Raw genomic sequence first — 227,482 nt, 5'->3', positions numbered from 1 at the left:
CAGTACGGGGCCCCGATCTATGTCCGCCACGAGATCGTCCACAACAAGTACGTCGTGCGAACCCTGGAGAAGAAGGGGGCGATCTTCGTCGAGCGGACGGCGGAGGTCCCCGAGGGGGCCATCGTCATGTTCTCGGCGCACGGCGTCGCCCCGGCCGTCCACGACGAGGCCGCGGCCGGCAGGCTCGCCACCATCGACGCCACCTGCCCGCTGGTCACCAAGGTCCACAAGGAAGCGGTCCGCTTCGCGAACGAGGACTTCGACATCCTGCTGATCGGGCACGAGGGCCACGAGGAGGTCATCGGCACCTCCGGCGAGGCGCCCGACCACATCACGCTCGTGGACGGCCCCGGAGGCGTCGCCAAGGTCGAGGTCCGCGACCCGTCCAGGGTCGTCTGGCTCTCCCAGACCACGCTGTCGGTCGACGAGACGATGGAGACGGTCGACGCCCTGAAGGAGAAGTTCCCGCAGCTCATCTCCCCGCCCAGCGACGACATCTGCTACGCCACGCAGAACCGTCAGCTCGCCGTGAAGCAGATGGGCGAGGAGGCGGACCTCGTCATCGTGGTCGGCTCGAAGAACTCCTCCAACTCCGTACGCCTCGTCGAGGTGGCCAAACTCGCGGGCGCACGCGACGCGTACCTCGTGGACTTCGCCGACGAGATCGACGAGGGCTGGCTGGCCGGCGTGACGACCGTCGGCGTCACCTCCGGCGCCTCCGTCCCCGAGGTCCTGGTCGAGCAGGTCCTGGAGTGGCTCTCCGCCCGTGGCTTCGAGGACGTGGAGATCGTCAAGGCGGCCGAGGAGTCCATCACCTTCTCGCTGCCCAAGGAGCTGCGCCGCGACCTGCGCGCGGAGGCGGCGGCCCTGGTGGAGCAGCGGACGAACGTGGTGTCCGGTTCCTCCGCGGCGTCCGGTATTCCCGGTACTTCCGAGAAGTGACTGTCAGTCGTACGACGTAACGTAGGGCCATGCAGATCTTCGGTGTGGACATCGGCGGATCCGGGATCAAGGGCGCCCCTGTGGACCTGGACCGCGGCGAATTGACGGAGGAGCGCCACAAAGTGCTCACTCCTCATCCGGCGACCCCTGACGCGGTGGCGGACGGCGTGAAGGAGGTCGTCGGACACTTCGGCTGGACAGGGCCCGTCGGGATCACCTTCCCCGGAGTGGTCGCCGACGGCGCGACCATTCGTACCGCCGCGAATGTCGACAAGGCCTGGATCGACACCGACGCGCGCGCCCTGCTGGGCGACCGGCTCGGCGGCCTCCCGGTGACGGTGCTGAACGACGCGGACGCGGCGGGCGTCGCCGAGATGCAGTTCGGTGCCGGCCGCGACCGCCGGGGCACGGTCCTTCTGCTCACCTTCGGAACGGGCATCGGCAGCGCGCTCTTCGTCGACGGCGAGCTGGTCCCGAACACGGAGCTGGGCCACCTGGAGCTCGGCGGCCACGACGCGGAGAAGCGTGCCTCCACGAAGGCCAAGGAGGACGGCGAGCTGACCTGGGAGCACTGGGCACGCCGGGTCACGAAGTACCTCGCCCACGTGGAGATGCTCTTCTCCCCCGAGCTGTTCATCATCGGCGGAGGTGTCAGCCGCAAGGCGGACAGGTTCCTGCCGCTGATCGAGGGCATCAAGGCGGAGATCGTCCCGGCCCAGTTGCAGAACAGCGCGGGGATCGTGGGCGCGGCGATGAGAGCGGCGAAGACGGCGTCGTAGGCCCGGCTTCCGGGACGTGGGGGCGCGGGTCGTCGGACCGGCCCGCCCTCCCCGCGTCACGCCGCGTGATCCACGCGAAAGGCCCTAGCCGAGCTGACCGGCCGACCTCGACGCGGGGGTGGTGGCGGGTGCGGCGCCCCCGCGGGACCCGGCGGTCCGACTCCGCCTCCGGGCGGCCCGGCGGGTCATCTGCCGTGCCTTCCGTACGGTCGAGATGACCCCGGCGACCAGCGTCCCCCCGTACAGCCAGCCCGCCTGTGTGGCCAGCGCGGTGACGAGCCCCATCAGCCGGCCGCTGAGGCCGCCGCCCCCGCCGGCCAGGGGCAGCAGCCCGAACGCGAACGCGATCGGCACGACCACGGGCGCGCTGACGAGGTCTCCGCGCCGCACCCAGAGCGCGGTCAGCGCGCACACGGGCAGGAACAGCACGCCGTACAGCGCCGGCGAGGCCCCGAACAGCAACTCGTCGAGACAGGCGAGGACGAACATCGCCGCTCCGCAGAACAGTCCGCTGCCGAGCCCGGTCAGCCGGGGGTTCGGCAGCCGCCGTCCGCTCGGTGCGGGCAGCGGCGCGGGCCGTCGTGCGGGTGGCGCGCCCTTCTGCGGGCCGACGGACGCGCTCCGCCCGGCCTGGGCGGGAAGAGGCGCGTCGCGTCGCTGCCGGTACTGAGGGGGGCGCGTCCTGTGTTGCTCCACTGGACCAACTTAGGTCGGTTTATGTGCGGAACAGCTCCTCAGACACGCCGATGAGCGGACCTTGGCCATGCGTTCGACAGGTCGCCGGTACGGGAGCGCGCACGCCGTAGACTGGTGGATCGGCCCGAGCAGTCCAAGGGCCCTTCGCCCATCCTCACGTACGGGAAGTCGCAACGTGTCGCTCACGATCGGAATCGTCGGTCTGCCCAATGTCGGCAAGTCGACCATGTTCAACGCCCTGACCAAGAACGACGTGCTCGCGGCCAACTACCCGTTCGCCACGATCGAGCCCAATGTCGGCGTGGTCGGCGTCCCCGACGCCCGGCTGAGCAAACTGGCCGAGATCTTCGCCTCGCAGCGCGTCCTCCCGGCCACGGTGGACTTCGTCGACATCGCGGGCATCGTGAAGGGCGCCTCCGAGGGTGAGGGCCTGGGCAACAAGTTCCTCGCGAACATCCGCGAGTCGGACGCCATCTGCCAGGTCATCCGTGCCTTCAAGGACGAGAACGTCGTGCACGTCGACGGCAAGGTCTCGCCCAAGGACGACATCGAGACGATCAACACCGAGCTGATCCTCGCGGACCTCCAGACGATCGAGAAGGTACTGCCGCGCCTCCAGCGGGAGTCGCGCATCAAGAAGGACGTCGGCCCCAAGGTCGCGGCGGTCGAGGCGGCCCAGGCCATCCTGGAGAAGGGCGAGACCCTCTTCTCCGCGGGCGTCGTCCAGGGCTCGGGCAAGGAGGAGCTGCTGCACGACCTGCACCTGCTCACCACCAAGCCGTTCCTGTACGTCTTCAACGTCGACGAGGACGAGCTGGTCGACGACGACTTCAAGGCCGAGCAGCGTGCCCTGGTCGCGCCCGCCGAGGCGATCTTCCTCAACGCCAAGCTGGAGGCGGACCTCGCCGAGCTCGACGAGGAGGAAGCGATGGAACTCCTGGAGTCGGTGGGCGTCGAGGAGCCCGGCATGGCGACCCTGGCCCGGGTCGGCTTCGACACCCTCGGCCTGCAGACCTACCTGACGGCCGGCCCCAAGGAATCCCGCGCCTGGACCATCAAGAAGGGCGCCACCGCGCCCGAGGCCGCCGGAGTCATCCACACCGACTTCCAGAAGGGCTTCATCAAGGCCGAGGTGATCTCCTTCGCCGACCTCGTCGAGACCGGCTCGGTCGCCGAGGCCCGCGCCAAGGGCAAGGCCCGCATGGAGGGCAAGGACTATGTGATGCAGGACGGCGACGTGGTGGAGTTCCGCTTCAACGTGTAGTCGTTGCGTCCCTGCATGCTAGCCAGCTTCGTCAAACGTGCAGGTCAGAAGGGGTCGGACTCTGACGAGTCCGACCCCTTCCGCATTCCCGTGCTGACTTGGTGCTGACGTGGAATCGCGGTGTCAGGCTGACCGGCCCGGTGCCGGCTTGTCCAGATCGAGGCTGATCTCGAACGGCAGGGATTGCCCGGCCGCATGTGTCCTGGCGCAGGGTCAGGTGTCGTCAACGGTGGAGCGATGCCCGATGCGCACCGCCCACACCACCGGTTCGCCGTTGTCGATCGTGCGGACGAGGCGGCAGCCACCCGCTCGCGGACGGCGGCGTTCGGGCTGGGATACGAGGGCGATGGTGGTGAAGCCGCGTGGGTCGCTTTCCAGCGCGGTCGGCCTGGCCGGAGTGTGGGGCATCGCGGGGGATCGCGCGGAGCCCGGCGCGACCAAGGGCCGGTGCGGGCGGTGGGAGGATGCGCGGAGGGTGAGAGAGGGGCGGGAAGCGTGGGGCGTGGCGAGCGGGACACGGTCGCGAGGGGAGCGCGGCTCCACGAGGCGGCGCAGGCGCTGGCCGGTGACCACGGAAGGGCGGTGGAGGCGGTACGAGCGGCGCTCGAACCGATCCACGCTGCGGCGGTGAAGCGGGAACTCGGTGCCATCCCCGTCGCCCGACTGCAGGACGTCACCGAAGGACGGCTGCGGCTGGGGAGTGTCGAGAAGAGCGGACTGCGCACCGTCGGCAGTGTTCTCGAAGCGGGCCCCTACCGGTTGCGGCAGATCCCCGGTGTCGGGCAGCGCACCGTCGACCAGATGATTGCCGCCGCCCGCCGGCTCTCCGAGGCCGTGCACGAGACCGTGTCCGTCCACATCGACGTGGACCGGCCGGATCCGGGCTCCACCGCGCTCGTCATGGCCCTGCACGTCCTGGTGGAGGCCGGTCCGGACGCCCGGCGCGCGGTCGACAGGGCCGCCGTACTGTCGGAACGGCTCGGTCCGTTGCTCGCCGAGGCGAGGCCCGCCGCAGGACGCATCCGGATGCTCCTGGCCGGTCAGGAGAAGAAGGCCCGCGCGTTGGCGGCGGTCACCGAGATACGGTCGCTGGCGGACGAGGCGGAGCGGGCGGGCCTGCCGGAACTGCTCGCACAGGCATCGGTGGACCTGCTCCGGGGGCCTTCGTCCGACATCGCGGCCCGGGTGGACTTCGAGCTCCGCTCCGCCGAGTACTACAGCTTGCTCGCCGAGATCTCCGGGCGGCTGCCGGACGCGGCCGCGGCCGAGGGCTTCCTGCCGGACGAGATCGCCGAGCGGGTACGGGCCCAGCACCTCGACGACGCGCACCGGCGGGTCTCCCTGCGCGGCTACCAGGCGTTCGGCGCGCGGTTCGCGCTTGCGCAGCGCAAGGTGATACTCGGCGACGAGATGGGCCTGGGGAAGACCATCCAGGCGATCGCCGTGATGGCACACCTGGCCGCCGAGGGACAGGCCCGTTTCATGGTCGTCTGCCCGGCGAGCGTCCTCGTGAACTGGACACGGGAGATCGAGGCCCGCAGCGCCCTGCGTGTCACGGTGCTGCACGGCCCTGATCGGCACTACGCGTTCGCCGACTGGAGGGGGCGGGGCGGGGTCGTGGTGACCACGTTCGACGCGCTGCGCGGATTTCCCGCGCCGGAGGACGGAGAGGTCGGGCTGCTCGTGGTCGACGAGGCGCACTCCGTGAAGAACCCGGAGGCCAAGCGGTCCAAGGCGGTAGCCCTGTGGGCGGAGCGTTGCGGGCGCACCCTCTTCATGACCGGAACCCCGATGGAGAACAGGGTCGTGGAGTTCCGCAACCTGGTCCGGATGCTCGACGGCGACCTCGCGGAGTCCCTCGGCGAACGGGACGCCCTGGCCGGATCGGTCGCCTTCCGTCAGGCCGTGGCCCCGGTCTATCTGCGGCGCAACCAGGAGGACGTGCTGACGGAACTCCCGAGTCTCCAGCAGACCGACGAGTGGGAGGAGCTGAGCGCGTCGGACGAGGAGGCATACCGTGAAGCCGTGCGCGCGGGCAACTTCATGGCGATGCGCAGGGCCGCGTACACGCGTCCCGAGAAGTCGGCCAAGCTGGAGCGGCTCCGGGAGATCGTCCGGGAGGCCGGCGAGAACGGGCAGAAGACGGTGGTCTTCTCCAATTTCAAGGACGTTCTGCGCGTGGTGAAGGAAGCACTCGTGGCCGAAGCCACCGACGGCACCCCGGTGTTCGGCCCGCTCACCGGGAGCGTCCCGGCCGGGCGGCGGCAGCAGGTCGTCGACGACTTCGCCGGTGTCTCCGGTCCCGCCGTACTGGTGGCGCAGATCCAGGCGGCGGGCGTCGGCCTCAACATGCAGGCCGCCTCCGTCGTCGTCATCTGCGAACCCCAGATCAAGCCGACCGTCGAACATCAGGCGGTGGCCCGGGCCCACCGTATGGGCCAGGTCAGGCCGGTTCGTGTGTACCGCCTCCTCGCCACCGGAGGTGTGGACGAGCGCATGGTGAAGATGCTGGAGGCCAAGACCCGTCTGTTCGACGCCTACGCCCGCCGCAGCGCCGTCGCCGAAGCCACCCCTGACGCGATCGACGTGTCGGACACCGAGCTGGCACGTCGGATCGTCGAGGAGGAACAGGCGCGTCTCGGCATGACGGACGAGAGGCTCACGGCCGCCGAGTGAACGCCCGGGGCGACATCGATGTGTCGGAGTCGCCCGGGGCGACATCGATGTGTAGGAGCCAACCGTAGCGCCCGGGGAGGCCGGAGCCACGAGAACGCCGACGCGGGCGGCGGCCCTACTGCCCGGCCAGCCCCGTCTTCGCGCCCGCCCCGCACAGCGGTACCACCGCGGTTCGTGTCCCGAGGACGCCCTCCCGTACGGCCGCCCAGCACGCCACGCCCGTCGACTCGACGTAGAGGCCCTGCGACGCCAGATCCCGCTGGGCGTGCCGGATCTGGTCCTCCGTCACCGTCAGGAAGGCGCCGCCGGAGTCACGGACCGCACGCAGCACCTGACGGGCCCGCGGCGGCCGCGGTACGGCGATGCCCTCGGCGAAGGTGGGGGCGGTCGGGGTGGTGTCCAGGAGGTCGTCCGCGCCCTCCTCCCAGGCGTGCGCCAGCGGTGCCACGGCGGCGGCCTGGACCGCGTACAGCGCGGGCCGCCGGTCGATGAGACCCGCCCCGTGCAGCTCGGCGACGGCGAGGGCGGCGCCGAGGAGCAGCGTCCCGTTGCCGACCGGGACGACGAGGACGTCGGGGAGGCGTCCGCCGAGGTCCTCCCAGAGCTCGTGCACGTACGTCTTCGTACCGTGCAGGAAGTACGGGTTGAAGACGTGCGAGGCGTAGAAGGTGCCGGGCTCGTCCGCCGCCTCGCGCGCCGCCTGGGCCGTCGTCTCCCGGTCCCCGTCCACGAGACGCACCTGTGCGCCGTGCGCCCCGATCTGCTCCAGCTTCTTCGGCGACGTTCCTTCGGGGACGTACACCGTGCAGGGCAGCGCTGCCCGCGCGCAGTAGGCCGCGATCGCCGTCCCCGCGTTGCCGCTGCTGTCCGCGAGCACCCGCCGGGGCCCCAGCCGCAGTGCCAGTTCGGCGAGCAGGACGGCGCCGCGGTCCTTGAACGACAGCGTCGGCATCAGGAAGTCCAGTTTGGCCGAGACGACGCCGTCGCGCAGCGTCACCAGGGGGGTGCGCCCCTCGCCCAGACTGACCGTGGGCGCGGACAGCGGCAGGCACTCCGCGTACCGCCACAGTGAGTTCACGCGCCCGGTCAGGGACTTGAGCGACGCGGGGGTCGGCGCGAAGTCCAGATCGAGCGGGCCGCGGCAGACCGGGCAGCACCAGTCGAGCGAGCCGCCGGGGACGCGCGTACCGTCCGCCGGGCAGAAACAATCCGGCAAAGCTGTCATGAGCGCAGGTTATGCGCGCACGACGGCCGGTCGCGGCAGGGCTCTCGCACGGCTCCAGGGAACGGGCGGGACGGGAGGGAACGGCCGGGGACGAGAAGGGACGCCCGGGGACGCCCGGGGACGGCCGGAGACGCCCGGGGACGGGAACGTCAGAAGTCTCCCCGAGTCACCCCGGACCCCGGCGGCCGAGAACCCGTTCCGCCGGACACCGTCCCGGCCCAACGGGCCGTCAGCCCGTTGACCTCCCGGATCGCCGTGTTCGTGTTCGGGATCCGCGTTCCGCCATCGCCCCCGCCCCGCTTACGATGCGCCCAGCCGTACGTCGGTCATCCGTTCCTCGGACGCCAGTGCTGCGGCGGCTCGGTTTTTCACGGTCAGCGGTTTTTCACGCCGTTTCCCGCGTCGGCTCTGTACGACTGCCCCCGCGTCGGTACCGCACGACCTCGTCCGGACAAGGAGCAACGCAACTCGTGGCCATACCCCCGCCGCCCGGGCCCCATCGGCCCGAGGGCCCGTATCCACCGCCGGGCCAGGGGCCGTACCCGCCTCCTTACCCCCAGGGTCCGTACCAGACCTGGGGCCAGGGCTACTCCCCGTACAACCGCCCCGCGCCCTTCAACGGGCTCGCGATCTCCGCCCTCGTGCTCGGCATCCTCTGCTTCCTTCCGGCCGTCGGGCTCGTGCTCGGGGCCGTCGCCCTCGTGCAGATCAGGAAGCGGGGCGAGCGGGGCACGGCGATGGCGGTGACCGGCATGGTGATGTCCACGCTCGGTATCGCGGTGTTCGTGCTCGCCCTCGCCACCGGTGGCCCGCGCGACTTCTGGGACGGCTTCACGGAAGGCGCGGGCAACTCGACGGGCAGCGCCTTCTCGCTCAGGAAGGGCGACTGCTTCGACGCGCCGGGCGGCTCCCTGGAAGGGACGGCGTACGACGTCGACAAGGTGCCGTGCACCGGGCGGCACGACGCCGAGGTGTTCGCGGACTTCAGGATGAGCGGCGGGAACTACCCCGGCGACAGCAGGGTCGTCGACGCCGCCGACACCAGGTGCTACGCGCTCCGGGTGTCGTACGCGATGGACGCCTGGGCCGTCCCGGACGACGTCGACGTGTACTACTTCACCCCCACCCGGGAGAGCTGGAGCGGTGGCGACCGCGCGGTCACCTGCATGTTCGGGAACACGGACGGCAAGAGCGGTCTGACGGGATCGCTGCGCAGGGACGCCCTGACGCTGAACGCCGATCAGACGGCGTATCTGCGGGCCGCGGACGTACTCAACCGGGCGATGGACACGGCACCGGACAAGGCGTACGTCGAGGACGACCTGCCGGGTCACAAGGCCTGGGCCGCCAGGGTCTCCGGCGCGCTCGCCGAGCAGGCGGGTCTGCTGCGCGGCCATGGCTGGTCCCCCGCCGCCGGGAAGCCCGTCGCGGCCCTCGTCGGGGACATCGAGGCGTCGCGCAAGGAGTGGACGAAGGCGGCGGCCGCCTCCGACGCGGACAGCTTCTACGCCCACTACGAGAAGGGCCTGAAACTCATCGATCCGACCACGACGGTCACGGCACGCAAGGTTCTGGGTCTGGCCACCACTCCGCCCTCGGACGGTACGAACGGGGGCGGACGGGGCGACGAGCCGGGCGGTAGCGGCGCCGAGGTGTGACACGGGCTACAGCGGGGAGAAAGTGCCTGGGTAAAGCCCTCGGCAGTCATAAGTAATCACATCGAGTGATTCTCTGGCCTTCGCTTGCATGACACAACCCACGGTTGCCACGCTGTTGCTGTCTGTACAATCTGATGGGAGCGGCCAGTGACTTTCGGTGAGCAGCCGGCGTACCTGCGCGTTGCGGGTGATCTCCGCAAGAAGATCGTCGACGGTTCACTGCCACCACACACCCGCCTCCCGTCACAGGCCAGGATCCGTGAGGAGTACGGGGTCTCGGACACGGTCGCGCTGGAGGCGCGCAAGGTGCTGATGGCGGAGGGCCTGGTCGAGGGACGCTCGGGGTCGGGGACGTACGTGCGGGAGCGGCCGGTGCCGCGCCGGGTCTCCCGGTCCGGGTACCGGCCGGACAGCGGCGCCACCCCGTTCCGGCAGGAGCAGGCCGATCTGACCGCGCGCGGCACCTGGGAGTCGCGCAGCGAGCAGGCCGAGGCGAGCGGGGCGATCGCGGAGCGGCTCTCGGTCCGGCCCGGCGACCGTGTGATGTGCACGAAGTACGTGTTCCGGGACGCGGGCGAGGTCATGATGCTCTCCACGTCCTGGGAGCCCCTCGCCGTCACGGGCCGTACGCCGGTGATGCTTCCGGAGGAGGGCCCGCTCGGCGGCATGGGCGTCGTGGAGCGGATGGCCGCCATCGACGTGATCGTGGACAACGTCACGGAGGAAGTGGGCGCCCGCCCGGGTCTCGCGGAGGAGCTCCTCGCGCTGGGCGGAGTGCCCGGGCACGTGGTCGTCGTCATCCAGCGCACGTACTTCGCCTCGGGGCGTCCGGTCGAGACGGCCGACATCGTCGTGCCCGCGGACCGGTATCGCGTCGCGTACCACCTGCCTGTGAAGTAGCCGCAGCCTGCGCCGCCCCTGCCCCTGCCCCTGCCCCGCCCCCGCCCACTCCGTGGTCACGTCCGTCGCCAAGTGGCTCCCGTGTGCCGCCGGTTGGAATCTGGCCTTTCTCAAATGTCGTGCCGGGGGCGGCGTTCGCGCTGCCTGACAGGCGCACGGAGGGCGGTCGACGGCGCACACGCAGGCACACGCCCCCTCCGTACTGGCCGGTTGCGTACCTCTTTGTGAAAAGCCGTATTCGCTGCGTGAAGGTTAGGCGTAGGCTCGGGCATATGCGGAGTGCGGTTTCGTTGGAGTGCGGGTTACGGCGCCGGCCGGGGGCGGGAAGGGGAGGGGCTTGATGAACGACAGCACGATCACTCTTCCCTGGCTCGTCATACGGCAGGACGACAACGGCAACCGCTATCGCGTCGGCAGGTACGCGACCCGGGCCGAGGCCCAGAAGATCGCGGACAGTCTCGACGACCGCGGGCACAAGCAGCTCTACTGGGTCGAGCGGATCGGGCAGAACGGGAGCAGGTGACGGCCCGCCCCGGCGGTGATCCGCACTGCCCGGGGCCGGTGTGCCCTGTCGTAGGCTCCGGCGCATGGACGAAACGATCGTGGTCGTGGGGGGTGCCCTGCTGCGCGACGGACGCCTCCTCGCCGCTCGCCGCAGCGCGCCCCCCGAGCTGGCGGGACGCTGGGAACTGCCCGGCGGCAAAGTCGAAGCGGGCGAGGCTCCCGAGGCCGCGCTCGTACGCGAACTGCGCGAGGAACTCGGTGTCGTGACGGAGGCCGTGAGGCGCGTCCCGGGGGAGTGGCCCCTTCGTGCGCCCTACGTGCTTCGTGTGTGGACCGCGCGGCTGCTTCCCGGCTCGGACGACCCCGAGCCCCTGGAGGACCACGACGAACTGCGCTGGCTGACCCCGGACGAGATCTGGGACGTGGACTGGCTGGACCAGGACGTTCCCGCGGTGCGGGCCACGCTGCCTTACTGGGCCACCGCCACCGCCACCGCCACCGCCACCGCCACCGCCACCGCCACCGAAACCGCCACATCCCCCTCCGCCACCGGTCACCGCGCCGACCGTCGGCCGTAGGTCCTCGGCCCCCGGTACCCCGCGTCCGCCGCCGTATGGCGCGAGCGAGGGGGCGTGGGGAGGCAGGGTGCGCGAGCGGTCTTGATCGGTTGGGGTTCCGTACGCCGTTTGTGCCACAGTGCTCCTGCCCGCACGGTAAGCAGCCGTGGATATCGGGTATGTGCCCATTAACCCCACGAAACCGGACATGCGTGGGTTCCTGTCCTGGGAAGTGATTCGGCGTGATCGACACCGTAGGCGACTGCGCGGAGTGGACCTTTCCCGCGGAGCCGGGTGCCGTCCGCACGGCCCGCGCGGTCGTTCGCGGCCAGCTGCGGACGTGGGAGCTGGACGTCCTCGGTGACGTGACCGCGCTCCTGGTCAGCGAGCTGGTGACCAACTCCCTGCGCTATGCCACCGGCCCCATCGGCGTTCGCCTCGTCAGACCCGCGGGCGTGCCGGACGCCCTGCTGGTGGAGGTGTCCGACCCGCTGCCCGATCCGCCCCGGGAGCGGGCCGCGGGCGCCGACGACGAGAGCGGGCGGGGCCTGCAGCTGGTGGCCGGTTCCTCCCGTCGGTGGGGCACCCGTCCGGGGGACACCGGTAAGACGGTCTGGTTCGAGCTCGCGGTCCCCGGGTGAACGCGCCCTGCTGATCCGCGCCCTGCTGATCCGCGCCCGCCGAACGCGCCGAGCCGAGCGTGCCCTGCTGCACATGACGAACGTGCCGAACGTGCCGAGCCGGACGTGCCCGACCGAGGGGCCGCCGGAGAGCTTGGCGGGCATCCGTCCCAGAGCCTGTGCGCCGCCCGTCCGAGGGTCTGTCGGCCGTCCGTCTGAGGGTCCGTCGGACGGGGGACGGGGTGGTCGATCGTTTCGGGCCACGCGTGTTGTCCGGAGTCTTTGATTCGATGGGGCGCCACCTGGTTAGAAGACTGGTGTGTATGTCGCGGCCGGTCCAAAAACCATCGGGACCGTGCTGTGATCGTGAACACCGTGTTGTGCGGCGCCGTAGTGCTGGATACTGCGGGCAGCCGCCCCCGGTGACCGGTGCCGGGCGCGGTGAGCTGGAGGGGACGGTTCGCGTGAGCGAGATACCAGCGAAGGCCACGGAGTCCGAGGACCCGTCGGGCGGCGCGAGGGCTGGGGCCACGGGCGACTCAGCCATGGCCGCGGCGACGGCGGACGCGGGCGACGGCGGTCCGGGCGAGAGCGTGGCGGACGGCGCGACGAACGGTGCGACAGCCGGCACCACCGGCGCCATGGGCGACGCCCCGGCCGGGACACCGGTCCGCGCGGCGTCCGGGACGTCCGTCGTGGTGCCGGTCGTGGCACCCGTCGAACCCCCGGCCGAGGCGGCCGGCGACGTGGTGTGGCAGAGCAGTCCACCCGGTTCCATGTACGACTACATCAAGGTCGCCTCGTTCTCCATCGGCGCCGACGGACTCGTCGACCAGTGGAGTCTGCGGGCCGAGCAGCTCTTCGGCATATCCGCGGAACGCGCCGTGGGCATGGACCCCATCAAGGCGTTCGTCGCCGCCGACCGGCGCGAGTTCGGGCAGCGCAAGATGGCGGAGATCCTGGACGGCCGCGAGTGGACCGGCGTGGTCCCCTTCCGGATGCCGCCCTCCGAGAGCGGCGACGAGGGCGAGGAGGGCCTCGCCGAGGTCTATGTGATGCCCACCACGACGGAGGACGGCGAGCGGGCCGCCGTATGCATCGTCGTGGACGTCCGGACCCTGCGCCGGATCGAGACGGACCTCGCCGCCTCGCAGGCGATTTTCGGTCAATCTCCGTTCGGCTTCCTCCTGATCGACACGGATCTCCGGGTCCGCCGCGCCAACGAGCGGTTCGCCTCGGTGTTCGGCGGCGACGTCGACGCCCACCGGGGCCGCACGGTCCACGACTACCTGCCGCGCTCCGAGGCCGAGCGCGTCGCCGCGACCCTGCGGCGGGTCCTGGAGACCGGCGACTCCATCACGGACATGCATGTCGCCGGATTCGTGCCCGGTTCCGAGGAACGTCGTCACTGGTCGGTCAACCTCTACCGCGTCCACAGCGGCAGCGGCCGCCCCATCGGCATCGCCTGGCTCGGAACCGACATCACCAGCCGTCGTGCCGCGGCGCGTGAAGCGGCGGCCGCGCGCCGCAACCTCGCCCTTCTGAACGAGGCGGGCGCCCGCATCGGCAACTCCCTCGACCTGGAGACGACCGCCCGCGAGCTGCTGGACGTCGTGGTGCCCGGATTCTGCGACCTCGCGACCGTCGACCTCTACCAGGGCCTGCTGGCCGGCGACGAGACCCCGCCCGGGTTGGCCGACGGCAGCGCGGAGCTGCGCCGGGTCGCCTTCGCCAGCGCCGTCTCCGACGCGCCGTTCGTCGGCGGACCCGCCCCGGTCGCCGTCGGCGCCGTCCACCACTTCTCGTTCAACTCGCCCTGCGCTGACGCCCTGCGCACCGCCCGCCCCCGGCACGTCCCCGCCGAGGAGGGCGGCCTCATCCAGTCCACGCTCGCCGTGCCGATGGTCGCGCACGACACCGTCGTGGGACTCGCGCAGTTCTCCCGCACGAAGGGCAGTGAGCCGTTCGGCGACCGCGACCGCTCCCTCGCGGTGGAGCTCGCGGCGCGCGCCGCGGTCTGTATCGACAACGCCCGCCTGTACCGCCGCGAGCACGAACGCGCCCTGATCCTGCAGCGCTCCCTGCTGCCGCCGGGCGACCCGGAGGCCTCCGGACTCGACATCGCCTGCCGCTATCTGCCAGGCAACGCGGCCACCGAGGTCGGCGGCGACTGGTTCGACGTCATCGAACTCCCCGGTCACCGCACGGCGCTGGTGGTCGGCGACGTCATGGGCCGCGGGCTGCGCGCCGCCGTCGCGATGGGTGAACTCCGCACGGCCGTACGGACCTTGGCACTCCTTGATCTCGAACCCGCCGAAGTACTGTCGGCGTTGGACGAGATCGCCCGCGGTCTGGGCACCCCCGGCGGTGTCCAGCAGGCGACCCGCGCGGCCCGCCAGCCGCGCGACGCGGACCTCTCCGAGGTGTATCTCGCGACCTGCGTGTACGCGGTCTACGACTCCGTGACCCGCAGGATCACCTTCGCCAACGCGGGCCATCTGCCGCCCGTCCTGGTGGAGCCCGGCGAGAGCGCGCTGATGCTCGACGTGCCGCCGGGCATGCCGCTGGGCGTGGGCGGCGAGCCCTTCGAGGAGGTCGAGGTCGAACTGCCCGAAGGTGCCCTTCTCGCGCTCTACACGGATGGACTGGTCGAATCGCGCGACCACCCCCTCGACGAGGGCCTGCAGGCATTCGTCGGGGCGCTGACGGACCCCTCCCGCCCCCTGGAGGACGTCTGTGACCACGTCCTCAACACCCTCGACACCCACCACGGGGAGGACGACATCGCGCTGCTGATGGCGCGTGTCCAGGGACTGCCCGCCGATTCCGTCGGCGACTGGACCCTGCCACGTGAGCCGCGCAGCGTGGGCCGGGCCCGCGAGTACGCCCGTACCCAGCTCACCGCCTGGGACCTGGAGCCGCTCGTCGACACCACCGAGTTGCTGGTCAGCGAGCTGGTGACGAACGCCCTGCGGTACGGCGAGGGCGAGATCCGGCTGCGGCTGCTGCTCGACCGGACACTCGTGTGCGAGGTCTGGGACGCGGGCCTCGTACAGCCGCGCCGCCGCCGCGCCCGGGACACGGACGAGGGCGGCCGGGGTCTGCAGCTCGTCGGCCTGCTCTCGGCCGCGTGGGGCTCACGGCGCACACCACGGGGCAAGACGGTCTGGTTCGAACTGCCCCTCCCGGACGCCGGAACGACGCTCACGGACCCGGCGGAAGCGTTGCTGAGCCTGTTCTGACCGGTGCGGGGGCGGACACCGCCCGGCGGTAGCGCGTGCGCGGGCCACCGAAGCTCGCGACACCGAGGGACGCGGCGTCCCCGGTGGCGATGCCACCGGAAGCCACGTCCTGGGAAGCCACGTCCCCGGATTCGACGCCACCGGGGGTGCCGCCGCCCGGGTCCGAATCCCCGCCCGGGTCCGAATCCCCGCCTGGGACCGGCGTCCCGCCCGGCTCCGGCGTCCCGCCCGGCTCCGGCGTCCCGCCCAGGTCCGTGCTCCCGCGCAGGATCCCGCCGAGCACGGCGCCGCGGACTCCGCCGCCCTCCGGGCCGCCGTACGGATTGCCGTACGTCCGTACGTCCCGTTCCGCGAACCACCGGGCCTCCCCGGCGAGCGCGTCGGCCCGCTGGACGTCGGCGAAGGTGAGGGACGAGAGCGTGAGACGGCGTTCCGCCTCCGCCAGCCGGGTCCGGGCCTCGGAGCCCACCACCGCCCGGTGCGTCGTGACGAAGTCGTCCGCCGCCATGACGGCGCCGCGGGCCACCGGACACGCCTCGTCGAGCAGGGCCGGGCCGCGATCCTCGTCCCGGCCGAGGGCCGGGGTGCCGGCCAGCGTCGCGGCGGCCCGGACCACCCGGCGCAGGGCGTCGAAGGGGTCGTACGGGCCGCTCGCCGCTTCCCGGCGTACGTCCGCGACGACCGAGCCGGTGTGCGCGACGCGACCGGACAGCGCTCCGCCGACCGCTCCGGCCGGAACCGCGCGGGCCCGTTCGAGGTCGGTGTCGGCGCCGGCCAGCGCGGCGGGCAACCGGACGGCGGCGGCGTCGAGTTCGGCGGCCAGCCGGTCGACGCCGGTCAGCAGGACGTCCGCCTGCCCGATGGCGCCCTCGGCGGCCCGCAGATACGCCGCGGCCCGCGCGACCTCGCTCCGGTCGAGCGACTGCCGGGCCCGGTTGAGGTGGGTCGTGGCGAACAAGAGCCTGTCCTTGGCCTGTTCGACGTGTCCGGCGACGGGCAGGGACGCGGACGCCGCGTACCGCTCGTGGAGCCCCGCGAGCGTCGCCTGCGCGGCGGGCGCGCGGCGGGCGAGTTCCCGGAAGCGGGCCTCCGCCGACTCCAGCGCGGCGGGCGCGGACCGTTCCAGGGCGCGCAGCAGGTCGAACCCCGGCGCCTCCGCGTCCAGCCGCCGCCCCGCCTCCGCACAGCGCGCGCGGATCTCCTCCAGCGTCCGCCGCCGGTCCTCCTCGTCGTCCGGCGCGGTGTCGTCCAGCCGCTGCCGCAGCCGGAAGGCCACCATCAGCTCGGAGCGCGCGAACGCCACCGCCTCCGCGTAGGCTCCGACCGCCTCCCGGCCGAACAGGGCGGCCACGGAGTCGAGTTCCTCGGCGCTGGTGCGCACGCAGTCGTCGGTCCCGACGAGGGACTGCCGGGCGAGCCGGTCGAGTTCGGCGAGCGGCACGGTTCCCGGGACGGCCTTGCCGGGCGTCGTACGGGTCCGCGCGCGGCGTATTCGCCGGACGGAGGCGTACGCGGCCAGCGAGCCCGCGACGGCCACCGCGGCGACGGGAAGCACCAGATCGTCGGCGGACGTGCCCCCCTGTCCGGGCGCCGCCGACACCTCCTCGACCACCGGCCCCTTTCCCCGCCACTCCGCGGAGTCCGCGGGGCCCGGCCGGGCGACGGGCAGCAGCAGCCACCCCAGCGCCACCAGCCCCCCGAGCGCGGCATGCGCCACCCGCACGGCTATGGAGGACGTGGCTCGGCGCGACCGGGTCCGGCTCAGGGGCGACGTCACATTTGGGAGCGTATGACCGCGGGCCCGAGGGCGCGACCGGGGTGCGCCGAGCCGGGCGCACCTAAGGTACGGGGGATACAGGGGCGTACGGAGGGGGCACGGGGGATGGGTACGGAGCGGACGGAACCGGGGACAGGACGGGACGGGGAACCGGGCACCGAGGACGGACCGGCACCGGCACCGCCCGAGCCGGACCTACGAACGGGAGCGCCGGACGCGTCGAGCGAAGGACCGGACCCGCGAACGGGCCCCGCCCCCGCCCTCACCCCCAGCACCACCCCCAGCCGCCTCCGGCGTCTGGCCGGTGTCTGGCGGCGGCCCGCTCTGCGATGGCCCAGGCGCATCGCGTCGGCGCTCGTCCTCGTCCTGCTGCTCCCGCCGCTCGCCGCGGGCATCGCCCTGCGCGTCGACTACGCCGGGGACCCGGCCGCCGGTACGTACACGAGACACCGTGACGCCCTCTGGATGGGCCACGCCTGGGTCGACGGCCGTAAGAAGGACGCGGACGTCAGGGCGCTGGCGGCGCGGCTGCGCACGACCGGCGTCCGGGACCTCTACGTGCACGCGGGTCCCCTGGAGCACGACGGGACGCTGCCCGCGTCCGCGTACCCGAGGGCGCGCTGGCTCATCGGGGCGATCCACCGGGAGATGCCGGGCGTCCGCGTCCAGGCCTGGCTGGGCGACGAACTCGCGACCGAGGGCCCGGTCGGACTGCGCCTGGAACGCGCCGCGACCCGGACCGCCGTGGTCCGCTCCGCCGGGCAGGTCCTCGACGCCGGATTCGCCGGCGCCCACTTCGACCTGGAGCCGCTGCACTCCGGCGACGCGGACTATCTCTCCCTCCTCGGCGACCTGCGCCGCGTCACCCGCGCCCACGGCGCCCTGCTCTCCGTCGCCGCGCACCAGATCGACCCGTTGCCGTCGCTGCACTCCGTCTGGGGCACGGTCACGGGACACCCCAAGTGGTGGTCCCAGGCGTTCTTCGGTCAGGTCGCCCGCCGGGTCGACCAGATCGCCGTGATGTCGTACGACACGGCGCTCCCGCTGGAGAGCCTGTACGGCGGCTATGTCGCCCAGCAGACGTCGCTCGCCCTGGAAGTCACCCCGGAGACGACCGACTTGCTGATGGGGATGCCCTTCTACTACGAGGACAACATGGACCACCACGGGTCCGCCGAGACCGTCGAGGCGGCCGTCCGCGGCGTCCGCCTCGGTCTCTCCCGCACCGACCGCACCCGCGAGAACTTCGGCGTCGCCGCGTACGTGGACTTCGCCGCCCGGGAGAAGGACTGGGCGCAGTACGAGCGGGGATGGGTCCGCTGACCCCGCGGCGGAACCGGACAGGGCGTCCCGTCAGGAGTTCGTCAAGTGTCTGGAGGGCCGGGACCCCGCGTGCCATGATCGGAGGGCGTGCCGGGTGCGCGCGCCAGGGGATGGAACCGATGGACATGTCGTGGGTGACCGTGGGCATGGTGCTCGCCCTGGGCGGGCTGGTGGCAGCCGGAATCGCGGCGATCACGGCGGGCTGGTTGCCGCCGCTCGGCCGCTACCGGGTCGTGAGGCCGAGGCTGTGGGGCTGTGGGGCACTGGTGAGCGCCCTCGGCATGGGCGTGTTCGAGTTCCTCGGTCCGCTCCGCGGGCCCGACATCCGGATGGCGCCCTACGTGCTCTCCGGCACCGCCGTGTTCCTGGTGGGCTCGGCGCTCCAGATGCTGGCCCGCCGTCCGGGCCGCCCCGCTACGCCTCCCGCCTCCTGATCTTCGAGCCCAGCCACACCAGTGGGTCGTACTTGCGGTCGACCGCCCGTTCCTTCAGGGGGATCAGGGCGTTGTCCGTGATCTTGATGCCCTCGGGGCAGACCTCCGTGCAGCACTTGGTGATGTTGCAGTAGCCGAGGCCGTGTTCGTCCTGGGCGGTGCGCCCGCGGTCCAGGCCGGTGTCGGCCGCGGCGTCCAGGGGATGCATGTCGAGCTCCGCCACCCGCATCAGGAAACGCGGCCCCGCGAACGCCGGTTTGTTCTCCTCGTGGTCCCGTACGACATGGCAGGTGTCCTGGCACAGGAAGCACTCGATGCACTTGCGGAACTCCTGAGAACGGTCCACGTCCTCCTGCCGCATCCGGTACTCGCCGGGTCCGAGCCCGGCGGGGGGCACGAAGGCGGGCACCTCCCGCGCCTTGGCGTAGTTGAAGCCGACGTCCGTGACGAGATCCCGGACGACGGGGAACGCGCGCAGTGGTGTGACGGTGATGGTCTCCTCCCGGGTGAACACCGACATCCGGGTCATGCACATCAGCCGCGGACGTCCGTTGATCTCCGCCGAGCACGAACCGCACTTGCCCGCCTTGCAGTTCCAGCGGACGGCCAGGTCGGGGACCTGGGTCGCCTGGAGCCGGTGGATGATGTCGAGCACCACCTCACCGTCGTTGACGTCGACCGCGAAGTCCTCCAGGCCGCCGCCCTGCACGTCCCCGCGCCACACCTTGAAGCGGGCCTCGTAGCTGCTCACTCGTAGAGCTCCTCTTCGGCGAGGTACTTGACCAGCTCCTCCTTCTCGAAGAGGGCGAGCAGGTCGGGGCGGATGGGCTCGGTGTTCTCGCGGGTGAGGTCGATCTGGCCGCGCACCGGGTCGGTCGCCGCCAGTCCGCCGGTGGGGTCCGCGAGCCGGCACAGCAGGTTGACCCGGCGCCAGACCCGCTCCATCACCGGATGGTCCTCGCGGGTGTGACCGCCGCGGGACTCCGTGCGCTCCAGGGCGGCGCGGGCCACGCATTCGCTGACCAGCAGCATGTTGCGCAGGTCGAGGGCGAGGTGCCAGCCGGGGTTGAACTGCCGGTGACCCTCGACGCCCGCCCGGCGGGCCCGTACCCGCAGGTCCGCGAGCTTCTCCAGGGCCTGTTCCATCTCGGCCTCGCGCCGGATGATGCCGACCAGGTCGTTCATGGCCCGCTGGAGTTCCTGGTGCAGGGTGTACGGGTTCTCCGGTGGGCGGCCGTTTGCCTCGCCGGGTACCGGGCCCTCGGCGGAGAAGGGCCGCAGCGCCTCGGCGGCGGCCGTGTCGACCTGGGCGTCGTCCACGGCCGGGCGGTCCCCGGCCCGGCCTGCGGCGTACTCGGCGGCGTGCAGTCCCGCCCGCCGTCCGAACACCAGCAGGTCGGAGAGGGAGTTGCCACCGAGCCGGTTGGAGCCGTGCATACCGCCCGCGACCTCGCCGGCCGCGTACAGGCCGGGCACGCCACGGGCCGCCGCCGACTCCGAGTCGACCGCGATGCCGCCCATGACGTAGTGGCAGGTGGGGCCGACCTCCATCGCCTCGGCCGTGATGTCGACGTCCGCCAGCTCCTTGAACTGGTGGTACATGGACGGCAGTCGGCGCCGGATCACGTCGGCGGGCATGCGCGTCGACACGTCGAGGAAGACTCCGCCGTGCGGCGATCCGCGGCCGGCCTTCACCTCGGAGTTGATGGCGCGCGCGACCTCGTCGCGGGGCAGCAGCTCGGGGGGACGCCGGTTGTGGTCCGGGTCCTCGTACCAGCGGTCGCCCTCCTCCTCGGACTGCGCGTACTTCTCCTTGAAGACGTCCGGGATGTAGTCGAACATGAACCGCTTGCCGTCGGAGTTGCGCAGCACACCGCCGTCACCGCGGACGGACTCGGTGACCAGGATGCCCTTCACCGACGGCGGCCAGACCATGCCCGTCGGGTGGAACTGGACGAACTCCATGTTGAGCAGCGGGGCGCCCGCCAGCAGCGCCAGCGCGTGGCCGTCGCCCGTGTACTCCCACGAGTTGGACGTCACCTTGAAGGACTTGCCGATGCCGCCGGTGGCGATGACGACGGAGGGCGCCTCCAGGACGAAGAAGCGCCCGGACTCGCGCTCGTAGCCGAAGACCCCGGAGACGTGGTTGCCGTCCTTCAGGACCCGGGTGACGGTGCACTCCTGATAGACCTTCAGGCGGCTCTCGTAGTCGCCCGTCTCCTTCATGTCCTCCTGCTGGAGGGAGACGATCTTCTGCTGGAGCGTGCGGATGAGTTCGAGTCCCGTCCGGTCGCCGACATGGGCGAGCCGCGGGTACTCGTGTCCGCCGAAGTTGCGCTGGGAGATCCGCCCGTCCGCCGTGCGGTCGAAGAGGGCGCCCCAGGTCTCCAGCTCCCAGACCCGGTCGGGGGCCTCCGTGGCGTGCAGCTCGGCCATCCGCCACTGGTTGAGGAACTTCCCGCCCCTCATGGTGTCGCGGAAGTGGACCCGCCAGTTGTCGCCGGAGTTGACGTTGCCCATCGCGGCCGCGATGCCGCCCTCGGCCATCACCGTGTGCGCCTTGCCGAACAGCGACTTGCAGATCACGGCCGTACGGGCGCCGCGCTCGCGGGCCTCGATGGCGGCCCGCAGCCCCGCGCCGCCGGCGCCGACCACGACGACGTCCCACTCCTGCCGGTCGACCACGGACATCAGAAGAACCTCGGATCGTCGAAGGCGCCGGACGCGACCAGGAAGACATAGAAGTCGGCGAGCGCCACACTCACCAACGACGCCCAGGCGAGCAGCATGTGACGGGCGTTCAGCTTCCCCACCCACTGCCACATCCGGTACCGCACGGGATGCTTGGAGAAGTGCTTGAGCTTTCCGCCGACGATGTGCCGGCAGGAGTGGCAGGAGAGGGTGTACGCCCAGATCAGCGTGATGTTGAGCAGGAAGACCAGGGTGCCCAGGCCCATGTGTCCCCAGTGGTGGTGCTCGTCGCGGAAGGAGAGCACGGTGTCGTACGTGAGGGTGCCGGCGACGAGGATCGCGGCGTAGAAGAAGTACCGGTGGATGTTCTGGAGGATCAGCGGGAAGCGGGTCTCGCCGGTGTACTTCTTGTGCGGCTCCGCCACCGCGCAGGCCGGGGGAGACGCCCAGAAGCCCCGGTAGTAGGCCTTGCGGTAGTAGTAGCAGGTCAGCCGGAAGCCCAGCGGGAAGACCAGGATGATGATCGCGGGGGAGATGCCCCACCAACTGCCGAACAGGTCCGCGTTCGGCCCCGCGTCCATGGCCCGGCAGCGCTCCGCCAGGCACGGCGAGTAGAACGGCGAGACGTACGGCGCCGCGTAGTAGTCCGTGTCCGCGAAGGCCCGCCAGGTCGAGTACACGATGAAGGCCAGCAGCCCGGCCGCGGTCGCGGCCGGCGCCAGCCACCAGCGGTCGGTGCGCAGATGCGGGGCGGCGATCGCGGCGCGCGTACCGGTCCGTACGCCGCCGCTGTTCGGATGGGGTTCCGTACCAGTGGCCAACTTATGACTCTCCGGTCGGGTCAGGGGGCGTGCCGGTCCCGGGCGCCGAGACCTTCGTCGTCCGAGTCCGTCCACAGGGAGTTGTCGTACGGGGTGTCGGGGATGGAGACGAGGTCGGGGCGCAGGGGTTTCGTGAGCCCGGGTGCGGACTCGCGCAGCAGCGCCACGCTTTCCCGCAGGTGGTCGGCGTCGGCGCGGGCGCGACGCATGTCGAGCCCGCCGCCGAGCTGCTGCTCCAGGCGTCCCATCGACCTCAGCAGGTCGTCGAGACAACGCTGGACGGACGTGAGTTCCTCGTGCACGGACATGACTTGCCCTCACTTCCACGGGCTCTGTGGCCCAAGGCGGCAACGTTCATGCGCCTGCGAGTGTTGCGCGTCACATGAGCCCCTGTGAAGGCGTATGCACGGATTCCCGGATCGAACCTTCCGGAGCGCGCCCCCGCACGCTCTGCACGCGCCGGGTAGGCCGGGCCGCCTGTACGCCGCCGTGATCCAGCGTTTCGTCCCCGCCCCGGGCCCCGCCCCGAATCCCCGGACCCTGCGGTGCCGCGAGCCTCCGGTCCCCGCCCGGCCGGTATCCCGGGCCGTCCCCCGTCCCCATCCGTATGCCGGGCGCCCCCGCGAGGGCACAACCCCGTGAGGAGGGCGCCCACGGAACGGCACAGGGCACGCGGCGGACCCGCCCGAGGCACCCCGTTCATTGCGCCGCACGGGTGGACTTCCGCGCGCCCCCGCCGTGTCGGCGCCCCCGCGCACCCTTTCTTCCGTTCAGTGGGTGCATACATCTGATCAACCGCATATCCGACCAAAAATGATCAGATCCAGCCTGTCCCCCCACCGGAGGTTGCAGTGATGTCCCACGACGGCGTCGGACTGCGCGCGGTGATGCGCTCGGTCGCGTTCCTGACCGCGGGCGCGCTCGCGGTGCCCGTCCTGACCGCGTGCAGCGCGGACGACGAGGAGAAGGTCAGTCCCGTCGCCGCGCAGGACATCGCGCCCGCGGGCCGCAACCAGGTCACGGACGGCGGCACCCTGCGATGGGCCGTCGACGACGTCCCGGCGACCCTCAACACCTTCCAGGCCGACGCCGACGCCACGACGTCACGGGTCGCCGGTGCCGTGCTGCCCTCCCTGTACCGGCTCGACCGCGACGGCCGCCCGCAGCTGAACCCCGACTACCTGGAATCGGCCAAGGTCGTCGACGAGGAGCCCAAGCAGGTCGTCCTCTACAAGCTCAACCAGCAGGCGGTCTGGAGCGACGGCCGCGAGATCGGCGCCGACGACTTCGCGGCCCAGTGGCGCGCCCTGTCCGGCAAGGACAGCGCGTACTGGACGGCCCGCAACGCCGGGTACGACCGCATCGAGAAGATCGAGCGAGGCAAGAACAACCTGGAGGTCCGGGTCACCTTCAGCCGCCCGTACGCCGACTGGAAGTCGCTGTTCTCGCCGCTGTACCCGAAGGACGTCATGGGTGCCGCGGCCGCCTTCAACGACGGTGCCCGCAGCAAACTGAAGGTCACCGCCGGCCCCTTCGCCCTGCAGAGCGTCGACAGCAAGACCGGTGAGATCCACCTCACCCGCAATCCCCGCTGGTGGGGCCGCCCCGCCAAGCTCGCGGAGATCGCGCTGGTCGCCGTCCCGCGCGACCACCGCGCCACCGCACTCGCCGCGAACAAGATCGACATGGCCGACGTCGATGCCGAGGAGGCCGGCCGGATCACGCTCGCGGCCGGAGCCAGGGGCAGCGCCCCGATGCAGGGCCCGGGCACCCCAGGTACCACGGGCACCGCGAGTACCCCAGGCACCACGGGCACCCCAGGCACCACGCTCGACCCCGCCCAGGCGCCGCACCCCTCCGCCGCGCAGTACACCTCCGAGCAGAACGGCCTGAGCGGCTTCGTCGTCCGCAAGTCCCTCGAACCCGCGTACACCCAGCTCGCCCTGAACGGCTCCGAGGGTCCCCTCGCCGACGAGCGCGTCCGCCGCGCCGTCGCCCGCGCCCTCGACCGCGACGCACTCGCGCAGACCGTGCTCAAGCCGCTGGGCCTGCCCGCCGTACCGGTCGGCAGCCACCTCGCGCTCGCCGGCCAGCAGGCGTACGCCGACAACAGCGGCGCGGTCGGCGGCCACGACGCCAAGGAGGCGCAGGCGCTGCTCCTGGACGCGGGCTGGGTGCCCGGGGGTCCGGTGAAGGAGGAGAAGAAGGACAAGGACAAGGAGAAGGGCAAGGCGGCCGGGCCCGAGGGGAGGAAGGCGGCCCCCGGTGCCGAGCCGGGCTCCGACGACGGGACGTACATCGTCGGCGACGACGACAAGCCGGCCGGGACCGACCGGGCGAAGGCGGACCCGGCCGGCGAGTCCGAGGGCCGGCGGACTGGCCACTCGGACGAACAGACCCGCACGCGGTTCGACGGCAAGCGGTACGCCCACCACGACACGCGTCAGGGCGGGGCTCCCGGCGCCTACGCGCCCAAGGGCACGGCCGCCCCCGCGGGGGTGGCCTCCGGTGTGCTCGCCAAGGACGGCAAGCCGCTGACGCTCCGCTTCGTCCTGCCCTCCGGCCCCGGCGCGGCGTCGCTGAACACCGTCGCCGACCACATCTCGCGGATGCTGGAGCGCATCGGCATCCGTACGGAGACGACCAAGGTCGCCGGCGACAGCTACTTCAAGGACCACATCGCCTCCGGCCAGTACGACCTGGCGCTGTACTCCTGGCCCGCCTCCGCCTTCCCGGCCACCGACGCCCGCCCGATCTTCGCGAAGCCGGTCCCGGCCGCCGACGGCTCCCTCACCGTCGAGCAGAACTACACCCGGGTCGGCACCGACCAGGTGGATCAGTTGTTTGATCAGGCCATCGGCACGCTGGACGAGGACGAGGAGCGGGCTCTGGTCCGCAAGGCCGACGCACGGATCTGGGCCGCCGCAGGATCGATTCCCCTGTATCAGCGCCCCCAGCTCACCGCCGTCCGCCCGAACCTCGCCAACGCCGGCTCCTTCGGATTCCAGACCCCGCTCTACGAGGACATGGGCTTTCTGAAGAAGGGCGCGAAGCCGTCGGCGACCCCCAGCTCCCCCTGAGGAGCACGGGGCGCCGACGCCGAGCGGCCGCCCGCGCGCCCGCGTATCCGCGGGCCTGCGCAGGGCCCCGCCGAGCCGCGCCCGCAGGCCGCCCCCGCCGGGGCCCGAACCCCCGGCGGGGGCGGCCTCCGTCAAGGCCACGTACCATGGGGTAAGGCCGTGGCGTGTTCAGCCCGGCAGGCCCCGCGGCTGCGGAGGCCGTCCACTCACTCCGGGAGAAGCGCCTCAATATGGCCACGCGCCACGACATCCGCAACGTCGCCATCGTCGCCCACGTCGACCATGGCAAGACCACCCTGGTCGACGCCATGCTCAAGCAGGCCGGTGCCTTCGCCGCGCACGCCGCCGAGTCGCTTGACGACCGCATGATGGACTCGAACGACCTGGAGCGTGAGAAGGGCATCACGATCCTGGCCAAGAACACGGCCGTGAAGTACCACCCCAAGGATGGGGGCGAGGTCATCACGATCAACATCATCGACACCCCCGGCCACGCCGACTTCGGCGGCGAGGTCGAGCGCGGTCTGTCGATGGTGGACGCGGTCGTCCTCCTCGTCGACGCCTCCGAGGGACCGCTGCCGCAGACCCGCTTCGTGCTGCGCAAGGCGCTGCAGGCCCGCCTGCCCGTCATCCTGTGCATCAACAAGACGGACCGGCCCGACTCGCGCATCGACGAGGTCGTGAACGAGGCGTACGACCTCTTCCTCGACCTCGACGCCGACGAGGACCAGATCGAGTTCCCGATCGTCTACGCGTGCGCGCGTGACGGTGTGGCCTCGCTGACCAAGCCGGAGAACGGCACCGTCCCGGCCGACAGCGACAGCCTGGAGCCGTTCTTCAGCACGATCCTGCAGTCCGTCCCGGCCCCGTCCTACGACGAGGACGCCCCGCTCCAGGCGCACGTCACCAACCTGGACGCCGACAACTTCCTCGGCCGTATCGCGCTGCTGCGCGTCGAGCAGGGCGAGCTGCGCAAGGGCCAGACCGTCACGTGGATCAAGCGCGACGGCACGATGTCCAACGTCCGCATCACCGAGCTGCTGATGACCGAGGCGCTCACCCGCAAGCCCGCCGAGAAGGCGGGCCCCGGTGACATCTGCGCCGTCGCCGGTATCCCGGACATCATGATCGGCGAGACCCTCGCCGACACCGAGAACCCGATCGCGCTGCCGCTCATCACGGTCGACGAGCCGGCGATCTCGATGACCATCGGTACCAACACCTCGCCGATGGTCGGCCGCGGTGCCACCGGCAAGGGCGCGGACAGCAAGGCCGCGGTCAAGGACCGCAAGGTCACCGCCCGCCAGGTCAAGGACCGCCTGGACCGCGAGCTGGTCGGTAACGTCTCGCTGCGCGTGCTCGACACCGAGCGCCCGGACGCGTGGGAGGTCCAGGGCCGTGGTGAGCTCGCGCTCGCCATCCTGGTCGAGCAGATGCGCCGCGAGGGCTTCGAGCTGACCATCGGCAAGCCGCAGGTCGTCACCCAGGAGATCGACGGCAAGACCCACGAGCCGGTCGAGCGCATGACGATCGACGTGCCCGAGGAGCACATGGGCGCGGTCACGCAGCTCATGGGCGTCCGCAAGGGCCGCATGGACAACATGTCGAACCACGGCTCGGGCTGGGTCCGCCTGGAGTTCGTCGTCCCCTCCCGCGGTCTGATCGGCTTCCGTACCGAGTTCCTGACCGGCACGCGCGGCACGGGCATCGCCCACTCCATCCACGAGGGCCACGAGCCGTGGTTCGGGGTGCTGTCGACCCGTAACAACGGTTCGCTCGTCGCCGACCGCGCCGGCGCCGTCACCGCGTTCGCGATGACGAACCTGCAGGAGCGCGGCGTGCTGTTCACCGACCCCGGCACCGAGGTGTACGAGGGCATGATCGTCGGCGAGAACTCGCGCGCCGACGACATGGACGTGAACATCACCAAGGAGAAGAAGCTCACGAACATGCGGTCGGCCGCGGCCGACTCGTTCGAGGCGATCGTCCCGCCGCGCAAGCTCTCCCTGGAGCAGTCCCTGGAGTTCTGCCGCGACGACGAGTGCGTCGAGGTGACCCCGGAGGCCGTGCGGATCCGCAAGGTCAACCTGGACGGCCGCGAGCGCGCCCGCGCCGCGAGCCGCGCCAAGAACGGCTGATCCGACGGCCGGCCGAGGGCCCACCGGCCCTCGTCCGTCGGCCGACCTGAGCCAGGGTGCCCCCTCCGCGGGGCACTCTGGCTTTTTGCGTGGCCCTGCTCCGGGAGTGCTCCTGGTCCGGGAAAGGGCGAACGGTGCATAACGGAACCCGGCCGCCGCCTCTCACCGTGGGGCGCCCGGAAACGGTAGGGAAAACCCTCGAAGCGCAGGGGGAGAGCTCACAGGATGGCCGATTCGCACTACCCTGCTGACCGGACAGGTCGTTGCCCCGATGGGGCGGCGCGACGTCGCCCCCGCGGCGAAGCCGTGCGCGGTGGGTATGCGCGCTTGATCGTCGAACGGCCTCGGCGCGGGCACTTGTTGGTCGCGCGACGGGCAGACGCCCCGCAGGTTGTGCGGTGTGCGAGCACGCCAATGGCACCCCCGCATGGCGACCACGATAGTCGCAACCGGATTTCTTGCCCCTTGCGTCCGGAATACGGACAGCCGGAACCGATAGATGTGTAACAAGTCCGTTTCGCAGGGATCTTTCATGAAACCCTTTGTCCGGATTTTGGAAGAAGTGGGCGCCAGGTGTGATCGAACCGAGACCTTGTGAGTGTGGTTCGGGCACTGACCCATGGCAGATAGTTAGGCGCGTAGAGCTCGGATCAACGGGTCATGCGCTGCTGGTGGCGCCGACTCACGAGCGCGGGGGCACTTGACCGTTTCAGGCGCCGGTGACGGTGATGTGTCATGTGCCCTTCCAAGTGGTGAACCAATGGACTCATGAGGAGGAGCCCCATGCGTGGTGCCAAGAGCGCCAAGTGGGTTGCGATAGCTGCGGTTGTGGCGCTGGGTGCGACGGCCTGTGGCGGTGGCGGGGGCGACAGCAGCTCGGGCAAGAGCAAGGGCAGCGGCGTCGTTTCGGTGGAGATCGGCGAACCGCAGAACTCGCTGGTTCCCTCCAACACGTACGAGACCGAGGGCGGCCAGGTCATCAACGCCCTCTTCACGGGTCTGACCAAGCTCGACGCCAGCAACAAGGTCGTCAACGCCATGGCCGAGTCGATCGACACCAAGGACAACAAGGTCTGGACGATCAAGCTCAAGTCGGGCTACACGTTCCACAACGGCGAGAAGGTCACCGCCAAGTCCTTCGTCGACGCCTGGAACTACGGCGCGAACCAGACCAACGCGCAGCAGACCAACCCGCTGTTCAGTCACATCGCGGGTTACAGCGACCTGAACCCGGGCGAGGGCAAGAAGCCGTCGACCGACAAGATGTCGGGTCTGAAGGCCGTCGACGACAGCACCCTGGAGATCACCCTCAGCGGCGCGTTCTCGGCGTTCCCGTCGCAGCTGTCCTTCACGGCGTTCGTGCCGCTGCCCCAGGCGTTCTTCAAGGACCCGAAGGGCTTCGGCGAGGCGCCGATCGGCAACGGCCCCTTCGAGATGAAGGGCAAGTTCAAGCACAACGAGCTGATCGCCACCACGAAGTACGACAAGTACCCGGACGCCTCGAAGATCGAGGTCAAGGGTGTCAACTTCAAGATCTACTCGAACCAGGACACCGCCTACAAGGACCTCGTCGCCGGCAACCTCGACAGCCTGCTGACGGTCCCGACCTCGGGCCTGCCGACGTACAAGAAGGACCTGCCGAACCGCACGATCGACGAGGCCGACTCGGCCGTCGGTTACATCGGCTTCCCGATCAAGTACAACAAGGCGTTCCAGAACGCCGACCTGCGCAAGGCCATCTCCATGGCCATCGACCGGCAGACGATCGCGGACAAGGTCTTCCTCGGTGCGCGTACGCCCGCGGACGACTACATCAGCCCGATCATCGACGGCTACCGCAAGGGCGCCTGCGGTGACGCCTGCACCCTGAACGTGGCCAAGGCCAAGGAGCTCTACAAGCAGAGCGGCGGCCTGCCCGGCAACAAGCTGGAGCTCGGCTACAACGCCGACGGCGGCCACAAGGAGTGGATCGAGGCGGTCGCCAACCAGCTCCAGCAGAACCTGGGCCTGAAGGTCACGGCCAAGCCGTTCGAGCAGTTCCAGACCATCCTCAACGACCTGGACGCCAAGAAGTACCAGGGCGCGTTCCGTATGGCGTGGAGCATGGACTACCCGGACGCGGAGGACTACCTCCGTCCGGTCTTCTCGAAGGACGCCATCGCCAACGGCTCGAACTACTCGGGTTACGTCAACGAGGACTTCGAGAAGCTCCTCGTCAAGGGCGACCAGGCTCCGACGCACGAGGACGCGGTCAAGTTCTACCAGCAGGCCGACGACGTCCTGCTGAAGGACATGCCGTACATCCCGGTGTACTTCTACACCCTGAACGCGGGCTTCAGCGACAAGATCAAGTCGATGAAGATCGCCGGTCACCAGATCCTGTGGGACACGGTCAAGCTCAGCTGATCCGTATCTGAGCAGGTCCGATACAGCGGACAGGGGGTGAGCAGGGGAGGAGCTCAAAGCCTTCCCCTGCTTACCCTTTTTGCCGTCTTCCGTCCGACAGTGCCGCCGCCCCGGCCGCGGGCGGATCGAGCACCCCCCTCTGGAGTACCCATGGGCCGATACGTCGTGCGCCGTCTCCTGCAGGTGATCCCTGTGTTGATAGGCGTCACGTTCATCATCTTCTGCTTGGTCTTCGCGTTGCCCGGCGACCCGATCCAGGCACTGGCCGGCGACAAGCGCGCCGACCCCAACATCGCGGCGATCCTCCGCGCGCACTACCACCTGAACGAACCGCTGTACCAGCAGTACTGGCACTACATCACCGGCGTCTTCACCGGTGACCTCGGTGAGACGTACAACGGTCGTGCCATCTCCGACATCGTGTCCGAGCGGTTCCCGGTCACCCTCAAGCTGGGCCTGACCGCCTTCACCATCGAGGCCGTCATCGGCGTCGTCGCGGGCATCCTCTCCGCTCTGAAGCGGGGCAAGTTCCTCGACAACGTCGTGCTGGTCGCGACCCTCGTGCTGATCTCGATCCCGGTCTTCGTGTTCGGTAGCGTGCTCCAGCTCGAGTTCGGCATGAACCTCAAGCTCACCCCGGTCGCCGGTATCGAGAAGGGCTGGCCGCAGAGCTACATCCTTCCGGCCATCGTGCTGGCCGCGACCTCCATGGCGTACATCGCGCGGCTGGTCCGGTCGAGCATGACGGAGTCGATCCGCGCCGACTACGTCCGTACCGCGATCGCCAAGGGCCTGCCCCGGCGCCGCGTCATCGGCGTGCACGCGCTGCGCAACTCCATGATTCCGGTGGTCACCTTCCTGGGCTTCGACCTCGGCGCCCTCATGGGCGGCGCCATCATCACCGAGCGCGTGTTCAACATGCCCGGGCTCGGTGGCCAGCTGGCCCAGTCCCTGTATCTGCGCGAACGACCCGTCGTGGTCGGTCTGGTGACCCTGCTGGTGCTCATCTACCTGGTCGCCAACCTCGTCGTGGACCTGCTGTACGCCGTGCTCGACCCGAGGATCCGTTATGAGTGAGAAGACGATAGAAAGGCCCACGACCGACGAGGCCGCCCTCGTCAAGGAGATCGAGGCCGAGGAGAAGGCCGCGGCCCGGCAGGCGAGCCTGCTGAAGGACGGCTGGGCGGACCTGCGCAAGCGGCCCATGTTCATCGTGACCGCTCTCGTCATCGTGTGCCTGCTCGCGCTGGCGATCGCGCCCAGCCTGTTCACGGCGCGCTCCCCGTTCTCGGACGGCTTCTGCCAGCTGCAGAACTCCATGAGCGGGCCGGGGTCCGGGCACCTGTTCGGCTTCGACGTGCAGGGCTGCGACATCTACACGCGGGCCGTGTACGGCACGCGCAACTCCATCGTCGTCGGTGTGGTGACCACCATCGCCACCACCTTGATCGGCGGCCTGGTGGGTATGCTGGCCGGCCTGATCGGCGGCTGGGCGGACGCGGTGCTGTCCCGGATCACCGAGGTGTTCGCGGGCCTGCCGCTCCTCATCGGCGGTCTGCTGATCATGTCGGTCTGGGGTGGCGGTGACGTCTGGTCGGTGTCCCTCATCATGGCGATCCTCGGCTGGCCGCAGGTCTTCCGGATCATGCGCGGCGAGGTCATCGCGAACAAGTACAACGACTACGTGATGGCCGCTCGGGCGCTGGGCGCGGGTTCGTGGCGGATCGCGTTCCGGCACATCCTGCCGAACACGCTCGCTCCGGTCATCGTCATCACCACGATGAACCTCGGTGTCTACATCGGTGCCGAAGCCGCCCTGTCCTACCTGGGTATCGGCATCCAGTACCCGAACATCTCCTGGGGCGTGATGATCAGTGACGCCCAGGACCGGTTCCTGACCTCGCCGCACGCCCTGCTGTTCCCGGCCGGTGCTCTGAGTATTACCGTGCTGGCGTTCATCATGCTCGGCGACGTGGTCCGCGACGCCTTCGATCCCAAGATGCGCTGAGGGAGGCGTACGTGACCGACATCGACTCAAAGGACGCCATCCCGGCTCCGCGATCCGGCGACGGCGGCAACACCGCCCCGCTGCTCGAAGTACGTGACCTGCACGTCGAGTTCCAGACCCGCGAGGGTGTGGTCCGAGCCGTCAACGGCGTCAACTACTCGGTGAAATCCGGGGAGACGCTCGCCGTGCTCGGCGAGTCCGGCTCCGGCAAGTCCGTGACCGCACAGGCGATCATGGGCATCCTCGACATGCCGCCGGCCCGGATCCCCAAGGGGGAGATCCGCTTCTACGGCCAGGACATGCTCACCATGTCCGGCGAGGAGCGGCGCAAGTTGCGCGGCGCGCGGATCGCCATGATCTTCCAGGACGCGCTGTCCTCCCTCAACCCGGTGCTCAGCGTGGGCTACCAGCTCGGCGAGATGTTCCGGGTCCACCAGGGGATGTCGCGCAAGCAGGCCAAGGCCAAGGCCATCGAACTGATGGACCGGGTGAAGATCCCGGGCGCCGCGGCCCGGGTGAACGACTACGCTCACCAGTTCTCCGGCGGTATGCGTCAGCGCATCATGATCGCCATGGCGCTGGCCCTGGAACCGGACCTGATCATCGCCGACGAGCCGACCACGGCCCTCGACGTGACGGTCCAGGCCCAGGTGATGGACCTGCTCGCGGAGCTCCAGCGCGAGTACCAGATGGGTCTGATCCTCATCACCCACGACCTCGGTGTCGTCGCGGACGTCGCCGACAAGATCGCGGTGATGTACGCGGGCCGTATCGTCGAGACGGCGCCGGTGCACGAGCTGTACAAGCGCCCGGCCCACCCCTACACCGGCGGCCTGCTCGACTCGATCCCGCGCCTGGACCAGAAGGGCCAGGAGCTCTACGCGATCAAGGGCCTGCCGCCCAACCTGCTGAAGGTGCCGAGCGGCTGCGCCTTCAACCCGCGCTGTGAGAGTGCTCAGGACATCTGCCGCACCGAGCGTCCGGCGCTGGTCCAGGTGACCGAGCGGGACGGAACGGAACTGCCGGGCCGCGCCAGCGCGTGCCACTTCTGGAAGGAGACGATCCATGGCTGACCCGACCAAGTCCGCCGAGCCGACCGACGCGACGCCGAACGTCTCCGAGGTGGAGGTCGCCGACACGCACTCCGTGGAGGAGGAGCTCGCCGCCCTGGACACGCCGGTCGACCGCGGCGAACCGATCCTGCAGGTGCGCAACCTCGTCAAGCACTTCCCGCTGACGCAGGGCATCGTCATCAAGCGGCAGATCGGCGCGGTGAAGGCCGTCGACGGTGTCTCCTTCGACCTGTACCAGGGCGAGACCCTGGGCATCGTGGGTGAGTCCGGCTGCGGCAAGTCGACGGTGGCCAAGCTCCTGATGAGCCTGGAGCGTGCGACGGCCGGTGAGGTCTTCTACAAGGGCCAGGACATCACCAGGCTGTCCGGGCGCGCGCTGAAGGCGGTCCGCCGGAACATCCAGATGATCTTCCAGGATCCGTACACCTCGCTCAACCCCCGCATGACGGTGGGCGACATCGTCGGAGAGCCCTTCGACATCCACCCCGAGGTGGCTCCGAAGGGTGACCGGCGCGGCAAGGTGAAGGAGCTCCTGGACGTCGTCGGTCTCAACCCCGAGTACATCAACCGCTACCCGCACCAGTTCTCGGGCGGTCAGCGGCAGCGCATCGGCATCGCCCGGGGTCTCGCGCTCAACCCCGAGATCATCATCTGCGACGAGCCGGTGTCGGCCCTCGACGTGTCGGTGCAGGCACAGGTCATCAACCTGATGGAGCGACTGCAGGACGAGTTCAACCTCTCCTACATCTTCATCGCGCACGACCTGTCGATCGTCCGGCACATCTCCGACCGGGTCGGCGTGATGTACCTCGGGAAGATTGCGGAGATCGGCTCCGACGAGCAGATCTACGAGCACCCGACGCACCCCTACACCCAGGCGCTGCTGTCGGCCGTGCCGGTGCCGGACCCGGAGGCCCGTGAGCGCCGTGAGCGGATCATCCTGACCGGCGACGTGCCCTCCCCGGCCAACCCGCCGTCCGGCTGCAGCTTCCGCACCCGCTGCTGGAAGGCGCAGGACAAGTGCGCCGAGCAGGTGCCGCTGCTCGCGGTGCCCGAGGTCTTCAAGGGCCTGGACACCCCCGCGGCCCACGATTCGGCGTGCCATTTCGCCGAGCAGAAGGACATCGTGCACGCGGCCTGAGTCACGCGCAGTCCGATCCCGCCGGTTCCCGGCACCGTCCGTCAGGTGCCGGGAACCGGCTTTTCCGTGTCATGGCGGACTGTGGCGGCAGGGAGGGGCGGGGCCGCCGGAACCGGCGGCGTCCGTGTGGCACATCCCGGGCCTCCCGCACGGGGTGCGGAGCCCCGCTCATTGGGCCGGCCGCCGGACACGGCACCCTTCCTCCGAGTGTGTTGTCCCACGTACGGGTGGGCTGAATGTGCGTGATGCCTGTTACCGGTTGATATTGGCTGGTAATGGAACAGCGCCTCGGCGCTGGCGGCACAGCGCACTTAGAGGAGGCACTCCATGCGTGGAGCCACGCACGCCAAATGGGCCGCTGGCGCGGCAGCGATCGCCCTGGCAGCGACCGCCTGCGGAAGCGGCGGCGGTGGTGGCGGCAGCGGCTCCGGAGTCGTGAGTTCCTCCTGGGGCGACCCGCAGAACCCGCTGGAGCCGGCCAACACCAACGAGGTCCAGGGCGGCAAGGTCCTCGACATGATCTTCCGGGGTCTGAAGCGTTACGACGCCAAGACCGGCGCGGCCCAGGACATGCTGGCGCAGAAGATCGACACCTCGGACTCGCAGAACTTCACGATCACGGTCAAGAGCGGCTGGAAGTTCAGCAACGGCGAGGCCGTCACCGCCCAGTCCTTCGTGGACGCCTGGAACTACGGCGCGAGCCTGAAGAACAACCAGAAGAACGCGTACTTCTTCGGTTACATCGACGGGTACGACAAGGTCCACCCCGAGACCGGCACCCAGAGCGCGGACAAGCTGTCCGGGCTCAAGGTCACCGGCACCGACACCTTCACCGTGAAGCTCAACCAGAAGTTCTCGACGTTCCCCGACACCCTCGGTTACGTCGCCTACGCGCCGCTGCCCAAGGCGTTCTTCGACGACCACGCGGCCTGGCTGAAGAAGCCGGTCGGCAACGGGCCGTACTCCGTCGACTCCTACACCAAGGGATCGCTGATGGCCCTGCGGAAGTGGGACGGCTACCCCGGCACGGACAAGGCGCAGAACGACGGGGTGGACCTGAAGGTCTACACCGACAACAACACCGCCTACACCGACCTGATCGCCGGCAACCTCGACCTCGTCGACGACGTACCCGCCTCTCAGCTCAAGAACGTGAAGAACGACCTCGGGGGCCGGTACATCAACACACCGGCCGGCATCATCCAGACCCTCGCCTTCCCGTTCTACGACAAGAACTGGGACAAGAGCGGGTCGGAGAAGGTCCGCAAGGGCCTCTCCATGGCGATCGACCGCGCCCAGATCACGAACACGATCTTCCAGAAGACCCGCACCCCGGCCACCGACTGGACCTCACCGGTGCTCGGCAAGGACGGCGGCTTCCAGGACGGACTGTGCGGCGGTTCCTGCACGTACAACCCGACCGAGGCCAAGAAGCTGATCCAGGAGGGCGGCGGTCTGCCCGGCGGCCAGCTCAAGATCTCCTACAACGCGGACACCGGCTCCCACAAGGAGTGGGTGGACGCCGTCTGCCACTCCGTCAACAACGCCATGGGTGACGACAAGGCCTGCGTCGGCAACCCGATCGGCACCTTCGCCGACTTCCGCAACCAGATCACCCAGCACAAGATGTCGGGCCCCTTCCGGGCCGGCTGGCAGATGGACTACCCGCTGATCCAGAACTTCCTGCAGCCGCTGTACTACACGAACGCCTCCTCCAACGACGGCAAGTGGTCCAACAAGGACTTCGACAAGCTCGTCGACCGCGCGAACGCCGAGACCGACCGGGCCAAGGCCGTCTCGCTCTTCCAGCAGGCCGAGGGCGTCGTGCGGGACAACATGGCCGCCATCCCGCTCTGGTACCAGAACGGCAGCGCGGGCTACTCGGACCGCGTCTCCAACGTGGCGCTCAACCAGTTCAGCGTCCCCGTCTACAACGAGATCAAGGTCAGCTGAGCCGACGGGCGGGCACCCCGGGCAGTCCGGGGCGCCCGCCCGCCCCTATCCCCGGAGTCCTCATGGGACGGTACGTGATCCGGCGCCTGCTGCAGATGATCCCGGTCTTCATCGGCGCCACGCTGTTGATCTTCCTGATGGTGAACGTGATGGGCGACCCCGTCGCGGGTCTGTGCGGTGAGCGGCAGTGCGACCCCGCCACCGCCGCCCAGCTGCGCAAGGAGTTCGGTCTGGACCACTCGGTGTGGTACCAGTACCTGACGTACATGCGCAAGGTCTTCACCGGCGACTTCGGCACCGCCTTCAACGGACAGCCCGTCACGGAGCTGATGGGATCCGCGTTCCCGGTCACCATCCGGCTGACGATCGTCGCGATCCTCTTCGAGATCGTCATCGGCATCGCGCTCGGCGTCATCACGGGTCTGCGCCGCGGACGGCCCGTCGACTCGGGGGTCCTGCTGCTCACCCTCGTCGTCATCTCGGTGCCCACCTTCGTGACCGGCCTGCTGCTCCAGTTGCTGCTGGGCGTCGAGTGGGGCTGGATCAAACCCTCGGTCTCCCCGGACGCCGCCTTCGGCGAACTGATCGTGCCCGGCCTGGTCCTGGCCTCCGTGTCGCTCGCCTACGTGACCCGCCTGACCCGGACCTCCATCGCGGAGAACAAGCGGTCCGACTACGTCCGTACGGCTGTCGCCAAGGGGCTGCCCCGGCACCGGGTGATCACCAAGCACCTGCTGCGCAACTCGCTGATCCCCGTGGTCACCTTCATCGGCACCGACATCGGCGCGCTCATGGGCGGCGCGATCGTCACCGAACGGATCTTCAACATCCACGGCGTCGGCTATCAGCTCTACCAGGGCATCGTGCGCCAGAACACCCAGACCGTCGTCGGCTTCGTGACGGTCCTGGTCATCGTCTTCCTGGTCGCCAACCTGCTCGTAGACCTCCTCTACGCCGTACTCGACCCGAGGATCCGCTATGCCTGAGCAGCCGCCGTTCGACCAGCAGGGCGTCATCGCCGCGACCGGGATGGGCGGCGCCATGGACCTGGCCGCCAGCGAGGCCGAGACGCTGGAGAAGACGCCCGGCGGACCGCTGGGCACGGGCCCGCAGGAGAAGCCCAGGAGCCTGTGGTCCGACGCCTGGCGGGACCTGCGGCGCAACCCCGTCTTCATCATCGCCGGACTGGTCATCCTCTTCCTGGTCGTCATCTCCATCTGGCCCTCGCTGATCGCCAGTCAGAACCCCCTCAAGTGCGACCTCGCCAAGGCCCAGCAGGGCTCGCAGCCGGGCCACCCCTTCGGCTTCGACGGACAGGGCTGCGACGTCTACACGCGGACGGTGTACGGGACACGCGTCTCGATCGTCGTCGGCGTCTGCGCCACCCTCGGGGTCGCGATCCTCGGCTCCGTGCTCGGCGGGCTCGCCGGGTACTTCGGCGGGGCGTCGGACGGGATCCTGTCCCGGATCACCGACATCTTCTTCGCGATCCCCGTCGTGCTCGGCGGTCTGGTCCTCCTCTCCGTGGTGACCAGCAATACGGTCTGGCCCGTCGTCGGGTTCATGGTGCTGCTCGGCTGGCCGCAGATCTCCCGGATCGCGCGCGGTTCCGTCATCACCACCAAGCAGAACGACTACGTCCAGGCCGCCCGCGCCCTCGGCGCCTCCAACTCGCGGATCATGCTGCGGCACATCACCCCGAACGCGGTCGCCCCGGTCATCGTCGTGGCGACCATCGCGCTCGGCACGTACATCTCGCTGGAGGCGACGCTCTCCTACCTCGGGGTCGGCCTGAAGCCCCCGACGGTGTCCTGGGGGATCGACATCTCCTCGGCGTCCGCGTACATCCGCCAGGCCCCGCACATGCTGCTGTGGCCCGCCGGCGCCCTCGCGATCACCGTGCTCGCGTTCATCATGCTCGGCGACGCGGTGCGCGACGCCCTCGACCCGAAGCTGAGGTGACGGCCGTGCTGCTCGAAGTGCGCGATCTGCACGTGGAGTTCAGAACCAGGGACGGGGTCGCCAAGGCCGTCAACGGGGTCACCTACGGCGTGGACGAGGGCGAGACGCTTGCCGTGCTCGGCGAGTCCGGCTCGGGCAAGTCCGTGACCGCGCAGGCCGTGATGGGCATCCTCGACATGCCACCCGGCAGGATCACCGGCGGCGAGATCCTCTTCCAGGGCAAGGACCTGCTGAAGTTCAAGGAGGACGAGCGGCGCAAGGTGCGCGGCGCCGAGATGGCGATGATCTTCCAGGACGCGCTGTCCTCCCTGAACCCGGTGCTCAGCGTCGGCGACCAGCTCGGCGAGATGTTCACCGTGCACCGCGGGATGTCCCGCAAGGACGCCCGCGCCAAGGCGGTCGAACTGATGGACCGGGTACGGATCCCGGCCGCCGCCCAGCGGGTGCGCGACTATCCGCACCAGTTCTCCGGAGGCATGCGCCAGCGCATCATGATCGCCATGGCGCTGGCCCTCGAACCCGCGCTGATCATCGCCGACGAACCCACCACCGCCCTCGACGTCACGGTCCAGGCCCAGGTCATGGACCTCCTCGCCGAGCTCCAGCGCGAGCTCAACATGGGGCTCATCCTCATCACCCACGACCTCGGCGTGGTCGCCGACGTCGCGGACCGGATCGCCGTGATGTACGCGGGCCGGATCGTCGAGTCGGCGCCGGTCCACGACATCTACAAGGCCCCGGCCCACCCCTATACGAAGGGCCTGCTGGAGTCGATCCCCCGGCTCGACCAGAAGGGCCACGAGCTCTACGCCATCAAGGGCCTGCCGCCGAACCTGATGCACATCCCGCCCGGCTGCGCCTTCAACCCCCGCTGCCCGATGGCCCAGGACATCTGCCGGACCGAGGTGCCCCCGCTCGCCGAGGTGGACGAAGGGAGCGGGGAACGCGCCAGCGCCTGCTTCTTCTGGCGGGAGACGCTCGGCGCCAGATCCACCGGGGGAGGCCACCATGCCTGAGGCACTGCTGGAGATCAGCGGACTGGTCAAGCACTACCCGCTCACCCGGGGAATCCTGTTCAAGAAACAGATCGGCGCGGTCCGGGCCGTCGACGGGGTCGACTTCCACCTCGGCCGCGGTGAGACCCTCGGCATCGTCGGGGAGTCCGGCTGCGGCAAGTCCACGGTCGCGAAGATGCTGGTCAACCTGGAGCGGCCGACCGCCGGGGTGATCAAGTACAAGGGCGAGGACATCACCCGGATGTCCGGCCGCGCCCTCAAGGCCGTCCGCCGCAACATCCAGATGGTCTTCCAGGACCCCTACACCTCGCTCAACCCCCGCATGACCGTCGGCGACATCATCGGGGAGCCGTACGAGATCCACCCCGAGGTCGCGCCGAAGGGCGACCGCAGGAAGCGCGTCCAGGACCTGCTGGACGTGGTCGGGCTCAACCCCGAGTACATCAACCGCTATCCGCACCAGTTCTCCGGCGGCCAGCGGCAGCGCATCGGCATCGCGCGGGGACTGGCGCTGCGCCCCGAGATCATCGTCGCGGACGAGCCGGTCTCCGCGCTCGACGTCTCCGTGCAGGCCCAGGTGATCAACCTGATGGCGAGGCTCCAGGACGAGTTCGACCTCAGCTACGTGTTCATCGCGCACGACCTCTCCATCGTGCGGCACATCTCCGACCGGGTCGGCGTCATGTACCTCGGGCGGATCGTGGAGACGGGCAGGGACGCCGAGATCTACGACCATCCGACGCACCCCTACACCCAGGCCCTGCTCTCCGCCGTGCCCGTGCCCGACCCGGAGGCCCGCGAGCACCGTGAGCGGATCATCCTCAGCGGGGACGTGCCCTCACCGGCGAACATCCCGTCCGGCTGCCGCTTCCGTACCCGCTGCTGGAAGGCCCAGGAGCGGTGCGCGCTGGAGGTGCCGCTGCTCGCCGTGCCCGCGGAGTTCCGCCACGCCGAGGGGGCGGCCGCGCACGCCTCGGCCTGCCATTTCGCCGAGGAGAAGCAGGTCGTGCCGCCCGAGGGGTCACTGGACGACACACCGCCCGGGAGGCCGGACGACCCGCCGGCCGAGCCTGCATAGGCCGATAAATGCGCATCAACTTCGTTAACACGCAGGCAACTCGGCTGTCGCGACACCGATATACGGACGCGTCAGTCTGAGCGGCGTACGGCCGTGCGGGTGCCGTAGACCGGCCGGAGCGCGCCATGTCGCTCCGGCCGGTCGCACGAACAGGCCGGGCCGTACGCCGCTCAGCGCATCCCGAGCGACCGCTTCAGGAAGTCCACCTGGAGCAGCAGCAGGTTCTCCGCGACCTGCTCCTGCGGGGTCATGTGCGTCACGCCCGAGAGCGGCAGCACCTCGTGCGGGCGGCCCGCCGCCAGCAGCGCGGAGGACAGTCGCAGCGCGTGGGCCACCACCACGTTGTCGTCGGCCAGTCCGTGCACGATCATCAGCGGCCGGTGCGGCTCGGCGGGCTCGGACAGTCCTCCTTCGGTGATCAGTGAACTCTTCGCGTACGCCTGCGCCGCCGTCGCCGGGTCTCCGAGGTACCGCTCCGTGTAGTGGGTGTCGTACAGCCGCCAGTCCGTGACCGGGGCGCCCGCGATGCCCGCGTGGAAGACGTCCGGGCGGCGCAGTACGGCGAGCCCCGCGAGCCAGCCGCCGAACGACCAGCCGCGGATCGCCACCCGGGACAGGTCCAGCGGATACCTCTCGGCCAGTCCGTGCAGCGCGTCGATCTGGTCGTCGAGGGTGAGGGTGAAGTCGTCCCGGACCGCCTTCTCCCAGGCGGGGGAGCGGCCGGGGGTGCCGCGGCCGTCCGCGACGATCACCGCGAAGCCCTGGTCCGCGAACCACTGCGAGGTGAGGTGCGTGTTGTGCGCGGCCAGGACCCGGGGGCCGTGCGGACCGCCGTAGGGGTCCATCAGGACCGGCAGGGGGCTCTCGCCGTCGTAGTCCGTAGGCATAAGCAGGGCGCATGGGATTTTGCGTGCGCCCCCCTCGGTGAGCGTCACGCGCGGGGACAGACCGGGGTGTTCGGCGTACGAGGTGACGATCGCCGCCCGCTTGCCCTCCCGGAGCACCTGCACCTGGGTCCCCGGTTCGCCCGGCACCGCGGAGACGAGCACGGTCACCCGCCCGGAACGCACCGCCGAGTGCACCCCGGGCTCCTGGGAGAGGCGCTCGACCCCCAGCTCGTTGACCCGGTAGACGTGCACCTCCCCGGTCTCCGGGGAGGCCGCGGTCTCGCCCGCCGACGCCGAGACCAGCACATCGTCGTCCGAGACGTCGAGCACCGCGCGCACGTGCAGCTGCGGCCCGGTCAGGAGGCGTTCACCGAACGCCAGTACCCGCGCCCCGCCCTCGTCGGCGATCCGAACGAGCTGTCCGCCGGGACTCCAGCAGGGCACTCCATGGAAAAGATCAAGCCATTGTCGATCTTCATCGGCATGCACCATCCGGGTCGTCCCGGTGCCCGGGTCGACGGCCAGGAACAGCTGGCTGCGCTGGTCCCGGGCCTGTACCAGGATCAGCGGCGCACCCGCCGCTGACCAGTGCACATGCGCCAAGTACGGGTACTGCGCCCGGTTCCAGGTGATCTCCGTGCGCGTTCCGTCGAGGGCGATCACGAAGAGCCGTACGTCCGCGTTGTCCGTCCCCGCCGACGGGTAGGCGACCTGCTGCGGAGCGTGTTCCGGCTGGGCGGGATCGGAGATCCACCAGCGGCGCACGGGCGCGTCGTCGACCCGGGCGACGAGCAGCCGGTCCGACTCCGGCGACCACCAGAAGCCGCGGGACCGGTCCATCTCCTCGGCCGCGATGAACTCGGCCAATCCATAGGAAACCGACTCCGGGTCCGCCTCGGGGTCCCGCCCCGCGAGGGCCCGGTCGTCCTCGCCGTCGGCGCCGACGACCCGCAGCGCACCCTTGGAGACATACGCGATAAGCCGTCCGTCGGGCGAGGGGCGCGGGTCGATCACCGGTCCTGGGACGCGGAGTTCACGCGCCGTACCGGCCCGCAGCTCCGCCGTGAAAAGCCGCCCTGACAAGGCGAAAGAGGCCAACTCGACCGCGTTGTCGGTGGCGTAGCCGACCACCCCGGCGCCGCCCTCACGACTGCGTTCGCGGCGTGCCCGCTCCGCGGCGGAGAGGCGTTCGCCGGCGCCTTTGAGCAGGGCTCCGGGGTCGGCCGCGACGCGCTCCTGCCCGCCCGCCACATCGAGGACCCACAGCTGGTTCGCCCGGTCCGTGCCGGACGGGGACCTCAGGAACACGACCCGGGAACCGTCCGGGGAGACGGTGAACGCGCGGGGCGCGCCCAGGGTGAACCGCTGCGTCCGGGCGTACCGGCGCGGGAAGGAAAGAGGCTCGGTCGTCATGCCCCGACCATATTGGCCATGCGCCCCCTTGTGCGGCCGTGCGCCGATCAATGCGCGCGTACGGATAGTTATGATCACTAGCGGTGCGTGGGTAGGAACCTGCTGCCCGCTGTATGGAATGACCGACCCCCATGACCAACCCCCCATGTCCCCGGGATCTTTGGAGGTGATCCGCCGTGGCACTCTCGATTTCGGCGGTGGTGCTGCTGGCGATCATCGTCTTCATCCTGGTGAAGAAGTCAGGACTGAAGGCCGCGCACGCGATCGTGTGCGTCCTGTTCGGCTTCTATCTCGCGTCCTCGACGGTCGCTCCCACGATCAGCGACCTCACGACGAACGTCGCGGACATGATCGGCAGCTTCAAGTTCTGACCCGCGTGGGATCGGGGGCTCCGCGACGCGAGCGACCGGAGCCCGCTCCTGAGCGCCGGTCAGCCCTCGGACGCGTACGGCACGAAGCCGGCCCACGCCTCCGGCGTCAGCGCGAGCCGGGGACCGTCCGCGTGCTTGGAGTCGCGTACGTGGACGGTGCCGGGGGTGGTGGCGATCTCGACGCAGGACTCGCCGTCGGTGCCACCGCTGTAGCTGCTCTTGAACCACGCCGGTTCGGAGGGCTCGCGGATCATGTGTCTCCCAGCAGTTGCTCGATGAGGACCAGCGACTCCCGTGGTGGGAGAGCCTGCGCCCGGATGGTGCCATATCGCAGCTCAAGGATGCGCAGCTGTTTCGGGTCGGTGATCGGCCGCCCGTTGAAGGCACCGTCGGAACGTCCCGTCGCCGTCCCGTCCGGGAACTTCAGCAACTCGATCCTGCCGTCCAGGCCCGGGTGCGGGTCGGTGTTCGTCGGCATGACCTGAAGTGTGACGCTGTTCAATCGCCCCAGATCAAGCAGACGTTCGAGCTGCTGTCGCCAGACCATTGTGCCCCCAACCTGACGACGCAGTGGAGCCTCTTCCAGCACGAAGTGGATCGACGGGGACGGGTCTCGTTCGAAGACCGACCGCCGGGCCAGGCGGGCGGCGACCATGCGCTCCACGTTGTCCGGCGAGTACGGCGGCTGAGCCGCCTCGATCAAGGCGCGCGCATGCTCGGGTGTCTGCAACAGCCCAGGGACGATGTTGCATTCGTACACTCCGATCTCGACCGCCTGCCCTTCCATCTTCGCCAGATCCCGCACCTTCTTCGGGTACCGGACCTTTGCCACGTCCTCCTTCATCGCCGAGAGCAGCCCGCCCGCGCTCAGTACCTTGTCCGCCCTGTCCAGGAACTCGGGCTGGGGGATGCGTTTGCCGCCTTCGATCTTGTAGACCATGTCCTCGCCGTAACCGACCGCCCTCCCGAACTCGGCCGCCCGCATCCCCGCCGCCTCCCGCCGGAGCTTCAGCTGCCGCCCCACGGTCGTGACGACCGCGACACCCCAGTCGTCGTCCGGATCGACCTCCCAGCCCGGCTCGTCCGCCTCGCTCCTGAGCCGCCCCGCCCCGGTGTCCACCGACATCCCGCCCTCCTCCGTCGTACGACCGTGCCGCGACGCCCCTACCCGTACGCCCCGCCGGACCGCCCGGACACGAGCGGACAACGTCCGGACAGTCACCGTACGTATCGGTGGTGTCGCTGTGCACGGTACGTGTGCGCCGCCACGCTGAGTCACGTGAACCAGGAAACCGCCGCTGCCGCGATCCAACCCGGCCTCCCCGTCCGCAACTTCAGCGTCCTCCTGTCGCCGACACCGCGCGGCGCCCGGCTGGCCCGGCTGCTCACCACCGAGCAACTCCGCGCCTGGGGAATCCCCTTGGACCGGGCCCCGCACATCGTCGCCGAACTGGCCGCCAACGCGGCGACCCACGGCAGGGTTCCGGGACGGGACTTCCGGCTCACGGTCTACGTCGTCGGCGACACGCTCCGCATCGAAGTCAGCGACACGCGCGGTGACCGTCTCCCGAGGGTCGGACGCGCGGACCCGGACGCCGGGTCGGGACGGGGACTCGTCCTCGTCGAGGCGCTCGCCGACCGCTGGGGTACCGCAGGGGGGCCGCCGCCGCGCAAGACGGTGTGGGCGGAGGTCGGCCTCCCACCGGAACCCGGGAGTTCGTGCTCCGGTACCAGGAGCGGCCTTTCCCAAGGAACACGAAGGTGAAAGAACCCGACCGAGCCCCACCCCTCCCGCCCGCAGTGCGAACTCACTCCCGCGAGTGAACATCACCAACTGAGCTGGATTTGGGACCGGTTGCCTGCCCTACGCTCAGCGCAACACAACCGCAGACATGCGACGGCCCCCGCCGGGACGCCAATCCCAGTGCGAGGGCCTGACCACCGAGGAAGTAGGAGCTTCCCGATGGATACGCAGAACCCTAGCGTGCGCCCGCACGCCCAGCCCGGGCTTGCCGGCAACAAACACCCGAAACAGCGCTCCGCGCACCCCGGTGGTCTCACCCACGACAACACCCGCCACACCACCCGCTTCACGGTGATCGGCAACCACCTCGCCCAGCACTCCGAGCTCTCGCTGCTCGCGATCGGACTGGCGGTGCACCTCCAGTCGCTGCCGAAGGGGGCCCGGGTCGACATCAAGACCCTCACCGCGCGTTTCCCGGAGGGCGCGGCCCGCATCGCCGCCGCCCTGCGCGAACTCGAAGCCCACGGTTATCTGCGCCGCGCCCGCGAACGTGTCCCCGGCGGCCGCATCGTCACCCGCACGGTCTCCTGCAACCAGCCCGGACGCAGTACGGGCCGCGAGGCCGCCGTCGAACCCGCCGCACGGTCCGCACGCCCCCCGCACCCCACCCCGGGGCATCCCAGGACGCGTGCACCCCGCAAACCCCTGCCCGCGGTACCGCACCCCTCCTGCTCCGCTCCCGCCATCCAGCAGGCCGCCGCCGACCTTCTCGCGGACCTGCGCCGAGACGACCCCCGCCTGCTCCTCTCCGCCTGCGACAGCGCCCACCTCGCCCCGGGCGTCGCCGCCTGGCTGGAGCGCGACGTCAGCCCCACCGCCGTACGCCATGCCCTCACGAGCGACCTGCCTCCAGAAGGACTGCGCCGCCCGGCCGCCCTCCTGGCCCACCGTCTCACCGCGCGGTTGCCATTACCGCCCCCGTTCCGAGCTCCGGCCCCGCCATCGGCCGTCCGGTACCCGTTCCAGACCTGCGACGGCTGTGAACGCGCCTTCCGTGCCCCCGACCCCGGCTTCTGCCGGGACTGCCGCCCGGCCTCCGGACGGCGGCCCGACGCGACCCCACCGCCTCCAAGTCCCGCTCCGTCCCCAGCTCACCCCGATACGCTGGCCGGGGCACTTATGGGAGGGCGCGATGAGCACTCAGGCCGATCATGGACACGAGCTGGTTCCTCGTCCGCAGCACACCCCTGAAGCGCTGCGTGCGGCCCTCGCCGTGGTGGATCCGGGCCGCCTGGGGGAGATGCAGGCGATGAAGGACGAGGCCTTTGCCAAGGCAGTGGAGTGGCAGTCCCTCAGTCCGGTCCAGAGCTGGGTCCTGACGTGGGCCAGGGACATCGAAATCGCCCGTCGCCCCGACCTGTCCGCCCGCCACGCCCGCGCGAAGGGAAACCTTGAGGATGAGGACCCGGTGACTGCCCGGGAAGCCCTGCGGGAACTGAGCGCTGTCCTGGACGAAGCCATGAAGGCGGTTCGAGGGTGAGCTGGAAGTGGGAGTACGCCTTCGGAGCGGAGGAATCCGCCCGTACGGCTCCCGCCGGATTTCTCTCCGAGGTGGAAAGGAAGGCGGATGAGCTGGTCAGGGCCGCCGAGGCGTTCCACGTCCACGGTCGAGCCCATGGCGGCACCGACCCGAAGGGCGGCGACATCATCGTCCCCGGCGGCATGTTCACCTACCAGGTCGTCGTCCGCAGCGAGCGCGTGTACATCGTCCAGATCACTTATCTGCGCTTCTGAGCGTTTGGTCGCGCCTTTGCTTCGTCTACGAAGCGGCTGCATGGATCAAGGACTCGCTCTTCCAGGGCCGCACCACCCTGAACGAGAAGACGCCTCGCAGTCGCTATCTGGGGATCACTCAGCGGCGTAACAAGATCGCACACGACCCCGACCTGATCGACGGCGACCTCAGGCAGCGCCGACCGATCGACGAGGCTGAGGTCAACGATGCCATCGACGGGATCGAGCGGATCGCGCCGGCCATCGCCCATGTACTCGACCACGAGGCGTGACAGCCGCCCGGTGGGCGCCGGCCACCTCGTAGGCTGGCCGCATGACGGAACTGCCCGACCGGCGTCTGCTCCTGGTGCACGCGCACCCGGACGACGAGTCGATCAACAACGGCGCGACCATGGCCAGGTACACGGCCGAGGGCGCCCTCGTGACGCTGGTGACCTGCACCCTCGGCGAGGAGGGCGAGGTCATCCCGCCCGGACTCGCGCACCTCGCACCCGACCGCGAGGGCGGACTCGGCCCGCACCGGGCCGGTGAGCTGGCCGCCGCCATGAAGGAACTCGGGGTCACCGACCACCGCTTCCTCGGGGGCCCCGGCCGCTACCGCGACTCCGGGATGATGGGCGTCGAGCAGAACCACCGTAAGGGCGCCTTCTGGTCCGCCGACCTGGACGAGGCCGCCGCTCACCTTGTCGAGGTGATCCGTGAGGTACGCCCCCATGTGCTCGTCACCTATGACCCAGACGGGGGCTATGGGCACCCCGACCACATCCAGGCCCACCGCGTCGCCCTGCGCGCCACCGAACTGGCCGCGGACCCCGCCGTCCGCGCCGACCTCGGCGCACCCTGGGAGATCGCCAAGGTCTACTGGAACCGCGTACCCCGCTCGGTCGCCGAGGACGGCTTCGCCCGGCTGCGTGAGGCACTCCCCGGGCTGCCCTTCGACGCGTCCGCCGCCTTGGACGACGTACCGGGTGTCGTCGACGACACGGTGATCACCACCGAGATCGACGGAACCGGGTACGCCGCCGCGAAGGCCGCCGCCCTGCGGGCGCACGTCACCCAGATCGAGGTGGCCGAGCCGTGGTTCGCGCTGTCGAACGCGCTCGCCCAGCCACTTTTCACCACCGAGTACTACGAGTTGGCGCGCGGGGAGCGCGCGGGAGCGGACCGGGAGACGGATCTGTTCGCCGGGACCGCCGACCGCACCGAGACGGAGACGGAGAGAGTGACACGATGAGTACGAGTGGACAGCGCGGGAGCGCGCTCGCCCAGCCGCTGCGGACCCCTTCACTGGGGCGGGCGGCCGCCTACGCGGGGCTGTTCGTGCTCGGCGCCGTGGTCGGGACGGCCGGGACGCTGGTGCAGGCCGCCTGGTTCCCGGGTGGCCTGCTGCTCGCCCTGGTGGGCGCGGCCGGGCTCTTCCTGGGCAGCTCCAGGGCCACCGGCTCCCGGGCCGGCGCCGTCGCGCCCGCGGCGGGCTGGATGGTCGCGGTCGTGCTGCTCACCGCCAGCCGTCCGGAAGGGGACTTCCTCTTCGGCGCGGGCCTCGGCTCGTACCTCTTCCTGCTCGGCGGGATGGCTGTCGCTGTGATCTGCGCCACCCTTGGGCTGGGGCGGCAACCGGACGGCTCCGGCGTCCGACTTGGGAAGTGACGTACCACTTCGCCGTATCGGACGGGTGCGGGTCCTGTGGCAGTTTCCTTCGCGGGCGAGGTTTGCGGGCCCGACACGGCCAGTATGGTGGTGCGCGCCGCCGAGCTGCCCGAGATGAGGTCGAGTAAACGGGCGGCGGAGCCAACCGGGAGAACCTGCCTTGAGTCGTGAAACTGACAGTTCGTCCTCCGGGCCCAACGGGCGCGGTGGAGCCGCGTACCCGTCGGGGACGCCCCCTTACGGGACCCCCATGGCTTCCGAGATCGGTGCCGACGCGGGCCGTTCGGCCGGCGGCAAGCCGCCGGAGGAGCGCAAGACCGAGACCACACTGACGACACGGATCCGGATCAACATCCCCGGATCGCGACCCATCCCGCCGGTCGTCGTCCGCACACCGGTCGGGGACGCCGACGCGCCCGCCGGGCCCGCGGCCCCCGCGGAGACGCAGCGCGCCATAAGTCCGCCGGCGGCCGCGGCCCCCGCGACCGACGGTGCGGGCGAGGCCGGGGCCGGGGCCGGGGAGAAGTCCAGCGACTGGTTCGCACCCCGCAAGTCCGGCGCGCCCGTGGGCGGCCCGGGCGGCGGGTCCACCAATGGCGCGGGCCTGTCCGGCGGTTCGGGTCCCGCGTTGCCGCCGGGCACGGGTGCGCCGGGCGGCAACGGCGCCGCGGGTGTTTCCGCCGGCGCCACCGGCGCCGGTCCGCTGGGCATCACCGGCGGGGTCCGGCCCGGCGGGGCGAACATTCCCCGTCCAGGCGGGGGCGGCGGCACGAACGGTGCGGGACTGCCCGGTGCCACCGGCGCCGGACCCGTGGCCCCCGGCCACGGCGGCGGCACCGGTTCCTTCGACGTCTCCGCGGCGCTGGGCAACACGGCGTCCTTCCCGGCCATCGGCACTGACGGTCCGGGCGGTCCGGCCGGCAACGGCGGTCCGGGCGGCGAACCGCGCCGCGACGACCTCCCGTACTTCGCGGAGAACTTCTCCGACAACGGCATGGGCGGCCCGGTGGGTCCGACCGGCGGTCCGGTCACCGGAGACGGCCCGCTGGTGCCCCCGACCGGCCCCGGCGTGGCTCCGGGCAGCCTGGCCGCGGGTGGCCCGCGTGGCCCGCGTGGCCCGCGTGGTCATGGCGGACCGGGTGGACCCGGCGGCCTCGGTGGTCCGAACATGGGGACCGGCTACTCCGGGGGCGGTCTCAGCGACGACACCGCGATCCTCACCCCGCAGAAGCCCGCGCCCGACCCGGGCGGCCACGGTTACGGCGGCCCCGGGGGCAACGTCTCCGGTCACACCCTGACCAGTGGCATCCCGGTCGTGCCGGCCGCTCCGAACTCCCCGTTCGGACCGGGCACGCACACGGACGGCCCGCTGCCGCACACTCCGCCGAAGGCGTCCGAGCCGGCCCCGAAGCCGGCCGCGCCGTCCAAGCCGGCCAAGAAGAAGGGCCGCAACAAGCCGGCCCTGCTGGGCGTCCTCGTGGTGGTCCTCGCCGGTGGCGCCTACGGCGCCGGGCTTCTGATGAACCGCTCGGACGTGCCCAAGGGCACCACCGTGCTCGGCGTCGACATCGGCGGCGGCACCCGTGACGAGGCCGTCAAGAAGCTCGACGACGCCTTCAAGACCAATATGAACAAGCCGCTCAAGCTGGCGGTGAACGACACCACCGTCTCGCTCAAGCCCGACCAGGCCGGGCTCCAGCTGGACAGTCAGGCCACCGTCCGCGCCGCCGCGGGCAGCGACTACAACCCGGTCTCCGTGATCGGCTCGCTGTTCGGCCAGAAGCGCGTCGTCGAGCCGGCCATACCCGTCGACAAGGAGAAGCTGCAGGCCGCCCTGGAGCGCGTCGTCGGCGGCTCCGGCTCGGCGAACGACGGCACGATCAGGTTCGAGTCCGGCAAGGCCGTCGCCGTCTACGGCAAGACGGGCAAGGGCGTCGACGCGGCGGGCTCCACCCAGGCCGTCGAGGACGCGTACCGCACGCAGGTCGAGACCGGCACCGCCACCCCGGTGACGGTCGCCACCACGACCCGTCAGCCGACCGTCTCGGACGCCGAGGTCGACCGGATGATGGCGGAGTTCGCCCAGCCCGCGATGTCGAACTCCGTGACCGTGCGGACGGACGCGGCGCACTCGATCCCGCTGAGCCCGCAGAAGTCGCTGTGGAAGTTCCTCCGGGTGACGGCCACCGACGGCAAGCTGGTCGACAAGCCCGACCTGAACGCTCTGAAGGGGCTCTACGGCCAGACGTTCGACGGTGTGCTCATCACCCGGGGCAACGGGGAGAAGACGCCCGTCACGCCTCAGGACGTCTACGGCGCCCTGCGCCAGGCGCTGATGAGCAAGACCAACCGGGTCGCGGTCATCGCCACGAACCCGAGCTAGGCCCGTTCCGACCGCACGAGGGGGGCGTCCACCGGGCGCCCCCCTCGCGGTGTCCGCCACCTGGTCCGTCACGTGGTCCGTCGCCGGGCCGGTCACCCGGTCCGTATGACATCTGTCATCCGGCACTCGGGACCGCCGACACTGCCGGGCAACGGGCCCCCGCGGCCACCATGGTCGGCATGACAACGACAGCGGCACCGCCCACCACCCCGGTGGTCGGATTCGACCAGGTGACCAAGACGTACGGCGGTGTGCGCGCCGTGGACGGGCTCACGCTCGACCTGCACCCGGGGGAGACCGTCGCCCTGCTGGGGCCGAACGGCGCGGGCAAGTCGACCACCCTGGACCTGCTCCTCGGCCTCAAGCACGCCGACAGCGGCACCGTCCGGGTGTTCGGCACCAGCCCCCGTGAGGCGATCGTCGGCGGCCGGGTGGGCGCCATGCTGCAGAGCGGCGGCCTGATGGACGAGGTGACGGTCGTCGAACTGGTCAAGCTCGCCTGCCAGTTGCACCCGAAGCCGTACAGGGTCACCGAGGTGCTGGCCCGCGCGGGTATCTCGCAGATCGCCGACCGCAAGGTCAACAAGCTCTCCGGCGGCCAGGAACAGCGCGTCCGCTTCGCGCTCGCCACCGCCGGGGCCAACGATCTGATCGTCCTCGACGAACCCACCACGGGCATGGACGTCTCCGCCCGCCAGGCCTTCTGGGCCACCATGCGCGAACAGGCCGAACAGGGCCGGACCGTGCTGTTCGCCACGCACTACCTGGAAGAGGCCGACGCCATCGCCGACCGGGTGCTCGTGCTGCACCGGGGCCGGCTGCTCGCCGACGGCACCGCCGCCGAGATCAAGGCGAAGGCCGGCGCCCGCCGGATCGCCTTCGACCTGGCAGACCCCGTCGACGAGACCGCGCTGCGGGCCCTTCCCTTCCTGACGACGATCGACGTCTCCGGGCACACCGTCCGCATCCAGTCCTCCGACGCCGACGCGACCGTGCACGCGATCTACGGGCTCGGTCTCCACCCCCGCAACCTCGAAGTCGCCGGACTCGGCCTGGAGCAGGCCTTCGTCGCCATCACCGCCGCCGAGGAGGCGAAGTCGCAGTGAACAGCCTCATCCGTCTCGAAATCACCCGGGCCCTGCGCAACAAGAAGTTCCTGTTCTTCTCGGTGGTCTACCCCTCGGCCCTGTTCCTGCTGATCGCGGGCAGCGCCGACGACACCACCAAGGTCGACGGCACCGGGCTCACCCTGCCGACCTTCTTCATGGTCTCCATGGCCTCCTTCGGCGCCCTGACGGCCGTCCTGATGGGCAACAGCGAACGGATCGCCAAGGAGCGCGAGAGCGGCTGGGTACGGCAGCTCAGGCTCACCACGCTGCCCGGCCGTGGCTATGTACTGGCGAAGACCGCCAGCGCCGCCGTCATCAGCCTGCCGTCGATCGTGGTCGTCTTCGCGGTCGCCGCCGCCGTGAAGCACGTACGGCTGGACGCCTGGCAGTGGCTCGCCCTCACCGGCGCGATCTGGGCCGGCAGCCTCGTCTTCGCCGCGCTCGGCGTGGCGGTCGGCTATCTGGCGAGCGGTGACGCCGTCCGCCCGATCACGATGATCCTGTACTTCGGACTGTCGGTGCTCGGCGGTCTGTGGATGCCCACCACCACATTCCCCGACTGGCTGCAGAAGATCGCGTCCTGGCTGCCGACCCACGCGTACGCTGCCCTCGGGCGGTCGATCGAGCTGGGCGACGCCCCGCACGCGAAGGACCTCGCCATCCTCGCCGTGTCCTTCCTCCTCTTCGCGGGCGGCGCGGCCTGGCTGTACCGGAAGGACACGCTGAAAGCGTGAGCAGCGTCGGCATCGGGCAACCCCCGCGGAACCACAGGCAACGGTTGGTCAAGGCCGTGTGGACGGGCATCTGGCTCGTCTATCTGAGCGCGCCCGTCAGCGACCTGGTGCACGGCGGCCACAGCACCGGCGTCGTCGTGCTCGGCTGGATCGGCCTGGTCGTCTTCGTCGCCTGGTACGGGATGCTCGTCTTCCGTACCGGCCGCGGCGAGGCCACCCCCCTGGTGCTGGGCTCGCTGGTGGTACTGGCGGCCCAGTCCGGCCTCCTCGCCCTCAGCCTCGGGCGGGAGTGGCTCGTCCTGTTCGTGTACGTCTCGATCGCCTCCGGCGCCGTGCTCCCGCTGCGGATGTCCCGCTGGGCCATCCCGGCCGTGTCGGCCCTGCTGACGGCGATCGCGCTGGCCGTCCCGGGCGGCAAGGCGTATCTGGCGGGGCTGCTCATCCCGGCCTTCCTCGGCGGGTTCGCGATGACCGGCGTACGCGAACTGGTCCGCACGACGATCGCGTTGCGCGAGGCCCGCGCGACGGTCGCCCAACTGGCCGCGAACGAGGAGCGGCTGCGGCTCGCCAGGGACCTGCACGACCTGCTCGGCCACTCGCTGTCGCTCATCACGCTCAAGAGCGAGCTGGCCGGACGGATGCTTCCCGGCCGGCCCGAGGAGGCGGCCCAGCAGGTCGCCGACATCGAACAGGTTAGCCGGCAGGCCCTGGTCGACGTGCGTGAGGCGGTCACCGGCTACCGCAGGCCCCGGCTGTCCGGCGAACTCGCGGGCGCCCAGGTCGCGTTGACGGCAGCCGGCGTCACGGCGGACCTGCCGGCCGAACAGGACCTCGCCGGTGTCCTCGGCGCCGCGGGCGTCGCCGAGGAGAGCGAGTCCGCGCTGGCCTGGGCGCTGCGCGAGGCGATCACCAACGTCGTCCGGCACAGCGGGGCCCGACGCTGCGCGGTGGAACTCGTGCGCCGCCAGACGCTGGACGGCCCGGTGCTCGAACTGGTCGTGGAGGACGACGGGTCGGGCGGTTCCGGCGACGGCCCCGGAAACGGGCTCACGGGGCTGACCGAACGTCTGGAGAAGGCCGGCGGGACGCTGGAGGCGGGCGGGGTGCGCCGGGGCTTCCGGCTGGTCGCCCGGGTGCCGGCCGAGACCCCTGCCGACGCCGGGGGACACCCCGTAGGATCCGGTGCATGAGCCGCACGATCAAGGTCCTGCTCGCCGAGGACCAGTCGATGGTCCGCGAGGCGCTGGCGGCCCTGCTGGGTCTCGAACCGGACATCGAGGTGGTCGCCCAGGTGGCGCGCGGCGACGAGGTGCTGGCCGCGGCACGCGCGAACGACGTCGACGTGGCGCTCCTCGACATCGAGATGCCGGGAAAGACGGGCATCGAGGCCGCGGCCGAGGTCCACCGGGAACTCCCCGGCATCAAGCTGCTCATCCTCACCACCTTCGGACGTCCCGGCTATCTGCGCAGCGCCATGGAGTCCGGCGCCGACGCCTTCCTGGTCAAGGACGCCCCGGCGGCCCAACTCGCCGCGGCTGTACGCAAGGTGCTCGCCGGTGAGCGCGTCATCGACCCCGGCCTCGCGGCCGCGGCGCTCGCCGAGGGCGCCAACCCGCTGACCGACCGTGAGCGCGAGGTGCTGCGCGCGGCGGCCGACGGTTCCACGAACGCGGAGCTCGCCAAGGCCCTGCACCTCTCCCAGGGCACGGTCCGCAACTACCTCTCCACGGCGATCCAGAAACTCGCGGTCCGCAACCGCGCGGAGGCGGTGCGGATCGCGCGGGAGAAGGGCTGGCTCTAGGTCCGGTCGGCGCCTTCGCGGCTGCCTCAGTTGAGCATCGCCCGCGCCGCCCGGGCCTGCCCCCGAACCCGCTCCGCGGTCGGCGGATCCACCGCGGTCACGACCTCCGCGTACGCGTCCAGTTCCGCCGCGCCCGCGAGGAAGTCCCCCCGCTGCACCAGGAGTTGCGCCCGCTCGTAGCGCAGCCGCGCCGGGTGCGAGGGCATCAGCAGGCACAACTCGACGGCCCACAGGGCCACATCCGACCGCTCCGGCCGCACGGCCGCCCACGCCCGGACGTTGTTCAGGACCCGCACGACCACGTCGAGCGGATCGGCGGGCCCCAGCATCGACGGCTCCAGGGGCGCACCGGTGGCCCCCTGCACGAGCAGTTCGGCGTCCGGGCCGCTCAGCACCCGGCCACCGTCGAAGGGATCGGCGAGCACCTGCTCCCCGGGCGGTCCGAAGCCCACCACGAAGTGCCCGGGCAGGGCGACCCCGTACACCGGGGCACCGGCCCTCCTGGCCACCTCCACCCACACCACGGACAGCAGGATGGGCAGCCCCCGGCGGCGCCGCAGCACCTGGTGCAGCAGCGACGACTCGAGCCGCTGGTAGTCGCCGGGGGAGCCCCGGAACCCGCGGCGCTCGCCGAGCAGTTCGGCCAGCGCCGTGGCCCAGGAGCGTGGTCCGCCGGGCCGGAACGGCAGCTGTCCGGCCAACTCGTCCAGCTCGATCTGCGCCGCGTCGATGCCCGCCTCGTCCAGCTCGCCGTCCGCCGCGGCCCCCACCAGCAGACACAGCAGCGCCAGATCCGGCCGCTCGGACCGCGCCTCCTCGGCGAACAGGCGCCGCACCTCCGCGGCACGCTCCGGCTCCGGCGGTCGCGGAGAACCCATGGCGGCCTCGCCCCCCGTCACGCCGACGCGGAGCGGCCGCCGCCGTCCACGGGGGGTGCGCCGTGCGAGCGGTCCGTCCCGGGACCGCCCGGGGCGTCGTGCGCGCCGCCGGGTCCGGAGCCCCGTGCGGCGGTGGGCGTGTCGTCGGCACCGGTCCCGCTGAGGCGGCCGGGCGTGTCGTCGGGTCCGGTCCCGGTGGGCCGGCCGGGCTCGTCGGGTGTCCGTGGTGCGCGGTAGTGGTGGTACGCGTGATGCGGGGCGAAGCCCAGGCCGGTGTACAGCGCCCGTGCTCCCGTGTTGTCCGACTCCACCTGGAGCCAGGCCGCCGAGGCGCCCTCCTCCAGGGCCCGGCCGGCCAGCGCGGCCATGACGGTGGTGGCGAGGCCCCGCCGACGGTGCGCCGGATCGACCTCGACGGCCGCGAAACCGGCCCACCGCCCGTCCACGACGCATCTCCCGATCGCGGCCGGCGCCTCACCGGCCGCGCCCGGAACCGTCGCGAACCACACCGAGGGCCCGCCTCCCAGCACCTTCAGGGCGATGTCGCCGAGCCCCTTGCGCTGATACCGGCCCAGCCACGCGGCGTCCGCGGTGCGGGACAGGACGACGTCGGGGGCCGCGCGGTCGGCGAGGGGTGCCAGCGGGCCGATCCACAGCCCGGCCGTCACCTCACGCGTCCAGCCACGCGCCTCCAGCTCCGCGCACAGCGCTTCCTGCGTGCCCTCGGCACCGGTCGCGGTCTGCACACGCGCGGGCAGCCCACGGGCCGCGTACCAGTCGCGTACCAGGGTCAGCGCCTCGTCCAGCGGTACGCCGGGCTCGCCGAGCGGCAGCACGGAGTTCGCGCGCCGGGTGAAACCGGAGGCCGCCCGCAGCTCCCAGTCCCCGAGACGTTCGCTCTCCACCGGCCGCCAGGCCCGCGCGGCGACCCGCGCCAGCTCCTCGTACGAGGCCGCGGGCCCGCGGCGACGCGCCGGGGCGGCCGGGGCGACCTTGCCCGCCACCAGCGCCGACTCCGGAATCCGGGCACTCTCCCCGCCGCGTCGTGTGATCAGCAGTACGCCGTCGTCCCATGATGTGAGAACGCCTACCGTGTCGGTGAACTTCTCACCCGCACCGCCATCTTCGATCAACTGCCGAACAGAGACGCGTTTGCCCACGTCAGCAGTGGTGATATGGACCTTGAGCCGTCCGGCCGCAGAGATTTCCACAGGTCAGTTCACCCCTCCTGTTCGGATCATGCCCCGGAACGGAGATACTAGGTGCGGGCATCGACGACGCCGCGCTCCCGCGCGCCAGGCGGCGGAGCCTACGCAGGCCCGCCAGCGCCCTATCGAGGAGGAACGACAGCGTGACCTACGTCATCGCGCAGCCTTGTGTCGACGTCAAGGACAAGGCGTGCATCGAGGAGTGCCCGGTCGACTGCATCTACGAGGGCTCCCGGTCCTTGTACATCCACCCGGACGAATGCGTCGACTGCGGAGCCTGTGAGCCGGTGTGCCCGGTCGAGGCGATCTTCTACGAAGACGACACTCCGGAAGAGTGGAAGGACTACTACAAGGCGAACGTCGAGTTCTTCGACGAACTCGGCTCGCCCGGCGGCGCCAGCAAGCTCGGTCTGATCGAGCGCGACCACCCCTTCATCGCAGCGCTGCCGCCGCAGAACCAGTAAGCGGCCCGCACACGCGCCGCCTCGGTCCCGTACGGCCTCACCGCCGTACGGGACCGAGGCGTTTGCCGTGGCAGTCCGTGACCGTCACACGTACGGGTGGTCGTCCGTACGAGAAAGTGAGCCCGATCCCGTGTCCGCAGTCTCCGACCGGCTTCCCGCGTTTCCCTGGGACAAGCTGGAGCCCTACAAGGCGACCGCCGCCGCTCACCCGGGCGGCATCGTCGACCTCTCCGTCGGCACCCCGGTCGACCCCGTGCCCGAGCTGATCCAGAAGGCCCTGGTCGCGGCCGCGGACTCGCCGGGCTATCCCACGGTGTGGGGCACCCCCGGACTGCGGGACGCGCTCACGGCCTGGGTGGAGCGACGGCTCGGGGCCCGCGGGGTCACCCACCACCACGTGCTGCCGGTCGTCGGTTCCAAGGAACTGGTCGCCTGGCTCCCGACCCAGCTGGGCCTCGGCCCCGGCGACAAGGTCGCCTACCCGCGCCTGGCGTACCCGACGTACGAGGTCGGCGCGCGCCTGGCCCGCGCGGACCACGTCGCCTACGAGGACCCCACCGAGCTGGATCCCACGGACCTCAAGCTCCTGTGGCTGAACTCGCCGTCGAACCCGACCGGCAGGGTGCTCTCCGCATCCGAACTCACCCGGATCGTCGCCTGGGCCCGCGAGCACGGCGTCCTCGTCCTCTCCGACGAGTGCTACCTCGAACTGGGCTGGGAGGCCGACCCGGTCTCGGTCCTGCACCCGGACGTGTGCGGCGGCTCGTACGAGGGGATCGTCGCGGTCCACTCGCTCTCGAAGCGCTCGAACCTGGCCGGCTACCGCGCCGCGTTCCTCGCCGGTGACCCCGCCGTCCTCGGCGAGCTTCTCGAGATCCGCAAGCACGGCGGCATGATGACGTCCGCGCCGACCCAGGCCGCCGTGGTCGCCGCCCTGTCGGACGACACCCATGTGCGCGAACAGCGTGAGCGCTACGCCAAGCGCCGTGTCGTCCTGCGCGAGGCCCTGCTGCGCCACGGCTTCCGCATCGAGCACAGCGAGGCGAGCCTCTACCTCTGGGCCACCCGCGACGAGTCCTGCTGGGACACCGTGGCCCGTCTGGCGCGGCTCGGCGTCCTCGTCGCCCCGGGCGACTTCTACGGCCCGGCGGGCGACAGGTTCGTACGCGTGGCCCTGACGGCGACGGACGAGCGGGTCGCCGCCGCGGTGGAACGCCTCCAGGGCCTGTAGCGGATACGGCGGAGGGACCCGGGAAACCTCCCGGGTCCCTCCGCCGTACCGCGGTCGTACGGACGGTGATGTCAGCCGAGCGGCAGGCCCTTCAGGGGCAGCTGTCCCGTCGGCAGGCCGCCCTTGGTCACGGCGTCGGTCGGCAGGCCGCCGCCCGTCGCCGTCTTCGCGGTGTCACCGAGCAGGCCCCCGGCCTGCCCCGCCATGGTTCCGGCCGCCTTGTGCGCGGCCGGCGTCGCCGTCTTGGCGACCTTGCCGCCGGTCCTGCCCGCGGCCGGCACGGCCTTCTTGACCGCGTGGCCGCCGGCCGTGCCCGCCAGCCCGGTGACGTTCTGGGTCGCACCGTCGACCGTGTTGGCGACGTGCGCCCCGTCCAGGGCGGTGAGCCCACCGAGGTCGGGAGTGGCCGGCAGTCCGGTCGCCGCGCCGGCGGAGCCGGCCGCACCGACCACGGGCGCCGCTCCCGCCGCGATGAGCAGCGCGGCACGGGCGATCCGGCGGGTCAGGGGGAGGGACATGATGCTCCTAAGGCGGGAGGGAACGGTGAAGTGTCCGATCGCGCCCGGGAGTTGACGGCCGGCCTCCGACCGGCCGGCTGCCGGTCGAGCCGTGATCGTTCCGGGCTCGGACGCAGTGACTACCGCTCGAAGCCCGCGAAGGTTGCGGTGACCCGACGCAAAGAATTGGTAATGCGTCGCATTATCGGCTGTGGATAAAAACGGGCAAAAAACACCTGGCCGGATAGTCTGCTGAATCCTTGCGGCCCTTTGTCCGCAAGGGATCCGACGGATTCGGGCACCCTCGCGCGAAAACCCGCTCATCCCGGTGCCCGGCGCTGCCACGCGTCCCTCCGGAGGGTGACGCTCCGTACTACTGCGCGGTGACGATACGGACCTCGGTGGCGGCCTCCTTCGCCGCCGGGGCACCCTGGGTGCCGGACCTGAGCCACTCGCCCTCTCTGCGCCCGGCCGTCCACTCCCGCCCCGCGTAGGACACCCGCTCGATGTGCAGCGCCGAGGAGTTGGCCACGGCCCAGTGCGCCAGCTCCCAGCCGCGCACACCGGTCCCGGGGGAGTCGTCCTTGCGCACGGGCACGGTGACGGTCCGCGCGGACACGGTCGAAGAAGGGGAACCCGACGCCGGTGCCGACGCCGGTCCGGACGCCGCCGCGGGCGGTGACGACGCCGTGCCGTCCGGCGCGGAGGAGTCGCCCTGGGCGGAGATGTCGGCACCCGCCTCCTGGAGCACCTCGTGCCCGAAGTCGCGCACGAGGGCGGCACGCACCGAGTCCGGCCCTCCGATCGGCGTCGTCCCGGGACGCCCCTCACAGGTCAGCGTGGCCGCCGCGCGACCGGTGAGGGCCGCGGCCAGCATCGTGGCGTCCGGCTCGTGCTTCGCGTACGCCTGCGGATAGCCGCTGCGCTGCACACGCTGCGCGGCGACGGTGAGAGGCAGCCGTGTGTAGTCCGGCACCTTGGCCAGGTGCTCGTAGAACACGCCGGCCGCGTACGTCGGGTCCATGATCTCTTTCGTCGTGCCCCAGCCCTGCGAGGGCCGCTGCTGGAACAGGCCGAGCGAATCCCGGTCGCCGTGCTGGATGTTGCGCAGATTCGATTCCTGGAGCGCGGTCGCCAGCGCGATGGCCACCGCGCGCTCGGGCAGGCGGCGGGAGGTGCCGACCGCCGAGATCGTCGCCGCGTTCACCGCCTGCTCGGGTGTGAACTCGTACGACGCGTCGTCGCCCTCGCCGGAGACGACCCGGCAGCGCGGCTCACCGGCTCCTCCCGTGAGGTACTGCACGGCGAGATAGCCCGCGAGCGCGAACAGGACCGCGACGGCCGCTCCGAAACGAAGGAGGCGACCGCGCCGGGTGGGAGTGGGGGACGACTCTGGCACGACGTACAAGGTACTGGAGGACTCTGTTGACGGCGCGTGAGGTTGTGGACAACCGTGACGCGAACCACGACTCCTGGTGTCCACGGGGCGGGGCGCTAGGGTCGGGGACATGGCCGACACCCCACTTGACCTCACGCTCGACGCCGCCGAGCTCACCGCGCGGCTCGTCGACTTCCCCTCCGAGAGCGGCAGCGAGAAGCCCCTCGCGGACGCCGTCGAGGACGCTCTGCGGGCGCTGCCGCACCTCACGGTCGACCGGTACGGCAACAACGTCGTGGCACGGACGAACCTGGGGCGGCCCGAGCGCGTGATCCTCGCCGGTCACATCGACACCGTGCCCATCGCGGGCAACGTGCCCTCCCGGCTCGACGAGGACGGCGTCCTGTGGGGCTGCGGCACCTGCGACATGAAGTCGGGTGTGGCGGTACAGCTGAGGATCGCGGCCACGGTCCCCGCCCCCAATCGCGACCTCACCTTCGTCTTCTACGACAACGAAGAGGTCGCCGCCCACTTGAACGGCCTGAAGCATGTGGCGGAGGCCCATCCCGACTGGCTGGAGGGCGACTTCGCGATCCTCCTGGAGCCGACGGACGGGGAGGTGGAGGGCGGCTGCCAGGGCACGCTCAGGATGTTCCTGCGGACCAAGGGGGAGCGGGCGCACTCCGCGCGCGCCTGGATGGGTTCCAACGCGATCCACGCGGCGGCCCCGATCCTGGCGAAGCTCGCCGCGTACGAGCCGCGCACGCCGGTCGTGGACGGCCTCCGCTTCCACGAGGGCCTCAACGCCGTCCGTATCGAGGGCGGCGTGGCCACCAACGTCATCCCCGACGCCTGCACCGTCGTCGTCAACTTCCGCTACGCGCCGGACCGCACCGAGGCGGAGGCGGAGGCCTTCGTGCGCGAGTACTTCGCGGACTGCGGCGTGGACGAGTTCGTCGTCGACGACCACACCGGCGGAGCCCGCCCCGGCCTGACCCACCCCGCGGCCGCGGCCTTCATGGCGGCCGTCGGCGGCGAGGCCCGCCCCAAGTTCGGCTGGACGGACGTCGCCCGCTTCAGCGCGCTCGGGGTGCCCGCGGTGAACTACGGACCCGGCGCCCCGCTGCTCGCGCACAAGGAGGACGAGCGGGTACGGGCCTCGGCCGTCCCCGAGGCCGAGGAGCGGCTGCGGGCCTGGCTGACCTCCTGACGCGGGGGCGCACCACCACGGTGCGCGGCGGACATGCGCATGTCCCCCCTCCGTAACCCCCTGAGATCTACCCTGGGGCTGAACAATTGCAAGCGGAGGGAGCGCACATGGCTACTGGCAACCCCGAGGGCAAGAAGCGGCCACCGGAGGAGCAGCGGCTGGGTCCGGTGCTGCGCAGGCGGGGCCAGGTCCAGGCGAGCACCACGGACCAGCGGCTGCTGGACGCCGGCGGGCCCTCGGACTGGGTGCACACCGACCCCTGGCGGGTCCTGCGCATCCAGTCGGAATTCATCGAAGGCTTCGGCACGCTCGCCGAACTCCCCGCCGCCATCAGCGTGTTCGGCTCCGCCCGGACGCCGGTGGACTCTCCCGAGTACGAGGCGGGTGTCGCGCTCGGACGGGGGCTGGTCGAAGCCGGGTTCGCCGTCATCACGGGGGGTGGGCCCGGCGCGATGGAGGCCGCCAACAAGGGTGCGTGCGAGGCCAAGGGCATCTCCGTCGGCCTCGGCATCGAGCTTCCCTTCGAGCAGGGGCTCAACCAGTACGTCGATATCGGGCTGAACTTCCGATATTTCTTCGTCCGAAAAATGATGTTTGTTAAATATGCCCAAGGGTTCGTGGTGCTGCCCGGCGGGCTCGGCACCCTCGACGAACTCTTCGAGGCCCTCACCCTCGTCCAGACCCAGAAGGTGACCCGCTTCCCGATCGTCCTCTTCGGGACGGAGTACTGGGGCGGGCTCGTCGACTGGCTCAAGAACACCCTCATCGCCCAGGGCAAGGCCTCCGAGAAGGACCTCCTTCTGTTCCACCTCACGGACGAGGTGGAGGAGGCGGTGGCCCTGGTGTCGAAGGAGGCGGGCCGCTGACCCCGGGGGGCGCCCGGCATCCGTACCTGGGGGCCCGAGCCCCCGGGTAGGGTCCGGGACGGAGCCCCGGGGAGGGGGCGAACGCCGCCTGCCGCGGCCCTAGGCCAGGCCGCGGCGGGCGACCGCCGGCGGCCGGTGGCCCGCGATCGACGCCACCATGTCGAGCACCTGCCGCGTCTCCGCGACCTCGTGGACGCGGTACACCTGCGCACCCAGCCACGCCGAGACGGCGGTCGTCGCCAGCGTCCCCACCACCCGCTCCTTGACAGGCCTGTCGAGCGTCTCACCGACGAAGTCCTTGTTGGAGAGCGAGACGAGCACCGGCCAGCCCGTCCCGACCATCTCGCCCAGCCTCCGCGTCGCTTCCAGACTGTGCCGAGTGTTCTTCCCGAAGTCGTGCCCGGGATCGATCAGCACCGACTCCCGCGCGACCCCCAGCGACACGGCCCGCTCGGCCAGCCCGACGGTCACGCCCAGAATGTCGGCCATGACGTCGTCGTACGCGATCCGGTGCGGACGCGTCCGCGGCTGCGCACCCCCGGCATGCGTGCACACCAGCCCCACCCCGTACCGCGCCGCGACCTCCGCGAGCCGCGGATCCACCCCGCCCCACGCGTCGTTGAGCAGATCCGCCCCCGCCTCGCAGACCGCCTCGCCGACCTCGTGCCGCCAGGTGTCGACGCTGATGATCACGTCGGGGAAGCGGCGTCGGACCTCGGCGACGAAGCCGACCGTACGACGGGCCTCCTCCTCGGCGGTGACCTCCTCGCCGGGACCGGCCTTGACCCCGCCGATGTCGATGATCGCGGCCCCCTCGGCGATCGCCTGTTCCACCCGGGCGAGCGCCGGCTCGTCGTGGAAGGTGGCTCCCTGGTCGTAGAAGGAGTCCGGGGTCCGGTTCACGATGGCCATGATCACCGGCTCGTGCGGGTCGAATTCGTGCTTCCCCAGCCTGAGCATCCCCTGTGACCTCTCCCTGTGAATCCCGCTGCTTAGCCGCCTGCGACCTTAACTGTCAGACTCGCATGGCACGATCGGAGTCCGACGGTTCCGCCGTCGCCAAGCTTCAGTACTTTCGCGCCGACGCGACCGCGTCGGCACCAGAGCGTGGGGACCTCAGCGATGTTCATGTTCTTGTTCCTGGTCGTCGCGCTCGCCGTCGTGGTCGCCGCGGTGACACTGGCCGTGGTGGGCGGCGGCGAGAGCGCGCCCCTGCCCGAGGCGACGCCCGACCGGCTGGACGCTCCACTGCCCGCCGCCCGGCCGGTGAACCGCGCGGACGTGGAGTCCCTGCGGTTCCCGCTCGCCGCCCGCGGCTACCGCATGGCGGACGTGGACGACGCCCTCGGCCGCCTCGGCGCCGAGCTCGCGGAGCGCGACGCCCGGATCGCCGACCTGGAGTCCGCGCTCGCGGGCGCCCGAGCGGACACCGCCCGGCCCACCTCGCTGCACAAGCACGTCGAGGGCGAGGAGCGTTGAGCGACGCCGTCGCCGGTCCGGACGGCGCCCTGCGCTGCCCCTGGGCGCTGTCCACCGAGGACTACGTGTCGTACCACGACGAGGAGTGGGGCCGACCGGTCCACGGCGACGACGCGCTGTACGAGCGGCTCTGCCTGGAGGCCTTCCAGTCGGGCCTGTCCTGGATCACCATCCTGCGCCGCAGGCAGGGCTTCCGGACCGCCTTCGCCGGCTTCGGGATCGCGTCCGTGGCCGCCTTCACGGACGCCGACAAGGAGCGTCTCCTCGGCGACGCGGGCATCATCCGCAACCGCGCGAAGATCGAGGCGACCGTCGCCAACGCGCGCGTGCTGACCGACTGGGCGCCCGGCGAGCTCGACGAGCTGATCTGGTCCTTCGCGCCCGACCCGGACACCCGCCCGGCCCCGGCCAGGCTGTCCGACGTCCCGGCCGTCACCGCCGAGTCGACCGCCCTCTCCAAGACCCTCAAGAAGCGCGGCATCCGTTTCGTGGGCCCGACGACGGCGTACGCCCTGATGCAGGCGTGCGGCCTGGTCGACGACCACCTGGTGGACTGCGTCGCGCGCAAGGACACCCCGTAGCAGCTTCGGGGGCGGGGGGGGGGGGGCGCCCCCCCCCCCCCCCCCCCCCCCGCCCCCGTTCGCGACCCGTCACCGCCCCAAGTACTTGGGCTTCTCCTTGTCGACGAACGCCTGCACCGCGATCAGATGGTCCTCGGACGCCCCCGCCCGCGTCTGCAGCTCGTCCTCCTTCTCCAGCGTCTCGTCCAGGGAGTGGGTCAGGCCGTACGCCACGGCCTCCTTCAGCGCGGCGTACGCGACCGTCGGCCCCGCGGCCAGCGCCCGCGCCACCTTCTCCGCCTCCGCGCGCAGTTCCCCGGCGGGCACGACCCGGTTCGCGATACCCAGCTCGTACGCTTCCTGCGCGGTGATGCTGCGCGGGAAGAGCAGCAGGTCGGCGGCGCGCCCCGGGCCCACGACCCGCGGCAGCGTCCAGGAGATCCCGGAGTCGGCGGTCAGCGCCACCCCGGCGAACGACGTGTTGAAGGCGGCCGTGTCGGCGACGATCCGGTAGTCCGCGGCGAGCGCGAAACCGAGACCCGCCCCGGCCGCGACACCGTTGACCGCGGCCACCACGGGCTTCGCGGCGCCGGTCAGGGCGCGCACGATCGGGTTGTAGTGCTCGCGCACGGTGCTCATCGTGTGCTTCGACCCCGTCTCCTTGTCGGCGGCCAGCAGCCCGATGTGCTCCTTGAGGTCCTGCCCGACACAGAACGCCCGGTCACCGGCCGCGGTGAGCAGGATTGCCCGCACCTCCGGGTCCGCCGCGGCCTTCCGCGCCGCGTCCCGCAGGGCGACCTTCGTACCGGTGTCCATCGCGTTCATCGCCCCGGGACGGTTCAGCGTGATCGTCGCGAGTCCGTCGCTCACCTCGTAGAGCACGGTGTCGGCCATGATGGGTCCCCTCGGTGTCGCGGCTCCGTCGTACCCGTCGGTACGCCCTGCGTCCGAGGACAGCATGCAGGACGACGGAGCGGAGATCACGGCCCGGGGAACGGACAGGACATGTGACCTGCGTCAAAGAATTCCGAGCCGTGAAAGTCCATGCGGCGGCGCAGTATCGCAGCCACATCGCCGAATTGAGTGGTTTTGCTCAAGCGCGTTGCGCAAGCGATGCCGACTGATGTTGGTCATCGGGTCCTGAGATGCGGGATAATGGCCTGGAAGCAATGTGTTCGATGCCGGTGACGTGTGTCCTATGAGAGGACGCGCGTGCCCTCCAGGGGGCCGTCGGCGACGATGAGCTGGTTTCAGGAAGGGGAACGAGCATGGCGGCCATGAAGCCGCGGACGGGCGATGGCCCGCTCGAGGTGACAAAGGAGGGGCGGGGCATCGTCATGCGCGTTCCGCTCGAAGGCGGCGGTCGGCTCGTCGTCGAGCTGACCCCTGACGAGGCCGACGCGCTCGGCGACGCCCTCAAGAAGGTCGTCGGCTGACGCGGAAGCGGCCATACCTTTTCACCTGCCCCGGCATCGTAAACGGTGTCGGGGCAGGTGTGTGTCAAGGGCGGCCCGCCGACGCTACCTTTTGGTGTCGGTGCAGGTCAGAGCGGTTTCGGAGGGTGGCAGGGCGGGTCGGACGGAGGCCCGGCGGTGACAGTCAGCGCTTGACGGCGCACAGCAGGCCGTCGCCCACCGGCAGCAGCGAGGGCACCAGGTCCTGGCTCTCCCGCACCGCGCGCAGCAGCTCGCGCAGCCGGCCGACCTCCGCCGGCTGCGGGCCCGAGTCCATGGTGCGGCCGTCCGCGAACACGCCCTCGAAGGCCACGAGCCCGCCCGGCCGCAGCAGGCGCAACGATTCAGCGAGGTAGTCCAGGCACTCCAGACGGTCGCCGTCGCAGAAGACGAGGTCGTAGCCGGCGTCCGCGAGCCGGGGGAGCACGTCCAGCGCGCGGCCGGGGATGAAGCGCGCGCGGTTGCTCGCGAAGCCCGCCGCGCGGAAGGCCTGGCGGGCGAACTGCTGGCGGTCCGGCTCCGGGTCCACGGTGGTCAGTACCCCGTCCGGCCGCATGCCGTGCAGCAGATGAATTCCGGAGACGCCGGTCCCGGTCCCGATCTCCGCCACCGATTTCGCGTCCACCGTGGCGGCGAGCAGGCGCAGCGCGGCGCCCGTGCCGGGAGACACCGAGCGCAGGCCTGCCTCGTGGGCCCGGTCGCGGGCCCAGCGCAGCGCCTGATCCTCGGCGACAAAGGCGTCGGCGAACGCCCAGCTCGTCTGCCGGTTGCCGGTAATGACCCTCTCCTGTCCCCGTGGTTGCCTGGGCGTGACTGTATCCGTTGGTGCCGGGAACCTGCTGATGGGACCGGGCGTTTAGAAGGATGGGGAAACAGACCGGGGGGAAGCGTATGGATCAGGTCACGGAGCGGGAGGCGGAGCGAGGTGCCGAGCACGTGCTGACGCAGCCATATGGGCGTGTATCAATTTCCCGTAAAACCCCTTATCCGGAGCTAACGGGCGAGGTGGCTATGGTAGGGGCTCCACTGGACACCACCAGAGCCGACAGGGGAGGTGCGGCTGCGCCTGTGGATCGGGGACGGGTGCTGAGGCGCCTGCTGCGATCGGCGGGTGAGCCGAAATCCGTGACCGACATCGCTGACACGTTCCATGCTGCTGCCCCCGCGCAGACCGCGACGTTCACCACCGACGCGGAGTCGCAGGCGTGGACTCCGCCCACCTGGGAGGAGATCGTCAGCACGCACAGCGGCCGGGTCTACCGGCTCGCCTACCGCCTGACGGGAAATCAGCACGACGCCGAGGACCTCACCCAGGAGGTCTTCGTCCGTGTCTTCCGCTCCCTGTCGACCTACACGCCCGGCACCTTCGAGGGCTGGCTGCACCGCATCACCACCAACCTCTTCCTGGACATGGTGCGCCGAAAGCAGCGCATCCGCTTCGACGCCCTCGGCGACGACGCGGCCGAGCGCCTGCCCAGCCGCGAGCCCTCCCCGCAGCAGGTCTTCAACGACGCGCACTTCGACGCGGACGTCCAACAGGCGCTGGACACCCTCGCGCCTGAGTTCCGTGCCGCCGTCGTCCTCTGCGACATCGAGGGACTGTCGTACGAGGAGATCGCCGCCACCCTGGGCGTCAAGCTCGGTACGGTCCGCAGCCGGATCCACCGTGGCCGCTCGCAGCTGCGCAAGGCCCTCTCGCACCGGTCTCCCGAGGCCCGTGCCGAGCGCCGCGGTTTCGCGATCACGGGCGTTCCCGCGCTGGGAGGAGGGGGTGCGACCGCGTGAGTGGATCACGGCCTGACTCTGCGGAGCGGCTTGTTGCCGACCAGCATCTTGGGGACCGACTGTCCGCCCTCGTGGACGGGGAGCTCGGTCATGAGTCGCGCGAGCGCGTCCTGGCCCACCTCGCCACCTGTGCGAAGTGCAAGGCCGAGGCGGACGCCCAGCGCCGACTGAAGAACGTCTTCGCGGAAGTCGCCCCTCCGCCCCCCTCCGAGAGCTTCCTGGCCCGTCTCCAGGGACTGCCGGGGGGAGGTGACTTCGACGGCGGTGACGGCTCACCGTTCGGCGGGGGAGCATTCGGCGGAAGACTCCCCTCCGGTCCGGGAGTGACCGGAGTCTTCGGCGTGCGCGGCGAACCCTTCGGGTACGTGCCCGCCGGGCCGCACGCGGATGTGCTGCCGCCGTCCGCCGGACGTGGCTTCCGTATCCATGACGTCAGCCGTCACGAGGCCGAGAGATCCTCCTCGCGTGGCCTGCGCTTCGCCTTCGCCGCGGCCGGCGCGGTGTCGCTCGCCGCGGTCGCGCTCGGCGGAGTGTCGACGGGATTGCCCGGTGACACCGCGGACGCGCGCGGCGGCTCCGGCGGGAGCAACGTGACACCGATGCGCACCCCCGGTTCGGGGACCGCGTCGGCTCCCGAGACACAGCGCCGCCGCTCCACCGGACCGCTGCTCGCCCAGGGCCAGCGCGCGTTCGGTGACGCACCCGTGCGGCCGACCGAGGTGTCCGCGCCGCTGCTGCCCGGAATCCCCGCTCCGGCGCCGCTGGGCCAGGACATGATGCACACGCTGACGGCCCCCGTGGTGGCCGGCGCCGCCGTGATGTCGCCGCTGATACGTCCGCTCTCCGATGTACAGCCGGCCGTGTCGGCCTCCTGGTCGATGGCGCCCGACCTCGCGACCCCGGGCCTGCTCGCCGCTCCCGTTCCGGCCTCGTCCCCCTCCTCCTCCCCGTCTCTCTCCTCCCGTACCGCCCGCTGACCTACTCTCTTCGCCGCGGCCCCGGAACCTGGTTGAATCCGGGGTGGGGCGCGTCCGCCGGAGGGATTCCCGGACGCGGATGTCGGCAATCTGCGGTGACCGTCGGTGAGCTGTGCCGCGGGCCGGGTGTGGGGAGAACATGGACGACGGGAAGCCGGCGAAGGCGAAGTGGTGGAGCCGGCCGCGGCCGGTACCCCCGGTGGCCGCGGAGACGGGCTCGGCGGAGGGCGTCGGCCGGCCTGGCGGCGACGTCGACCCCGAGGACGGCTTCGACCGTGACGGTGACTTCGAGCTGGAACGGCCCGCGTCCGCGTCCGCGCCCATGGCCGATGCGCCGGACGCCGGGACGATCGCCGGAGTGTCCGACACCCCGCCCGCGCCCCCGGGCACCACCGACCGCCCCCGGCCCCTGCACGACTCCGACCCCTACAGCACCCCGCCGTACGGCGAGCCCGGCCCCTGGGCATCCGCTCCGCCGGTCCAGCACCCCGCGATCACCCCGGTACACGGCACCCCCGCCCCCGTGGGCACCTCCGCGTACGAGACACAGGCCCCGGCGGGCGGCACCGCGTACGGCACCCCCGACCCCATGGACGGTGACTCGCGCGGCGCGTCCGCCCCGGTGGCCGTCTCCGGGCCCGGGGCGGGCGTCCCGGCGGGAACCCCGGTCCCGGGGGCCCCACTGCCCTCAGGGGCGCCTCCAGCCCCGTACGCGAGCGTTGCCGGTCCGGCTCCGAGCCCCTGGCGGAACTACGACCCCTGGGCCGCCCCCGGGCCCCTCCAGCAGAACGGCGCGGCGGTCGGGACGGGGACGCGGCGCCGCGGGCGGGTCAGGAAGGCGCTGGTCCTCGGGGCCGTGCTGATCGCCGTCGTCTCCGGGGGCGTCGGCGGTGCCGTGGGCGTCTATCTGGAGCGCGACGCCGGGACGGGGGACATCGAGCTGCCCCAGGCCGCGAAGGAGGCCCCCGGAAGGCCCGCGGACAGTGTCGCCGGGATAGCGGCCCGCGCCCTGCCCGGCGTCGTCACGCTGCATGTGCGCGGCACCGACGAATCGGGCACGGGCACCGGCTTCGTCCTCGACACCCGGGGTCACATCCTCACCAACAACCACGTGGTCGAACCGGCCGGCACGCGTGGCGGGATAACCGTGACGTTCAGCGGCGGCGAGAGCGCCAAGGCCACCGTCGTCGGGCGCGACAGCGGATACGACCTCGCCGTGGTCGAGGTGTCCGGGGTCGGCGGACTGCGGCCCCTGCCGCTGGGCAACTCCGACAGCGTCCAGGTGGGCGACCCCGTCGTCGCCATCGGCGCACCCTTCGACCTCGCCAACACCGTCACCTCCGGGATCATCAGCGCCAAGGAACGGCCCATCACGGCGGGCGGCGAGAAGGGCGACGGGAGCGACGTCTCGTACGTGGACGCCCTCCAGACCGACGCGCCCATCAACCCCGGCAATTCCGGCGGACCCCTGCTCGACTCCCGGGCGCGGGTGATCGGCATCAACAGCGCCATCCGCTCCGCCGACAGCGCCGCCGACCCGCAGGCCGGTCAGGCCGGCTCCATCGGGCTCGGTTTCGCCATCCCCGTCAACCAGGCCAGGCGCGTCGCCGAGGAGCTGATCAACACGGGCCGGGCGACCCACCCGGTGATCGGTGTCACGCTCGACATGGACTACACCGGCGACGGCGCCCGGGTCGGTACGAAGACGAGCGGTGGCCCGCCGGTCACCCCGGGCGGCCCCGGCGCCCGGGCGGGGATCAGGGCGGGCGACGTCATCACCGAGGTCGACGGGCTGCGTGTGCACTCGGGGGAGGAGCTGATCGTGCGGACCCGCGCCCACCGCCCCGGTGACCGGCTGCTGCTGACCCTGCGGCGGGACGGCGGCCCGGAGCGGATCACCCTGGTCCTCGGCTCGGCCGACGGCGACTGACGGTCCCGGACCGCGGCTCACCTCGACGGACGACAACTGACATGAGCGTCACCGCGGGGGCCCGCCTCCCGCCCCGGGGCGGCAAACTTCCGGGAAAACTCGACGTGTACAGGGACCCGGAGGCCCCGGGACAGTTCCGGACGGACAGGATCGCCGGGTACCGTGGACCGGGCCCGGACCACGGTGGAACCGCCGAGGGCCGAGGACCGAAGGACATCGCAAGGAGCTTCAGGTGTTCAATGACATAGGACCGCTCGAGCTGGTGGCGCTCGTTGTCCTCGCCGTGCTCGTCTTCGGTCCGGACAAGCTCCCGAAGATGATCCAGGACGTCACGCGCACCATCCGCAAGATCCGTGAGTTCTCGGAGAGCGCCAAGGCGGACATCCGTGAGGAACTCGGCCCGGAGTTCAAGGACTTCGAGTTCGAGGACCTCAACCCCAAGACGTTCCTGCGCAAGCAGCTGGACAACGACGAGCTGGGACTCAAGGAGATCCGTAACGGCTTCGACCTGAAGAAGGAGATGGCCGAGGTCACGGACGCGGTGCACAACCGTGAATCCGAGTCGTCGAGCTCCGTTTCGGGTTCAGGGTCGGGTTCGGGTTCCGGCTCGACCGTGGACATGACCAAGAAGCCCGAGAAGCCGGGCCAGGACGAGCGCCCGCCCTTCGACGCCGACGCCACCTGAGCCGTACCCCGGCCGAGGCGGGTCAGGGGTCCGGAGCCGTGTGACACGGCCGGAAATCGACGGCGGCCGCGACCCACGCGACGGGTGCTTTCCGTGCTGCTCGCAGCGGTGTGGCTATGCTGCCCAGTTGTTGTGCGGACTGCTGAGGACGCCCGAGGGGGGCGGGCCGCCCGGTCCGACGAGAGCAAGGAGGCGTCCGGGCAGATGGAGACGACAAGTCGGGTAGGCGCGCAGGCACCGGCCACGGAGGGCGGACAACCGGTCCCCTTCGCCCGGCGCACGGTCGACGGCTACCTGCTGGCGCCCTTCCCGTGGTACGGCCTCGACGAGGCCTTCACGGGACCGCGCTGGCTGATGCAGGTGGGCATGTCGGCGGACGGCGCCGTCGAGCACGGATCGATCGGGCACGGCGAGGAGCCCTCGGTGCGCAGCGAGTCGACCGAGGACAAGGAGCGCTTCGCGGTCGTGGTGACCGTCGCGGCGAACCCCTCGCGGCGCAGCGCGGACGGTACGGGGCTGCTGGAGGCCACCTCGGTGTCCTCGGCGGCCTGGCTGGCAGGCGTCGGCCTGCTGTCCTTCACCTGGCCCGGCCAGATGGACCACACCCTGCGGGACGACTGGCTGGACCAGCAGACCGAGACGGCGTGGGTCCTCGCGGACGATCTCGAGGGGTCGGACTGGTCCTCGCTGTCCCTCCCCGTGGACGGCGTGCCCACGCCGTTCCACTACCGCGAGTCCGAGTTCGGCTGGGTCCTCGCGGGGTCGACCCAGGAGGGCGCGCACGTGGGTGCGTACGGGCGGGGCATGAGCGCGTACGGGCTGGGCTTCGCCGTGGTCAAGGACATCGCGGCGTACGCGTGAGTGCTTCCGCGGGGTGATCCGGCGGGGTGGTTCCCCGGCCGTGGGCACGGCCGGGGCCGGTCGCGCGGTTCCCCGCGCCCCTGACGGGGCGCGTTCACCTCTCCGGGGCGGAGGGTTCGGGAAACCGGCGGTCTAGAACTTGTTCCTCGGGGTGATGCCCAGGGACATGCCCGACAGGCCGCGCTGACGGCCGCCCAGCTTGCCGGCGATGGCGCGCAGGGCCGAGCCGGCCGGGGACGCGGGATCCGTCAGGACGACCGGCCTGCCGTCGTCGCCGCCCTCGCGCAGGCGGACGTCGATGGGGATGGAGCCGAGCACCGGGACGTTCGCGCCGGTGGTGCGGGTCAGACCGTCCGCGACCGACTGACCGCCGCCGGTGCCGAACACGTCGACCATCTCGCCGCAGTGCGGGCACGGCAGGCCCGACATGTTCTCGACGACGCCCACGATCTTCTGGTGGGTCTGGACCGCGATGGAGCCGGCGCGCTCGGCGACCTCGGCCGCCGCCTGCTGCGGGGTGGTGACGACGAGGATCTCGGCGTTCGGCACCAGCTGGGCGACGGAGATCGCGATGTCGCCGGTGCCCGGCGGGAGGTCGAGGAGGAGGACGTCCAGGTCGCCCCAGTACACGTCCGCCAGGAACTGCTGCAGGGCGCGGTGGAGCATCGGGCCGCGCCACACGACCGGGGCGTTGCCCGGGGTGAACATGCCGATGGAGATGACCTTCACGCCGTGCGCCGACGGGGGCATGATCATGTTCTCTACCTGGGTCGGACGGCCCTCGACGCCCAGCATCCGCGGTACGGAGTGACCGTAGATGTCCGCGTCGACCACGCCGACCTTGAGACCGTCGGCGGCCATCGCCGCCGCCAGGTTCACCGTCACCGAGGACTTGCCGACGCCGCCCTTGCCGGAGGCGACCGCGTACACGCGGGTGAGTGAGCCCGGCTTGGCGAAGGGGACCTCGCGCTCGGCCTGGCCGCCGCGCAGCGCGCCCGCCAGCTCGCGGCGCTGCTCGTCGCTCATGACGTCCAGGGTCACGTCGACGCGGGTCACGCCCTCCACCGCCGAGACCGCCGTCGTCACGTTCTTGGTGATGGTCTCGCGCATCGGGCAGCCGGAGACGGTCAGATACACGGTGACCGCGACCGCGCCATCCGCGCCGATGTCCACCGATTTGACCATCCCCAGTTCGGTGATGGGTCGCTGGATCTCGGGGTCGTTCACCGTCGCCAGCGCTTCGCGCACCGCGTCTTCCGTAGCCATAGGGACGATGGTACGGCGCCCGGCCCCGGGGCCGGAAAGCCCCGTCAGCGGTCGCCTGTGTCACGTCCCGGCGACCGTTCCGCCGGGAATACGACGTGGCTGTCGGAATGGTCCTCCTCCAGCGCCCTGACCAGGTCTTCGAGTTCGGAGCGGATCCAGTCGCGGGTGGCCACCTCGCCGAGGCCGATGCGTAGGGCGGCGATCTCGCGGGTGAGGTACTCGGTGTCCGCGATCGACCGCTCGTTCTGTTTGCGGTCCTGTTCGAGGTTGACCCGGTCGCGGTCGGCCTGGCGGTTCTGCGCGAGCAGGATCAGGGGGGCGGCGTACGAGGCCTGCAGTGACAGCATCAGGGTCAGGAAGATGAACGGGTAGTTGTCGAACCGCAGGTCATGGGGCGCGCTGACGTTCCATACCACCCACAGGATGATGACGACCGTCATCCAGACGATGAAGCGCCCGGTGCCCAGGAAGCGGGCGATCCGTTCCGACAGCCGTCCGAAGGCCTCCGGGTCCCACTCGGGCAGCAGTCTGCGGCGCGGCGGCATCGGCTGGTCGAGACGGGTGCGCGGCCGGGTGGTCGCGGTGGCGCCCGTGACGGCCCGTTCACGGGTCTCGCGGTCAGGCGTCATGGCTCCCCCCTACGGCCTCGTCCTCGTGCAGATGGAACTCCGTCTCGCGCCAGTCCTCGGGCAGCATGTGGTCCAGTACGTCGTCCACGGTCACCGCGCCGAGCAGTGAGCCGCTCTCGTCGACCACGGGCGCGGCGACCATGTCGTACGTGGCGAAGAAGCCCGCGACGACGGGCAGTGCCGCGTCCGGCGCCAGGGGCTGCAGGTTGTCGTCGAGGATCGAGCTGACCAGGGTGTACGGCGGGTCGCGGAGCAGCCGCTGGAAGTGCGCGGTGCCCAGGTACTTGCCGGTCGGCGTCTCGTCCGGGGGACGGCACACGTACACCTGGGCGGCGAGCGCGGGGGACAGGTCGGAGCTGCGGACCCGGGCGAGCGCCTCGGCGACCGTGGCGTCGGGGCGCAGCACGATGGGCTCGGTCGTCATCAGACCGCCCGCGGTGCGCTCCTCGTACGCCATCAGCCGCCGTACGTCGGCCGCGTCGTCGGGCCGCATCAGCGTCAGCAGCCGCTCCACGTCCTCCTCCGGCAGTTCGGCGAGCAGGTCGGCCGCGTCGTCGGGGTCCATCGCCTCCAGGACGTCCGCCGCCCGCTCCTCCTTGAGCTTGCCGAGGATCTCGATCTGGTCGTCCTCGGGGAGTTCCTCCAGCACGTCGGCGAGACGGTCGTCGTCGAGTGCGGCGGCCACCTCGCCGCGCCGTTTCGGGGACAGGTGGTGCAGCACGTTGGCGAGGTCGGCGGCGCGCAACTGCTCGAAGGTGGCGAGCAGGCTCTCGGCGCCCTGTCCGTGTTCCTCCAGCGAGAACCCGGTGACGGCGGACCAGTCGACGGTCAGGGTCTCGCCCCGGGTGCGCCGGAAGGTCCCGCTGCGGGCCCGGCGCACGAAGACCCGGCCGATCTCCCACTCCCGGCGGGCCGGCAGCTGCTGGACCGACACGTCGAGGACGGTGACCTCCTCGTCCGTGTCGACGAGCCGTACCCGCCGGTCGAGCAGTTCCCCGAACACGAGCCGCTCGGTGGGCCGCTGCTCGAAGCGCCGCACGTTCAGGACGCCGGTGGTGATGACCTGGCCGGACTCAATACCGGTCACGCGGGTCATGGGCAGGAAGACGCGCCGCCGGGTGGACAGCTCGACGACCAGCCCCAGCAGCCGCGGCGGGCGCCGCCCCACGCGCAGCATGGCGACCAGGTCCCGCACCCGTCCGACCAGGTCGCCGTTCGGGTCGAAGACGGCGACACCGGCGAGGTGCGAGACGAAGATCCGGGGGGCGCTTGCGGCCATGCCCGCGCCTCCTTCTTTCCGTGCTGTCCCGGTGGGTGTTTCCCGTGCTGTCCCGGTACGTGCGCCGGGCGGTGGTGCCGTAAGCGTGCTTGGTCCCGTTCTGTCCGCTCGGGTGGGCTTCAGGCTAGCCCGTCCCGGTCGGATACGCCCTGGTGAGCGGTCCGGACGGACTGGCTCCGCCGGTCCGTCGCGGCACCGGTACGCTGCCGTACGCCGTGGTGGGCACCCCGTGTGGACCTCCGCAGGGCGCCCCGGCACGGACACCCGCATGGACCCCCGTACGAAAGGCAGCCCACCTGTGACTGCGATTCTCCAGGGCCGTACCCGCAGGGCCGCACTGGTGGGCGCGATGTGCGCCCTGGTCGTGACGGGGACGGGACTGACGGGGTGCGGTAGCGAGGATCCGGACGCGGGCACGAACGGGGTGGGCAAGCTGCCCGCCTCCACGATCCAGTCGAAGTCCCGCACCGCGGCCACGTCCGCGGAGGCGGTCAGGCTCGCCGGAACCGTGGTGTCGAACGGCCGCACGTACAAGCTCGACATGCGTCTGAAGGCGGACGGCGGCACCGGGTCGGTCACCTCGCAGGGCGCGAGTTTCGGGCTGCTGCGGGTGGGCGAACACCTCTTCCTCAAGGCCGGCGCCGAGTTCTGGAGCCATCAGGGCGACAAGAGCGGCGGCACCTCGGCGGACACGGCCGCCGCCGACAAGCTCGGCGGCAAGTACGTGAAGGTGCCGACCGGCGACCCGGCCTACAAGCGCTTCATCAGTTTCACGGACAAGGACGTCCTCCTGGAGGGCCTGCTCACCCTGCACGGCACCCTCGCCACGGACGGCCACCACGAGCAGTCCGGCGTCCGCACCATCCGCATCACCGGCGACAAGGGAGCGGGCGGCACCCTCGACGTCTCACTGAAGGGGACCCCGTACCCCGTCCTCCTGGTCCGCGCGGGCGGCGCCGGCACCCTCCGCCTCACCGACTGGGGCAAGGGTTTCGCCCTCGCCGAACCGGCCAGGGACGAGACCGTCGACTACGGCGGGCAGCTGCCGACCTCGTGACGGCGCCGCCGTGACCGTGACCCGGGAGCGCCCACGTCACCCAATTCGCCGGGACCTACGACCTCTTGCGCTTCTTGAACAGGAGACGGGGGACGGCCGCCGGGACCGGCTGCCGGGTCGTCGCCGGGGTCGGCAGGGGCGCGGCGGCCAGCGAGCCGTCCGGCAGCGGGAGCGTGCCGGCCAGGGGCTCCAGACGCAGCACCCGGCACTCGCGCGCCCAGCGGGCCGGCATCTCCTCACCGTCCGGCGCGTTCAGACGCTTGCCCTTGAGCTCGGCGACCGTCTCCTGCCACACGCCGGAGTCGGGGGCGAGCTCGACCACCCTCGCCGTCCAGGCCACCACCCGCCCGCCCTTGTCCTTGCTGCGTACGGTGACCACCGCCTCGCCCCCGTCGCGGAGTCCGGGCAGCGGCTGCTCGCCGGGCCCGTCGCCGACCAGACAGACCCCGCCGTCGTGCCACACGTGCCACAGGGCCTGGGCGGGCTCTCCGGGGCCCGGGGCGCCGGTCGACGGTGTGCCGTCGCCGCGCACCCAGATCAGCCCGGACTTCTTGGTGGCTTCCTCGATGAGGGCCTGATCGAGCACCTGTTCCGTCATGGACTCAGCCTAGCCAGCGGGACGCGCCCGCGTCAGAGCCATCCGTTGCGCTTCAGGATCCGGTGGATCGAGAGGCAGATGCCGACGGTGACGCCGAGCGTCAGCGGATAGCCGAACTTCCAGCGCAACTCCGGCATGTAGTCGAAGTTCATGCCGTACACACCGCACACCATCGTCGGTACGGCGATGATCGCGGCCCAGGAGGTGATCTTGCGCATGTCCTCGTTCTGCGTGACGGACGCCTGCGCGAGGTTGGCCTGGAGGATCGAGTTGAGCAGCTCGTCGAAGCCGAGAACCTGCTCCTGCACCCGCGCGAGGTGGTCGGCCACGTCGCGGAAGTACTTCTGGATGTCCGGGTCGACCAGCCGCATCGGCCGCTCGCTCAGCAGCTGCATCGGACGCAGCAGCGGCGACACCGCCCGCTTGAACTCCAGTACCTCACGCTTGAGTTGGTAGATGCGGCCCGCGTCCGTGCCGCGCGGAGTGCCTTTGCGCCCGAGCGAGAACACCTCCGTCTCGACCTCGTCGATGTCGTCCTGCACGGCGTCCGCGACCGCGATGTACCCGTCCACGACGTGGTCGGCGATCGCGTGCAGCACGGCCGAGGGGCCCTTGGCGAGCAGGTCCGGCTCGTCCTGCAGCCGGTGCCGCAGCGCCCGCAGCGAACCCTGGCCGCCGTGCCGGACGGTGATGAAGAAGTCCCGGCCGGTGAAGCACATGACCTCACCGGTCTCCACGACCTCGCTGGTTGCGGTGAGTTCGTCGTGCTCCACGTAGTGGATCGTCTTGAAGACCGTGAACAGGGAGTCGTCGTAGCGCTCCAGCTTGGGCCGCTGGTGCGCCTGGACGGCGTCCTCCACGGCCAGCGGGTGCAGCCCGAACTCGCTCGCGATGCCCGAGAACTCGGCCTCGGTGGGCTCGTGCAGGCCGATCCACACGAAGCCGCCGTCGCGGTGCACCAGGCGCATCGCCTGGTGCGGGGTGAGGGGCTCGCGGGTCTGGACGCGGGCGCCGTCGCGGTAGACCGCGCAGTCGACCACGGCGGAGCTGGTCCCGGGGGCGCGGGTGGTGTCGTACGAGCCGCTGTCCTTGCGCAGGGAGGGGCGGGGGCGGACCGCGGCACGGAGGTCACGGATCATCGACATGGCAGGCTCCTTCACAACTGGAGGCCGCCGGCGACGGTTGGAACTGCCCGGAATGGGGACGTCCTGACTGCGGATGTTTGGCACGTCCACAAAGCGGGGAGCACCGCACCGTCGCGGTGGCAGCTTCGCTACTGATTCAGATCAGACAGATCAGGCGGGAACGAAGCGCTCTTCCGTGGTGCAACGGACAACGCTGACACGTATGCACACGTTTGCAGGAGGCGGCAGCCGGCCTGGGTAAGGAAACCAGCTACAGAATTCAGCGACCGGAAGAGCGGGTGGTACTGCACGGTCGACTTCGGTCCATTGCAGCCCCACCTCCTCCGGCCGGTCCCCCGTGAGGGACGATCCATCCCCCGAGGGGGAGCTGTCTCCCGTCGGGGAGAGCAGTCAGTCTCAGTGCGTCGGAGCTCGAGAGCGACGCTTCTGCGTGCTGCCCCGACCAGCGGCCAAGAGTATCAGCGCACCGAAGCGTCAAGCCCCCGCTTTGCCCGTTGCTGACGAGTTCTATGCTCGGTTCATGGCTGATGTTCTTCCTCTGGTCGAGGCTCGGTTGCGCTCCGCGCTGGGCGAACCCGACGCGCGCGCCGCGGTCACCTTTCTCGGCACCGACCGCATCGAGGTGCTGCGCTTCACCGAGGGCGACGTCGTCCGCTACGCGACGCTCGGCATGTCCGCCCAGCCGATGGCGGACCCCACGGTGGTGCTCGCCGATCCGGTGAAGGGTCCGCGCGCCGAGCTGGTCCTCTCGGTGCGCGCGGGCGGCGCCGAGACCGACAAGGTGCTGCGCCCGCTCGCCGTGCTCGCCGCGTCCCCGCAGGTCGAGGGGCTGGTGGTGTCTCCCGGTGCCTCGCTCGACGTGGGCGGACCGCTCTGGCCCGGCGCGCCCTTCACCTCCGTCCTGGTCGCGGAGTCCGGTGGCCTCGTCGAGGACCTGGAGCTGGACGCGCCCGCCGATCCCGTACGGTTCCTGCCGCTGCTCCCGATGACGCCGAACGAGGCCGCGTGGAAGCGGGTGCACGGCGCCGGGGCCCTCCAGGAGCGGTGGCTGAACGGCGGCACGGACCTGCGCGATCCGCTGCGCACATCCGTTCCGCTGAACTGAGACCCGGTCAGTTCCTGGCCGGAATTCGCCAGTTGGCAAAAACCGTGACGCTGTCCTCGGAGGCGTGCCGCGGCGGCAACCCGGCCGCCTCGCGGGTGAGCGCGCCGCGTGGCGTCCGGGCCCTTGGCGACGGAGGGCAGGATCGGGTCGACGGGCCCGATGCCCGTGAAGGCGACGCCGGATGCCACAGCGGTCGCCCAGACGGCCTTCGGCCGGCGCGGGAGACCGCCCGCACCCGCGACGAACCTGTCTCCTCGGCGGGGACTCCCGTGCTGCCGGTCATGTTCGCTCCTCCGACTGCCCCGGCGAGGTCGCTGCCGTATGCACGTAATGAGTTGGATGAGCCAATTAGTGCAAACTACATCTAATTCCTCCCGGTGACGGCGCGCTCCGGACGGGTGATCGTCCTTGACGCGGCGAAAGACGGGGAGGACCGTGGGGCTCTATGAGGGGCGAACCCAGTTGCCCGAAGTGTGGTGGCCGGGTCAGGGCTCCCGGCCTCTTTGCCGACTCCTGGCAGTGCGACGCGCACGGGGCCGTGCATCCGCTGCAGCCCGTGATCCCGCCCAGCGTCGAGGCCCTCGGTGTCGTGGTGCACCGTGCCCGGGTGCCGGTGTGGATGCCGTGGCCGCTGCCGGTCGGATGGCTGTTCACCGGCGCCGGCTTCGCGGGCGACGACCGCAGCGGCGGGCGCGCGACCATGGTGGCCTGCTCGGGCCCCGGCCCCCTCGGCGGCATCGGGGAGCTGATCCTGGTCGCCGAGGAGCTCGGCGTCGGCCTCGGCGCGCGCTACGCCGGTATCGACGCCCCGGACCCCGGGCCCTACATGAGTGTCGAGAAACCGCCGCAGGCCAAGGTCCTCGCGGCCGGCCGGCCCACCCCGCTGTGGCATGTGGCCGGAGCCCCCGACGACCGTGCCGTCTTCGCGGGCGAGGCACTCGGCCTGTGGCTGTGGGCGGTCGTGTGGCCCGAGCAGTCGGGGCTGCTGATGTACGACGAACTGGTCCTGACCGACCTGAGGGACGCGGGGGCGGAAGTGGACCTGCTGCCCTGCGGGGCGCTGTCGCCACGCATCCTGGAGCCGTAGTCGCCGCGCATCCCGGAGCCGTAGCGCTCCGCCGGGTTCGGGAGGCGGGGCCGGCCCCGGGCGGCTCGGCGGGCGGGCTCCGGGAATCCGGCGCGGGCGCGCGTCTCCGGCGCGAGGCGGCATTCCTGGCGCGGGCGCGCACCCTCAGCCCGTCCGGCGTTCGAGGACGAGGCGTTCAGGCCGATGCGAGGCTCTGGCGGCGGCGGCCCCGGGGGCGCGCCCGGCGTCGGGCCGGTGGTGCGCGGTGGCGGACCGCGGATCCACCGGCGGAGCCGCGACGCCCTACGGGAACGGGACAGCGGCCTCGGGGCGCGGGAGTCGGCCGGGGCGCGGAGAACGACTCGTAGGGGGCGCTCCGGGGTTGCGGGTGTGACAGGGGTGCTCGGGAACCCCGTTATCCTTGGGTGTCCCCTTCCGTGTCGTCACCGCCTGGAGTCGCGTAGTGCGCATCGACCTGCACGCCCACTCCAACGCTTCCGACGGCACGGACTCCCCGGCCGAACTCGTCCGCAACGCGGCCGCCGCCGGTCTGGACGTCGTCGCGCTGACCGACCACGACACCACCCGCGGACACGCCGCGGCCGCCGCGGCCCTCCCCGAGGGGCTCACCCTCGTCGCCGGCGCCGAACTCTCCTGCCGCCTCGACGGCATCAGCATGCACCTGCTGGCCTACCTCTTCGACCCCGCCGAACCCGAGCTGCTCGCCGAGCGCGAGCTGATCCGCGACGACCGCGTGCCGCGGGCCCGGAGCATGGTCGCCAAGCTCCGGGGACTGGGCGTGCCGGTCACCTGGGAGCAGGTCGCGCGCATCGCGGGCGACGGCTCCGTGGGCCGGCCGCACATCGCCTCCGCGCTGGTCGAGCTGGGGGTCGTGGACACCGTCTCCGAGGCCTTCGGCGGCGACTGGCTCGCCGACGGCGGCCGGGTCTTCGTACCCCGGCACGAGACGGACCCTTTCGCCGCGATCCGGCTGGTCAAGGCGGCGGGCGGCGTGACCGTCTTCGCGCATCCGGCCGCCGTCAAGCGGGGACGCACCGTGCCGGAGGCGGTCATCGCGGAGCTGGCCACCGCGGGGCTCGACGGCATCGAGGTGGACCACATGGATCACGAGCCGGCGACCAGGGCGCGGCTGCGCGGTCTCGCGGCCGAGCTGGGACTGCTCGTCACGGGGTCCAGCGACTACCACGGCAGCCGCAAGACCTGCGTCCTCGGGGAGTACACGACCGACCCCGAGGTGTACGGGGAGATCACCCGGCGGGCCACCGGGGCGTTCCCGGTGCCGGGAACCGGCGGAGCCTGATCGCCCGCCCCTCGGACACCGGATCCTCTTCCCCCACGTACCCGGCGCTGCCCGCCGTGTGCCCTGTTCCGCCCGGCGGAACGCCCTTTCCCCAGCGGTGACTGCTCTCCTCGCCGTGCCGCTCTCCCCACCTTCGCAAGGCCTCACTGAACCATGTTCGACGTCGCCGTCTTCGGCTCCCTCTTCCTCACCCTCTTCGTGATCATGGATCCCCCCGGGATCACCCCGATCTTCCTCGCGCTCACCGCGGGACGCCCCGCCAAGGTGCAGAAGCGCATGGCGTTCCAGGCCGTCTGTGTGGCGGGCGGGGTGATCGCGGTCTTCGGCCTGCTCGGTCACCAGATCCTGAACTACCTGCACGTCTCCGTGCCCGCGCTGATGATCGCGGGCGGCCTGCTGCTCCTGCTGATCGCCCTCGACCTGCTGACCGGCAAGACCGACGAGCCGAAGCAGACCAAGGACGTCAACGTCGCCCTCGTACCGCTCGGCATGCCGCTGCTCGCGGGCCCCGGTGCGATCGTGTCGGTGATCCTCGCCGTGCAGAAGGCGGACAGCGTCGCCTCGCAGGTGTCCGTGTGGACCGCGATCCTCGCCATCCACGTCGTGCTGTGGGTGGTCATGCGCTACTCGCTGCTGATCATCCGCGTCATCAAGGACGGGGGCGTGGTGCTGGTGACCCGGCTCGCGGGCATGATGCTCTCGGCGATCGCCGTCCAGCAGATCATCAACGGCGTCACCCAGGTCGTCCGGGGCGGTTGAGCGGCCTTCAGGGCGGCTGAGCGGCCTCGGGAGCGGGTGAGCGGCCTCCGGGGCGGTCGGCGGCCTTCCGGCGCCGCGACGGTCCTCTCGTATACGCAAAGCCCCGTACGGCGTCGATGCCGTACGGGGCTTTGAAGTCTGAGACGTCCAGGACGTCCGAGAGGTGTCCGCGGGTTACGAGGCGGACGAGTCGGCCGGGCGGATCCACAGTCGCTGCCCTATGGCGGCGGCCTGCTGAACGATCCGGTTGACGGAGGCGGCGTCAACGACGGTGCTGTCCACGGCGGTGCCGTCGACATCGTCGAGTCGCATGATCTCGAAGCGCATGGGCTTCTCCCTTCGTCTGGTCATCCTCCTGAGGAGAACTACTCGGTGGTGGCGTGCGAGCTGAATCAGTCCCCGCTTCCGTTCGTATTCAACGGTGTGCGTGTTACAAACATTCCCTACGCTAAGGAAATTTTTCGAGACCCTAATTATCGCCTGGTAAGAAGTGTGGAGGAGACTGAACGGGACCAGTTGTGTTCGAAGCGTGACCGCCGGGAGAATGGGGGGTGATGAACGACGACCTCGCGGCGCTCGGCGCCCGCATCGACCGCACGAACGAGCTGCTTCAGCGCATGCTCGTCGAGGTGGCGAAGACGCCCTCGACCCACGCGATCTTCGTCGACGCCGGGTACCTGTACGCGGCCGGGGGACGGCTCGTCGCCGGGACCGAGGACCGCCGCTCCTTCGACCTCGACGCCGAGGGCCTCATCGAGGCACTCATCGACAAGGCCCGCACCATCTTCGCGGACAGCAGGCTGCTGCGCGTGTACTGGTACGACGGCGCGCGTCGCCGCATCCACACCGCGGAGCAGCAGTCGATCGCCGAACTCCCGGACGTCAAGGTGCGGTTGGGCAACCTGAACGCCAACAACCAGCAGAAGGGCGTCGACTCCCTCATCCGGTCCGACCTGGAGTCCCTGGCCCGGCACCGCGCCATCAGCGATGCCGCCCTGCTCGGGGGCGACGAGGACCTGGTGTCGGCGGTCGAGGCCGCCCAGGGGTACGGGGCGCGGGTCCACCTCTGGGGCATCGAGGCGCCCGAGGGCCGCAACCAGGCCGAGCCGCTGCTCTGGGAGGTCGACAGTCAGCGCACCTTCGACCTCGACTTCTTCAAGCCCTACGTGTCCCGTCGGACCGCCACCACGTACGACGCGAGCGCGGTGAGCCGGCCCACGCGTGAGGACGTGCGGTTCGTGGGCGCGCAGATCGCCGCGAAGTGGCTGGCCGCGCGGGGGCGCGAGGCGCTGGTGGACCTGCTGCCGGGACATCCGTATCTGCCCGGCTCGGTGGACCAGGACCTGCTGGTCGAGGCGGAGGGGCTGCTCCAGTACTCCCTGCGGGGGCAGGCGGATCTGCGCCGGTCCCTCCGGGACGGTTTCTGGGAGCATCTGCAGGCGCAGTACTGACCCGTCCCCGGTCTCCGCGCGCGGTTCGCCCACCAGGGTTCGCCCGCCACGGGTCATGGACACGGGTCACGGACACGGGTCACGCGGTGGCGGCGGCGTCCCAGAAATCGGCGAGGGCGCGGGCGGTCGTCAGGGGCTGGTCCGTGTTGGGGGAGTGCTCGGCGCCCGCTACGACCGTGCGCCGCGCGTCGAGACGTACGGCCATGTCGTCCAGCAGCTCCACCGGCCAGGTGTCGTCGTGCGAGCCGGACAGGACGTGCTTCGGCAGCCGCACGGCGGTCAGCTCGGCGACGCGGTCGGGCTCGGTGCACAGCTGACGGCCCGTCGCGATCAGCTGGGCGGGACTGGTGGCCAGCCAGCGGCGCCGCAGGTCGTCGCGGTCGTCCAGCCCCGCGTCGAGCTCGCCGGTCTCGGTCTCCTCCGGCGGCTCCATCGCCCGGATCGCGTCCCACACCTGGCCCATGTCCATCACGGCGAGCGCGTCCCGGAGCAGCTTGACGCGCTGCTGCTGGGAGACGGAGATCTGGGCGGGGCCCGACGCCATCAGGGTGAGCGAGGCGAAGGGGGCCGGGTCGAGAAGGACGGCGGCCCGGGAGACCTGTCCGCCGAGGGAGTGCCCGACGAGGTGCACGGGCACCGCGAGGGCCGCTGCCTGTGCGAGTAGGTCGCGCGCCAACTCGTCCTGCGCGTAAGGGGTTTCGTCGCGCTCGGGCCCGTCGCTCTCGAACTGACCACGTCCGTCGACGGCGACGGTCCGGTACCCGCGCGCGGCCAGCGGTTCGTGCAGCGCGATGAAGTCCTCCTTGCTCCCGGTGAAACCCGGCAGGAGCAAGGCGGTTCCCCGTACGGCGGTTCCGGCATCGATCACCGCGAACTCGCCGCGCGCGGTGTTCAACCGGTACGCGCGCGCTCCGGCCGGCGGGACGAAGGAGGGGGGACGGCTCATGGCTCCGAGGCTATCGGGCGGGGCCTCGCGGTCCACTGTCCGGGGCGTCTGTTCGGGTCGTCGGGGCGCCTGCCCACGGCGCCGGGCGGGTGACGTGCGGGAACGCCGATGGCCCGGTCCCCCGAAAGCGGGGGACCGGGCCATCGGGCTGCGGATCAGCTCTCCGCGGGCTCCGCGACAGCGGCGGCCTTACGGGTACGGCGGCGCGGCTTGGCCTCGTCCGTCTCCGGGGTCACAGCGGTCTCCGCCGTCTTGCGGGTGCGGCGTCGCGGCCCCGCCTCCGGCTCCTCGGCGGCGGCCGTCTGGGCCGGGATGGTGGCCTCGACGGCCGACGTGGCGGCCTTGCGGGTGCGGCGGCGGGGCGTGACGGGTGCCTCGGCGGTGTCCGCGGTCGCCTCGGTGGCCACCTCGGGCGTGACCTTGGTGGTCGCCTTGGCGCGCGTACGGCGCGGCTTCGGCTCCGTCGTGGCCTCGACGGCCTCGGCGACCTGGGCGGGCGCCTCGGTCGTGGCCACCGCGGCCTTACGGGTACGACGCGGCTTGGCGGCCGGCGCCTCCGCGACACCCTCCGCCGTGTCGACCGCGGCCTCGGCGGCCTTGCGGGTGCGGCGGCGCGGCCCCGCCTCCGGCTCCTCGACGGCGGCCGTCAGGGGCGCGCTGTCCGCCTCGACGGTCTCCGCGGCGGCCTTGCGGGTGCGGCGACGGGGCTTGGCCTCCGCGGCCTCCGCGGTGTCAACGGCGCTGTCCACGGCGGAAGTTGCCGTGGTCGTGGCTTTGGCGCGGGTACGGCGCGGCTTGGTCTCGGTGACCTCCGGCGTGCCCTCGACCGTGTCGAGGACGGCCTCCGCGGCCTCCGCGGTCTCCGCGGCCTTGCGGGTGCGGCGGCGCGGCTTGGCGGCCGGAGCCTCCGCGACGGTCTCGGCGGGCGACGCGGCGACGGTCTCGGCGACCGCGACGGTCTCCGCGACGACGGTGACGGTCTCGGCCGGGGCCTGTGCCGTCCTGCGGGTGCGGCGGCGCGGCTTGGTGGCCGTGGCGTCCGTGCCCTCGACCGTCGTGACCACGGTCTCCGCGGCCTCGGGCGCGGCCGACGGCTCGGCCGCCTCGGTGGCCGTGGCGACCGCCACCGGCTCCGACGTACCGGCGCGCGTACGGCGACGGCGGCGCGGCGTACGCGGCTCGGTGGCGTCCGTGGCGGCGGGTTCGGCCGGAGCCTGCGGCGCCGATGTCGTCGGCGCGCCGGACGTGCCGGCGGTCTCGTCCATCGGCGTGCCGTTGCGCGTCCGACGGCGACGGCGCGGGCTGCGGTCCTCCCGCTCCCGCTCCCGCTCCCGCTCGACGACGGGCGCCGAGGAGCGGCCGCCGCGGCCGCGCGGACCGCGGCCACCGGTCTCGCCGAGGTCCTCGACGGCCTCCGCCGAGAGCCCGGCGCGGGTGCGCTCGGAACGCGGCAGGACACCCTTGGTGCCGGCCGGGATGCTGAGTTCCTCGAAGAGGTGCGGGGACGTGGAGTACGTCTCCGGCGGGTTGTTGAAGCCGAGGTCCAGCGCCTTGTTGATGAGCTGCCAGCGCGGGATGTCGTCCCAGTCGACGAGGGTGATCGCGATGCCCTTGGCACCCGCGCGGCCGGTCCGGCCGATGCGGTGCAGGTACGTCTTCTCGTCCTCGGGGGACTGGTAGTTGATGACGTGGGTGACGCCCTCGACGTCGATACCGCGGGCGGCGACGTCGGTGCAGACGAGGACGTCGACCTTGCCGTTGCGGAAGGCGCGCAGCGCCTGCTCGCGGGCGCCCTGGCCGAGGTCGCCGTGGACCGCGCCGGAGGCGAAGCCGCGCTGCTGGAGCTGGTCGGCGAGGTCGGCCGCCGTCCGCTTGGTGCGGCAGAAGACCATCGCGAGCCCGCGGCCGTCGGCCTGCAGTATGCGTGCGACCAGCTCGGGCTTGTCCATGTTGTGCGCGCGGTAGATGAACTGCGCGGTGTTGCGGACCGTCGCGCCCGAGTCGTCCGGCTCGGAGGCGCGGATGTGCGTGGGCTGCGACATGTAGCGGCGCGCGAGACCGATGACGGCACCCGGCATGGTCGCCGAGAACAGCATGGTCTGGCGGCGGGCCGGCAGCATGTTCATGATCTTCTCGACGTCGGGCAGGAAGCCCAGGTCGAGCATCTCGTCGGCCTCGTCGAGGACGAGGGCCCTGATGTGCTTGAGGTCGAGCTTCTTCTGGCCCGCGAGGTCCAGCAGCCGGCCCGGGGTGCCGACGATGACGTCGACGCCCTTCTTGAGGGCCTCCACCTGGGGTTCGTACGCCCGGCCGCCGTAGATGGCGAGCACGCGGACGTTACGGACCTTGCCCGCGGTCAGCAGGTCGTTCGTCACCTGGGTGCACAGCTCGCGCGTCGGGACGACGACGAGAGCCTGCGGCGCGTCGGTGAGCTGCTCGGGCCGGGCGCGGCCCGCCTCGACGTCGGCGGGGACGGTGACACGCTCCAGGAGCGGGAGGCCGAAGCCCAGCGTCTTGCCGGTGCCGGTCTTGGCCTGGCCGATGACGTCGCTGCCCGAGAGGGCGACGGGGAGGGTCATCTCCTGGATGGGGAAGGGGTTGATGATGCCGACGGCCTCAAGGGCTTCGGCCGTCTCGGGAAGGATTCCGAGCTCTCGGAAAGTCGTAGTCAGGGTGCTGCCTCTTCTGTGTACGCGGTGCGAGGCGAGCGCGGGGGTCGTGACGGGGACCGTGCCGGGGACGCCGGCCGCCTGTCGGGCGGGCCGAGTGGCACGGGACCACTGCCGACGCTCGAGCGCTCGTACCGCTGAGGGTCCCTCCGGATGTCGTACGCATCGTGCCGTACGGACGAGAGGGCTGTCGGGTCGGAGCCGATCGGGCCACCGACCGGGCATCCTCATTCGTGCGGCCCGTCGAATACTCGCCGGGCGCATTACCACCATACCCCGGAATCGCGCATATGCGATGGCCGATTTGGTCACGTAGTCGTCGTCACACTGGATGAGCAGGGACTTCCCTGCTGCGGTGAGCGGGCTATTGTGCGCTTCATGACGACGCCTGACAACGCCGCTGACACGTCCGCCGAGGCACCCGGCACCACCACCCCCGCGGCCACCGGAGTCGCCGCGCGGAACTGGGACACGGCCTCCGTCGACCCCCACTACCGCGCCGCGGTCGTGGACCTGCTCGGAGCGCTCGCGTACGGCGAACTGGCGGCGTTCGAGCGGCTCGCCGAGGACGCCAAGCTGGCGCCGACGCTGAGCGACAAGGCGGAGCTGGCCAAGATGGCGTCGGCCGAGTTCCACCACTTCGAGCGGCTGCGGGACCGGCTCTCCGGGATCGGCGAGGAGCCGACCGGGGCGATGGAGCCGTTCGTCGCCGCGTACGACGGTTTCCACAAGCAGACCGCCCCCTCGGACTGGCTGGAGGGGCTCGTCAAGGCCTACGTCGGCGACTCGATCGCCAGTGACTTCTACCGGGAGGTCGCCGCGCGGCTGGACGAGGACACGCGCGATCTCGTCCTCGGCGTCCTGGACGACACCGGGCACGCGAGCTTCGCCGTGGAGAAGGTCCGCGGCGCGATCGACGCGGACCCGCGGCTGGGCGGCCGGCTCGCGCTGTGGGCGCGGCGGCTGATGGGCGAGGCGCTGTCCCAGTCGCAGCGGGTGGTCGCGGACCGCGACGCGCTGTCGACGATGCTCGTGGGCGGCGTGGCGGACGGCTTCGACCTCGCGGAGGTCGGCCGGATGTTCTCGCGGATCACCGAGGCCCACACGAAGCGGATGGCGGCGCTGGGCCTGGCGGCCTAGGGGGTCCGGGCGTCGCGGCGGGGCGAACGATGCCCGCCGCGGCGCCGGCTCTTGTCCGACTCGGCCCGGACCCGGTCCTTACGGGATGCGCCGTCGCCCGGTGCGGTCACGCCGTCGCCGAGCGGCGGCGAAATCTTTCCGCCGGGCGCAGCAGCAGCGAGAGCAGGGCGGCGGCGACGATCGCGGCACCGCAGAGGATCACCGGGTAGTACCCGGAGCCCAGGGCGGTGTGGGTGAGGAAGGCTCCGAACAGCCCTCCCGCGACGCCGGTCGACAGGACCAGGCTGCGCGCGGGCAGGCGGTGCGGCAGGCGGTGCGAGGCGGCCCATGCCAGGGCCAGACCGAACACCGCGGCGCCGAGCGCTTCCAAGAACATGGTGGGGGTCCCTCCCGGACGGCCCGTGCAAATCGGTCGTAGCCGGTCTACCCGTGACGTGCGGAACGCAACCCTCCCCTGTGCCGGGTCTGTGCTCCGTCCGTGGCTCCGGGAGGGGGCCGCTCGGGATGCGGGGACGGGGTTTCGGCCGTCGCGCCGGACGGGTTCCGGCAGGTGTGCGGAGGGGCCCGGTGACAGCGTCACCGGGCCCCTCCGCGTGGCTTACTACAGCGCGCTGAATCCCACCTTGCGCTGCGTGGGCTCGCCGAGCTCCACGTAGGCGAGGCGGTCGGCCGGAACCAGGACCTTGCGCCCGTGGTCGTCCACGAGGCTCAGCAGCTGCGACTTGCCGGCCAGCGCCTCGGACACCGCGCGCTCGACCTCTTCCGGGGTCTGACCGCTCTCCAGAACGATCTCGCGGGGCGCGTGCTGCACGCCGATCTTGACCTCCACGGCTTTGTCCCTCCGACGGTCAGTCATGTGCGCGTTCATCCGCGCCGTACGCAGCACACATTAGCCCGGTGAGGGGACGTACACGTTCCGCCCGGGAACGCCAGGAGCGAACAGCGGGCGGGAACAAAGTGGCGGTCGGTGACGGTCAGCTGTGGTCGGTGGTGTGCAGCGGGAAGCCCGCGATGCCCCGCCACGCCAGCGAGGTCAGCAACTGGACCGCCTGGTCGCGCGGCACACTGCGGTCGCTGTGCAGCCAGGAGCGGGCCACCACCTGGGCCAGACCGCCCAGACCGGAGGCGAGGAGCATCGATTCGGCTCGAGAGAGACCGGTGTCCTCCGCGATGACGTCGCAGATGGCCTCCGCGCACTCGTGCGTGACCTTGTCCACGCGCTCGCGGACCGCCGGCTCGTTCGTCAGATCGGACTCGAACACCAGTCGGAAGGCGCCGCCGTCGTCCTCGATGTAAGCGAAGTACGCGTCCATGGTGGCGCGGACGCGCAGCGAGTTGTCCGTGGTGGACGCGAGCGCCGTCCGTACCGCCTGCAGCAGGGACTCGCAGTGCTGGTCCAGCAGGGCGAGATACAGGTCCAGCTTGCCCGGGAAGTGCTGGTAGAGGACCGGCTTGCTGACGCCCGCGCGCTCGGCGATGTCGTCCATGGCGGCCGAGTGGTACCCCTGAGCAACGAACACTTCCTGGGCGGCGCCGAGGAGCTGGTTGCGTCGGGCACGGCGCGGCAGGCGAGTGCCCCGCGGGCGCGCCGCCTCTGTCTGCTCGATGGCTGTCACGCCGCCTCCCAAAATTGTCCACTTGCGGTGTGCGCCGCGCCGCCATCGTACTTTTCGGTAACCCCGGTGTGCGCGGTACGAGCGCAGAATTTCACGGACCGGACGCGGGCGATAGCGGCACAGACGATGTCCAACGGGGGCAGAGCGGTCGTCATTGTGCCCGGACCGCCCCGGTCGCCCGGTCGGCCACGGCCTTACGCGCGACGGGTCCGCCCTGTCCTGCGGCCGGTCCGTGCGGCCTAGCGGTACTCGTCCTCGTTGAGCTCCACGACTCTGGCCTGCTCGGCGAGGTCCGCCTCGTTGGCGTTGAGGGGGTCGCCCACGGCCTGCAGGCCGTCGTCCCGCGGTGTCAGTTCCGTGTGCTGTTCGGCGGCGTCGGCTTCCGGGGCCTCCGGGTCGAGGTCCGGGCTCTCGTCAACTGCGGTGAAGGTCTCGGGGTCCGTGGGGTCGACTGTCATGGTTCCTCTTCCCGAGTGGTGCGAGTGCGCTCCTGTGTGTCTGCGAGTGCCCTCGTCTGAAGCCTAGGAGACACCCGATCCGGACGCCATGCGATGCGCGCACCATCTGTGACGGCGAACACATGAACCACCGCGTGATCGTCTCGTAACATTGCCGCATGTCTTCGACCGAGCTGCCCTCCGTGCTGGCCGCCACCGTCACGCCGAGGGTCGGGACCGTCCGGGTCGCGGAGGGGGAACGGCTGAGATCGGTCGGTCTGCCCGGGATCACGCTGACCGTGCGTTCCCGGCCACCCGCCCGCGAGGGGCTGCCACCGGCGCTGTACGTGCACGGGCTCGGTGGTTCCTCGCAGAACTGGTCGGCGCTGATGCTGCTGCTCGACGGGCTCGTGGACAGCGAGGCCCTCGATCTGCCGGGCTTCGGGGACTCGCCACCACCGGACGACGGGGACTACAGCGTCACCGGCCACGCACGCGCGGTCATCCGCTACCTGGACGCCGCCGAGCGCGGCCCCGTGCACCTGTTCGGCAACTCACTGGGCGGCGCCGTCGCCACCCGGGTCGCGGCGGTCCGGCCCGACCTCGTCCGCACGCTCACGCTCGTCTCGCCCGCGCTCCCGGAGATCCGCGTGCAGCGCACCGCGTGGCCGACCGCGCTGCTCGCGGTGCCCGGGGTGGCACGGCTGTTCACCCGGCTCACCAGGGACTGGAACGCCGAACAGCGCGTCCGCGGGGTCACGGCGCTCTGTTACGGGGATCCCGGCAAGGTGTCGCCCGAGGGGTTCCGCGACGCGGTCGAGGAGATGGAGCGACGGCTCGCGCTGCCCTACTTCTGGGACGCCATGACGCGCTCGGCGCGCGGGATCGTGAACGCGTACACGCTGGGCGGCCAGCACGGACTGTGGCGGCAGGCCGAGCGGGTGCTCGCGCCTACGCTGCTCGTCTACGGCGGACGTGACCAGCTCGTCGGCTACCGTATGGCACGGCGCGCCGCGCGCGCCTTCCGTGACGGCCGGTTGCTGTCCCTGCCGGAGGCGGGGCATGTCGCGATGATGGAATACCCGGACACGGTGGCCACGGCCTTCCGTGAACTCCTCGCGGAAGCCGCCGAGTCGGCCGCGTCGGCGGTCACCGGTGCGGGGAGCTGAGGAGGGGCGTGGGACGTCACAGTCGCCGGGGGCGGGCGGAGAAGAGCGGCGGGGAGAAGCCGGCGGCGTCGGCACCCGGCGCGGTGCGGCGTACGGCCCAGGGGCCGGGAGGCGCGTCGCAGGAGACCCCGCGGGGTGCGCTGGGTCCCCAGCCGCCGCGCCCTCCGGCGGGCGGGACACCGGCCGCGGGAGTGACCCGCGGGACGGACGGGACTCCGGCGCGCGAAGTGCCGCGTTTCCAGGACCGCTTCCAGGACGGGACCCCGGCCCACGGCATTCCCCAGCAGTCCGCCGGGACGCCCGCGCGCGGTGTCCCGCGCATGGCCGAGGGCGCTCCGTCCCGAGGGCAGGTCCAGGCGCGGGGCGGGCACCCCGAGCAGCGTGAGACCGGGGGCGGCTGGGGCGAGTTCAGGGGCGGTCCGCCGAGCGGAGCCGCGTACGGCGGCCCCCGGACGACACCCGGGGCCGAGCCCGCCGGCCGCTCAGGGCCCACGGTGCCGGGCGGACCCCGCGTCCCCGGCCAACGCCAGGAGACCGGCACGGCATCAGCGACCGGGTTCGGGTTCGGGTCCGGGCAGGTACCCCGGCAGGGACCCCGGCAGGCCTACGTCGACGCCTTCGACGAGGACGGCACCGAGGACGCCGACCTCTTCGCACCCCGGCGGACCACCGCGCTCCGCAGCGCCCCTCACGGCCTCGCCACCGACTGGGACACCCCCGTCACCGACCGGGATCCGCAGGTCGTCGAGGAGCCGTCGCCGCAGCCCGAGGAGGAGGGCAGGTCCAAGGGCGGCAAGAGCCGGACGTTCACCGGCATCGCCGCGGCCGCCGTCACCACCGTGCTCGCCGTCGTGGTGGCCGGACAGGTGGCCACCGGACGCGACGGCGGCGGCACGCACACACAAGCCGCCGCCGGTGCGGGCCGGGGCACCCTCGGCCCCGCCTCACGCGGCGACGACCGGGCCACCGTGTCCGGCACACCGGGCGTGCGGCCCGTGAAGACACTGACGTACGACGAGAAGATGGGCGAGACGTACCCGCTCGGCCCCAAGTTCAAGGCGTCGGGCAGGTTCGACGCCGTCGCCGGTTTCGACAAGGCGCCCGGCGAGGGCCGGAAGTACACCTATCGAGTGGATGTGGAACAGGGTCTCGGACTTGACGGCGCGCTCTTCGCGCAGGCCGTGCAGAAGACCCTGAACGACCGGCGGAGCTGGGCCCACAACGGCGCCCGCCGCTTCGAGCGGATCTCTTCCGGCAAGCCCGACTTCGTGATCACGCTGGCCAGCCCGGGCACCACCGCCGACTGGTGCGCCAAGTCCGGCCTGGACACGACCGAGGACAACGTGTCCTGCGACTCCGCCTCCACCGAACGGGTCATGATCAACGCCTACCGCTGGGCCCAGGGCTCCAGGACGTACGGCGCCGCGATCCACCCCTACCGGCAGATGCTCATCAACCACGAGGTCGGCCACCGGCTCGGATACGGCCATGTCAGCTGTGAGAAGGACGGCGCGCTCGCTCCGGTCATGCAGCAGCAGACCAAGTTCCTCGACCATGACGGGATTCGCTGCCTGCCCAACCCTTGGCCGTACCCGGGCAGTTGACCCGAAGTCGACAGGAGCCACGTCCGTCAAGGGCTGGACCACGTTGACATGCTCCGAAAGATCGTTCATATTTCTGCGCATGTGGTCCAGTCCTGCCGTCCGTCGCGCCGCCATCGAGCTGGCGCTGATCGGTGTGGCCGCGCTCTGCGTGGCCGACATCCACTGTCGCTGACGCCCGCCCCCGGCGTGCTCGTCGCGATTCCGTTTCCTCCGTGACCGTAATGGTCCGTGACCTTTCGGCGACCTGACGCCGGGGCAGACGTCTGTTCACTTTCGTCTCACTCCTCGTCAACCAGTCTCACCATCCGAGAGGTCGTCTTCCGATGCGTCAACCGTCCGTGAACAGAGCCCGTGTGGCCACCGTTTCGCTCGCCCTGGTCGTGGCAGCGGGCGCCGCCGCGTGCGGGCCCAAGGACAACGATGCCAAGGCCGCCGGTGGCGACTCCACGCCGCGGAAGGGGGGCACGCTCACCGTCCTCAACGCCAACCCGCAGGAGGACTTCGACCCGGCACGCCTGTACACCTCCGGCGGTGGCAACGTCCCCTCCCTCGTCTTCCGTACGCTCACCACGCGCAACCGCGAGAACGGGGCCGCCGGCGCCGAGGTCGTCCCCGACCTCGCCACCGACACCGGCCGCCCGAGCAAGGACGCGACCGTGTGGACGTACACCCTGAAGAAGGGCCTCACGTACGAGGACGGCACGCCGATCACCTCCGCCGACATCAAGTACGGCATCGAGCGTTCCTTCGCGGCCGAACTCTCCGGTGGCGCGCCCTACCTGAGGGACTGGCTGATCGGCGGCGCCGACTACCAGGGCCCCTACAAGGACAAGAAGGGCCTCGACTCGATCGAGACCCCGGACGACCTCACCCTCGTCTTCCACCTCGACAAGCCCGAGGGCGAGTTCCCCTACCTCGCCACCCAGACGCAGTTCACGCCCGTCCCGAAGGCCAAGGACAACGGCACCGAGTACGAGGAGCACCCGGTCTCCTCGGGCCCGTACAAGGTCGTCAAGAACGAGAACGACGGTGAGCGGCTGATCCTGGAGCGCAACACGCACTGGTCCGCGTCGACCGACTCCGAGCGCAAGGCCTACCCCGACAGGATCGACGTACGGTCCGGCCTGGACTCGTCCGTGATCAACCAGCGGCTGTCCTCCTCCCAGGGCGCGGACTCCGCCGCCGTCACCACCGACACCAACCTCGGCCCGGCCGAACTCGCCAAGGTCACCGGCGACAAGGAACTCGCCTCACGCGTCGGCACCGGGCACTTCGGCTACACGAACTACATCGCCTTCAACCCGAAGGTGAAGCCGTTCGACGACCCGAAGGTGCGACAGGCGATCTCGTACGCCATCGACCGCACATCGGTGATCAACGCGGCCGGCGGGTCCTCCCTCGCCGAAGCGGCGACCACCTATCTGCCGAACCAGAAGTCCTTCGGCTACACGCCCTACGACCACTTCCCGGCGGGCGCGTCAGGCAACCCGGCCAAGGCCAGGGAGCTCCTCAAGGAGGCCGGCCACCCGAACGGCCTCACCGTCACGCTCACGCACTCCAACGACAAGGACTTCGAGACCAGCCCGGAGATCGCCACCTCCCTCCAGGACGCCCTGAAGAAGGCCGGAATCACCGTCAAGCTCCAGGGCCTCGAGTCCAACGACTACAAAGACAAGATCCACGGCGCCAGGACCGAGCCCGGCTTCTTCCTCGCCCACTGGGGTGCCGACTGGCCCTCCGGCGGCCCCTTCCTCGCCCCGATCTTCGACGGCCGACAGATCGTCAAGGACGGCGCCAACTTCAACACCGGCTTCCTCGACGACAAGGCCGTCAACACCGAGATCGACGCGATCAACAAGCTGACCGACCTCGACGAGGCCGCGCGACGCTGGGGCGCACTCGACAAGAAGATCGGCGAACAGGCCCTGACCGTGCCGCTGTTCCACCCGGTGTACAAGCGCCTCTACGGCAAGGACGTCAAGAACATCGTGATCAGCGACTGGACCGGCGTGCTGGACATCTCCCAGGTCGCGGTGAAGTAACGCCATGAGCGAGGCAATCGTCGCCTCCCAGGCCCCCGGGACGGACATATCCGTCCCGGGGGCCTCCGGGGCCCGTCAGTTCTGGCGGCGGCTGCGCACCCGGCGCGCCGCCCTCGTCGCGGCGGCCGTCGTCGCGCTGCTCGTCCTGGTCGCACTCGCCGCACCGCTGCTCACAGCGATCGAGGGCCAGGACCCGACCACCTACCACCCGTCGCTCGTCGACTCCGCGCGCGGCGGCGTGCCGCTCGGACCGCTCGGCGGTGTCAGCGCCGACCACTGGCTCGGCGTCGAACCGCAGACGGGCCGCGATCTCTTCGCCCGGCTCGTCTACGGCGCCCGGGTCTCCCTCGGTGTCGCCTTCACGGCCACCCTCGTACAGGTCCTCATCGGCCTCGTCGTCGGTGTCGCGGCCGGCCTGGGCAACCGATGGGTCGACCAGCTGCTGAGCCGCGCCACCGACGTCATCATCGCGATGCCCCTCATGATCATGTCCCTCGCGCTGCTCGCGATCGTGCCCAGCGACTTCCCGCGCCCCGTCCTGGTCGCCCTCATCATCGGCCTGGTGGCCTGGGGCTCGACCGCGAAGATCGTGCGCGCCCACACGCTGACCCTCAAGGAGCTCGACCACGTGGCGGCGGCCCGGCTCAGCGGCTGGGGCCCCTGGCGCGTCGCCCGCCGCGAACTCCTGCCCGCGCTGGCCGCGCCCGTCATCACGTACGCCGCCCTCCTCGTCCCCACCAACATCAGCGTCGAGGCGGCGCTCAGCTTCCTCGGCGTCGGCGTGAAACCGCCGACCCCCTCGTGGGGCCAGATGCTGACCGCGGCCGACGTCTGGTACCAGGCGGCGCCGCAGTACCTGCTGCTGCCGGCCGGCTCGCTGTTTCTCACCGTGCTCGCGCTGACCGTCCTCGGCGACGGCGTGCGCACGGCCCTCGACCCGCGCGCCGCCTCGCGGCTGCGCATCGGCACCGGACGCAAGCGGGAGGCCAGGGCATGAGCAACCTGCCCGGGGCCGGCGGATTCACCGGATTCGCCGTACGGCGTCTGGCCGGCGCCGTCGTCACCCTGCTCGCGATCTCCGTGATCATCTACCTCGTCTTCTACGTCGCTCCCGGCGACGTCGCCCAGATCACCTGCGGGCCGCGCTGCTCGCCCGCCCAAGTGCACCAGGTCTCCGAGCAGTTGAGGCTCGGCGATCCGCTGTACCTGCGCTACTGGCACTTCCTGCAAGGCATCGTCGCCGGACACGACTACTCGACGGGCACCTCCGTGCAGCACTGCGGCGCCCCCTGCCTCGGCCTCTCGTACCAGAGCGACCAGCAGGTCACCCACCTGATCTGGACGAAACTGCCGGTCACCCTCTCGCTCGTGCTCGGCGCGATGGTGCTGTGGCTCGTCCTCGGCGTCGGCACCGGCGTGCTCTCCGCGTGGCGCCGCGGCCGGATCACCGAGCGCGTGCTGACCGGCATCACGCTCGCCGGCACCGCCACACCCGTCTTCGTCATCGGCCTGGTGCTGATGATCGTCGTCTGCGGACAGCTCCGGTGGCTGCCCTTCCCGCAGTACGTGCCCTTCACCGAGGACCCCGAGCAGTGGGCGTGGAACCTGCTGCTCCCCTGGCTGGCGTTCGCGCTGATCGAGGCCGCCAAGTACGCCCGGCTGACCCGCGCCTCGATGCTGGAGACCCTCGCCGAGGACCATGTCCGCACCTTCCGCGCCTACGGCGTGGGCGAGCGCTCGATCATCGGCAGACATGCCCTGCGCGGTGCGATCGCGCCGGTCATCGCGCTGAACGCCAACGACGTCGGCTCGGCGATCGGCGGCGCCGTGCTCACCGAGACGATGTTCGGACTGCCCGGTCTCGGACGTGAACTCGTACACGCGGTGCAGGTCGTCGACCTGCCGGTGGTCGTCGGGATGGTCCTGGTCACCGGCTTCTTCGTGGTCCTGGCCAACGCCGTCGCGGACGTCCTGTACGCGGTGGCCGACCGACGGGTGGTGCTGTCGTGAGTCTCGTGAAGACCGACGAATTTCTGGCCGGCGGGCCGGACGACACCCACGACACCCTCGTGGACGTCCGCGACCTCGTCGTCGAGTTCGGGGACCTGCGTGCCGTCGACGGACTCTCCTTCACCCTCAAGAAGGGCGCCGCGCTCGGACTGGTCGGCGAGTCCGGCTCCGGCAAGTCCACCGTGGCCTCCGCGCTGCTTGCGCTGCACCGGGGCACCGGCGCGCGGGTCGGCGGCGCGCTGCGGGTGGCCGGGGTGGACGTACAGGCCGCCTCCGACGACGAACTGCGGCGGCTGCGGGGCGGGAGGGCCGCGATGGTCTTCCAGGACCCGCTGTCGTCCCTCGACCCGTACCACGCGGTCGGCGACCAGATCGCCGAGGTGTACCGGGTCCATGCGAAGGCGTCCCGGCGCGCCGCACGCGCGCGTGCCGTCGAGGTGCTCGACCGTGTCGGCATCGCGGACGCCGCCCGCCGCGCGCGCTCGCGCCCGCACGAGTTCAGCGGCGGCATGCGACAGCGCGCACTGATCGCGATGGCGCTGGCCTGCGCGCCAGGCCTGCTGATCGCCGACGAGCCGACCACGGCCCTCGACGTGACCGTCCAGGCCCAGATCCTCGACCTGCTGCACACCCTGCGGGAGGAGACCGGGATGGGGCTGCTGCTGGTCACGCACGACGTGGGCGTCGCCGCCGAGAGCGTCGACGACGTGCTCGTCATGCGGCACGGGAGGGCGGTCGAGCGCGGGCCGGTCGCGGCGGTCCTCGGGGCGCCGCGGGAGGCGTACACGCGCGAGCTGTTGGGCGCGGTTCCGCGGGTGGAGGTTTCGCGCGCGGGCGTTCCGGGCCTGCGCGTTCCGGGCGCGGACGCGCCACGCGTTCGGGCCGGGGCCGCCGTGCCGGCTCCTGTCGAGGGGGGCGGGGGCGGGGCGGACGGTCGTGATGCGTCGGGCGCCGGTGTTTCGGACGGCCGTGCGCGGGACTGCGGTGCGTCGGCGGGTGATTCGTCCGGTGGCGCGTCCGGTGACGGGGCGGTCGGTGAGGTCGTTCTCGAAGCGGTGGGTCTGCGGCGCGAATTCGGGCGTGGCAAGCGGCGGTTCACCGCCGTGGACGGGGTGTCCCTCACGGTCCGGCGCGGGGAGACGCTCGGCGTCGTCGGCGAGAGCGGCAGCGGCAAGACCACGCTGGGCCGGATGCTGGTCGGACTGCTGGAGCCGACCACCGGGTCGGTCCGGTACGAGGGCCGGGCACAGTCCGGTGTCCGGCCCACCGTCCAGATGGTCTTCCAGGACCCCGTCTCCTCCCTCAACCCTCGCCGCAGTGTGGGCGAGTCGATCGCCGACCCGCTGCGGGCCCGCGGCGAACGGGACGAGACGCGCATCAGGGGGCGCGTACGGGAGCTTCTGGAGCGCGTAGGGCTCGAAGCGGCGCACTACGACCGCTACCCGCACGAGTTCAGCGGCGGACAGCGCCAGCGCGTCGGCATCGCGCGGGCGCTCGCCGCCGACCCGCGCGTCATCGTCTGCGACGAACCGGTCTCCGCGCTCGACGTCACGACACAGGCCCAGGTGGTCGCCCTGCTCGCCGAACTGCAGCGCGAACTCGGTCTCGCGCTCGTCTTCGTGGCGCACGACCTGGCCGTCGTACGCCAGGTCAGCGACCGGGTCGCGGTGATGCGAGGCGGCCGGATCGTCGAACACGGCCTCGCCGACGAGGTGTACGAGTCCCCGCGGGACCCGTACACGAAGCAGCTGCTCGCCGCCGTACCGGCCCTCGATCCGCAGGTCGCGGCGGAGCGGCGCAGGGCCCGCGGACAACTGGCCACTGCATGATCGGACGTCACCACATCATTCCCTAGCGCGACAGAACGCGACCTGCGCGGGAAAGTTACGCCCGTTCACCCCTTTTGGTGGCGCGATGGACAACCGTCCGTCGCGCCACCGCCATGTCCGCATACGTTCTTCCCGCTGCGAGTCGCCGGGTCAACGGCGGCTCCCCATATGGGAGATCGGGGGTGCACTCGTGCGCATCGGACTGCTTACGGAGGGTGGCTATCCGTATGTGAGCGGTGACGCCAAGCTCTGGTGCGACCGGCTCGTACGCGGGCTCGGGCAGCACGAGTTCGACATCTACGCGCTCAGCCGCAGCCGACAGCAGGAGGACGAGGGCTGGGTCCCACTGCCGCCCCAGGTCAACCGCGTACGGACGGCCCCGCTGTGGACGGCCGAGGACGGCGGAGCGGTGTACGGGCGCAGAGCGCACGGCCGCCTGGTGCGACGGCGGTACGCCGAGTGCTTCGGGGAGCTGGCGGCGGCGGTGTGCGCGGGCCCGGGAAGCCCGGACGGCCCTGAGGATGCCGGCGCTTCCGGCGGCGCGGGTGGACCGGGCGTCGGGGGCGCTTCGGGGGTTGTCGTCGGCTCGGGGGTTTCCTTCGGCCTGGAGGCGGACCGTTTCGCCACCGCGCTGTACGGACTCGCGGAACTCGCCCGCGACGAGGGAGGCCTGGCCGGCGCGCTGCGCTCCGAGGGCGCCGTGCGCGCATGGGAACGCGCCTGCCGCACGCCGGGCGCACTGCGCGCCGCGCGCGCCGCCCGCGTGCCCGACCTGCTGTCCGTCGCCGCCCATGTCGAGCGGTCGCTGCGCCCCCTCTCGCTGGACTGGTACGCGGACGACGGGCTCGGCGCGGTCGACCTCTGCCACGCGGCCGCCGGTGGCTCGGCGGCCCTGCCCGGTCTGCTCGCCCGGCACTTCGCCTCGGTCCCGCTGCTCGTCACGGAGTACGGGGTGCCGTTGCGCGCGCACTATCTGGCCTCCGCCGCGACCGAGGAGGCGCCCGCCGTAAGGGCGTTGCTCGCCTCCTTCCACGGCCAGCTGGCCACCGAGGTCTACCGCCGGGCCGCGCTCATCACGCCCGGCAACACCCACGCCCGCCGCTGGCAGGAGCGCTGCGGCGCCGACCGCGCCAAACTGCGCACCGTCTACCCCGGCATGGAGGCGTCCCGCTTCGCGGAGGTGGGGGAGAGCGTCGACGGCGCCGGCTGCGCGGACCCGGACACGCTGGTCTGGGTCGGACGCGTCGAACCGTCGAAGGACCTCGTCTCCCTGCTGCACTCCTTCGCCGAGATCCGCAAGGAGGAGCCGAAGACCCGGCTGCGGATCATCGGAGCGCCCGCCGACGGGCCCGACGGCGCGCTCTATCTGGCTCACTGCAAGGCGCTGGCCGCCCACCTGTTCCCCGACGAGGCCGAGGGCGCGCACGCGGTCGGCGACAACCCGGTGTCCTTCGAGGAGATCGGCGGTCCGCAGGTCCCGGGGCTCGCGGAGGCGTACGCGTCCGGTGCCCTGGTCGTCCTGTCCAGCGTCGTCGAGGGCTTCCCGATCAGCCTCGTCGAGGCCATGTTCTGCGGCCGCGCCACGGTGTCCACCGACGTCGGCGCGGTCGTCGAGGTCATCGGCGGTACGGGGCTGGTGGTGCCGCCCCGCAATCCGCGGGCGCTCGCCGAGGCATGCGTGGCGCTCCTGCGCGACCCCGCGCGGCGCGCACGCCTCGGCGCGGCGGCCCGTGCGCGTGCCCTCGAACTGTTCACCGTCGAGCAGAACGTCGAGGCATTTCACGGCATTTACCTCGAGATCATCTCGCACTCCCCGATCCGGCGGGTCGTGGTGGACGCCACGGGCGAACCACTGCCCTTCGGCGTACCCGCCGAGGCCCACGTGCCAGGCCGCTGGACCGAGGCCCGCCTCGTCGCCGCGGGGCGGCAGCGCTGGGCGGCGGGGGCCCCGGTACGCGCGACGGTTCCGCCGGCCGCGGGGGAGAGCGCGTGATGAGCCGACCGGGCCGAACCGAAGGACGACTCGGCGACATGGACCGGCCCGCGGCACCGGAGAGTTCCGGGGCCTGGGACGAGCGGTCGGTGGAGTGGTCCGTGCGGGACGAGCAGTCCGTGGAGCGGCTTGTGAGGGACGAGGAGTCCGTGGCGGACGAGGAGGCGGACCCCCGCGCGCGGACCGCCGTACCGAACGGGGGGAGTCCGACGGGGAGCGCACCCGCGGCCGGTCCCGCCCCTCGCGGGGCTGAGGCAGGGGAAGGGCCAGGGGCAGCCGGCGTGGGTACGAGCACGGTGCCCGACACCCCGAACGCCGCGAGCGGCCTCCCCGGACACTCCCGCAGGCCCCCCGGCCGCCGGAACGCCGTGGACCCGGTGAAGGCACTGATGCACCGGCACCGCGAACTCTGCGAACGCGCCGTCGACCCGCTGGAGATCGCCGCGGGCCTGGAGGCGCACGGACTGACCGACCGGACCGCGACCCGCTTCCGCCACCGGGACGTGTTCTCCCTCGCCGAGGAGATGTACGCGCGCCGGACGCGCGAGGGGGAACCGGCCCCGCAGTCCACCCCCGCGGAACGCTCCGGCGCACGCGCCGGCTGGGCCGTGCTCGCCCTGGTGCCGGGCGCCCTGTGCGCGGCCACCGTGACCGGACTGCGGTTCACCGAAGGGCGGGCCCACCTCGCCGTCGCCGCGACCGGCACCCTCGCCGTGGCACTCGGCCTGCGCGCCGCCGTGCGCCACGGCCCCCTCGGCGCCGTGCAGCGCACGACGAACGGCACCCGGGCGTGGACCTGTTGGCTGATCGCGTACGCCCTGTTCGGCGACGGGCTGCTGAGCGCCGCCCTCTCCGGCGGACCCGACGACCCGTGGCCGCCCGCCACGGCGCCCGTACTCGCCCTCGCCCTGTCCTGCGCCCCCGCGGCCTGGTGCGCCCACCTGTTCATGGCGCGCGCCCGCCGCGGGCTGGCCGCCAGCCGGGGCCTGAAGGAGTTCGCGGTCTCCGTGAGGCCCCTGCTCCTGGGCGTGTTCGCCCTCTTCCTGTGTGCCCTCGGCGCCCTGCTCGCCGTGTGCGGGGCGGCCCTGGACGAGTCCCCCGCCTACGCCGGAGCGGGCGCCCTCGGCGCGCTGCTGCTCCTCGCACGCCTGCTCACGGCGCGCGGCTTCACCCGCGCCCCCGCTGTCGTGCTCGGCGCCGCCGGCGCGGCCGAGGTGACCGCGACGGCCACGGTCTTCGCCGCCCGCCTGCCCGGCTGTTCGTTCCTGGGCACGCCCGTCGAGACCGTCGCCTACGCCTGGGGGCCCGGCGCCGTCCCGGCCCTGGTGTGCGGCGCGGGCGCACTCGTCCTCCTGATCCACGCGACCCGCACCCTGACCCGGGCCTCGGCCCACGCGGCACCCGACGGGGCGCCATGAGCACCGCCCCCGCCCACGACCCGGTCCGCGCGCCCGGCGTCGCCGCCGGGCTCGGTCCGCGCGCCGCCCGGCACACCTGCCTGGACGCCGAGCCCGGCCCGGACGAACCGCGCGTCGCCCGCCCCGCGCCACGACCCGCCCACCCCGACCCGGCCCACGGCCCCCTCCACTCTCGCGTCACCCTCGCGAGCCGCCGTGAACGCCGCCCGAGGGCCCAGTCCCTACGCCGGGCCCACCTCTCCCGCGGGGCCGACACCGCGGGCCTCCCTTCCGACCCACGGCACCACCCCGAAGGAGAACGCCAGATGATCACCTCCCGAACCGGAGAATCCGCCCCGGGAGCCGGCCGATGAGAGTCCTGCTGATCGGAGCCAACGGATACCTCGGCCGTTTCGTCGCCGACAGGCTGCTCGCCGACCCGGCCGTGCAACTCACCGCGCTCGGCCGGGGCGACGACGCCGACGTGCGGTTCGACCTCGCCTCGGGCAGCCCCGGCGCACTCACCCGCTTCCTGGACGCGGTGCACCCCGGGGTCGTCATCAACTGCGCCGGTGCCACCCGCGGCGGTGCCCGCGAACTCACCCGGCACAACACCGTCGCCGTCGCCACCGTCTGCGAGGCCCTGCGGCGCAGCGGGTGCGGGGCGCGGCTCGTGCAGATCGGCTGCGGTGCCGAGTACGGGCCCAGCCAGCCCGGCTCGTCCACCGCCGAGGACGCCGTTCCGCGCCCCGGCGGCCCGTACGGCGTCAGCAAACTCGCGGCCACCGAACTGGTCCTCGGCTCCGGACTCGACGCCGTCGTCCTGCGCGTCTTCTCGCCCGCCGGGCCCGGCACGCCCGCCGGATCCCCGCTCGGCCGTCTCGCCGAGGCCATGCGGCGCGCCATGCAGTCCGGCGACGGCGAACTCAAACTCGGCGGACTCGGTGTCCAGCGCGACTTCATCGACGTCCGCGACGTCGCCCGTGCCGTCCACGCCGCCTCCCTCTCCGCCGCACAGGGCGTCATCAACATCGGCTCGGGCCGCGCCGTCCGCCTGCGCGACGCCGCCGCCGTCCTCGCCCGCGTGGCCGGCTACGGCGGCACACTGCACGAACTCGACGGCCCGCCCGGACCCATGAGGGCACCCATCGGGCACCCCCGCCCCGAACCCGACCACGCGGGCCCGGTCGCCTACCCCTACCCGGACGGCTGCGGCAGCTGGCAGCAGGCCGATGTGCGCACCGCACGCGACCGCCTCGGCTGGCGGCCCCGGATCAACCTCGAGGAGTCCCTCGCCGACATCTGGATGGAGGCGGCATGCCGCATCTGACCAGCGCCACGGCGGGCACCGCGAGCACGAACCTGAGGACCGGCTTCGGCATCCCCGGCTACGCGCACCCCCTCGTCGCGCCGGGGGAATGGGGCACACTCACCCGCCCCGGCACCCCCCTGCACTGGGTCGTCCTGAACGTGGCCGAAGGCCCGGGCAGCCGCCCCGACCCGCACTGCCTGGAGGCCGTCGGCCGGCTCCGCCAAGCCGGTGTGCGCGTGCTCGGACACCTGGACATCACGTACGGCGCACGTGCCGGCGGCGAGTTGATCTCCGACGCGCAGCGGTATCTCGACTGGTACCGGGTCGGCGGCTTCCTCCTGCATCGCTGTCCCACCGAGCGCGCCACGCTGCCCGAGGTCCGGCGGGCGGTCACGGGGCTCCGCGCGCTCCTCGACGACCCGCACATCGTGCTCGGCCATGGCACCCACCCCTACCCCGGCTATGCCGAGAACGCCGACCAACTGGTGACGTTCTCCGGCTCCTGGAGCGACTACCGCTGGTCGCAGGTCGCCGAGTGGACGGCCGACTACGCGCCCGAGCGGTTCTGCCACTTCGTGCACGGCGTGCCGCGCGGTCATCTGGACGAGGCGTTGCGTATCGCCCGCTGGCAGGGCGCCTCGACCATCTACTTCACCGACCGCACGGACCGGGGCGGCCGCACCGATCCCTGGGAGACGATGCCCGGCTACTGGGACGACATCGTCTCGCGGATCGGAACGGGTGTCTCGGAATGAAGAAGGGCGTGGCAGTGTTACGGGGAGAACAACTGTAGTGATTGACCGACCAACGGAGTCCCCGTGTCGCTGCCACCCCTGGTCGAGCCGGCTGCCGAGCTCACCGTAGACGAGGTCCGCAGGTACTCCCGCCACCTGATCATCCCCGATGTGGGGATGGACGGGCAGAAGCGGCTGAAGAACGCCAAGGTGCTGTGTGTGGGCGCCGGCGGCCTCGGGTCCCCGGCGCTGATGTACCTGGCCGCGGCGGGCGTGGGCACGCTCGGCATCGTGGAGTTCGACGAGGTCGACGAGTCGAACCTGCAGCGCCAGATCATCCACAGCCAGGCGGACATCGGCCGCTCCAAGGCCCAGTCCGCGCGCGACTCCGTACTGGGTATCAACCCGTACGTGAAGGTGGTCCTCCACGAAGAGCGGCTCGAGGCCGAGAACGTGATGGACATCTTCAGCCAGTACGACCTGATCGTCGACGGCACGGACAACTTCGCGACCCGCTACCTGGTCAACGACGCGTGCGTGCTCCTCGACAAGCCGTACGTGTGGGGCTCGATCTACCGCTTCGACGGCCAGGCGTCCGTCTTCTGGTCCGAGCACGGCCCCTGCTACCGCTGCCTCTACCCGGAGCCCCCGCCCCCCGGCATGGTCCCCTCCTGCGCCGAGGGCGGTGTCCTGGGCGTGCTGTGCGCGTCCATCGGCTCCATCCAGGTGAACGAGGCGATCAAGCTGCTCGCGGGCATCGGGGAGCCCCTGGTCGGCCGCCTGATGATCTACGACGCCCTGGAGATGCAGTACCGCCAGGTCAAGATCCGCAAGGACCCGAACTGCGCGGTCTGCGGCGAGAACCCCACCGTCACCGAGCTCATCGACTACGAGGCCTTCTGCGGCGTCGTGTCCGAGGAGGCCCAGGAGGCGGCGGCCGGCTCCACGATCACTCCCAAGCAGCTCAAGGAGTGGATCGACGACGGCGAGAACATCGAGATCATCGACGTCCGCGAGATCAACGAGTACGAGATCGTCTCGATCCCCGGCGCCAAGCTGATCCCGAAGAACGAGTTCCTCATGGGCACCGCCCTGGAAACCCTTCCGCAGGACAAGAAGATCGTCCTGCACTGCAAGACGGGTGTCCGCAGCGCCGAGGTCCTCGCCGTCCTGAAGTCCGCGGGCTTCTCGGACGCGGTGCACGTCGGCGGAGGCGTGATCGGCTGGGTCAACCAGATCGAGCCGGACAAGCCGATCTACTGAAGAACCCCCTTGGCGGGCTGCGGAGTTGCTCCGTGGCCCGCCATTTTGCTGGGCTTCAGCGGTCGTTGCCTGTCGTCGTTTGTCGCCGTTGGCCACCCTCGGACGACCCACGGACGGCCCACGGACGACCCACGGACGACCCACGGACGGCCCAGTCTCGGGCCCCCGAAGAGCCGTCCACCAGCAGCGGCGTCGATCACGACGGCGCTATGTGAGGGGGGCGACGCCCGGATGCTCTCTACACGGTCACGTGGGCGTAGACCAAGGGCGCGGCTGCGGCGGTCTTGTCGACGGTCACCAAGCCACTGCCGGCCCTGTCGCCCTGCTCGGGGATGTCCGCGTAGAGGCCGGCGAGGTGGCCCTTGGTCCCGATCTTCCAGGGAAGCTCGACGGAGTCGATGTCGTCCTGGTCCAGCACGGCGTCGCCGGCCGCCAGGTCCCCGGTGGTCTTGCCCAAGGAGGTCAGGAACTCCTTGAGGCCTGTGGGGGTGGTGCGGAAGCGCAGATAGATGTCCTGGGCGCTTTCCGCGCTGCCGTCGCCCGGGACCACCAGGTAGAAGGCGTCCCGGGCACTGGTCGGCACCGCGAGCCGGAAGGTCTTCTGAAGCGCAGCGCCGGGGATTCCGCGCTTCTCCGCTGAGACCCCGGAGGAGGACGTGTGCGACGCGGGGATACTCACGGTGACGCCCACCACCGGCCAGACCACCATCGCGACGGCGGCCGGCAGCAGCACACCGCACAGCACGAGCAGCAGCGGGACGGCGGATCCCCGCGAGGCACGCTCCTGGCGCGTGGTGTGCGGCATCACGGCTTCTTCCTCATCTTGGACGATCCCCGGACGTCGTAGTCCCTGGCGAGTCCGACGGTGTGCAGGTGGGCGATCTCCGGCTGGGCGATGTCGTGGTTGAGCACTCCGGGGATGTAGACCTTCAGGTTTGCCTTGTGCTCACTGGGGACGCCCCAGTTGTAGCGCTTCTTGACGAGGTAGAGAAATCTGTGACGCCGTTCTGCTTGAAGGGTCGTGCCCCGCCTTCCGCCTTGTCGCTTGTCTTGTCGCTTGTCGGCTCGCAGGTCAGAGACTGTTTTGGCGCTGCTGGCCCCTATTCCTGATGGTGAGGCGACAAGCGACAAGGGCACCGACGGCATGCTCCCGCACTGCCGCCTGGTTGAGGAGGAGCAAGAAGGACCGCCCTTCGGGCGGGCGTTCCTCGGCCGCCCTCCCAACATCGCGGTCCTACGCCGCGGGCGGCTACTGGGTACTGGGGCCCCAGTGGAAACGCCCCAGTAGCGGCCCTTCAACCGCTCTACGGGGGGGTGGGCTGTGCCCCACTACCCAGTAGCCCGGCGCTCGTTGTCCCCGACCGTCATGAGGGCGAGGGTCGTAGGCGCCTTTCAGAGTGGCTCATCCCCCTTGCGTGAGGCGGAGTCCCTGATGTCATGAACGGCCGCCTATGACCTCGTGGAGGTGCTGAGTAACGACAGTTTCCGCCGCCACACGCGCGCGTGCGCGCAGGGGCCCCTCCCTGGAGACCGCGGCAACTTGGAAACTCGCAGGTCAGTGGAGAGTTGCAGGGGTCAACCGGGGCTGTCGACGCAATCGACGGCATCAACCGTGGCAAATCGGGCGGGCTGGCGACCTGGCGTCGCCGCGTACAAGCAAGAGGAGCACTCCCGCCCCGCGCGTGGTGCTCCTCTTGCTTGTACGCGGCGGACGGCAATCCAGGGGGCGCAACCCCGCTCTCCCTTGGAAGGCTGTCCTGGGGCCTTCCAAGGGGCGGGCGGCGGGTTTGGTGAGCGTCGTCGGGCCCGATCCGTTCTGCGTGGATCTCCACGGCTCTTCAGGAGGGGGACGGCCGTGCGCACCGCGATCCCCCTCCTGAAGAGCCGTCCCTCACTCTCTTACTAGGCGATCGATTCCAAGGGGGTCGGCCTGATGAGTCGAGGCGGGTCCATGCGCCTCGGACATCGGCCGATTACCCGGTGATTGGCCAGCCGATGACCTGGTCGAGCTGAAGGTCACGGAGGACGGCGTTGTCCAGCTTGATGCCGGTGGCGTTGGTCAGCCCATGAGGTGGGGTGCCGGTGAGGACCTGACCGAATCGTGCGCCGGTTAGGTCCGCTGCCCGGAGGTCGGCACCGGTCAGATCGCAGCCCGCCAAGGAGACTCCGCGCAGGGAGGCGCCGCTCAGGTTGGCCCCGCGAAGATCGCACAGCTTGAAGCGGCAGCCGTCCAGGGTGGCGTGACGCAGATCAGCCCCGCGAAACGAGCACCGGGTGAACCACAACTGCTGCAAGCGCACCGATACGAGATCACCCTCGTCGAAGGACTCCCGATGGAGAGCCCCATACCGGCGGCGGGACGCGAGGTCTTCTTTAGCCGTCACCACTCTGCCCATGGCGGACATCGTGTCAGCCCTGGGAGACGGTTGTCGTCGGCAATTGTGGGCTCCGACGGCACGCGGAGCAAGCGGGGGAGTCCAACGTCGGTGTGTGAAGACCGAGTTGGACTCCCTCGTGGCCGCACTCTATGTGAAGGCCGACGACCTGTTGAAGGATTCGCCGCAGCTCGCCCCGTGGCGGCCGGCGGTAGGCATCGCGCCGCAGTTGAGCGACGCCGAGCTGGTGACCTTGGCGATGATGCAGGCGATGCTGGGCTTCACCTCCGAGGCCTGGCGACTGCGGCACGCCCGCGCCCACCTGCGGCACCTGTTCCCCTACCTGCCACTGCAGCCCGGCTACAACAAGCGGCTGCGCAAGGCCGCCAAGCTCATCCGGCGCGTCGCCCGCACGCTGGCGGTCGACACCACGCTGTGGACCGACGACATGTGGATCGTGGACTCCACGCCGGTCGAATGCGGCGGTTCCCGCGAGACCGTCAAACGCTCCGACCTGGCCGGATGGGCCGAGTACGGCTACTGCGCCAGCCACAGCCGTGCTGTGACCGGATTGGTTCACCGGGTTGGCGGTACTGTCCGCGCATGAGTCAGCTCCCCTGCACTTTGGAAGCCCTCGTTGTGCGCACCGACTTCTCGGCAGACGGTGAGTGGGACGCTCTGCGGGCGTCGCTGTCCTCGCCCAGCAAGGACGGTTTCTTGGCAAACGTCGCAGTCGTCGATAACCGGAGGTACGAGGGTCTGACATCCGACCAGGCCCTCTACCTGATCCCCGCGGAGTACCAGCATCCGCTTCTTGTCTTAGCGGATTCTGCAGCCCTTGCCTCGACTGAACGGCCGCTCCTCGTGCTGGACCTGCAGGGTGAGCGTGAGCGTGGTGTCCGCGTTGTGGCAGCCCAGCTGTGGAGCATTGAGAACAACCTCTCGGGCGCGAACATGGACTTCGAGGAGTTCGCCGGCGCCGTCGACGAGGACGGCGTCTTCCGAGGCTTTTGAGTCACTGGCCGTTGGGCGGTGTCAGGCTGCGGACACGCTGGGGCGTCCGCCCCAGCGGATACCCTTCTCGCTGCGGACGCGGGCGCGCTTGTGATTCCTGGCCCAGCGGCGGATGTCGGCGCCTTTGTGGGCGGACAGGTTGTCCAGGATCACGTAGATCGGGGCGCCGTCGGGTCGGGCGGCGCGGATCGACTTCAGTGCGGCCATCGTGTTGGCGGCGCCCTTCCTGCGGCGGTTGACGCCCCACAGGGTGTCGTCGGCGACCGAGTAGCAGCCGTGGAAGTACCGCACTCCGTGGGTGCGGTGGTAGGTGGCCGGCACCCGGTCGGGCCTGGTCTGCGCGGCCAAACAGTTGCCGCCGGCGGGTCGTATCCCAAGGGGGCCGAACTCGTCGAAAGCGAAGACCCGGTCCGGGAAGCGGTCAAGGACCTCCTCGATCCGGTCCAGCTTCGCCTCGCGCTCGGGGCCCGGGGATTCCTTCCATGTCTTGGTGCGCTGAAAGGTGACACCGCGGCGGGCGAGCAGGCCGCGTAATGCCTCGCGGCCGATGTAAATCACCCGGCCGCGGATATTCCGTAGGTAGCGGATATTCCGTAGGTAGGCGACGAGTTTGCGCAGTGACCAGCGAGTGAAGGGCTGGCCGCTCCGCTGAGCACCGGCTCGTCCCGGCTTTCCGACGGCGGGGGTCTCGCACACGACAGGTGTGGGGGACCCCCGCCGCTGTCATGAACAGACCTTGCCGTCCTTCGGTACCGTCCCGTTCAGCAGATAGCCGTTCACCGTCGAGTCGACACAGTCGCTGCCACTCCCGTACGCACCATGGCCCTCGCCCTTCCAGGTGAGCTCCACCCCGACGCCCCTGCCCAGTTCGTCGGCCATCCTGCGGGCGCCCTCGTACGGCGTCGCCGGGTCCCCGGTGTTGCCGACGACCAGGACGGGCGCGGCTCCCGGGGCGCTGACCTCCGGGGTGTCGTACTGACCGGCGACCGGCCAGTCGTGGCACCAGCCCGCCGTGTCCCAGCCCAGGAAATCCCCGAAGACGGGCGAGATCTTCTCGAACTCGGGCAGCAGCTTCCGCGTCTCCGCGGGAGTCGGCCGCTGCTTGTCGTCCAAGCACGATATGACTCGTTGCGAATGGGTCGTCGTGCCGTAGTGCCCCGCGGAGTCACGGTCGTTGTACCCGTCGGCCAGCTCCAGCAGTTCCGTCCCGTCGCCGTCCTCGGCCGCCTTGAGCGCGCTGGTCAGGCGAGGCCAGCCCGACTTGCTGTACAGCGGCAGCACGATGCCGGTGAGGGCCAGGGTCTGGGTGAGCTCGCGCCCGCCGGTGGTCGGCAGCGGCTTCGCGTCGATCCGGTCCAGAAGGTCCACGATCTCGCGGGAGCCCTGCCCCGGTTCCTGGCCGGTGGACTTGAGGTAGTCGTCCAGGGCGCGCTGGAACCCCAGGGTCTGGTTCTTGGCGTGGCCCACCGTGTCGGCGCTCGGGTCGACGACGGCGTCCAGCACCAGCCGTCCCACGTTCTTGGGGAACAAGTGGGCGTACACACCGCCGAGTTCCGTGCCGTAGGAGATGCCGAAGTAGTGCATCCGGCTGTCGCCGAGGACCTGGCGCATCAGGTCCATGTCGCGGGCGGTGTCGGTCGTCGAGACGTGCGACATCAGCTTTCCGGCGGCCTTCTCGCAGCCCTTGCCGAAGTCCGTGGCGTCCTTGAAGTAGGCGCTCTCCTCGGCGGCGTCGTCCGGCGTGGCGTCCACCGACTCGGCGGCCTGGATCGCCTTGTCCCCGCGGCAGCGCACGCCCTCGCTGGCGGCCACACCGCGCGGGTCCCAGCTCACCAGGTCGTAGCGCTCGTGGAGCGGGCCGACGAGGTTCTCGTAGTTGGGCAGCGTGGAGACACCCGAACCGCCGGGGCCCCCGAAGTTGAACAGGAGTGAGCCGAGGCGCTCGCCCTGGCCGCCGGTCGCTTTCGAACGGATCAGTGCGAGGCCGATCGTCTCGCCGCCCGGCTTCGCGTAGTCGAGGGGCACCTTGAGTGTCGCGCACTGCCAGTCGCCGCCCTGGGCGGCGGAGCCCGAAGTGCCCTTGCAGCGGCCCCAGTCGGGCTTCTGCGAGGTGAGCGAGGCCGGCAGTGCCGAGGCCGCGCCGGACGACGGCGTGGTCGCCGACGGGGGGTCGCTGTTCTTCCCCTCGTCCTTGCCCTTCCCGGACGAGCCGCCGCAGCCGGCCACCATCAAAGCGGCCGCCACCAAGGCCGTCCACCGCGCGAAACGCGTCATGAGCTTCCCCCTCACCCGTGGTCCGCCGGATGCCGCGGATCACCTGCACGCCATACTAGGCGTCCGCGGTGAGCAGCCTCGGACGCCTGTGGATAACTGATTGACCTGCACTTTTCTAGGTGCAGACGGTTCCGGCGGGCGGCACGGTTCCGTCCAGCAGATAGCCGTCCACCGCGTTGTGCACGCACTTGTTCCCGCTGTCGTACGCGCCGTGCCCCTGGCCCTTGTAGGTCAGCTCGACGCCGACGCCCTTGCCCAGCGCCTCCACCATCTTCTTCGCACCCTCGTACGGCGTGGCCGGGTCACCGGTGTTGCCGACCACGAGGATCGGCGCCGCGCCGGCCGCGCTGACGTCCGGGTGATCGGCGGCCCCCGGGACGGCCCAGTCGGTGCAACTGAGCATGCCCCAGGCCAGATAGTCACCGAACAGGGGCGACGCGGCCCGGAACTCCGGAAGTCGCGCCTCGACATCGGCGACGGTGTAACGCGGCTTCTCGTCCGCGCAGTTGATGGACACGTTCGCCGCGGTGAGATTGCTGTACTGGCCGTCCTCGCTGCGCCCGTTCATGGAGTCCGACAGCACCATCAACTCCTTGCCGTCACCGCTGTACGCCTGGTCCAGCCCCTCCGTCAGGTACTCCCAGAAGTCCTTGGAGTACAGGGCCTGCGCGATGCCGTTGGTCGCGGCGGTCTGGGTCAGCTCACGCGGGAAGACACCGGGGATCGGCTTGCTCTCGAGGCTGGTGAGGAGCTTGGCGATGCGGTCCTTGACGTCCTGCGGGGTGTCGCCGATCGGGCAGGGATCCGCCTTCGAGGTGCAGTCCTCGGCGAAGTTGTCGAGCGCGAGCTGGAAACCCTTGGCCTGCCCGAGCGCGCCCTGCTCCGGGTCCTGTGTCGGGTCGACCACCCCGTCGAACACGGCGCGTCCCACGTTCTTGGGGAACAAGTGGGCGTACACACCGCCGAGTTCGGTGCCGTAGGAGATGCCGAAGTAGTGCAGCTTGTCGTCCCCGAGGACCTGCCGCATGAGGTCCATGTCGCGGGCCGCGTCGGTGGTGCGCACGTGCGGGATGGTCCGGCCCGAGTTCTTCTCGCAGGCCGCGTTGAACGCCTTGGTGTTGTCCAGGAGCGACTTCCGCTGGGCGTCGTCGTCAGGGATGGCGTCCTGCTGGAAGTACGCGTCGAGCTGGCTGTCGTCCTCGCACTTCACCCCGTCGCTGCGGCCGACCCCACGCGGGTCGAAGCTCACCAGGTCGTAGCGGGTGCGCAGCTTCGCGTAGTCCCCGCCGAAGGCGGGCAGCGTGGTGACGCCCGAGCCGCCGGGGCCGCCGAAGTTGAAGACGAGGGAGCCGATGCGTTCGCCCGGGTCGCCGCTCGCCCGCGCCCGGATCAGCGCGATGCCGATCGTGTCGCCCTTGGGGGCGGACCAGTCGAGGGGAGCCTTCATGGTGGCGCACTGCCACTGCGCACCGCCCGGCAGAGGAGACGGGGCGCTGCCGCCACCCTCGGACTCGGAGGGGGCCGGGCAGTCCTTCCAGCTCAGTTCCTGGGCCGTCAGGTCGCCGTCGTCGGTCCCGTCGCCACAGCCCGTCAGCACACAGGACAGCAGGAAGGCGGTCACGGTGAGGGCAGCGGCGCGCGACTGGGACGGGTTCGGCATGTCTCCCATCCTGCGGTCGCGCCGGGCGGGGCGCTCGGGACGCGGGCCGTGCGGGTGAGAGCACGGCGGCCCGTGCCCGCGCGGCCGCGAGCGGCGCGCCGCACCGGTTTACCGGCAGGGTCGAGATCCTCGACGCGAGCCCCGCGATCCTGCCGCGCCGCGGCGCGCCGTACCGGCTCCCTACAGGGCGCCCTTGCGTGTGAGGTGGTTGAAGAACAGCCACCCCGGCAGCACCGGCAGCCACAGCGTCAGCAGCCGGTACAGCAGCACCGCGGGAGCGGCGACCTCCTTGGGGAGACCGACGGCGATCAGACCGACCGTGAGCGTCGCCTCGACCGCGCCGACACCGCCGGGGGTCGGCGCCGCCGAGCCGAGCGCGTTGCCGGCGAGGAAGACGACGGCCACGCTGGCGAGGCTGAGCGTGGTGGTCTCCTCATGGCCGAAGGCACGGATCGACGCGTCCAGGCACATCACGAAGCAGGCGGTCAGCAACAGCATCCCGCCGATGCCGGTGATCAGCTTCTGCGGACGCTGGAGCACGTCCAGCATCCGCGGCACGACCCCGGCGAACAGTGACCTGACGCGAGTGACGACGAACTTCCGCAGGAACGGCACCGACGTCACGACGAGGACCAGCACCGCGACCGTCAGCAGACCGGCGATGACCGTACGGGAGGGCGACAGGGACGGCGTCTTCTCCGTGCCGGTCAGATAGCCGAAGGACAGCAGCATCAGGATGTGACAGCCCAGCCCGAACAGCTGCGACGCGCCGACGCTCGCCACCGCGAGCCCCGGCCGCACCCCGGCACGCTGCAGGAAGCGCGTGTTGAGCGCGACACCGCCGACCGCCGCGGGCGCCACGATCTTCACGAACGAGCCGGCGACCTGCGCGGCCACGGTCCGCAGGAACGGCACCCGTTCCGGCACGAAGCCGAGCAGACTCATCGCCGCCGCGAAGTAGCTCAGCGCCGAGAACAGCACGGCCGCCGCGACCCAGCCCCACTCGGCGCTCTCGAAGAGGGTCGCGAACTCGATGTGGGTGAGCTGCGTCAGCAGGAAGTACCCGCCGATGGCACCGGCGATGAAACTCATCAGCGTGCGCGGTCTGATCCGCTCCAGGCGGGCCGGCTCGACCGGCGCCTGCGGTCTGATCCGCAGCACCTGGTGGCGGATCTGGGTGAGCAGGTCCTCCTCGCGTGCCTCGTCCAGCGCTTCGTCCAGCGCCCGTTTCTCGGCCCGCTGCTCCGCCCGTACGGCCTTCTTGCCGGGCTTCTCCGCCGCGGTCTCGGCGTGCTGGGCCTGCTCCGCGCGCGCGAGCTTGTCCTGCCGTGAGGCCTCCAGCACCGCGTCGCGCTCGCGCTGGGCACGCTCGCGGGCCAGTTTGCGCAGCGTCGCGCGCGTGGAGCGGGACAGTGCGATGGGCTGCAGCAGGGGCAGACAGTCGGCGACGGCGTCGGGACCCAGGACACCGACGGCCGACGCCACCGTGCGCTCGGCGCCGACGCGCAGCCCCAGGGTGGTCAGCAGCTGGGCGATGTCCATGCGCAGCAGCAGATCACCGGCCGCGATCTCGCCGCCGCGCAGATCGGTGAGGATCACCGTGCCGGAACGATCCACCAAAATCGCGTCACCCGCGAGCCTGCGGTGCGCGATGCGCCGTGACTGCAGCGACTGCACCTGATGCCAGGTGTCACGCAGAAGGCCGTCGGTGATGAGCTCCCCGGGGAGCGAGTCCAGGGTCCGCCCGCCGGTGTGCTCGTAGACGAGCATCACGGCGTCCGGGCCGAGCTCGGAGGTCGCGATCAGCTTCGGCGCGTTCGCGCCGGCCGCGATGGCCGCGTACGCGAGGAGCGCCTCCTGCTCCAGGGCCTGGCGCAGCGACTGGAGGCTGCGACGGGTGGCGAGCCCGCGCAGGGTCAGATTGCGCCAGACCCGGTAGAAGAAGCCCTGCGCCTGCTGCTCCCGGTCGACGACCGTGACGTCCAGCGGCGGTCCGTCCTCCAGGGTGACGAAGTAGCGCCGGCCTCGGTCACCGTTGTCGGACGTGTCCGGGGTCTCCTCGCGGGCCGCGCTGACGGGATGGAAACCGACGTGCCGCAGCCCCGCCATCAGCGTCCGGCCGGTCGGCCGGACGTTCGGCGACCCGACCGCGTACAGCGTCCCGTAGGCGATGGTCCAGCCGATCAGCACCGTCAGGATGATCGAGAACGGTGTCGTGTAGCCGGTGACCAGCATGGAGAAGGCGTCCAGGAGCAGCACCACCCACAGCACCGAGCGCCAGCGGGGTCTGCGGGACATGCCGACGGCCGTCATGTACGCGATGACCGGTGCCAGATAGCCGTGCACCGGGTCGGTGAGGGCGTGGATGTCGCCCGGCGAGGGCTGGGTGAGGGCCTCCTGAATGGAGCCCGGAGCGGCCTTCGCGACCCACAGGTCGGTGGCGAGGGTCACACCGTGTGCGAGGACCGCGGCGAGCACGCCGTCGGCGATGCGCAGCCCGTCCCGTTTGATCAGGCGCTCGATGGCGAAGGCGACCGGCACCAGCAGGATCGCGATGCTCGACGCGAGTCCCGCGATCTTGATCAGCAGATCGGGTGCCTGGCCGGTGCCTTTGTTGATGTCCTGTTCGAGCCCAGAGGTCGTCCCGTGCGCGAACGCCGCGATGGCGAGCAGCACGACGATCGCGAGGAAGCCGACCAGCAGCCGCATCAGGTCCGACGGACGGTGCACGCGCGCGGGCAGCAGCGGTTCGTCGCCCTCGACCTCGTCGTTGTGGACCTCGTCACCGCAGTCGTCGTCGCCCGTCGCCCGCCGGTTCCCGGTGCCGTACGCCTCAGGGGAGGGCTTTTGGTCCGCCTTCGAGGGGGAATCGGTCATCGAGCCGGGCTCGGCGTCCGTCGTGCCAGGGCTCTCGTCGGCGGCTCCAGCGGCTCCAGCGGCTTCTGGGCGCGACGAAGCGGCGGAGGTGCTCTCCGCGCCTTCGGGGTGCACGCCCTGCTGCCTCATGGTCTCTTCTTGATCTCGTATCACCAGTCACCGCCCGCACGATGGTGGCATGCCCCACCGACACACGGGGGCATCAGGGTGCAAATGCGGGGGCGCACAGTCTGCCCGAAGTGCGCCCTCGGAGCGAGGGATACCCACAGTCGCCGCCGCGTCACACTGTCGGTGGGGTGGGGCAGGATGGGGCGGATGAGCGAGGAGAACCTTCCGGCGGACGAACTGCCGGAGTACGCGGAGCGGGTCCTTGAGGTCGCCGACCTCATTCCCCCCGGGCGCGTCATGACGTACGGGGACGTCGCCGAGTGGCTGGAGGAGGGCGGGCCGCGCCAGGTGGGACGCGTGATGGCCCTCTACGGAGGAGCGGCCTCGTGGTGGCGGGTCATCCGCGCGGACGGAGTCCTTCTGCCCGGCCACGAACTCGAGGCGCTGGACCATTACCGCGCGGAGGGCACACCGCTGAAGGAGGCGAGCAGGGCTTCCGAGGGGCATCTGCCACGCGTCGACATGAGGCGAGCACGATGGGACGGCGACGAACGCGCGCAGGATCACACCTGACAGCTTCCGCCATCGGACGGGCGGACGGGACGTCTGTGGCCCGTACGGGGGAAACGAGGCACGTCCGTGACATGCCGTACGTTCGACGAGCGGGGAACGCACCGGGTGTGAGGGAAGAACGGGAAGCCGTCCGTCCGCGATGTCCACCGGCGTACCGTCGACGGCGCGCATCCCCCTCACCCCGCGGCCCCCACCCTCGGCCCGCGGCGCTCCGCACACCAGCACAACCTCCAGGACCGGCGAACCACGTGAGCTCCTCTTCCTCCACCAGGCGCCCGCCGCACCCCCAGGTGCGGCAGGGGACCCGCGGCGCGTACCGACTGGTGCGCACCGCGCCGGTCCGGGTGGGCCCCCCTCGTCTGGACGCAGGACAGCGCACAGTGGTTGACCACGGCTCGGGCCCTCTCCTCGTACTGGCGGGCCCCGGCACCGGAAAGACGACCACCCTCGTCGAGTCCGTGGCGGCCCGGATCGCACACGGAGGCGACCCGGAACGGATCCTGGTGCTCACGTTCAGCCGCAAGGCGGCCGTGGAACTGCGCGACCGCATGGCACTGCGCATCGGGGCCGCCCATGCCCCCCGGGCCACCACCTTCCACTCGTTCTGCTACGCCCTGGTCCGCGCCCACCAGGACAGCGACCTGTTCGTGGAACCGCTGCGGCTGCTGTCCGGACCCGAACAGGACGTCGCGGTGCGCGAGCTGCTCGCGGGCCAGCCCGACCTGGAGCGGCTCGGCCTCGCCCACGTCCGCTGGCCCGACGAACTGCGCGCCTGCCTGACCACACGCGGCTTCGCCGACGAGGTCCGAGCCGTCCTGGCGCGCAGCCGCGAACTCGGACTGGGCCCCGACGCCCTGACCGCCTTCGCCCGCCGGATCGGCCGCCCCGACTGGAGCGCCGCCGCGGCCTTCCTCGCCGAGTACCTCGACGTTCTCGACCTGCAAGGAGTCCTCGACTACGCGGAACTCGTCCACCGCGCGGTACTGCTCTCGGGACGCCCGGACGTCGCCGGACGTCTCGCCGCGCAGTACGACGCCGTCTACGTGGACGAGTACCAGGACACCGACCCCGCCCAGGTGCGGCTCCTGCGCGCCCTGGCCGGCGGCGGCCGCACCCTGGTCGCCTTCGGCGACCCCGACCAGTCGATCTACGCCTTCAGGGGCGCCGACGTCAACGGCATCCTGGACTTCCCCGACGCCTTCCCGCGCGCGGACGGCCACCCCGCGCCGGTCGAGGTACTGCGCACCTCCCGCCGCTCGGGCGCCGGCCTGCTCAAAGCCACCCGCCTGCTCACCCAGCGCATGCCGCTGACCCGGCTGCCCGCGCCGAAGGTACGCGCCCACCGCGAGCTGACACCGGTACGCGGCGGCGGCACGGTCGAGGTCTACACGTACCCGACGGCGGGCACCGAACTGGACAACATCGCGGACATCCTGCGCCGCGCCCACCTGGAGGACGGCGTCTCCTGGGGCGAGATGGCCGTCCTGGTGCGCGCAGGCGCCCGCACGATCCCGGTGATCCGCCGCTCCCTCACCGCCGCCGGTGTACCGCTCGACATCGACGGCGACGACCTGCCCCTGCGGCACGAACCCGCGGTGACACCGTTGCTGACGGCACTGCGGGCGGTCGCCCGCGCCGAGTCCGGAACGGGAGTGTCGCTACAGGCACCGAGGCCCGACTCCGGCAGCGGCACTCCCGTCCACGCCCCTGATGGCGCCCCGGATGACGCCTCTGACGAAGCCTCCGACGACACACCTGGAGCCGCTCCCGAAAGCGATCCCGGAGCTGTCCCAGAAGCCCCTCTTGAAGCCGTTCTGGCAGTCGCTCCTGAACACGCGGACGCACAGCCCGAGGACACCGGTCTCCAGGGAACGGGGTCCTGGCTCGACACCGGGACAGCGCTCACCCTGCTCGCCTCGCCCCTCGCCGGCATGGACGCCGCCGACCTGCGGCGCCTGGGCCGCGCGCTGCGCGAGGAGGAACGCGCCGCCGGCAACCACGTACCGCCGCCCTCCGACGAACTGCTCGCGCTCGCACTGGCCGAACCGGAACGGCTCGTCGCCCACGACCCGGCCTACGCCCGCGGAGCCCAGCGCCTCGGCGCGCTGCTGCGCAAGGCACGGGAGCGCCTGGCGGGCGGTGGCACGGCCGAGGAGGCGCTGTGGGACCTATGGGAAGGCACACCCTGGCCGCGGCGCCTGGAACGGGCCGCCCGGCGCGGCGGCGCGGCGGGACGCAACGCCGACCGCGACCTCGACGCCGTGTGCGCGCTGTTCGCGACCGCGGCCCGTGCCGAGGAACGCACCGGCGGACGCGGCGCCCTCAACTTCCTGGAGGAGATCGACGCCCAGGACATCGCCGCCGACACCCTCACCCGCCGGGCCGTACGCCCCGACGCCGTGCGCCTGATGACCGCGCACCGTTCCAAGGGCCTGGAATGGCGCCTCGTCGTCGTCGCGGGCGTCCAGGAGGGTCTGTGGCCCGACCTGCGCCGCCGCGGCTCCCTGCTGGAGGCCGACCGTATCGGCCGCGACGGCCTCGCCGAACCCCTCACCCCCGGAGCGCTCCTCTCCGAAGAACGCCGCCTGTTCTACGTGGCCGCCACGCGCGCGCGTGAACGCCTCGTCGTCACCGCGGTGAAGGCACCCGCCGACGACGGGGACCAGCCCTCCCGCTTCCTCACCGAACTCGGCGTGGAACCCAAGGACGTCACCGGCCGGCCCCGCCGCCCGCTCTCCGTCGCCGCCCTCGTCGCCGAACTGCGCGCCACCACCGTCGACCCACGCGTCTCGGAACCCCTCCGGCAGGCCGCGGCCCGGCGCCTGGCCCGACTCGCCGCCCTCAGCGACGACGATGGCCGCCCCCTGGTGCCCTCCGCCCACCCCTACCGCTGGTGGGGCATGTACGACCCCACCGAGAGCAAGGTTCCGCTGCGCGACCGCGACCAGCCCGTCGTGCTCTCCGGAAGCGCCCTCGACCAGCTCGCCAACACCTGCGCCCTGCAGTGGTTCCTGGGGCGCGAGGTGAAGGCCGACGCGCCCGCGACCGCGGCGCAGGGCTTCGGCAACGTGGTACACGTCCTCGCCGACGAGGTCGCCTCCGGACGCACCCCCGCCGACCTCGACGTCCTCATGGAACGCCTGGACTCCGTGTGGAACGCGCTCGCCTTCGACGCGCCCTGGAAGTCGGCCCAGGAGAAGGAACACGCGCGCGTGGCGCTCGAACGCTTCCTGAAGTGGCACATCGACTCGAACCAGATCCGCCCCGGCCGTACACCCGTGGCCAGCGAGCACGACTTCGACGTGACCCTCGAAGCGGGCTCCTACGAAGTACGCATCCGCGGCTCCATGGACCGCGTCGAGACGGACACCGAGGGCCGCGCCTACGTGGTCGACTTCAAGACCGGCAAAAACGCGCCCACCGCCGCCGAAGTGGCCCACCACCCACAGCTCGCCGTCTACCAGCTCGCGGTCCGTGAGGGCGCGGTCGACGACGCCTTCGACGGCGTGCGCCCCGAGCCGGGCGGCGCCGAACTCGTCCAGCTGCGCCAGGGCGCCGCCCAGAAGAACGGCGGCGAGACCCTCCCCAAGGTGCAGGCCCAGGAACCTCTCACGGGGGAGTGGGTCGGCGACCTGCTGGCCACCGCCGCGGGCAAGGTCCTCGACGAACGGTTCTCGCCGACCATCGGCCAGCACTGCACGCACTGCGCGTTCCGGACATCGTGCAGCGCCCGCGCGGAGGGGCGCCACATCGTCGAATGACGGCCGCCGGCCGGCCGACGGCACGCGGACCGGCAGCACGCGGACCGACGGCACGCGAACTGGCGGCGGCCGACGGTTCCCGGGCCGCGCGATGTCATCGGCCGCGACCTGAGTGACGTACGACACCACACGTGCTGACCAGCGGTTCCCGCACCCCGACAGCCGATGTGGCCACCCGCTGTCAGTGGGCGCGGCTAGCCTCTCTGACGTGCCCGCCCGTATCACCGATCCCGAGCAGCTCAAAGAGCTCCTCGGCATCCCCTTCACCCCGGAGCAGACGGCCTGCATCACCGCACCGCCCGCCCCGCAGGTGATCGTGGCCGGAGCCGGATCCGGGAAGACCACGGTGATGGCGGCACGCGTGGTCTGGCTGGTCGGCACCGGACAGGTCGCCCCTGAACAGGTCCTCGGTCTGACGTTCACCAACAAGGCGGCGGGCGAACTCGCCGAACGCGTCCGCAAGGCGCTGATCAAGGCCGGCGTCACCGACCCGGACGTGATCGACCCCGACAACCCGCCCGGCGAACCGGTCATCTCGACCTACCACGCCTTCGCCGGCCGCCTGCTGACCGACCACGGACTGCGCATCGGCCTCGAACCGACAGCCCGCCTGCTCGCCGACGCCACCCGCTACCAGCTCGCCGCCCGCGTCCTGCGCGAGTCACCGGGACCGTACCCGGCACTCACCCGCTCCTTCCCCGACCTCGTCGGCGACCTCCTCACCCTCGACTCCGAACTCTCCGAACACCTCGTACGCCCCGAGGACCTGCGCGCCCACGACGCCGGACTGCTGCACACCCTGGAGAGCGTCAGACTCACCAACGCCGACCTCCGCAAGGTCCCCGAGGCCGCCGCGGCCCGGCGCGCACTCGCCGAACTGGTGGTCCGCTACCGCGCGGCCAAACGCGAACGCGACCTCCTCGACTTCGGCGACCAGATCGCCCTCTCGGCCACCCTGGCCCGCACCCGCCCCGAGGTCGGGGACATCCTCCGCGACGAGTTCCGCGTGGTCCTGCTGGACGAGTACCAGGACACCTCGGTGGCACAGCGCGTACTGCTCGCCGGACTGTTCGGCGGCGGCACAGGACACCCCGTGACCGCGGTCGGCGACCCGTGCCAGGCCATCTACGGCTGGCGCGGCGCCTCCGTCGCCAACCTCGACGACTTCCCCGAACACTTCGCGGGCGCCGACGGCCGCCCCGCCACCCGCCAGTCACTCAGCGAGAACCGCCGCAGCGGCGGCCGCCTCCTCGACCTCGCCAACGGCCTCGCCGAGCCCCTGCGCGCGATGCACGCGGGCGTGGAGGCCCTCCGGCCCGCCCCCGGAGCCGAGCACGACGGCGTCGTCCACTGCGCGCTGCTGCCCACCCACGCCGAGGAGATCGACTGGCTCGCCGACTCCCTCGCCCACCTCGTACGCACCGGAAAGGCACCCGGCGAGATCGCCGTGCTGTGCCGCACCGCGAGCGACTTCGCCGAGATCCAGGGCGCGCTCGTCGCCCGCGACATCCCCGTCGAGGTCGTCGGCCTCTCCGGGCTGCTGCACCTCCCCGAGGTCGCCGACCTCGTCGCCGTCTGCGAAGTCCTCCAGGACCCCGGCGCCAACGCCTCCCTGGTCCGCCTGCTCACCGGACCGCGCTGGCGGATCGGCCCACGCGACCTCGCCCTCCTGGGACGGCGCGCCCGCCTCCTCGTGTCCCACGCGCGCGCGGGCGCCGACGACGACGCCGACCGCCGGCTCGCCGCGGCCGTCGAGGGGGTCGACCCGGCCGAGGTGATATCGCTCGCCGACGCCCTGGACACGTTCCTGGAGATGCCCATCGAGGCCGAGAGGGACAAGGACGGACTGCCCTTCTCACCCGACGCCCGGGTCCGCTTCGCACGGCTCGCCGCCGAACTGCGCGACCTGCGCCGCTCGCTCGCCGACCCCCTCATGGACGTCCTGCACCGGGTGCTCGCCGTCACCGGACTGGAGGTCGAGCTCTCCGCGTCCCCGCACGCCCTCGCCGCCCGCCGCCGCGAGACCCTCTCGAACTTCCTCGACGTCGCCGCGTCCTTCGCCGCCGGTGACGGCGAGGCGTCCCTGCTCGCCTTCCTCGGCTTCCTGCGCACCGCCGCCCAGTACGAGAAGGGCCTCGACAACGCCCTGCCCGGCGGCGAGAACACCGTCAAGGTGCTCACCGCCCACAAGGCCAAGGGCCTGGAGTGGGACGTCGTCGCCGTCCCCGGCCTCGTCACCGGAACCTTCCCCAGCACCCAGGGTCGCGAGAAATGGACGGCCCAGGGCAAGGTCCTGCCGCACGAACTGCGCGGAGACGCCGACACGCTGCCCGACGTCGACACCTGGGACGCCAAAGGCATCAAGGCCTTCCACGAGGCCATGAAGGACCACCAGCGCACCGAGGAGCTCCGCCTCGGCTACGTGACCTTCACCCGCCCCCGCTCGCTCCTGCTCGGCTCCGGCCACTGGTGGGGGCCGTCCCAGAAGCGCCCACGCGGCCCCTCCGACTTCCTGCACGCCCTGTACGACCACTGCGCCGCCGGACACGGAGAGATCGAGGCCTGGGCCGACGAACCGGCCGAGGACGAGGAGAACCCTGCCCTGCACGAGGCGGCGGCTGACCACGCGTGGCCGCTCCCGCTCGACGACACGGCACTCGCCCGCCGCCGCGCGGCCGCCGAGACCGTACTCGCCCACCTGGAACGGGTCGCGTCCCACGAAGAACCCCACCCCGCCGCCCACGGCCCGTCCTCCCACGACGACCCGGAGTGGCCGCCCCCGCCCGACGACGACGAGACGCCCTACGGGGACGAACCGCACCCCGAAGGAAACGACGGCCTCCCCGAAGACGGCGACCCCTCCGAAGGCGACGGCGACCTTCCTGTGGGCGACGACTCCGACTGGGACTCCTGGACGACCCACCGCCCGACGCTCCCGCACCAGGCGCCCGCCCCGGAGGCCCGCCCGGTCCCGGAGCCCCCGCAGGCCCAGGACGCGCGCCCCCACCCGGAAGACGACCCCGTACGACTCACACCCGAAGAAGCCCGCACCCTCGCCTCCTGGGACCGCGACCTCGACGCCCTCACCGGAGAGCTCCTGCGCGCCCGCGCGAGCGTCACCGACGTACCCCTGCCGGCCTCGCTCACCGCCTCACAGGTACTGCACCTGGCCGCCGACCCCGACGGCTTCGCACAGGAACTCGCCCGCCCCATGCCGCGCCCCCCGCAACCCGCCGCCCGCCGCGGCACCCGCTTCCACGCCTGGGTGGAGTCCCGCTTCGAAGAACTGCGGCTGCCCATGCTCGAACCGGAGGACCTGCCCGGCAGCGACGCCGAGATCGCCGACGAACGCGACCTGGAGGACCTCAAGGACGCCTTCGAACGCACTCCCTACGCCCATCGCACGCCCCACCGCGTCGAGACCCCCTTCCAGGTCGCCATCGCCGGACGCGTCGTCCGGGGCCGCATCGACGCCGTCTACAAGGAGGACGACGGCGACGGCACGACGTACGAGATCGTCGACTGGAAGACCAGCCGCACCCGCACCGCCGACCCCCTCCAGCTCGCCGTCTACCGCCTCGCCTGGGCCGAGCAGCAGGGCGTGCCCCCCGAGTCCGTCAAAGCCACGTTCGTATACGTCCGCAGCGGTGAGATCGTCCGCCCCCGCGACCTCCCCGACCGCGCCGCCCTGGAACGGCTGCTCACGCAGGACCCACGGGGCCCGGGGCAAGAGGCGGCCGGAGAACCGACGGACGAACACGCCCCCGCGGGCAGTTAGGCTCGTGAGCATGAGCAAGCCCGTTGACAACGCCGTCAGCACCGTCCGTGCGTACATCCACCACCACCGCACGGCCTTCCTCGACGACCTCGCCGAATGGCTGCGCATCCCCTCCGTGTCGGCCCAGCCCGACCACGCGGCGGACGTGAGGCGCAGCGCCGACTGGCTCGCCGCCAAACTCCAGGAGACCGGCTTCCCCACCACGGAGGTCTGGACCACGGAGGGCGCCCCCGCCGTCTTCGCCGAATGGCCGTCGGAAGACCCCCAGGCCCCCACGGTCCTCGTCTACGGGCACCACGACGTACAGCCCGCCGCCCGCGAGGACGGCTGGGACACCGACCCCTTCGAACCGGTGATCCGCGGAAACCGCCTCCACGCGCGCGGAGCCGCCGACGACAAGGGCCAGGTGTTCTTCCACACACTCGGCGTCCGCGCCCACCTCGCCGCCACCGGACGCACCACCCCCGCCGTCCACCTCAAACTCCTGATCGAGGGCGAGGAGGAATCCGGCTCCCCGCACTTCCGTCACCTCGTGGAAACCCACGCCGACCGACTGTCCGCCGACGTGGTGATCGTCTCCGACACCGGCATGTGGTCCGAGGACACCCCCACCGTGTGCACCGGCATGCGCGGTCTCGCCGAATGCGAGATCGCGCTGTACGGGCCCGCTCAGGACATCCACTCCGGCTCCTTCGGCGGCGCCGTGCCCAACCCCGCCACCGCCGCTGCCCGCCTCGTCGCCGCCCTCCACGACGACCACGCGCGCGTGGCAGTCCCCGGCTTCTACGAAGGCATCACCGAACTCACCGACCGTGAGCGCGAACTCTTCGCCGAACTGCCCTTCGACGAAGCACGCTGGCTGGCCACCGCCAAGTCGTCGGCCACCCACGGAGAGGCCGGACACACCACCCTGGAGCGCATCTGGGCCCGCCCCACCGCCGAGGTCAACGGCATCGGCGGCGGCTACCAGGGACCCGGCAGCAAGACGATCATCCCGTCCTCCGCCACGGTGAAGCTCTCCTTCCGGCTGGTCGCGGGCCAGGACCCCGACCACATCGAGAAGGCCGTACGTGCCTGGGCCGCCGAACAGCTCCCCGAAGGCATCCGGCACGAGATCACCTTCGGCGCCGCCACCCGCCCCTGTCTCACCCCACTGGACCACCCCGCCCTGCAGTCCGTCGTACGGGCCATGGGCCGCGCCTTCGAACAGCCCATCCGCTTCACCCGCGAAGGCGGCTCGGGGCCCGCGGCCGACCTCCAGGAAGTCCTCGACGCCCCCGTGCTCTTCCTGGGCATCTCCGTCCCCTCCGACGGCTGGCACGCGCCCAACGAGAAGGTCGAACTCGACCTCCTCATGAAAGGCGTCGAAACCAGCGCCCACCTCTGGGACGACCTGGCCGAGAACTGGCGCGAGGCACACTGAAAAAGCCCGTTCACACCCGGAAGAAGCCTCATTCACACCCAGAAGAGCACCCCGCACACCCGCCCCGCCGTACGTCCTGCTGAACCGCCCGCCGAAATAACCTTTCCACCGGGGGAGTTGGAAGCACCCGTGACCACCTGGACCGACCGCACCGCCGACCGTCCCATCTCGCTCACCGCCCCGGGCGGCATCGACCGGGCCGCCCACCACCGGCTCGACGAGGCCTGGCTCGCGGCGGCCTGGAGCCACCCCACGACCCGCGCCTTCGTGGTCTCCGGCGGTCAGGTCCTCATCGACGAGACTGCGGACGGCACCACCGAACTCGTCATGACCCCCTCCTTCGAGGCCCCGCTCACCGAGGCACACCGCTACTTCCTCGGCACGGACGACGACGGTGTGAGCTATTTCGCACTCCAGAAGGACGCACTGCCCGGCCGCATCGACCAGTCCGCACGCCCCGCGGGCCTGCGCGAGGCGGGACTCCTGCTCTCCCCCCGCGACGCCGGCCTCATGGTGCACGCCGTCGCCCTGGAGAACTGGCAGCGACTGCACCGCTTCTGCTCACGCTGCGGGGAACGCACCGTGATCGCGGCAGCCGGCCACATCCGCCGCTGCCCCGCCTGCGGCGCCGAGCACTACCCGCGCACCGACCCCGCCGTGATCATGGCGGTCACCGACGACGAGGACCGCATCCTGCTCGGCCGCCAGGTGCACTGGCCCGAAGGCCGCTTCTCGACACTCGCCGGCTTCGTCGAACCCGGCGAATCCATCGAGCAGTCCGTGCGCCGCGAGGTCTTCGAAGAGGCGGGCATCACCGTCGGCGAGGTCGAGTACGTCGCCAGCCAGCCCTGGCCCTTCCCCTCCAGCCTCATGCTCGGCTTCATGGCCCGCGCCACCTCCCACGAGATCAACGTCGACGGCGAGGAGATCCACGAAGCCCGCTGGTTCTCCCACGAGGACCTGCGCACCGCCTTCGAGTCAGGCGAAGTGATGCCTCCGTACGGCATCTCCATCGCCGCCCGCCTGATCGAACTCTGGTACGGAAAACCCCTACCCCGCAGAGAGACGTAGCCGGACCACCCCGCAACACTCCCGTCACCGGAACCGGTGCGGCGCAGAACACACACAAGAGGCGGTTCTCGAGTCACCTCAAGAACCGCCCCACCGCGGCAAACCGACACAAAAAAGTGCTCGAAGGCCTGGACGGTGACCTCGACGCGGTGCTGCGCGCGATCGAGGAAGCCGCCACCGGGGGAGTGCGACGCGTCACTTCGGTGCCTTCACGCGCGTCGCGTCGGCACTCACCGACCAGCAGCCGCCGCTGAGCGGCACGAACGACGACGAGACCCGCGCCCATGATCACCGGGCCGGGTCTCGTGCGCCTGCTCCCGGGTCAGACGCCGAGCGCGCGCTTCACCTGAGCAAGGCTCGGGTTGGTCATCACGACCTCGACCCCACCGTTGGTGGGAACCACCTGAACCGTCGGAACGGTCTGATTCCCGCCGTTCGCCTTCTCCACGAACGCCGCGGACGCCGGGTCGTGCTCGATGTTGATCTCCTTGTACGAGATGCCCTCGCGGTCCAGCTGGCCCTTCAGCCGCGTGCAGTATCCGCACCACGTGGTGCTGTACATCGTCACAGTGCCCGGCATGTCTCTCGCGCTCCTTTACTGCTGGGGGTGCGTCATCGCAGAAGGGGAACGTACGCCGGGCACCCACCATTCCCGCACCCGGGTACCCCCGCCCCGTACACCAGCCCCCACCGACGCCTGCCGCATTAGTACGACCACAAGACCCTCCCTGTGGACAACCGACTCACCCGCCCCCGGCGACCTGGCAGCATGGCGGGGTGACAGCAGCAACGCACTCCACCCTCTTCCCGCAGGTTCCGGACACGGCCGACGCGGTGCTCGACGGGCTCGACCCCGAGCAGCGCGCAGTCGCCACCGCCCTGCACGGTCCGGTGTGCGTGCTGGCAGGCGCCGGCACGGGCAAGACGCGAGCGATCACCCACCGCATCGCCTACGGCGTACGCGCCGGAATCCTCCAGCCCTCCAGCGTCCTCGCCGTCACCTTCACCAACCGCGCCGCGGGAGAGATGCGCGGCCGCCTCCGCCAGCTCGGCGCCGGCGGCGTCCAGGCCCGCACCTTCCACTCCGCGGCCCTGCGCCAACTCCACTACTTCTGGCCGAAAGCGGTCGGCGGCAGCCTCCCCCGACTCATCGACCGCAAGATCCAGCTCGTCGCCGACGCGGCCGCCGCCTGCCGCATCCGCCTCGACCGCGGCGAGCTCCGCGACGTCACCGCCGAGATCGAATGGTCCAAGGTCACCCAGACCGTCCCCTCCGACTACGCGGCCGCCGCCGCCAAGACCGGCCGCGAATCCCCCCGCGACCCCGCGGAGATCGCCCAGCTGTACGCCACCTACGAAGACGTCAAACGCGACCGATCACTCATCGACTTCGAGGACGTCCTGCTGCTCACCGTCGGCATCCTCCAGGACCGCCACGACATCGCCGACCAGGTCCGCTCCCAGTACCAGCACTTCGTCGTCGACGAGTACCAGGACGTCAGCCCCCTCCAGCAACGCCTCCTCGAACTGTGGCTCGGCGAACGCGACAGCCTCTGCGTCGTCGGCGACGCCAGCCAGACGATCTACTCGTTCACCGGTGCAACTCCCGACCACCTTCTCGACTTCCGCATCCGCCACCCCGCGGCCACCGTCGTCAAACTCGTCCGCGACTACCGCTCCTCACCCCAGGTCGTCCACCTCGCCAACGGCCTGCTCTCACAGGCCCGCGGCCGCGCCGCCGACCACCGCCTGGAACTGATCTCCCAGCGCGCCCCCGGCCCCGAACCCGTCTACGCCGAATACACCGACGAACCCGCCGAGGCCGAAGGCGCCGCCCGCCGCATCCGTGACCTCGTCGCCTCCGGCGTCCCCGCAGGCGAGATCGCCATCCTCTTCCGTACGAACTCCCAGTCCGAGATCTACGAGCAGGCACTCGCCGACGCCGGAGTGCCCTACCAGCTGCGCGGCGCCGAGCGGTTCTTCGACCGCCCCGAAGTGCGCAAAGCCGGAGCCGCCCTCCGCGCGGCCGCCCGATTCGGAGCCAACGACTCCCTTCTCGACGACGTCGTCGACCTGCCCTCCCAGGTCCGCGCCGTGCTGTCCGGCGAAGGCTGGACCAGCCAACCCCCCGCCGGCTCCGGCGCGGTCAGAGAACGCTGGGAATCACTGGCCGCCCTCGTCCACCTCGCCCAGGACTTCGCCGCCGCCAAGCAGGACGCCACCCTCGGCGACCTCGTCGCCGAACTCGACGAGCGCGCCGGCGCACAGCACGCCCCGACCGTCCAGGGCGTCACCCTCGCCTCCCTGCACTCCGCCAAAGGACTGGAGTGGGACGTCGTCTTCCTCGTCGGCGTCGCCGAGGGCATGATGCCGATCACCTACGCAAAGACCGACGAGCAGATCGAAGAGGAACGCCGCCTCCTCTACGTCGGCGTCACCCGAGCCAGAGAACACCTCTGTGTCTCCTGGGCCCTGTCCCGCTCACCCGGCGGCCGAGCCAACCGCCGGCCCAGCCGCTTCCTCGACGGACTACGCCCCGGCTCCGTCACCACCGCGGGCCGCACGAGCGGCGGCGGTCCTGGAGGCGTCGAGCGAGGCGTCGGAAGCAGCGGAGGCACCGTCGTACGACGGACGAGCCGAACCCCGGCCCGCTGCCGCGTCTGCGGCCGCACACTGACCGACGCCGGCGAGATGAAACTGATGCGCTGCGAGGACTGCCCCTCCGACATGGACGAGGGACTCTACGAACGGCTGCGCGAGTGGCGGGAGGTACAGGCGCAGCGCAGCGGCCAGCCCGCGTTCTGCGTCTTCACCGACAAGACACTCATGGTCATCGCCGAGACCGCTCCCGACGACGAGGGAGAGCTCGCCCGGATCCCCGGAGTCGGAGTACGCAAGCTCAACCGCTTCGGAGCCGACGTACTGGCCATCTGCGCAGGCCAGGAGCCTGGCGAGGACAAGCGCGACGACTGATTCAAACTCGTCGAAAAAATAGTTTGCGCATGCCCCGGCAATCCCCATAGGTTCTTAGCACGGAAGCGGCGGGCTTCTCCGAAGCCCTGGTTCCGTGCTGTACTTAATAGCCGTCGGACTGACTCACCCCCAGTCCCCCAAGACGCCGAGAGGAGGCGATTCCAGTGATCAGCATCAACACCAGCTCCAGCACCACCGTCCAAATGACCGATCGCTCGGTCGTCTCCACGTGCCTGCTCGGCGTCTCGAACCTGGGCACCGTTCTGTCCGGCATCACCGCCGTCCGGCCGGCGTCCTCCCTGTCTCTCGCGGGTCTTCCCATCCGTGAGCGCAATGAGCGACCGATCCAGGCACTGGAAGCAGCAGTAGTGGCAGAGGCGCACGCCTATGCCTTTGCGGCAGCCGGTGCCGGATCCCTGAAGCAGACCAAGCAGCACCACACGATGTGGGCCTTCCGTGGGCCTGAACCCTGGAGTGATCCAGCCTGATCCTCGATCAGGCCGGCGCCTTCAGGGCCGCGGAACCCCACCCGGGATCCGCGGCCCTTTTGTTTGTCCCCGACCGGGGACGGCAGAGCGAAGGGGCCTCGGGACAAGAAAAGAACCCGGTACCAGCCGCCAACCGGCCAACCGGCCGGCACGACCAGACGAGGAAGACCACCCGTGCAACTCGAAGCGCACGCCCCGTCCGTACCGCCTTCCGAAACGATCCCCCCGCCCGGCCTCACGGAGGACTCCACCTTGATCCCGCTCACTGCGCTCACCGCGCTCGACGACGCCATCGAGAACCTCGGCGTACCCGTCCCCTGCCGTTCCTACGACCCGGAGGTCTTCTTCGCCGAGTCGCCGGCCGACGTCGAGTACGCCAAGTCCCTCTGCCGTACCTGCCCGCTGATCGAGGCCTGCCTCGCCGGCGCCAAGGAGCGGCGTGAGCCCTGGGGTGTCTGGGGCGGCGAGCTGTTCGTCCAGGGTGTTGTCGTAGCCCGCAAGCGGCCCCGTGGCCGCCCGCGCAAGAACCCGGTCACGGCATGAACACCGCAGGAACGATCGACCACCCCCTGACGCACGACCCCAAGAAACAGGCCCCGATGAAGCCGTCCGCGAGTGAGCCCACCGGCTCCGTCATTTCAGACTTCACCACCACCGGCGCGAACGACTCGCGTGAGAACAGGACCCGAGAAATGCAACTCATCCCAGAAGCCCTGGCTCGTGCGCATATGCACGAGCGACTGCGAGAGGCTGAGCGGGAGCGCCAGGCCGTGCGCCTGGTCACCGCCCGCCGGATGCAGCGCCGGGCCGAGCGCGCTTCCATGCGTGCCCGGCGTGCGCTGGCCATGGCGGTCATGCAGTAAGCAGCCGAAGGCAGTCGCAGACCTACACAGACACACCGCGGGGGTTGGTCCGTCCGGACCGGCCCCCGCGGTGCGTTGTACCGGGCGAACACCAGGCCGCGGGGCTATCGTCGGCGGGTGACGAGTCTTCCCGGGGACAGTGACAGCAGCGGCACCACCGAGCGGCCCGACACGGCCCAGCCCCAGCGCATCGCGTGCGCCCGCTGCGGCACCCCGGCGGACGGCCCCCAGCCGACCTGGACCTGCTCCGTCGAGAACGGCAGCCGCCACTACTTCTGCGACAACTGCGCCCGGGCACACCTGCGGGCGATCGAGGGGCGGCTGGATTCGGCTTGGTGGTAGGGCGGGGCCTGCTCCGGGGCTTCTTCTCGGGGGGCTCCCCCTCCCCCCTCCCCCCTTCCCTCCCACCCTCCCACAGCCGCCCCGAGGCAGCCCGAACTCACGCCTCAGCCGCTGTGTCCTCCTCGTCCGGCAGTTCTTCGGTCGGGACGAACCCCGGCAGCCACTCCTCCAGTTCGTCGCGGAGCCGGACCGTCGCGCCCAGCTGGCACAGGACGCCGATGGTGCTCAACGTCACACGGTGGATCAGCAGGTACGACGGTGGCAGGTTGAGGAGCCTGCCCAACTGGTGGGCGGGGGAGCGGGGATCGGCCACCCGGGCGGCCTGGCTGCGCATCCAGCCGCGGGTGAAGGTGAACTCGTCGGCCTGTGCCGGTTCGATGATCGGCAGGAGGTAGTCGAGGACCGCGTCGGGTTCGAGTTCTATCGACTCTTTGACGAATCCCTCCTCGCGCAGCAGGTCGTAGACCGCCTCCGCGTCTCCGTCGAGGGTCATACGGAGGGAGTCGCCGATGGGTGAGGGCAGTCCGCCGGGGAGACGGTCGACCGTGCCGAAGTCCAGGACGCCGAGGCGCCAGCCGCTCTTCTCGTCCGGCAGGAGCCGGAAGTTGCCCGGGTGGGGGTCGGCGTGCAGCAGGCCGGTGCGGGCGGGGCCGGAGAAGAGGAAGCGGGCCAGCAGTTGCCCCGCGCGGTCCCGCTGCTCCTGGGTACCGTCGGAGATCACCTCCGACAGGGGTGTTCCGTCGATCCATTCGGTGACCAGGATCTGGTCGCACTGGTGGACCACCGCCGGTACCAGGACGTCGGGGTCGCCCGAGAACTCCGTGGCGTGGGCTTCCTGGGCCTGTGCCTCCAGTGCGTAGTCGAGTTCCTCGGAGACCCGGTCGCGGAGTTCCGCGATGAGGGGCTTGATGTCCATGCCGGGGATGAGCGGCCCCAGCAGCCGGGCGAATCGGCTGAGCTGGGTGAGATCGGAGAGCAGGGCCTCACCCGCTCCCGGGTACTGCACCTTGACGGCGACCTCGCGGCCGTCGTGCCACACCGCCCGGTGCACCTGGCCGATGGAGGCGGCCGCGGACGGCTTGTCCTCGAATTCGAGGAACAGCTCGGACCAGTCCTCGCCGAGCCGCTCCCGGAGAACGGAGTGCACGGTGCGGGTCGGCATCGGCGGTGCCGCTTCCTGGAGCTTCGTGAGCGCCGCGCGGTACGGGCCCGCGATCTCCTCGGGGAGTGCCGATTCGAAGACGGACAGTGCCTGCCCGAACTTCATCGCACCGCCCTTCAGCTCACCGAGCACCTTGAAGAGCTGCTCGGCCGTGCGCTGCTGGAGCTCGCGGCCCACGATCTCCGCCGACTTCCCGCCTATCCGCTTGCCCAGGCCCCAGGTCGCTCGCCCGGCGTAGCCGAGCGGTAGCGCGGCGAGTTTGGCGGTTCGGGTGACCGCCTTTCGGGGAAGATCAGACATGAGCCCTCCAAGTCCCAGACAGCCGTGCCGCATGCGGCTGTTGCCCCGCCATTGTCTCGCGCGGGTCGTCGGCTTCGGCGGCGCGTTCCCCCTTCTTACTTTTCTCCGTGGCGCCGCACGGGCAATCGGGGTGTGGCCATACCGGCTTCGCGTGCCAGTGGAGCCCTGGGGCGGAGGTCTCCCAGCGGGCTCCGGCGCTGGAGGGCGGCCGCCCGTCGAGGAAGGCGAGCGCGTGCGCGGCGGCGAGGCCGGCGATGCCGGTCGCCATGGTGAGGTCGCACGCCGGTACGTGGCGTGAGGTGCCGGAGCGCCACTGTGCGATCAGGCGTGGCCAGGTCGGATCCCGGTCGGCGCGGCTCCGGTCGAGGCAGCCGGCGCAGCCGGTGTCGCCGGGCAGGACCAGCGGCCCGACGACTCCAGTTCCTTCCACGACTCCCGCGTACAGATGGGGTGTGCCGGAGGTGATCAGGGGTTCGGCGGCGGCGGGATCGGGGGCGTGGACGGACAGGCCGTCCCGCGGTGTGATGATCACCAGGGAGAGTCCGGGTTCCTCGCCCTCGTTGGCGGGCCGGGGCGGGCGGTCCGGCCCGGCTCGGCGCACCGCCCGCCGGGCGGCTTCCTCGCGGCGCTCTCCGATGGAATCCGCCGGCAGTCCGCCGGGTGCCACGTCCCACGGTTCCACACGGCCCACGTCGCGTACCTCGATCCGGCCCACGCCCGCGCCGGCCAGCAGCGCCGCGAGGGTGACTCCGACCCGGCCCGCGCCGCGCACCTGTACTCGCAGGGAGCGGCGGGCGGCCAGGTGCGCGAGGGCGTCGCCCGGTGCCGGAGCGATGAGGGAGAGGGCCGCGAGGTCGGGGCGCATTCGGTCGAGGACCGGCTTCTTCGCTCGCAGGGTGTCCGCGGCCGGGCCGCCGCCCGTCGCGTCGTCGAGGAGGCCGGAGCGGGCCAGCCGTTCCACGAGTGCGTCGACATGGCCGTCGGGCAGGCCCATGCCGCGTCCTTCCTCGCGCAGGAGGGGGAGTGAGCGGGTTCCGTCGAGCAGGTCGAGGAAGCTGCCTGTCGCCGTGTCCACCGGGCCCAGCACCATCGCGTGTGCGGGTGCCATGCCGAACTGCACGGTGTTGAGGTCCCGCCAGCCGCGCCGCAGCGCGGGTTTCACCATCGGATGCATGACCGACCCCCGTATCCATGGAGCATCCCCGTGTGTCGGCGGGGCCCTGCCGGGGCCGCCGCTCGGATGCCAGGATGCCCGGGGGCGGGGGGAGGGTGCGGAAAGTTGTCCACAGGCTGTGGTGTTGGTAGGACAAATCGAGCGCGCAGGGTGCGGATCGACACCGAACCGTCCTGCGGACGGGACTTCCCCCACGTGCAGCGGGTAACGTCGGGGCGTGCCCGCCGACCCACTGCACCGCGCCGGAAAACCACAGCGCAGCACGACGAGCCTGCCGCCGAGCGGCTCAGCGGCGAGTGCGATCGAGGTTCGCAGGAGTGCGCGACGGCGCAGGACGGTCTCCGCGTACCGCGAGGGCGATCGCACTGTCGTGCTCATCCCCGCCCGGATGTCCGAGGCGGAGGAACAGCGCTGGGTGACCGTCATGCTCGACAAGCTGGCCGCCCAGGAGAGCAAACGGGTGCTCGGTGACGCCGAGCTGACCGAACGCGCCGCGCGTCTGTCGGACCAGTACTTCGACGGGCGGGCCCGGCCCACCTCGGTCCGCTGGGTGACCAATCAGAACACGCGATGGGGTTCGTGCACCCCGGCGGAGGGCAGTATCCGCCTTTCGCACCGCTTGCAGGGCATGCCCGAGTACGTCGTCGACTACGTACTCGTCCACGAACTCGCGCATCTTCTGGTGCCCGGACACGGTCCGCGCTTCTGGCGGCTGCTGGAGGCGTATCCGCGGACGGAGCGGGCGCGCGGCTACCTCGAGGGGGTCGTCGCGGCCGCCCGGCTGCCCCACCCGCCCGTCGGCCGCGACGAATAGCGGGCGGCCGGGCGCGGTCCGTCCCGGGCGGGGGGTGATTGTGTACCGGGTCTGTACCGGCCGCGTCCACTTCCGGGGTTTCCCGTTAGCCTGACGCGACGCAATCGCATTCGGGATGGGGGACGGTCGTTACGCATGGCCAGGGAATTCCAACGCGGCCACAAGGCCAGAATCAGTGACCTCACCGCGGGCACCGATCTGTACGTGGGTGTGCAGATCACCGGCCCCGGACTGACCTTCGACATCAGTTGCTTCGGTCTGGACGCCGACGAACGGCTGTCGGACGACCGGTACTTCGTCTTCTTCAACCAGCCGAAGACCCCCGAGGAATCCGTCCAGCTCCTTGGCGCCCAGTCGGGTGACACGGAGTCCTTCCGCGTCACCCTCGACCGGATCCCGGCGCAGATCCAGAAGCTGTCGTTCACGGCGACGGTCGACGGCGCCGGACAGATGTCCCAGATCGCCCCCGGGTATCTCCGTGTCGTCGCGGGCGGCGAGGAGGTGGCCCGCTACTCGTTCAGCGGAGCGGAGTTCTCCACCGAGCGTGCCGTGATGCTGGGCGACTTCTACCTGAAGGACGTCTGGCGGTTCGCCGCCGTGGGACAGGGTTTCGACGGCGGCCTCGACGCGCTGCTGAAGAACTTCGGCGGCGAGGTCGCCGACGAGGAGCCCGCCGCGCAGCAGCCGCAGGGCGGTGGGGCGCCCTCGTTCTCGCCTCCCACCCAGGTGACCGCGATGCCCGCGTTCGGAGCCCCGGCCGCACCGGCTCCGGCTCCCGCGGCGCAGGGGTTCGCACCGCCGCCCGCCCCGTCCGTGCCCTCGGTGCACGCCGCGCCGACCATCATCGCGCCGCTGCACAGCCCGCCGGGCGGCACCGTGCCGCCGCCGGGGCCCGCCCCGTACGTGCAGCCGCCCGGCCCGCCCGGCCCGCCGCCGGGCTATGGTCAGCAGCCTCCCGGGCAGGGCGCCTCCCTGCCTCCTGGCTACGGTCAGCAGGCTCCGTCCGCGCCTCCCGGTTATGGCCCGCAGGCCCCGCCGGCACCTCCCGGTTACGGGCAGCAGCCGTCGTACGGCCAGGTCCCGGGGCAGTACCCGGGGCAGCCGGGCGCGCCCTCCCCGTACGGTGTTCCGCAGGGCGCTCCGCAGGGCGGGGCCGGTGTGCTCGCCGCGCTGGGGGCGTTCAAGGAGACGCCCACCGGGCAGCGGTGGACGCAGCAGAACAAGAAGCTCATCCGGGTCGACCTCGGTATCGGGGACCAGCCTGTGCTGGCCCGCCAGGGCAGCATGGTGCTCTACCAGGGCAAGGTCGACTTCAGCTACAAGGGCGCCGGCTTCGCCGGACGGATCGTGGGCAACGCGACCGGCCAGGAGATGCAGCTGATGCGCTGCTCGGGCCGTGGTCAGGTGTTCCTCGCCGAGAACGCCACCCATGTGCACCCCATCGAACTCCAGGGTGACGCGATCTGTGTGTCCTCCGAGAACGTCCTCGCCTTCGACGAGACGCTCCAGTACGAGGTGCGCAGGATCGAGGGTCACGGCATCCCCGGGGGCGCGCTGTTCACCATGCAGTTCCAGGGGACCGGCACGGTCGTGGTCAAGACGCACGGCGCGCCCGTCGTGCTGCCCGTGACACCGACGACGTTCGCCGACTGCAACGCCGTCGTCGCCTGGTCGGCGGCCTCCCAGGTGGTCGTCTCCAGCCAGGTGCGGATGCGGCGCAACGCCTACCCGGGCGACACCGGGGAGAGCGTGAACCTCCAGTTCCGCGGCGCGCCCGGCAATTTCATCGTCGTCCAGCCGTACGAGGTCTGAGGGAGCCCGTCATGAATCAGCCACTCACGGGCTACGCCCCGGCACCCGTCACGGCCCGCATGGAGAACCACGGCAGTCACATGCTGAAGGTCGCCATGCAGACCGGAAGCGACCTCTTCGCGCGCGTGGGCTCGATGGTCGCCTACGAGGGCTTCGTCCAGTACGAGCCCAACCCGCCCGCGGTACGGCAGATCGCCCGGGACTGGATGACCGGGGAGGGCGCACCCCTCATGAGGTGCCACGGTGACGGTCTGCTCTATCTCGCGGACTACGGGGCGAACGTCGTCGTCATCAACCTCAACGGGGACGCGATCTCCGTGAACGCCACCAACCTGCTCGCCTTCGACGCCCACCTCACGTGGGGCGTCGAGCGCGTCAAGGGGCTCGCCAAGTTCGCCGGACAGGGCCTGTGGAACACCAAGATCTCCGGCCAGGGCTGGGTCGCGCTGACCTCCCGGGGGGAGCCGATCGTGGTCGACTGCGGTGGCGGCGAGGACGAGACGTATGTCGATCCGGACGCGCTGGTCGCCTGGTCCCCGAACCTCAAGGTGAAGGGCAAGCGCAGTTTCAAGGCACAGTCGCTGATCGGCCGCGGCAGCGGCGAGGCGTACCAGATGGCGTTCTCCGGGCAGGGCATCGTCGTCGTCCAGCCCAGCGAGGACAGCACCGACCGCCTCCGGATCCGGGGCTGAGGGGGAGCAGGACATCATGCAGAGCCCGCTTTTCGGCTACAACGAACAGCAGACCCAGGAGCGCTACAGCCTGCAGAACTCGCAGATGCTGCGGGTGGTCATGGAGGGCCACGACGACATCCTGGCCCGCAAGGGCACGATGGTCGCCTATCAGGGGCTCGTCGAGTTCGACGCCGAGTACCAGAACAGCAGCCAGCACCGCGCGCGTGCGTACACCGGTGAGGGCCTGGACCTGATGCGCTGCCACGGGCAGGGGACGGTCTACCTCGCGAACCTCGCGCAGCACGTGCACGTGGTCGACGTGGACCAGGACGGTCTGACCGTCGACAGCAGCTATGTGCTGGCCATGGACTCCGCGCTGCACCACGAGGTCATCGCTGTGGACAGCCAGTACGGCATCTCCGGATCGGGCAAGTACCAGCTCAACATCACCGGCCGCGGCAAGGTCGCCCTGATGACCTCGGGGGCGCCGCTGATGATGCAGGTCACGCCCGACAAGTACGTCAACTGCGATGCCGACGCGATCGTCGCGTGGTCCACCGGCCTGCGGGTGCAGATGCAGGCGCAGACGCACTCCTCCGGGGTGTGGCGGAGGCGTGGCAACACCGGTGAGGGCTGGGAACTCAGCTTCATGGGCCAGGGGTACGCGCTCGTCCAGCCCAGCGAGCTGCTGCCGCCGCAGAACGCGGTGATCGGCCAGGGACTGCGCGCCCAGTACGGCATGGGACAGCAGGGTGCCCACGCGCAGAACCAGGGCAACGCCTGGAGCTGAGCGACGGGCAGGCCAGAAGCAACGGTAAGGGGCGACCGCCAGGGCGGTCGCCCCTTACGCGCGTCTCGGGCGGAGGGCCTCGGTACTCAGCCGGAGAGCCTCGCGCGGGTCGCCTCCAGCAGGCGCACGACCGACCCGTCCGCCACCTCCGCGACCTCGTCGTAGTGGAACCAGCGCAGGTCGAGGGACTCGTCGCTGATCGCCGCCACGGATCCGGCCGGGGCGAGCACGGCGTACTGGACGTCCAGATGCCAGTTGCACGGCGCCGGGATGGCGTGCCGGTCCAGGCGCACGGGGCCGCCCGGCAGCAGCGTCAGACCCTCGATGCCCGACTCCTCGGCCGCCTCGCGCAGCGCGGCCGACGCCAGCGTCGGGTCACCCGGCTCGCAGTGACCGCCCATCTGCAGCCACATCCGCAGCTTGCGGTGCAGCGTCAGCAGCACCTGGCCGGCCTCGGCGTCCACGACCAGCCCACTCGCCGTGACATGCCCCGCCGAGCAGGACCTCCACATGCCCTCGGGGTGCGCCGACAGGTGATCCAGATACCTCTGCCGCAGGTCTTCCTGGCCCTCGTAACCCTTCAGTACGAGGACCGCGTCGTCGTGGAGGGTCACTCGGCGCCGTCGCCCTTGTCGTCGCTCTTGCCGTCGCTCTGGCCTGGGTCCGTGCCGCCCTTGCCGTCCTCGTCGTCCGTGCGGCCCTTGCCGGCGTCGCTGTCGTCGCTGTCGTCCTTCGTCAGGTTCGGCCGGTCGGCGGAACCGCTCGCCGCCTCGCCGAGCATCTTGTCGAGCTCGGAGAAGTCCAGCTGCTCGCGGTGCACGAAGCCGTCCGGGTCGTCCAGGTCGGACGCCGTCGGCAGCATGTCCGGGTGGGCCCACAGACCGTCCCGGCCGTCGACACCACGCGCGTCGGTGAGCGAGGCCCACAGGCGCGAGGCGTCCCGCAGCCGGCGCGGGCGCAGCTCCAGGCCGATGAGCGTGGCGAAGGTCTGCTCCGCGGGGCCGCCCGTCGCCCGGCGGCGGCGCAGCGTCTCACGCAGCGCGTCCGCGGACGTCAGGCGCGGCTTCGCGGCCGCGTGCACGACCGCGTCCACCCAGCCCTCGACGAGTGCGAGCGCCGTCTCCAGACGGGCCAGCGCGGCCTTCTGCTCCGGCGTGTCCTCCGGCTGGAACATGCCCTGCTGGAGGGCGTCCTGCAACTGCTCCGGGTTCTGCGGGTCGAGCTGGCCGACCACGTCCTCCAGCTTGGCCGTGTCGACCTTGATCCCGCGCGCGTAGCCCTCGACGGCACCGAAGAGGTGCGAGCGCAGCCACGGCACGTGCGCGAAGAGCCGCTGGTGGGCGGCCTCACGCAGAGCGAGATAGAGCCGCACCTCGTCCTGGGCGATGCCGAGGTCCTTGCCGAACGACGCGATGTTCAGCGGCAGCAGCGCGGCCTTGCCGGCCGGGCCGAGCGGCAGGCCGATGTCGGTGGAACCGACGACCTCGCCCGCGAGCACGCCGACGGCCTGCCCGATCTGCGTGCCGAACATCGCTCCGCCCATGGAGCGCATCATGCCGATGAGCGGGCCCGCCATGGCCTGCATCTCCTCCGGCAGGACGTCCCCCATGGCCGCGCCGACCCGTTCGGCGACCGGGTCCACGAGCTCCTTCCACACGGGCAGCGTCGCCTCGACCCACTCCGCGCGGCTCCAGGCCACGGCGGAGCCGGCGCCGGACGGCAGAGAGGTCGCGTCGTCAAGCCACAGATCGGCCAGACGGACGGCCTCCTGGACCGCGGTGCGCTCGGCGGGGCCGACGCTCTCGTCCTTGGTGCCGTCGGAGGTGCCCTGGGAGACCGTCTGGCGGGCGATCTGCTTGGCCATGTCCCAGTTCACCGGGCCGCCCTCGTACGAGAGCATCTGGCCCAGCTGCTGGAACGCGGCGCCCAGGTCGTTGGGGTTCATGGATCCGAACATCGCTGCGAGCGGATTGTCGGCGCCGAAACCGCCGGCTCCGGGCAGCCCGAAACCGAACGGTCCCTGACCACCACCGCTCTCCTGGTCCTTCTTCTTGCCCTCGTCGCCGTTCTCCGGCTCCTCCGGCGGAAGGCCGAATCCGAATGGGGTGTCACTCACGGGGTTCCTCGGCTGGTTAGGGCCGCCGGTTCGTTCCGACGGCGGCTGCCCGACAACACCACCCAGCCTAGACACCACAACCCGATCGGGCCTCGGTGCTTCGCCGACTCTTGGCCTGCGGCAGGATGGATGTCACCTGGTACGGACGCGTCACGCGCGGCCGTTACTGAAGACAACCGCTGGAGACGCCCGGTGAGTTCCCCAGATCCACAGGTTCGCGCAGCGCGAAACCACTCAACCAGCCCGCTCCCGCGCGGGCCCGTCGTCGCGGTCACCGGAGCCGCGTCCGGCGTGGGCGCGATGCTCACCGAGCGGCTCGCCGCCAGTGAGGAGATCAAGCAGGTCATCGCCATGGACGAGCGCCGGGGCGAGTGCGCGGCCGCCCAGTGGTACATCCTCGACGTGCGGGACCCGGCGATCGCGGAGAAGCTGCGCGGGGCGGACGTCGTGGTGCATCTCGCACTGGACCTCGACCTGGAGACGGACGCGGCCGCCCGTACGGCCTACAACGTCCGGGGGACGCAGACCGTGCTCACGGCCGCCGCGGCGGCCGGCGTGCACCGGGTGGTGCTGTGCACCTCCGCGATGGTCTACGGGGCGCTGCCGGACAACGAGCTGCCGCTCTCCGAGGACGCCGAGCTGCGGGCGACCGCCGAGGCCACCGGGGTCGGCGATCTCCTGGAGATCGAGCGGCTCGCGCGACGGGCGCCCCGCGCGCACCCCGGGCTCAATGTCACCGTCGTGCGCCCCGGGGTACTGGTCGGTGGTGGCAGCGACACCGCGCTGACCAGGTACTTCGAGTCGCCCCGGCTCCTGGTGGTGGCCGGGTCCCGGCCCGCCTGGCAGTTCTGCCACGTCGAGGACCTGTGCAGTGCTCTGGAACACGCCGTTCTGGAGAAGGTCGACGGGGAGCTGGCCGTCGGGTGCGACGGATGGCTGGAGCAGGAAGAGGTCGAGGAGCTGAGCGGGATCCGGCGGATGGAGCTGCCGTCCGCCGTCGCCCTCGGAGCGGCTGCACGGCTGCACCGGATCGGACTCACCCCGTCACCTGCCGGGGACCTGGCCTACACGATGTACCCCTGGGTGGTGAGCGGCAGCCGGCTGCACGACGCCGGGTGGCGGCCGCGATGGACCAACGAGGAGGTCCTCGCCGAGCTGCTGGAGGAGGTCGCGGGCCGGCACACGGTGGCCGGGCGGCGGCTGGGCCGCAAGGACGCGACGGCCGCGGGAGCCGCGGGAGCGACGGTGGCACTGCTCGGTACGGCGGCGATCGTGCGCCGGGCGCGGAAGGCCCGGCGCAGGATCTGAACAGGACGGCTGGACGGCGGGAACGGCAGGACGGCAGGACGGCGGACAGTCCTCTCGGGCCGCGCCCCCGGACACGCGCGACGGGATTCGCCGCCCGGGCCCCGGCCGCCCGCGCCGCCCCCCAGGAGACCCCAAGCCCGGCCCCGCCCTGTAGGACGCTCCAAAGGGGCTCGCGACGGAGCCGGGGGAAACGTGTATTCCTCGGTGCCGTGGGGGTGCGGCACGATGGGCACATGGCAGCTTCCTTTGAACACCCCGGAGAGCGGGCCGCGCAGGATCCCATTCGGCTGGTGGCCGTCCGGGACGAACCGCTGTCCCTGGACGAGGTCTTCCGGGCCGTCGGTGACGACGCCGCCGGAGGGACCGCGTTGTTCGTGGGGACCGTGCGCGACCACGACGGCGGTGCCGACGTCGCCGGACTGGGGTACTCGAGCCACCCCGGCGCCGAGGCGGAGATCCGCAGGGTCGCCGAGAAGGTGGCCGCCGAGTACCCGGTACGGGCGCTGGCCGCCGTCCACCGCGTCGGAGACCTGGCCGTCGGGGATCTCGCGGTCGTCGTCGCCGTGTCGTGCCCGCACCGCGGCGAGGCCTTCGCGGCGTGCCGCAGGCTGATCGACGACCTCAAGCACGAGGTGCCCATCTGGAAGCACCAGAAGTTCTCCGACGGTACGGAGGAGTGGGTCGGCGCCTGCTGAGGAAAGCGGCCCGGAGCAGGGAAGAAGCCCCGACGGGAGCCCCGACGCGCCCACGGAGGGAGCACACCGGTCCTCCGCGCGTGCTCGGGTTGCGTAACCGACCCCCTGGCGTGAGCGTTAGCACTGCGAATGGTTAATCTGCTGATCAGTCAGTTGCGGTTGCTCGTTGGGGTTGGGAGGTCGGCATGGCGTCGCTCGCCTGGTTGCTGATTCCGTTGATGGCCGCGATCGGTGCCGGACTGTGGGGAAGCTGGGCCGGCCGGAATCGCAAGACGGCCGGAGACGGCGTCGAGCTCGAGGGCTACGCCCGCTTCCGCGCGGCCATGGAGCGGTCCGAGGCCGTCACGACACGGTCGGACACGCTGGAGAAGTCACCCTCCGACGCGGTCTGAGGGCACGGCGGCCCGTACGCGGCCGAGGGCCCCCGTACGGGCGGCCCCGACGGTGCGCTGACAGCACCGTCCCGTACTGTCGACACATGCCACGCCGCACCGCGACGATGCTCGCCTCCACTCTGATCCTGATCGCGCTCCTGTGCGCGGGAGTGTTCATCACCGTGCCGTATTCGGAGATGTCACCCGGACCGACGGTGAACACGCTGGGCGATCACGACGGCGAGCCGGTGCTGCAGATCTCCGGGCGCAAGACGTACCCGGCCACCGGGCACCTGAACATGACCACCGTCCGGGTGACCAGCGCCGACTACCGGATGAACCTCGTCGAGGCCGTCTACGGCTGGCTGGCGCACGACAACAAGATCGTCCCGCACGACACGCTGTACCCCGACGGCAAGACCGAGGAGCAGTCGACCCAGGAGAACGCCGAGGAGTTCAGCCAGTCCCAGGAGAGCGCCAAGGTAGCGGCCCTGAAGGAGCTGAACATCCCGGTGAAGTCCTGGGTGATCGTCTCCACGGTCGTCAAGGGCTCGCCGGCCGAGGGACGCCTGCACGCCGGGGACGTGATCAAGAAGGTCGACGGTACGGCGGTCAAGGCGCCCGACGACGTCGCGAAGCTGGTCACCCGCCACAAGCCCGGCGAGAAGGTCGTCTTCACGGTCGTGCCCTTGAAGGAGCAGGCCGCCGCGGAGAAGGCGAACAGGACGGTGACCGAGACCCAGGACGTCACGATCACCACGGCGAAGTCCGCCGACCGCGGCGCCGCCCGCGCCATCGTCGGCATCTCGGCCGGAACGGACCACACCTTCCCGTTCGACATCGACATCAAGCTCGCCGACGTCGGCGGACCGAGCGCCGGCCTGATGTTCGCGCTCGGCATCGTGGACAAGCTGACCCCGGACAACCTCACCGGCGGCAAGTTCGTGGCGGGAACCGGCACCATCGACGACGGCGGCACCGTCGGCCCGATCGGCGGCATCGAGATGAAGACGGTCGGCGCGCGCGAGAAGGGCGCCCAGTACTTCCTGACGCCCAAGGACAACTGCGCGGCCGCCGCCAAGGACACCCCCGAGGGGCTCACGCTCGTCAAGGTCAACACCATCGACGACGCGATGAGCGCCCTCAAGGACATCAGGTCCGGCAAGACGGCCGACCTGCCGAAGTGCACGGCCAAGTAGGCCGGGCACTCCGCACCGTCACGCGGCCCGAGGGCTACTCCGCGAACGTCGCCGACAACGCCTCGGCGAGCCCCGGCACCAGACCCGACCCCGTCAGCACCTCCGTCGGCGCGTCCTTCTCGCGCAGCCGCAGCGCCGAGTCGCGCGTCCCGTCGCGCAGGACGCCGACCGTCATGCGGACCTCCTGACGGTCCGGGTGCTCGGCGACCCACTTCGCGAGCCTCTTCTCGCTCAGCCCCTCCGGAACGGAGGCCTCCGCGGACGGCGGCAGCATCAGCCGCTCCACGGTCAGCGCGCAGCCGACCACGGCGTCGGGCCAGGCGATGGTGCCGAGGAACTCGTCCAGCGGCTTGCCGGCAGGGATCTCGTCCTGCTCGACGGGGGTGAGAGCGGTGCTGTCGGGCTTGTCCTGCAGACCGAGCTGGGCCGCGAGGCCGGGTTCCTGGGTGCGCAGTCGTGCGGTGTCTACGAGGGCGAAGAGGCGAGCGGGCTGGTCCCAGCCGAGGCTTGAGGCGTACTCGTCGATCTCGAGTACGGCCCGGGTGAGCGGGGTCGCTGCCATGGGAGTGTTGGACATGGTCACAATCCTGCCTCGTTAGTACCCGGAAGCGGGAACCGAGTAAAGCGTGAGTAAGTTGCATAGGTGAGGCTCCACGATCACGGAGTCTGATGGATGGTCCGCGTTCACGGGGGCCTGACGGATCAACAGCGACTTCGAGGTGCGCACCTTGGCTTTCCAGATGCCGGACCGCGGCGGAGGCCCGACGGGGCCACGGATGAGAGTGGGCCGCCCCTCCCGGCGTGTCCGGACCCTGCTCATGACACTGGGCGTGCTGGCCGTGCTGGCCATGGCCTTCGTCATGTTCGCGGGGTTCTGGACGGACTGGCTCTGGTACCGGTCGGTCCACTACTCGTCCGTCTTCACGACGACCCTGTGGACAAAGATCGGACTCTTCTTCGTCTTCGGCCTGCTCATGGCGGCCGCGGTGGGGGTGAACATCTGGCTGGCGCACCGGCTGCGCCCGCCACTGAGCGCCATGTCGATGGAGCAGCAGAGCCTCGACCGCTACCGCATGGGCATCGCGCCCTACAAGAGGTGGCTGCTGCTCGGCGTCACCGCCCTGGTGGGGCTGATCGCGGGCGCGTCCGCGTCCGGCCAGTGGCGCACCTGGCTGATGTGGGTGAACGGAGTCCCCTTCGACCAGAAGGACCCCCAGTTCCACCTCGACGTCTCCTTCTACGCCTTCGACCTGCCCTGGTACCGCTTCCTCCTGGGCTTCGGCTTCGCCGCCGCAGTGCTGTCGCTGATCGCCGCCGCGCTCACGCACTACCTCTACGGAGGGCTGCGGATCACCAGCCCGGGAGCGCGCGCCACAGCGGCGGCCACCGGCCACCTCTCGGTGCTCCTCGGTGTCTTCGTCGCGCTGAAGGCGGTCGCCTACTGGCTCGACCGGTACGGACTCGCCGTGAAGTCCAGCGACTTCAAGGCGACGGGGAACTGGACCGGCCTCAGGTACGTCGACGCCAACGCCTACCTGCCCGCCAAGACGATCCTCTTCTGCATCGCCGTCATCTGCGCCCTGCTGTTCTTCGCCACCCTGTGGCGGCGCACCTGGCAGCTGCCCGTGATCGGCTTCGGCCTGATGGTGCTCTCCGCGATCCTCATCGGCGGCCTGTACCCGGCGATCGTGCAGAAGTTCCAGGTCCAGCCGAACGAGCAGGCCAAGGAAGCACCGTACGTCGAGAAGAACCTGAAGGCGACGCGCGAGGCCTACGGCATCGACGGCACCAAGGTCTCGGAGTACGCGGGCACGAGCGACACCAAGGACAAGACCAGGCTGCGCGACGACGCCGACACCACGGCGAGCATCCGGATCATGGACCCGAACATCGTCTCGCCGACGTTCCAGCAGTTGCAGCAGATGAGGAACTACTACGCGTTCCCGACCAACCTGGACGTCGACCGGTACACCAAGGACGGCAAGGACCAGGACACGGTCATCGGTCTGCGTGAGCTGAACCTCAACGGCATCCCGAAGAACAACTGGATCAACGACCACTTCCGCTACACGCACGGCTACGGCGTGGTCGCCGCCAAGGGCACCACGGCGACCGCCGGCGGCCGGCCCGTCTTCACCGAGTCCGACCTGCCGTCCAAGGGCGACCTCGGGACGTACGAGCAGCGCGTCTACTACGGCGAGAAGACCACCCAGTACTCCATCGTCGGCGGTCCCCAGAAGGAGATCGACTACTCCGACGACAGCGGGGAGAAGACGACCAGCTACAAGGGCGGCAGCGGCGTCAGCCTCTCCAGCCCGGTCAACCGGGCCGCCTACGCGGTGGCGTTCGGTGAGCCGCAGATCCTCTACTCGGGGGCGATCGGCGAGGGTTCCCGGATCCTCTACAACCGCACCCCCAAGGACCGTGTCGAGGCGGTGGCGCCCTGGCTGACCATCGACGGCGACGCCTACCCGGCCGTGGTCGACGGCAGGATCCAGTGGATCGTCGACGCGTACACCACGACCAACGGCTATCCGTACGCCTCCCGCACCACCCTCGGCGACACGACGGCCGACTCGCTCACGGCGACCAACAACCAGCGCGCGGTGGTGGCCCAGCAGAACCAGGTCAACTACATCCGCAACTCGGTGAAGGCGACCGTCGACGCGTACACCGGTGACGTCAAGCTCTACCAGTGGGACACCAAGGACCCGGTTCTCAAGACCTGGATGAAGGCGTTCCCGCACACGGTGAAGTCGAAGAAGGACATCTCGCCCTCGCTGATGGCCCATCTCCGGTATCCGCAGGACCTGTTCAAGGTGCAGCGCGAACTGCTCACCCGCTACCACGTGAAGGACGCGCAGACGTTCCTCAGCGGCAGCGAGGTGTGGCAGGTCCCCGACGACCCGAGCAACAAGTCGGGCAACGCGGTGCCGCCGTACTACCTGAGCATGAAGATGCCCGACCAGCAGGCGCAGGCCTTCTCGCTGACGACGACGTTCACGCCGAACGGCCGGGACAACCTGAGCGCCTTCATGTCGGTCAACGCCGAAGCGGGCACCGGCGACTACGGCAAGATCAGAATCCTGAAACTGCCGACGAGCGAACCCGTCGACGGACCCAAACAGGTCCAGAGCCAGTTCAACTCCGAACAGACCATCGCCGAGTCCATCAGGCTTCTCAGCGGCGGCGCCTCGGAGGTCGAGTACGGAAACCTGCTGACGATTCCACTCGACGGAGGACTGCTCTACGTGGAGCCCGTCTACGTACGGGGCGGTGGACTCAAGTACCCACTGCTGCGCAAGGTGCTGGTGACCTACGGAGGCAACACCGCCTTCGAGGACACGCTCGACCAAGCCCTCAACAAGGTGTTCGGGGCGGACGTCACGACCACCCCGCCGGGTGACACGGGCACCACGAAGCCACCGACATCGAGCAACCCCACGGTCCAGCAGGCGCTCGAGGACGCCCAGAAGGCCTTCACCCAGGGCCAGGAAGCCCTCAAGAAGGGCGACTGGACGGCGTACGGCCAGGCGCAGAAGGATCTTCAGGACGCTCTGAAGAGGGCTGAGGAGGCTCAGACCGCGGCCGGCAAGCCCAGCGGCGGCAGCAAGAGCGGCGACAAGGGCAGCGACAAGAACGGCAGCCCGAGCGGCAGCCCGAGCGATGGCCCCAGCGGCACTCCCAGTAGCGACGGGAGCTCCGGAAGCAGCTGAACGGAGTCCCCTCCGCGCCGTGGTACGGTTGCAACACAACGGCGCGGGGTGGAGCAGCTCGGTAGCTCGCTGGGCTCATAACCCAGAGGTCGCAGGTTCAAATCCTGTCCCCGCTACTGAAAGGCGAAGGCCCGGATCCTTTAGGATCCGGGCCTTCGCCATGTGCGGTTCCGCACGCCGCGCCCGTACGGGTGCGGCGTGCGGGCCGGCTACCGCCGGTACGCGGGGTGCGTACCGGCGTCGCTCGGCGACACGCGCGAAGACTGCGCCATCCGTGGGGAGTTGGGGATTTTGTGTTTCACTTGTCTCTCTGTGGGCATGTCGACAAAACGCTGAAGTGACCCTCACTGACTGCGGTATACCAGGTGTGGCCAGGTTGCAGGTGGTGCGACGATGGACGTTATGGGGGACAAGGCAACTCTGTTGGAGACAGGGCGTTTTGTGCAGCCTTCGGACCGGGACGAAACCGGCGAGGCGGCAGAAGAGGCACGTCAGCGGCTCGCCGCCGAATCCGGCGACGTCGAGGCGATGAGTGTCCTCGGAGCGATGCTGCTGCGCCGCGGCGATCTTGACGCGGCCGAGCCCCAGTTGCGCGCCGCCACCGCCGCGGGTGACCGTGCCGCCGCCAACAACCTGGGTGTCCTTCTGCACCAGCGCGGATACACCGACGACGCCGCGGGATGGTGGCGGATCGCCGCCGTCGCGGGTTCCGCCGCCGCCGCGCACGCCCTCGGCCGCTACCACCGCGAGCGGGGCGACGAGCCCGCCGCCGAGTACTGGCTGCGCCAGTCCGCCGAGCAGGGCCACGCCCTCGGGGCGTACGCGCTCGCCGACCTGCTGGAGCACCGTGGCGACGTCGGCGGCGAGCAGTGGATGCGGGCGGCCGCCGAGCGCGGGCACCGTGAGGCCGCGTACCGCCTCGCACGCACGCTCGACCGCAAGGCCGTCGACGCGGGCGAGAGGGGCTCCGACAACGGTGTCATCGGCGTGATGGGCGTCATCGGGGCCGCGGGCGAAGAAGCCGAGCAGTGGTACCGGCAGGCCGCCGCGCGGGGGCACCGGCGAGCCGCGCTGCACCTCGGGGCCATCCTGGAGAAGCGCGGTGAGCTCAGGGAGGCCGGCCGCTGGTACCTGACGTCCGCCAAGGACGGCGAGGCGCGGGCCGCCTGCGCGCTCGGATTCCTGCTGCGGGACGCCGGCGACACCGAGAGCGCCGCCGTGTGGTGGCTGCGCGCCGCGCAGGAGGGCGACGGCAACGCCGCGAACGCGCTCGGCGCGCTGCACGCCGAGCGGGGCGAGACCCAGACAGCCGAGCGGTGGTACCGGGCCGCGATGGACGCGGGCGACACAAACGGCGCCTACAACCTCGCGCTGCTCTGCGCCGAGCAGGGGCGGACCGCGCAGGCCGAGCAGTGGTACCGGCAGGCCGCGTACGCCGGACACCGGGAGGCGGCGAACGCCCTGGCCGTCCTGCTCCTCCAGGTCGGGGACGCGGCCGGCGCCGAGCCGTGGTTCTCCAAGGCGGCGGAGGCGGGCAGCGTCGACGCCGCGTTCAATCTCGGGATCCTGCACGCCGGACGGGGCACCGCGGCCGACGACGCCGCGGCGCTGCGGTGGTACGAGCGTGCCGCCGCCGACGGGCACACGGAGGCCGCGCTCCAGATCGGCATCGCACGTCTGCGGGACGGGGACGAGGGGGCCGCCGAGCGGCATCTGCGGCGGGCGGCGGGCGGGGGCAGCGCGGAGGCCGCGTACCGGCTGGCCTCGGTGCTCGACGCGCGGCGGCCACCCGCGCCCGCGCACGAGCTGGGGGAGCCCACGCATGAGAAGAGCGAGTGCGAGGAGTGGTACGAGCGGGCGGCGTCCCAGGGCCACCGGCGGGCGCAGGTGCGGGTGGGGATGCTGGCGGCGGCGCGCGGGGACGTGGTCGACGCGGCGCGGTGGTACCGCGAGGCCGCGGAGGCGGGGTCGCGGAACGGGGCGTTCAATCTCGGGCTGCTGCTCGCCCGGGAGGGGAGCGAGCCGGAGGCCGCGCTGTGGTGGGCCCGGGCGGCGGACGCGGGGCACGGGCGGGCGGCGTTGCGGCTCGCCCTCGTGTACGCGCGGCGGGGGGAGCTGGCCGAGGGGCAGCGGTGGGCGGACCGGGCGGTTTCGCTGGGGCCGGCGGAGGTGTCGGAGCGGGCGGCCCGGTTGCGGGACGCGTTGCGGGAGGAGTTGTCGGCCTGAGCGGTTGCCGTCCCGGCGGTGACAGGGGGCTCCGTCTCTGGGTTCCTGGCCGGTAATAGGGGGCACTGTCCGGGGCTCTGCCCCTAGCCAGGGTTCTGGCCGCGCGAGGGGTACCGCTCGGAAGGCTCCCGTCAGTACCTGGGGGCTCTGCCCCCAGACCCCCGTTCGGCCTGGACGGCCTCGTCCTCAAACGCCGGACGGGCTGATGGGCAGGGCCTGGGCCGAGGGGCGCCGGGGTCCGCCGGGGAGACTGGTCTCGTGCTGGGAGGTGCCGGGGTCTGCTGCGGAGTCCAGCCCGTGCTGGATGGTGCGGGCCGGTGCTGAGCTGAAGGGTGTCGGGGGCCGGTGGAGGCACCGGTCGCGGCCTGGGGGAAAGCGATTTGCGCTGGTCCACCCAGGTGACGTAATGTTCAGTTCAACGACGCGGGGTGGAGCAGCTCGGTAGCTCGCTGGGCTCATAACCCAGAGGTCGCAGGTTCAAATCCTGTCCCCGCTACTCAAGACCTAGGGCCCGGATCTTCTGATCCGGGCCCTAGGTGTTTTCCGCCCTGGGTGTTTCCTGCTCGCGTGCGCTCCGGTGGGTGGCGCGGCAAGGGGAAAGCCCCGGCGGATTCCAGGGGCCGGGGCTTCCGTGGAGCGTGGCGTGCGGGGGGTCAGGCCGCCGCGCAGTCCGGGCACACGCCGCGGTACGTCACCTCGACGTCCGAGACCGCGAAGCCGAAGCGCTCGGAGTCCGGGAGGTCCGCCAGCGGGTTGCCGCCCGGGTGGACGTCGCGGATCGCACCACAGCGGGCGCAGACCAGGTGGTGGTGCGGACGGTGCGCGTTCGGGTCGTAGCGCTTCGCGCGCTTGCCCGTGGCGACTTCCAGCACCTCGCCCAGCGAGACCAGCTCACCCAGCGTGTTGTAGACGGTCGCCCGGGAGATCTCCGGCAGCTTGGCGACGGCGCGCGTGTGCACCTCGTCGGCCGTCAGGTGGACGTGATCTCCGTCGAGCACCTCGGCCACGACACGGCGCTGCGCGGTCATGCGCCAGCCGTGTCCGCGCAGGCGTTCCAACAGGTCACTCATGCGGAGCAGCCTAACAGCAGGAGCACCAGATCCCGAACGAGTGTGACTTTGGAAGTCAGTTTGACTTAGACATTGTCCATTGTAGGATCGAGCTCGTTGGTGGCCGGGGAACAGGTCCGGGCAGGAATGACGCAGGAGGCGCACGTGACGCAGGGACCGCTTACGACGGAGGCCGGCGCGCCGGTTGCCGACAACCAGAACAGCGAGACCGCGGGCATCGGCGGCCCCGTGCTCGTCCAGGACCAGCTGCTGCTCGAGAAGCTCGCCCACTTCAACCGCGAGCGCATCCCGGAGCGTGTCGTGCACGCCCGTGGCGCCGCCGCGTACGGCACCTTCACGCTCACCCGTGACGTGTCGCGGTGGACACGCGCGAGGTTCCTCTCCGAGGTCGGCAAGCAGACCGAGACGTTTCTGCGCTTCTCGACGGTGGCCGGAAACCTCGGCTCCGCGGACGCGGTCCGTGACCCCCGCGGCTTCGCGCTGAAGTTCTACACCGAGGAGGGCAACTACGACCTCGTCGGCAACAACACCCCGGTGTTCTTCATCAAGGACGCCATCAAGTTCCCCGACTTCATCCACACGCAGAAGCGCGACCCGTACACCGGTTCGCAGGAGGCCGACAACGTGTGGGACTTCTGGGGGCTGTCCCCCGAATCCACCCACCAGGTGACCTGGCTCTTCGGTGACCGCGGCATCCCGGCCTCCTACCGTCATCTCAACGGGTACGGCTCGCACACGTACCAGTGGAACAACGAGGCCGGCGAGGTCTTCTGGGTCAAGTACCACTTCAAGACCGACCAGGGCATCAGGAACCTGACCACCGAGGAGGCCGTCCGTCTCTCCGGCGTCGACCCCGACTCCCACCAGCGCGACCTGCGCGAGGCCATCGAGCGCGGCGACTTCCCGTCCTGGACCGTGCAGATCCAGGTCATGCCGGCGGACGAGGCGGCGCACTACCGCTTCAACCCGTTCGACCTCACCAAGGTGTGGCCGCACGAGGACTACCCGCCGATCGAGATCGGCAGGCTGGAGCTCAACCGCAACCCGGAGAACGTCTTCGCCGAGGTGGAGCAGTCGATCTTCTCGCCCGCGCACTTCGTGCCGGGCATCGGTCCCTCGCCCGACAAGATGCTCCAGGGACGCCTCTTCGCCTACGGTGACGCGCACCGCTACCGCGTCGGCGTCAACGCCGACCACCTGCCGGTGAACCGCCCGCGCGCCACCGAGGCGCGTACCCACTCCCGTGACGGCTCCCTGTACGACGGCCGGCACGGGGGCGCCAGGAACTACGAGCCGAACAGCTTCGGCGGCCCGTTCCAGACGGACCGCCCGCTGTGGCAGCCGACCGCGGGCTTCACCGCGGGCACCGGCAGCCATGAGGCCCCGGTCCATTCCGAGGACACGGACTTCGTCCAGGCCGGTGACCTCTACCGGCTGATGTCCGAGGACGAGCGGGGCCGGCTGATCGAGAACCTGGCGGGCTTCATCGCCAAGGTGTCCCGTGACGCGATCGCCGAGCGCGCGATCGCCAACTTCCGCCAGGCCGACGGAGACTTCGGCAAGCGGCTGGAGGCCGCGGTCCAAGCACTGCGCGGCTGATCACCAGCACTGGATCGCTTGTCGTCGACGGCGGGCCGGACCTCCCCGCGCCGGGGGGGGGCCGGCCCGCCGGTGTGGGCGCGGGACCCGCTCAGGCCGGCACGCGCTGCCGGGCCGGTGCCCAGCAGCGGATGATGTCGCGCACCGAGACGATGCCGACGGGGCCGCTGCCGTCGAGCACGATCAGATGGCGGAAGCCGCCGTGCGACATCGCCGCCGCGGCCTCCTCCAGGGTCCAGACCGGGGCGGCGAAGACGACCTCGGTGGTGGTGTGGGTGTCGGCGGTCTCGGCGTCGGGGTCCTGGCCGAGGGCGAGCGAGTTGAGGATGTCACGCTCGGTGAGGATGCCGACGCCGCCGGCGTCCTCGTCGAGGACGACGGCCGCGCCGACGCGGCGGGCGGACATCAGACGGGCCGCCTGGCGGAGGGTGTGTGCCGGGCCGATGGTGAGGACCACTGTGCTCATGGCGTCGCGGACGAGCATGGAAGGAGCCACCTCCTACGAATCCGTCGACCTTGCGAGCGGATTCACAAGTTCACAAGTGGGGGGACTCTCAGAGTCGCAGTTAAAGGGACGGTCAACAAGGGGGCGCGTGCCGCAGGATCGGGGGCGCCCGGGGGTCACTCAGAAACCCCAGGTCACCTCGGGGTGCCCAGGACTCTCCTTCAGCGGTGCCGGATCACGATCGATTCCGGCCGTCCCGGCTCAGTAGCGCTGGTTCAGGTAACCCAGCATCTCGTCGTGGAGGATGCCGTTCGAAGCGGCCGCGTTGCCGCTGTGCGGGCCCGGGCGGCCGTCGAGGCCCGTGAAGGAGCCGCCCGCCTCGGTCACCACGATCGCGTTCGCCGCCATGTCCCAGAGGGACAGTTCCGGCTCGGCGCAGATGTCGACCGAGCCCTCCGCGACCATCATGTACGGCCAGAAGTCGCCGTATCCGCGGGTGCGCCAGACGGCCTTCGTCAGGTCGAGGAATCCGTCCAGGCGGCCCTGGTCCTCCCAGCCGGACAGCGAGGAGTACGCGAAGGAGGCGTCGGCCATCCGGGAGACCTGGGAGACGTGCAGGCGCGAGGCCGAGGAGAGGCTGCGGCCGGTGAACGCGCCGTGGCCCTTCGCCGCCCACCAGCGGCGGCCGAGCGCGGGCGCGGAGACGACGCCGACGACCGGCTGGTAACCGCCCTCGACCGCTTCCGTCAGGGAGATCAGCGTGGCCCAGACGGGGACGCCCCGGACGTAGTTCTTGGTGCCGTCGATCGGGTCGATCACCCAGCGGCGCGGGCCCGTGCCCTCGATGCCGTACTCCTCGCCGAGGACCGCGTCGCGCGGCCGTGCCCGCTTGAGATGACCGCGGATGAGTTCCTCGGCGGCCTTGTCCGCCTCGCTCACCGGCGTCATGTCCGGCTTGGTGTCGACCTTCAGGTCGAGCGCCTTGAACCGGTCCATCGTCGCGGCGTCGGCGGCGTCCGCCAGGACATGGGCCAGGCGCAGGTCATCGCGGTAGTCGGGCATGACTGCACCGTATATGGGTCCCTCGGGCCACAGCCAGACGGCCCAGGGAACAAACCCGGTGAACAATCCCGGGGAACAGGACCAGGGAACAGGACCGACGAACGAAGGGGCCGGGCGGGGGCCGCCGCGGTGCCCGGTGACCGTCGTGCGGACGGTCGCCGTCCGGATGATCGCGGGCGGCCGTCGGGGACCGGGTGGCCGAACGCCGCCGTGCGGCCGGGTGATCATCGCGGCGCGCGACGGCTCGCGTACGCCCCTCGGCGCCGCCGCGAACCCTTGACAGTGGCTGTGCACGCGTCAAATCTGAGCTGCAGTGCCGCCCGCTCGCCCCAGGGAGGCGAATGATGCCTGCAGCGCGGGAATCCCTTCTGGACGCCGCTCACACGGCGCTCGCCCGTCGGCCGTGGTCCACGGTGCGGATGGTCGACGTCGCGGCCGTGGCCGGAGTGTCCCGGCAGACGCTCTACAACGAGTTCGGCAGCAAGGAAGGGCTCGCACGAGCGCTCGTGCGGCGGGAGGCCGACGGCTATCTCGCCGGTGTCGAACGCGCGCTGGCCGCGCACGCGGACGCGCGCGAACGGCTGGTCGCGACCGCCGAGTGGACCATGACGGCGGCGCGCGGCAACGCGCTGGTACGGGCCATGCTCACCGGCTGCTGGAGCGAGCGGCTGCCCTCGCCGACGCTCTCGGCGGTGCCGTCCTCGTCCGCGGTGCCCGCCCAGCGGCGGGCGGACGGGCCGCTGCCGTCGCCGGCCGACTTCGTGGCTCTCGTGAGGGACCGGGCCGTCGCGGCGCTCGCCGGTCCCGGCACGACCCGGGCCGACGCCGTCGAGCTGGCCGGGTCCTGCGAACTGGTGACACGGTTGGCGCTGTCGTGCGTGGCGGCTCCGCCGGGGGAGGGCGGGGTGACGGACCTGGTGCGCGGCGCGCTGCCCCGGCAGTGGCGATGACACGCCACCACGGGGCGCCGTCGGGGACGCCGGGCGGAAACCGGGGCGGCCGGCATCCGGGGGCGGCCGGCATCCGGGGTCGGTGCCGCGCGGCATCCGGGTCCGGCGTGGGTTCCGGGCAAGGCGTGGCCCCGGAGGTCGGCGAACGGCCTCCTGGGGCGGTGGAATCAGTGGGACGAGCCCGAGAGCTGGAGGCCGATGACGCCGATGATGACGAAGCTGATCGAGACGATCTTCAGGGTCGACACCAGGTCGCTGAGGAAGATCATTCCGTAGATCGCCGTGCCCGCCGCGCCGATGCCCGTCCACACCGCGTACGCCGGGCCTACGTCGAGCTTCTTCAGGGAGAGGGTCAGCAGGCCGAAGCTGCCCAGGGCGAACACGCAGAAGGCGACCGTCGGCCAGAGTCTGGTGAAGCCGTGCGAGAGCTTCAGACAGACGGCGAAACCGGTTTCGAGCACTCCTGCCACAACGACCAGCAGCCACGCCATGTCTTGTCCTCCCGCGTCCGCACGTCGACTGCTCCGTCTGGCTCGGATCAGGCCAGCGGTCCCCGAGGGCGCTGGGTGCGATTATGCATTTACCGGGCTGCCGCGGACGCAAACAACGCGGAGGTCACGAAGGGAACCTCGATCGTCCCGTACGGGGGGACACTCATGGGCGTACCGGGATCAGTCGCCTTCCGTGCGTTCGCGCGTCGCCAGCAGCCGGCGCAGCGAGTAGAGCCGGGCCGGGTCCGCGTGACCGTCGGCCACCCACTGGTCCAGGGCACAGTCCGGTTCGTCGTGACTGCACGCGCGCGGACAGCCCTCGGTGCCGGGTTCGAGGTCCGGGAAGGCGTGGATGACCCGGGACGGGTCCACGTGGTGCAGGCCGAAGGAGCGGATCCCGGGGGTGTCGATGACCCAGCCCTCGCTGCCCGGCAGCGGAATCGCGCGCGCCGAGGTCGTGGTGTGCCGGCCGCGTCCCGTCACCGCGTTGACATGACCGGTGCTGCGCCGCCGCTCCAGCGAGACCAGCGCGTTGACGAGGGTCGTCTTGCCGACGCCGGAGTGCCCGACGAACGCCGTGATCTTGCCGTCGAGTTGCTTGCGCACCCGCTCCACCGCCGTGCCGCTCTCCAGCTCCTCGCGGCTCGTCACGACGTAGGGCACGCCCAACGCCCCGTACATCTCGAGGAGTTCGTCGGGCGGAGCGAGGTCGGACTTGGTCAGCACCAGCAGCGGCTCCAGGCCGCCGTCGTACGCCGCGACCAGGCAGCGGTCGATCAGCCGCGGGCGCGGCTCGGGGTCGGCGAGGGCGGTGACGATGGCGAGTTGGTCGGCGTTGGCGACCACCACGCGCTCGTACGGATCGTCGTCGTCGGCCGTCCGGCGCAGCACGGAGCTCCGCGGCTCGATCCGGACGATGCGGGCGAGGGTGTCCTTCGCGCCGGACAGGTCGCCGACGAGGGCGACGCGGTCGCCGACGATCGCGGCCTTGCGGCCCAGTTCGCGGGCCTTCATCGCCATGACCTGACGGTCCTCGACGAGGCAGGTCAGGCGGCCCCGGTCGACGGTGAGGACCATGCCCTCCGCCGCGTCCTCGTGCTTGGGGCGGATGTTCGTACGAGGCCGGTTGCCCTTGCGGTTCGGCCGCTGGCGGATGTCGTCCTCGTCGGTGTTCTTGCCGTAACGGCGCATGATCCAGGTCCGCCCGTCAGTTCCCGAGCGTTCCGGGGTTCCCGAGCATTCCGGCCCACAGGTCGGGGAAGTCCGGCAGCGTCTTCGCCGTGGTCGCCACGTTCTCGATCTGCACACCCTTCACCGCGAGCCCGATGATCGCTCCGGCGGTGGCCATGCGGTGGTCGTCGTACGTGTGGAAGACGCCGCCGTGCAGTCGGCGCGGGCGGATGTGCAGTCCGTCGGCGGTCTCGGTGACGTCACCGCCGAGTTCGTTGATCTCCTTGGTGAGCGCGGCCAGCCGGTCCGTCTCGTGCAGCCGCAGGTGGGACACGCCGCGCAGGGTGGAGGGGGAGTCCGCGAGCGCGGCGACGGCCGCGATGCCCGGGGTCAGCTCGCCGACCTCGCCCAGGTCCACATCGACCCCGTGGATCGCACCCGAACCGGTGAACTCCAGTCCTCTGTCGGTCAGTTCGCAGGAACCGCCCATTTCGGTGAAGATCTCCCGCAGCCGGTCACCGGGCTGGGTGGTGCGCGTCGGCCAGTCGGGTACGACGACCGTGCCGCCCGTCACCAGGGCCGCCGCGAGGAACGGCTGCGCGTTCGACAGGTCCGGCTCGATGATCAGGTCCCGGCCGAGCAGCGCGCCCGGGGTGACGCGCCAGACGTTGGGCTCGCCGCCCGACTCCGGGGTGTCCACCTGGGCGCCGACCGCGCGCAGCATGTCGACCGTCATCCGGATGTGCGGCATGGAGGGGAGCGTCGAGCCGATGTGACGGACCTCGACACCCTGGTTGAAACGGGGGCCCGAGAGCAGCAGGGCCGAGACGAACTGCGACGAGGAGGACGCGTCGATCTCCACCGGGCCGCCGTCCAGGGCGCCCCCGCCGTGCACCGTCAGCGGCAGCGCGCCGCGGCCCTCGTCGTCGATGCGGGCGCCGAGCAGGCGCAGCGCGTCGAGCACACCGTTCAGCGGACGTTCGTAGGACCGCGGGTCGCCGTCGAAGCGGATGGGGCCGTCGGCGAGCGCGGCCACCGGGGGCAGGAAGCGCATCACGGTGCCGGCGTTGCCGACGTCCACCGTGGCCGGTCCGCGCAGGCCCGAGGGGATGATCCGCCAGGCCTCGCCGGAGGCGTCGGGGCCCGCCACGACCGTGGAACTGGACGCCACCGTCTCCTCGACACCGACCCCCATCGCGCGCAGGGCGCCCGCCATCAGCAGCGTGTCGCGGGAGCGCAGCGGGCGGCGCAGCCAGCCCGGCTCCGAGGCGAGCGCGGCGAGGACGAGAGCGCGGTTGGTGACCGACTTCGACCCGGGCACGTGGACCGTCGCGTCGACGGCTCCGCTCGCGTAGGGGGCGGGCCAGAGGGCGGTGTGGGCGGGGTTCGCGGTCATGGGCCCCACTTTAGTGGCTGGGGGTGGGCGGAGATCTTGATCAAAAGTGGCGGAACCTGAACGAAAACGGTCCGCTGGGTGAGGGAGGGGGTGAGGGGAGGTCGGGGGAGTGGGGGGCGTGGGTGCGGGTGGAGGTGGGTGGGCGTGGGCGGGCGCGGGGGAAGGTGTCGGGTGCGGGTGGGTGGGGGCTGGGCGCGCAGTTCCCCGCGCCCAGCCCGGGGCGCCGGTGCCTGGGGTCGGACGTGTGGGTCCCCGGGTCTCGCTCGGGGCGCAGGCGACCGGGGTCGGACGTATAGGTCCCCCCGCCCCAGGCAACACACGCCCCGAACGAGATGCCCGGGGTCAGAGGGGTAGGAGCCAGTGGGCGCCGGCCAGCAGGGAGCACAGGGACACCGCGTGGAAGAGGAAGAGCCAGACGCCGGCCGGTACGTGGGTGAGGCGGGCGAGTTGGTCGGCGTCCGAGTCGCGGGCGCCGCCGCGACGGCGCTTGGCCTGGAGCTCGAAGCCCGGGCGGACCCCGCCGAGCAGCAGGAACCACACCACGGCGTACGCGAACGCCGCTTGCACCTGGGGTCCGGCGAGCCAGGACACCATCAGGAACAGGCCGCCGGTGAGGACCACGGTGAGCACGCCGTACGCGTTGCGGATCATCACCAGCATCGCCACCAGGAGAACCGTGGCCAGCCACAGCAGCAGGGTGATGCGGCCCGCGCCGAGCAGCGCGGCGCCGCCGAGGCCGAGCAGCGGAGGGGCGGTGTAGCCCGCGGCGGCGGTGAGGATCATGCCGAGGCCGGTGGGCTTGCCACGGCTGACGGTGAGACCGCTGGTGTCGGAGTGCAGCCTGATCCCGCTGAGGCTGCGCCCGGTGAGCAGGGCGACCAGCCCGTGACCGCCCTCGTGCGCGATGGTGATGGTGTTGCGGGAGACGCGCCAGACGCCGTGCGGGACGATCACGGCGAGGGCCGCGACCAGGGTGGCTATCACCACCCACAGATCGGGGTCCGGCTGGGTGCCGGAAACCTGGTCCCAGAGCGAGGCGAGCGAGGTGGATGCGGTGCTGCCCATTGTCTGCGGTGGCTCCCTCGGATGTCGCGGAATCTGGCAGTGTTGCACGTATGTGCGGACGGTATGCAGCCAGTCGTGGGCCCGAGGATCTCGCAGGAGTCTTTGAGATCGAGAAGTGGGACCCGGAGGAGACCCTGGCGCCCGACTACAACGTGGCCCCGACGAAGGAGGTCTACGCCGTACTGGACCGCCCTCTCAAGGACGCGGACAGCCCGAGGCCGGTTCGCCAGCTGCGCAGACTGAAGTGGGGACTCGTCCCGTCCTGGGCCAAGACGCCCGAGGGCGGCGCCCGGATGATCAACGCGCGGGCGGAGACCGTGCACGAGAAGCCCTCGTACCGCCGCGCCTTCGCCACCCGGCGCTGCATCGTGCCCGCCGACGGTTACTACGAGTGGGTCACCGGGGTCGCCGAACGCGACCTGGAGGTCGAGGGCAGGAAGAAGCGGCCGCGCAAACAGCCGTACTTCGTGCTCCCCGCCGACGGCTCGGTCTTCGCCATGGCCGGGCTGTACGAGTTCTGGCGGGACCGGACGCTCCCCGACGAGCACCCGCTGGCCTGGTGGGCGACCTGCTCCGTCATCACCACCGAGGCCGAGACGGCACCGCTCGCGGCGGCCCCGGCCGAGGGCCCGCGCACCCTGGCCGACATCCACCCCCGGATGCCCCTGATGCTCACCCCGGACCGCTGGGACGCCTGGCTCGACCCGGCCCGCACCGACGCCGACGAACTGCGCGCGCTGCTCACCCCGCCACCCACCGGGCTGATGCGCGCCTACCCCGTCTCCACCGCCGTCAGCAGCGTCCGCAACAACGGTCCGGAGCTGCTGAAGGAGCTGGAGGGGCCCGAGGAGGGCACACTCTTCTGACGTGACGGACTCTGCTGCTGACCGCGACCCGACGGACGATGTGACACAGATCATCGAGACGGACGCCGGGACCGCCCGCCTCACCTGGCACCGCGCGCGGCGGGCCCGGCTCGTGCTCGCCGTGAGCCACGGCGCGGGCGGCGGCATCGAGGCCCGGGACCTGCGGGCGCTGGCGCGGGTGCTGCCCGCCCACGGGGTGAGCGTCGCGCTCGTGGAGCAGCCCTGGCGGGTGGCCGGGAAGAAGCTGGCGCCCGCGCCGAAGACGCTGGACACGGGATGGCGGGGCCTGTGGCCCGCGGTCACGGAGTCCGGGCTTCCCGTGATCGCGGGCGGCCGCAGCGCCGGGGCCCGCGTCGCCTGCCGCACGGCGACGGAGCTCGGTGCCGCCGCCGTCCTCGCGCTCGGCTTCCCGCTGCACCCGCCGGGCCGGCCCGAGAAGTCCCGCGCCGGGGAACTCCTCGGATCCGGGGTGCCCACCCTCGTCGTCCAGGGCGGCAACGACCCCTTCGGGAAACCGGAGGAGTTCCCGGAGGGCTCGTACGAGCTGGTCGAGGTGCCGTACGGCGATCATGGCTTCGCGGTCCCCCGCCGGGCGCCGCTCGACCAGGACGAGGCCGTGAGGATCGTCACCGACGGCGTCGTGCGATGGAGCGCGTCACTGCCGTAGCCGGAGCCGGTCACGGCCGTCGGAGTGGGGTGCGTCACTCACGTGTCACTCACGCGTCGGTCACGGAATCGCCGGGAATGCCGCGCGGCGGTCGGCTGTTGTCGCGGACAGGAAGCACACCGTGCTGAACCGTTCGAACGAGAGGAAGTCCGCCGCATGGGTTCGACCATCTGCCCGAGTCGCAGCAGCGCTGAGCTGGACTGGACGGTGCTGCACGCGGCGAAGGCCGCTCCCGTTCGAGCGGCGGCGGGTGTGGATGTTCGTCTATCCTCCGATTCGAGTGGGACCGGTTTCGGTTCCACCACATCGCTGGAGGAGGTGGGTCCGGTCACTGGGACCGACGCAGGGACCGAACACGGCCAGGCGGAGCAGCCCGAGGGCCAGGGCACGGGTGCGGAATCGACCTCCGAGCGCACCGCGCGCTTCGAGCGCGACGCACTCGAATTCCTCGACCAGATGTACTCGGCCGCCCTGCGCATGACGCGGAACCCGGCCGACGCCGAGGACCTGGTGCAGGAGACGTACGCGAAGGCGTACGCGTCCTTCCACCAGTTCCGTGAAGGCACCAACCTGAAGGCTTGGCTCTACCGCATCCTCACCAACACCTTCATCAACTCGTACCGCAAGAAGCAGCGCGAACCCCAGCGCAGTGCGGCCGAGGAGATCGAGGACTGGCAGCTCGCGCGTGCCGAGTCGCACATGTCGACCGGTCTGCGGTCGGCCGAGTCGCAGGCGCTGGACCACCTGCCCGACTCGGACGTCAAGGAAGCGCTGCAGGCGATTCCCGAGGAATTCCGCATCGCCGTGTATCTCGCGGACGTCGAGGGCTTTGCGTACAAGGAGATCGCGGACATCATGGGGACACCCATCGGCACGGTGATGTCCCGGCTGCACCGGGGCCGTCGTCAGCTGCGCGGCATGCTCGAGGACTACGCCCGTGACCGTGGCCTGGTCCCGGCCGGCGCCGGAGAGTCGAACGAAGCGAAAGGCTCGGGCTCATGAGCTGCGGAGAGCCGCACGAGACGGATTGCAGTGAGGTACTCGATCATCTTTACGAGTTCCTCGACCATGAGATGCCGGACGCGGACTGCACCAAGTTCGAGGTGCACTTCGAGGAGTGCTCTCCGTGTCTCGAGAAGTACGGCCTGGAGCAGGCCGTGAAGAAGCTGGTCAAGCGCTGCTGCGGGCAGGACGACGTGCCGACCGACCTGCGGGCGAAGGTCATGGGCCGCATCGACCTGATCCGCTCGGGGAAGACGGTGCCGGAGCACGACGTCAGCGCGACACCGCAGGAGTCCTGAACCTCCGGGAGTCCTGAACCTCCGGGAGTCCTGAACCCCCAGAGGTCCTGAACCCCCGGGGACTCCGAACCTCCAGGGATGCTGAACCCGCCGGGTGTCACCGCCCCGGGACGCGAGGGACACCCTGGGGAGATCGTCCGGTAATCACCCGAACGTGCGAATCCGCGGGCTTCGAGCCCGCGGATTCGGCCGTTGCCGCCCCCGCCCCCACGCCGCGCCCCTAGGCTCCGGAAACCTGAGCGGGGGAAACGGGGGAGGGGCGACGAGATGCGGACGATTCCGGCAGCGGCCCGGGTGTACGTGGCCTGTGTCGTCGTCGCCGCCCTCGGCTGCCTCGCTCCCCTGCCGGGCGTTCGCACCCCCTGGTGGATCGTCGCCCTGCTCGCCGCGCTCTACGCGGGATGCGAGCGGATCACCCTGCCGCACGGCCCCGGCAGCGCCACCACCCGTGCCGCCGGCCGTCGCGCGCCGCAAGGCCTGGGCACCTTCCTCCCCGTACTGCTCGCCGGCGCCTTCCTGCTGCCACCGCCCGCCGCCGCGCTCGTCGCACTGCCGGGGGCGCTGCTCTCCCGGGTGGAGCAGCGCCCGCGCGGACTGCGCAGAACCTGGCGCGCCGCCCAGCTCGCCGTCGCCGTCTGGGCGGCCTCCCGGGCGCACTGGGCGCTGGACGGCCGGGACGCTGTCGTCGTACCCCGCTTCCCGTACGCGCTCGTCCCCGCCGGGGCCGCGGTGCTCACCTTCTGTCTGGTGCTGGCCGTTCTCGACGGCGGGATCTTGGCCCTCGCCGAGCGGGTACCGCTGCGCGGCGCCTGGCGCGGCCTCTTCTCCCGCTCGCTCGCCCCCGTCGCCGCGCACGGACTCGCCGGTCTGATGATGGCGGTCTTGTGGCGCAGCCCGTACGGGCCGGTCGCCGCGCTGCTCGTGCTGCTGCCGATGTACGTCTCGTGCTGGGTGTTCGCCCAGTACCACCGGGAGCGGGCCGCCCACCAGGCCACCATCCGGGCTCTCGTGCAGGCCGTCGACATCAAGGACGGGTACACCCGCGGACACAGCGAGCGGGTCGGACAGGCCTCCATGATGATCGCGCGCGAACTCGGCATGGACGACGAGCGGGCCGAGGTGCTGCGATTCGCCGGAATCCTGCACGACGTCGGCAAACTCGGCGTACCCACCCGGCTGCTGCGCAAGGACGGTCCGCTCACGCCGGACGAACGGCGGATCATCGAACTGCATCCCGAGTACGGCCACGAGATGGTGCGCGGGATCGGCTTCCTCGGGGAGGCCCGCTCGGCGATCCTGCACCACCACGAGCGGCTCGACGGGAGCGGCTACCCGTACGGGCTGGTCGGAGGGCAGATCCCGGAGTTCGCGCGGGTGGTGGCCGTGGCCGACGCCTTTGACGCCATGACGTCGACCCGGTCCTACCGCAGGGCCCGCCCGGTGCCCGCGGCGCTGGCGGAGCTGGAGCGCTGCGCCGGGGCGCAGTTCGACCCCGGGATGGTGGGCGCCCTGGTGCGGGCCCTGGACCGGCACGGCTGGCACCCCGCGGTGACCGCGGGCGACGACCGGACGACGTCGCCCGTACCCCGTCCGACGGACAGCAGTCCCGCCGACAGCGCGGGCCGGAGAGGACCATGAACCCCGCGGAACGGAGCGCCTCCGGCTCGCGCCGGCACGAGGAGTACCACCAGGAGTGTGAGGAGTACGCGGGGTCCGCCCGGTTTCCGGCCGGCCACACTCCCACCGGACCGCACTCCGACACCTTCGGCACGCTCGCGCGCACCGGTGCCGCCCTGCTCGGCGTCGTCGCCCTGGCCGTCACCCTCTGGAACGGTATCGACGAACGCGGCACGGCCCTCGCCTTCGGCGTCCTCGTCGCCGTGGGGGAACTCGCCCGCTGGAGCGGCACCGAGGACCGGGAGTCCGCTCCCCTCGGGGCCGCGGGCGCGCTGTCCTACGCGCTGCTGGGCGAGCAGGCGGGGCACCCCAGCCGGCACGGCGCGCTCCAGGTCGTGGCCGTCGTGAGCGCCGCCGCGCTGCTGGGCTGCGTCCCGCACGTCGCCCGCGGCGGGGGCCCGACCCTCGACCACCTCACCCGGCGCGTCCTGACCGTCGCCTTCGCCGCCGTCTGCTTCCAACCTCTCTACAACCGGGGGAGGTTGATGGGATGGGCCGGCCCCTCGTACGCCCTGCTGCTGGTCGCGCTGCTGGTGCTGACCGCGCTGTGCGACGCGGTGCTCGCGGCTGCCATGGCGCACTCCCGGACCCGCTGGCCCTTCGGTCCGCTGCTGCGGGACGAGCTGCGGGCCACCCTCGGCATCGGGTCCGCGGTCTGCGCGACCGGGGCCGTGATGTCGCTCGCGGTGGCGGTGGTGGGGCTGTGGGCGCTGCCCGTGTTCTCGCTGCCGCTGCTCCTGACCCAGCTGTCCTTCCGGCGGTACGCGGCCGTGCGGGTCACCTACCGGCAGACCATCGCCTCCCTCGCGCGGGCGACCGAGATCGCCGGCTACACCCCCGCGGGGCACGCCCGCAGAGTGGCCGCGCTCAGCCGTGCCGTCGGGCGTGAGCTGGGACTGTCCGAGCCCGATCTGACCGTTCTGGAGTACGCGGCCCTGATGCACGACATCGGACAGCTCAGCCTCGTCGATCCGGTCCCGGCCGGCGCGACCTCCGCGCTCCCCGCCGAGGAGCAGCGCCGTATCGCGCTCCTCGGCGGCGCGGTCGTGCGCCAGACCGGTGTGGACGCCGAGGTCGCGGTGGTGGTGGAGCGGCAGGCCGACCCCTACCGGGAGCAGCCGGTGAGCGCGCGGATCGTCCGCACGGTGAACGCCTATGAGGAGCTGGCCAGGGAAGCGGGGCCGGGAGGGCCCCTGACCGCGCTGGAGAAGCTGCGGCTGGCCACGGCCCGCGACCATCAGCCCGAAGTCGTGGAGTCGCTGGCCAGGGTCCTGTTGCGGGGCAGCCTTACCCTGCCCCAGGCTGGGTAACCCATGGGTAATGAGCGGGCGTCCGACGGTACGTGGTTGGATGCGAGGAAGAGGGTGTTCGGGGGCACGGGCCAGCCCGTGGCCGCACTGTCTTCAAGGGACTCTTCGAGCGACCGGCAGGCGGGAATCGCAAGGAACTGGCAGGCGGGAATCGTGAGGATCTTCGGCAAGGGACGACACCGGCCCTCCGCCTCATGGCGGCAGGCCACCGACCGTGCGTTTACGCTGATCGGTGACGGCCGGTACGAGGACGCGGGAGCGCTGCTGACACGCGCCGCGGACCTGGAGCCGTGGCTGTCCGAGTCCTGGTTCAACCTGGCCCTGCTGCACAAGTTCCGGCACGACTGGGAGCAGGCCAGGGCCGCCGGTCTGCGGGCCGTCGCACTCCTGGACCGGGAGACGGGCGCCCCCGACTGGTGGAACGTCGGCATCGCCGCCACCGCTTTGCAGGACTGGCCGCTGGCCCGCCGTGCCTGGCAGGCGTACGGGCTGCGGGTGCCCGGCGGAGCCGCCGTCGCCGGGGAGCCGACGGGCATGGACCTCGGCAGCGCGGCGGTACGGCTGTCGCCGGAGGGCGAGGCCGAGGTCGTGTGGGGCCGCAGGCTCGATCCGGCCCGGATCGAGGTGCTGTCCATTCCGCTTCCGTCCTCCGGGCGCCGCTGGGGCGAGGTCGTCCTGCACGACGGTGTGCCGCACGGCGAGCGGACCACCGTCGTGGGGCACGCCTACCCCGTCTTCGACGAGATCGAGCTGTGGGCTCCGTCGCCGGTGCCCACCTGGGTCGTCCTGCTGGAGGCGGCCACCGAGGAGGACCGGGACGCCCTGGAGCAGCTCGCGGCCGACGCCGGCTTCGCCGCCGAGGACTGGTCGTCCTCCGTACGGCTGCTGTGCCGGATGTGCTCCGAGTCCCGGATGCCGTCCGACGAGGGCGACGGCGAGCACCTCGACCCGCACGACCACAGTGAGCCCGGTCACCCGGGCCCGCTCGGCCACCGCACCGACGGGCAGCTGTGGGTGCCGGAGCGGGAGTGCGGGCTCGCGGCACCGGCCTCGCTGGTGCGTGGACTGCTCGACGGCTGGGTCGCCGACAGCCCCGACTCCCGGGACTGGCGGGACCTCGAAGAGGTCTGTTAGCCGCGTGCCGCCGGGCGCGAACGCCTGCCGAGGGGTGCGCGCGGCCCCGTAGGCTGTATGCCGCAGCATTCTCATGGATTCCAGGAAGGCGTACGTCGGTCATGGCGCAGCAGGACACCGAACAGCAGCACGCGGGCGTGCTCCCCGTGGACGACGAGGGTTTCGTCGTCGACACCGAGGACTGCGAGGAGCGTGAGGCGGCCTACCGCGAGCCCGGCACCTCGCGGCCGATCACGGTCGTCGGCAATCCGGTGCTCCACAAGGAGTGCCAGGACGTCACGGAGTTCGACGACGAGCTCGGCCGGCTGGTCGCCGACATGTTCGCGAGCCAGCGCACCGCCGAGGGCGTGGGCCTGGCCGCCAACCAGATCGGCGTCGACCTGAAGGTCTTCGTGTACGACTGCCAGGACGACGAGGGCACACGGCACGTCGGGGTCGTCTGCAACCCCGTCCTCGTCGACCTGCCCGCCGACCGGCGCCAGTTGGACGAGAGCAACGAGGGCTGCCTGTCCGTGCCGACCGCCTACGCGCCGCTGGCCCGCCCGGACTACGCCGAGGTCACCGGACAGGACGAGAAGGGCAACCCGGTCAAGGTGCGGGGCACCGGCTACTTCGCGCGCTGCCTCCAGCACGAGACCGACCATCTGTACGGCTACCTCTACATCGACCGGCTCTCCAAGCGCGAACGCAAGGACGCGCTGCGGCAGATGTCCGAGAACGAGCCCCGCTACGCGGTCGTCGCGAACGACTGAGCCGCGGCCGTGAACGGCTGAGACAGAGAACGACAGACGGGGCCCGCGATCTTCCGTGGGTTCCGCGCGAACGGCGCCTGGTCAGGGAGCTCCCTGACCAGGCGCCGTTCGTATGTGCGTCGCACGTTCGATCCCCTCCGCTCCTCTAATGATCCATATTCAGTCACACGAGGGGGGATTCTCGGCACTCTCCGGTAGTGAGTGGAGCAAATCCATTCCCAGAACAGTCAGTTGTGGTGCTGAATGGGAAGTGCGGGGATACGCAACGGCGCACGCCCGGCACGACGAGAGGGGCGTAGCGCAACTGGCGGCTGAGAGGGGTTTGTTCGTGCATGCTTTCTCACACGGCACTTCATCGACACCGACCGTGGTCGCGGTTCCACCGGCGCTCTCACTCCCGGTGATCGAGGCCGGGTTTCCCCGTCAACTGCATCCGTATTGGCCCAAGCTCCAGGAGAACACACGTTCGTGGCTCCGGGAAAAACGGCTCATGCCTGCCGACAAGGTCCAGGAATATGCCGACGGCCTTTGCTATACGGACTTGATGGCGGGCTACTACATTGGCGCGCCCGACGAGGTCATACAGGCGATAGCGGACTACAGCGCGTGGTTCTTCGTCTGGGACGACCGCCACGACCGGGACGTCGTCCACCGCAGGGCGGCGGCCTGGCGGAGGCTCAGGTTCCAGCTCCATGAGGCGCTCGACTCTCCCAGGGAACATCTGCATCACCAGGATCCCCTGGTCGCGGGGTTCGCGGACAGCATGGTGCGGCTGTACTCGTTCCTGGGCGAGAAGTGGAACGCGCGCTTCGCACGACACTTCCACGCGGTGATCGAGGCCTACGACCGGGAATTCAGGAACCGTGCCTCCGGAACAGTCCCCACGGTCGAGGAATATCTCCAGCTCCGGCGGCTCACCTTCGCCCACTGGATCTGGACCGATCTCCTGGAGACGAGCGCGGGCTATGAACTTCCCGCCGCCGTGCGGAACAGTTCCGTATATCGGCGGGCGGCCCTGCTGAGTCAGGAATTCGCCGCCTGGTACAACGATCTCTGCTCGCTCCCGAAGGAAATAGCGGGCGACGAGGTGCACAATCTCGGAATCAGTCTCATTCATCATGAGGGGCTGACTCTCGAGGGCGCCGTCACGGACATGCGGCAGCGAGTCGTGGAATGCGTCACTGAATTCATCGAAGCGGAGGAGGAACTCGACGAGTTCGCCGACTCGCTCGCGGACGGCTCCGTGCGCGGAAAGGAACTGAGCGACGCGGTGAAGTCCTGTCTCGGCAATATGCGGAACTGGTTCAGCTCCGTGTACTGGTTCCACCACGAGTCCGGCCGGTACACCGTCGACAGCTGGGACGACCGATCCACACCCCCGTACGTCAACAACGAAGCGGCAGGTGAGTCATGACCGTCGAGTCCGTAAGGCCCGCGCACCCCGAGGCGCCGGAGCTGCCCGCCCCGCCCCTCGCCGGAGGCGGTGTCCCCGTCCTCGGCCACGGCTGGCAGCTGGTCCGCGACCCGCTGGGCCTCTTCGCCCGGCTGCGTGAGCACGGCGAGGTCGTCCGGCTCCGGCTGGGCCCCAAGACGGTGTACGCGCTCACCTCGCCCGCCCTCACCGGAGCGATGGCGCTGAGCCCCGACTTCAAGATCGACGGACCGCTCTGGGAGTCCCTGGAAGGCCTGCTCGGCAAGGAGGGCGTCGCGACCGCCAACGGGCCCCGGCACCGCCGTCAGCGGCGCACCATACAGCCCGCGTTCCGGCTCGACGTCATCCCCGAGTACGGGCCGGTCATGGAGGAGGAGGCACGGGCCCTCGCGGAGCGCATGGGGTCGGGGCAGGCCGTCGACTGCACCTCGGAGTCGTTCCGGGTCGCCGTGCGCATAGCGGCCCGCTGCCTGCTGCGCGGCGAGTACATGGACGAGCGCGCCGAGCGCCTCAGCATCGCGCTCGCCACCGTCTTCCGCGGCATGTACCGGCGCATGGTGATCCCGGCGGGCCCGCTCTATCGGCTGCCGCTTCCGGCCAACCGTAAATTCGACCGCGCATTGGCCGATTTGCATGTCCTGGTCGACGAGATCATCGCCGAACGCCGCGCATCTGGTCAAAAGCCGGACGATTTGCTGACGGCCTTGCTGGAAGCGAAGAACGAGAACGGCGAGCCGATCGGGGAACAGGAGATCCACGACCAAGTCGTGGCGATACTCACCCCCGGCAGCGAAACCGTCGCATCCACGATCATGTGGCTCCTGCAAGTCCTCGTGGAACACCCGGAACACGCCGCCCGGGTGGCCGCGGAGGTCGAATCCGTCGCCGGGGACCGGCCCGTCGCATTCGACGACGTCCGGAAGCTGTCGCACACGAACAATGTCGTCGTAGAAGCGATGCGACTGCGTCCCGCGGTATGGATTCTGACGCGGCGCGCGGTGACCGAAACGGAGCTCGGCGGCTATCGGATTCCGGCCGGTGCCGACATCGTCTACAGCCCGTACGCGATCCAGCGTGATCCCCGGTCGTACGACGGGCATCTGGATTTCGACCCCGACCGCTGGCTTCCGGAACGCGCCAAGGACGTGCCGAAGTACGCCATGAGTCCCTTCAGCGTGGGCAACCGGAAGTGCCCGAGCGATCACTTCTCGATGGCGCAGCTCAGCCTGATCACGGCGACGGTGGCGTCCCGGTGGCGCCTCGAGAAGGTGTCGGAGTCGATCGACAGCACCCGCGTCGGCATCACGCTGCGGCCGCACCGGCTGCTGCTGAGGACCGTGCCGCGCTGACCGTGCGTGACGGCCCGCGTCCGTACCGGTGCGTGGTCAGGCGGCCCGCGGGCCCCTGAACGTGCGCCGGTACGCCTGCGGGGTCGTCCCCAGACTCCGTACGAACTGGTGGCGCAGTGCGGCCGCGGTGCCGAACCCGGTGCGGCCCGCGATCGCGTCCATCGTCTCGTCCGTCGCTTCCAGCAACTCCTGTGCCAGCAGCACCCGCTGACGCAGGATCCAGCGGTACGGCGTGGTGCCGGTCTCCTGCTGGAAGCGGCGCGCGAAGGTGCGCGGGGACATGTGGGCGCGGGCCGCGAGCTGTTCGACGGTCACCTCCTCGTCGAGGTGGCGCTCCATCCACACCAGCACCTCGCCGACCGTGTCACAGGTGGAGCGGGGCAGCGGGCGTTCGATGTACTGGGCCTGGCCGCCGTCCCGGTGCGGGGGCACCACCATGCGCCGGGCGATGGCGTTGGCGACCTCAGGGCCCTGCTCCTTGCGGACGATGTGGAGGCAGGCGTCGATGCCCGCGGCGGTGCCGGCCGAGGTGATCACCGGGTCCGCGTCCACGTACAGCACGTCCGGCTCGACGGTCGTGCGGGGGTACTGCCGGGCCAGCTCGTCCGCATGGTGCCAGTGCACCGCGCAGCGCCGCCCGTCCAGCAGTCCGGCCGCGCCGAGTACGAAGACGCCGGAGCAGACGCTGAGCACCCGGGCGCCGCGGTCGACCGCGCGGCGCAGCGCGGCGAGCAGTTCGGGAGGGTAGGAGCGGGACGCGTAGGCGTTCCCGGCCGGCAGGGCGATCAGGTCGGCCGTCTCCAGCCGCTCCAGTCCGTGCTCCGTGTGGAGCGAGAACCCCGCGTGCGTGCTCAGGGTCGGGCCCTCGGCGGAGGCGACCGCGAAGTCGTACACGGGCAGCCCGTCGTCGCTGCGGTCGATCCCGAACACCTCGCAGACCACGCCGAGTTCGAAGGGATGCACTCCGTCGAGCAGCACGGCGGCCACGTTCTTCAGCATGCCGTCCAGTGTGCCTCGGAGGTGGCAGGAATTCGAGGGTGCGCGGCAGTGCTGCCACTGACGGTAAGGAGCGATCGGCGCGACAGTACTGTCCATGAACTCATTCATGGACAACCTCGTCGGAATGCTTCTCGTCCTCGCCGTCCTTGCCGTGGTGGCGCTGCCGTCGCTCATCGGGCTCGCGCACGAGCGGCGCGTGGACCGTCAGATCAGGGCTTCGTCACTCGCACGGTGACCGTCCACTCCTGGAGGCCCTTGCACGACACCCGGTGCGGCTCGGTGGCGCACAGTGGGCGGGACGAGGTGAGGCGTACGGTCCCCGCCGAGACCGCCCGGAAGGCGGCCGAGGCGTCGCCCGCCCGCAGGACGATCCCGCTGTTGGTGGCCTCCAGACCGTTGCCGTCGGCCTTGACGGGCGTCCAGGGCCGGTCGGCGGTGCCGTCCAGGGAGAGGCGGAGCTCCCCGCCCGTGGCGAGGCAGTACGTACGGCCGGCGTCCGCGGTGCCGAGCTCCGCGGGCGGTGTGCCACAGGTCTGGGGGTGCTTCGTGGGGGACGGCGGCACGGTGCCGCCGCCTCCCGGGTCGTCGCCGCCACTCTGTGTGCCGCAGCCCGCGAGCAGCAGCGTCAGGGCGGCGAGGGCGGCGAGGGCGTGGACCGGGTGGTGGTTCGTAGGGCGCATGGGGGTGACCTCCTTGCCGCTTGGACGTGTCACCCGCGTATCAGGATCCCCACCGGACGGGCGGAACCCCGGCCGCGACGGCGGCCGGGGTCCCGCGACGCTCAGCTGGTCGTGACGGCGGTGTCGTCGACGACGAAGCTGGTCTGGAGCGAGGAGTCCTCCACGCCGCTGAACTTCAGCGTGACGGTGGTGCCGGCGAACGAGGACAGGTCGAAGGTCTTCTGGACGTACCCGGTGGCCTTGTCGAGGTTGGAGTAGGTGGCCAGGGTGGTCGATCCGGCGGTGACCGTCAGCTTGTCGTAGGCGCTGGTGGTGGTGGTCTCCGCGGTGTCGGTGTGCAGGTAGAAGGTGTAGCCGGCCTTGCAGCCGGCGGGGATCGTCACCGACTGGGAGAGGGTGTCGGTGTGGGTGGAGCCGTAGCCGTCGAGCCAGGCCTTGTAGGAGCCGCCGTGTGCCGCCTCACCGGTGTCGGTCGTGATGACGCCGCTCGACGCGGTCCACGAGGTGCTGCCCGACTCGAAGCCCGGGTTGCCGAGCAACTGCGCCGGGGTGCAGGTGCCACCGCCGGAGGTGCTCACGGTCCAGGTGAACGAGGCCGAACCGGAGGCCCCCGTGCTGTCCTTCGCCGTGACGGTGACCGCGTAGGTGCTCGCGGTGCCGGCCGTGCCGGAGATCAGTCCGGTGGAGGCGTTGACGGACAGCCCCGTCGGCAGCCCGGTCGCGCTGTACGTGAGGGCCACGCCCGCGCTGTCGCCGGCCGCGATCTGCAGGCTCACCGAACCGCCGGTCGCGGTGGACCGGTTGCCCGGGTTGGTGACGGTCACGGTGTTGCCCGTACCGGTGCCCGAGGTGAAGGCGGCCGTGCCGTTGGGGGTGCCCCAGCCGGTCGGTCCGTCGTAGCCGGTGCCCGCGGTGCAGAAGTACGAGGGGGAGCACGAGCCGTTGTTGCCGCTGGTCACGTCGTACAGGTTCGAGGTGTGGGAGTAGGGGTACTTCGCCGGGTAGTCGCCGCTGCCCGGGGTGCCGGCCAGCGCGTACACGCCCGCGATGATCGGCGCCGAGGCGCTCGTGCCGCCGTAGACCGCCCAGCCGGAGCCGCCGTAGGTGTCGTAGACGGCCACGCCGGTGGCGGGGTCGGCGACCGCGGAGACGTCGGCCTCCATGCGCTTGGCGCAGCCGGTGTCGGTCTGCCAGGACGGCTTGGGGTCGTAGGCGGAGCAGCCGGAGCCGGTCCCCTCGGTGCTGCTGGTCTTCCACACGGACTCGGTCCAGCCGCGGGTGCCGGAGGACGTGGACAGCGCGGTGCCGCCGACGGCGGTCACGTACTGGGAGGTGGCCGGGTACTCGGCACCGTAGGCCTCGTCACCGGAGGAGACGGTGATGGCGACGCCCGGGTGCTTGAAGTACGAGGTGTCCTCGCCGGTCTGGGAGGACGACTCGGAGCCGCCCCAGCTGTTGGAGACGAACTTCGCGCCCAGCGTGACGGCCTCGTTCTCGGCGGTGCCGAGGTTGGCGTCGGTGGGTGAAGTGGCCTCCACGAGCACGATGTTGCAGTTCGGGCAGACCGCGCTGACCATGTCGATGTCGAGCGCTTCCTCGCCCGCCCAGCCGCTGTCGTTCGTCGGCAGCGAGGTGGTCGAGCCGGTCTGGCTGACCTGCTTGAAGCAGCCGTTGGCCTTGGTGCAGGCCGACAGGCCGAACTGCGAGCGGTAGGTGGCGAGGTCCGACTCGGCGTTGGGGTCGTTGTAGGCGTCGACCACGGCGACCGTCAGGCCGGAACCACCGGTCGAGGGCAGGTTGTAGGCGCTGTGCAGATTGGCCGGGCTGAGGCCGGACACCGCGGCGGCGTCGGAGGAGACCGCCGCGGCCAGCTTCTGCTCGATGTCGGTGCGGCGCTGGGCGAAGCAGGCCGCGTGACCGGGCGTCGGGGCGCCGCACAGGCGGGTGGTCGGCACCTTCTGGCCCGCCCTGCCCGTCGCGTGGACGGCCTGGGCGGCCGGGGAGGTCAGGGCCTTCGCGTTCTGGGTCACGCGAGAGGTGTGTCCGGTGGCGGGCGCGGTCTGGGCGCCGGCGGCCGGTGCCGCCATGAGACCGGCGACGGTGAGGGCGAGGGCGAGGGCGGGGGCGGCGGCGGTCAGGAGTCTTCGCAACCGCCGGGCGGGCCTGCTGGAGCGTGTCTCACTCATGGGAGTGCTGCCTCCATCGGTTTGAGGCCGGTGCCGCGTGGGCCCGGGTGGGGCCGTACGCGGTTCCACAGCCGGAAGTGGGGTTCTCGGCGCTGCACTGAGGTGCTCAGGTGCCGGCCCGTGACGCGCGTAGCGCGGTGAACGCAGAGCCTTGTCGTGGGCATGACACATTGATCGTCCTGGGATGCCACGATGCGCGGCAGAGCGGGACGGCCAGAACGTAACCGGGACGGACGGCACACGAACAGTCACGTCCGAAGAACTTTGCCGCTCCATAGGCGGGGATTGGAACGGGGATTGGCGTGGCTGGGGGCGGACGTGACGAAGCCGGGCCGCGTAAGCGACCCGGCCTCGTCACCCTCAGACCCGTTCCGGAGCGGTCAGAACTCCTCGTCGAAGCCGACCGAGCCCTCCACGGCGACCTGGTACGCCGAGGGACGGCGCTCGAAGAAGTTGGTCAGTTCCTGGACACCCTGGAGCTCCATGAAGGAGAAGGGGTTCTCGGAGCCGTAGACCGGGGCGAAGCCCAGACGCTGGAGGCGCTGGTCGGCGACGCACTCCAGGTACTGGCGCATCGACTCGGTGTTCATGCCCGGCAGGCCTTCACCGCACAGGTCGCGCCCGAACTGCAGCTCGGCCTCCACGGCTTCCCGCAGCATGTCGGTGACCTGCCGCTGGAGCTGGTCGTCGAAGAGCTCGGGCTCCTCCTTGCGGACGGTGTCGACCACCTCGAAGGCGAAGGACATGTGCATCGTCTCGTCGCGGAACACCCAGTTGGTGCCCGTCGCCAGTCCGTGCAGCAGACCCCGGCTGCGGAACCAGTAGACGTAGGCGAAGGCTCCGTAGAAGAAGAGGCCCTCGATGCACGCGGCGAAGCAGATGAGGTTCAGCAGGAAGCGGCGCCGGTCGGCCTGGGTCTCCAGGCGGTCCAGCTTCTCCACCGAGTCCATCCACCTGAAGCAGAACTCGGCCTTCTCCCGGATGGAGGGGATGTTCTCGACGGCCGCGAAGGCCGCCGTCCTGTCCTCCGGGTCGGGCAGATAGGTGTCCAGCAGGGTCAGGTAGAACTGGACGTGCACGGCCTCCTCGAACAGCTGGCGCGAGAGATAGAGGCGCGCCTCCGGGGAGTTGATGTGCTTGTACAGCGTCAGGACGAGGTTGTTCGACACGATCGAGTCGCCCGTCGCGAAGAACGCGACCAGCCGGCCGATCATGTGCTGCTCGCCCTGCGACAGCTTCGCCAGGTCGGCGACGTCCGAGTGGAGGTCGACCTCCTCGACGGTCCAGGTGTTCTTGATGGCGTCCCGGTAGCGCTCGTAGAAGTCCGGGTAGCGCATGGGGCGCAGGGTGAGTTCGAAACCCGGGTCGAGCAGGTTCTTCTCGCTGTTCGGGGTGGACATCACTGGCAGGCCTCGCAGGACTCGGGGTTCTCAAGGGAGCAGGCGACGGCGTCGGGGTCGGCGACCTGCTGGAGGGGGATCGTCTTCTCGGGCCGGGCCTGCGCCTGGGCGGCACGGGCGATGCGGGTCGCGGGGCGCGAGCGCAGGTAGTACGTCGTCTTCAGGCCCGACTTCCAGGCGTACGCGTACATCGAGGAGAGCTTGCCGATGGTCGGCGTCTCCAGGAAGAGGTTCAGCGACTGGGCCTGGTCCAGGAACGGAGTACGGGCCGCGGCCATGTCGATGAGGCCGCGCTGCGGGATCTCCCACGCCGTGCGGTACAGGTCGCGGACGTCCTGCGGCACCCATGTGAAGCCCTGCACCGAGCCGTTCGACTCGCGCAGCGCCTCCCGGGTCTGCGCGTCCCACACCCCGAGCTTCTTCAGCTCGGCCACCAGGTAGGAGTTGACCTGGAGGAACTCACCGGAGAGCGTCTCGCGCTTGAAGAGGTTCGAGACCTGCGGCTCGATGCACTCGTACACGCCCGCGATGGACGCGATCGTCGCGGTGGGCGCGATGGCGAGCAGGAGCGAGTTGCGCATGCCGACCGCGGCGATGCGCTCCCGCAGCGCCGCCCAGCGCTCCGGCCAGTTCAGCTCGACGGCGAAGTGGTCGGGGTGCAGCACACCGCGGGCGGTACGGGTCTTCTCCCAGGCCGGCAGCGGGCCGTTGCGCTCGGCGAGGTCGGCCGAGGCCTCGTAGGCGGCGAGCATGATGCGCTCGGCGATGCGGGTGGAGAGCGCGCGGGCGGCGGGCGAGTCGAAGGGCAGACGCAGCTTGAAGAAGACGTCCTGGAGGCCCATCGCGCCGAGGCCGACGGGGCGCCACTTGGCGTTCGACCGGCCCGCCTGCTCGGTCGGGTAGAAGTTGATGTCGACGACGCGGTCGAGGAAGGTGACGGCGGTGCGGACCGTCTCGTCCAGACGCTCCCAGTCGAGGCCGCCGGTCGTCGTGTCGACGAACGCGCCGAGGTTGACCGAGCCGAGGTTGCAGACGGCCGTCTCCCCGTCGTCCGTGACCTCCAGGATCTCGGTGCACAGGTTCGAGGAGTGCACGGTGTGGCCCGGCTCCGCCGTCTGGTTGGCCGTGCGGTTGGCGGCGTCCTTGAACGTCATCCAGCCATTGCCGGTCTGCGCCAGGGTGCGCATCATGCGGCCGTAGAGATCGCGGGCCGGGATGGTCTTCTTCGCCAGGCCCTTCGCCTCCGCCGCACGGTACGCCGCGTCGAACTCCGCGCCCCACAGGTCGACCAGCTCGGGCACGTCCGAGGGGGAGAACAGGGACCACTGCGCGTCGGCGTCGACCCGGCGCATGAACTCGTCCGGGATCCAGTGCGCGAGGTTCAGGTTGTGCGTACGGCGGGCGTCCTCACCGGTGTTGTCACGCAGCTCCAGGAACTCCTCGATGTCGGAGTGCCAGGTCTCCAGGTAGACCGCGGCGGCGCCCTTGCGCCGGCCGCCCTGGTTCACCGCGGCGACCGAGGCGTCGAGGGTCTTCAGGAACGGGACGATGCCGTTGGAGTGCCCGTTCGTGCCGCGGATCAGTGAACCGCGGGAGCGGATGCGGGAGTAGGACAGCCCGATGCCGCCCGCGTGCTTCGACAGGCGCGCGACCTGGTGGTAGCGGTCGTAGATGGAGTCCAGCTCGTCCAGCGGGGAGTCGAGGAGGTAGCAGGACGACATCTGCGGGTGCCGCGTACCGGAGTTGAAGAGCGTGGGGGAGGAGGGGAGGTAGTCCAGGCGGCTCATCAGGCCGTAGAGCGCGGCCACTTCGTCGACGGACCGGGCCGTGTCGTCCTCCGCGAGGCCGGACGCCACCCGGAGCATGAAGTGCTGGGGGGTCTCGATGACCTTGCGGGTGATCGGGTGCCGGAGCAGGTAGCGGCTGTGCAGGGTGCGCAGGCCGAAGTAGCCGAAGCGGTCGTCGCCCGCGGTGTCGATCAGCGCGTCCAGGCGGGCCGCGTACAGGTCGACGAAGTCGGCCGTGCGGTCGGCGATCAGACCTTCGCGCCGGCCCGTGGTGATGGACTCGGAGAACGTCGTGACGCCCTGCGAGGCGGCCTCCTCCGTGATGCCGACCGTCAGCAGCCTGGCGGCCAGCCGCGAGTACGCGGGGTCCTCGGAGATGAGGCCGGCGGCCGCCTCGGTGGCCAGCTCGCGCAGCTCCGCGTCGTCCGCGCGCGTGGACCGGCCACGCAGCGCGGCGGCGGCGACCCGGCCGGGGTCGGCGCCGGGGAGGTCGGCGGTGAAGTCGGTCAGGGTACGCAGCAGCGTGGTACCGGGACCGTCCGTCTCCACCGGGGACCGCTGCGCGGACTCCGTTTCCACCGGGGCCTTCTGGGCGGAAACTGCAACCGGGTCGGCTGGCGCGATGGTCACTTGGGGCTCTCCCTCGCTCGGCACGGGGCCTGGCGGAGGGCAGCGGGACACGCGACTCCGTTACGGGTACGCGTGCGTCCACCGGCCCATTCCACGAGGCTCGGACGTCGTCGGCGCCCGGCCGGCTGGCCGGGGCACGCTGTCGGCAGGTCCTCGGACTGAAGCCCGTGCGCGAATGCGCACAAGTACACCGTTGCGGGACAGTTCCGGATTCGCACCGGATTCCCCTGCGACGACAGCGAGCATGAGCATACATCTAGTGCCGGGCTGAGGAAGCACCCCCACATGTTGTGCCGTGTCGGCTTCGGAGGGCGCTACGGAGTGTGGCTGAGAGTCAACTCGCAGGTGAGGAGGGAGAGGCCGCAGGGGTGCCGGAGGCGTGCCTCCGGGGGACGGCGACGGGCCGCCGGATGTCCCTCCGACGGCCCGCAGCGCGCTGTCGCCTTCCCCGCTTACGGCCTAGTGGCCCGCCTCCGCCGTGGCCGGGGGCAGCTCGACCTGGACCCCCGTGTCGCCGGCGTCCACCGTGTAGTCCTCCGGTGACGTCTCGTCCACGCCCTCGGGCGCCTTGAACGCCCGCAGGGCGAAGGTGAGGACGACGGAGACCACCACGTTCAGGACGAACGCCGTCAGACCGATGTAGCCGATCTCCCCGATCCCCGGGATCTCCTTCGAGCTGCCACCGAAGTGCGCCTGCGTCGGTGAGGCGACCCCGTAGGCGGCGAGCGTGCCGTAGAGCATGCCGACCGCCCAGCCGCCGAGCAGCGCCCAGCGGTGGAACCAGCGCGTGAACAGACCGCCGACCAGGGCCGGGAAGGTCTGCAGGATCCAGATGCCGCCCAGGAGCTGGAAGTTGATGGCGACGGTCTTGTCCATCGTCAGGACGAAGACCAGCGCGCCCACCTTCACCAGGAGCGAGACCAGCTTGGAGACCTTCGTCTCCTGCTGCGGGGTCGCGTCCGGCTTGATGAAGTCCCGGTAGATGTTGCGGGTGAAGAGGTTCGCGGCCGCGATGGACATGATGGCCGCGGGGACGAGGGCTCCGATGCCGATCGCGGCGAAGGCCACCCCCGCGAACCAGTCCGGGAACATGTCCTCGAAGAGCTGCGGGATGGCGAGCTGGCCGTTGGTGACCTTCACCCCGGCCGCGATCGCCATGAAGCCGAGCAGGGCGAGCAGGCCCAGCATCAGGGAGTAGAGCGGCAGGATCGTGGTGTTGCGCCGGATCACCTCACGGCTGCGGCTGGACAGCGTCGCGGTGATCGAGTGCGGGTACATGAACAGGGCGAGCGCGGAGCCGAGCGCCAGGGTGGCGTAGGTCCACTGCCCGGCCTGGGGCGGTACGATCCCGCCCGCTCCGGCCGCGGCGTACTTCTCGCTCGCCGAGTGGAAGATCTCGTCGAACCCGCCCAGCTTGATCGGGATGTAGATGATGGCCACCGCGATCACGATGTAGATCAGGGTGTCCTTCACGAACGCGATCAGGGCGGGGGCGCGCAGGCCCGAGGAGTAGGTGTACGCGGCCAGTACGCCGAAGGCGATGAGGAGCGGGAGGTCCTTGACGAACCAGTTCGTGTTCTCGCCGCCGCCGACGCCCATGACGTCCAGCACGGCCTGGATGCCGACCAGTTGGAGCGCGATGTACGGCATGGTCGCGAGGATGCCGGTGACGGCCACGGCGAGGGACAGACCCTTGGAGCCGAAGCGGCCGCGTACGAAGTCCGACGTCGTCACATAGCCGTGCTTGTGGGAGACGGACCACAGGCGGGGCAGGAACGTGAAGACCAGCGGGTAGACCAGGATCGTGTACGGCACGGCGAAGAAGCCGGCCGCGCCCGCCGCGTAGATCGCGGCCGGTACGGCGACGAAGGTGTACGCCGTGTAGAGGTCGCCGCCGAGCAGGAACCAGGTGACCCAGGTGCCGAACGACCGTCCGCCCAGGCCCCATTCGTCGAGGCTGTGCTCGTTGTCGGCCTTGCGCCAGCGCGCGGCCAGGAAACCCATGGCCGTGACGGCCACGAAGAAGATGATGAAGACGGTGAGTGCCACGCCGTTCACGCCGTCGTTCATGCGTCCACCCCGCCCTTCGTGATCGCACGGGCGCGCTGGTCACGCTGCCACAGCTGGTACGCGGTCACGGTGAGCGCGGTCGAGAGGAGCACCCACAGCATCTGGTACCAGTAGAAGAAGGGGATGCCGATGAAGGCGGGGTCGACCTTCGCGTACGAGCCGACCCACAGCATGGCCACGAACGGGGCGATCAGGCAGAGGGCGATCACCACGCGGAGCGGTGTCACCGCCCGGTCCGGTGTCACCACCGGTGGTTTCGTTTCCGGCACGTCTGACATGGGCGGCTCCGTCCCCTCGCTGGTCACCTGTGCAATGCGCAGGAAATCTAGGCGACGGTTCCGCTTTATGGAACCCCATCCCCGGCGGTGGATGTGGAGGGTTGGTGTGCGGGAGCGCGGGCGGGCCGGCCGGTGAACTCCCTTACCGGGCAGAGCGTTGCCCCGACGGCCCGGAGCGGGGCCGGCCGCGTCGCGTACCGCTCCCGCCGTGCCTCGGCCCGGACCGTGCCTCGAACGTGAAGGCGAAGTGGTACCGCGGGGGCCGCGGGGGACCGCCGGTCACCCCGGACCTCGGGATACCGGTGTGTCAGTCCTGCGGACGCTTGAGCCTGGCCACGAACTTGTAGCGGTCGCCCCGGTACACCGAGCGCACCCACTCCACCGGTTCGCCCTGCCGGTCGATCGAGTGCCGGGACAGCATCAGCATGGGCAGGCCGACGTCGGTGCCGAGCAGTCCGGCCTCGCGCGGGGTGGCCAGCGAGGTCTCGATGGTCTCCTCGGCCTCCGCGAGGTGGACGTCGTACACCTCGGCGAGCGCGGTGTAGAGCGAGGTGTACTTGACGAGCGACCGGCGCAGCGCGGGGAAGCGCTTCGCGGACAGGTGGGTCGTCTCGATCGCCATCGGCTCGCCGCTGGCCAGACGCAGCCGCTCGATGCGCAGCACCCGGCCGCCGGCCGAGATGTCGAGCAGTTCCGCGAGGGTCTCGTCGGCGGTGATGTAGCCGATGTCCAGGAGTTGCGAGGTGGGTTCCAGGCCCTGGGCGCGCATGTCCTCGGTGTACGAGGTGAGCTGGAGCGCCTGCGAGACCTTGGGCTTGGCGACGAAGGTGCCCTTGCCCTGGATGCGTTCGAGCCGGCCCTCGACGACGAGTTCCTGGAGGGCCTGGCGCACGGTCGTGCGCGAGGTGTCGAACTCGGCGGCGAGGGTGCGCTCGGGCGGCACCGGTGTGCCGGGCGGCAGGGTGTCCGTCATGTCGAGCAGGTGCTTCTTGAGGCGGTAGTACTTGGGCACGCGCGCGGTACGGATGGGGGCCCCACCCTCGTTCTCCGCACTGCTGACGTCGGTGCTCATGCTCTGCCTTCCCGGCTCCGGGTGCCGAAGCGACCGGCATCCCGCCGGTCACGGGTCACATCGTGGCACGGCTTCGCGTGCGAGTGTCTCCCGCACGCTCCGTGATCCCCTCTATATACCGTCGGGGTACCTGTTGGTCTAGTCCATCGTGCGCGCGGGGTTCCTGAACAGCCCTGCCGTTTATGCCACTTACCTACTTAAAGGTCCTTGCATATGTAGGTCCCATAACGGACGGTCGGCCGGGCTTACACACCCTTGACACCCCTCTAGGTCTAGGCCAAGCTCCCCGTACTGGTCTACACCATTGGTCCAGGTCCCAGCCCCACGGGCAGTAATCGGCAGCGATTCGGCGTGTGTCACCGCGGTGGGCAGGGGGGTTTGTGGCATCCCTGAGGAGGGTGGCGTGAAGCGGAAGCTGGCAGCTGCGATCGGTATCGCGGGCATGATGGTCTCCATCGCGGCGTGCGGTGGCGGTGACGACAAGTCCGGGGGGTCGGGCAAGGGCGCGGACGCCAAGGAGCTGACCGTCTGGCTCACGGTGGACGCGCAGAACAACTGGCCCGAACTGGTCAAGGCCGCGGACGCGGCGGTGACGGCGAAGCACCCGGGCGTCAAGATCAACCACGAGTACTACGGCTGGCCGGACAAGAACGCCAAGCTCGACGCCGTCCTTGCCACCGACAAGGCCCCCGACGTGGTCGAGATGGGCAACACCGAGATGCTCGGCTACATGGTCAAGGGAGCCTTCGCCCCCGTCGACGCCACGAAGTTCGACAACTCGGCCGGGTGGCTGGACGGCCTGAAGGCGTCTGTCACCTACCAGGACAAGACCTACGGCGTGCCGTACTACGCCGGTGGCCGTGTCGGCAACTGGCGCAAGGACGTGGCGGCTTCGGTCGGCATCAAGACGACCCCGAAGACGTACCAGGAGCTCACCTCCGACCTGGACAAGATCCAGAAGAAGGAGGGGAACAAGTTCAACGCCTGGTACCAGCCCACCCGCGACTGGTACGCCGCGATGTCCTTCGTCTACGACGCCGGCGGCGCCATCGCCAAGGACGAGGGCGGCCAGTGGAAGGCCAGCCTCTCCTCGCCCGAGTCGGTCAAGGGCCTCACCGAGTTCAAGAACGTCGTCGACAAGTACATGCACGGCGACAAGACCAAGGACGAGTCCGACCGTTACATCGTCTACGGCCAGGGCAAGTCCGCCATGATCTTCGGTGCCGCCTGGGAAGGCGCGACCTCCGAGGACCCGAAGAGCGACAAGACCGGCAAGCTCAAGGGCAACCTCGAGAACTTCGTGATGCCCGGCCCGTCCGGCAAGAACCTGCCCGTCTTCCTCGGCGGCTCCGACCTCGCCATCCCGGTGAAGTCGAAGGCGCAGGCACTCGCCGGCGAGTGGATCAACGCCCTCACGGGCGCCACGGGCCAGAAGGGCCTGATGGCCAAGGGCAACCTGCCCAACAACAAGACCGACCTCGCGACCCTCAAGAACGACCCGGCGACGGTCGTCCCGGCCACCGCGGCCGAGAGCAGCTGGTTCGTGCCGATGGCGCCGGGCTGGGGCCAGGTCGAGAAGGCCCAGGTCCTGCAGACGATGCTGCAGAGCATCGGCACCGGCAAGAAGTCGGTGGAGGCGGCCGCGAAGGAAGCGGACGCCGCGATCGACAAGGTCATCAACACCAAGTGACCTGAGCGCAGGGCCCCGTCGGACCCCGGGGAGTGCTTCCGGGGGCGGGGCCCTGCTTCTCGTACGACCTGAGGGACCGCTGAGGAGCGCGCGATGAGTGCCGCAGACACGACCACCCCGACCAAGGCGCCACCGGCACGGCAGGCATCGCCACCGACGGCCCCCAGGGCGCCGCGCAGAAGGCGGGCCCCTGGCGGAACCGCCGTCCCCTGGGCACTGCTCGCCCCCTGTCTGCTCATCCTCGCGCTGGTCATGGGCTACCCCCTGGTCCGGCTCGTCACCCTGTCCTTCCAGAAGTTCGGCCAGTCCCAGCTCTGGGGCTTCCAGCCGGCCGAGTCGGTCGGCCTCGACAACTTCACCAAGGTGCTCGGTGACGGCGAGTTCTGGTCCGTCGTCCTGCGCACGATCGTCTTCGCCGCCGGGTCCGTCGTCTTCACGATGGTCGCCGGCATGCTGATCGCGCTGCTCCTCCAGCGCGTCTCCGGCTGGGTCAGGACGCTCGTCAACATCGCGCTCGTGGCCAGCTGGGGCATGCCGATCATCGTGGCCACCACCGTGTTCAAGTGGCTCTTCGACTCGGACTACGGCATCTTCAACGCGGTGCTGAGCAGGCTCCCCGGCGTCGACATGGTCGGCCACAACTGGTTCGCCAGCGGACCGCAGGGCCTCGCCGTGATCATGCTGCTGGTGGTGTGGGGCGCGGTGCCCTTCGTCGTCATCACGCTCAGCGCGGGGCTGACCCAGGTACCCCAGGAACTCGAGGAGGCGGCCCGCCTGGACGGCGCCGGCTCCTGGGGGGTCTTCCGCTACGTCACGCTCCCCATCCTCAAGCCGATCGTCGTGATGCTGACGACGCTCTCCGTCATCTGGGACATGGGAGTCTTCCCGCAGGTCTTCGTGATGCGTGGCGGCCACCCCGAGGCCGAGTTCCAGCTGCTCACCACCTACTCCTACGACCGCGCGTTCGTGGTCAACGACTATGCCCAGGGATCGGCGATCGCCCTGTTGACCGTGCTGCTCTTGCTCGGCGTGGTCGCCGTCTACATGCGCCAGATGCTCAAGATCGGAGAGGTCGAATGAGCGCCGTCGCCACACCGAGGCGTACGCCCTCCGGACCCCGGAAGTCCAAGCTCGGCTGGAACGTCCTCGGTCTGCTCGTCTTCGTCACCGCGGGCTTCCCGGTCTACTGGATGCTGAACACGGCGTTCAAGCCCGCGAAGGACGCCATCGACCCGGATCCGAGCCTGCTTCCCACCGGGGTGACGCTCGACAACTTCCGCCGCGCGCTGGACATCGCGGACTTCTGGGGCCCGGTCGGCCGCAGCCTGATCGTGTCCCTGTCCGTCGTCGTGATCGGCATCGCGGTGGGCATGCTCGCGGCGCTCGCCATCTCCCGCTTCGCCTTCCGCGGCCGCAAGATCGTGATCGTCGGCATCCTGGCCGTTCAGATGATCCCACTGGTCGCCATGATCATCCCGGTCTTCCTGCTGCTCAACGACCTCGATCAGTACGACAAGCTCTCCGGCCTGATCATCACCTACCTGACCTTCATCCTGCCCTTCACTGTGTGGACGCTGCGCGGCTTCATCGTCAACATCCCGAAGGAGCTGGAGGAGGCGGCCATGGTCGACGGCTGCTCCCGCACCGGCGCCTTCGTGCGGGTGGTCTTCCCGCTCCTCGCCCCCGGCATGGTCGCGACCTCGGTGTACGCCTTCATCCAGGCGTGGAACGAGTACCTCTACGCCCTGATGCTGATGAGCCAGAAGAACCAGACCGCCACCGTCTGGCTCGGCAACTTCACCACCAAGCACGGCACCGAGTACGCCCCGATGATGGCCGGTGCCACCATGATGGCCGTGCCGATCGTCGTGCTCTTCCTCATCGTCCAGCGCAAGATGGCCGCGGGGCTGACCGCGGGCGCCGTGAAGGGATAACGCCCCCGATGACGACACTCGCCAGCGGAACAGCCGCGTCCAACGCGGACAAGGATGACCTCACACGCGACGCGCTGACCGTCCTGCAGCCCGGCTTCACGGGGACCACGGCCCCCGACTGGCTGCTGCGCCGGCTCGGTGAGGGCCTGGCCTCGGTCGGCCTCTTCGGCCGGAACATCGCGTCGCCCGAACAGCTTTCCGCCCTGACGGCCCAGTTGCGCGCGGAGCGCGACGACGTCCTCGTGGCCATCGACGAGGAGGGCGGTGACGTCACCCGTCTGGAGGTACGGTCCGGCTCCTCCTATCCGGGCAACCACGCGCTGGGCGCGGTGGACGACGTGGAGCTGACCAGGGAGGTGGCCTCCGCGCTCGGCCGGCGCCTGGCGGCCTGCGGGGTGAACCTCAACTGGGCCCCGTCCGCGGACGTGAACTCCAACCCCGGCAACCCGGTCATCGGCGTGCGGTCCTTCGGCGCCGACACCGGTCTGGTCGCCCGGCACACCGCCGCCTACGTCACCGGCCTGCAGTCCGCCGGTGTCGCGGCCTGCACCAAGCACTTCCCCGGGCACGGCGACACGGCTGTCGACTCGCACCACGCCCTGCCACGCATCGACGCGGACCTGCCGGTCCTCCAGGCGCGCGAACTCGCCCCGTTCCGGGCCGCGATCGCCGCGGGCACACGTGCGGTGATGAGCGCGCACATCCTGGTCCCGGCCCTGGACCCGGACCGCCCGGCCACGCTCTCCCGCCGCATCCTGACCGGTCTGCTCCGCGAGGAACTCGGCTACGAGGGGCTCATCGTCACCGACGGCATGGAGATGCAGGCCATCGCCGCGACGTACGGCATCGAGCGGGGCAGCGTCCTCGCCATCGGGGCCGGCGCCGACGCGATCTGTGTGGGCGGCGGCCTCGCGGACGACGAGACGGTACGACGGCTGCGCGACGCCCTGGTCTCGGCGGTCCGCACCGGCGAACTGGCCGAGGAGCGGCTCGCGGACGCGGCGGCGCGGGTCAGGGCGCTGGCCCGGTGGACGACCGCCGCGTCGGCGCGGGACGCGAAGGACGCGGGTGCCGGCAGCGGTGCGAGCGGCGGGAGTGCCGGGGGCGGCGCCGCCGAGATCGGACTGGTCGCCGCCCGTCGCGCGCTGCGGGTCACCTCTTCCGCGCCGTACACGCCGCTCACCGGCGCTCCCTACGTGGCCGCGCTCACGCCGGTCGCGAACATCGCCGTCGGTGACGAGACCCCCTGGGGTGTCGCCGCCGAACTGGCCCGGCTGGTGCCCGGCACGGAGACCGGCGGTTTCGCGGGCGACGACGCGGCCGCCGAGGTCCTGGCCGCCGCGGGCTCCCGGCGGATCGTCGCCGTCGTCCGCGACGAACACCGGCATGCCTGGATGGCGACGGCCCTCGACATCCTGCTGGCCGCCCGCCCCGACACGATCGTCGTGGAGATGGGCGTCCCGCAGGCGCCGCCCCGGGGCGCCCCGCACATCGCGACCCACGGCGCGGCCCGGGTCTGCGGCCGGGCGGCGGCGGAGGTCATCGCGGGGGAGTAGCGGCCCCCCGATCCGCGCACACGAAGGCGCCGGGCCCCCTGTCGAACAGGAGGGCCCGGCGCCTTCGTCGGTCGGGCGTGCGGGAGGCCCTGGATCCCCTAGATCCCCTGCCAGTCCGGCTTGTTCGCGAAGGTGTGCCGGAAGTAGTCCGCGAGCTTCAGCTCGGACGCCGCCGCCTCGTCCACGACGACCGTGGCGTGCGGGTGGAGCTGGAGTGCCGAGGCCGGGCACACCGCGGCGACCGGACCCTCCACGGTCGCGGCGACCGCGCCGGCCTTGCCCTCACCGGTGGCCAGCAGCACCAGGTGCCTGGCCTCCAGGATCGTGCCGATGCCCTGCGTGATGACGTGGTGCGGCACCTGCTCGATGTCGCCGCCGAAGAACCGCGCGTTGTCGACCCGGGTCTGTTCGGTCAGCGTCTTGATCCGGGTCCGCGAGACGAGCGAGGAGCACGGTTCGTTGAAGCCGATGTGCCCGTCCGTCCCGATGCCGAGGATCTGCAGGTCGACCCCGCCGGCCGAGGCCAGCGCACTGTCGTATGCCAGGCAGGCGGCCCGGACGTCCCGCGCCGCGCCGTCCGGTCCCATGAACGCGGCCATGTCCAGCCCGAGCGGCTCGAGCACCTCGCGCCGCAGCACCGACCGATAGGACTCGGGGTGCTCGGCGGGGAGTCCCACGTACTCGTCGAGCTGGGCGATCCGTGCATGCGAGGCGTCCACGGCGCCGGAGCCGACCCGCGCCGCCAGTGCCTCGTAGACGGGCAGCGGGGTCGAGCCGGTGGCCACGCCGAGCAGGGCGTCGGGCTTGCGCCGCAGCAGTTGCGCCATGGCGTCGGCGATCAGCTCGCCGCCCGCCTTGGCGTCCGGAACGATGACAACTTCCACGCTGGGCCTGCCGATCTGGGGAGGGGCTCGCCGGGAACCGAAGGGAACACGTGTGGTGTAGACCAATCTAGCAAAGATGGTCCGCCGTTGGTCGTGGGAGAACCCGCGCGCTGGACGGGATCCGGACGGGTTCCGGACGGGTTCCGGACGGGTTCCGAAAGGGCGAGCGGGGAAAGGCGCCAGGAAGGAAAGGGGCGACGAAGGAAGGGTGCGACGAAGGAAAGAGGCGGGATCCCAGGGTGTGTCCCCTGGCGAAGCGACGTCCCTCGCGGGGCTCACCTCGACGTCGGCGGCCACGGCGCGCGGCCCGGCCTCACCCGCGACGCGGCGATCACCGTCAGTCACACCGGTGGTTCCCCGGACCCGCCCGCCCCGACAACCCGTCCGGCCCCGCGCATGAGCGGAACAGGCCCCCGCCGGGGGCCGAAGCGGGCTAGTCTTCATGGTGGATGGTGTGGGAAGTTCGATGAAGTGACAACAACAAACATCTGTCGGCTCATGGACGCGAGAACGTGGTCTAGTCCACAATGTTCGGGTGGGGCGTCCGCCGCCCACGGCGTCACCCCATCAACTGAACAAGCCTCCGTCCTCCCCGCACAGGAGGACGGACCGAGGAACCGGCGCTCTCTGCCCTGACTGCTCCGGGTCCTCTCCATCGGCCGACCGGGACCGCACAGCCCACGGCCGTTGCTGCTCCGGGCTGCGGTGCCGGGAGGGTTGAGGGTCCCTCCCAGGCGCCGCGGCCCGCGGGTGTTCCCGGACCGGGGTCGACCCCCGGGTACGCTCGCACCTGTGCCCTCCATGAACGACCTCGTACGCCAGCACACCGCTCTCGGTGCCTCCGATCTCGAGTGGCTGCATCTGCTGGTCTCGGAGTGGCAGTTGCTCTCCGACCTCTCCTTCGCCGATCTCGTCCTGTGGGTCCCCACCCGGGACGGCACCCGCTATGTCTCGGTGGCGCAGATGCGTCCCAACACCGGTCCGACCTCGTACCAGGACGACATGGTGGGCCATCTGGTCCCGCGGGGCCGCCGCCCGCTGCTCGACGCCGCGCTCGACGAGGGCCGCATCGTGCGCGAGGGAGACCCCGAATGGCGGGAGGAGGTGCCGGTGCGGGTCGAGTCCATTCCGGTACGGCGGGAGGGGCGCGTCCTCGGTGTCATCGCGCGCAACACCAACCTCCTCACCGTGCGCACCCCGAGCCGGCTGGAGCTGACCTACCTCCAGAGCGCCTCCGACCTCGCCCAGATGATCGCGGCCGGCTCCTTCCCGTTCCCCGACCAGCAGGTCGACATGGACGCCTCACCGCGCGTGGGCGACGGACTGATCCGCCTGGACGCCGAAGGCATCGTGCAGTACGCGTCACCGAACGCGCTGTCCGCGTACCACCGGCTGGGTCTCGCCTCCGACCTGGTGGGCGCCCATCTCGGCGTGACCACCGCCGAACTCGCCCCGTCCCGCGGACCGGTGGACGAGGCCCTGGCCAAGGTCGCGAGCGGATGGGCGCCCCGCGAGTTCGAGATCGAGAGCGCCGAAGGGGTGATCCAGCTGCGGGCGATCCCGCTGAAGCCCAAGGGCACCCGGGTCGGTTCCCTCGTCCTGCTGCGCGACGTCACCGAACTGCGCCGCCGCGAGCGGGAGTTGATCACCAAGGACGCGACCATCCGGGAGATCCACCACCGGGTGAAGAACAACCTCCAGACGGTGGCGGCACTGCTGCGGCTGCAGGCCAGGCGCATCGAGTCGGAGCGCGGCCGGGAGGCCCTGGAGGAAGCCGTACGGCGGGTCGGGTCGATCGCGATCGTGCATGAGACGCTGTCTCAGAACCTGGACGAACGGGTGGAGTTCGACGAGATCGCCGACCGGGTGCTCGCGATGGTCGCCGAGATCTCGCCGGGCATGGTCACCGGCCGTCGCACCGGCCGCTTCGGGGTGCTGGACGCGGAGGTCGCGACACCGCTGTCCATGGTCCTCACCGAGATTCTGCAGAACGCGCTGGAGCACGGTTTCCGCGAGGGCGACCGGGGCACGGTCGAGGTCTCGGCGGTCCGGGGCGGCACCACCAAGGAGACCCGTCTGCTGGTCACCGTCCAGGACGACGGTGTCGGTCTGCCGGAGGGCTTCGACCCGCACCGCTCGGGCAACCTCGGTCTGCAAATCGTACGGACCCTGGTGGAGGGCGAGTTGGGCGGCACGTTCGACATGGTGGCGGCCCCCGAACGCGGCACGCAGGTCATCCTGGACATTCCGGTGCGGGCGAACAAGTAGACGAAGGCGTGCCCCGCCGGCGCAGGGCGCGGGGCGATGGCGCAGGACAGAGGCCCCGGACCTTTCGGTCCGGGGCCTCTGTCCTGCGTTGCGATGGGGATACCCCCTGCTCGAACATGGTCGAGAGTTCCGGGGGAGCATCGGGGTACTGCGCGCTGCGGCTCGGGGGCGGGAGATGCGTACGCGCTGTACGCGCCGCCAAGCTCAGGCTCGTTGCGGGGTGGGGTGTCAGGCGGTGGCCTGACGAGCCCGGTTGCGGGCGGCGCGGCGCTTCATCGCGCGACGCTCGTCCTCGCTGAGGCCACCCCAGACGCCGGAGTCCTGGCCGGACTCGAGCGCCCACTGCAGGCACTGCTCCATGACGGGGCAGCGGCGGCAGACGGCCTTGGCTTCCTCGATCTGCAGCAGCGCAGGACCGGTGTTGCCGATGGGGAAGAAGAGCTCGGGGTCTTCCTCGCGGCAAACGGCGTTGTGACGCCAGTCCATGGCTGCTACCTCTCCTTGGTATTACATGCACGTTGCTTGTGAATGTGAACGCTTTCACGAATCCCTCAACAAGTGAAGGGCCGACTACCAGACGGACTGGTGTGGTCCTGTGATGTGAGGAGGGGTTCTGGCGCTCTGTGGGGCCGATGTTGCGGGCCGTCCCGAGCGCCAGATAGAGACTCGCAAACCTCGGCGGCGGATACAACCCCTTCTGGAAAGTTTTTTTTGATTCCTCGGTGTCGGCTAGGTCACAGCCGTACTTCCATGGGGTGGACCCTGGTCTAAACGTTCGAGTGAAAGGACTTTGAGGCCTTCCACTCACACAATCACACGCAGTGCACGGCGTACGCCTGTGAACGTCACGCTCGTGCGCAGCCCCAGGTGGTCGCCGTCCATCTGAAGGGGGAGTGGCGCCTTCGAATGCAAGGTGAAGTCGGTCAGGTCGTGCAGGGACAGGGCGTGCTTTCCCTGCGGACCGCGTTCGGGGGACGAAGTGAGCAACTGGGTGGCATACCGGGCGGCCGAGGCCGTCGACATGCGGTTGAGACCGAGTACGTCGAGCCCGGTATCGAACGAAGCCTTAGGTGAGGCGTACACCGGACGATTGCCGAGAAACGTCCAGGGCGAGGTGTTGCAGATGATGGACAGGACGAGATCGGTGACCGGGTCCTCGCCGGGGCGGTCCAGGGTGATCGTTCCGTGCCTGCGGTGAGGTTCGTCCAGAAACTGACGTGCCGCTTGGCGCAAATACAGGGCGTGCGTGGAGCGCTTGCCGCGCTCCCGCTGCTGCTCGACCCGGCCGATCACCCCGGCGTCGAAGCCGAGTCCCGCGCAGAACGTGAACCAGCGGGAGGGGACGGACTCGTCCTCGGTGCCGGGGGTGCCCGCGGCGAGACCGAGGCCGACCGTGCGCTCGCGGTTCTCTCTCAGCGCGTCGAGCAGGGCGCCGGTGGCCTCCACCGCGTCGTTCGGCAGGCCGAGGGCGCGGGCGAAGACATTGGTGGAACCGCCGGGGACCACGGCGAGGCGGGGCAGGCGGTCCAGCTCGGGGCCGTTGTGCAGCAGGCCGTTGACCACTTCGTTGACGGTGCCGTCGCCGCCGAGGGCGACGACCAGTTCTATGTCCTCGCCCTCCGCTGCCTGCCGGCCCAGGTCCCGGGCGTGCCCGCGGTACTCGGTGGTGACCACTTCGAGCTTCATCTCGCTCGCCAACGCGTGGATCAAGACGTCGCGCGTGCGCGCACTTGTGGTGGTTGCTGCCGGATTGACCACGAGAAGTGCACGCATGCGAAGCAGCGTACCTACCGTGCGGTACTCGTCCCAGACCGAGGTAGGGATCGGGTAAGAGATGAGGGCGTGAGTCTCGACACGGGGAGAGACGACGGGAACGGGGTACGGCGCGTGGAGGCGGGAGGCGCGGGCCGTGGCCAGTCAGCGCTGGTGGGGCTCCTCCGCACCGCCGGGACCGCGGATGCCCAGGGCCGCCGCCGTCGCCGGGTTCACGAGCAGAACCAGTGCCGCGACCGCGACGACGGCCAGGACGATGCCCGCCGGGATGGCGACGCTGTCGGCCCGCAGCAGGTTGTAGGCGACGGGCAGGGCCAGGATCTGGGTGATGACCGCGGGGCCCCGGCTCCATCTGCGGCGCAGCAGCAGCCCGCGCGCGGCCAGCAGGGGCAGCAGCGCGAGCACGATCAGGGTCACGCCCCCGGTGACGGCCTGCCGCCGGTCGTCCGGAGATCCGGTGAGCCCCTGCACGAACAGGTAGGCGCCCCCCGCGGCCAGGGCGAGCCCCTCCAGCGCGGCCAGCGCCGCCGCGGCGGTCAGCCGTCCGGGACGGGGCCGCGCGGTCGACGCGTCGGGGGCGGGGGTCTGCTCAGCGCTCACCCCTGAAGGGTAGCCCTCGGCCCCTGGCGTACGGCCGGCCCCTGGCGTACAGCCGGCCACCGGGCCGTGCCCCGGCATGGCGGTCCCGCCGTCCGGGATGGGTTACTCCTCCACCAGCAGCTTTTCGCGGAGCTGGGCGAGGGTGCGGGCCAGCAGCCGGGAGACGTGCATCTGGGAGATGCCGACCTCCTGGGCGATCTGCGACTGTGTCATGTTGCCGAAGAAGCGAAGGAGAAGGATCCGCTTCTCCCGCGGCGGAAGGTCCTCCAGCAGCGGCTTCAGCGACTCCCGGTACTCGACGCCCTCCAGGGCCTCGTCCTCGGAGCCGAGTGTGTCGGCGACGGCCGGGGACTCGTCGTCCGTGTCGGGAACGTCCAGGGACAGCGTGGAGTACGCGTTCGCGGACTCCAGACCCTCCAGGACCTCCTCCTCCGAGATGGCCAGCTTCTCGGCGAGTTCGTGGACCGTGGGGGAGCGCCCGTGCTGCTGGGAGAGTTCCGCGGTCGCCGTGGTGAGCGCGAGGCGCAGTTCCTGGAGGCGGCGCGGCACGCGGACCGCCCAGCCCTTGTCCCGGAAGTGCCGCTTGATCTCGCCGACCACCGTCGGGGTCGCGTACGTCGAGAACTCGACGCCGCGCTCCGGGTCGAACCGGTCGACCGACTTGATCAGGCCGATGGTGGCGACCTGGGTCAGGTCGTCCAGCGGCTCCCCGCGGTTGCGGAAGCGGCGCGCGAGGTGCTCGACGAGCGGGAGGTGCATGCGGACCAGCTGGTTGCGCAGTTCCGCGTACTCGGCGCTGCCGTCCGGCAGCTTGCGCAGCTCGATGAACATCGCCCGCGCTCCGCTGCGGTCCTGCGGGTCCTTCGGGTCGTGCTGGATGCGCTGGACGCTCGGCCCGTGCTGCGTGGCCTGCACGCTCTGCACGTTCTGCGCAGCTGTCTTGTCGTGTTGTTCTTGCTCGCTCATAGTCCCGCCCGTCACCAGCCGCCGCCCTTCCGAGGACGTGCTCCGCGCGGCACCCTCCGGATCCCGTTGCCCGTCGTCCCGGCCGGGGAGCTTCTCCTGTCCGTCCTCGTCGACCGGCGCGTCCCCCGCGTTCTCGGCTTCGTCCGGGCCGGGGGGATCCCCGGCCCGGGAGGCTGTGCCGTCGTCGGGGTGCGGCCGGGCCTGGTCGGGGATGCCGTCGACGCCCTCCGCCACGCGCCGTGGCGCGTCGAGGCCGTCGACGCGCCCGGCGGGAAGCCCCCGTGTGCCGCGCTCTTCGTCCCGCACCGGCCCGTCCCCGTCCCTCACGCCGGCCCGGGTCCCGCGCCGCGCTGTTTGTAGAGGCTGATCGAAACGGTCTTGTCCTCGGCGACGATGGAGTCGACCTTGCCCGCGAGCGCCGAGAGTACGGTCCACGCGAACGTGTCCCGTGACGGAGCGTGACCGTCCGTGGTCGGAGCGGAGACCGTCACCTCGAGCGAGTCGTCGATGAGCCGGAAGACACAACTGAGCACCGAGCCGGGGACGGCCTGCTGCAGCAGGATCGCGCAGGCCTCGTCCACCGCGATGCGCAGATCCTCGATCTCGTCGAGGGTGAAGTCCAAACGGGCCGCGAGGCCGGCCGTGGCCGTGCGCAGCACCGACAGGTAGGCACCCGCGGCCGGCAGCCGGACTTCCACGAAGTCCTTAGTCGCGGGCTCGCCTGCGATCTGGGACACCCTCACCTCCAAGGTGGTACAAGCTCATTCGAGCTCTTTCGGGGCCGAGGGTCGCCCCCCGGGGTAACGCGCTAGGTGGTTCAGCGGTGACGCTACCGCGCTCCCGACTTTCCTGTCCTGGGGACCCCACTCCCCCGCTGTCACTCATAGTAAGCACATGAGTACGGACAGTGGCTAGGGGTCTGCGGGCCCAAATAGGAAGAGCGCGCGCCGGGTTGACGTACCCAGGCGTCAGACGGTCGAACCGTCCGGGCGGCGGGTCACGCCAGTACGTGGTCGACGAAGCACCAGCGCCAGCTCTCATCGGGCTCGAACGTTCGCATCACGGGGTGTCCCGTCTCCTTGAAATGCTCTGTCGCGTGCCGCAGCGGCGAGGAGTCGCAGCAGCTGAGGTTCCCGCATTCCAGGCACAGCCGCAGCTGTACCGGATGTGTGCCCGCGGCGAGACACTCCAGGCACGTCTCGCTCGTGGGCTCTGGTTCGGGATGCGGCAGCGCGTCGGCATGCGTGCACTGTTTCATGATTGCCAGGTTACGTCGGGCGTGCGGGATGCCGCGCGGAAACGAGGGCGGGCGGACGAGGATGCACGTATTGCCACTGCTGTTGCTGGTCGCGGGAAGCGCCGCGGTCGCCGGAGCGGCCCGCCGTACCCCGGTGCCGGCACCGCTGCTGCTCGTCGCCGCGGGCCTGGTGGTCGCGTACGTCCCGGGAGTTCCCGGGTACGAACTCGACCCCGAGGTCGTCCTCCCGCTGCTGCTGCCCCCGCTGCTGTACACGGCCGCCACCGACAGCTCGTACCTCGATCTGCGGGCCCACATGCGGCCCATCGCGCTGTTGTCGGTGGGGTACGTGCTCTTCGCGACGCTGGCCGTCGGCTGGGTCACCTATCTGATCGTGCCGGGTCTGCCGCTGCCCGCGGCGCTGGTGTTCGGGGCGGTGGTGGCGCCGCCGGACGCGGTCGCGGCCACCGCGGTGGCGCGCCGGGTGGGGCTGCCGTCGAAGATCACCACGATCCTGCAGGGCGAGTCCCTGGTGAACGACGCGACCGCGATCACCGCCTACAAGGTGGCCCTCGCCGCCGCCGTCGGCGAGGGCGCGACCTGGTCGGGCGGCATCCGTGAGTTCCTGCTCGCGGCGGTCGGCGGCGTGGTCGTCGGCCTGGTCCTGATGATGCCGATCCACTGGCTGCGCACCCACCTGAACGAAGCGCTCCTGCAGAACACCCTCTCCCTGCTGATCCCCTTCGTGGCGTACGGGATCGCCGAGCAGGTGCACGCCTCCGGGGTCCTCGCGGTGGTCGTCGTCGCGCTCTACCTCGGACACCGCGCCTGGGAGGTGGACTTCGCGACGCGGCTCCAGGAGGAGGCCGTCTGGAAGATGGTCGCGTTCGTCCTGGAGTCGGCCGTGTTCGCGCTGATCGGCCTGCAACTGCCGGTCGTCCTCAAGGGTCTCGGCCCGTACGAGGGTGTCAGCGCCGCCTGGTACGCGGTGGTCGTCTTCCTGGTGGTGGTCGCCGCCCGGTTCGTGTGGGTGTATCCCGCCACCTTCCTGCCGCGGATCCTGTCCTCGCGCATCCGGGGGCGCGAGGAGAACCCCACCTGGAAGGCCCCGTTCGTCATCGGCTGGGCCGGGATGCGGGGCGTGGTGTCGCTCGCCATCGCCTTCTCGATCCCGCTCACCTTGGACGGCGGCGCGCACTTCCCCGAGCGCAACCTCCTGCTCTTCCTCACCTTCACCACCGTCATCGCCACCCTGGTCGTCCAGGGGCTGACCCTGCCTCCGCTGATCCGCCTCCTGAAGCTGCCCGGCCGCGACATCCAGGCCGAGACGCTCGCCGAGGCCAACGCCCAGGCCCAGGCCTCCCGGGCCGCCGAACAGCGCCTCGACGACCTGCTGGCCGACGAGCGCAACGCCCTGCCCCCGCCGCTCGCCGACCGGCTGCGCTCGGTCCTGGAGCGCCGCCGCAACGCCGTCTGGGAGCGGCTCGGCGCCGTCAACCCGGTGACCGGAGAGACCGCCGACGACACCTACCGCAGGCTGTCCCGCAAGATGATCAGCGCCGAGCGCGAGGTCTTCGTGCGGCTCCGCGACCACCGCTACATCGACGACGAGATGCTGCGCACCCTGCTGAGACGGCTCGACCTGGAGGAGGCGGCGGCCTACCGGGAGGCGGCGTGAGGGTCCGCCGCGCCGGCACCCGGTTCAGACGAGCGGCGCTCCGGTGACGACCGCGGCCACGGTCGTCCCCGGTGCGAACGCCCCCTCCTCGGCCAGGGCGACAAGTCCGTACAGCATCTTGGCGACATAGAGACGTTCGACGGGCAGGCCGTGGCGCTGCTCGAAGTCCGCGGCGAAAGTGTCGAGTTCGGGCGTGGCGCGCGCGTAGCCGCCGAAGTGGAAGCGGTCGTCGAGGGACCAGGTGCCGCGGCGGCCGCCGTAGGCGGAGTCCTGGAGGGCCCGTACCTCGGCGTCCAGGAAGCCGCCCTTGAGGACGGGGACGCCCAGCGCCCACTGGCCGGGGGCGAGACCGGCGGCCAGGCCCGCGAGGGTGCCGCCGGTCCCGCAGGCGAGGGCGACGACGTCGGCGTGGCCGCGCAGCTCCACGCCGAGCTCCTGGCAGCCGCGCACGGCGAGGGCGTTGCTGCCGCCCTCGGGGACGACGTACGCGTCCTGGGCACCCGCCGCGCACAGGATCGCGGCCAGCGTCCGCGGTTCCGTCTTGCGGCGATACGTCGGCCTGTCGACGAAGTGCAGTCGCATGCCGTCGGCCGCGCACCGGGTCAGGGAGGGGTTGAGGGGGCGGTGGGCCAGCTCGTCGCCCCGGACCACGCCGATGGTCGGCAGCCCGAGGAGGCGGCCCGCGGCGGCGGTGGCCCGCAGATGGTTCGAGTACGCGCCGCCGAAGGTGAGGAGCGTGCGGCCGGCCGCGGCGCGCAGGTTCGGGGCCAGCTTGCGCCACTTGTTGCCGATCAGCTCCGGGTGGATCAGATCGTCCCGCTTGAGCAGCAGCCGGACCCCGTGGCGCGCGAAGCGCCCGTCCGCGACCGGGCACAGCGGCGAGGGCAGCCGGGCACACAGGCCGGTCGCGTCGAGCGCTTCGGGGCCGTCCGGGGCGCCGGGCACGGTGCGAGTGCCCGGCATGCCGGGGTCGTCGGGGCTGGTCACCCCACCATTGTCGGACAGCCGTGCGGGAATCCGGGCGACCGGCGAACGCTTGTGCGTCACTTGAGGCGGTCGCGGACGCGCTCTCTCATCGAGGCCATCGTGAAGCCGCGCGGGTCGACCTTGCCTGGCTGCCACTCCAGGTGGCCGATGACCGAGCGCTCCGTCCAGCCGTGATGGCGGCAGATCGCGGCCGCGACCCTCTCGATGGCCTCCAGCTGGACCTCGGGCCAGGGGTCCTTGCCGTTGCCGAGGTTCTCGCACTCGAAGCCGTAGAAGTGGCGGTTGCCGTCGGTGTTCGCCTCGTTGTCCGTGGGGAGCGACTTCTCCGCGATCACGGCGCGCAGCACGTCGTCGTCGCCCAGGCCCGCGTGATTGACCCGGCCGTAGCCCACGAGATGCACGACGCCGTCCTTGGTGATGACGCCGTGACACAGCGGCCCCGGCAGGTCGGCGCGGCCCGTGCGGCAGAGGCCGATGGTGTGCTCGTCGCCCGAGGACGCCGTGTGGTGGATCATCACCCCGTACACCGGGCCCCACGGCCCCTTGTGGTTGCGGTTGTGATGCTCCCAGGCGCCGACCTCGACGACGGTGACACCTTCCCTCCTGAGCCGGTCCAGGAAACCGGCCGCGGACATGGGTGAAGCCATGACCGCCTCCTTCGCGCTGCACGGCGGCCACCGGGCGCGGCCGTCTCGTACCGCCGCTTCTACCCGGAACCGGATGCTCCGGGTTGGCCGTTCGTACAGCGTGCGAGCCGATCCGGTCAGGGCCCGGCGTGCGTCGGGGCGGCGCCGCTCAGGAGCGCAGGAACGCGTCTCCGTTCGCCGCGACATGGCTGTCCAGGGCCTGGAGAGCCTGCTGGGTCGCCTCGGGGGACCCACTGCCGTGCCGCTCCGCGTAGTACGCGGCTCCGAGTCTCTTGAGGAGGTCGGCGCCCGCACGCTGGGCCTGCACCTCGTCCAGCTTCTGCTTGCCCTGCGTGAGCCCTCGCTGCGCCTGTTCCTTGGCGCGGTCCAGGAAGCCCGCCATCGCCGTCTCCCGTCATCGTCCGTCGCGGTGTCAAACGGTTGGCCGGATCTTGGAGTTCCCGAGCGCGACGACGTGAGGCTGTTCGACGGTTCGGGCCCCGAATGTTCGACATCGCGGCACGACGTTTCCGGACGTCGGGGTTCCGGACGATTCGCCCGCTCGACAAAGTGCGCGTGTCTGCCCAATCCGGCGTGATCCATTCCCCCTCATTCGTGTAATAGCACCGGCACGCTCCGTGATGGAAGGCTGGGCGACGCAGATCAGTGCATGACCGGGAGGGCAATTTTCATGTCGGTAGGCGAAGAGGTCCGTTCGGGTCAGGGTCGGCCGCAGCAGAGTCTCGGCACATCGGCCGCGCGGAACCTGGCCACCACCACCAAGTCCGCACCCCAGATGCAGGAGATCAGTTCACGGTGGCTGCTGCGCATGCTCCCGTGGGTGAACGTGCAGGGTGGCACGTACCGCGTGAACCGGCGGCTCAGCTACTCCGTGGGTGACGGCAGGGTGACGTTCGTGAAGACCGGGGACCGCGTCCAGGTCATCCCCGCCGAGCTCGGCGAGCTGACCGTCCTGCGGTCCTACGAGGATCCGGAGGTGCTCGGCGAGCTCGCCCAGCGCTGCCAGCAGCGGGAGTTCGGGCCGGGCGACGTGCTCGCCTCGTTCGGCAGTCCGTCCGACGAGGTGTTCCTGCTCGCGCACGGCAAGGTCGAGAAGATCGGTACGGGCCCCTACGGTGACGACGCGGTCCTCGGAGTCCTCGCCGACGGCGCGTACTTCGGCGAGCAGGCGCTCATCGACCCGGACGCCATCTGGGAGTACACGGCCCGCGCCGTCACCGCGGTCACCGTGCTCACACTGCCCCGCCAGGACCTGGAACAGGTCGCGGAGCGCTCCGAGTCCCTGCGCACCCACCTCCAGCAGCTGCGGGCGATTCCCGAGCAGCGCACCAACAAGTACGGCGAGAAGGAGATCGACCTCGCGGCCGGCCACACCGGGGAGGAGGACATCCCCGGCACCTTCGTGGACTACGAGGCCGCACCGCGCGAGTACGAACTGAGCATCGCCCAGACGGTACTGCGCCTGCACACCCGTGTGGCCGACCTCTACAACCAGCCGATGAACCAGACCGAGCAGCAGCTCCGTCTGACCGTCGAGGCGCTGAAGGAGCGCCAGGAGCACGAGCTCATCAACAACCGGGAGTTCGGACTGCTTCACAACTGCGAGTACGACCAGCGGCTGCAACCGCACGACGGCGTTCCGAGCCCCGACGACCTCGACGAACTGCTCAGCCGCAGGCGCGGGACCAAGCTGCTGCTCGCCCACCCGCGCGCGATCTCCGCGATCGGCCGCGAGTGCAACAAGCGCGGGCTCGTCCCGGAGAGCGTCGAGATCGCGGGCAACCGCATCCCGACCTGGCGCGGCGTCCCGATCTTCCCGTGCAACAAGATCCCGGTCAGCGACGCCCGCACGACCTCGATCATCGCCCTGCGTACCGGCGAGGCCGAGCAGGGCGTCATCGGGCTCCAGCAGGCGGGCATCCCGGACGAGATCGAGCCGAGCACGTCGGTGCGCTTCATGGGCATCAACGAACAGGCGATCATCTCCTACCTGGTGACGGCGTACTACTCGGCCGCGGTCCTCGTCCCGGACGCCCTCGGCATCCTGGAGAACGTCGAGATCGGCCGCTGGCGGTGACCTTCCCGACACCGGCCACGGTGTTCCCGCCGGACCGGACGGGCAGACCGGGCAGACCCAAGCCCCAGCAGAGCGGGGCCGAGACCCTCGACGGGCGGAGCCCTCCCGGGGGGCACACGAACGGGGGGCCCATGCGACAACAGGTTCCGCCCGTCCCGCCCGACGGACAGGAAGCGGCGGGCATCCTGGAGCGCGCGCGGGCGTCCGTCGACCCCGAACTGCGCAGGGCCATCGACTCGCTGCCGGGTTCGATGCGCCGGATCGCGCTCTACCACTTCGGCTGGGAGCACGCGGACGGCACCCCGGCGGCGGGGAACGCGGGCAAGGCGATCCGCCCCGCCCTCGTGCTCACCGCCGCGGGAGCGCTCGGCGGGCAGCACGCGTCGGCCCTACGGGCGGCCGCCGCGGTGGAGCTGATCCACAACTTCAGCCTGCTGCACGACGATGTCATGGACCGGGACACCACCCGCAGACACCGGCCGACCGCGTGGACCGTGTTCGGCGACGCCGCCGCGATCCTCGTGGGTGACGCCCTGCAGGCGCTCGCCCAGCGGCTGCTGGCCGAGGACCCGCATCCGGCGGCCCCGGCCGCCGCCGCCCGGCTCGCGTCCTGCGTCGTCGAGCTGTGCGAGGGACAGCACTCCGACACGGCCATGGAGAAACGCGGCCCCGGCGAGGTCACTCTCGACGAGTGCCTCGCCATGGCCGAGGCGAAGACGGGCGCGTTGCTCGGCTGCGCCTGCGCGATCGGAGGGCTCTACGCGGGAGCGGACGAGGAGGACGTCGAGGCGCTGGACGCGTTCGGCCGGGAGGCCGGTCTCGCCTTCCAGCTGATCGACGACGTGATCGGGATCTGGGGGGATCCGAGCCGCACCGGCAAGCCGGCCGGGGCGGACCTCATCGCCCGCAAGAAGTCCCTGCCCGTGGTGGCCGCGCTCGGCTCCGGCACCCCGGCGGCGACGGAACTCGCCGAACTGTACGGAGTTCCCTACGAGGAAGGGGAGTTGGAGCGCACGGTGCTGGCCGTGGAGCGGGCGGGAGGGCGCGACTGGGCGCAGATCCAGGCGGCCGACCGGATGTCCCGGGCGATGCACGAACTGTCCCGGGCGGTCCCCGACCCGGAGGCCGCGGGCGGTCTCCTGGCACTCGCGGAGTTCGTCACGCGACGCAGTAACTGAATCGGCCGAAGTGCGGTTGAAGACCCCGGGGCCACCGGGACCGTACGGCACCTGACCTCCGTACGGTCCAGGGGCTCCGGCCGGGGCGGATCCCGCGCATCCCCACGGTGCGCGGGGCCCGCCCCTCCGCCGCGGGTGATTCCCGCCCAGGGCTGTCCCGTCATCTCCGGTGGATCGGCGCGCGCCGTCGGACGCGGTGCATCGCGCCAGGCGGAGGGTCGTCCTCCTACCAGGTGTATTCGGGCGATCCGGCAACGCGGCGGGGTACCGTGACTGGCGTCATGCGCCCGCCGGGGATCACGGGACAGCCCTTGGGCTGCGACGGCCCTACGGCCAGGGGCGGTTGAGGCGAAGGGGCGGAACATGGGCGTCGCGATACGGGTGGCGGGCGAGGACGATCGTGGACGGGTCGTCCAGTTGCTCGACGAGGCGTTTCGGGACGACCCGGTGAGCGGCTGGGTCTTTCCGGACCCGGCGCACCGCCGTGACCGGCACCCCCGGCTGATGGCGGTGTTCGCCGACATCGTGTTCGCCGAGGGCCGTGTCGACATCACGGAGGACGGCACGGCGTGCGCCCTGTGGCTGTCGGTGCCCGCCGACGGAGACCATGCCGACGAGGAGGGGCCGGTCCAGCTGCGCGAGGCGGTGGACCCCGACAACGTACGGGTCGAGCTGGTGGGCCGGCTCACCGCCGGGATCCACCCCGCGGGCCGTGCCCACGAGTATCTGTGGATGATCGCCGTGGCGCCGGAGCGCCAGGGCGAGGGCCTCGGCGGCGCGCTCGTCCGGTCGGTCCTCGACCGCTGTGACCAGGAGGGTGTCCCCGCCTATCTGGAGGCGAGCAACGAACGCAGCCGCGCGCTCTACGAGCGGCTCGGGTTCGGTCACACCGGCCGGCCCCTCGACCTGCCGGAGGGCCCGCGCATGTGGCCGATGTGGCGCGAGCCGCGGGCGGGATCGGCAACCGGGGCGTAGTCGGCCCGAGCCGCCGTCCCCGGCCGCTCCCGGGCCGGCCGTACGGGGAGCGCCGGAGCGGGTCCCGTCCTACTCTGAGGGCATGGGCATCGATGAGTATGTCTGCCCCGCCTGCCGGCAGCCGGTCGCCACGGTGGTGCGGCGTCGCAAGACACTGGGCGCGTTCGTCCCCGTCTGGGGTCCCGGTCCCTGCCACAACCCACGGTGCGAGGCCCGCGTGGAGTCCGGGTCCTCTCCGCGGACACGGGATCTTCGCGTGGCGGCCGCGGCCCGGTGGCCCCGCGATCCCCGCGATCCGGGGTAGGCCACGGGAGTCCGGCGGACGGCGGCGGAACGGGCCGGGGCCACGGAGGCACGGAGGCACGGAGGCACGGAGGCACGGAGCGATCCTGATCCGTACGGACTGGTTTGTGGGCGCGACCGGGAGCGGCGAGGTGCGCCCGTACCGCGGAAGCCGAGTACGGACGTCGAGCACGCCGAGTACGGAGGCCGCACCACTTGTTCCCCGGGTTCTCAGGGTTCCCCGTTCTCCGGCCGGGCTCGCGGCGGTGCCGGGCCCGTCAGGAGGCCGGTGTCGCGGGAGGCCGGTGGCGGGGCGGGTCGGCGTGGACTCCCGACAACGCCAGCGCCATGACGACGGCCGCGACGACGAGGAGCGCGCGGCCCGCCCCCCACGGCGCCATGAGCGTGCCCAGGGTCCCGCCCGCGAACATGCCGCAGATGGTCGCGGTGAGACGGGTGCGCGCGAGCCGACGCGGCTCGCCCTGCTCGCCGCCGGGAACCCTTGGCGCGGTGGACACGTCCGCCACGAGTTGGACCAGGGACATCTGGATGAGGAGCGTCGGCATGCCCGGCACCGCCACGCGCAGTACGACGGCGGACCTCACTCCCATGGCGAGGGCCACGGCCGCGAGGGCGAGCAGATCGCGGTCGTGAGCGGGTGAACCCGTTCCGTGGCGCAGCAGGTCGAGCGTCCCCCCGACCGCGAGAAGGATCCCCTCGGTGGCCAGTGCCGCCGGGAACCAGCGGCGTCCCCGCGCGGTGAGCGCGCGGATCGCGAAGGAGGCCGTGGCCACCCCGGCGGCGAACGCCACGAGCGCGACGGAGGGCCGGATCATGGAGACCTGGCCGGATCCGGCCCACGCGAACGTCAGGAACAGCACGTTGCCCGTCTCGAGTGCGGCGAACACCCGGCCCATCGTCAGGAAGGTGATCGCGTCGACCGCCCCCGCGACCACGGTGAGCACCGTCATGATCACGGTCCTGCGGAGCTCGGTCCGGTCGACGGGAGCGGGTACGGAGGCGGTGGAACTTTCGGGCATGGGCAAGTCTCAGCAGATCGCGGGCCCGGCCGGCCGGCCACGAGGCGACACGCAGGGGGAGTACCGCCGTCTGCCGCAGCCGGCGCCCAGGGCGGGTCCGCGGAGGCCCGAGGCCAGGGCGCGGCGCCTTCGCCGGCGGGCTCCCTGGAGCACCGACTCCCTGGAGCACCGACGGCCCGCCGGCGGCGGCATCCGTCCCGAAGGCCGCTGGAGTGGCCCTACCCGCCCGCGGTCACGGCCTTCAGTTCGGCCAGCGAATCCCGTATCAGCGGTGCCATCCCGCGTTCCTCGGTCGCCACGATCCAGCGCTCGAAGCCGACTTTGAAGACGGCGACCCCGGCCTCGGCCGTCAGGCTCGCGGCCGGCTCCGTGACGCCGCGTCCGCGCAGGGCGCCGGCGAGCGCGGCCGCCATCGTGGCGAGCTTGATCAGCTCGCGTTCCTGGAGCTCCGTGTTCGCCATGATCACAGCATGCCGTGCGCGCGCGAAGTCGCGGCGGTCGGCGAACGCCTCGGAGACCGCGTCGAGCCCCACTGCCATCGCGTCGATCGGCGCGGCGGACTCCGGAGCGTCGGTGACCGCCCGCACGAACAGCTCCTGCAGCTCAGCGGAGCCGGCGAACAGCACCTCGCGCTTGTCGGCGTAGTGCCGGAAGAAGGTGCGCTCGGTGAGTCCGGCCCGCCGGGCGATCTCCGCCACCGTGGTCTGTTCGAAGCCGCGCTCGCTGTAGAGCTCCAACGCCGCCTTCGCCAGGCGCCCGCGCGCGTTCGGCTCCCATCTACCCATGCGCAGATCCTACGTGATGACAGTAGCTGACATCAGGTGTAGCGTTGATGACAGCAACTGACATCAACGGGTTTGGGGATTCACCATGCGCATCTTCGTGACCGGCGCGTCCGGCTGGCTCGGTTCCGCCGTCGTGCCCGAGCTGACCGGAGCGGGACACCAGGTCGTCGGACTCGCCCGCTCCGAGGCCTCCGCCGACGCGCTCACCGCGGCCGGGGTGGAGGTGGTCCGCGGCACCATCGACGATCTCGACGTGCTCCGGGGTGCGGCCGCCGGGTCGGACGGGGTGATCCACCTGGCTTTCAAGCACGACGTCGCCTTCGCCGGCGGTTTCCAGGGCGCCGCCGAGGCCGACCGCCGCGCCGCCGACGCCCTCGGTGACGCGCTCGCGGGCACCGACCGCCCGTTCGTCCTCGCCTCCGGCGTGGTCGGCCTCGCCCCCGGCCGGCCGGCCACCGAGCGGGACATGCCCTCCCTCGACGGCTCGCCGGTCTCGATCCGGATGGCCACCGCCCAGGCGGTGCTCGCACTGGCCTCGCGCGGGGTGCGCTCGTCGGTGGTGCGGCTCTCTCCGACCTGCCACGGCGACGGGGACAACGGATTCATGGCGGCCCTGGTCACCATCGCCCGTGCCAAGGGCGTCTCCGGCTACCTCGGCGACGGCGCCAACCGCTGGCCGGCCGTCCACCGGCTGGACGCGGCACGGCTGTTCCGCCTGGCGGTCGAGAAGGCCCCCGCCGGGTCGGTGCTGCACGGTGTCGCGGAGCAGGGCGTCGCGATCCGTGACGTCGCCGAGGTGATCGGCCGTCACCTCGACGTGCCGGTGACCGCCGTGGCGCCCGAGGACGCGGCCGGGCACTTCGCGTGGCTGGGGGCCTTCCTCGGCCTCGACTCCCCGGCGTCGAACACCCTCACCCGTGAGCTGATGGGCTGGGAGCCGATCCACCCCGGTCTCCTGGAGGACCTCGACAAGGGCCACTACTTCGCCGCCGTCACCCCTGCCTGACCGGTCGCGGAGGCGCCCCCGCGCGGCACGCGTCCGGCGCCGTGCGGGGAGCGCGTCCACGGGGCCGGTGCGACACCCGGCGGGGCGGCCAACGGAGGGGGAGGGGAGGGGCGAGGAGGGGGAGGGAAGCCGTGGCCGTACGCCCGACGCCGTAGCGTTGAGGCATGTCCGAACCCCTGTTGCACATCACCGAGCGTTCGCTGTGGGACGCGGCCCGCGCGTCCGGCGCGTACGAGATGTCCACCCGTGGCCGCACCCTCGGTGAGGAGGGCTTCATCCACTGCTCGACACGGGCTCAACTCCCGCGCATCGCGTCCTTCCTGTACGGGGCCTACGAGGGTCCCGACGACCTGGTGGTCCTGGTCGTCGACGCCGAACGGCTGGAGGTGCCGGTGCGGTACGAGGCCGTGAAGCCCGGCGGCGAGGAGTTTCCGCACGTCTACGGGCCGATCCCGGTCTCGGCGGTGGTCGACGTGGAGGTGTGGGAGCCGGTCTAGCCGTTTCGCCCCCGGAGGCCGGGCGGTCGTCCGGTGCCGCGGCACTGGACCGGGAGGCCGCCGGTGCCGGGGTCGCGGCCCGTCAGGCAGTACGTGCCGCCCGCCGGGTCGCGCATCACGGCCCAGTGCGTGCCGAGGCCGACGAGGGTGGCGCCGAGGCCTTCGTGGTGGGCGCGGACGGCCTCGATGTCCGAGCAGGCGAGGTCGAGGTGGGCCGAGGTGGGGCGATCGGTGCCGAGGCGTTGCAGGAGCACGCGGACGGGCAGCGTGGCGGGCGGCCTGATCACATGGAACTCCGGGAGTGAGCCGGGGTGGGACTCCCATCCCGTGAGGCCGCTCCAGAAGGCGACCTCCGCGTCGTACCGGGAGGACGCCACGTCGACGCACACCTGGTCGAGGCGGCTGGTGACGCCGGGGGGTCCCTCGACCACCGGTGGCCGTACCGATTCCCCCTGCCAAGGGACCGCGCAGAACAGCAGGCCGCCGGGGGAGCGCAGCACGGCCCAGCCCCCTTCGCCGGTGATGCCGTTGTCGGACACGGTGTGGGCTCCGAGCCGCAGGGCCGACTCCACCAGCGCCGCCACGTCCTCGACGGCCAGGTCGAGGTGCGCGCCGCCCTCGCCCTCCTCGACGCCCTGCGCCTTCAGACAGGCGTCGGACCCGTCCGGCAGCAGGGTCACGAACTCGTCCTGTCCGCCGCGCGGCGCGGACGGCGCGGTCCCCGTGACGGAGAGCCAGAAGGCGCGGGCCGGCCCGAAGTCCTTGCTGGGCCGGTCGACGAAGGCGTAGGCCCACCGGATCGGTCCGGTCCCGCGGATCGGTTCGGGCATGCTGCGGTTCCCCCTGTCGGGCGGTTCGGACGGTTCGGAGGGTTTCGGCGGGTCGGGCGCCTGGCGCGGTTCAGACGGCTCCTGCGGCGCCCCGTACGGTCTCCTGTCCGATCAGACCGCGCAACGACCTTTTCACCCGCGCGACGAAGGCGTCCCGCGCGGTGGGGGAGAGGACGTCCAGCGACAGATACGGGTTGAGGTCCTCGAGCTCGACGAGGAGCAGTTCGCCGTCCGGGGCCCGGCAGGCGTCGACGCGCTGGATGCCGTACGCGATGTCGTTCCAGTCGACGAACCGCTGCGCGAACTCCCGGTCCCGCTCGGTCGCTTCGTACGGCTCCAGATCCCACCGGTGGTCCGGGCCGGGTGCGTACAGGGCGTACTGGAAGGTGCGGTCGACGAAGTAGAAGGACACCTCGTAGCGGAAGTCGATACGCGGCTGGACGAGACGGTCGTCGTAGGACAGTTCGGCGAGCCGGTCGCGCGAGACGAACTCCAGGCCTATCGAGTCCGCCCCCAGTCTCGGCTTCACGACGTACGTCTCGACGTCCGGCAGCCGGTGCAGGTCCCCGGCGCGGTCGACGGTGGGGATGACCGGGAACCCGGCCGCGGTGAGGTCGAGCAGGTACTGCTTGCCGGCCATGTCCCCCTTGCCGGACAGCTGGTTGTACACGCGGACGCCGTCCGCGAGCGCGCGCTGCCGGAAGGCGTCGTACTGCGCCTGGTAGTGCAGCACCGGCCCGCTGTTGCGGACGACCACGGCGTCGAAGCCGGCCATCAGCGCGGCCGCGTCCAGCGGATGGCACACGGCGACGTCGAAGTCCTCGCGCAGCCGGGAGGTGAGGAACACGTCCTCGTCGCCGTACCGCCGTCCCTTGGCCGGATAGGCCAGGTCGCTGACGTAGAGGACGCGGGAGCGCGCGGACGGCATGGGTGTCTCCGGTGGTGAGCGGGGCGGCGGGGCCGACGCAACGGTAACCGGGGCCGGATCTCCCGTGACGGGCACCCGGGGGGGCGGGGCCCGATTCCCACCGGGGACCCGGGCCGATGCCCGTGGGAGCGGTGGCGTGCTCAGGCCGCGGGCCGCTCCTTGAAGCGCAGGAGGTTGCCCGCCGGGTCACGGAACGCGCAGTCGCGGGCGCCCCACGGCTGGTCCGTCGGCTCCTGGAGGACTTCGGCGCCGGACGTGCGGACGCGTTCGTAGAGGGCGTCGCAGTCGGTGGTCGAGAAGATGACCCCGCGCAGGATGCCCTTGGCGAGCAGCTCGATCATGGCCTGCTTGTCGGCGGGGGAGGCGTCGGGGCTCGCGTCCGGGGGCTCCAGGACGATCTCCACGTCCGGCTGGAGCGGTGGGCTGAGAGTCACCCAGCGCATCCCCTCGAACCCGACGTCGTTGCGCACTTCCAGGCCCAGGACGTCGCGGTAGAAGGCGAGCGCCTTGTCGTGGTCGTCCACGGCGATGAAGCACTGGGAAAGTTTCAGGTCCATGGGCCACAGGCTAGGCCGTGGCGGGGGCTTTCCGCCGGGCGGACGGGACCTACAGGCGCGTCCCCGGTTCCCCCTCGTCCGGTCTCCGGTGGCGGGAGGGGCGGGTCAGGCGGCGGGTCACACAGGGCGGGATGGGGGCGCCGTGGTCGTGCGGGCGGGCTCGGTACGCGCTCGGGGTCTCGCCGACCAGCTCCGTGAAGCGGGAGCTGAAGGAGCCGAGCGAGGTGCAGCCTACGGCGAGGCAGACCTCCGTGACCGTCAGGTCGCCGCGCCGCAGCAGGGCCTTGGCCCGCTCGATCCGGCGGGTCATCAGATAGCCGTACGGCGTCTCCCCGTACGCCGCGCGGAAGCTGCGCTGGAAGTGTCCGGGGGACATCAGCGCCGTGCGCGCGAGCGCGGCGATGTCCAGCGGCTCCGCGTACTCACGGTCCATCCGGTCGCGTGTCCGGCGCAGCCGGACCAGGTCCTCCACGGTCACCTCTCCAGGATGGCACGGGCCACCGACAACGGGGAGGGCCGTCACCCCCGCGGGTGCCCCCGGTGGCGTACGGGCACGCGTGCCTGCTTGCTGGACCAAGAGGGGAACCGGGAAGGACGGCGGGCGACCATGGAGCCGAACGACGAGCGGCTGCGGACACCGCGGGCGGCCGGCATGGCCGGGGCGGTGTTCGCGGTGCTGCTCGCGGTGGCGATCGTGCTGGTGCGGATCGCCGTGCCCGCCGGGAACCCGCCCGGCGCGAAGATCGATCCGGACAAACGGTGGGCGGTGCAGACGGCGCTGGAGATCCTTCCCTTCGCGGGCATCTTCTTCCTGTGGTTCATGGGCGCCGTGCGCGCGCAGGTCGGCGACGCCGAGGACAGGTTCGTCGCCACCGTCTTCATGGGCAGCGGATTGGTGTTCGTCGCCACGATGTTCGGGGCCGGTGCCGCGGCGGGCACCGTCCTGGACGAGGTCCGGTCCTCCGACTTCGGGCGCTACTTCGCCTACACGATGATGACGACGTACGCGCTCCGGATGGCGGCCGTGTTCGTCTTCACGACCTCGACCATCGGACACCGCCTCGGCGTCCTGCCACGCCCGCTCGCCGTCCTCGGCTACCTCGTGGGACTGGTGCTGCTCATCACGGGGTCCACCCTGCCCTGGTCCGAACTGGTCTTCCCGGCCTGGGCGCTGATCGTCAGCCTCCACATCCTCCGCGTCGGGCTGCGCGAACCGCGCCGGTCCCGGAGCCCGCGGTGACCCCGTCGTCCCGTCGGACGCTCCGGCGAGCGGGTCCGCGTCCGCTCGCGCATGCTGAAGGGCGAGGGGGCGGACGGGGCCACGGAAAGGCTGTTCCTCGGTGAGACTTGTCGTCGATCTCAACCGCTGCCAGGGGTACGCGCAGTGCGCGTTCCTGGCTCCCGACGTGTTCGCCATGCACGGCGACGAGGCCCTGCTCTACAACCCGGAGGCCGACGAGAAGCGGCGCGACGACGTGGCGCGTGCCGTCGCGGCCTGCCCCGTCCAGGCCATCCTCGTGGACGCGGACCACCCGGACGCGAACCCCGGAACCGACCGGGAGGTCACCGGTGAGCAGTGACGGAAACCTCGACCGGCTCAAGCGCGAGGGACGTGTCGTCGTCGTGGGCGCCTCGCTCGCGGGACTGCGGGCCGCGGAGACCCTGCGCGAGGAGGGGTTCGCCGGCACCCTGACGATGGTCGGCGACGAGCCCTACGAGCCCTACGACCGGCCCCCGCTGTCCAAGCAGGTCCTGCTGGGCCGGGCGACGCCGGACCGCACCTCCCTGCCCCGGCGACGCGCGATCGACGCGCGGTGGCGTCTCGGGGTCGCGGCCACCGGCCTCGACATGGCGACCCGGCGGGTACGGCTGGCCGACGGCGACGAGGTGGAGTACGACCGGCTGCTGATCGCCACCGGCGTCCGGGCCAGGCCCTGGCCGAGGGAGAGCGAGGCGGAACTCGACGGTGTCTTCGTCCTGCGCACCCGCGACGACGCGACCGGGCTGGAGCGCGCGCTCGCGCAGAACCCCCGCCGGGTGCTCGTCATCGGCGCCGGGTTCACCGGCTCGGAGATCGCCTCCGCCTGCCGGGAACGCGGGATCGCGGTCACCGTGGCCGAACGGGCCGCCGCGCCCCTGGTCGGCGCGCTCGGCGGGGTCGTCGGCCAGGTCGCGGCCGAGATCCAGCGTGAGCACGGGGTCGACCTGCGCTGCGGCATCATGGTGACCAGCCTGGAGGGCGACTCCGCGAACCGGGTCCGCGCCGCCCAACTCTCCGACGGGAACACGGTCGAGGCCGAGGTGGTGGTCGTGTGCCTCGGCGCCATGCGCAACACCGAATGGCTCGCGGGATCGGGGCTGGGCGCGGGCCCCCGGGGCATCGCCTGTGACGCCGGCTGCCGGGCCTTCGACATCCGCGGCATCGTCACCGACGACGTCTACGTGGCCGGCGACGTGGCGCGTTCCCCGCATCCGCTGTTCGGCTACCAGTTCCTGTCCCTGGAGCACTGGGGCAACGCCGTCGCGCAGGCCGAGACCGCGGCGCACAACATGATGAGCGACAGCGTGGACCGCCGCCCCCACATCTGGGTGCCCGCCTTCTGGTCCTCGCAGTTCGGCGTGAACATCAAGTCCGTGGGGGTGCCGTCGATGGGGACGGAGATCCTCATCGCGCAGGGCGCACTCAACGAGCGCAGATTCACCGGCGTGTACGGGTACCAGGGGCGCGTCATCGGCGCCGTCACCTTCGACCAGACGAAGTGGCTGCAGTTCTACCAGCAGCTGATCGAGACCACAGCGCCCTTCCCGCCGTCCTTCCCGACCGTGGACCGCCGCCCCGAGGGGCAGCGCCCGGTGGACGCGGACTTCCCCGACCCGTCAGTACCCACGAGCGGACCGACCGTCACCCTCACCGGATATTCGCCGGCCGACCGGCGGATGACGTTCACCCCCGCCGGGCACTGATCCGACGCTCACGAGGACGCATCATGACGCAAGCCATCCTGCGGCAGATCATCGACTACTCGCACCGCGCGAACCCGTATCCGCTGTACGAGGAACTCCGCGAGACCCCGGTGTACCACGACGCGGACGGGCCGTACGTCGTCAGCAAGTACTACGACATCCAGAGCCTGTTGCACGATCCGCGGGTCAGCTCCGACGCGCGCAACCTGAAGGCGACGGCGGGCGATCCGCTGGGCGACACGGAGGAGGAGTCGGCGCTGCCGCCGGCGTTCCTGCGGCTCGACCCTCCGGAGCACGACCGGCTGCGGCGCATGACGAACCGTCCCTTCGGACCCCCGCACTCGCCGCGACGCGTCCACGAGATGCACGGCGAGCTGGCGGACATCGTCTCCGGGCTCATCGACGGCATCGGCGACCCGGAACGGATCGACCTGGTCGACCAGTTCTCGTACCCCTTCCCGGTGACCGTGATCTGCCGGCTCCTCGGCGTGCCCCGCGAGGACGAGCCCCGCTTCCACACCTGGGCCGACGTCCTCGCCGCGAGCCTGGACCCCGTCCCGGGCGCCGACGCCGGCGAGCGCGCCAAGGTCTCGAACAACGCCCGCACCGAGCTGGGCATGTATCTGGCCGGGCTGATCGAGGAACGCCGCAAGAAGCCGGGCGAGGACATGCTGTCGCAACTGGCCACCGCGCACGGGCCGGACGGCGCCATGACGACGATGGAGGTCATGAGCACCGCGGCGCTGCTGCTGATCGCCGGTCACGAGACCACGGTGAACCTCATCACCAACGGCATGCTGACCCTGCTGCGCAACCCCGGCATCCTGCAACGGCTGCGCGAGGACCCGAAGCTGGCCGTCCCCGTCGTCGAGGAGCTGCTCCGCTTCGAACCGCCGGTGCAGCTGTTGCCGCAGCGCAGCACCCTCGCCGACATCGAGGTGCGCGGCGTGACGATCCCCAAGGGGTCGTCGCTGTGGCTGGTGCTGGCGGCGGGCAACCGTGACCCCGACCGCTTCGAGAACCCGGACCGGTTCGACCCGGACCGCGAGGACATCCAGCACCTGGGCTTCGGCAGCGGCATCCACAGCTGCTTCGGCGCTCCGCTGGCCCGGCTGGAGGCACAGCTCGCGCTCGGTGAGCTGGCCCGCAGGCTGGAGAACCCCCGCCTGGTGGAGGACCCGCCCCCCTACCGGCAGAACGCGGTCCTGCGCGGCCCCCGGCACCTGTCGATCGCCTGCGACGGCATCCGCCCGTAGGCAGCGCCCGCGACGGCGTCCGCCCGCAGGGCATCGCCCGCGACGGCGTCCGCCTGCAGGGCATCGCTTACGACGGCATCCGCCCGCAGGGCGCCGTCAGCGGCCGGTCCGGGCCGGTTCCGGCGATGTCCGCCGGGCTGCGCCCGTGGTCCGGACACGGCACGACCTGACGCGCACACCCGAAGGGGCCCGGCCGGAGAATCCGGCCGGGCCCCTTCGGAACGCCCGTCGACCTGCGAGGGTGCACCGCTCGCCGGTCATGGCGAACGCGGCCCGGATCAGGCCTTCTTGGTCTCCCAGAAGATCTTGTCGATCTGGGCGATGTAGTCCAGCGCCTTCTGGCCCGTCGCCGGGTCGGTGGACGCCTTGGCGGCCGAGAGGGCCTTCAGGGCGTCGTTGACCAGCTGGTGCAGCTCGGGGTACTTCTCGAAGTGCGGGGGCTTGAAGTAGTCGCTCCAGAGCACCGACACGTGGTGCTTGGCGAGTTCGGCGCGCTGCTCCTTGATGACGGTGGCGCGGGCCTGGAAGTGCGGGTCGTCGTTACCGGCCATCTTTTCCTGGACGGCCTTCACCGACTCCGCCTCGATGCGGGCCTGGGCAGGGTCGTACACGCCGCAGGGCAGGTCACAGTGCGCGCTGACCTTCACCTTGGGGGCAAACAGGCGGGAGAGCATGGAGCTGTCCTTCCTCGTGATCGTCTTCTCAGGTGGGACATTACTCCGTGGGGGACGTCTTTTCGCGAGTGCCCCCATGGGCTTAGGACAAAAGTCCGGGGTGAGACTGGGACTGGTGGAGGATGGACCGGGGAGGTGCCGGTGATGCCGGAGCTGTCGCAGGAGAGCGAACGTGGAAGGGCCGTGCTGCCGTTCGGGGGGGCCGAGGTGCGGGGGCCCTCGATGGTGCCCACGCTCCAGCACGGGGATCGGCTGGTGGTGCAGTACGGGGCCCGGGTCGGGCCCGGTGACGTGGTCGTTCTGCGTCATCCGTTCCAGCAGGACCTGCTGGTGGTCAAGCGGGTGGCCCAGCGGCGCGAGGCCGGCTGGTGGGTACTGGGTGACAACGCCTTCGCCGGCGGGGACAGCACCGACTACGGCGCGGTACCCGAGGAACTCGTCCTCGGGAAGGTGCGGTTCCGGTACCGGCCCCTCAAGGGCGGTCAGCGTTCGCCGCTCGCGCTGGTGCGCTGGGCGCTGTCGGCGGCCAGGCCCGTACTCTCCGACCGGTCCGCCTCCAGGCGCTTCCGGGCCCGGTAGGCGGCCACGTTGGCGCGGGTCGCGCAGCGGTCCGAGCAGTAGCGCCGGGAGCGGTTCGTCGACGTGTCCAGGTAGGCGTTGCGGCACGGTGCGGCCTCGCACAGGCCCAGCCGGTCCACACCGTACGAGGTGAGGTGGAAGGCGAGCCCCATGGCGGCGATCGCCGTGTAACCCGCCGTCACGTTCGACGGGTGGTCCGCGAGGTGCATGTGCCACAGCGGGCGTCCGTCGTCGTCCCGGAAGTCGTGCCCGGAGATCTGCGGGCTGACGGGGAACTCGAGGAGCAGCGAGTTCAGCAGGTCGACCGCGAGGGTCTCGTCGCCGCCGTCCGCCGCCTCGAACACGGCGCGCAGCCGTGCGCGGACCGAACGGAAGCGCGTCACGTCGGCGTCCGTGGCGCGGCGCGCCGCCGAGGCGTTGCCCACGAAGAGGCCGCGGACGGCGTCGACCGAGGTGAGCGCGTCCTTGCCCCGGGCCGGCTCCTCGCTGTTGACGAGGCGAACCGCGTAGTCCGAGTAATAGGCGAGTTCCACTTGTAGTCCTTACGGAGGCGCTCTATCGTCATGCGTGCGGTCAGGTAACGGCTGATTGCGCTTCCAGGGTATTACGCGGGTGAGTGAAGAGGGGGCTTCCATGACCGTCAGCACCGGAACCGAGCACACCGGGACGCAGAGCACCGGAACCGACTGGCAGGCCTGGCAGGAGAGCTGGGACCGGCAGCAGGAGTGGTACATGCCGGACCGCGAGGAGCGCTTCCGGGTGATGCTCGACATGGTCGAGGCCCTGGTCGGCCCCGCGCCGCGCGTCCTCGACCTCGCCTGCGGCACCGGCACCGTCACCGCCCGGCTCCTCGCCCGCCTCCCGCGCGCCACCAGCACCGGCGTCGACCTCGACCCCGCGCTGCTCACCATCGCCGAGGGCACCTTCGCGGGCGACGACCGGGTCTCCCTCGTCACGGCCGACCTCAAGGACCCGCACTGGACGGCCCGGCTGCCGTACGAGTCCTACGACGCCGTGCTGACGGCCACGGCCCTGCACTGGCTGCACAGCGAACCCCTGGCGGCCCTCTACGGCCGGATCGCGGGGATCGTCCGCGCCGGCGGGGTCTTCATGAACGCCGACCACATGATCGACGAGTCCACGCCCCTGATCAACGCGGCCGACCGCGCGCAGCGGCACGCCCGGATGGACCGGGCCAAGGAGGGCGGTGTCCTCGACTGGTCCGCGTGGTGGGAACTGGCCGCGCAGGACCCGGTCCTCGCCGCGCCGACCGCCCGCCGCTTCGAGATCTACGGCGAGCACGCCGACGGCGACACCCCGTCCGCCGACTGGCACGCGCGCGTGCTGCGCGAGAAGGGGTTCGCGGAGGCGCGGGCGGTCTGGCGCTCGCCTTCGGACGCGGTGGTGCTCGCGGTCAGGTGATCCGGGGGCGCGCCCCACGGGCAAGGTGATCGACAAGCGCCACGCCGGCAAGGACCTCAGCGGCAGGGGCAGTTCACGGCCTTCGTGCCGCTGCGGGGGCTCAGCACCGAGGGTGACCTCTCGCCGCGCAGCCCCTGGTGGAACCTGAAGCGATCCGGAACGCCGGATGCCGCCCACCCTTCCCGGGCGGGCGGCATCCGGCGGTCGAGACCCTCAGAGCACCTTCGACAGGAACGACTTGGTGCGCTCGTGCTGCGGGTCCGTCAGGACGTCGCGCGGGTTGCCGGACTCGACCACCACACCGTCGTCCATGAAGACCAGCGAGTCGCCCACCTCGCGGGCGAAGCCCATCTCGTGCGTGACGACGACCATCGTCATACCGGACTCGGCGAGGTCGCGCATGACGTCGAGGACGTCACCGACCAGCTCCGGGTCCAGGGCCGAGGTCGGCTCGTCGAAGAGCATCAGCTTCGGGTCCATCGCCAGCGCGCGGGCGATGGCCACGCGCTGCTGCTGGCCGCCGGAGAGCTGCGAGGGGTAGTTGCGCGCCTTGTCGGACAGACCGACACGTTCGAGCAGCTCCATCGCGCGGTTCTGGGCGTCCGACTTCTTCGTGCCCTTCACCTGGATCGGCGCTTCCATGACGTTCTCGACGGCCGTCATGTGCGGGAACAGGTTGAAGCGCTGGAAGACCATGCCGATGTCCCGGCGCTTCAGGGCGACCTCGCTGTCCTTGAGCTCGTAGAGCTTGTCGCCCTTCTGGCGGTAGCCGACCAGGTCGCCGTCGACGTACAGCCGGCCGGCGTTGATCTTCTCCAGGTGGTTGATGCACCTCAGGAAGGTCGACTTGCCGGAGCCGGACGGGCCGATCAGGCAGAACACCTCACCGGTGTTCACCTCCAGGTCGATGCCCTTGAGGACCTCCACCGGACCGAAGGACTTGTGGACGCCCTCCGACTTCACCATCGCGGTCATACCTTGCCCCTTCCACTGCCGAGCCCGAGCATGTTCGCCTTGATCTTCTGGAAGACGGTCGGCGGCAGGCTGCGGCTCGAACCCCGTGCGTAGTAGCGCTCCAGGTAGTACTGGAAGACGCTGAACACGCTGGTCATGGCCAGGTACCAGATGGAGGCGACGAACAGCATCTCCATCACGGCGTACGACGTGGAACCGATCGCCGAGGTGGAGCGCAGCAGCTCGTTGTACGTGACCGCGTACACCAGCGACGAGGTCTTCAGCATGTTGATGAACTCGTTGCCGGTCGGCGGCACGATCACCCGCATGGCCTGCGGGATCACGATCCGGAACAGCGTCTTGGTGTGGCTCATGCCCAGGGCCTGCGCGGCCTCCGTCTGACCCTCGTCGACGGCCAGCAGACCGGCGCGGCAGATCTCGGCCATGTACGCGGCCTCGTTCAGACCGAGGCCCAGCAGGGCGCACATGAACGGAGTCATGACGTCCGTCATCTCGTTCTTGTAGATCGGACCGAGATTCAGAACGGGGAAGATCAGCGCCAGGTTGAACCAGAGCAGCAGCTGGACGTAGACCGGGGTGCCGCGGAAGAACCAGATGTACAGCCAGGCGACCGTGCTGGTCACCGGGTTCTTCGAGAGCCGCATCACCGCGAGGACGATGCCCAGCACCACACCCACGATCATGGCGAGCACGCTGATCAGAAGCGTGCGGCCGGCGCCCTGGACGACACTGGACACGAAGAGCTGGTCGCCGACCGTGTGCCATTGGATGTTGCCCTGCGAGAACGCGATGCCGAGCGCCAGCAGCAGCGCGACGACGATGACGCCGCTGATCCACCGGCCGTAGTGCCGGACGGGGATCGCCTTGATGGTCTCCGGGGACGGCCCGGAGACCGCGCTCTTGGCCACCGTGTCGCCGGGGGGCGCGGCGTCCGCGGGGGACTTGTCGAAATTGTCAGTCACGTGACTGCCCTTCAGTGGTGCGCTCGGCTTACTTGCCGCCGTTGACCGCGGACTGCTCGATCGCGCCGGACTGGGCGCCCCACTTCTCCAGCACCTTCTGGTAGGACCCGTCCTTGATGATCGCGTCGACGGCGTCCTTCAGCGCGTCACGGAGCTGGGTGTTCTTCTTGTTCAGGATGATGCCGAACGGGCCGGCGTCGTACTGCTTGTTGATGACCTCGAAGGCGTTGCCGCCGTCGGCCTTGTTGGCCAGGTCGACCGCCACCGGGTAGTCGTTGATGCCGGCCACCGCGCCGCCGGACTTCACACGGGTCTGGGCCTCGGTGTCGTTCTGGAAGGCCTCGATGTTGATGGCCTTCTTGCCGGCGTCCGTGCACTTCTTGGACTGGTCCTTCAGGGCCGTCTCGTACGTCGTGCCCTGCTGCACGGCGGCCGTCTTGCCACAGAGGTCCTCGATGCCCTTGACGCCCTCGGGGTTGCCCTTCTTCACGTAGATGGCCGTACCGGCCGTGAAGTAGTCGACGAAGTCGACGCCCTCGCCGAGCTTCTTGCCCTTGTCGTCCAGGCCCTCCTGGCGCTGCTTGTTGTCCGTGATGGACGACATGCCGATGTCGTAGCGGCCGGAGTTGACGGCGGTGATCAGGCCGTCGAAGGAGCCCGAGGTGAACTCGAACTTCACACCGAGCTGCTTGCCCAGCGCGTCGGCCAGGTCCGGGTCGACGCCGACGATCTTGCCGCCCTCGGTCGACTCCATGGGGGCGTACTCGGCGTTCGTGCCGACCTTGATGACGCCCGCGTCCTGGATCTTCTTCGGCAGCTTGGAGAAGAGGGGAGCGCTGTTGGACTTGGCCGACTCGGTGGAGCTGCTGCCGCCACCGTTCGTCTGGTCACCGCAACCGGTGAGGATCAGGGCGCCGGCGACCGCGATCGCGCCGACCGCAGCTATCCGGGAGCGCGTGGCGGTCGTACGACGGGTGGAGCTTGCGGTCATGGTGGGTCCTCCGGCGGATGAGGGAGTAGCCGACAGGTCGACGAGAACACACACCTTTGGGTGTCGCGACCTCGTGTGATGACGGCATCTTGCCATTCGGATTGCGCCGTTCAGAGGACTCGCTATGTCAAAATCGGATAACGGGTGACCCCCGGACCAACACTGGGTGCCCCCGCCGTGCCGGATCCTGTGCGGGAATCCGCCGTTTCGGCCGGAAGATCTTCGGCGCGGCCCCGGATGCGGACCGCCACGACTCCGCGCTTGCGACGACATGACGTCAAATCCTGGACTTGTCCACATATTCGGGTATGAGTCATGTCACCGGCGTGTGAGCTTCGCGTTATGGGCTCGTCCTCGGCACAGTCCGTCCGGTAAGAAGGTTCTTTACACCCCTCATCCGGGGCTCAGGGCGCGTGTGCGGCGCGCCCGTCGCGTATCCGCCCGTACGCAACCACGGCGGCAGGGCATACGCGGTGCCCGCCCACCCCTCAATCAGGAGTGGTCACCCTCAATCAATGAAGACTTAAGGGGTAAAACAAAGTGGCAGCGGAGATCGTCAATCCTCGCAGCGACAGCAGTACGGGTCCCGAAGGCGACGCGGAGCCGGTGAATTCCGACGGCTCCGTGGACTCCCTGGCCTTCGACCCGGCGTTCGCGCTGCACCGTGGCGGGAAGATGGCCGTGCAGGCCACCGTGCCCGTGCGCGACAAGGACGACCTGTCCCTGGCGTACACACCCGGCGTCGCGAAGGTGTGCACCGCCATCGCCGAGCAGCCCGATCTGGTCAACGACTACACGTGGAAGTCCAACGTGGTCGCCGTGGTGACCGACGGTACGGCCGTGCTCGGCCTCGGTGACATCGGTCCGGAGGCGTCGCTCCCCGTGATGGAGGGCAAGGCGATCCTGTTCAAGCAGTTCGGCGGCGTGGACGCCGTGCCGATCGCGCTGGACTGCAAGGGCGTCGACGAGATCGTCGAGACCGTGGTCCGTCTCGCGCCGTCCTTCGGCGGAGTCAACCTGGAGGACATCTCGGCGCCGCGGTGCTTCGAGATCGAGCGGAAGCTCCAGGAACGGCTGGACATTCCCGTCTTCCACGACGACCAGCATGGGACGGCCGTGGTGACGCTGGCGGCCCTGCGGAACTCCGCGAAGCTGACCGGGCGCTCGCTCGGTGAGCTGCGCGCGGTGATCTCCGGCGCGGGCGCGGCCGGGATCGCCATCGCCAAGTTCCTGCTGGAGGCGGGCATCGGCGACGTGGCCGTCGCGGACCGCAAGGGCATCGTGTCCTCCGACCGGGACGACCTCACGGACGTCAAGCGGGAACTCGCCGGGATCAGCAACAAGGCGGGGCTCTCCGGGTCGCTGGACGCCGCGCTCGCCGGTGCGGACGTCTTCATCGGCGTCTCCGGCGGCACGGTTCCGGAGCCGGCGGTGGCTTCCATGGCCGAGGGCGCGTTCGTGTTCGCCATGGCCAACCCGAATCCGGAGGTGCATCCGGAGATCGCCCACAAGTACGCGGCGGTGGTCGCCACCGGGCGGTCCGACTTCCCGAACCAGATCAACAACGTGCTGGCGTTCCCCGGGATCTTCGCCGGTGCGCTGCAGGTGCGCGCGTCCCGGATCACGGAGGGGATGAAGATCGCGGCGGCCGACGCGCTGGCCGCGGTCGTCGGGGACGACCTCGCCGCCGACTACGTGATTCCCTCGCCGTTCGACGAGCGGGTGGCGCCCGCGGTGACCGCGGCGGTGGCCGCGGCCGCCCGGGCCGAAGGGGTCGCGCGCCGGTGAGGTGAGCGGTTCGGTACCGACGAGCGGTTCGGCGCCGTTCCGCTCGAGAGCGGTTCGCAAGCCGCGTGAGCGTGGTTCGAGGGCGGCTTCAGACGTTCCAGGGCGGTTCGGGAGCGGATTCTGCGGCCTCGCCGGGGTTGTCCCCCGGCGGGGCCGCTCTCCTTTGCCCGGGCGTTGGGCCGTACGGATGGTTCACGCGGGGGTCCTCCGGGCGAGCCGGTACGGGTGTGAGGTGGGCCGCGGGACGGGCGGGACGCGTGTCACAGCGGGACGTGGTTCCCCGGCGCGGGGGCGGAGCCTATCGTCAAGGTCATGTTCGCTGCCTACGCCGCTCGCATTGACCGTGACCAGCCGCTCAACGGCCTGGAGTTGGGGGAGCGCCCGGCCCCCGGGCGAAGGCCCGGCTGGACGACCGTGAACGTCAGGGCCGCGTCCCTGAACCACCACGACCTCTGGTCCCTCAGGGGCGTGGGCCTGGCCGAGGACAAACTTCCGATGATCCTCGGCTGCGACGCGGCCGGCGTCGACGAGGACGGCAACGAGGTCGTCCTTCACTCCGTCATCGGACAGACGGGGCACGGCGTCGGCCCCGAGGAGCCCCGGTCGATCCTCACCGAGCGCTACCAGGGAACCTTCGCCGAGCAGGTCACGGTCCCGGCGTGGAACGTCCTTCCGAAGCCCGAGGAACTCTCGTTCGAGGAGGCCGCCTGCCTGCCGACCGCGTGGCTGACGGCGTACCGCATGCTCTTCACCAACGCCGGGGTGCGGCCGGGCGACTCGGTCCTCGTGCAGGGGGCCGGCGGCGGTGTCGCGACCGCCGCGATCGTCCTCGGCAAGGCCGCCGGACTGCGGGTCTTCGCGACGAGCCGTGACGAGGCCAAGCGCAAGCGGGCCGTCGAACTCGGGGCCGTGGAGGCGCTGGAGTCCGGCGCGCGCCTGCCGCAGCGTGTGGACGCGGTCATCGAGACGGTGGGCGCGGCCACCTGGTCGCACAGCATCAAGTCGTTGCGGCCCGGCGGCACGCTGGTGATCTCGGGCGCGACGAGCGGGGACCGTCCCGCGCACGCCGAGCTGACCCGGATCTTCTTCCTGGAGCTCAAGGTCGTCGGCTCCACGATGGGCACCAAGGACGAGTTGGAGGACCTGCTGTCCTTCTGCGCCGCCACCGGGGTGCGGCCCGTCATCGACGAGGTGCTGCCGCTCGACCGGGCCCGGGAGGGGTTCGAGCGGATCGCGGCGGGCGATCAGTTCGGGAAGATCGTCCTCACGGTGGGCTGAGGTTCCCCCGGCCCGGTGGGCCGGGACGCGATGATGTGGTGGCCGCGGCGGGCCCGGGAGTCTCCGGGCCCGCCGTTCCGCATCCGGATGTCAACTTTGATTGACGAGCGGCGTCTGTCAATGTAGGTTGACGTCATGACCGAAGCAACGGATCTCGCCGAGCGCGCGGGCGACCGCGATCCGCGGATCGGGCTGCGGGCGGTCTCCGCGCTGCGGAGGCTGCTGGAGCAGCTGGAGGCGGTACAGGTGCGCAGTGCGCGCCATCAGGGCTGGTCGTGGCAGGAGATCGCCGCGGAACTCGGAGTGAGCAGGCAAGCCGTGCACAAGAAGTACGGGAGGCAGTGATGTTCGAGCGTTTCACGAAGGATGCCCGGGCCGTGGTCGAGGGCGCGGTCGGGTACTCCGAGCGGGCGGGGGCCGAGGCGGTGGACGAGGAGCACATGCTCCTCGCCCTGCTGGACCGGGAGGGCAGTCGCGGCTCGTTCGCGCTCGCTTCGCTCGGCGCGGCCGAACGCCGTGACTCGGTGGAACGGGCGCTTGCCGAGACGCGCAGGCGGGGTGGGCTCTCCCGCGCCGAGACGGAAGCGCTGTCCGGGCTCGGCATCGACGTCTCGGAGATCGTCTCCCGGGTGGAGGAGGCTCACGGGGCCGGAGCGTTGGAGGCGGGCAGGAAGGGCGGAGCCGGCCGGCGGTCCGGGCGCCGGCCGTTCACCCAGGGGGCCAAGGAGACGCTGACGCAGTCCCTTCGGCTGGCGCTCGCCCGCCAGGACCGGCACATCGGCGACGAGCATCTGCTGATGGCCCTGACCGTCCGGCCCGGTGTGCTCGCGGAGGTGCTCGCCGATCACGGGGTCACGTACGAGACGGTGACGCGTGTGCTCTACGGCGGGGAGGCCAAGGCGGGGTGAGGCCGCCGAGGGGACCTTCGCGGTTCCCCGGCCGGGACTCGGGGACCCCGTCCCGTCAGGGAGATCCCCGGGTGCCACCGGCGGTCAGCTCTTCGGTGTGCGCAGCGCGGCTCCGATGTGCGCCGCCGCAGTGGACAGGTGACGGCGGGTCGCCCGCAGTTGGTCCTCCGTCACCCCGTGGTCCCGGGCCGCGTCGCGGATGTCGTCGCGGAACCGGTCGAGGAGGCGGTCGAGGTCGCGGACGGGCTCGCCGGTGGAGCTCTCGTGGGCCCAGGAGGGTTCGTAGCCGGCCGGGAAGTCGTCCGGGGTGTCCGAGTAGTCGGATTCCTGGGTGCGCGCCGAGCCGGATTCCGCCGTGCCCGGCCGGCCGGGGCCGCTGTCCTTTCCGAAGGACTTGCCGAAGTCGCCCCCGAAGGTCTTGCCGAAGTCACCGAACTCCTTGGCCAGTTCGGTGAGGCCCTCGCGGACCCCCGTCGGCCAGTCCCCGCGCGCGAAGTGGTCCTGGACCTGCTCCTGGACCCGCTTGGCCATGCGCTGCATCTCTTCCTGGGCCTGGGCGCGGACCCGCTCCTGCGCCTCCTTGGCCTGACGGCGGGCCCGCTGGGCCTCGTCGCGGGCCCGCCGGCTCTCGTCCTTCGCGCGCCGGGCCTGCTCCTTCCACTCCTGCTTGACGCGCCGCATCTCCTCCTTGGCGACGCGCCACGACTCCTTGTCGCGGTGGTCCCCGAAGTCCGCGAAGCCGCCCGCGGGACCCTCGTGCTCCGTGGCGTCGCCGGCGCGGCCGTTGCCGCGACGGGCCTCCGTGGCCGCCGCCCGCATCTCGCGGCGCAGATCGCCCGCGGCGCCCCGCACGTCGGCGCGGATCTCCGCGGCGAGCTCCGCGACCGACTCGCGGATCTCCAGCTCCAGATCGGCCAGTTCGCCGCTGCGGTCGGCCAGTTCGGCGCGGCCCGCGTCGGTGATCGCGTACACCTTGCGGCCGCCCTCGGTGGTGTGGGTGACCAGTCCCTCGGCCTCCAGCTTGGAGAGCCGCGGATAGACGGTGCCCGCCGAGGGCGCGTACAGCCCCTGGAAGCGCTCCTCCAGGAGGCGGATCACCTCGTATCCGTGCCGCGGGGCCTCGTCCAGCAGCTTCAGCAGGTAGAGGCGCAGACGGCCGTGGGCGAAGACGGGAGGCATCTCAGAGCACCTTCTTGTCGGTCGGGCCGTCCGTGGAGGCGTCGGGCGAGCTGTCCCCCGCGTGCGTGGACGGGGCCGGCTCGCGCGGCTCGTCCTCCACCGGTGGCCTGCGGAGCAGGGCGATGGAGCCGGAGGCGGTCACCGCCCTCAGCTTGCCGTTGCCCGCACCCAGCCGGCCGGTGATCTTCTTGGCGCCCCACTGGCCGCTGACCCGGAGGTCCTCGAAGGCGCTGGAGACGGTGCCGCTCGCGGTGTTGGCCTCCACGTCGGCGTCGGCGGGGTGCGGGAGGCGGATGGCGATCTCGCCCGAGACGTTCGTCAGGCGCACGTCGGTCGGGGTGCCCATGGGGTCGAGGTCCACGATCATCGAACCGCTCACCGAGTCGGCGCGCACGGAGGAGCCCGAGGCCTCGACGACGGTCAGATCGCCGGAGACGGAGTTGAAGCGGAGGTCACCGGTGACGGCCTGGGCCTCCAGGCTGCCGGAGACGGTGTCCACCCGGACGGGGCCGGAGATGCGTACGAGCGTCGTGTCGCCGGTGACACCCTTGACCTCCACCCGGCCCTCCACGCCGGAGACCACGGCGGCGGCACCGACCACGCCCACCTCGACACGCGTGCCGGTCGGGACGGCCAGCGAGACCACCACGCTGCGGCGCCAGCCCTTGCTGTCGAGCCACTTGAGGAAGCCCTTCCAGGGCAGGTCCTCGTACGCCACGGTGAGCGTGCCGTCCCGCTGGGTCACCTGAAGAGGGGGGCCTTCCAGTTGGGAGACCTGAAGCCTCGCGGAACCCTCGTCGGTGCCCACGACGTTGACTGTTCCGTTGACGACGCGCACGTGCAGCGCCGTCACGGGGTCGTCGAAGGTGAGCTTCCTCGGCTCTGCGACGGACCACTCGGACATGGGGCAGACCTCCAGACGACCGGACCCGGACAGGCTCGGGCATGGAATCGACGCGCCATATCGCGTCTTCCGCTATTCACGATATATCGCGGATACGGAAAGTCAAGACACCCGTTTCGGTGAGATACGGCGAGAGGGGGGACCCGGGACGTGGTGAGGTCCGCGGAGCGCGACCGCGAGGACGCGGAGCCGCCCACGCGGACCTGAGCGGTGCGTGACACACGCGACACACACGCGGTACACGCGACACACGCGATACACGTGACACACGCGACACACGCCGGCCGGGACACGACGGGATCTACTCCTCGTCGTCCTCGTCCTCGTCGTCAAGCCGTGCCAGCCATGTCGCCAGCCGCTCCACCGGTACCTCGAAGTCCGGGTTGAGGTCGACGAACGTGCGCAGCTGCTCGGCGAGCCACTCGAAGGTGACCTCCTCCTCGCCGCGCCGCTTCTCCAGCTCCTCGATGCCACGGTCGGTGAAGTACATGGGCGATGCTCCGGTCGGTGAAGGGGGTGGAAGGGATGAAAGAGATGCACGGGATAGGGGTGGGGCGGAGATGCCGCGGGCCCGGCCCCCTGAGAGGGAACCGGGCCGCGACGACGTACGGGAGGCTGTGCCGCCCGAGGCCTAGGCCTCGAACACCTCGCGCACCAGTTGCTCCTGCTCGGCCTGGTGCCGCTTGGCCGAACCCACGGCCGGCGACGAGGACGCCGGACGCGAGATACGGCGCAGGCGCTCGCCGTGCGGGACGTCGGCGCCGACGGCGAGGTCCAGGTGGTCGATCAGGTTGAGGGCGATGAAGGGCCATGCGCCCTGGTTCGCCGCCTCCTCCTGGGCCCACAGGTACTTCTCGGCGTTCGGGTACTTGGCGATCTCCGCCTGGAGCTCGGCACCCGCGAGGGGGTACAGGCGCTCGATGCGGATGATGGCCGTGTCCGTGGTGCCGCGCTTCTGCCGCTCGCCCTCGAGGTCGTAGTACAGCTTGCCGGCGCAGAAGACGACCCTGCGGACCGCCGCGGCGTCGACCGAGTCGTCGCCGATGACGGGACGGAAGGCGCCCGTGGTGAACTCCTCCGCCTTCGAGGCGGCGGCCTTGAGACGCAGCATCGACTTCGGGGTGAAGACCACCAGCGGCTTGTGGTGCGGGTTGTGCACCTGCCACCGCAGGAGGTGGAAGTAGTTCGACGGGAGCGTCGGCTGGGCGACCGTCATGTTGTTCTGGGCGCACAGCTGGAGGAAGCGCTCGATGCGGGCCGAGGAGTGGTCCGGGCCCTGGCCCTCCATGCCGTGCGGGAGTAGGAGCGTGACGCCGGACGTCTGGCCCCACTTCTGCTCGGCCGAGGAGATCAGCTCGTCGACGACCGTCTGCGCGCCGTTGACGAAGTCGCCGAACTGCGCCTCCCACATCACGAGGGCGTCCGGGCGGGCCAGCGAGTAGCCGTACTCGAAGCCCATGACCGCGTACTCGGAGAGCAGCGAGTCGTAGACGTTGTAGCGGGCCTGGTCGTCCGAGAGGTACTGGAGCGGGGTGAAGTCCTCGCCCGTGACCCGGTCGATCAGGACCGCGTGGCGCTGGCCGAACGTGCCGCGGCGGGAATCCTGGCCCGACAGCCGGACCGGGGTGCCCTCCAGGAGGAGGGAGCCGATGGCGAGGGTCTCGCCCATGCCCCAGTCGATCGTGCCGTCCTCGATCATCGCCGCCCGGCGCTGCAGCTGCGGCAGCAGACGCGGGTGGACGGTGACGTTGTCCGGGATGTTGACCTGGGACTCGGCGATCCGCTTGACGACCTCCTGGGAGACCGCGGTCTGCACGGCGACGGGGAACTGCGCCTGCGGGTCCGAGATCTGCACCTCCGCCCCCTGCGAGACGGCCTCGCGAACCTCGGTGAAGACCTTCTCCAGCTGGCCCTGGAAGTCCTGCAGCGCCTGTTCGGCCTCTTCGAGGGTGATGTCGCCGCGGCCGATGAGGGACTCGGTGTAGAGCTTGCGCACCGAGCGCTTCTTGTCGATCAGGTCGTACATCAGCGGCTGCGTGAACGCCGGGTTGTCGGACTCGTTGTGCCCGCGGCGGCGGTAGCAGATGAGGTCGATGACGACGTCCTTGTTGAACGCCTGCCGGAACTCGAAGGCCAGACGCGCGACGCGGACGACGGCCTCGGGGTCGTCACCGTTCACGTGGAAGATCGGCGCCTCGATCATGCGGGCCACGTCGGTGGCGTACATGGAGGAGCGCGACGACTCCGGGGCGGCGGTGAAGCCGACCTGGTTGTTGATGACGATGTGCACCGTGCCGCCGGTGCGGTAGCCGCGCAGCTGCGACATGTTGAGCGTCTCGGCGACCACACCCTGGCCCGCGAAGGCCGCGTCACCGTGCAGGGCGACCGGCAGGACCGTGAAGTCCGTGCCGCCCTTGTTGATGATGTCCTGCTTGGCGCGGGCGATGCCCTCGATGACCGGGTCGACCGTCTCCAGGTGGGAGGGGTTCGCGGCCAGCGAGACCTTGATCTGCTCGCCGTCCAGGCCGGTGAAGGTGCCCTGGGCGCCCAGGTGGTACTTCACGTCGCCGGAGCCGTGCATCGACTTCGGGTCGAGGTTGCCCTCGAACTCGCGGAAGATCTGTGCGTACGACTTGCCGACGATGTTGGCGAGGACGTTCAGACGGCCGCGGTGGGCCATGCCGATGACGACCTCGTCCAGGCGGGACTCCGCGGCGCTGTCGATGACGGCGTCGAGGAGCGGGATGACGGACTCGCCGCCCTCCAGGGAGAACCGCTTCTGGCCGACGTACTTCGTCTGCAGGAAGGTCTCGAAGGCCTCCGCCGCGTTCAGCCGGCGCAGGATGCGCAGCTGCTCCTCGCGCTCCGGCTTGGAGTGCGGGCGCTCGACGCGGTCCTGGATCCACTTGCGCTGCTTCGGGTCCTGGATGTGCATGAACTCGATGCCGGTGGTGCGGCAGTACGAGTCGCGCAGGACGCCGAGGATGTCGCGGAGCTTCATCATCGACTTGCCGGAGAAGCCGCCGACCGCGAACTCGCGCTCCAGGTCCCACAGGGTGAGGCCGTGCTCGGTGATGTCGAGGTCGGGGTGCTTGCGCTGGCGGTACTCCAGCGGGTCGGTGTCGGCCATGACGTGGCCGCGGACCCGGTAGGAGTGGATCAGCTCGAAGACGCGGGCGGCCTTGGTGACGTCGTCGTCGTGGCTGGCGTCGATGTCCTTGAGCCAGCGGACCGGCTCGTAGGGGATGCGCAGCGCCTCGAAGATCTCGTCGAAGAAGCCGTTCTCGCCGAGGAGGAGGTTGGCGACGATGCGGAGGAACTCGCCGGAGGCGGCGCCCTGGATCACCCGGTGGTCGTAGGTCGACGTGAGCGTCATGACCTTCGAGATGCCGAGCTTGTTCAGGGTGTCCTGGGAGGTGCCCTGGAACTCCGCCGGGTAGTCCATGGAGCCGACGCCCATGATGACCGACTGGCCGGGCATCAGGCGGGGGACCGAGTGGACGGTGCCGAGGCCGCCGGGGTTGGTCAGGGAGACCGTGACACCGGTGAAGTCGTCCATCGTCAGCTTGCCGTCGCGGGCGCGGCGGACGATGTCCTCGTAGGCCTGCCAGAACTCGAAGAAGTTCAGCGTCTCGGCCTTCTTGATGCCGGCGACGACGAGCTGGCGGTCGCCGTTCGGCTTCACCAGGTCGATGGCGAGACCGAAGTTGATGTGCTCCGGCTTGACCAGGGTCGGCTTGCCGTCCTTCTCCGCGAAGGAGTGGTTCATGGTCGGCATGGCCTTGATGGCCTGCACCATCGCGTAGCCGATGAGGTGGGTGAAGGAGATCTTCCCGCCCCGGGCGCGCTTCAGGTGGTTGTTGATGACGATGCGGTTGTCGAAGAGCAGCTTCACCGGGACCGCGCGCACGGACGTGGCCGTGGGCACCTCGATCGAGGCGTTCATGTTCTTCGCGACCGCGGCGGCGGGGCCGCGCAGCGTCACGAACTCGGGACCGGCAGGGGCCTCGGCCGCGGGCGCGGCCGTCGGCTTCGCGGCGGCCGGAGCGGCCTTCGCGGGAGCCGGGGCCGGGGCGGCGGCGGGCTTCGGCGCCGCGGGAGCGGCGGCCGGAGCGGGCGCGGCGGGCGCCGGGGCCGCAGGAGCCGCCGGAGCGGCCTGGGCCGGAGCCTGGGGCGCCACGGGCGCGGCAGGGGCTGCCGGCGCGGCAGGCGCGGACGCAGCCGCCGTGGTGGTGGTCCCTGCGGCCCCCGCGGCCGCAGTACCCGCCGGAGCCGAGGCGGCCGGAGCCCCTGGCTTGTAGTCGGCGAAGAAGTCCCACCAGGCTCGGTCTACCGAATTCGGGTCCTGGAGGTACTGCTGATAGATCTCGTCGACGAGCCACTCATTGGGACCGAACGCAGCGGCGGGGTTCTTCCCGGCTTGGTCTTCGGTCGAAGTGCTCGAGTTACTGGGGGACTGTGGCGACACGGCGGCAACCGCCCTCTTCCGCTTCACAAGGTGATGGACAGCGGGAATAAAGGCTACGCCTCCCTGGCCGGGAAGGTCAGGCCGGGCCCGTCCAACGTCGCGCAAGTCACATCGGAAAGCGTGTTTCGGTGAGGGAAATGGCGGGAAACAAGCGAGGTTCCGGACCGGAATGGGTACGCCGATTCCGGGTCGCGGCACGACTCGCGCGGCCCTCTGCCTGATCACACGTGTCCACGAGCGACGGACACGGATGGATCTTGTGGCTCCGGTTCGAACTTTACGTCAACTTGGCAGAGAAGGAAGGCCCGGAAGGGTGACCTGGATCCGGCAGCCCCGCTGGGATTCGGCCACGCCGATCCGGCCGCCGTGCAGATCGACCGCCCAGCGGGCGATGGCGAGCCCCAGGCCCGTACCGCCGTCGCTGCCGGGGCCGTGCGGTGACGGCACCCCGCCCCGGTTGAACCGCTCGAAGACGCGGTGCCACTCCGACTGCGGAATGCCGGGGCCCTCGTCCAGGACCTCCAGGGCCAGCGACTCGGGGAGGTCGCCCCGGCGGGCCTTGACGGTGACCCGGCCGTGCGGCGGGCTGTGCTTGACCGCGTTGTCGATGAGATTGGCGACGACCTGGTGGATCCGCTCCGGGTCGGCGTGCGCGGTCAGCTCCGGAGGGGAGACGTCGAGGTGCAGGTGGACGTCGGTGCGGGTGTGGTTGCCGGAGCCCGATGCGAGGCCCGCGCGCGCGGAGGCGACCATGTTGGCCTCCTTCAGTACGCCCGACAGGTACGGCCACACCTCGAAACGGCGCTTGCGCAGCGGTACGACGCCGTTGTC

At 70.9% G+C, this 227,482-nt stretch carries 204 protein-coding genes, 2 tRNA genes, 5 pseudogenes and 1 riboswitch (2 of these 212 only partly in view); of the genes and pseudogenes, 127 read left to right on the top strand and 84 right to left on the bottom strand.

Annotated elements, in window-relative coordinates:
• On the top strand, positions 1-942 hold the 3' portion of the coding sequence (locus ABZV34_RS02550) for a 4-hydroxy-3-methylbut-2-enyl diphosphate reductase (protein ID WP_356270664.1). 108 nt of this gene lie to the left of the window's left edge; 942 of the gene's 1,050 nt are visible here — the last part of the coding sequence; its start codon lies beyond the left edge, outside the window; its stop codon occupies positions 940-942.
• A 29-nt stretch (positions 943-971) separates the two neighbouring features.
• On the top strand, positions 972-1,721 hold the full coding sequence (gene ppgK, locus ABZV34_RS02545) for a polyphosphate--glucose phosphotransferase (RefSeq protein WP_356270662.1): 750 nt from the start codon (positions 972-974) through the stop codon (positions 1,719-1,721).
• 84 nt (positions 1,722-1,805) lie between these two features.
• On the opposite strand, the gene ABZV34_RS02540 is transcribed toward ppgK, so the two are convergent.
• Positions 1,806-2,417 (bottom strand): DUF6542 domain-containing protein, encoded by a 612-nt coding sequence (locus ABZV34_RS02540; RefSeq protein ID WP_356270660.1) that lies wholly within the window; start codon positions 2,415-2,417, stop codon positions 1,806-1,808.
• A gap of 175 nt (positions 2,418-2,592) precedes the next feature.
• Between ABZV34_RS02540 and ychF the strand changes: the two genes are divergently transcribed.
• Positions 2,593-3,681, top strand: coding sequence for a redox-regulated ATPase YchF (ychF, locus tag ABZV34_RS02535; RefSeq protein WP_356270658.1), 1,089 nt, complete (start codon positions 2,593-2,595; stop codon positions 3,679-3,681).
• Positions 3,682-3,894: 213 nt separating this feature from the next.
• Here ychF and ABZV34_RS02530 read toward each other — a convergent pair.
• Positions 3,895-4,147: pseudogene (locus ABZV34_RS02530) on the bottom strand (type II toxin-antitoxin system RelE/ParE family toxin).
• Positions 4,148-4,176: 29 nt separating this feature from the next.
• On the opposite strand from ABZV34_RS02530, the gene ABZV34_RS02525 reads away from it, so the two are divergent.
• Complete coding sequence (locus ABZV34_RS02525) at positions 4,177-6,357, top strand: DEAD/DEAH box helicase (protein ID WP_356270656.1); 2,181 nt, start codon at positions 4,177-4,179, stop codon at positions 6,355-6,357.
• Between the two features lie 115 nt (positions 6,358-6,472).
• On the opposite strand, the gene ABZV34_RS02520 is transcribed toward ABZV34_RS02525, so the two are convergent.
• A complete protein-coding gene (locus ABZV34_RS02520; protein ID WP_356270654.1) occupies positions 6,473-7,582 on the bottom strand; it encodes a pyridoxal-phosphate dependent enzyme in 1,110 nt (369 codons plus the stop codon).
• Positions 7,583-8,052: 470 nt separating this feature from the next.
• Between ABZV34_RS02520 and ABZV34_RS02515 the strand changes: the two genes are divergently transcribed.
• The 6 genes from ABZV34_RS02515 (at position 8,053) to ABZV34_RS02490 (ending at position 15,063) form a co-directional block, all read left to right on the top strand.
• Complete coding sequence (locus ABZV34_RS02515; protein ID WP_356270652.1) at positions 8,053-9,240, top strand: DUF4190 domain-containing protein; 1,188 nt, start codon at positions 8,053-8,055, stop codon at positions 9,238-9,240.
• Between the two features lie 147 nt (positions 9,241-9,387).
• Positions 9,388-10,140 (top strand): GntR family transcriptional regulator, encoded by a 753-nt coding sequence (locus tag ABZV34_RS02510; RefSeq protein WP_356270650.1) that lies wholly within the window; start codon positions 9,388-9,390, stop codon positions 10,138-10,140.
• Positions 10,141-10,480: 340 nt separating this feature from the next.
• Positions 10,481-10,663 carry an SPOR domain-containing protein gene (locus tag ABZV34_RS02505; RefSeq protein ID WP_168530036.1) on the top strand — a complete coding sequence of 61 codons (183 nt, stop codon included), beginning with the start codon at positions 10,481-10,483 and terminating at the stop codon, positions 10,661-10,663.
• A 64-nt stretch (positions 10,664-10,727) separates the two neighbouring features.
• On the top strand, positions 10,728-11,222 hold the full coding sequence (locus tag ABZV34_RS02500; RefSeq protein WP_356270649.1) for a (deoxy)nucleoside triphosphate pyrophosphohydrolase: 495 nt from the start codon (positions 10,728-10,730) through the stop codon (positions 11,220-11,222).
• Positions 11,223-11,443: 221 nt separating this feature from the next.
• A complete protein-coding gene (locus tag ABZV34_RS02495; protein ID WP_356270647.1) occupies positions 11,444-11,842 on the top strand; it encodes an ATP-binding protein in 399 nt (132 codons plus the stop codon).
• A 443-nt stretch (positions 11,843-12,285) separates the two neighbouring features.
• Positions 12,286-15,063, top strand: coding sequence for a SpoIIE family protein phosphatase (locus tag ABZV34_RS02490; RefSeq protein ID WP_356270645.1), 2,778 nt, complete (start codon positions 12,286-12,288; stop codon positions 15,061-15,063).
• Here ABZV34_RS02490 and ABZV34_RS02485 read toward each other — a convergent pair.
• Positions 15,026-16,840 (bottom strand): hypothetical protein, encoded by a 1,815-nt coding sequence (locus ABZV34_RS02485; RefSeq protein ID WP_356270643.1) that lies wholly within the window; start codon positions 16,838-16,840, stop codon positions 15,026-15,028. The genes ABZV34_RS02490 and ABZV34_RS02485 overlap by 38 nt on opposite strands.
• 105 nt (positions 16,841-16,945) lie before the next feature.
• Here ABZV34_RS02485 and ABZV34_RS02480 point away from each other — a divergent pair, with 105 nt between their 5' ends.
• The gene (locus tag ABZV34_RS02480; protein ID WP_356270641.1) at positions 16,946-18,163 is read left to right on the top strand and encodes a hypothetical protein; all 1,218 of its coding nucleotides are present in this window, start codon (positions 16,946-16,948) and stop codon (positions 18,161-18,163) included.
• Between the two features lie 125 nt (positions 18,164-18,288).
• Positions 18,289-18,597 (top strand): hypothetical protein, encoded by a 309-nt coding sequence (locus tag ABZV34_RS02475; RefSeq protein ID WP_356270639.1) that lies wholly within the window; start codon positions 18,289-18,291, stop codon positions 18,595-18,597.
• Here the strand turns inward: ABZV34_RS02475 and ABZV34_RS02470 are convergent.
• Genes ABZV34_RS02470 through ABZV34_RS02455 form a run of 4 tightly spaced genes read right to left on the bottom strand, consistent with a single transcriptional unit; the run spans position 18,578 to position 22,417 of the window.
• Positions 18,578-19,348, bottom strand: a complete 771-nt coding sequence (locus ABZV34_RS02470; RefSeq protein ID WP_356270637.1) for a succinate dehydrogenase/fumarate reductase iron-sulfur subunit — start codon at positions 19,346-19,348, stop codon at positions 18,578-18,580. The genes ABZV34_RS02475 and ABZV34_RS02470 overlap by 20 nt on opposite strands.
• Positions 19,345-21,288, bottom strand: a complete 1,944-nt coding sequence (locus ABZV34_RS02465; RefSeq protein ID WP_356270635.1) for a fumarate reductase/succinate dehydrogenase flavoprotein subunit — start codon at positions 21,286-21,288, stop codon at positions 19,345-19,347. Before ABZV34_RS02465 ends, ABZV34_RS02470 begins: the two co-directional genes overlap by 4 nt.
• A complete protein-coding gene (locus ABZV34_RS02460; protein WP_356270633.1) occupies positions 21,288-22,109 on the bottom strand; it encodes a hypothetical protein in 822 nt (273 codons plus the stop codon). Before ABZV34_RS02460 ends, ABZV34_RS02465 begins: the two co-directional genes overlap by 1 nt.
• Before the next feature lie 20 nt (positions 22,110-22,129).
• Complete coding sequence (locus tag ABZV34_RS02455) at positions 22,130-22,417, bottom strand: hypothetical protein (protein WP_356270631.1); 288 nt, start codon at positions 22,415-22,417, stop codon at positions 22,130-22,132.
• Between the two features lie 546 nt (positions 22,418-22,963).
• Between ABZV34_RS02455 and ABZV34_RS02450 the strand changes: the two genes are divergently transcribed.
• The 12 genes from ABZV34_RS02450 (at position 22,964) to ABZV34_RS02395 (ending at position 39,964) form a co-directional block, all read left to right on the top strand.
• On the top strand, positions 22,964-25,189 hold the full coding sequence (locus ABZV34_RS02450) for an ABC transporter family substrate-binding protein (RefSeq protein ID WP_356270629.1): 2,226 nt from the start codon (positions 22,964-22,966) through the stop codon (positions 25,187-25,189).
• Between the two features lie 230 nt (positions 25,190-25,419).
• The gene (typA, locus tag ABZV34_RS02445; RefSeq protein WP_356270627.1) at positions 25,420-27,327 is read left to right on the top strand and encodes a translational GTPase TypA; all 1,908 of its coding nucleotides are present in this window, start codon (positions 25,420-25,422) and stop codon (positions 27,325-27,327) included.
• A 783-nt stretch (positions 27,328-28,110) separates the two neighbouring features.
• Entirely contained in the window at positions 28,111-29,733 is a 1,623-nt protein-coding gene (locus ABZV34_RS02440; protein WP_356270625.1) for an ABC transporter substrate-binding protein, read from the top strand.
• Between the two features lie 150 nt (positions 29,734-29,883).
• The gene (locus tag ABZV34_RS02435) at positions 29,884-30,810 is read left to right on the top strand and encodes an ABC transporter permease (protein WP_356270623.1); all 927 of its coding nucleotides are present in this window, start codon (positions 29,884-29,886) and stop codon (positions 30,808-30,810) included.
• Entirely contained in the window at positions 30,803-31,741 is a 939-nt protein-coding gene (locus tag ABZV34_RS02430; protein WP_356270621.1) for an ABC transporter permease, read from the top strand. Before ABZV34_RS02435 ends, ABZV34_RS02430 begins: the two co-directional genes overlap by 8 nt.
• 20 nt (positions 31,742-31,761) lie before the next feature.
• The gene (locus tag ABZV34_RS02425; protein WP_356270737.1) at positions 31,762-32,814 is read left to right on the top strand and encodes an ABC transporter ATP-binding protein; all 1,053 of its coding nucleotides are present in this window, start codon (positions 31,762-31,764) and stop codon (positions 32,812-32,814) included.
• Entirely contained in the window at positions 32,807-33,955 is a 1,149-nt protein-coding gene (locus tag ABZV34_RS02420) for a dipeptide ABC transporter ATP-binding protein (protein WP_356270619.1), read from the top strand. Before ABZV34_RS02425 ends, ABZV34_RS02420 begins: the two co-directional genes overlap by 8 nt.
• A 327-nt stretch (positions 33,956-34,282) precedes the next feature.
• Positions 34,283-35,908, top strand: a complete 1,626-nt coding sequence (locus tag ABZV34_RS02415) for an ABC transporter substrate-binding protein (RefSeq protein ID WP_356270617.1) — start codon at positions 34,283-34,285, stop codon at positions 35,906-35,908.
• 62 nt (positions 35,909-35,970) lie between these two features.
• Positions 35,971-36,894: an ABC transporter permease gene (locus ABZV34_RS02410; RefSeq protein ID WP_356270615.1), complete on the top strand. Its 924-nt coding sequence runs from the start codon at positions 35,971-35,973 to the stop codon at positions 36,892-36,894.
• Positions 36,887-37,870 carry an ABC transporter permease gene (locus tag ABZV34_RS02405; protein WP_356270614.1) on the top strand — a complete coding sequence of 328 codons (984 nt, stop codon included), beginning with the start codon at positions 36,887-36,889 and terminating at the stop codon, positions 37,868-37,870. The genes ABZV34_RS02410 and ABZV34_RS02405 overlap by 8 nt, the downstream gene beginning before the upstream one ends.
• 5 nt (positions 37,871-37,875) lie before the next feature.
• Positions 37,876-38,886, top strand: a complete 1,011-nt coding sequence (locus ABZV34_RS02400; RefSeq protein WP_356270612.1) for an ABC transporter ATP-binding protein — start codon at positions 37,876-37,878, stop codon at positions 38,884-38,886.
• Complete coding sequence (locus ABZV34_RS02395; protein ID WP_356270610.1) at positions 38,879-39,964, top strand: dipeptide ABC transporter ATP-binding protein; 1,086 nt, start codon at positions 38,879-38,881, stop codon at positions 39,962-39,964. Before ABZV34_RS02400 ends, ABZV34_RS02395 begins: the two co-directional genes overlap by 8 nt.
• A 170-nt stretch (positions 39,965-40,134) precedes the next feature.
• Here the strand turns inward: ABZV34_RS02395 and ABZV34_RS02390 are convergent, their stop codons facing one another.
• On the bottom strand, positions 40,135-42,264 hold the full coding sequence (locus ABZV34_RS02390) for a prolyl oligopeptidase family serine peptidase (RefSeq protein ID WP_356270608.1): 2,130 nt from the start codon (positions 42,262-42,264) through the stop codon (positions 40,135-40,137).
• Positions 42,265-42,440: 176 nt separating this feature from the next.
• Here ABZV34_RS02390 and ABZV34_RS02385 point away from each other — a divergent pair, with 176 nt between their 5' ends.
• Positions 42,441-42,635 carry a hypothetical protein gene (locus tag ABZV34_RS02385; protein WP_356270606.1) on the top strand — a complete coding sequence of 65 codons (195 nt, stop codon included), beginning with the start codon at positions 42,441-42,443 and terminating at the stop codon, positions 42,633-42,635.
• A 59-nt stretch (positions 42,636-42,694) separates the two neighbouring features.
• On the opposite strand, the gene ABZV34_RS02380 is transcribed toward ABZV34_RS02385, so the two are convergent.
• Both ABZV34_RS02380 and ABZV34_RS02375 read right to left on the bottom strand, forming a co-directional pair.
• Positions 42,695-42,889 (bottom strand): DUF397 domain-containing protein, encoded by a 195-nt coding sequence (locus tag ABZV34_RS02380; protein WP_356270604.1) that lies wholly within the window; start codon positions 42,887-42,889, stop codon positions 42,695-42,697.
• Positions 42,886-43,761, bottom strand: a complete 876-nt coding sequence (locus ABZV34_RS02375) for a helix-turn-helix transcriptional regulator (protein ID WP_356270602.1) — start codon at positions 43,759-43,761, stop codon at positions 42,886-42,888. Before ABZV34_RS02375 ends, ABZV34_RS02380 begins: the two co-directional genes overlap by 4 nt.
• 153 nt (positions 43,762-43,914) lie before the next feature.
• On the opposite strand from ABZV34_RS02375, the gene ABZV34_RS02370 reads away from it, so the two are divergent.
• From ABZV34_RS02370 to ABZV34_RS02320, 11 genes and pseudogenes are all read left to right on the top strand, one after another.
• On the top strand, positions 43,915-44,400 hold the full coding sequence (locus ABZV34_RS02370) for an ATP-binding protein (RefSeq protein WP_356270601.1): 486 nt from the start codon (positions 43,915-43,917) through the stop codon (positions 44,398-44,400).
• Between the two features lie 198 nt (positions 44,401-44,598).
• Positions 44,599-45,468, top strand: a pseudogene (locus ABZV34_RS02365) (helix-turn-helix domain-containing protein); the annotation flags it as partial.
• Positions 45,469-45,571: 103 nt separating this feature from the next.
• Positions 45,572-45,919 (top strand): hypothetical protein, encoded by a 348-nt coding sequence (locus ABZV34_RS02360; RefSeq protein ID WP_356270599.1) that lies wholly within the window; start codon positions 45,572-45,574, stop codon positions 45,917-45,919.
• Positions 45,916-46,173, top strand: coding sequence for a hypothetical protein (locus ABZV34_RS02355; RefSeq protein ID WP_356270597.1), 258 nt, complete (start codon positions 45,916-45,918; stop codon positions 46,171-46,173). Before ABZV34_RS02360 ends, ABZV34_RS02355 begins: the two co-directional genes overlap by 4 nt.
• Positions 46,174-46,486: 313 nt before the next feature.
• Positions 46,487-47,407, top strand: coding sequence for an N-acetyl-1-D-myo-inositol-2-amino-2-deoxy-alpha-D-glucopyranoside deacetylase (gene mshB, locus ABZV34_RS02350; protein WP_356270596.1), 921 nt, complete (start codon positions 46,487-46,489; stop codon positions 47,405-47,407).
• A complete protein-coding gene (locus ABZV34_RS02345) occupies positions 47,404-47,823 on the top strand; it encodes a DUF6113 family protein (RefSeq protein ID WP_356270594.1) in 420 nt (139 codons plus the stop codon). The genes mshB and ABZV34_RS02345 overlap by 4 nt, the downstream gene beginning before the upstream one ends.
• A gap of 160 nt (positions 47,824-47,983) precedes the next feature.
• The gene (locus ABZV34_RS02340; protein ID WP_356270592.1) at positions 47,984-50,206 is read left to right on the top strand and encodes a hypothetical protein; all 2,223 of its coding nucleotides are present in this window, start codon (positions 47,984-47,986) and stop codon (positions 50,204-50,206) included.
• 179 nt (positions 50,207-50,385) lie between these two features.
• Entirely contained in the window at positions 50,386-51,312 is a 927-nt protein-coding gene (locus tag ABZV34_RS02335; RefSeq protein WP_356270590.1) for an ABC transporter ATP-binding protein, read from the top strand.
• Complete coding sequence (locus ABZV34_RS02330; protein ID WP_356270588.1) at positions 51,309-52,049, top strand: ABC transporter permease; 741 nt, start codon at positions 51,309-51,311, stop codon at positions 52,047-52,049. Before ABZV34_RS02335 ends, ABZV34_RS02330 begins: the two co-directional genes overlap by 4 nt.
• Complete coding sequence (locus ABZV34_RS02325) at positions 52,046-53,239, top strand: histidine kinase (RefSeq protein WP_356270586.1); 1,194 nt, start codon at positions 52,046-52,048, stop codon at positions 53,237-53,239. The genes ABZV34_RS02330 and ABZV34_RS02325 overlap by 4 nt, the downstream gene beginning before the upstream one ends.
• Complete coding sequence (locus ABZV34_RS02320; protein ID WP_356270585.1) at positions 53,236-53,850, top strand: response regulator transcription factor; 615 nt, start codon at positions 53,236-53,238, stop codon at positions 53,848-53,850. The genes ABZV34_RS02325 and ABZV34_RS02320 overlap by 4 nt, the downstream gene beginning before the upstream one ends.
• Before the next feature lie 26 nt (positions 53,851-53,876).
• Here the strand turns inward: ABZV34_RS02320 and ABZV34_RS02315 are convergent, their stop codons facing one another.
• Both ABZV34_RS02315 and ABZV34_RS02310 read right to left on the bottom strand, forming a co-directional pair.
• Positions 53,877-54,728, bottom strand: a complete 852-nt coding sequence (locus tag ABZV34_RS02315; RefSeq protein WP_356270583.1) for a transglutaminase-like domain-containing protein — start codon at positions 54,726-54,728, stop codon at positions 53,877-53,879.
• 17 nt (positions 54,729-54,745) lie between these two features.
• Positions 54,746-55,939: a GNAT family N-acetyltransferase gene (locus tag ABZV34_RS02310; RefSeq protein WP_356270581.1), complete on the bottom strand. Its 1,194-nt coding sequence runs from the start codon at positions 55,937-55,939 to the stop codon at positions 54,746-54,748.
• A 140-nt stretch (positions 55,940-56,079) separates the two neighbouring features.
• Between ABZV34_RS02310 and fdxA the strand changes: the two genes are divergently transcribed.
• A complete protein-coding gene (gene fdxA, locus ABZV34_RS02305) occupies positions 56,080-56,400 on the top strand; it encodes a ferredoxin (protein ID WP_018089397.1) in 321 nt (106 codons plus the stop codon).
• Between the two features lie 130 nt (positions 56,401-56,530).
• Positions 56,531-57,631 (top strand): bifunctional succinyldiaminopimelate transaminase/glutamate-prephenate aminotransferase, encoded by a 1,101-nt coding sequence (locus tag ABZV34_RS02300; protein ID WP_356270579.1) that lies wholly within the window; start codon positions 56,531-56,533, stop codon positions 57,629-57,631.
• Positions 57,632-57,702: 71 nt separating this feature from the next.
• Here ABZV34_RS02300 and ABZV34_RS02295 read toward each other — a convergent pair whose 3' ends face one another.
• Together ABZV34_RS02295 and ABZV34_RS02290 are read right to left on the bottom strand one after the other, a co-directional pair.
• On the bottom strand, positions 57,703-58,149 hold the full coding sequence (locus ABZV34_RS02295) for an ATP-binding protein (RefSeq protein WP_356270577.1): 447 nt from the start codon (positions 58,147-58,149) through the stop codon (positions 57,703-57,705).
• 352 nt (positions 58,150-58,501) lie between these two features.
• Complete coding sequence (locus ABZV34_RS02290) at positions 58,502-59,527, bottom strand: heavy metal transporter (protein ID WP_356270575.1); 1,026 nt, start codon at positions 59,525-59,527, stop codon at positions 58,502-58,504.
• 109 nt (positions 59,528-59,636) lie between these two features.
• Here ABZV34_RS02290 and dapE point away from each other — a divergent pair, with 109 nt between their 5' ends.
• Both dapE and ABZV34_RS02280 read left to right on the top strand, forming a co-directional pair.
• Positions 59,637-60,716, top strand: a complete 1,080-nt coding sequence (gene dapE, locus ABZV34_RS02285; RefSeq protein ID WP_356270573.1) for a succinyl-diaminopimelate desuccinylase — start codon at positions 59,637-59,639, stop codon at positions 60,714-60,716.
• Positions 60,717-60,823: 107 nt separating this feature from the next.
• On the top strand, positions 60,824-61,582 hold the full coding sequence (locus ABZV34_RS02280) for a TIGR00730 family Rossman fold protein (protein ID WP_168530080.1): 759 nt from the start codon (positions 60,824-60,826) through the stop codon (positions 61,580-61,582).
• Between the two features lie 99 nt (positions 61,583-61,681).
• Here ABZV34_RS02280 and folP read toward each other — a convergent pair whose 3' ends face one another.
• Entirely contained in the window at positions 61,682-62,542 is an 861-nt protein-coding gene (gene folP, locus ABZV34_RS02275) for a dihydropteroate synthase (protein ID WP_153288779.1), read from the bottom strand.
• Positions 62,543-62,704: 162 nt separating this feature from the next.
• Here folP and ABZV34_RS02270 point away from each other — a divergent pair, with 162 nt between their 5' ends.
• Together ABZV34_RS02270 and ABZV34_RS02265 are read left to right on the top strand one after the other, a co-directional pair.
• On the top strand, positions 62,705-63,061 hold the full coding sequence (locus ABZV34_RS02270) for a DivIVA domain-containing protein (protein ID WP_356270571.1): 357 nt from the start codon (positions 62,705-62,707) through the stop codon (positions 63,059-63,061).
• Positions 63,058-63,642 carry a DNA-3-methyladenine glycosylase I gene (locus ABZV34_RS02265; protein ID WP_356270569.1) on the top strand — a complete coding sequence of 195 codons (585 nt, stop codon included), beginning with the start codon at positions 63,058-63,060 and terminating at the stop codon, positions 63,640-63,642. Before ABZV34_RS02270 ends, ABZV34_RS02265 begins: the two co-directional genes overlap by 4 nt.
• Positions 63,643-63,711: 69 nt before the next feature.
• Here ABZV34_RS02265 and ABZV34_RS02260 read toward each other — a convergent pair whose 3' ends face one another.
• Positions 63,712-64,515 (bottom strand): enoyl-CoA hydratase-related protein, encoded by an 804-nt coding sequence (locus tag ABZV34_RS02260; RefSeq protein WP_356270567.1) that lies wholly within the window; start codon positions 64,513-64,515, stop codon positions 63,712-63,714.
• A 374-nt stretch (positions 64,516-64,889) separates the two neighbouring features.
• Here ABZV34_RS02260 and ABZV34_RS02255 point away from each other — a divergent pair, with 374 nt between their 5' ends.
• Positions 64,890-65,057, top strand: coding sequence for a DUF3117 domain-containing protein (locus ABZV34_RS02255; protein WP_003966491.1), 168 nt, complete (start codon positions 64,890-64,892; stop codon positions 65,055-65,057).
• A 163-nt stretch (positions 65,058-65,220) separates the two neighbouring features.
• Here ABZV34_RS02255 and ABZV34_RS02250 read toward each other — a convergent pair whose 3' ends face one another.
• Positions 65,221-65,919 (bottom strand): O-methyltransferase, encoded by a 699-nt coding sequence (locus ABZV34_RS02250; protein WP_356270735.1) that lies wholly within the window; start codon positions 65,917-65,919, stop codon positions 65,221-65,223.
• A 239-nt stretch (positions 65,920-66,158) separates the two neighbouring features.
• Here ABZV34_RS02250 and sigE point away from each other — a divergent pair, with 239 nt between their 5' ends.
• The 5 genes from sigE to ABZV34_RS02225 all read left to right on the top strand — a co-directional run bounded on the left by sigE (position 66,159) and on the right by ABZV34_RS02225 (position 71,313).
• Positions 66,159-66,860, top strand: a complete 702-nt coding sequence (sigE, locus tag ABZV34_RS02245) for an RNA polymerase sigma factor SigE (protein ID WP_168530085.1) — start codon at positions 66,159-66,161, stop codon at positions 66,858-66,860.
• Positions 66,857-67,837: an anti-sigma factor gene (locus ABZV34_RS02240; protein WP_356270566.1), complete on the top strand. Its 981-nt coding sequence runs from the start codon at positions 66,857-66,859 to the stop codon at positions 67,835-67,837. The genes sigE and ABZV34_RS02240 overlap by 4 nt, the downstream gene beginning before the upstream one ends.
• 139 nt (positions 67,838-67,976) lie before the next feature.
• Complete coding sequence (locus ABZV34_RS02235; protein ID WP_356270564.1) at positions 67,977-69,767, top strand: trypsin-like peptidase domain-containing protein; 1,791 nt, start codon at positions 67,977-67,979, stop codon at positions 69,765-69,767.
• Positions 69,768-69,999: 232 nt separating this feature from the next.
• A complete protein-coding gene (locus ABZV34_RS02230; protein ID WP_356270562.1) occupies positions 70,000-70,452 on the top strand; it encodes a sec-independent translocase in 453 nt (150 codons plus the stop codon).
• Between the two features lie 204 nt (positions 70,453-70,656).
• Positions 70,657-71,313 (top strand): hypothetical protein, encoded by a 657-nt coding sequence (locus tag ABZV34_RS02225; protein WP_356270560.1) that lies wholly within the window; start codon positions 70,657-70,659, stop codon positions 71,311-71,313.
• Positions 71,314-71,445: 132 nt separating this feature from the next.
• Here the strand turns inward: ABZV34_RS02225 and ABZV34_RS02220 are convergent, their stop codons facing one another.
• From ABZV34_RS02220 to ABZV34_RS02210, 3 genes are read right to left on the bottom strand one after another with little or no spacing between them, the layout of a single operon-like run.
• Positions 71,446-72,579 (bottom strand): Mrp/NBP35 family ATP-binding protein, encoded by a 1,134-nt coding sequence (locus ABZV34_RS02220; protein WP_356270559.1) that lies wholly within the window; start codon positions 72,577-72,579, stop codon positions 71,446-71,448.
• A 44-nt stretch (positions 72,580-72,623) separates the two neighbouring features.
• Positions 72,624-73,208, bottom strand: a complete 585-nt coding sequence (locus tag ABZV34_RS02215) for a DUF1003 domain-containing protein (RefSeq protein ID WP_356270557.1) — start codon at positions 73,206-73,208, stop codon at positions 72,624-72,626.
• Positions 73,198-74,487 (bottom strand): CBS domain-containing protein, encoded by a 1,290-nt coding sequence (locus tag ABZV34_RS02210; RefSeq protein WP_356270555.1) that lies wholly within the window; start codon positions 74,485-74,487, stop codon positions 73,198-73,200. Before ABZV34_RS02210 ends, ABZV34_RS02215 begins: the two co-directional genes overlap by 11 nt.
• Positions 74,488-74,836: 349 nt before the next feature.
• On the opposite strand from ABZV34_RS02210, the gene ABZV34_RS02205 reads away from it, so the two are divergent.
• Positions 74,837-75,544 (top strand): hypothetical protein, encoded by a 708-nt coding sequence (locus tag ABZV34_RS02205; RefSeq protein ID WP_356270733.1) that lies wholly within the window; start codon positions 74,837-74,839, stop codon positions 75,542-75,544.
• Between the two features lie 55 nt (positions 75,545-75,599).
• On the opposite strand, the gene ABZV34_RS02200 is transcribed toward ABZV34_RS02205, so the two are convergent.
• Together ABZV34_RS02200 and ABZV34_RS02195 are read right to left on the bottom strand one after the other, a co-directional pair.
• Positions 75,600-76,142 (bottom strand): hypothetical protein, encoded by a 543-nt coding sequence (locus tag ABZV34_RS02200; RefSeq protein WP_356270553.1) that lies wholly within the window; start codon positions 76,140-76,142, stop codon positions 75,600-75,602.
• 32 nt (positions 76,143-76,174) lie between these two features.
• Positions 76,175-77,287 (bottom strand): magnesium and cobalt transport protein CorA, encoded by a 1,113-nt coding sequence (locus tag ABZV34_RS02195; protein WP_356270551.1) that lies wholly within the window; start codon positions 77,285-77,287, stop codon positions 76,175-76,177.
• Between the two features lie 520 nt (positions 77,288-77,807).
• Here ABZV34_RS02195 and ABZV34_RS02190 point away from each other — a divergent pair.
• On the top strand, positions 77,808-78,392 hold the full coding sequence (locus ABZV34_RS02190) for a suppressor of fused domain protein (RefSeq protein ID WP_356270549.1): 585 nt from the start codon (positions 77,808-77,810) through the stop codon (positions 78,390-78,392).
• A 107-nt stretch (positions 78,393-78,499) separates the two neighbouring features.
• On the opposite strand, the pseudogene ABZV34_RS02185 reads toward ABZV34_RS02190, so the two are convergent.
• Positions 78,500-78,643, bottom strand: a pseudogene (locus tag ABZV34_RS02185) (MFS transporter); the annotation flags it as partial.
• A 194-nt stretch (positions 78,644-78,837) separates the two neighbouring features.
• Between ABZV34_RS02185 and ABZV34_RS02180 the strand changes: the two are divergent.
• The 3 genes from ABZV34_RS02180 (at position 78,838) to ABZV34_RS02170 (ending at position 81,538) form a co-directional block, all read left to right on the top strand.
• Positions 78,838-79,479 carry a DUF6758 family protein gene (locus ABZV34_RS02180; protein ID WP_356270547.1) on the top strand — a complete coding sequence of 214 codons (642 nt, stop codon included), beginning with the start codon at positions 78,838-78,840 and terminating at the stop codon, positions 79,477-79,479.
• Between the two features lie 442 nt (positions 79,480-79,921).
• A complete protein-coding gene (locus tag ABZV34_RS02175) occupies positions 79,922-80,779 on the top strand; it encodes a PHP domain-containing protein (protein ID WP_356270545.1) in 858 nt (285 codons plus the stop codon).
• A gap of 153 nt (positions 80,780-80,932) precedes the next feature.
• Positions 80,933-81,538, top strand: a complete 606-nt coding sequence (locus ABZV34_RS02170) for a MarC family protein (protein WP_356270544.1) — start codon at positions 80,933-80,935, stop codon at positions 81,536-81,538.
• Positions 81,539-81,712: 174 nt separating this feature from the next.
• Here ABZV34_RS02170 and ABZV34_RS02165 read toward each other — a convergent pair whose 3' ends face one another.
• Positions 81,713-81,865 (bottom strand): hypothetical protein, encoded by a 153-nt coding sequence (locus ABZV34_RS02165; RefSeq protein WP_356270542.1) that lies wholly within the window; start codon positions 81,863-81,865, stop codon positions 81,713-81,715.
• Between the two features lie 227 nt (positions 81,866-82,092).
• Between ABZV34_RS02165 and ABZV34_RS02160 the strand changes: the two genes are divergently transcribed.
• The gene (locus tag ABZV34_RS02160; protein ID WP_356270540.1) at positions 82,093-82,989 is read left to right on the top strand and encodes an NYN domain-containing protein; all 897 of its coding nucleotides are present in this window, start codon (positions 82,093-82,095) and stop codon (positions 82,987-82,989) included.
• A gap of 79 nt (positions 82,990-83,068) precedes the next feature.
• Here ABZV34_RS02160 and ABZV34_RS02155 read toward each other — a convergent pair whose 3' ends face one another.
• Both ABZV34_RS02155 and ABZV34_RS02150 read right to left on the bottom strand, forming a co-directional pair.
• The gene (locus ABZV34_RS02155; protein WP_356270538.1) at positions 83,069-83,935 is read right to left on the bottom strand and encodes an alpha/beta hydrolase; all 867 of its coding nucleotides are present in this window, start codon (positions 83,933-83,935) and stop codon (positions 83,069-83,071) included.
• A gap of 155 nt (positions 83,936-84,090) precedes the next feature.
• Positions 84,091-86,514, bottom strand: coding sequence for a DEAD/DEAH box helicase (locus tag ABZV34_RS02150; protein ID WP_356270536.1), 2,424 nt, complete (start codon positions 86,512-86,514; stop codon positions 84,091-84,093).
• Between the two features lie 459 nt (positions 86,515-86,973).
• Here ABZV34_RS02150 and ABZV34_RS02145 point away from each other — a divergent pair, with 459 nt between their 5' ends.
• Positions 86,974-87,744: a ferritin-like domain-containing protein gene (locus tag ABZV34_RS02145; protein ID WP_356270534.1), complete on the top strand. Its 771-nt coding sequence runs from the start codon at positions 86,974-86,976 to the stop codon at positions 87,742-87,744.
• Positions 87,745-87,850: 106 nt separating this feature from the next.
• Here ABZV34_RS02145 and ABZV34_RS02140 read toward each other — a convergent pair whose 3' ends face one another.
• The 4 genes from ABZV34_RS02140 to ABZV34_RS02125 form a co-directional block, all read right to left on the bottom strand.
• Positions 87,851-88,120 carry a hypothetical protein gene (locus ABZV34_RS02140; RefSeq protein ID WP_356270533.1) on the bottom strand — a complete coding sequence of 90 codons (270 nt, stop codon included), beginning with the start codon at positions 88,118-88,120 and terminating at the stop codon, positions 87,851-87,853.
• A 225-nt stretch (positions 88,121-88,345) separates the two neighbouring features.
• Entirely contained in the window at positions 88,346-88,573 is a 228-nt protein-coding gene (locus tag ABZV34_RS02135) for a DUF3107 domain-containing protein (protein ID WP_028801993.1), read from the bottom strand.
• A gap of 145 nt (positions 88,574-88,718) precedes the next feature.
• Entirely contained in the window at positions 88,719-89,360 is a 642-nt protein-coding gene (locus ABZV34_RS02130) for a TetR/AcrR family transcriptional regulator (RefSeq protein WP_356270531.1), read from the bottom strand.
• A gap of 239 nt (positions 89,361-89,599) precedes the next feature.
• On the bottom strand, positions 89,600-89,818 hold the full coding sequence (locus ABZV34_RS02125) for a hypothetical protein (RefSeq protein WP_356270530.1): 219 nt from the start codon (positions 89,816-89,818) through the stop codon (positions 89,600-89,602).
• A gap of 158 nt (positions 89,819-89,976) precedes the next feature.
• On the opposite strand from ABZV34_RS02125, the gene ABZV34_RS02120 reads away from it, so the two are divergent.
• The 13 genes from ABZV34_RS02120 (at position 89,977) to moeZ (ending at position 105,150) form a co-directional block, all read left to right on the top strand.
• Complete coding sequence (locus tag ABZV34_RS02120) at positions 89,977-90,966, top strand: alpha/beta hydrolase (RefSeq protein WP_356270528.1); 990 nt, start codon at positions 89,977-89,979, stop codon at positions 90,964-90,966.
• An 8-nt stretch (positions 90,967-90,974) separates the two neighbouring features.
• Positions 90,975-92,570: a DUF3152 domain-containing protein gene (locus ABZV34_RS02115; protein ID WP_356270526.1), complete on the top strand. Its 1,596-nt coding sequence runs from the start codon at positions 90,975-90,977 to the stop codon at positions 92,568-92,570.
• Positions 92,571-92,649: 79 nt separating this feature from the next.
• Positions 92,650-92,742 (top strand): Ms4533A family Cys-rich leader peptide, encoded by a 93-nt coding sequence (locus ABZV34_RS02110; protein WP_356270524.1) that lies wholly within the window; start codon positions 92,650-92,652, stop codon positions 92,740-92,742.
• Positions 92,743-92,893: 151 nt separating this feature from the next.
• A complete protein-coding gene (locus ABZV34_RS02105; RefSeq protein ID WP_356270522.1) occupies positions 92,894-94,612 on the top strand; it encodes an ABC transporter substrate-binding protein in 1,719 nt (572 codons plus the stop codon).
• 4 nt (positions 94,613-94,616) lie between these two features.
• Positions 94,617-95,609, top strand: a complete 993-nt coding sequence (locus ABZV34_RS02100; RefSeq protein WP_356270521.1) for an ABC transporter permease — start codon at positions 94,617-94,619, stop codon at positions 95,607-95,609.
• Complete coding sequence (locus ABZV34_RS02095; protein WP_356270520.1) at positions 95,606-96,622, top strand: ABC transporter permease; 1,017 nt, start codon at positions 95,606-95,608, stop codon at positions 96,620-96,622. The genes ABZV34_RS02100 and ABZV34_RS02095 overlap by 4 nt, the downstream gene beginning before the upstream one ends.
• A 5-nt stretch (positions 96,623-96,627) precedes the next feature.
• Positions 96,628-98,451 carry an ABC transporter ATP-binding protein gene (locus tag ABZV34_RS02090; RefSeq protein ID WP_356270731.1) on the top strand — a complete coding sequence of 608 codons (1,824 nt, stop codon included), beginning with the start codon at positions 96,628-96,630 and terminating at the stop codon, positions 98,449-98,451.
• Positions 98,452-98,641: 190 nt separating this feature from the next.
• A complete protein-coding gene (locus ABZV34_RS02085) occupies positions 98,642-100,444 on the top strand; it encodes a DUF3492 domain-containing protein (RefSeq protein WP_356270518.1) in 1,803 nt (600 codons plus the stop codon).
• A 281-nt stretch (positions 100,445-100,725) separates the two neighbouring features.
• Positions 100,726-101,862: a hypothetical protein gene (locus tag ABZV34_RS02080; protein WP_356270516.1), complete on the top strand. Its 1,137-nt coding sequence runs from the start codon at positions 100,726-100,728 to the stop codon at positions 101,860-101,862.
• On the top strand, positions 101,859-102,215 hold the full coding sequence (locus ABZV34_RS02075; protein WP_356270514.1) for a hypothetical protein: 357 nt from the start codon (positions 101,859-101,861) through the stop codon (positions 102,213-102,215). Before ABZV34_RS02080 ends, ABZV34_RS02075 begins: the two co-directional genes overlap by 4 nt.
• Positions 102,212-103,171 (top strand): NAD-dependent epimerase/dehydratase family protein, encoded by a 960-nt coding sequence (locus ABZV34_RS02070; protein ID WP_356270512.1) that lies wholly within the window; start codon positions 102,212-102,214, stop codon positions 103,169-103,171. The genes ABZV34_RS02075 and ABZV34_RS02070 overlap by 4 nt, the downstream gene beginning before the upstream one ends.
• The gene (locus tag ABZV34_RS02065) at positions 103,159-103,908 is read left to right on the top strand and encodes a spherulation-specific family 4 protein (RefSeq protein WP_356270510.1); all 750 of its coding nucleotides are present in this window, start codon (positions 103,159-103,161) and stop codon (positions 103,906-103,908) included. The genes ABZV34_RS02070 and ABZV34_RS02065 overlap by 13 nt, the downstream gene beginning before the upstream one ends.
• A gap of 63 nt (positions 103,909-103,971) precedes the next feature.
• Positions 103,972-105,150 carry an adenylyltransferase/sulfurtransferase MoeZ gene (gene moeZ, locus ABZV34_RS02060; RefSeq protein ID WP_356270509.1) on the top strand — a complete coding sequence of 393 codons (1,179 nt, stop codon included), beginning with the start codon at positions 103,972-103,974 and terminating at the stop codon, positions 105,148-105,150.
• A gap of 238 nt (positions 105,151-105,388) precedes the next feature.
• Here the strand turns inward: moeZ and ABZV34_RS02055 are convergent, their stop codons facing one another.
• Positions 105,389-105,955, bottom strand: coding sequence for a hypothetical protein (locus ABZV34_RS02055; protein WP_356270507.1), 567 nt, complete (start codon positions 105,953-105,955; stop codon positions 105,389-105,391).
• A 1,168-nt stretch (positions 105,956-107,123) separates the two neighbouring features.
• Complete coding sequence (locus ABZV34_RS02050) at positions 107,124-107,546, bottom strand: pentapeptide repeat-containing protein (protein WP_356270505.1); 423 nt, start codon at positions 107,544-107,546, stop codon at positions 107,124-107,126.
• A 94-nt stretch (positions 107,547-107,640) separates the two neighbouring features.
• Here ABZV34_RS02050 and ABZV34_RS02045 point away from each other — a divergent pair.
• Both ABZV34_RS02045 and ABZV34_RS02040 read left to right on the top strand, forming a co-directional pair.
• A pseudogene (locus tag ABZV34_RS02045) lies at positions 107,641-108,084 on the top strand (IS982 family transposase); the annotation flags it as partial.
• Between the two features lie 44 nt (positions 108,085-108,128).
• Complete coding sequence (locus ABZV34_RS02040; RefSeq protein ID WP_356270503.1) at positions 108,129-108,539, top strand: hypothetical protein; 411 nt, start codon at positions 108,129-108,131, stop codon at positions 108,537-108,539.
• 21 nt (positions 108,540-108,560) lie between these two features.
• Here ABZV34_RS02040 and ABZV34_RS02035 read toward each other — a convergent pair.
• From ABZV34_RS02035 to ABZV34_RS02020, 4 genes and pseudogenes are all read right to left on the bottom strand, one after another.
• Positions 108,561-109,187, bottom strand: a pseudogene (locus tag ABZV34_RS02035) (IS630 family transposase); the annotation flags it as partial.
• Between the two features lie 75 nt (positions 109,188-109,262).
• Entirely contained in the window at positions 109,263-110,813 is a 1,551-nt protein-coding gene (locus tag ABZV34_RS02030; RefSeq protein WP_356270501.1) for an alpha/beta hydrolase, read from the bottom strand.
• Between the two features lie 115 nt (positions 110,814-110,928).
• Complete coding sequence (locus ABZV34_RS02025) at positions 110,929-112,473, bottom strand: alpha/beta hydrolase (protein WP_356270499.1); 1,545 nt, start codon at positions 112,471-112,473, stop codon at positions 110,929-110,931.
• 180 nt (positions 112,474-112,653) lie between these two features.
• On the bottom strand, positions 112,654-115,479 hold the full coding sequence (locus tag ABZV34_RS02020; RefSeq protein WP_356270497.1) for a lysylphosphatidylglycerol synthase domain-containing protein: 2,826 nt from the start codon (positions 115,477-115,479) through the stop codon (positions 112,654-112,656).
• A gap of 186 nt (positions 115,480-115,665) precedes the next feature.
• Here ABZV34_RS02020 and ABZV34_RS02015 point away from each other — a divergent pair, with 186 nt between their 5' ends.
• From ABZV34_RS02015 to nudC, 5 genes are all read left to right on the top strand, one after another.
• Positions 115,666-116,031, top strand: coding sequence for an MGMT family protein (locus ABZV34_RS02015; RefSeq protein ID WP_356270495.1), 366 nt, complete (start codon positions 115,666-115,668; stop codon positions 116,029-116,031).
• A gap of 248 nt (positions 116,032-116,279) precedes the next feature.
• Positions 116,280-119,792: an ATP-dependent DNA helicase gene (locus tag ABZV34_RS02010; RefSeq protein ID WP_356270493.1), complete on the top strand. Its 3,513-nt coding sequence runs from the start codon at positions 116,280-116,282 to the stop codon at positions 119,790-119,792.
• Between the two features lie 208 nt (positions 119,793-120,000).
• A complete protein-coding gene (locus tag ABZV34_RS02005) occupies positions 120,001-123,570 on the top strand; it encodes a UvrD-helicase domain-containing protein (RefSeq protein WP_356270491.1) in 3,570 nt (1,189 codons plus the stop codon).
• 10 nt (positions 123,571-123,580) lie between these two features.
• Positions 123,581-124,993, top strand: coding sequence for a dipeptidase (locus ABZV34_RS02000; protein WP_356270489.1), 1,413 nt, complete (start codon positions 123,581-123,583; stop codon positions 124,991-124,993).
• A 129-nt stretch (positions 124,994-125,122) separates the two neighbouring features.
• The gene (nudC, locus tag ABZV34_RS01995; protein ID WP_356270487.1) at positions 125,123-126,064 is read left to right on the top strand and encodes an NAD(+) diphosphatase; all 942 of its coding nucleotides are present in this window, start codon (positions 125,123-125,125) and stop codon (positions 126,062-126,064) included.
• 322 nt (positions 126,065-126,386) lie between these two features.
• Here nudC and ABZV34_RS01990 read toward each other — a convergent pair whose 3' ends face one another.
• On the bottom strand, positions 126,387-126,644 hold the full coding sequence (locus ABZV34_RS01990; RefSeq protein ID WP_356270485.1) for a glutaredoxin domain-containing protein: 258 nt from the start codon (positions 126,642-126,644) through the stop codon (positions 126,387-126,389).
• A gap of 197 nt (positions 126,645-126,841) precedes the next feature.
• On the opposite strand from ABZV34_RS01990, the gene ABZV34_RS01985 reads away from it, so the two are divergent.
• The 5 genes from ABZV34_RS01985 (at position 126,842) to ABZV34_RS01965 (ending at position 130,730) form a co-directional block, all read left to right on the top strand.
• Positions 126,842-129,037 carry an ATP-dependent DNA helicase UvrD2 gene (locus tag ABZV34_RS01985; protein ID WP_356270483.1) on the top strand — a complete coding sequence of 732 codons (2,196 nt, stop codon included), beginning with the start codon at positions 126,842-126,844 and terminating at the stop codon, positions 129,035-129,037.
• Between the two features lie 164 nt (positions 129,038-129,201).
• Positions 129,202-129,525: a hypothetical protein gene (locus ABZV34_RS01980; RefSeq protein ID WP_356270482.1), complete on the top strand. Its 324-nt coding sequence runs from the start codon at positions 129,202-129,204 to the stop codon at positions 129,523-129,525.
• A gap of 174 nt (positions 129,526-129,699) precedes the next feature.
• On the top strand, positions 129,700-130,068 hold the full coding sequence (locus ABZV34_RS01975) for a WhiB family transcriptional regulator (RefSeq protein ID WP_010984500.1): 369 nt from the start codon (positions 129,700-129,702) through the stop codon (positions 130,066-130,068).
• Positions 130,065-130,388: a hypothetical protein gene (locus ABZV34_RS01970; protein ID WP_356270480.1), complete on the top strand. Its 324-nt coding sequence runs from the start codon at positions 130,065-130,067 to the stop codon at positions 130,386-130,388. The genes ABZV34_RS01975 and ABZV34_RS01970 overlap by 4 nt, the downstream gene beginning before the upstream one ends.
• Before the next feature lie 117 nt (positions 130,389-130,505).
• Positions 130,506-130,730 carry a hypothetical protein gene (locus ABZV34_RS01965; RefSeq protein WP_356270478.1) on the top strand — a complete coding sequence of 75 codons (225 nt, stop codon included), beginning with the start codon at positions 130,506-130,508 and terminating at the stop codon, positions 130,728-130,730.
• A gap of 97 nt (positions 130,731-130,827) precedes the next feature.
• On the opposite strand, the gene ABZV34_RS01960 is transcribed toward ABZV34_RS01965, so the two are convergent.
• Positions 130,828-132,192 (bottom strand): AarF/ABC1/UbiB kinase family protein, encoded by a 1,365-nt coding sequence (locus tag ABZV34_RS01960; RefSeq protein ID WP_356270476.1) that lies wholly within the window; start codon positions 132,190-132,192, stop codon positions 130,828-130,830.
• A complete protein-coding gene (locus ABZV34_RS01955; RefSeq protein ID WP_356270475.1) occupies positions 132,185-133,366 on the bottom strand; it encodes a TOMM precursor leader peptide-binding protein in 1,182 nt (393 codons plus the stop codon). The genes ABZV34_RS01960 and ABZV34_RS01955 overlap by 8 nt, the downstream gene beginning before the upstream one ends.
• 217 nt (positions 133,367-133,583) lie before the next feature.
• Between ABZV34_RS01955 and ABZV34_RS01950 the strand changes: the two genes are divergently transcribed.
• The 4 genes from ABZV34_RS01950 to ABZV34_RS01935 all read left to right on the top strand — a co-directional run bounded on the left by ABZV34_RS01950 (position 133,584) and on the right by ABZV34_RS01935 (position 137,456).
• The gene (locus ABZV34_RS01950) at positions 133,584-134,180 is read left to right on the top strand and encodes a M48 family metallopeptidase (RefSeq protein WP_356270473.1); all 597 of its coding nucleotides are present in this window, start codon (positions 133,584-133,586) and stop codon (positions 134,178-134,180) included.
• Positions 134,181-134,315: 135 nt separating this feature from the next.
• Positions 134,316-135,992 (top strand): TerD family protein, encoded by a 1,677-nt coding sequence (locus ABZV34_RS01945; RefSeq protein ID WP_356270471.1) that lies wholly within the window; start codon positions 134,316-134,318, stop codon positions 135,990-135,992.
• Between the two features lie 11 nt (positions 135,993-136,003).
• A complete protein-coding gene (locus ABZV34_RS01940; RefSeq protein WP_356270469.1) occupies positions 136,004-136,684 on the top strand; it encodes an AIM24 family protein in 681 nt (226 codons plus the stop codon).
• A gap of 16 nt (positions 136,685-136,700) precedes the next feature.
• Positions 136,701-137,456, top strand: a complete 756-nt coding sequence (locus ABZV34_RS01935; protein WP_356270467.1) for an AIM24 family protein — start codon at positions 136,701-136,703, stop codon at positions 137,454-137,456.
• Positions 137,457-137,542: 86 nt separating this feature from the next.
• Here the strand turns inward: ABZV34_RS01935 and ABZV34_RS01930 are convergent, their stop codons facing one another.
• Both ABZV34_RS01930 and ABZV34_RS01925 read right to left on the bottom strand, forming a co-directional pair.
• A complete protein-coding gene (locus tag ABZV34_RS01930) occupies positions 137,543-138,070 on the bottom strand; it encodes an NUDIX hydrolase (protein ID WP_356270465.1) in 528 nt (175 codons plus the stop codon).
• On the bottom strand, positions 138,067-139,572 hold the full coding sequence (locus ABZV34_RS01925; RefSeq protein WP_356270463.1) for a zinc-dependent metalloprotease: 1,506 nt from the start codon (positions 139,570-139,572) through the stop codon (positions 138,067-138,069). Before ABZV34_RS01925 ends, ABZV34_RS01930 begins: the two co-directional genes overlap by 4 nt.
• 192 nt (positions 139,573-139,764) lie before the next feature.
• Between ABZV34_RS01925 and ABZV34_RS01920 the strand changes: the two genes are divergently transcribed.
• The 4 genes from ABZV34_RS01920 (at position 139,765) to ABZV34_RS01905 (ending at position 143,148) form a co-directional block, all read left to right on the top strand.
• Positions 139,765-140,880: an SDR family oxidoreductase gene (locus tag ABZV34_RS01920; protein WP_356270461.1), complete on the top strand. Its 1,116-nt coding sequence runs from the start codon at positions 139,765-139,767 to the stop codon at positions 140,878-140,880.
• A gap of 233 nt (positions 140,881-141,113) precedes the next feature.
• Positions 141,114-141,575: a molybdenum cofactor biosynthesis protein MoaE gene (locus ABZV34_RS01915; RefSeq protein WP_356270459.1), complete on the top strand. Its 462-nt coding sequence runs from the start codon at positions 141,114-141,116 to the stop codon at positions 141,573-141,575.
• 185 nt (positions 141,576-141,760) lie between these two features.
• On the top strand, positions 141,761-141,967 hold the full coding sequence (locus tag ABZV34_RS01910; protein WP_356270739.1) for a hypothetical protein: 207 nt from the start codon (positions 141,761-141,763) through the stop codon (positions 141,965-141,967).
• 86 nt (positions 141,968-142,053) lie between these two features.
• Positions 142,054-143,148 (top strand): PDZ domain-containing protein, encoded by a 1,095-nt coding sequence (locus ABZV34_RS01905; RefSeq protein WP_356270457.1) that lies wholly within the window; start codon positions 142,054-142,056, stop codon positions 143,146-143,148.
• A 34-nt stretch (positions 143,149-143,182) separates the two neighbouring features.
• Here ABZV34_RS01905 and ABZV34_RS01900 read toward each other — a convergent pair whose 3' ends face one another.
• The gene (locus ABZV34_RS01900; protein WP_356270456.1) at positions 143,183-143,725 is read right to left on the bottom strand and encodes a PPA1309 family protein; all 543 of its coding nucleotides are present in this window, start codon (positions 143,723-143,725) and stop codon (positions 143,183-143,185) included.
• Positions 143,726-143,888: 163 nt separating this feature from the next.
• On the opposite strand from ABZV34_RS01900, the gene ABZV34_RS01895 reads away from it, so the two are divergent.
• From ABZV34_RS01895 to ABZV34_RS01880, 4 genes are all read left to right on the top strand, one after another.
• Complete coding sequence (locus ABZV34_RS01895) at positions 143,889-146,864, top strand: UPF0182 family protein (protein ID WP_356270729.1); 2,976 nt, start codon at positions 143,889-143,891, stop codon at positions 146,862-146,864.
• 42 nt (positions 146,865-146,906) lie between these two features.
• Positions 146,907-146,980: transfer RNA gene (locus ABZV34_RS01890), tRNA-Met, on the top strand.
• Positions 146,981-147,257: 277 nt separating this feature from the next.
• Positions 147,258-149,090 (top strand): sel1 repeat family protein, encoded by a 1,833-nt coding sequence (locus ABZV34_RS01885; protein ID WP_356270454.1) that lies wholly within the window; start codon positions 147,258-147,260, stop codon positions 149,088-149,090.
• Between the two features lie 422 nt (positions 149,091-149,512).
• Positions 149,513-149,586: transfer RNA gene (locus tag ABZV34_RS01880), tRNA-Met, on the top strand.
• Between the two features lie 157 nt (positions 149,587-149,743).
• On the opposite strand, the gene ABZV34_RS01875 is transcribed toward ABZV34_RS01880, so the two are convergent.
• Entirely contained in the window at positions 149,744-150,160 is a 417-nt protein-coding gene (locus tag ABZV34_RS01875; RefSeq protein WP_356270452.1) for a Fur family transcriptional regulator, read from the bottom strand.
• A 126-nt stretch (positions 150,161-150,286) separates the two neighbouring features.
• Here ABZV34_RS01875 and ABZV34_RS01870 point away from each other — a divergent pair, with 126 nt between their 5' ends.
• Complete coding sequence (locus ABZV34_RS01870; protein WP_356270450.1) at positions 150,287-151,759, top strand: catalase; 1,473 nt, start codon at positions 150,287-150,289, stop codon at positions 151,757-151,759.
• A 91-nt stretch (positions 151,760-151,850) separates the two neighbouring features.
• Here the strand turns inward: ABZV34_RS01870 and ABZV34_RS01865 are convergent, their stop codons facing one another.
• Together ABZV34_RS01865 and hisN are read right to left on the bottom strand one after the other, a co-directional pair.
• The gene (locus ABZV34_RS01865) at positions 151,851-152,243 is read right to left on the bottom strand and encodes a CBS domain-containing protein (protein WP_266701263.1); all 393 of its coding nucleotides are present in this window, start codon (positions 152,241-152,243) and stop codon (positions 151,851-151,853) included.
• Positions 152,244-152,465: 222 nt separating this feature from the next.
• Entirely contained in the window at positions 152,466-153,266 is an 801-nt protein-coding gene (gene hisN, locus ABZV34_RS01860; protein ID WP_356270448.1) for a histidinol-phosphatase, read from the bottom strand.
• Between the two features lie 341 nt (positions 153,267-153,607).
• Here hisN and ABZV34_RS01855 point away from each other — a divergent pair, with 341 nt between their 5' ends.
• Positions 153,608-154,216, top strand: a complete 609-nt coding sequence (locus tag ABZV34_RS01855; protein ID WP_356270446.1) for a TetR/AcrR family transcriptional regulator — start codon at positions 153,608-153,610, stop codon at positions 154,214-154,216.
• Between the two features lie 167 nt (positions 154,217-154,383).
• On the opposite strand, the gene ABZV34_RS01850 is transcribed toward ABZV34_RS01855, so the two are convergent.
• From ABZV34_RS01850 to ABZV34_RS01835, 4 genes are all read right to left on the bottom strand, one after another.
• Entirely contained in the window at positions 154,384-154,707 is a 324-nt protein-coding gene (locus ABZV34_RS01850) for a multidrug efflux SMR transporter (RefSeq protein WP_356270444.1), read from the bottom strand.
• Positions 154,708-154,887: 180 nt separating this feature from the next.
• Complete coding sequence (rsgA, locus tag ABZV34_RS01845; RefSeq protein ID WP_356270442.1) at positions 154,888-155,898, bottom strand: ribosome small subunit-dependent GTPase A; 1,011 nt, start codon at positions 155,896-155,898, stop codon at positions 154,888-154,890.
• 16 nt (positions 155,899-155,914) lie between these two features.
• Entirely contained in the window at positions 155,915-157,273 is a 1,359-nt protein-coding gene (aroA, locus tag ABZV34_RS01840) for a 3-phosphoshikimate 1-carboxyvinyltransferase (RefSeq protein ID WP_356270441.1), read from the bottom strand.
• Between the two features lie 342 nt (positions 157,274-157,615).
• A complete protein-coding gene (locus tag ABZV34_RS01835) occupies positions 157,616-158,338 on the bottom strand; it encodes a M50 family metallopeptidase (RefSeq protein ID WP_356270439.1) in 723 nt (240 codons plus the stop codon).
• Between the two features lie 50 nt (positions 158,339-158,388).
• On the opposite strand from ABZV34_RS01835, the gene ABZV34_RS01830 reads away from it, so the two are divergent.
• The 10 genes from ABZV34_RS01830 to ABZV34_RS01785 all read left to right on the top strand — a co-directional run bounded on the left by ABZV34_RS01830 (position 158,389) and on the right by ABZV34_RS01785 (position 168,826).
• On the top strand, positions 158,389-159,204 hold the full coding sequence (locus tag ABZV34_RS01830; protein ID WP_356270437.1) for an SOS response-associated peptidase: 816 nt from the start codon (positions 158,389-158,391) through the stop codon (positions 159,202-159,204).
• Between the two features lie 40 nt (positions 159,205-159,244).
• Positions 159,245-159,871, top strand: a complete 627-nt coding sequence (locus tag ABZV34_RS01825) for an alpha/beta family hydrolase (protein ID WP_356270727.1) — start codon at positions 159,245-159,247, stop codon at positions 159,869-159,871.
• 318 nt (positions 159,872-160,189) lie between these two features.
• On the top strand, positions 160,190-160,873 hold the full coding sequence (gene sigR / locus ABZV34_RS01820) for an RNA polymerase sigma factor SigR (RefSeq protein WP_356270725.1): 684 nt from the start codon (positions 160,190-160,192) through the stop codon (positions 160,871-160,873).
• A complete protein-coding gene (gene rsrA, locus ABZV34_RS01815; protein WP_356270435.1) occupies positions 160,870-161,172 on the top strand; it encodes a mycothiol system anti-sigma-R factor in 303 nt (100 codons plus the stop codon). The genes sigR and rsrA overlap by 4 nt, the downstream gene beginning before the upstream one ends.
• Before the next feature lie 267 nt (positions 161,173-161,439).
• Positions 161,440-162,810 (top strand): HD-GYP domain-containing protein, encoded by a 1,371-nt coding sequence (locus ABZV34_RS01810; RefSeq protein ID WP_356270433.1) that lies wholly within the window; start codon positions 161,440-161,442, stop codon positions 162,808-162,810.
• Positions 162,807-164,159 carry an HD domain-containing protein gene (locus tag ABZV34_RS01805; RefSeq protein WP_356270432.1) on the top strand — a complete coding sequence of 451 codons (1,353 nt, stop codon included), beginning with the start codon at positions 162,807-162,809 and terminating at the stop codon, positions 164,157-164,159. Before ABZV34_RS01810 ends, ABZV34_RS01805 begins: the two co-directional genes overlap by 4 nt.
• A 153-nt stretch (positions 164,160-164,312) precedes the next feature.
• Positions 164,313-165,293, top strand: coding sequence for a hypothetical protein (locus ABZV34_RS01800; RefSeq protein ID WP_356270430.1), 981 nt, complete (start codon positions 164,313-164,315; stop codon positions 165,291-165,293).
• Between the two features lie 101 nt (positions 165,294-165,394).
• The gene (gene def / locus ABZV34_RS01795; RefSeq protein WP_356270428.1) at positions 165,395-166,045 is read left to right on the top strand and encodes a peptide deformylase; all 651 of its coding nucleotides are present in this window, start codon (positions 165,395-165,397) and stop codon (positions 166,043-166,045) included.
• Between the two features lie 328 nt (positions 166,046-166,373).
• Positions 166,374-167,459, top strand: a complete 1,086-nt coding sequence (gene cyc1 / locus ABZV34_RS01790; RefSeq protein ID WP_356270723.1) for an epi-isozizaene synthase — start codon at positions 166,374-166,376, stop codon at positions 167,457-167,459.
• A complete protein-coding gene (locus ABZV34_RS01785; RefSeq protein ID WP_356270427.1) occupies positions 167,456-168,826 on the top strand; it encodes a cytochrome P450 in 1,371 nt (456 codons plus the stop codon). The genes cyc1 and ABZV34_RS01785 overlap by 4 nt, the downstream gene beginning before the upstream one ends.
• 36 nt (positions 168,827-168,862) lie before the next feature.
• Here the strand turns inward: ABZV34_RS01785 and ABZV34_RS01780 are convergent, their stop codons facing one another.
• Positions 168,863-169,825 carry a helix-turn-helix domain-containing protein gene (locus ABZV34_RS01780; RefSeq protein WP_356270425.1) on the bottom strand — a complete coding sequence of 321 codons (963 nt, stop codon included), beginning with the start codon at positions 169,823-169,825 and terminating at the stop codon, positions 168,863-168,865.
• Positions 169,826-169,919: 94 nt separating this feature from the next.
• On the opposite strand from ABZV34_RS01780, the gene ABZV34_RS01775 reads away from it, so the two are divergent.
• Positions 169,920-170,060, top strand: a complete 141-nt coding sequence (locus ABZV34_RS01775; RefSeq protein ID WP_356270423.1) for a hypothetical protein — start codon at positions 169,920-169,922, stop codon at positions 170,058-170,060.
• Here ABZV34_RS01775 and ABZV34_RS01770 read toward each other — a convergent pair.
• From ABZV34_RS01770 to ABZV34_RS01740, 7 genes are all read right to left on the bottom strand, one after another.
• Positions 170,035-170,505, bottom strand: a complete 471-nt coding sequence (locus tag ABZV34_RS01770) for a hypothetical protein (protein ID WP_356270421.1) — start codon at positions 170,503-170,505, stop codon at positions 170,035-170,037. The genes ABZV34_RS01775 and ABZV34_RS01770 overlap by 26 nt on opposite strands.
• Positions 170,506-170,606: 101 nt before the next feature.
• Entirely contained in the window at positions 170,607-172,691 is a 2,085-nt protein-coding gene (locus tag ABZV34_RS01765) for a putative Ig domain-containing protein (protein ID WP_356270419.1), read from the bottom strand.
• A gap of 380 nt (positions 172,692-173,071) precedes the next feature.
• Positions 173,072-174,091, bottom strand: a complete 1,020-nt coding sequence (locus tag ABZV34_RS01760; protein WP_356270417.1) for a ribonucleotide-diphosphate reductase subunit beta — start codon at positions 174,089-174,091, stop codon at positions 173,072-173,074.
• Positions 174,091-176,457: a ribonucleoside-diphosphate reductase subunit alpha gene (locus tag ABZV34_RS01755; RefSeq protein WP_356270721.1), complete on the bottom strand. Its 2,367-nt coding sequence runs from the start codon at positions 176,455-176,457 to the stop codon at positions 174,091-174,093. The genes ABZV34_RS01760 and ABZV34_RS01755 overlap by 1 nt, the downstream gene beginning before the upstream one ends.
• A 177-nt stretch (positions 176,458-176,634) precedes the next feature.
• A riboswitch (cobalamin riboswitch) is annotated at positions 176,635-176,790 on the bottom strand.
• Between the two features lie 177 nt (positions 176,791-176,967).
• Complete coding sequence (gene mctP / locus ABZV34_RS01750) at positions 176,968-178,578, bottom strand: monocarboxylate uptake permease MctP (protein ID WP_356270416.1); 1,611 nt, start codon at positions 178,576-178,578, stop codon at positions 176,968-176,970.
• Complete coding sequence (locus tag ABZV34_RS01745; protein ID WP_356270414.1) at positions 178,575-178,856, bottom strand: DUF3311 domain-containing protein; 282 nt, start codon at positions 178,854-178,856, stop codon at positions 178,575-178,577. The genes mctP and ABZV34_RS01745 overlap by 4 nt, the downstream gene beginning before the upstream one ends.
• A gap of 307 nt (positions 178,857-179,163) precedes the next feature.
• The gene (locus ABZV34_RS01740) at positions 179,164-179,928 is read right to left on the bottom strand and encodes a GntR family transcriptional regulator (RefSeq protein ID WP_148010391.1); all 765 of its coding nucleotides are present in this window, start codon (positions 179,926-179,928) and stop codon (positions 179,164-179,166) included.
• Between the two features lie 403 nt (positions 179,929-180,331).
• On the opposite strand from ABZV34_RS01740, the gene ABZV34_RS01735 reads away from it, so the two are divergent.
• The 4 genes from ABZV34_RS01735 to ABZV34_RS01720 all read left to right on the top strand — a co-directional run bounded on the left by ABZV34_RS01735 (position 180,332) and on the right by ABZV34_RS01720 (position 185,108).
• Positions 180,332-181,618 (top strand): extracellular solute-binding protein, encoded by a 1,287-nt coding sequence (locus ABZV34_RS01735; protein ID WP_356270413.1) that lies wholly within the window; start codon positions 180,332-180,334, stop codon positions 181,616-181,618.
• 93 nt (positions 181,619-181,711) lie between these two features.
• A complete protein-coding gene (locus ABZV34_RS01730) occupies positions 181,712-182,698 on the top strand; it encodes a sugar ABC transporter permease (protein WP_356270411.1) in 987 nt (328 codons plus the stop codon).
• Entirely contained in the window at positions 182,695-183,552 is an 858-nt protein-coding gene (locus tag ABZV34_RS01725; RefSeq protein ID WP_356270409.1) for a carbohydrate ABC transporter permease, read from the top strand. Before ABZV34_RS01730 ends, ABZV34_RS01725 begins: the two co-directional genes overlap by 4 nt.
• Before the next feature lie 8 nt (positions 183,553-183,560).
• Positions 183,561-185,108 carry a glycoside hydrolase family 3 N-terminal domain-containing protein gene (locus ABZV34_RS01720; protein ID WP_356270407.1) on the top strand — a complete coding sequence of 516 codons (1,548 nt, stop codon included), beginning with the start codon at positions 183,561-183,563 and terminating at the stop codon, positions 185,106-185,108.
• Between the two features lie 98 nt (positions 185,109-185,206).
• On the opposite strand, the gene nagB is transcribed toward ABZV34_RS01720, so the two are convergent.
• On the bottom strand, positions 185,207-185,992 hold the full coding sequence (gene nagB / locus ABZV34_RS01715) for a glucosamine-6-phosphate deaminase (RefSeq protein ID WP_356270405.1): 786 nt from the start codon (positions 185,990-185,992) through the stop codon (positions 185,207-185,209).
• An 801-nt stretch (positions 185,993-186,793) separates the two neighbouring features.
• Between nagB and ABZV34_RS01710 the strand changes: the two genes are divergently transcribed.
• Entirely contained in the window at positions 186,794-188,260 is a 1,467-nt protein-coding gene (locus ABZV34_RS01710; RefSeq protein ID WP_356270720.1) for a PAS domain-containing sensor histidine kinase, read from the top strand.
• A gap of 228 nt (positions 188,261-188,488) precedes the next feature.
• On the opposite strand, the gene ABZV34_RS01705 is transcribed toward ABZV34_RS01710, so the two are convergent.
• The 6 genes from ABZV34_RS01705 to ABZV34_RS01680 all read right to left on the bottom strand — a co-directional run bounded on the left by ABZV34_RS01705 (position 188,489) and on the right by ABZV34_RS01680 (position 192,857).
• Positions 188,489-188,746 carry a WhiB family transcriptional regulator gene (locus ABZV34_RS01705; protein ID WP_006380970.1) on the bottom strand — a complete coding sequence of 86 codons (258 nt, stop codon included), beginning with the start codon at positions 188,744-188,746 and terminating at the stop codon, positions 188,489-188,491.
• A gap of 318 nt (positions 188,747-189,064) precedes the next feature.
• The gene (locus ABZV34_RS01700) at positions 189,065-190,033 is read right to left on the bottom strand and encodes a diacylglycerol kinase family protein (RefSeq protein ID WP_356270403.1); all 969 of its coding nucleotides are present in this window, start codon (positions 190,031-190,033) and stop codon (positions 189,065-189,067) included.
• A gap of 144 nt (positions 190,034-190,177) precedes the next feature.
• Complete coding sequence (locus ABZV34_RS01695) at positions 190,178-190,633, bottom strand: hypothetical protein (RefSeq protein WP_356270402.1); 456 nt, start codon at positions 190,631-190,633, stop codon at positions 190,178-190,180.
• A gap of 102 nt (positions 190,634-190,735) precedes the next feature.
• On the bottom strand, positions 190,736-191,926 hold the full coding sequence (locus tag ABZV34_RS01690; protein ID WP_356270400.1) for an RNA polymerase sigma factor SigF: 1,191 nt from the start codon (positions 191,924-191,926) through the stop codon (positions 190,736-190,738).
• On the bottom strand, positions 191,923-192,336 hold the full coding sequence (locus tag ABZV34_RS01685) for an anti-sigma regulatory factor (protein ID WP_356270398.1): 414 nt from the start codon (positions 192,334-192,336) through the stop codon (positions 191,923-191,925). The genes ABZV34_RS01690 and ABZV34_RS01685 overlap by 4 nt, the downstream gene beginning before the upstream one ends.
• Positions 192,337-192,596: 260 nt before the next feature.
• Complete coding sequence (locus ABZV34_RS01680) at positions 192,597-192,857, bottom strand: UBP-type zinc finger domain-containing protein (RefSeq protein ID WP_356270396.1); 261 nt, start codon at positions 192,855-192,857, stop codon at positions 192,597-192,599.
• A gap of 61 nt (positions 192,858-192,918) precedes the next feature.
• On the opposite strand from ABZV34_RS01680, the gene ABZV34_RS01675 reads away from it, so the two are divergent.
• Positions 192,919-194,514, top strand: coding sequence for a Na+/H+ antiporter (locus ABZV34_RS01675; protein ID WP_356270394.1), 1,596 nt, complete (start codon positions 192,919-192,921; stop codon positions 194,512-194,514).
• A 24-nt stretch (positions 194,515-194,538) separates the two neighbouring features.
• Here the strand turns inward: ABZV34_RS01675 and ABZV34_RS01670 are convergent, their stop codons facing one another.
• From ABZV34_RS01670 to ABZV34_RS01660, 3 genes are all read right to left on the bottom strand, one after another.
• Positions 194,539-195,477 (bottom strand): pyridoxal-phosphate dependent enzyme, encoded by a 939-nt coding sequence (locus ABZV34_RS01670; RefSeq protein ID WP_356270718.1) that lies wholly within the window; start codon positions 195,475-195,477, stop codon positions 194,539-194,541.
• Positions 195,478-195,557: 80 nt separating this feature from the next.
• The gene (locus ABZV34_RS01665) at positions 195,558-196,148 is read right to left on the bottom strand and encodes an N-acetylmuramoyl-L-alanine amidase (RefSeq protein WP_356270392.1); all 591 of its coding nucleotides are present in this window, start codon (positions 196,146-196,148) and stop codon (positions 195,558-195,560) included.
• Between the two features lie 148 nt (positions 196,149-196,296).
• The gene (locus tag ABZV34_RS01660; protein WP_356270390.1) at positions 196,297-196,530 is read right to left on the bottom strand and encodes a hypothetical protein; all 234 of its coding nucleotides are present in this window, start codon (positions 196,528-196,530) and stop codon (positions 196,297-196,299) included.
• 288 nt (positions 196,531-196,818) lie between these two features.
• Between ABZV34_RS01660 and ABZV34_RS01655 the strand changes: the two genes are divergently transcribed.
• The 4 genes from ABZV34_RS01655 to ABZV34_RS01640 all read left to right on the top strand — a co-directional run bounded on the left by ABZV34_RS01655 (position 196,819) and on the right by ABZV34_RS01640 (position 200,682).
• On the top strand, positions 196,819-198,225 hold the full coding sequence (locus ABZV34_RS01655) for a family 2B encapsulin nanocompartment shell protein (protein ID WP_356270388.1): 1,407 nt from the start codon (positions 196,819-196,821) through the stop codon (positions 198,223-198,225).
• Positions 198,226-198,356: 131 nt separating this feature from the next.
• The gene (locus ABZV34_RS01650) at positions 198,357-199,403 is read left to right on the top strand and encodes a family 2 encapsulin nanocompartment cargo protein polyprenyl transferase (protein WP_356270386.1); all 1,047 of its coding nucleotides are present in this window, start codon (positions 198,357-198,359) and stop codon (positions 199,401-199,403) included.
• Between the two features lie 363 nt (positions 199,404-199,766).
• Positions 199,767-200,378 carry a GNAT family N-acetyltransferase gene (locus tag ABZV34_RS01645; protein ID WP_356270385.1) on the top strand — a complete coding sequence of 204 codons (612 nt, stop codon included), beginning with the start codon at positions 199,767-199,769 and terminating at the stop codon, positions 200,376-200,378.
• Positions 200,379-200,460: 82 nt separating this feature from the next.
• A complete protein-coding gene (locus tag ABZV34_RS01640; protein ID WP_356270383.1) occupies positions 200,461-200,682 on the top strand; it encodes a hypothetical protein in 222 nt (73 codons plus the stop codon).
• A 256-nt stretch (positions 200,683-200,938) separates the two neighbouring features.
• Here the strand turns inward: ABZV34_RS01640 and ABZV34_RS01635 are convergent, their stop codons facing one another.
• Together ABZV34_RS01635 and ABZV34_RS01630 are read right to left on the bottom strand one after the other, a co-directional pair.
• Positions 200,939-201,700, bottom strand: coding sequence for a YoaK family protein (locus ABZV34_RS01635; protein WP_356270381.1), 762 nt, complete (start codon positions 201,698-201,700; stop codon positions 200,939-200,941).
• Positions 201,701-201,918: 218 nt separating this feature from the next.
• A complete protein-coding gene (locus tag ABZV34_RS01630) occupies positions 201,919-202,485 on the bottom strand; it encodes a TetR family transcriptional regulator (RefSeq protein WP_356270379.1) in 567 nt (188 codons plus the stop codon).
• A gap of 85 nt (positions 202,486-202,570) precedes the next feature.
• On the opposite strand from ABZV34_RS01630, the gene ABZV34_RS01625 reads away from it, so the two are divergent.
• Positions 202,571-203,491, top strand: coding sequence for an SDR family oxidoreductase (locus ABZV34_RS01625; RefSeq protein WP_356270378.1), 921 nt, complete (start codon positions 202,571-202,573; stop codon positions 203,489-203,491).
• A gap of 164 nt (positions 203,492-203,655) precedes the next feature.
• The gene (locus tag ABZV34_RS01620; protein WP_356270376.1) at positions 203,656-203,988 is read left to right on the top strand and encodes a DUF952 domain-containing protein; all 333 of its coding nucleotides are present in this window, start codon (positions 203,656-203,658) and stop codon (positions 203,986-203,988) included.
• On the opposite strand, the gene ABZV34_RS01615 is transcribed toward ABZV34_RS01620, so the two are convergent.
• From ABZV34_RS01615 to ABZV34_RS01600, 4 genes are all read right to left on the bottom strand, one after another.
• Positions 203,985-204,818, bottom strand: coding sequence for a VOC family protein (locus ABZV34_RS01615; RefSeq protein ID WP_356270374.1), 834 nt, complete (start codon positions 204,816-204,818; stop codon positions 203,985-203,987). The genes ABZV34_RS01620 and ABZV34_RS01615 overlap by 4 nt on opposite strands.
• A gap of 70 nt (positions 204,819-204,888) precedes the next feature.
• Positions 204,889-205,746 (bottom strand): hypothetical protein, encoded by an 858-nt coding sequence (locus ABZV34_RS01610; RefSeq protein ID WP_356270372.1) that lies wholly within the window; start codon positions 205,744-205,746, stop codon positions 204,889-204,891.
• Between the two features lie 140 nt (positions 205,747-205,886).
• A complete protein-coding gene (locus ABZV34_RS01605) occupies positions 205,887-206,303 on the bottom strand; it encodes a VOC family protein (protein WP_356270370.1) in 417 nt (138 codons plus the stop codon).
• Positions 206,304-206,352: 49 nt separating this feature from the next.
• Complete coding sequence (locus ABZV34_RS01600) at positions 206,353-206,781, bottom strand: helix-turn-helix transcriptional regulator (RefSeq protein WP_153288673.1); 429 nt, start codon at positions 206,779-206,781, stop codon at positions 206,353-206,355.
• A 129-nt stretch (positions 206,782-206,910) separates the two neighbouring features.
• Here ABZV34_RS01600 and ABZV34_RS01595 point away from each other — a divergent pair, with 129 nt between their 5' ends.
• From ABZV34_RS01595 to ABZV34_RS01580, 4 genes are all read left to right on the top strand, one after another.
• Positions 206,911-207,543, top strand: a complete 633-nt coding sequence (locus ABZV34_RS01595) for a hypothetical protein (protein ID WP_356270368.1) — start codon at positions 206,911-206,913, stop codon at positions 207,541-207,543.
• A 100-nt stretch (positions 207,544-207,643) separates the two neighbouring features.
• Positions 207,644-207,883 (top strand): ferredoxin, encoded by a 240-nt coding sequence (locus tag ABZV34_RS01590; RefSeq protein WP_356270366.1) that lies wholly within the window; start codon positions 207,644-207,646, stop codon positions 207,881-207,883.
• A complete protein-coding gene (locus ABZV34_RS01585) occupies positions 207,873-209,267 on the top strand; it encodes an FAD-dependent oxidoreductase (protein ID WP_356270364.1) in 1,395 nt (464 codons plus the stop codon). The genes ABZV34_RS01590 and ABZV34_RS01585 overlap by 11 nt, the downstream gene beginning before the upstream one ends.
• 23 nt (positions 209,268-209,290) lie before the next feature.
• Complete coding sequence (locus ABZV34_RS01580) at positions 209,291-210,523, top strand: cytochrome P450 (RefSeq protein ID WP_356270362.1); 1,233 nt, start codon at positions 209,291-209,293, stop codon at positions 210,521-210,523.
• 278 nt (positions 210,524-210,801) lie between these two features.
• Here ABZV34_RS01580 and sodN read toward each other — a convergent pair whose 3' ends face one another.
• Positions 210,802-211,197, bottom strand: a complete 396-nt coding sequence (gene sodN, locus ABZV34_RS01575; protein WP_023546844.1) for a superoxide dismutase, Ni — start codon at positions 211,195-211,197, stop codon at positions 210,802-210,804.
• A 144-nt stretch (positions 211,198-211,341) separates the two neighbouring features.
• On the opposite strand from sodN, the gene sodX reads away from it, so the two are divergent.
• Complete coding sequence (sodX, locus tag ABZV34_RS01570; protein WP_356270360.1) at positions 211,342-211,776, top strand: nickel-type superoxide dismutase maturation protease; 435 nt, start codon at positions 211,342-211,344, stop codon at positions 211,774-211,776.
• Here the strand turns inward: sodX and ABZV34_RS01565 are convergent.
• A complete protein-coding gene (locus ABZV34_RS01565) occupies positions 211,680-212,309 on the bottom strand; it encodes a CGNR zinc finger domain-containing protein (RefSeq protein WP_356270358.1) in 630 nt (209 codons plus the stop codon). The two genes, sodX and ABZV34_RS01565, sit on opposite strands and share 97 nt — an antisense overlap.
• A 100-nt stretch (positions 212,310-212,409) precedes the next feature.
• Between ABZV34_RS01565 and ABZV34_RS01560 the strand changes: the two genes are divergently transcribed.
• On the top strand, positions 212,410-213,198 hold the full coding sequence (locus ABZV34_RS01560; protein WP_356270356.1) for a class I SAM-dependent methyltransferase: 789 nt from the start codon (positions 212,410-212,412) through the stop codon (positions 213,196-213,198).
• Positions 213,199-213,411: 213 nt separating this feature from the next.
• On the opposite strand, the gene ABZV34_RS01555 is transcribed toward ABZV34_RS01560, so the two are convergent.
• Genes ABZV34_RS01555 through ABZV34_RS01545 form a run of 3 tightly spaced genes read right to left on the bottom strand, consistent with a single transcriptional unit; the run spans position 213,412 to position 216,126 of the window.
• Positions 213,412-214,173 (bottom strand): amino acid ABC transporter ATP-binding protein, encoded by a 762-nt coding sequence (locus tag ABZV34_RS01555; protein WP_356270354.1) that lies wholly within the window; start codon positions 214,171-214,173, stop codon positions 213,412-213,414.
• Positions 214,170-215,135 (bottom strand): amino acid ABC transporter permease, encoded by a 966-nt coding sequence (locus tag ABZV34_RS01550; RefSeq protein WP_356270352.1) that lies wholly within the window; start codon positions 215,133-215,135, stop codon positions 214,170-214,172. Before ABZV34_RS01550 ends, ABZV34_RS01555 begins: the two co-directional genes overlap by 4 nt.
• A 28-nt stretch (positions 215,136-215,163) precedes the next feature.
• Positions 215,164-216,126, bottom strand: coding sequence for an ABC transporter substrate-binding protein (locus ABZV34_RS01545; RefSeq protein ID WP_356270350.1), 963 nt, complete (start codon positions 216,124-216,126; stop codon positions 215,164-215,166).
• A 540-nt stretch (positions 216,127-216,666) separates the two neighbouring features.
• On the opposite strand from ABZV34_RS01545, the gene ABZV34_RS01540 reads away from it, so the two are divergent.
• The 4 genes from ABZV34_RS01540 (at position 216,667) to ABZV34_RS01525 (ending at position 220,100) form a co-directional block, all read left to right on the top strand.
• On the top strand, positions 216,667-217,914 hold the full coding sequence (locus ABZV34_RS01540; protein ID WP_356270348.1) for an NADP-dependent malic enzyme: 1,248 nt from the start codon (positions 216,667-216,669) through the stop codon (positions 217,912-217,914).
• 312 nt (positions 217,915-218,226) lie between these two features.
• Positions 218,227-219,192 carry a zinc-binding dehydrogenase gene (locus tag ABZV34_RS01535; RefSeq protein WP_356270346.1) on the top strand — a complete coding sequence of 322 codons (966 nt, stop codon included), beginning with the start codon at positions 218,227-218,229 and terminating at the stop codon, positions 219,190-219,192.
• 135 nt (positions 219,193-219,327) lie between these two features.
• The gene (locus ABZV34_RS01530; protein ID WP_148010429.1) at positions 219,328-219,537 is read left to right on the top strand and encodes a helix-turn-helix domain-containing protein; all 210 of its coding nucleotides are present in this window, start codon (positions 219,328-219,330) and stop codon (positions 219,535-219,537) included.
• On the top strand, positions 219,537-220,100 hold the full coding sequence (locus ABZV34_RS01525; protein ID WP_356270344.1) for a Clp protease N-terminal domain-containing protein: 564 nt from the start codon (positions 219,537-219,539) through the stop codon (positions 220,098-220,100). Before ABZV34_RS01530 ends, ABZV34_RS01525 begins: the two co-directional genes overlap by 1 nt.
• A gap of 84 nt (positions 220,101-220,184) precedes the next feature.
• On the opposite strand, the gene ABZV34_RS01520 is transcribed toward ABZV34_RS01525, so the two are convergent.
• From ABZV34_RS01520 to ABZV34_RS01500, 5 genes are all read right to left on the bottom strand, one after another.
• The gene (locus ABZV34_RS01520; RefSeq protein ID WP_356270342.1) at positions 220,185-221,279 is read right to left on the bottom strand and encodes a helix-turn-helix transcriptional regulator; all 1,095 of its coding nucleotides are present in this window, start codon (positions 221,277-221,279) and stop codon (positions 220,185-220,187) included.
• A 1-nt stretch (position 221,280) separates the two neighbouring features.
• Positions 221,281-222,183, bottom strand: a complete 903-nt coding sequence (locus ABZV34_RS01515) for a DUF4097 family beta strand repeat-containing protein (protein ID WP_356270340.1) — start codon at positions 222,181-222,183, stop codon at positions 221,281-221,283.
• Positions 222,184-222,484: 301 nt separating this feature from the next.
• Entirely contained in the window at positions 222,485-222,673 is a 189-nt protein-coding gene (locus ABZV34_RS01510; RefSeq protein ID WP_356270338.1) for a DUF6104 family protein, read from the bottom strand.
• 141 nt (positions 222,674-222,814) lie between these two features.
• Positions 222,815-226,651 carry a multifunctional oxoglutarate decarboxylase/oxoglutarate dehydrogenase thiamine pyrophosphate-binding subunit/dihydrolipoyllysine-residue succinyltransferase subunit gene (locus ABZV34_RS01505; RefSeq protein ID WP_356270336.1) on the bottom strand — a complete coding sequence of 1,279 codons (3,837 nt, stop codon included), beginning with the start codon at positions 226,649-226,651 and terminating at the stop codon, positions 222,815-222,817.
• A gap of 282 nt (positions 226,652-226,933) precedes the next feature.
• Positions 226,934-227,482, bottom strand: the 3' portion of a protein-coding gene (locus ABZV34_RS01500; RefSeq protein ID WP_356270335.1) for an ATP-binding protein. Its footprint extends 552 nt past the window's final position; only the last 549 of its 1,101 coding nucleotides appear in the window; its start codon lies beyond the right edge, outside the window; it ends in the stop codon at positions 226,934-226,936.

This window comes from Streptomyces sp. NPDC005195 (assembly GCF_040608315.1).
GTDB lineage: Bacteria > Actinomycetota > Actinomycetes > Streptomycetales > Streptomycetaceae > Streptomyces > Streptomyces kaempferi.
The sequence above is the reverse complement of the archived record's forward strand: the minus strand, read 5'-3'. Positions and strand labels throughout refer to the sequence as shown.

What these genes read in the sequence shown, in the direction of transcription:
- ABZV34_RS01555 (WP_356270354.1), bottom strand. Translation starts at nt 214,173, where the DNA reads ATGACCGCGATGGTGAAGTCGGAGGGCGTCCACAAGTCCTTCGGTCCG.
- ABZV34_RS01830 (WP_356270437.1), top strand. Translation starts at nt 158,389, where the DNA reads ATGTGCGGACGGTATGCAGCCAGTCGTGGGCCCGAGGATCTCGCAGGA.
- ABZV34_RS02040 (WP_356270503.1), top strand. Translation starts at nt 108,129, where the DNA reads ATGAGTCAGCTCCCCTGCACTTTGGAAGCCCTCGTTGTGCGCACCGAC.
- typA (WP_356270627.1), top strand. Translation starts at nt 25,420, where the DNA reads ATGGCCACGCGCCACGACATCCGCAACGTCGCCATCGTCGCCCACGTC.
- ABZV34_RS02475 (WP_356270639.1), top strand. Translation starts at nt 18,289, where the DNA reads ATGTCGTGGGTGACCGTGGGCATGGTGCTCGCCCTGGGCGGGCTGGTG.
- ABZV34_RS01680 (WP_356270396.1), bottom strand. Translation starts at nt 192,857, where the DNA reads ATGAAACAGTGCACGCATGCCGACGCGCTGCCGCATCCCGAACCAGAG.
- ABZV34_RS02225 (WP_356270560.1), top strand. Translation starts at nt 70,657, where the DNA reads ATGGAGACGACAAGTCGGGTAGGCGCGCAGGCACCGGCCACGGAGGGC.
- ABZV34_RS02030 (WP_356270501.1), bottom strand. Translation starts at nt 110,813, where the DNA reads ATGACGCGTTTCGCGCGGTGGACGGCCTTGGTGGCGGCCGCTTTGATG.
- ABZV34_RS01635 (WP_356270381.1), bottom strand. Translation starts at nt 201,700, where the DNA reads ATGCCCGAAAGTTCCACCGCCTCCGTACCCGCTCCCGTCGACCGGACC.
- ABZV34_RS01955 (WP_356270475.1), bottom strand. Translation starts at nt 133,366, where the DNA reads ATGCATCCGATGGTGAAACCCGCGCTGCGGCGCGGCTGGCGGGACCTC.
- ABZV34_RS02395 (WP_356270610.1), top strand. Translation starts at nt 38,879, where the DNA reads ATGCCTGAGGCACTGCTGGAGATCAGCGGACTGGTCAAGCACTACCCG.
- ABZV34_RS02065 (WP_356270510.1), top strand. Translation starts at nt 103,159, where the DNA reads ATGCCGCATCTGACCAGCGCCACGGCGGGCACCGCGAGCACGAACCTG.
- ABZV34_RS01915 (WP_356270459.1), top strand. Translation starts at nt 141,114, where the DNA reads ATGGCAGCTTCCTTTGAACACCCCGGAGAGCGGGCCGCGCAGGATCCC.
- ABZV34_RS01885 (WP_356270454.1), top strand. Translation starts at nt 147,258, where the DNA reads ATGGACGTTATGGGGGACAAGGCAACTCTGTTGGAGACAGGGCGTTTT.
- ABZV34_RS01970 (WP_356270480.1), top strand. Translation starts at nt 130,065, where the DNA reads ATGAACACCGCAGGAACGATCGACCACCCCCTGACGCACGACCCCAAG.
- ABZV34_RS02480 (WP_356270641.1), top strand. Translation starts at nt 16,946, where the DNA reads ATGGGTACGGAGCGGACGGAACCGGGGACAGGACGGGACGGGGAACCG.
- ABZV34_RS02380 (WP_356270604.1), bottom strand. Translation starts at nt 42,889, where the DNA reads ATGATCCGCGAGCCCTCCGAACCGGCGTGGTTCAAGAGCAGCTACAGC.
- ABZV34_RS02095 (WP_356270520.1), top strand. Translation starts at nt 95,606, where the DNA reads ATGAGCAACCTGCCCGGGGCCGGCGGATTCACCGGATTCGCCGTACGG.
- ABZV34_RS02435 (WP_356270623.1), top strand. Translation starts at nt 29,884, where the DNA reads ATGGGCCGATACGTCGTGCGCCGTCTCCTGCAGGTGATCCCTGTGTTG.
- def (WP_356270428.1), top strand. Translation starts at nt 165,395, where the DNA reads ATGGCGCAGCAGGACACCGAACAGCAGCACGCGGGCGTGCTCCCCGTG.
- ABZV34_RS02220 (WP_356270559.1), bottom strand. Translation starts at nt 72,579, where the DNA reads ATGGCTACGGAAGACGCGGTGCGCGAAGCGCTGGCGACGGTGAACGAC.
- ABZV34_RS02320 (WP_356270585.1), top strand. Translation starts at nt 53,236, where the DNA reads ATGAGCCGCACGATCAAGGTCCTGCTCGCCGAGGACCAGTCGATGGTC.
- ABZV34_RS02025 (WP_356270499.1), bottom strand. Translation starts at nt 112,473, where the DNA reads ATGCCGAACCCGTCCCAGTCGCGCGCCGCTGCCCTCACCGTGACCGCC.
- ABZV34_RS02070 (WP_356270512.1), top strand. Translation starts at nt 102,212, where the DNA reads ATGAGAGTCCTGCTGATCGGAGCCAACGGATACCTCGGCCGTTTCGTC.
- ABZV34_RS02075 (WP_356270514.1), top strand. Translation starts at nt 101,859, where the DNA reads ATGAGCACCGCCCCCGCCCACGACCCGGTCCGCGCGCCCGGCGTCGCC.
- ABZV34_RS02315 (WP_356270583.1), bottom strand. Translation starts at nt 54,728, where the DNA reads ATGGGTTCTCCGCGACCGCCGGAGCCGGAGCGTGCCGCGGAGGTGCGG.
- ABZV34_RS02150 (WP_356270536.1), bottom strand. Translation starts at nt 86,514, where the DNA reads ATGACCCTCCCCGTCGCCCTCTCGGGCAGCGACGTCATCGGCCAGGCC.
- ABZV34_RS02105 (WP_356270522.1), top strand. Translation starts at nt 92,894, where the DNA reads ATGCGTCAACCGTCCGTGAACAGAGCCCGTGTGGCCACCGTTTCGCTC.
- ABZV34_RS02465 (WP_356270635.1), bottom strand. Translation starts at nt 21,288, where the DNA reads ATGTCCGTGGTCGACCGGCAGGAGTGGGACGTCGTCGTGGTCGGCGCC.
- ABZV34_RS01515 (WP_356270340.1), bottom strand. Translation starts at nt 222,183, where the DNA reads ATGTCCGAGTGGTCCGTCGCAGAGCCGAGGAAGCTCACCTTCGACGAC.
- ABZV34_RS02190 (WP_356270549.1), top strand. Translation starts at nt 77,808, where the DNA reads ATGGCTGATGTTCTTCCTCTGGTCGAGGCTCGGTTGCGCTCCGCGCTG.
- ABZV34_RS01645 (WP_356270385.1), top strand. Translation starts at nt 199,767, where the DNA reads ATGGGCGTCGCGATACGGGTGGCGGGCGAGGACGATCGTGGACGGGTC.
- ABZV34_RS01770 (WP_356270421.1), bottom strand. Translation starts at nt 170,505, where the DNA reads ATGCGCCCTACGAACCACCACCCGGTCCACGCCCTCGCCGCCCTCGCC.
- ABZV34_RS01605 (WP_356270370.1), bottom strand. Translation starts at nt 206,303, where the DNA reads ATGGACCTGAAACTTTCCCAGTGCTTCATCGCCGTGGACGACCACGAC.
- ABZV34_RS01780 (WP_356270425.1), bottom strand. Translation starts at nt 169,825, where the DNA reads ATGCTGAAGAACGTGGCCGCCGTGCTGCTCGACGGAGTGCATCCCTTC.
- ABZV34_RS02270 (WP_356270571.1), top strand. Translation starts at nt 62,705, where the DNA reads ATGTTCATGTTCTTGTTCCTGGTCGTCGCGCTCGCCGTCGTGGTCGCC.
- ABZV34_RS02450 (WP_356270629.1), top strand. Translation starts at nt 22,964, where the DNA reads ATGTCCCACGACGGCGTCGGACTGCGCGCGGTGATGCGCTCGGTCGCG.
- ABZV34_RS01595 (WP_356270368.1), top strand. Translation starts at nt 206,911, where the DNA reads ATGGAGCCGAACGACGAGCGGCTGCGGACACCGCGGGCGGCCGGCATG.
- ABZV34_RS02235 (WP_356270564.1), top strand. Translation starts at nt 67,977, where the DNA reads ATGGACGACGGGAAGCCGGCGAAGGCGAAGTGGTGGAGCCGGCCGCGG.
- ABZV34_RS01535 (WP_356270346.1), top strand. Translation starts at nt 218,227, where the DNA reads ATGTTCGCTGCCTACGCCGCTCGCATTGACCGTGACCAGCCGCTCAAC.
- ABZV34_RS02255 (WP_003966491.1), top strand. Translation starts at nt 64,890, where the DNA reads ATGGCGGCCATGAAGCCGCGGACGGGCGATGGCCCGCTCGAGGTGACA.
- ABZV34_RS02140 (WP_356270533.1), bottom strand. Translation starts at nt 88,120, where the DNA reads ATGTTCTTGGAAGCGCTCGGCGCCGCGGTGTTCGGTCTGGCCCTGGCA.
- ABZV34_RS01760 (WP_356270417.1), bottom strand. Translation starts at nt 174,091, where the DNA reads ATGTCCACCCCGAACAGCGAGAAGAACCTGCTCGACCCGGGTTTCGAA.
- ABZV34_RS01670 (WP_356270718.1), bottom strand. Translation starts at nt 195,477, where the DNA reads ATGCCGGGCACTCGCACCGTGCCCGGCGCCCCGGACGGCCCCGAAGCG.
- ABZV34_RS01855 (WP_356270446.1), top strand. Translation starts at nt 153,608, where the DNA reads ATGATGCCTGCAGCGCGGGAATCCCTTCTGGACGCCGCTCACACGGCG.
- ABZV34_RS02180 (WP_356270547.1), top strand. Translation starts at nt 78,838, where the DNA reads ATGAGGGGCGAACCCAGTTGCCCGAAGTGTGGTGGCCGGGTCAGGGCT.
- ABZV34_RS01865 (WP_266701263.1), bottom strand. Translation starts at nt 152,243, where the DNA reads ATGCTCGTCCGCGACGCCATGAGCACAGTGGTCCTCACCATCGGCCCG.
- ABZV34_RS02015 (WP_356270495.1), top strand. Translation starts at nt 115,666, where the DNA reads ATGAGCGAGGAGAACCTTCCGGCGGACGAACTGCCGGAGTACGCGGAG.
- ABZV34_RS02110 (WP_356270524.1), top strand. Translation starts at nt 92,650, where the DNA reads ATGTGGTCCAGTCCTGCCGTCCGTCGCGCCGCCATCGAGCTGGCGCTG.
- ABZV34_RS02125 (WP_356270530.1), bottom strand. Translation starts at nt 89,818, where the DNA reads ATGACAGTCGACCCCACGGACCCCGAGACCTTCACCGCAGTTGACGAG.
- ABZV34_RS02020 (WP_356270497.1), bottom strand. Translation starts at nt 115,479, where the DNA reads ATGAGGCAGCAGGGCGTGCACCCCGAAGGCGCGGAGAGCACCTCCGCC.
- ABZV34_RS01900 (WP_356270456.1), bottom strand. Translation starts at nt 143,725, where the DNA reads ATGTCCAACACTCCCATGGCAGCGACCCCGCTCACCCGGGCCGTACTC.
- ABZV34_RS01835 (WP_356270439.1), bottom strand. Translation starts at nt 158,338, where the DNA reads ATGGGCAGCACCGCATCCACCTCGCTCGCCTCGCTCTGGGACCAGGTT.
- ABZV34_RS02120 (WP_356270528.1), top strand. Translation starts at nt 89,977, where the DNA reads ATGTCTTCGACCGAGCTGCCCTCCGTGCTGGCCGCCACCGTCACGCCG.
- ABZV34_RS01630 (WP_356270379.1), bottom strand. Translation starts at nt 202,485, where the DNA reads ATGGGTAGATGGGAGCCGAACGCGCGCGGGCGCCTGGCGAAGGCGGCG.
- ABZV34_RS01700 (WP_356270403.1), bottom strand. Translation starts at nt 190,033, where the DNA reads ATGCGTGCACTTCTCGTGGTCAATCCGGCAGCAACCACCACAAGTGCG.
- ABZV34_RS01730 (WP_356270411.1), top strand. Translation starts at nt 181,712, where the DNA reads ATGAGTGCCGCAGACACGACCACCCCGACCAAGGCGCCACCGGCACGG.
- ABZV34_RS02260 (WP_356270567.1), bottom strand. Translation starts at nt 64,515, where the DNA reads ATGGCCGACACCGTGCTCTACGAGGTGAGCGACGGACTCGCGACGATC.
- ABZV34_RS02155 (WP_356270538.1), bottom strand. Translation starts at nt 83,935, where the DNA reads ATGAGCCGTCCCCCCTCCTTCGTCCCGCCGGCCGGAGCGCGCGCGTAC.
- ABZV34_RS02430 (WP_356270621.1), top strand. Translation starts at nt 30,803, where the DNA reads ATGAGTGAGAAGACGATAGAAAGGCCCACGACCGACGAGGCCGCCCTC.
- ABZV34_RS02295 (WP_356270577.1), bottom strand. Translation starts at nt 58,149, where the DNA reads ATGTCCCTCCCCCTGACCCGCCGGATCGCCCGTGCCGCGCTGCTCATC.
- ABZV34_RS01545 (WP_356270350.1), bottom strand. Translation starts at nt 216,126, where the DNA reads ATGACCGCAAGCTCCACCCGTCGTACGACCGCCACGCGCTCCCGGATA.
- ppgK (WP_356270662.1), top strand. Translation starts at nt 972, where the DNA reads ATGCAGATCTTCGGTGTGGACATCGGCGGATCCGGGATCAAGGGCGCC.
- ABZV34_RS01940 (WP_356270469.1), top strand. Translation starts at nt 136,004, where the DNA reads ATGAATCAGCCACTCACGGGCTACGCCCCGGCACCCGTCACGGCCCGC.
- ABZV34_RS02050 (WP_356270505.1), bottom strand. Translation starts at nt 107,546, where the DNA reads ATGGGCAGAGTGGTGACGGCTAAAGAAGACCTCGCGTCCCGCCGCCGG.
- ABZV34_RS01935 (WP_356270467.1), top strand. Translation starts at nt 136,701, where the DNA reads ATGCAGAGCCCGCTTTTCGGCTACAACGAACAGCAGACCCAGGAGCGC.
- ABZV34_RS02405 (WP_356270614.1), top strand. Translation starts at nt 36,887, where the DNA reads ATGCCTGAGCAGCCGCCGTTCGACCAGCAGGGCGTCATCGCCGCGACC.
- ABZV34_RS01560 (WP_356270356.1), top strand. Translation starts at nt 212,410, where the DNA reads ATGACCGTCAGCACCGGAACCGAGCACACCGGGACGCAGAGCACCGGA.
- ABZV34_RS01705 (WP_006380970.1), bottom strand. Translation starts at nt 188,746, where the DNA reads ATGGACTGGCGTCACAACGCCGTTTGCCGCGAGGAAGACCCCGAGCTC.
- ABZV34_RS01875 (WP_356270452.1), bottom strand. Translation starts at nt 150,160, where the DNA reads ATGAGTGACCTGTTGGAACGCCTGCGCGGACACGGCTGGCGCATGACC.
- ABZV34_RS01665 (WP_356270392.1), bottom strand. Translation starts at nt 196,148, where the DNA reads ATGGCTTCACCCATGTCCGCGGCCGGTTTCCTGGACCGGCTCAGGAGG.
- ABZV34_RS02390 (WP_356270608.1), bottom strand. Translation starts at nt 42,264, where the DNA reads ATGACGACCGAGCCTCTTTCCTTCCCGCGCCGGTACGCCCGGACGCAG.
- ABZV34_RS01640 (WP_356270383.1), top strand. Translation starts at nt 200,461, where the DNA reads ATGGGCATCGATGAGTATGTCTGCCCCGCCTGCCGGCAGCCGGTCGCC.
- ABZV34_RS02420 (WP_356270619.1), top strand. Translation starts at nt 32,807, where the DNA reads ATGGCTGACCCGACCAAGTCCGCCGAGCCGACCGACGCGACGCCGAAC.
- ABZV34_RS02375 (WP_356270602.1), bottom strand. Translation starts at nt 43,761, where the DNA reads ATGTCGGTGGACACCGGGGCGGGGCGGCTCAGGAGCGAGGCGGACGAG.
- ABZV34_RS02215 (WP_356270557.1), bottom strand. Translation starts at nt 73,208, where the DNA reads ATGACGCCTGACCGCGAGACCCGTGAACGGGCCGTCACGGGCGCCACC.
- mshB (WP_356270596.1), top strand. Translation starts at nt 46,487, where the DNA reads ATGACGGAACTGCCCGACCGGCGTCTGCTCCTGGTGCACGCGCACCCG.
- ABZV34_RS02210 (WP_356270555.1), bottom strand. Translation starts at nt 74,487, where the DNA reads ATGGCCGCAAGCGCCCCCCGGATCTTCGTCTCGCACCTCGCCGGTGTC.
- ABZV34_RS02455 (WP_356270631.1), bottom strand. Translation starts at nt 22,417, where the DNA reads ATGTCCGTGCACGAGGAACTCACGTCCGTCCAGCGTTGTCTCGACGAC.
- ABZV34_RS02335 (WP_356270590.1), top strand. Translation starts at nt 50,386, where the DNA reads ATGACAACGACAGCGGCACCGCCCACCACCCCGGTGGTCGGATTCGAC.
- ABZV34_RS01520 (WP_356270342.1), bottom strand. Translation starts at nt 221,279, where the DNA reads ATGCCTCCCGTCTTCGCCCACGGCCGTCTGCGCCTCTACCTGCTGAAG.
- ABZV34_RS02505 (WP_168530036.1), top strand. Translation starts at nt 10,481, where the DNA reads ATGAACGACAGCACGATCACTCTTCCCTGGCTCGTCATACGGCAGGAC.
- ABZV34_RS01525 (WP_356270344.1), top strand. Translation starts at nt 219,537, where the DNA reads ATGTTCGAGCGTTTCACGAAGGATGCCCGGGCCGTGGTCGAGGGCGCG.
- ABZV34_RS02410 (WP_356270615.1), top strand. Translation starts at nt 35,971, where the DNA reads ATGGGACGGTACGTGATCCGGCGCCTGCTGCAGATGATCCCGGTCTTC.
- ABZV34_RS02195 (WP_356270551.1), bottom strand. Translation starts at nt 77,287, where the DNA reads ATGTCGATGATCCGTGACCTCCGTGCCGCGGTCCGCCCCCGCCCCTCC.
- ABZV34_RS01610 (WP_356270372.1), bottom strand. Translation starts at nt 205,746, where the DNA reads ATGCCGTCCGCGCGCTCCCGCGTCCTCTACGTCAGCGACCTGGCCTAT.
- ABZV34_RS01905 (WP_356270457.1), top strand. Translation starts at nt 142,054, where the DNA reads ATGCCACGCCGCACCGCGACGATGCTCGCCTCCACTCTGATCCTGATC.
- ABZV34_RS01895 (WP_356270729.1), top strand. Translation starts at nt 143,889, where the DNA reads ATGCCGGACCGCGGCGGAGGCCCGACGGGGCCACGGATGAGAGTGGGC.
- rsrA (WP_356270435.1), top strand. Translation starts at nt 160,870, where the DNA reads ATGAGCTGCGGAGAGCCGCACGAGACGGATTGCAGTGAGGTACTCGAT.
- ABZV34_RS02500 (WP_356270649.1), top strand. Translation starts at nt 10,728, where the DNA reads ATGGACGAAACGATCGTGGTCGTGGGGGGTGCCCTGCTGCGCGACGGA.
- ABZV34_RS01625 (WP_356270378.1), top strand. Translation starts at nt 202,571, where the DNA reads ATGCGCATCTTCGTGACCGGCGCGTCCGGCTGGCTCGGTTCCGCCGTC.
- folP (WP_153288779.1), bottom strand. Translation starts at nt 62,542, where the DNA reads ATGCTCAGGCTGGGGAAGCACGAATTCGACCCGCACGAGCCGGTGATC.
- ABZV34_RS01785 (WP_356270427.1), top strand. Translation starts at nt 167,456, where the DNA reads ATGACCGTCGAGTCCGTAAGGCCCGCGCACCCCGAGGCGCCGGAGCTG.
- ABZV34_RS01945 (WP_356270471.1), top strand. Translation starts at nt 134,316, where the DNA reads ATGGCCAGGGAATTCCAACGCGGCCACAAGGCCAGAATCAGTGACCTC.
- ABZV34_RS01990 (WP_356270485.1), bottom strand. Translation starts at nt 126,644, where the DNA reads ATGCCGGGCACTGTGACGATGTACAGCACCACGTGGTGCGGATACTGC.
- ABZV34_RS01530 (WP_148010429.1), top strand. Translation starts at nt 219,328, where the DNA reads ATGACCGAAGCAACGGATCTCGCCGAGCGCGCGGGCGACCGCGATCCG.
- ABZV34_RS02165 (WP_356270542.1), bottom strand. Translation starts at nt 81,865, where the DNA reads ATGCGCTTCGAGATCATGCGACTCGACGATGTCGACGGCACCGCCGTG.
- ABZV34_RS01650 (WP_356270386.1), top strand. Translation starts at nt 198,357, where the DNA reads ATGCGACAACAGGTTCCGCCCGTCCCGCCCGACGGACAGGAAGCGGCG.
- ABZV34_RS02170 (WP_356270544.1), top strand. Translation starts at nt 80,933, where the DNA reads ATGTTCGACGTCGCCGTCTTCGGCTCCCTCTTCCTCACCCTCTTCGTG.
- ABZV34_RS01740 (WP_148010391.1), bottom strand. Translation starts at nt 179,928, where the DNA reads ATGAGCACCGACGTCAGCAGTGCGGAGAACGAGGGTGGGGCCCCCATC.
- ABZV34_RS01775 (WP_356270423.1), top strand. Translation starts at nt 169,920, where the DNA reads ATGAACTCATTCATGGACAACCTCGTCGGAATGCTTCTCGTCCTCGCC.
- ABZV34_RS02000 (WP_356270489.1), top strand. Translation starts at nt 123,581, where the DNA reads ATGAGCAAGCCCGTTGACAACGCCGTCAGCACCGTCCGTGCGTACATC.
- sodN (WP_023546844.1), bottom strand. Translation starts at nt 211,197, where the DNA reads ATGCTCTCCCGCCTGTTTGCCCCCAAGGTGAAGGTCAGCGCGCACTGT.
- ABZV34_RS01765 (WP_356270419.1), bottom strand. Translation starts at nt 172,691, where the DNA reads ATGAGTGAGACACGCTCCAGCAGGCCCGCCCGGCGGTTGCGAAGACTC.
- ABZV34_RS01910 (WP_356270739.1), top strand. Translation starts at nt 141,761, where the DNA reads ATGGCGTCGCTCGCCTGGTTGCTGATTCCGTTGATGGCCGCGATCGGT.
- ABZV34_RS02200 (WP_356270553.1), bottom strand. Translation starts at nt 76,142, where the DNA reads ATGACGGAACAGGTGCTCGATCAGGCCCTCATCGAGGAAGCCACCAAG.
- ABZV34_RS02520 (WP_356270654.1), bottom strand. Translation starts at nt 7,582, where the DNA reads ATGACAGCTTTGCCGGATTGTTTCTGCCCGGCGGACGGTACGCGCGTC.
- ABZV34_RS01620 (WP_356270376.1), top strand. Translation starts at nt 203,656, where the DNA reads ATGTCCGAACCCCTGTTGCACATCACCGAGCGTTCGCTGTGGGACGCG.
- ABZV34_RS02345 (WP_356270594.1), top strand. Translation starts at nt 47,404, where the DNA reads ATGAGTACGAGTGGACAGCGCGGGAGCGCGCTCGCCCAGCCGCTGCGG.
- ABZV34_RS01655 (WP_356270388.1), top strand. Translation starts at nt 196,819, where the DNA reads ATGTCGGTAGGCGAAGAGGTCCGTTCGGGTCAGGGTCGGCCGCAGCAG.
- aroA (WP_356270441.1), bottom strand. Translation starts at nt 157,273, where the DNA reads ATGACCGCGAACCCCGCCCACACCGCCCTCTGGCCCGCCCCCTACGCG.
- ABZV34_RS01510 (WP_356270338.1), bottom strand. Translation starts at nt 222,673, where the DNA reads ATGTACTTCACCGACCGTGGCATCGAGGAGCTGGAGAAGCGGCGCGGC.
- ABZV34_RS02440 (WP_356270625.1), top strand. Translation starts at nt 28,111, where the DNA reads ATGCGTGGTGCCAAGAGCGCCAAGTGGGTTGCGATAGCTGCGGTTGTG.
- ABZV34_RS01725 (WP_356270409.1), top strand. Translation starts at nt 182,695, where the DNA reads ATGAGCGCCGTCGCCACACCGAGGCGTACGCCCTCCGGACCCCGGAAG.
- ABZV34_RS01660 (WP_356270390.1), bottom strand. Translation starts at nt 196,530, where the DNA reads ATGGCGGGCTTCCTGGACCGCGCCAAGGAACAGGCGCAGCGAGGGCTC.
- ABZV34_RS01745 (WP_356270414.1), bottom strand. Translation starts at nt 178,856, where the DNA reads ATGTCAGACGTGCCGGAAACGAAACCACCGGTGGTGACACCGGACCGG.
- ABZV34_RS02280 (WP_168530080.1), top strand. Translation starts at nt 60,824, where the DNA reads ATGGCTACTGGCAACCCCGAGGGCAAGAAGCGGCCACCGGAGGAGCAG.
- mctP (WP_356270416.1), bottom strand. Translation starts at nt 178,578, where the DNA reads ATGAACGACGGCGTGAACGGCGTGGCACTCACCGTCTTCATCATCTTC.
- ABZV34_RS01710 (WP_356270720.1), top strand. Translation starts at nt 186,794, where the DNA reads ATGAACGACCTCGTACGCCAGCACACCGCTCTCGGTGCCTCCGATCTC.
- sodX (WP_356270360.1), top strand. Translation starts at nt 211,342, where the DNA reads ATGCCGGAGCTGTCGCAGGAGAGCGAACGTGGAAGGGCCGTGCTGCCG.
- hisN (WP_356270448.1), bottom strand. Translation starts at nt 153,266, where the DNA reads ATGCCCGACTACCGCGATGACCTGCGCCTGGCCCATGTCCTGGCGGAC.
- ABZV34_RS02055 (WP_356270507.1), bottom strand. Translation starts at nt 105,955, where the DNA reads ATGCCGCACACCACGCGCCAGGAGCGTGCCTCGCGGGGATCCGCCGTC.
- ABZV34_RS02160 (WP_356270540.1), top strand. Translation starts at nt 82,093, where the DNA reads ATGAACGACGACCTCGCGGCGCTCGGCGCCCGCATCGACCGCACGAAC.
- ABZV34_RS01720 (WP_356270407.1), top strand. Translation starts at nt 183,561, where the DNA reads ATGACGACACTCGCCAGCGGAACAGCCGCGTCCAACGCGGACAAGGAT.
- ABZV34_RS01850 (WP_356270444.1), bottom strand. Translation starts at nt 154,707, where the DNA reads ATGGCGTGGCTGCTGGTCGTTGTGGCAGGAGTGCTCGAAACCGGTTTC.
- ABZV34_RS01805 (WP_356270432.1), top strand. Translation starts at nt 162,807, where the DNA reads ATGAACCCCGCGGAACGGAGCGCCTCCGGCTCGCGCCGGCACGAGGAG.
- ABZV34_RS01870 (WP_356270450.1), top strand. Translation starts at nt 150,287, where the DNA reads ATGACGCAGGAGGCGCACGTGACGCAGGGACCGCTTACGACGGAGGCC.
- rsgA (WP_356270442.1), bottom strand. Translation starts at nt 155,898, where the DNA reads ATGCGCCGTTACGGCAAGAACACCGACGAGGACGACATCCGCCAGCGG.
- ABZV34_RS02360 (WP_356270599.1), top strand. Translation starts at nt 45,572, where the DNA reads ATGAGCACTCAGGCCGATCATGGACACGAGCTGGTTCCTCGTCCGCAG.
- dapE (WP_356270573.1), top strand. Translation starts at nt 59,637, where the DNA reads ATGGCCGACACCCCACTTGACCTCACGCTCGACGCCGCCGAGCTCACC.
- ABZV34_RS02415 (WP_356270617.1), top strand. Translation starts at nt 34,283, where the DNA reads ATGCGTGGAGCCACGCACGCCAAATGGGCCGCTGGCGCGGCAGCGATC.
- ABZV34_RS01960 (WP_356270476.1), bottom strand. Translation starts at nt 132,192, where the DNA reads ATGTCTGATCTTCCCCGAAAGGCGGTCACCCGAACCGCCAAACTCGCC.
- ABZV34_RS01810 (WP_356270433.1), top strand. Translation starts at nt 161,440, where the DNA reads ATGCGGACGATTCCGGCAGCGGCCCGGGTGTACGTGGCCTGTGTCGTC.
- ABZV34_RS02205 (WP_356270733.1), top strand. Translation starts at nt 74,837, where the DNA reads ATGTGCGCCCTGGTCGTGACGGGGACGGGACTGACGGGGTGCGGTAGC.
- ABZV34_RS01675 (WP_356270394.1), top strand. Translation starts at nt 192,919, where the DNA reads ATGCACGTATTGCCACTGCTGTTGCTGGTCGCGGGAAGCGCCGCGGTC.
- ABZV34_RS02100 (WP_356270521.1), top strand. Translation starts at nt 94,617, where the DNA reads ATGAGCGAGGCAATCGTCGCCTCCCAGGCCCCCGGGACGGACATATCC.
- ABZV34_RS01580 (WP_356270362.1), top strand. Translation starts at nt 209,291, where the DNA reads ATGACGCAAGCCATCCTGCGGCAGATCATCGACTACTCGCACCGCGCG.
- ABZV34_RS01615 (WP_356270374.1), bottom strand. Translation starts at nt 204,818, where the DNA reads ATGCCCGAACCGATCCGCGGGACCGGACCGATCCGGTGGGCCTACGCC.